The organism is Mesorhizobium sp. WSM4884, assembly GCF_029625675.1.
Lineage (GTDB): Bacteria > Pseudomonadota > Alphaproteobacteria > Rhizobiales > Rhizobiaceae > Mesorhizobium.
Map to the genome: position 1 here is coordinate 114,433 of NZ_JARTVO010000006.1, position 222,291 is coordinate 336,723.

Annotated in this window: 229 protein-coding genes, 1 tRNA gene and 3 pseudogenes (2 of these 233 cut by a window edge); 106 read left to right on the forward strand and 127 right to left on the reverse strand. The window is 63.3% G+C overall.

Going from position 1 to position 222,291, the window contains the following annotated elements; genetic code table 11:
- The 12 genes from P9236_RS11735 to P9236_RS11790 form a co-directional block, all read right to left on the reverse strand.
- A protein-coding gene (locus P9236_RS11735; RefSeq protein WP_278074780.1) for a hypothetical protein crosses the window boundary here: on the reverse strand, nt 1–600 show its start. The gene continues 1,632 nt to the left of window position 1, outside the view; 600 of the gene's 2,232 nt are visible here — the first part of the coding sequence; its start codon is at nt 598–600; its stop codon lies off the left edge, out of view.
- A gap of 24 nt (nt 601–624) precedes the next feature.
- Nucleotides 625–1,407 (reverse strand): SMC-Scp complex subunit ScpB, encoded by a 783-nt coding sequence (locus P9236_RS11740; protein WP_278074781.1) that lies wholly within the window; start codon nt 1,405–1,407, stop codon nt 625–627.
- 2 nt (nt 1,408–1,409) lie between these two features.
- The gene (locus tag P9236_RS11745; RefSeq protein WP_278074782.1) at nt 1,410–2,363 is read right to left on the reverse strand and encodes a DUF1403 family protein; all 954 of its coding nucleotides are present in this window, start codon (nt 2,361–2,363) and stop codon (nt 1,410–1,412) included.
- 211 nt (nt 2,364–2,574) lie between these two features.
- Complete coding sequence (gene rlxS, locus P9236_RS11750) at nt 2,575–4,542, reverse strand: relaxase/mobilization nuclease RlxS (RefSeq protein WP_278074783.1); 1,968 nt, start codon at nt 4,540–4,542, stop codon at nt 2,575–2,577.
- 200 nt (nt 4,543–4,742) lie between these two features.
- The gene (locus tag P9236_RS11755) at nt 4,743–5,402 is read right to left on the reverse strand and encodes a lytic transglycosylase domain-containing protein (RefSeq protein ID WP_278074784.1); all 660 of its coding nucleotides are present in this window, start codon (nt 5,400–5,402) and stop codon (nt 4,743–4,745) included.
- Nucleotides 5,390–5,938 carry a S26 family signal peptidase gene (locus P9236_RS11760; RefSeq protein ID WP_278074785.1) on the reverse strand — a complete coding sequence of 183 codons (549 nt, stop codon included), beginning with the start codon at nt 5,936–5,938 and terminating at the stop codon, nt 5,390–5,392. The genes P9236_RS11755 and P9236_RS11760 overlap by 13 nt, the downstream gene beginning before the upstream one ends.
- A complete protein-coding gene (locus P9236_RS11765; protein ID WP_278074786.1) occupies nt 5,935–6,174 on the reverse strand; it encodes a helix-turn-helix domain-containing protein in 240 nt (79 codons plus the stop codon). Before P9236_RS11765 ends, P9236_RS11760 begins: the two co-directional genes overlap by 4 nt.
- A gap of 180 nt (nt 6,175–6,354) precedes the next feature.
- Nucleotides 6,355–6,678, reverse strand: coding sequence for a DUF736 domain-containing protein (locus tag P9236_RS11770; RefSeq protein ID WP_278074787.1), 324 nt, complete (start codon nt 6,676–6,678; stop codon nt 6,355–6,357).
- 536 nt (nt 6,679–7,214) lie between these two features.
- Nucleotides 7,215–8,945 carry a ParB/RepB/Spo0J family partition protein gene (locus P9236_RS11775; RefSeq protein ID WP_278074788.1) on the reverse strand — a complete coding sequence of 577 codons (1,731 nt, stop codon included), beginning with the start codon at nt 8,943–8,945 and terminating at the stop codon, nt 7,215–7,217.
- Nucleotides 8,946–9,010: 65 nt separating this feature from the next.
- Nucleotides 9,011–9,430: a DUF2958 domain-containing protein gene (locus tag P9236_RS11780; RefSeq protein WP_278074789.1), complete on the reverse strand. Its 420-nt coding sequence runs from the start codon at nt 9,428–9,430 to the stop codon at nt 9,011–9,013.
- Between the two features lie 283 nt (nt 9,431–9,713).
- The gene (locus tag P9236_RS11785; RefSeq protein ID WP_278074790.1) at nt 9,714–10,679 is read right to left on the reverse strand and encodes a zincin-like metallopeptidase domain-containing protein; all 966 of its coding nucleotides are present in this window, start codon (nt 10,677–10,679) and stop codon (nt 9,714–9,716) included.
- Between the two features lie 443 nt (nt 10,680–11,122).
- Nucleotides 11,123–11,338, reverse strand: a complete 216-nt coding sequence (locus P9236_RS11790) for a helix-turn-helix transcriptional regulator (protein ID WP_278074791.1) — start codon at nt 11,336–11,338, stop codon at nt 11,123–11,125.
- A gap of 87 nt (nt 11,339–11,425) precedes the next feature.
- Between P9236_RS11790 and P9236_RS11795 the strand changes: the two genes are divergently transcribed.
- Nucleotides 11,426–11,677 carry a DUF2285 domain-containing protein gene (locus tag P9236_RS11795; protein ID WP_278074792.1) on the forward strand — a complete coding sequence of 84 codons (252 nt, stop codon included), beginning with the start codon at nt 11,426–11,428 and terminating at the stop codon, nt 11,675–11,677.
- Between the two features lie 13 nt (nt 11,678–11,690).
- On the opposite strand, the gene P9236_RS11800 is transcribed toward P9236_RS11795, so the two are convergent.
- From P9236_RS11800 to P9236_RS11855, 12 genes are all read right to left on the reverse strand, one after another.
- Nucleotides 11,691–12,296 (reverse strand): DUF2285 domain-containing protein, encoded by a 606-nt coding sequence (locus tag P9236_RS11800; RefSeq protein WP_278074793.1) that lies wholly within the window; start codon nt 12,294–12,296, stop codon nt 11,691–11,693.
- A 235-nt stretch (nt 12,297–12,531) separates the two neighbouring features.
- Nucleotides 12,532–13,176 (reverse strand): acyl-homoserine-lactone synthase, encoded by a 645-nt coding sequence (locus P9236_RS11805; protein WP_278074794.1) that lies wholly within the window; start codon nt 13,174–13,176, stop codon nt 12,532–12,534.
- 91 nt (nt 13,177–13,267) lie between these two features.
- Nucleotides 13,268–13,996: a LuxR family transcriptional regulator gene (locus P9236_RS11810; protein ID WP_278074795.1), complete on the reverse strand. Its 729-nt coding sequence runs from the start codon at nt 13,994–13,996 to the stop codon at nt 13,268–13,270.
- 414 nt (nt 13,997–14,410) lie between these two features.
- A complete protein-coding gene (locus tag P9236_RS11815) occupies nt 14,411–15,253 on the reverse strand; it encodes a PfkB family carbohydrate kinase (protein ID WP_278074796.1) in 843 nt (280 codons plus the stop codon).
- 160 nt (nt 15,254–15,413) lie between these two features.
- Nucleotides 15,414–16,397: an SIS domain-containing protein gene (locus tag P9236_RS11820; protein ID WP_278074797.1), complete on the reverse strand. Its 984-nt coding sequence runs from the start codon at nt 16,395–16,397 to the stop codon at nt 15,414–15,416.
- A 57-nt stretch (nt 16,398–16,454) separates the two neighbouring features.
- A complete protein-coding gene (locus P9236_RS11825; protein WP_278074798.1) occupies nt 16,455–17,273 on the reverse strand; it encodes an ABC transporter permease in 819 nt (272 codons plus the stop codon).
- Complete coding sequence (locus tag P9236_RS11830) at nt 17,270–18,169, reverse strand: ABC transporter permease (protein WP_278074799.1); 900 nt, start codon at nt 18,167–18,169, stop codon at nt 17,270–17,272. The genes P9236_RS11825 and P9236_RS11830 overlap by 4 nt, the downstream gene beginning before the upstream one ends.
- Nucleotide 18,170: 1 nt before the next feature.
- A complete protein-coding gene (locus tag P9236_RS11835) occupies nt 18,171–19,256 on the reverse strand; it encodes an ABC transporter ATP-binding protein (RefSeq protein ID WP_278074800.1) in 1,086 nt (361 codons plus the stop codon).
- 655 nt (nt 19,257–19,911) lie between these two features.
- Nucleotides 19,912–20,970 (reverse strand): aldo/keto reductase, encoded by a 1,059-nt coding sequence (locus P9236_RS11840; protein ID WP_278074801.1) that lies wholly within the window; start codon nt 20,968–20,970, stop codon nt 19,912–19,914.
- A gap of 58 nt (nt 20,971–21,028) precedes the next feature.
- The gene (locus P9236_RS11845; RefSeq protein ID WP_278074802.1) at nt 21,029–21,742 is read right to left on the reverse strand and encodes an SDR family NAD(P)-dependent oxidoreductase; all 714 of its coding nucleotides are present in this window, start codon (nt 21,740–21,742) and stop codon (nt 21,029–21,031) included.
- A gap of 250 nt (nt 21,743–21,992) precedes the next feature.
- A complete protein-coding gene (locus P9236_RS11850) occupies nt 21,993–23,039 on the reverse strand; it encodes an ABC transporter substrate-binding protein (RefSeq protein WP_278074803.1) in 1,047 nt (348 codons plus the stop codon).
- Between the two features lie 729 nt (nt 23,040–23,768).
- Nucleotides 23,769–24,707, reverse strand: a complete 939-nt coding sequence (locus tag P9236_RS11855; RefSeq protein ID WP_278074804.1) for a GntR family transcriptional regulator — start codon at nt 24,705–24,707, stop codon at nt 23,769–23,771.
- A gap of 271 nt (nt 24,708–24,978) precedes the next feature.
- On the opposite strand from P9236_RS11855, the gene P9236_RS11860 reads away from it, so the two are divergent.
- Together P9236_RS11860 and P9236_RS11865 are read left to right on the forward strand one after the other, a co-directional pair.
- Nucleotides 24,979–25,719, forward strand: a complete 741-nt coding sequence (locus P9236_RS11860) for an SDR family oxidoreductase (RefSeq protein WP_278074805.1) — start codon at nt 24,979–24,981, stop codon at nt 25,717–25,719.
- A 91-nt stretch (nt 25,720–25,810) separates the two neighbouring features.
- Nucleotides 25,811–26,686, forward strand: a complete 876-nt coding sequence (locus tag P9236_RS11865) for a glycerophosphodiester phosphodiesterase family protein (protein ID WP_278074806.1) — start codon at nt 25,811–25,813, stop codon at nt 26,684–26,686.
- 82 nt (nt 26,687–26,768) lie between these two features.
- Here P9236_RS11865 and P9236_RS11870 read toward each other — a convergent pair.
- Nucleotides 26,769–27,080, reverse strand: a pseudogene (locus tag P9236_RS11870) (NAD(P)(+) transhydrogenase (Re/Si-specific) subunit beta).
- Nucleotides 27,081–27,314: 234 nt separating this feature from the next.
- Here P9236_RS11870 and P9236_RS11875 point away from each other — a divergent pair.
- From P9236_RS11875 to nadC, 4 genes are all read left to right on the forward strand, one after another.
- Nucleotides 27,315–28,283, forward strand: coding sequence for a hypothetical protein (locus P9236_RS11875; RefSeq protein ID WP_278074807.1), 969 nt, complete (start codon nt 27,315–27,317; stop codon nt 28,281–28,283).
- Nucleotides 28,284–28,349: 66 nt separating this feature from the next.
- Nucleotides 28,350–29,324 carry a quinolinate synthase NadA gene (nadA, locus tag P9236_RS11880; RefSeq protein ID WP_278074808.1) on the forward strand — a complete coding sequence of 325 codons (975 nt, stop codon included), beginning with the start codon at nt 28,350–28,352 and terminating at the stop codon, nt 29,322–29,324.
- Entirely contained in the window at nt 29,321–30,856 is a 1,536-nt protein-coding gene (locus P9236_RS11885; protein WP_278074809.1) for an L-aspartate oxidase, read from the forward strand. Before nadA ends, P9236_RS11885 begins: the two co-directional genes overlap by 4 nt.
- A 2-nt stretch (nt 30,857–30,858) precedes the next feature.
- Nucleotides 30,859–31,740 carry a carboxylating nicotinate-nucleotide diphosphorylase gene (gene nadC / locus P9236_RS11890; protein WP_278074810.1) on the forward strand — a complete coding sequence of 294 codons (882 nt, stop codon included), beginning with the start codon at nt 30,859–30,861 and terminating at the stop codon, nt 31,738–31,740.
- Between the two features lie 131 nt (nt 31,741–31,871).
- Here the strand turns inward: nadC and P9236_RS11895 are convergent, their stop codons facing one another.
- The 7 genes from P9236_RS11895 to P9236_RS11925 all read right to left on the reverse strand — a co-directional run bounded on the left by P9236_RS11895 (nt 31,872) and on the right by P9236_RS11925 (nt 39,015).
- Entirely contained in the window at nt 31,872–32,837 is a 966-nt protein-coding gene (locus tag P9236_RS11895) for an ABC transporter ATP-binding protein (RefSeq protein ID WP_278074811.1), read from the reverse strand.
- A gap of 2 nt (nt 32,838–32,839) precedes the next feature.
- Nucleotides 32,840–33,847 carry an ABC transporter ATP-binding protein gene (locus P9236_RS11900; protein WP_278074999.1) on the reverse strand — a complete coding sequence of 336 codons (1,008 nt, stop codon included), beginning with the start codon at nt 33,845–33,847 and terminating at the stop codon, nt 32,840–32,842.
- Nucleotides 33,848–33,851: 4 nt separating this feature from the next.
- Nucleotides 33,852–34,769 (reverse strand): dihydrodipicolinate synthase family protein, encoded by a 918-nt coding sequence (locus P9236_RS11905; protein WP_278074812.1) that lies wholly within the window; start codon nt 34,767–34,769, stop codon nt 33,852–33,854.
- Between the two features lie 14 nt (nt 34,770–34,783).
- Complete coding sequence (locus tag P9236_RS11910) at nt 34,784–35,656, reverse strand: ABC transporter permease (protein ID WP_278074813.1); 873 nt, start codon at nt 35,654–35,656, stop codon at nt 34,784–34,786.
- 17 nt (nt 35,657–35,673) lie between these two features.
- On the reverse strand, nt 35,674–36,633 hold the full coding sequence (locus P9236_RS11915; RefSeq protein WP_278074814.1) for an ABC transporter permease: 960 nt from the start codon (nt 36,631–36,633) through the stop codon (nt 35,674–35,676).
- 70 nt (nt 36,634–36,703) lie between these two features.
- Complete coding sequence (locus tag P9236_RS11920; RefSeq protein WP_278074815.1) at nt 36,704–38,290, reverse strand: ABC transporter substrate-binding protein; 1,587 nt, start codon at nt 38,288–38,290, stop codon at nt 36,704–36,706.
- A 20-nt stretch (nt 38,291–38,310) separates the two neighbouring features.
- Complete coding sequence (locus P9236_RS11925; RefSeq protein WP_278075000.1) at nt 38,311–39,015, reverse strand: FadR/GntR family transcriptional regulator; 705 nt, start codon at nt 39,013–39,015, stop codon at nt 38,311–38,313.
- A gap of 124 nt (nt 39,016–39,139) precedes the next feature.
- Between P9236_RS11925 and P9236_RS11930 the strand changes: the two genes are divergently transcribed.
- The 5 genes and pseudogenes from P9236_RS11930 to P9236_RS11950 form a co-directional block, all read left to right on the forward strand.
- Nucleotides 39,140–40,114 (forward strand): Gfo/Idh/MocA family oxidoreductase, encoded by a 975-nt coding sequence (locus P9236_RS11930; RefSeq protein WP_278074816.1) that lies wholly within the window; start codon nt 39,140–39,142, stop codon nt 40,112–40,114.
- The gene (locus P9236_RS11935; protein ID WP_278074817.1) at nt 40,111–41,097 is read left to right on the forward strand and encodes a Gfo/Idh/MocA family oxidoreductase; all 987 of its coding nucleotides are present in this window, start codon (nt 40,111–40,113) and stop codon (nt 41,095–41,097) included. The genes P9236_RS11930 and P9236_RS11935 overlap by 4 nt, the downstream gene beginning before the upstream one ends.
- On the forward strand, nt 41,090–42,028 hold the full coding sequence (locus P9236_RS11940) for a dihydrodipicolinate synthase family protein (RefSeq protein WP_278074818.1): 939 nt from the start codon (nt 41,090–41,092) through the stop codon (nt 42,026–42,028). The genes P9236_RS11935 and P9236_RS11940 overlap by 8 nt, the downstream gene beginning before the upstream one ends.
- A 598-nt stretch (nt 42,029–42,626) precedes the next feature.
- The gene (locus tag P9236_RS11945; protein ID WP_278074819.1) at nt 42,627–42,881 is read left to right on the forward strand and encodes a hypothetical protein; all 255 of its coding nucleotides are present in this window, start codon (nt 42,627–42,629) and stop codon (nt 42,879–42,881) included.
- 564 nt (nt 42,882–43,445) lie between these two features.
- Nucleotides 43,446–43,934, forward strand: a pseudogene (locus P9236_RS11950) (site-specific integrase); the annotation flags it as partial.
- A gap of 143 nt (nt 43,935–44,077) precedes the next feature.
- Here P9236_RS11950 and P9236_RS11955 read toward each other — a convergent pair.
- Nucleotides 44,078–44,153: transfer RNA gene (locus P9236_RS11955), tRNA-Ile, on the reverse strand.
- A 222-nt stretch (nt 44,154–44,375) separates the two neighbouring features.
- On the opposite strand from P9236_RS11955, the gene P9236_RS11960 reads away from it, so the two are divergent.
- On the forward strand, nt 44,376–45,086 hold the full coding sequence (locus P9236_RS11960; protein ID WP_278074820.1) for an SIMPL domain-containing protein: 711 nt from the start codon (nt 44,376–44,378) through the stop codon (nt 45,084–45,086).
- Between the two features lie 247 nt (nt 45,087–45,333).
- Here P9236_RS11960 and P9236_RS11965 read toward each other — a convergent pair whose 3' ends face one another.
- Both P9236_RS11965 and P9236_RS11970 read right to left on the reverse strand, forming a co-directional pair.
- Entirely contained in the window at nt 45,334–45,690 is a 357-nt protein-coding gene (locus tag P9236_RS11965; protein ID WP_278074821.1) for a hypothetical protein, read from the reverse strand.
- 334 nt (nt 45,691–46,024) lie between these two features.
- Nucleotides 46,025–46,471, reverse strand: a complete 447-nt coding sequence (locus P9236_RS11970) for a YcgN family cysteine cluster protein (protein ID WP_278075001.1) — start codon at nt 46,469–46,471, stop codon at nt 46,025–46,027.
- A gap of 195 nt (nt 46,472–46,666) precedes the next feature.
- On the opposite strand from P9236_RS11970, the gene P9236_RS11975 reads away from it, so the two are divergent.
- The 4 genes from P9236_RS11975 to P9236_RS11990 all read left to right on the forward strand — a co-directional run bounded on the left by P9236_RS11975 (nt 46,667) and on the right by P9236_RS11990 (nt 50,472).
- A complete protein-coding gene (locus tag P9236_RS11975; RefSeq protein ID WP_278074822.1) occupies nt 46,667–48,997 on the forward strand; it encodes an OmpA family protein in 2,331 nt (776 codons plus the stop codon).
- Between the two features lie 367 nt (nt 48,998–49,364).
- Nucleotides 49,365–49,880 carry a TIGR00645 family protein gene (locus P9236_RS11980; protein WP_278074823.1) on the forward strand — a complete coding sequence of 172 codons (516 nt, stop codon included), beginning with the start codon at nt 49,365–49,367 and terminating at the stop codon, nt 49,878–49,880.
- Between the two features lie 65 nt (nt 49,881–49,945).
- A complete protein-coding gene (locus P9236_RS11985) occupies nt 49,946–50,182 on the forward strand; it encodes a type II toxin-antitoxin system ParD family antitoxin (RefSeq protein WP_278074824.1) in 237 nt (78 codons plus the stop codon).
- A complete protein-coding gene (locus tag P9236_RS11990) occupies nt 50,179–50,472 on the forward strand; it encodes a type II toxin-antitoxin system RelE/ParE family toxin (protein ID WP_278074825.1) in 294 nt (97 codons plus the stop codon). The genes P9236_RS11985 and P9236_RS11990 overlap by 4 nt, the downstream gene beginning before the upstream one ends.
- Here the strand turns inward: P9236_RS11990 and P9236_RS11995 are convergent.
- The gene (locus P9236_RS11995; RefSeq protein ID WP_278074826.1) at nt 50,469–51,335 is read right to left on the reverse strand and encodes an NAD(P)-dependent oxidoreductase; all 867 of its coding nucleotides are present in this window, start codon (nt 51,333–51,335) and stop codon (nt 50,469–50,471) included. The genes P9236_RS11990 and P9236_RS11995 overlap by 4 nt on opposite strands.
- 157 nt (nt 51,336–51,492) lie before the next feature.
- On the opposite strand from P9236_RS11995, the gene P9236_RS12000 reads away from it, so the two are divergent.
- Both P9236_RS12000 and P9236_RS12005 read left to right on the forward strand, forming a co-directional pair.
- On the forward strand, nt 51,493–51,759 hold the full coding sequence (locus P9236_RS12000) for a type II toxin-antitoxin system VapB family antitoxin (RefSeq protein ID WP_278074827.1): 267 nt from the start codon (nt 51,493–51,495) through the stop codon (nt 51,757–51,759).
- Complete coding sequence (locus P9236_RS12005) at nt 51,756–52,145, forward strand: type II toxin-antitoxin system VapC family toxin (protein ID WP_278074828.1); 390 nt, start codon at nt 51,756–51,758, stop codon at nt 52,143–52,145. Before P9236_RS12000 ends, P9236_RS12005 begins: the two co-directional genes overlap by 4 nt.
- A 9-nt stretch (nt 52,146–52,154) precedes the next feature.
- On the opposite strand, the gene P9236_RS12010 is transcribed toward P9236_RS12005, so the two are convergent.
- Together P9236_RS12010 and P9236_RS12015 are read right to left on the reverse strand one after the other, a co-directional pair.
- Entirely contained in the window at nt 52,155–52,793 is a 639-nt protein-coding gene (locus P9236_RS12010) for a LuxR C-terminal-related transcriptional regulator (protein WP_278074829.1), read from the reverse strand.
- Between the two features lie 8 nt (nt 52,794–52,801).
- Nucleotides 52,802–53,677: a S1C family serine protease gene (locus P9236_RS12015; protein ID WP_278074830.1), complete on the reverse strand. Its 876-nt coding sequence runs from the start codon at nt 53,675–53,677 to the stop codon at nt 52,802–52,804.
- A 226-nt stretch (nt 53,678–53,903) separates the two neighbouring features.
- Between P9236_RS12015 and P9236_RS12020 the strand changes: the two genes are divergently transcribed.
- On the forward strand, nt 53,904–54,848 hold the full coding sequence (locus tag P9236_RS12020) for a trypsin-like peptidase domain-containing protein (RefSeq protein WP_278074831.1): 945 nt from the start codon (nt 53,904–53,906) through the stop codon (nt 54,846–54,848).
- Between the two features lie 108 nt (nt 54,849–54,956).
- On the opposite strand, the gene P9236_RS12025 is transcribed toward P9236_RS12020, so the two are convergent.
- Nucleotides 54,957–55,904, reverse strand: a complete 948-nt coding sequence (locus P9236_RS12025; protein ID WP_278074832.1) for a LysR family transcriptional regulator — start codon at nt 55,902–55,904, stop codon at nt 54,957–54,959.
- Nucleotides 55,905–56,015: 111 nt separating this feature from the next.
- On the opposite strand from P9236_RS12025, the gene P9236_RS12030 reads away from it, so the two are divergent.
- Together P9236_RS12030 and P9236_RS12035 are read left to right on the forward strand one after the other, a co-directional pair.
- Complete coding sequence (locus P9236_RS12030) at nt 56,016–56,654, forward strand: FMN-dependent NADH-azoreductase (RefSeq protein WP_278074833.1); 639 nt, start codon at nt 56,016–56,018, stop codon at nt 56,652–56,654.
- Between the two features lie 326 nt (nt 56,655–56,980).
- Nucleotides 56,981–57,913 carry a 3-keto-5-aminohexanoate cleavage protein gene (locus P9236_RS12035; protein WP_278074834.1) on the forward strand — a complete coding sequence of 311 codons (933 nt, stop codon included), beginning with the start codon at nt 56,981–56,983 and terminating at the stop codon, nt 57,911–57,913.
- Nucleotides 57,914–57,989: 76 nt separating this feature from the next.
- Here P9236_RS12035 and P9236_RS12040 read toward each other — a convergent pair whose 3' ends face one another.
- The 7 genes from P9236_RS12040 to P9236_RS12070 form a co-directional block, all read right to left on the reverse strand.
- Entirely contained in the window at nt 57,990–58,280 is a 291-nt protein-coding gene (locus P9236_RS12040) for an HlyU family transcriptional regulator (RefSeq protein ID WP_278074835.1), read from the reverse strand.
- 112 nt (nt 58,281–58,392) lie between these two features.
- A complete protein-coding gene (locus tag P9236_RS12045) occupies nt 58,393–59,073 on the reverse strand; it encodes a PadR family transcriptional regulator (RefSeq protein ID WP_278074836.1) in 681 nt (226 codons plus the stop codon).
- A gap of 148 nt (nt 59,074–59,221) precedes the next feature.
- Nucleotides 59,222–59,602, reverse strand: a complete 381-nt coding sequence (locus P9236_RS12050; RefSeq protein WP_278074837.1) for a DCC1-like thiol-disulfide oxidoreductase family protein — start codon at nt 59,600–59,602, stop codon at nt 59,222–59,224.
- A 77-nt stretch (nt 59,603–59,679) separates the two neighbouring features.
- Complete coding sequence (locus tag P9236_RS12055) at nt 59,680–59,973, reverse strand: GYD domain-containing protein (RefSeq protein ID WP_278074838.1); 294 nt, start codon at nt 59,971–59,973, stop codon at nt 59,680–59,682.
- A 208-nt stretch (nt 59,974–60,181) separates the two neighbouring features.
- Entirely contained in the window at nt 60,182–62,212 is a 2,031-nt protein-coding gene (gene rpoD, locus P9236_RS12060; RefSeq protein WP_278074839.1) for an RNA polymerase sigma factor RpoD, read from the reverse strand.
- Nucleotides 62,213–62,577: 365 nt separating this feature from the next.
- Nucleotides 62,578–64,530: a DNA primase gene (dnaG, locus tag P9236_RS12065; protein WP_278074840.1), complete on the reverse strand. Its 1,953-nt coding sequence runs from the start codon at nt 64,528–64,530 to the stop codon at nt 62,578–62,580.
- Between the two features lie 137 nt (nt 64,531–64,667).
- Nucleotides 64,668–65,030: an RcnB family protein gene (locus P9236_RS12070; RefSeq protein WP_278074841.1), complete on the reverse strand. Its 363-nt coding sequence runs from the start codon at nt 65,028–65,030 to the stop codon at nt 64,668–64,670.
- 363 nt (nt 65,031–65,393) lie between these two features.
- Here P9236_RS12070 and P9236_RS12075 point away from each other — a divergent pair, with 363 nt between their 5' ends.
- The 3 genes from P9236_RS12075 to P9236_RS12085 all read left to right on the forward strand — a co-directional run bounded on the left by P9236_RS12075 (nt 65,394) and on the right by P9236_RS12085 (nt 68,655).
- A complete protein-coding gene (locus tag P9236_RS12075) occupies nt 65,394–67,058 on the forward strand; it encodes a Na/Pi cotransporter family protein (protein WP_278074842.1) in 1,665 nt (554 codons plus the stop codon).
- 77 nt (nt 67,059–67,135) lie between these two features.
- The gene (locus P9236_RS12080; protein WP_278074843.1) at nt 67,136–67,393 is read left to right on the forward strand and encodes a DUF2061 domain-containing protein; all 258 of its coding nucleotides are present in this window, start codon (nt 67,136–67,138) and stop codon (nt 67,391–67,393) included.
- An 80-nt stretch (nt 67,394–67,473) separates the two neighbouring features.
- On the forward strand, nt 67,474–68,655 hold the full coding sequence (locus tag P9236_RS12085; RefSeq protein ID WP_278074844.1) for an MFS transporter: 1,182 nt from the start codon (nt 67,474–67,476) through the stop codon (nt 68,653–68,655).
- Between the two features lie 30 nt (nt 68,656–68,685).
- On the opposite strand, the gene P9236_RS12090 is transcribed toward P9236_RS12085, so the two are convergent.
- Nucleotides 68,686–70,062 (reverse strand): PLP-dependent aminotransferase family protein, encoded by a 1,377-nt coding sequence (locus P9236_RS12090; RefSeq protein ID WP_278074845.1) that lies wholly within the window; start codon nt 70,060–70,062, stop codon nt 68,686–68,688.
- 111 nt (nt 70,063–70,173) lie between these two features.
- On the opposite strand from P9236_RS12090, the gene P9236_RS12095 reads away from it, so the two are divergent.
- Nucleotides 70,174–70,560, forward strand: coding sequence for a DUF983 domain-containing protein (locus P9236_RS12095; RefSeq protein ID WP_278074846.1), 387 nt, complete (start codon nt 70,174–70,176; stop codon nt 70,558–70,560).
- A 29-nt stretch (nt 70,561–70,589) separates the two neighbouring features.
- Here P9236_RS12095 and P9236_RS12100 read toward each other — a convergent pair whose 3' ends face one another.
- Both P9236_RS12100 and P9236_RS12105 read right to left on the reverse strand, forming a co-directional pair.
- Entirely contained in the window at nt 70,590–71,147 is a 558-nt protein-coding gene (locus P9236_RS12100) for a GNAT family N-acetyltransferase (RefSeq protein WP_278074847.1), read from the reverse strand.
- Between the two features lie 53 nt (nt 71,148–71,200).
- Nucleotides 71,201–71,911, reverse strand: coding sequence for a DNA helicase (locus P9236_RS12105; protein ID WP_278074848.1), 711 nt, complete (start codon nt 71,909–71,911; stop codon nt 71,201–71,203).
- A gap of 285 nt (nt 71,912–72,196) precedes the next feature.
- On the opposite strand from P9236_RS12105, the gene P9236_RS12110 reads away from it, so the two are divergent.
- On the forward strand, nt 72,197–73,201 hold the full coding sequence (locus P9236_RS12110; RefSeq protein ID WP_278074849.1) for a hypothetical protein: 1,005 nt from the start codon (nt 72,197–72,199) through the stop codon (nt 73,199–73,201).
- A gap of 24 nt (nt 73,202–73,225) precedes the next feature.
- On the opposite strand, the gene P9236_RS12115 is transcribed toward P9236_RS12110, so the two are convergent.
- The 8 genes from P9236_RS12115 to P9236_RS12150 all read right to left on the reverse strand — a co-directional run bounded on the left by P9236_RS12115 (nt 73,226) and on the right by P9236_RS12150 (nt 79,354).
- Nucleotides 73,226–73,513 carry a hypothetical protein gene (locus P9236_RS12115; RefSeq protein ID WP_278074850.1) on the reverse strand — a complete coding sequence of 96 codons (288 nt, stop codon included), beginning with the start codon at nt 73,511–73,513 and terminating at the stop codon, nt 73,226–73,228.
- 126 nt (nt 73,514–73,639) lie between these two features.
- On the reverse strand, nt 73,640–74,389 hold the full coding sequence (locus tag P9236_RS12120; RefSeq protein ID WP_278074851.1) for an amino acid ABC transporter ATP-binding protein: 750 nt from the start codon (nt 74,387–74,389) through the stop codon (nt 73,640–73,642).
- A 3-nt stretch (nt 74,390–74,392) separates the two neighbouring features.
- The gene (locus tag P9236_RS12125) at nt 74,393–75,217 is read right to left on the reverse strand and encodes an amino acid ABC transporter permease (RefSeq protein WP_278074852.1); all 825 of its coding nucleotides are present in this window, start codon (nt 75,215–75,217) and stop codon (nt 74,393–74,395) included.
- Nucleotides 75,218–75,237: 20 nt separating this feature from the next.
- The gene (locus tag P9236_RS12130; RefSeq protein ID WP_278074853.1) at nt 75,238–75,984 is read right to left on the reverse strand and encodes an amino acid ABC transporter permease; all 747 of its coding nucleotides are present in this window, start codon (nt 75,982–75,984) and stop codon (nt 75,238–75,240) included.
- Nucleotides 75,985–76,056: 72 nt separating this feature from the next.
- Nucleotides 76,057–76,866 (reverse strand): transporter substrate-binding domain-containing protein, encoded by an 810-nt coding sequence (locus P9236_RS12135; protein WP_278074854.1) that lies wholly within the window; start codon nt 76,864–76,866, stop codon nt 76,057–76,059.
- 128 nt (nt 76,867–76,994) lie between these two features.
- Entirely contained in the window at nt 76,995–77,714 is a 720-nt protein-coding gene (locus P9236_RS12140) for an amino acid racemase (RefSeq protein WP_278074855.1), read from the reverse strand.
- 47 nt (nt 77,715–77,761) lie between these two features.
- Nucleotides 77,762–78,766 (reverse strand): D-cysteine desulfhydrase, encoded by a 1,005-nt coding sequence (locus P9236_RS12145; RefSeq protein ID WP_278075002.1) that lies wholly within the window; start codon nt 78,764–78,766, stop codon nt 77,762–77,764.
- Between the two features lie 138 nt (nt 78,767–78,904).
- Nucleotides 78,905–79,354 (reverse strand): GatB/YqeY domain-containing protein, encoded by a 450-nt coding sequence (locus P9236_RS12150; protein WP_278074856.1) that lies wholly within the window; start codon nt 79,352–79,354, stop codon nt 78,905–78,907.
- Nucleotides 79,355–79,624: 270 nt separating this feature from the next.
- Between P9236_RS12150 and carA the strand changes: the two genes are divergently transcribed.
- Nucleotides 79,625–80,830: a glutamine-hydrolyzing carbamoyl-phosphate synthase small subunit gene (carA, locus tag P9236_RS12155; protein ID WP_278074857.1), complete on the forward strand. Its 1,206-nt coding sequence runs from the start codon at nt 79,625–79,627 to the stop codon at nt 80,828–80,830.
- A 12-nt stretch (nt 80,831–80,842) separates the two neighbouring features.
- On the opposite strand, the gene P9236_RS12160 is transcribed toward carA, so the two are convergent.
- The 3 genes from P9236_RS12160 to mntR form a co-directional block, all read right to left on the reverse strand.
- A complete protein-coding gene (locus tag P9236_RS12160) occupies nt 80,843–82,111 on the reverse strand; it encodes a TCR/Tet family MFS transporter (protein WP_278074858.1) in 1,269 nt (422 codons plus the stop codon).
- A gap of 257 nt (nt 82,112–82,368) precedes the next feature.
- A complete protein-coding gene (locus P9236_RS12165; protein WP_278074859.1) occupies nt 82,369–83,280 on the reverse strand; it encodes a neutral zinc metallopeptidase in 912 nt (303 codons plus the stop codon).
- A gap of 157 nt (nt 83,281–83,437) precedes the next feature.
- Nucleotides 83,438–83,893 carry a manganese-binding transcriptional regulator MntR gene (gene mntR / locus P9236_RS12170; protein ID WP_278074860.1) on the reverse strand — a complete coding sequence of 152 codons (456 nt, stop codon included), beginning with the start codon at nt 83,891–83,893 and terminating at the stop codon, nt 83,438–83,440.
- A gap of 216 nt (nt 83,894–84,109) precedes the next feature.
- Here mntR and P9236_RS12175 point away from each other — a divergent pair, with 216 nt between their 5' ends.
- From P9236_RS12175 to P9236_RS12185, 3 genes are all read left to right on the forward strand, one after another.
- A complete protein-coding gene (locus P9236_RS12175; protein ID WP_278074861.1) occupies nt 84,110–85,468 on the forward strand; it encodes an Nramp family divalent metal transporter in 1,359 nt (452 codons plus the stop codon).
- A 45-nt stretch (nt 85,469–85,513) separates the two neighbouring features.
- Nucleotides 85,514–86,356, forward strand: coding sequence for an rRNA adenine N-6-methyltransferase family protein (locus P9236_RS12180; protein WP_278074862.1), 843 nt, complete (start codon nt 85,514–85,516; stop codon nt 86,354–86,356).
- Between the two features lie 192 nt (nt 86,357–86,548).
- Nucleotides 86,549–87,199: a dihydrofolate reductase family protein gene (locus P9236_RS12185; protein ID WP_278074863.1), complete on the forward strand. Its 651-nt coding sequence runs from the start codon at nt 86,549–86,551 to the stop codon at nt 87,197–87,199.
- 61 nt (nt 87,200–87,260) lie between these two features.
- On the opposite strand, the gene P9236_RS12190 is transcribed toward P9236_RS12185, so the two are convergent.
- Entirely contained in the window at nt 87,261–88,127 is an 867-nt protein-coding gene (locus tag P9236_RS12190) for a LysR family transcriptional regulator (RefSeq protein ID WP_278074864.1), read from the reverse strand.
- A 96-nt stretch (nt 88,128–88,223) separates the two neighbouring features.
- Here P9236_RS12190 and P9236_RS12195 point away from each other — a divergent pair, with 96 nt between their 5' ends.
- Nucleotides 88,224–88,823 carry a LysE family translocator gene (locus P9236_RS12195; protein WP_278074865.1) on the forward strand — a complete coding sequence of 200 codons (600 nt, stop codon included), beginning with the start codon at nt 88,224–88,226 and terminating at the stop codon, nt 88,821–88,823.
- A 6-nt stretch (nt 88,824–88,829) separates the two neighbouring features.
- On the opposite strand, the gene P9236_RS12200 is transcribed toward P9236_RS12195, so the two are convergent.
- Nucleotides 88,830–89,624 (reverse strand): SDR family oxidoreductase, encoded by a 795-nt coding sequence (locus P9236_RS12200; protein WP_278074866.1) that lies wholly within the window; start codon nt 89,622–89,624, stop codon nt 88,830–88,832.
- Nucleotides 89,625–89,811: 187 nt separating this feature from the next.
- Between P9236_RS12200 and P9236_RS12205 the strand changes: the two genes are divergently transcribed.
- Nucleotides 89,812–90,276 carry a MarR family winged helix-turn-helix transcriptional regulator gene (locus P9236_RS12205; protein WP_278074867.1) on the forward strand — a complete coding sequence of 155 codons (465 nt, stop codon included), beginning with the start codon at nt 89,812–89,814 and terminating at the stop codon, nt 90,274–90,276.
- A gap of 141 nt (nt 90,277–90,417) precedes the next feature.
- On the opposite strand, the gene P9236_RS12210 is transcribed toward P9236_RS12205, so the two are convergent.
- The gene (locus P9236_RS12210) at nt 90,418–91,596 is read right to left on the reverse strand and encodes an MFS transporter (protein ID WP_278074868.1); all 1,179 of its coding nucleotides are present in this window, start codon (nt 91,594–91,596) and stop codon (nt 90,418–90,420) included.
- Between the two features lie 192 nt (nt 91,597–91,788).
- Between P9236_RS12210 and P9236_RS12215 the strand changes: the two genes are divergently transcribed.
- The 3 genes from P9236_RS12215 (at nt 91,789) to carB (ending at nt 96,887) form a co-directional block, all read left to right on the forward strand.
- Nucleotides 91,789–92,145: a helix-turn-helix transcriptional regulator gene (locus P9236_RS12215; RefSeq protein ID WP_278074869.1), complete on the forward strand. Its 357-nt coding sequence runs from the start codon at nt 91,789–91,791 to the stop codon at nt 92,143–92,145.
- A 195-nt stretch (nt 92,146–92,340) separates the two neighbouring features.
- On the forward strand, nt 92,341–93,144 hold the full coding sequence (locus tag P9236_RS12220) for an SH3 domain-containing protein (protein WP_278074870.1): 804 nt from the start codon (nt 92,341–92,343) through the stop codon (nt 93,142–93,144).
- 251 nt (nt 93,145–93,395) lie between these two features.
- Nucleotides 93,396–96,887 (forward strand): carbamoyl-phosphate synthase large subunit, encoded by a 3,492-nt coding sequence (gene carB, locus P9236_RS12225; RefSeq protein ID WP_278074871.1) that lies wholly within the window; start codon nt 93,396–93,398, stop codon nt 96,885–96,887.
- Nucleotides 96,888–96,934: 47 nt separating this feature from the next.
- Here the strand turns inward: carB and P9236_RS12230 are convergent, their stop codons facing one another.
- The 7 genes from P9236_RS12230 to P9236_RS12260 all read right to left on the reverse strand — a co-directional run bounded on the left by P9236_RS12230 (nt 96,935) and on the right by P9236_RS12260 (nt 103,501).
- Entirely contained in the window at nt 96,935–97,498 is a 564-nt protein-coding gene (locus tag P9236_RS12230) for a DUF4142 domain-containing protein (protein ID WP_278074872.1), read from the reverse strand.
- Between the two features lie 117 nt (nt 97,499–97,615).
- A complete protein-coding gene (locus tag P9236_RS12235; protein WP_278074873.1) occupies nt 97,616–98,356 on the reverse strand; it encodes a DUF899 family protein in 741 nt (246 codons plus the stop codon).
- Nucleotides 98,357–98,479: 123 nt separating this feature from the next.
- Nucleotides 98,480–99,304 (reverse strand): carbohydrate ABC transporter permease, encoded by an 825-nt coding sequence (locus P9236_RS12240; RefSeq protein WP_278074874.1) that lies wholly within the window; start codon nt 99,302–99,304, stop codon nt 98,480–98,482.
- The gene (locus P9236_RS12245; protein ID WP_278075003.1) at nt 99,304–100,218 is read right to left on the reverse strand and encodes a sugar ABC transporter permease; all 915 of its coding nucleotides are present in this window, start codon (nt 100,216–100,218) and stop codon (nt 99,304–99,306) included. The genes P9236_RS12240 and P9236_RS12245 overlap by 1 nt, the downstream gene beginning before the upstream one ends.
- A 95-nt stretch (nt 100,219–100,313) precedes the next feature.
- Nucleotides 100,314–101,582 carry an ABC transporter substrate-binding protein gene (locus tag P9236_RS12250; protein ID WP_278074875.1) on the reverse strand — a complete coding sequence of 423 codons (1,269 nt, stop codon included), beginning with the start codon at nt 101,580–101,582 and terminating at the stop codon, nt 100,314–100,316.
- 388 nt (nt 101,583–101,970) lie between these two features.
- Nucleotides 101,971–102,468, reverse strand: a complete 498-nt coding sequence (locus P9236_RS12255) for an N-acetyltransferase (RefSeq protein ID WP_278074876.1) — start codon at nt 102,466–102,468, stop codon at nt 101,971–101,973.
- Between the two features lie 55 nt (nt 102,469–102,523).
- Nucleotides 102,524–103,501 (reverse strand): transglycosylase SLT domain-containing protein, encoded by a 978-nt coding sequence (locus P9236_RS12260; RefSeq protein WP_278074877.1) that lies wholly within the window; start codon nt 103,499–103,501, stop codon nt 102,524–102,526.
- A 175-nt stretch (nt 103,502–103,676) separates the two neighbouring features.
- Between P9236_RS12260 and P9236_RS12265 the strand changes: the two genes are divergently transcribed.
- Nucleotides 103,677–104,246 carry a methylated-DNA--[protein]-cysteine S-methyltransferase gene (locus tag P9236_RS12265; protein WP_278074878.1) on the forward strand — a complete coding sequence of 190 codons (570 nt, stop codon included), beginning with the start codon at nt 103,677–103,679 and terminating at the stop codon, nt 104,244–104,246.
- 21 nt (nt 104,247–104,267) lie between these two features.
- On the opposite strand, the gene P9236_RS12270 is transcribed toward P9236_RS12265, so the two are convergent.
- Complete coding sequence (locus tag P9236_RS12270) at nt 104,268–104,597, reverse strand: hypothetical protein (RefSeq protein ID WP_278074879.1); 330 nt, start codon at nt 104,595–104,597, stop codon at nt 104,268–104,270.
- Nucleotides 104,598–104,867: 270 nt separating this feature from the next.
- Here P9236_RS12270 and P9236_RS12275 point away from each other — a divergent pair, with 270 nt between their 5' ends.
- From P9236_RS12275 to P9236_RS12285, 3 genes are all read left to right on the forward strand, one after another.
- Nucleotides 104,868–105,080, forward strand: coding sequence for a cold-shock protein (locus tag P9236_RS12275; protein ID WP_040970890.1), 213 nt, complete (start codon nt 104,868–104,870; stop codon nt 105,078–105,080).
- A gap of 245 nt (nt 105,081–105,325) precedes the next feature.
- Nucleotides 105,326–105,526, forward strand: coding sequence for a hypothetical protein (locus P9236_RS12280; protein ID WP_278074880.1), 201 nt, complete (start codon nt 105,326–105,328; stop codon nt 105,524–105,526).
- Nucleotides 105,523–105,777 (forward strand): hypothetical protein, encoded by a 255-nt coding sequence (locus P9236_RS12285; protein ID WP_278074881.1) that lies wholly within the window; start codon nt 105,523–105,525, stop codon nt 105,775–105,777. The genes P9236_RS12280 and P9236_RS12285 overlap by 4 nt, the downstream gene beginning before the upstream one ends.
- 80 nt (nt 105,778–105,857) lie before the next feature.
- Here P9236_RS12285 and P9236_RS12290 read toward each other — a convergent pair whose 3' ends face one another.
- The 3 genes from P9236_RS12290 to P9236_RS12300 form a co-directional block, all read right to left on the reverse strand.
- A complete protein-coding gene (locus P9236_RS12290) occupies nt 105,858–106,466 on the reverse strand; it encodes a glutathione S-transferase family protein (RefSeq protein ID WP_278074882.1) in 609 nt (202 codons plus the stop codon).
- An 87-nt stretch (nt 106,467–106,553) separates the two neighbouring features.
- Complete coding sequence (locus P9236_RS12295) at nt 106,554–107,414, reverse strand: EAL domain-containing protein (protein ID WP_278074883.1); 861 nt, start codon at nt 107,412–107,414, stop codon at nt 106,554–106,556.
- Entirely contained in the window at nt 107,411–108,307 is an 897-nt protein-coding gene (locus tag P9236_RS12300) for an EAL domain-containing protein (RefSeq protein WP_278074884.1), read from the reverse strand. Before P9236_RS12300 ends, P9236_RS12295 begins: the two co-directional genes overlap by 4 nt.
- 208 nt (nt 108,308–108,515) lie before the next feature.
- On the opposite strand from P9236_RS12300, the gene P9236_RS12305 reads away from it, so the two are divergent.
- Nucleotides 108,516–109,718 carry a pyridoxal phosphate-dependent aminotransferase gene (locus tag P9236_RS12305; RefSeq protein ID WP_278074885.1) on the forward strand — a complete coding sequence of 401 codons (1,203 nt, stop codon included), beginning with the start codon at nt 108,516–108,518 and terminating at the stop codon, nt 109,716–109,718.
- Between the two features lie 65 nt (nt 109,719–109,783).
- Here the strand turns inward: P9236_RS12305 and P9236_RS12310 are convergent, their stop codons facing one another.
- Nucleotides 109,784–110,179: a cupin domain-containing protein gene (locus P9236_RS12310; RefSeq protein ID WP_278074886.1), complete on the reverse strand. Its 396-nt coding sequence runs from the start codon at nt 110,177–110,179 to the stop codon at nt 109,784–109,786.
- Between the two features lie 309 nt (nt 110,180–110,488).
- On the opposite strand from P9236_RS12310, the gene P9236_RS12315 reads away from it, so the two are divergent.
- From P9236_RS12315 to P9236_RS12325, 3 genes are all read left to right on the forward strand, one after another.
- On the forward strand, nt 110,489–112,018 hold the full coding sequence (locus P9236_RS12315) for an EAL domain-containing protein (RefSeq protein WP_278074887.1): 1,530 nt from the start codon (nt 110,489–110,491) through the stop codon (nt 112,016–112,018).
- Nucleotides 112,019–112,188: 170 nt separating this feature from the next.
- Nucleotides 112,189–114,240, forward strand: a complete 2,052-nt coding sequence (locus P9236_RS12320) for an elongation factor G (RefSeq protein ID WP_278074888.1) — start codon at nt 112,189–112,191, stop codon at nt 114,238–114,240.
- Nucleotides 114,241–114,906: 666 nt separating this feature from the next.
- The gene (locus tag P9236_RS12325; protein ID WP_278074889.1) at nt 114,907–115,404 is read left to right on the forward strand and encodes an isoprenylcysteine carboxylmethyltransferase family protein; all 498 of its coding nucleotides are present in this window, start codon (nt 114,907–114,909) and stop codon (nt 115,402–115,404) included.
- A 31-nt stretch (nt 115,405–115,435) separates the two neighbouring features.
- Here P9236_RS12325 and P9236_RS12330 read toward each other — a convergent pair whose 3' ends face one another.
- Nucleotides 115,436–116,332, reverse strand: coding sequence for a LysR family transcriptional regulator (locus P9236_RS12330; protein WP_278074890.1), 897 nt, complete (start codon nt 116,330–116,332; stop codon nt 115,436–115,438).
- Nucleotides 116,333–116,404: 72 nt separating this feature from the next.
- Nucleotides 116,405–117,379 carry a thioredoxin-disulfide reductase gene (gene trxB / locus P9236_RS12335; protein ID WP_278074891.1) on the reverse strand — a complete coding sequence of 325 codons (975 nt, stop codon included), beginning with the start codon at nt 117,377–117,379 and terminating at the stop codon, nt 116,405–116,407.
- Between the two features lie 220 nt (nt 117,380–117,599).
- On the opposite strand from trxB, the gene P9236_RS12340 reads away from it, so the two are divergent.
- Nucleotides 117,600–118,076 (forward strand): Lrp/AsnC family transcriptional regulator, encoded by a 477-nt coding sequence (locus tag P9236_RS12340; RefSeq protein WP_278074892.1) that lies wholly within the window; start codon nt 117,600–117,602, stop codon nt 118,074–118,076.
- A 68-nt stretch (nt 118,077–118,144) separates the two neighbouring features.
- Here the strand turns inward: P9236_RS12340 and P9236_RS12345 are convergent, their stop codons facing one another.
- The 6 genes and pseudogenes from P9236_RS12345 to P9236_RS12370 form a co-directional block, all read right to left on the reverse strand.
- Complete coding sequence (locus P9236_RS12345; RefSeq protein ID WP_278074893.1) at nt 118,145–118,777, reverse strand: HAD family hydrolase; 633 nt, start codon at nt 118,775–118,777, stop codon at nt 118,145–118,147.
- Entirely contained in the window at nt 118,770–119,342 is a 573-nt protein-coding gene (locus P9236_RS12350) for an SIS domain-containing protein (protein WP_278074894.1), read from the reverse strand. Before P9236_RS12350 ends, P9236_RS12345 begins: the two co-directional genes overlap by 8 nt.
- Nucleotides 119,343–119,349: 7 nt before the next feature.
- Nucleotides 119,350–120,840 (reverse strand): D-glycero-beta-D-manno-heptose-7-phosphate kinase, encoded by a 1,491-nt coding sequence (gene rfaE1, locus P9236_RS12355; protein WP_278074895.1) that lies wholly within the window; start codon nt 120,838–120,840, stop codon nt 119,350–119,352.
- Between the two features lie 147 nt (nt 120,841–120,987).
- Nucleotides 120,988–121,619, reverse strand: a pseudogene (locus P9236_RS12360) (LysE family translocator).
- Nucleotides 121,620–121,647: 28 nt separating this feature from the next.
- Nucleotides 121,648–121,974, reverse strand: coding sequence for a hypothetical protein (locus P9236_RS12365; RefSeq protein WP_278074896.1), 327 nt, complete (start codon nt 121,972–121,974; stop codon nt 121,648–121,650).
- A 79-nt stretch (nt 121,975–122,053) separates the two neighbouring features.
- Nucleotides 122,054–122,290, reverse strand: a complete 237-nt coding sequence (locus P9236_RS12370; RefSeq protein WP_278074897.1) for a type II toxin-antitoxin system Phd/YefM family antitoxin — start codon at nt 122,288–122,290, stop codon at nt 122,054–122,056.
- A gap of 134 nt (nt 122,291–122,424) precedes the next feature.
- On the opposite strand from P9236_RS12370, the gene rfaD reads away from it, so the two are divergent.
- From rfaD to waaC, 3 genes are read left to right on the forward strand one after another with little or no spacing between them, the layout of a single operon-like run.
- Entirely contained in the window at nt 122,425–123,372 is a 948-nt protein-coding gene (gene rfaD, locus P9236_RS12375; RefSeq protein WP_278074898.1) for an ADP-glyceromanno-heptose 6-epimerase, read from the forward strand.
- Nucleotides 123,345–124,352 (forward strand): lipopolysaccharide heptosyltransferase II, encoded by a 1,008-nt coding sequence (gene waaF / locus P9236_RS12380; RefSeq protein ID WP_278074899.1) that lies wholly within the window; start codon nt 123,345–123,347, stop codon nt 124,350–124,352. The genes rfaD and waaF overlap by 28 nt, the downstream gene beginning before the upstream one ends.
- On the forward strand, nt 124,349–125,323 hold the full coding sequence (waaC, locus tag P9236_RS12385; protein ID WP_278074900.1) for a lipopolysaccharide heptosyltransferase I: 975 nt from the start codon (nt 124,349–124,351) through the stop codon (nt 125,321–125,323). Before waaF ends, waaC begins: the two co-directional genes overlap by 4 nt.
- Before the next feature lie 4 nt (nt 125,324–125,327).
- Here waaC and greA read toward each other — a convergent pair whose 3' ends face one another.
- Together greA and P9236_RS12395 are read right to left on the reverse strand one after the other, a co-directional pair.
- Nucleotides 125,328–125,801 (reverse strand): transcription elongation factor GreA, encoded by a 474-nt coding sequence (gene greA / locus P9236_RS12390; protein WP_278074901.1) that lies wholly within the window; start codon nt 125,799–125,801, stop codon nt 125,328–125,330.
- Between the two features lie 271 nt (nt 125,802–126,072).
- Nucleotides 126,073–126,618, reverse strand: a complete 546-nt coding sequence (locus tag P9236_RS12395; protein WP_278074902.1) for a tetratricopeptide repeat protein — start codon at nt 126,616–126,618, stop codon at nt 126,073–126,075.
- Between the two features lie 183 nt (nt 126,619–126,801).
- Between P9236_RS12395 and P9236_RS12400 the strand changes: the two genes are divergently transcribed.
- The 4 genes from P9236_RS12400 (at nt 126,802) to P9236_RS12415 (ending at nt 130,279) form a co-directional block, all read left to right on the forward strand.
- Complete coding sequence (locus P9236_RS12400) at nt 126,802–127,227, forward strand: DUF3775 domain-containing protein (protein ID WP_278074903.1); 426 nt, start codon at nt 126,802–126,804, stop codon at nt 127,225–127,227.
- A 193-nt stretch (nt 127,228–127,420) separates the two neighbouring features.
- Nucleotides 127,421–128,461, forward strand: a complete 1,041-nt coding sequence (locus tag P9236_RS12405; RefSeq protein WP_278075004.1) for an extensin family protein — start codon at nt 127,421–127,423, stop codon at nt 128,459–128,461.
- Nucleotides 128,462–128,592: 131 nt separating this feature from the next.
- On the forward strand, nt 128,593–129,417 hold the full coding sequence (locus tag P9236_RS12410; protein ID WP_278074904.1) for an extensin family protein: 825 nt from the start codon (nt 128,593–128,595) through the stop codon (nt 129,415–129,417).
- Nucleotides 129,418–129,571: 154 nt separating this feature from the next.
- Nucleotides 129,572–130,279 carry an LssY C-terminal domain-containing protein gene (locus tag P9236_RS12415; protein ID WP_278074905.1) on the forward strand — a complete coding sequence of 236 codons (708 nt, stop codon included), beginning with the start codon at nt 129,572–129,574 and terminating at the stop codon, nt 130,277–130,279.
- A 13-nt stretch (nt 130,280–130,292) separates the two neighbouring features.
- Here the strand turns inward: P9236_RS12415 and P9236_RS12420 are convergent, their stop codons facing one another.
- Complete coding sequence (locus tag P9236_RS12420; RefSeq protein WP_278074906.1) at nt 130,293–130,649, reverse strand: zinc-binding dehydrogenase; 357 nt, start codon at nt 130,647–130,649, stop codon at nt 130,293–130,295.
- A 184-nt stretch (nt 130,650–130,833) separates the two neighbouring features.
- On the opposite strand from P9236_RS12420, the gene P9236_RS12425 reads away from it, so the two are divergent.
- Nucleotides 130,834–132,147, forward strand: coding sequence for a hemolysin family protein (locus tag P9236_RS12425; protein ID WP_278074907.1), 1,314 nt, complete (start codon nt 130,834–130,836; stop codon nt 132,145–132,147).
- Nucleotides 132,148–132,566: 419 nt separating this feature from the next.
- Nucleotides 132,567–137,351 carry an autotransporter outer membrane beta-barrel domain-containing protein gene (locus tag P9236_RS12430; RefSeq protein ID WP_278074908.1) on the forward strand — a complete coding sequence of 1,595 codons (4,785 nt, stop codon included), beginning with the start codon at nt 132,567–132,569 and terminating at the stop codon, nt 137,349–137,351.
- A 72-nt stretch (nt 137,352–137,423) separates the two neighbouring features.
- Here P9236_RS12430 and P9236_RS12435 read toward each other — a convergent pair whose 3' ends face one another.
- Nucleotides 137,424–138,089, reverse strand: coding sequence for a TetR/AcrR family transcriptional regulator (locus tag P9236_RS12435; protein ID WP_278074909.1), 666 nt, complete (start codon nt 138,087–138,089; stop codon nt 137,424–137,426).
- Nucleotides 138,090–138,248: 159 nt separating this feature from the next.
- On the opposite strand from P9236_RS12435, the gene P9236_RS12440 reads away from it, so the two are divergent.
- From P9236_RS12440 to P9236_RS12450, 3 genes are read left to right on the forward strand one after another with little or no spacing between them, the layout of a single operon-like run.
- Nucleotides 138,249–139,256 carry an efflux RND transporter periplasmic adaptor subunit gene (locus P9236_RS12440; protein WP_278074910.1) on the forward strand — a complete coding sequence of 336 codons (1,008 nt, stop codon included), beginning with the start codon at nt 138,249–138,251 and terminating at the stop codon, nt 139,254–139,256.
- Between the two features lie 6 nt (nt 139,257–139,262).
- On the forward strand, nt 139,263–140,504 hold the full coding sequence (locus P9236_RS12445; protein ID WP_278074911.1) for an ABC transporter permease: 1,242 nt from the start codon (nt 139,263–139,265) through the stop codon (nt 140,502–140,504).
- A complete protein-coding gene (locus P9236_RS12450; protein WP_278074912.1) occupies nt 140,501–141,172 on the forward strand; it encodes an ABC transporter ATP-binding protein in 672 nt (223 codons plus the stop codon). Before P9236_RS12445 ends, P9236_RS12450 begins: the two co-directional genes overlap by 4 nt.
- Nucleotides 141,173–141,210: 38 nt before the next feature.
- Here P9236_RS12450 and P9236_RS12455 read toward each other — a convergent pair whose 3' ends face one another.
- From P9236_RS12455 to P9236_RS12465, 3 genes are all read right to left on the reverse strand, one after another.
- A complete protein-coding gene (locus P9236_RS12455) occupies nt 141,211–141,372 on the reverse strand; it encodes a hypothetical protein (RefSeq protein WP_278074913.1) in 162 nt (53 codons plus the stop codon).
- Between the two features lie 111 nt (nt 141,373–141,483).
- On the reverse strand, nt 141,484–141,849 hold the full coding sequence (locus tag P9236_RS12460; RefSeq protein ID WP_278074914.1) for an avidin/streptavidin family protein: 366 nt from the start codon (nt 141,847–141,849) through the stop codon (nt 141,484–141,486).
- 247 nt (nt 141,850–142,096) lie between these two features.
- Nucleotides 142,097–142,702, reverse strand: coding sequence for an NADPH-dependent FMN reductase (locus tag P9236_RS12465; protein WP_278074915.1), 606 nt, complete (start codon nt 142,700–142,702; stop codon nt 142,097–142,099).
- Between the two features lie 90 nt (nt 142,703–142,792).
- Between P9236_RS12465 and P9236_RS12470 the strand changes: the two genes are divergently transcribed.
- Nucleotides 142,793–143,161: a helix-turn-helix domain-containing protein gene (locus P9236_RS12470; RefSeq protein ID WP_278074916.1), complete on the forward strand. Its 369-nt coding sequence runs from the start codon at nt 142,793–142,795 to the stop codon at nt 143,159–143,161.
- A gap of 171 nt (nt 143,162–143,332) precedes the next feature.
- Here P9236_RS12470 and P9236_RS12475 read toward each other — a convergent pair whose 3' ends face one another.
- Nucleotides 143,333–143,536 (reverse strand): hypothetical protein, encoded by a 204-nt coding sequence (locus P9236_RS12475; protein WP_278074917.1) that lies wholly within the window; start codon nt 143,534–143,536, stop codon nt 143,333–143,335.
- Between the two features lie 115 nt (nt 143,537–143,651).
- On the reverse strand, nt 143,652–144,047 hold the full coding sequence (locus P9236_RS12480) for an acyl-CoA thioesterase (protein WP_278074918.1): 396 nt from the start codon (nt 144,045–144,047) through the stop codon (nt 143,652–143,654).
- A gap of 191 nt (nt 144,048–144,238) precedes the next feature.
- On the opposite strand from P9236_RS12480, the gene P9236_RS12485 reads away from it, so the two are divergent.
- Genes P9236_RS12485 through P9236_RS12495 form a run of 3 tightly spaced genes read left to right on the forward strand, consistent with a single transcriptional unit; the run spans nt 144,239 to nt 147,986 of the window.
- Nucleotides 144,239–145,855 (forward strand): GMC family oxidoreductase N-terminal domain-containing protein, encoded by a 1,617-nt coding sequence (locus P9236_RS12485; protein ID WP_278074919.1) that lies wholly within the window; start codon nt 144,239–144,241, stop codon nt 145,853–145,855.
- On the forward strand, nt 145,852–147,066 hold the full coding sequence (locus P9236_RS12490) for a mandelate racemase/muconate lactonizing enzyme family protein (protein WP_278074920.1): 1,215 nt from the start codon (nt 145,852–145,854) through the stop codon (nt 147,064–147,066). The genes P9236_RS12485 and P9236_RS12490 overlap by 4 nt, the downstream gene beginning before the upstream one ends.
- Nucleotides 147,063–147,986, forward strand: a complete 924-nt coding sequence (locus tag P9236_RS12495) for an NAD(P)-dependent oxidoreductase (RefSeq protein WP_278074921.1) — start codon at nt 147,063–147,065, stop codon at nt 147,984–147,986. The genes P9236_RS12490 and P9236_RS12495 overlap by 4 nt, the downstream gene beginning before the upstream one ends.
- Before the next feature lie 71 nt (nt 147,987–148,057).
- Here P9236_RS12495 and P9236_RS12500 read toward each other — a convergent pair whose 3' ends face one another.
- Nucleotides 148,058–148,996, reverse strand: coding sequence for a diacylglycerol kinase family protein (locus P9236_RS12500; RefSeq protein ID WP_347405184.1), 939 nt, complete (start codon nt 148,994–148,996; stop codon nt 148,058–148,060).
- Nucleotides 148,997–149,445: 449 nt separating this feature from the next.
- Here P9236_RS12500 and P9236_RS12505 point away from each other — a divergent pair, with 449 nt between their 5' ends.
- Together P9236_RS12505 and P9236_RS12510 are read left to right on the forward strand one after the other, a co-directional pair.
- Nucleotides 149,446–149,598: a hypothetical protein gene (locus tag P9236_RS12505; protein WP_278074923.1), complete on the forward strand. Its 153-nt coding sequence runs from the start codon at nt 149,446–149,448 to the stop codon at nt 149,596–149,598.
- Nucleotides 149,599–149,822: 224 nt separating this feature from the next.
- The gene (locus P9236_RS12510; RefSeq protein ID WP_278074924.1) at nt 149,823–150,344 is read left to right on the forward strand and encodes a hypothetical protein; all 522 of its coding nucleotides are present in this window, start codon (nt 149,823–149,825) and stop codon (nt 150,342–150,344) included.
- Between the two features lie 55 nt (nt 150,345–150,399).
- Here the strand turns inward: P9236_RS12510 and P9236_RS12515 are convergent, their stop codons facing one another.
- Entirely contained in the window at nt 150,400–151,020 is a 621-nt protein-coding gene (locus tag P9236_RS12515; protein WP_278074925.1) for a hypothetical protein, read from the reverse strand.
- Nucleotides 151,021–151,245: 225 nt separating this feature from the next.
- Here P9236_RS12515 and P9236_RS12520 point away from each other — a divergent pair, with 225 nt between their 5' ends.
- The gene (locus tag P9236_RS12520) at nt 151,246–151,665 is read left to right on the forward strand and encodes a DUF2314 domain-containing protein (RefSeq protein WP_278074926.1); all 420 of its coding nucleotides are present in this window, start codon (nt 151,246–151,248) and stop codon (nt 151,663–151,665) included.
- Nucleotides 151,666–151,800: 135 nt separating this feature from the next.
- Here P9236_RS12520 and P9236_RS12525 read toward each other — a convergent pair whose 3' ends face one another.
- Nucleotides 151,801–152,841 (reverse strand): CapA family protein, encoded by a 1,041-nt coding sequence (locus tag P9236_RS12525; RefSeq protein WP_278074927.1) that lies wholly within the window; start codon nt 152,839–152,841, stop codon nt 151,801–151,803.
- A 149-nt stretch (nt 152,842–152,990) separates the two neighbouring features.
- Here P9236_RS12525 and P9236_RS12530 point away from each other — a divergent pair, with 149 nt between their 5' ends.
- From P9236_RS12530 to P9236_RS12555, 6 genes are all read left to right on the forward strand, one after another.
- Nucleotides 152,991–154,247: a hypothetical protein gene (locus tag P9236_RS12530; protein ID WP_278074928.1), complete on the forward strand. Its 1,257-nt coding sequence runs from the start codon at nt 152,991–152,993 to the stop codon at nt 154,245–154,247.
- A 118-nt stretch (nt 154,248–154,365) separates the two neighbouring features.
- On the forward strand, nt 154,366–157,479 hold the full coding sequence (uvrB, locus tag P9236_RS12535) for an excinuclease ABC subunit UvrB (protein WP_278074929.1): 3,114 nt from the start codon (nt 154,366–154,368) through the stop codon (nt 157,477–157,479).
- Nucleotides 157,480–157,942: 463 nt separating this feature from the next.
- Nucleotides 157,943–159,466: an ABC-F family ATP-binding cassette domain-containing protein gene (locus P9236_RS12540; RefSeq protein ID WP_278074930.1), complete on the forward strand. Its 1,524-nt coding sequence runs from the start codon at nt 157,943–157,945 to the stop codon at nt 159,464–159,466.
- Between the two features lie 175 nt (nt 159,467–159,641).
- Nucleotides 159,642–159,824 (forward strand): hypothetical protein, encoded by a 183-nt coding sequence (locus P9236_RS12545; protein WP_278074931.1) that lies wholly within the window; start codon nt 159,642–159,644, stop codon nt 159,822–159,824.
- A gap of 158 nt (nt 159,825–159,982) precedes the next feature.
- A complete protein-coding gene (locus P9236_RS12550; RefSeq protein WP_278074932.1) occupies nt 159,983–160,399 on the forward strand; it encodes a glyoxalase/bleomycin resistance/extradiol dioxygenase family protein in 417 nt (138 codons plus the stop codon).
- A 101-nt stretch (nt 160,400–160,500) separates the two neighbouring features.
- Complete coding sequence (locus P9236_RS12555) at nt 160,501–160,854, forward strand: DUF1428 domain-containing protein (protein WP_278074933.1); 354 nt, start codon at nt 160,501–160,503, stop codon at nt 160,852–160,854.
- 291 nt (nt 160,855–161,145) lie between these two features.
- Here the strand turns inward: P9236_RS12555 and P9236_RS12560 are convergent, their stop codons facing one another.
- A complete protein-coding gene (locus P9236_RS12560) occupies nt 161,146–162,780 on the reverse strand; it encodes a tetratricopeptide repeat-containing sulfotransferase family protein (protein WP_278074934.1) in 1,635 nt (544 codons plus the stop codon).
- Between the two features lie 188 nt (nt 162,781–162,968).
- Nucleotides 162,969–163,370 (reverse strand): Kazal-type serine protease inhibitor domain-containing protein, encoded by a 402-nt coding sequence (locus P9236_RS12565; RefSeq protein WP_278074935.1) that lies wholly within the window; start codon nt 163,368–163,370, stop codon nt 162,969–162,971.
- 464 nt (nt 163,371–163,834) lie between these two features.
- Here P9236_RS12565 and P9236_RS12570 point away from each other — a divergent pair, with 464 nt between their 5' ends.
- From P9236_RS12570 to P9236_RS12580, 3 genes are all read left to right on the forward strand, one after another.
- Nucleotides 163,835–164,047 carry a cold-shock protein gene (locus P9236_RS12570; protein ID WP_006202520.1) on the forward strand — a complete coding sequence of 71 codons (213 nt, stop codon included), beginning with the start codon at nt 163,835–163,837 and terminating at the stop codon, nt 164,045–164,047.
- Nucleotides 164,048–164,285: 238 nt separating this feature from the next.
- Nucleotides 164,286–164,498 carry a cold-shock protein gene (locus P9236_RS12575; RefSeq protein WP_006202521.1) on the forward strand — a complete coding sequence of 71 codons (213 nt, stop codon included), beginning with the start codon at nt 164,286–164,288 and terminating at the stop codon, nt 164,496–164,498.
- 193 nt (nt 164,499–164,691) lie between these two features.
- Nucleotides 164,692–165,099 (forward strand): BA14K family protein, encoded by a 408-nt coding sequence (locus tag P9236_RS12580; RefSeq protein ID WP_278074936.1) that lies wholly within the window; start codon nt 164,692–164,694, stop codon nt 165,097–165,099.
- Between the two features lie 276 nt (nt 165,100–165,375).
- Here the strand turns inward: P9236_RS12580 and P9236_RS12585 are convergent, their stop codons facing one another.
- The 3 genes from P9236_RS12585 to P9236_RS12595 form a co-directional block, all read right to left on the reverse strand.
- A complete protein-coding gene (locus P9236_RS12585) occupies nt 165,376–166,017 on the reverse strand; it encodes an MBL fold metallo-hydrolase (protein ID WP_278074937.1) in 642 nt (213 codons plus the stop codon).
- A gap of 185 nt (nt 166,018–166,202) precedes the next feature.
- Nucleotides 166,203–166,511, reverse strand: coding sequence for a hypothetical protein (locus P9236_RS12590; RefSeq protein WP_278074938.1), 309 nt, complete (start codon nt 166,509–166,511; stop codon nt 166,203–166,205).
- A gap of 146 nt (nt 166,512–166,657) precedes the next feature.
- Entirely contained in the window at nt 166,658–167,551 is an 894-nt protein-coding gene (locus P9236_RS12595; RefSeq protein ID WP_278074939.1) for a branched-chain amino acid aminotransferase, read from the reverse strand.
- Nucleotides 167,552–167,811: 260 nt separating this feature from the next.
- Between P9236_RS12595 and P9236_RS12600 the strand changes: the two genes are divergently transcribed.
- From P9236_RS12600 to P9236_RS12620, 5 genes are read left to right on the forward strand one after another with little or no spacing between them, the layout of a single operon-like run.
- Nucleotides 167,812–168,345 carry a MarR family transcriptional regulator gene (locus P9236_RS12600; RefSeq protein ID WP_278074940.1) on the forward strand — a complete coding sequence of 178 codons (534 nt, stop codon included), beginning with the start codon at nt 167,812–167,814 and terminating at the stop codon, nt 168,343–168,345.
- A complete protein-coding gene (locus P9236_RS12605; RefSeq protein ID WP_278074941.1) occupies nt 168,332–169,051 on the forward strand; it encodes a response regulator transcription factor in 720 nt (239 codons plus the stop codon). The genes P9236_RS12600 and P9236_RS12605 overlap by 14 nt, the downstream gene beginning before the upstream one ends.
- 49 nt (nt 169,052–169,100) lie before the next feature.
- Complete coding sequence (locus P9236_RS12610) at nt 169,101–170,516, forward strand: ATP-binding protein (protein ID WP_278074942.1); 1,416 nt, start codon at nt 169,101–169,103, stop codon at nt 170,514–170,516.
- Between the two features lie 56 nt (nt 170,517–170,572).
- A complete protein-coding gene (locus P9236_RS12615) occupies nt 170,573–170,734 on the forward strand; it encodes a hypothetical protein (RefSeq protein WP_278074943.1) in 162 nt (53 codons plus the stop codon).
- Nucleotides 170,722–171,786: a glycosyltransferase family 1 protein gene (locus P9236_RS12620; RefSeq protein ID WP_278074944.1), complete on the forward strand. Its 1,065-nt coding sequence runs from the start codon at nt 170,722–170,724 to the stop codon at nt 171,784–171,786. Before P9236_RS12615 ends, P9236_RS12620 begins: the two co-directional genes overlap by 13 nt.
- On the opposite strand, the gene P9236_RS12625 is transcribed toward P9236_RS12620, so the two are convergent.
- The 3 genes from P9236_RS12625 to P9236_RS12635 form a co-directional block, all read right to left on the reverse strand.
- A complete protein-coding gene (locus P9236_RS12625; protein WP_278074945.1) occupies nt 171,778–172,137 on the reverse strand; it encodes a tRNA-binding protein in 360 nt (119 codons plus the stop codon). The two genes, P9236_RS12620 and P9236_RS12625, sit on opposite strands and share 9 nt — an antisense overlap.
- 18 nt (nt 172,138–172,155) lie before the next feature.
- Nucleotides 172,156–172,656, reverse strand: a complete 501-nt coding sequence (locus P9236_RS12630; RefSeq protein WP_040970944.1) for a YbjN domain-containing protein — start codon at nt 172,654–172,656, stop codon at nt 172,156–172,158.
- A gap of 317 nt (nt 172,657–172,973) precedes the next feature.
- Nucleotides 172,974–173,276 (reverse strand): accessory factor UbiK family protein, encoded by a 303-nt coding sequence (locus P9236_RS12635; RefSeq protein ID WP_278074946.1) that lies wholly within the window; start codon nt 173,274–173,276, stop codon nt 172,974–172,976.
- A 131-nt stretch (nt 173,277–173,407) separates the two neighbouring features.
- Between P9236_RS12635 and lgt the strand changes: the two genes are divergently transcribed.
- The 6 genes from lgt (at nt 173,408) to P9236_RS12665 (ending at nt 179,220) form a co-directional block, all read left to right on the forward strand.
- On the forward strand, nt 173,408–174,262 hold the full coding sequence (lgt, locus tag P9236_RS12640; protein WP_278074947.1) for a prolipoprotein diacylglyceryl transferase: 855 nt from the start codon (nt 173,408–173,410) through the stop codon (nt 174,260–174,262).
- Entirely contained in the window at nt 174,259–175,326 is a 1,068-nt protein-coding gene (locus P9236_RS12645; protein WP_278074948.1) for a class I SAM-dependent methyltransferase, read from the forward strand. Before lgt ends, P9236_RS12645 begins: the two co-directional genes overlap by 4 nt.
- A gap of 104 nt (nt 175,327–175,430) precedes the next feature.
- Nucleotides 175,431–176,219 (forward strand): peptidoglycan editing factor PgeF, encoded by a 789-nt coding sequence (pgeF, locus tag P9236_RS12650; RefSeq protein WP_278074949.1) that lies wholly within the window; start codon nt 175,431–175,433, stop codon nt 176,217–176,219.
- Nucleotides 176,219–177,370: a Xaa-Pro peptidase family protein gene (locus P9236_RS12655; RefSeq protein ID WP_278074950.1), complete on the forward strand. Its 1,152-nt coding sequence runs from the start codon at nt 176,219–176,221 to the stop codon at nt 177,368–177,370. Before pgeF ends, P9236_RS12655 begins: the two co-directional genes overlap by 1 nt.
- 54 nt (nt 177,371–177,424) lie before the next feature.
- Nucleotides 177,425–178,036, forward strand: a complete 612-nt coding sequence (locus tag P9236_RS12660) for a hypothetical protein (RefSeq protein ID WP_278074951.1) — start codon at nt 177,425–177,427, stop codon at nt 178,034–178,036.
- Nucleotides 178,037–178,284: 248 nt separating this feature from the next.
- Complete coding sequence (locus P9236_RS12665; protein ID WP_278074952.1) at nt 178,285–179,220, forward strand: ribose-phosphate pyrophosphokinase; 936 nt, start codon at nt 178,285–178,287, stop codon at nt 179,218–179,220.
- A gap of 17 nt (nt 179,221–179,237) precedes the next feature.
- Here the strand turns inward: P9236_RS12665 and P9236_RS12670 are convergent, their stop codons facing one another.
- Nucleotides 179,238–180,101 carry a helix-turn-helix transcriptional regulator gene (locus tag P9236_RS12670; protein WP_278074953.1) on the reverse strand — a complete coding sequence of 288 codons (864 nt, stop codon included), beginning with the start codon at nt 180,099–180,101 and terminating at the stop codon, nt 179,238–179,240.
- Nucleotides 180,102–180,230: 129 nt separating this feature from the next.
- Here P9236_RS12670 and P9236_RS12675 point away from each other — a divergent pair, with 129 nt between their 5' ends.
- Both P9236_RS12675 and P9236_RS12680 read left to right on the forward strand, forming a co-directional pair.
- Complete coding sequence (locus P9236_RS12675) at nt 180,231–181,472, forward strand: MFS transporter (RefSeq protein ID WP_278074954.1); 1,242 nt, start codon at nt 180,231–180,233, stop codon at nt 181,470–181,472.
- Between the two features lie 152 nt (nt 181,473–181,624).
- Complete coding sequence (locus P9236_RS12680; RefSeq protein WP_278074955.1) at nt 181,625–182,539, forward strand: alpha/beta hydrolase; 915 nt, start codon at nt 181,625–181,627, stop codon at nt 182,537–182,539.
- 79 nt (nt 182,540–182,618) lie between these two features.
- Here the strand turns inward: P9236_RS12680 and P9236_RS12685 are convergent, their stop codons facing one another.
- Nucleotides 182,619–183,482, reverse strand: coding sequence for an alpha/beta hydrolase (locus P9236_RS12685; protein ID WP_278074956.1), 864 nt, complete (start codon nt 183,480–183,482; stop codon nt 182,619–182,621).
- Between the two features lie 146 nt (nt 183,483–183,628).
- Here P9236_RS12685 and P9236_RS12690 point away from each other — a divergent pair, with 146 nt between their 5' ends.
- The gene (locus tag P9236_RS12690; protein ID WP_278074957.1) at nt 183,629–184,069 is read left to right on the forward strand and encodes a MarR family transcriptional regulator; all 441 of its coding nucleotides are present in this window, start codon (nt 183,629–183,631) and stop codon (nt 184,067–184,069) included.
- A 17-nt stretch (nt 184,070–184,086) separates the two neighbouring features.
- On the opposite strand, the gene P9236_RS12695 is transcribed toward P9236_RS12690, so the two are convergent.
- From P9236_RS12695 to P9236_RS12720, 6 genes are all read right to left on the reverse strand, one after another.
- Nucleotides 184,087–184,848, reverse strand: coding sequence for an ABC transporter ATP-binding protein (locus tag P9236_RS12695; protein ID WP_278074958.1), 762 nt, complete (start codon nt 184,846–184,848; stop codon nt 184,087–184,089).
- Nucleotides 184,849–184,865: 17 nt separating this feature from the next.
- Nucleotides 184,866–185,864: an ABC transporter substrate-binding protein gene (locus P9236_RS12700; protein ID WP_278074959.1), complete on the reverse strand. Its 999-nt coding sequence runs from the start codon at nt 185,862–185,864 to the stop codon at nt 184,866–184,868.
- A gap of 46 nt (nt 185,865–185,910) precedes the next feature.
- Nucleotides 185,911–186,759, reverse strand: a complete 849-nt coding sequence (locus tag P9236_RS12705) for an ABC transporter permease (protein WP_278074960.1) — start codon at nt 186,757–186,759, stop codon at nt 185,911–185,913.
- 24 nt (nt 186,760–186,783) lie between these two features.
- Nucleotides 186,784–188,148 carry an LLM class flavin-dependent oxidoreductase gene (locus tag P9236_RS12710; protein ID WP_278074961.1) on the reverse strand — a complete coding sequence of 455 codons (1,365 nt, stop codon included), beginning with the start codon at nt 188,146–188,148 and terminating at the stop codon, nt 186,784–186,786.
- Nucleotides 188,149–188,182: 34 nt separating this feature from the next.
- Nucleotides 188,183–188,740, reverse strand: a complete 558-nt coding sequence (gene msuE, locus P9236_RS12715) for an FMN reductase (RefSeq protein WP_278074962.1) — start codon at nt 188,738–188,740, stop codon at nt 188,183–188,185.
- Between the two features lie 123 nt (nt 188,741–188,863).
- Entirely contained in the window at nt 188,864–189,523 is a 660-nt protein-coding gene (locus P9236_RS12720) for a glutathione S-transferase family protein (protein ID WP_278074963.1), read from the reverse strand.
- A 388-nt stretch (nt 189,524–189,911) separates the two neighbouring features.
- On the opposite strand from P9236_RS12720, the gene P9236_RS12725 reads away from it, so the two are divergent.
- The 6 genes from P9236_RS12725 (at nt 189,912) to P9236_RS12750 (ending at nt 194,798) form a co-directional block, all read left to right on the forward strand.
- Complete coding sequence (locus P9236_RS12725) at nt 189,912–190,556, forward strand: 50S ribosomal protein L25/general stress protein Ctc (RefSeq protein WP_278074964.1); 645 nt, start codon at nt 189,912–189,914, stop codon at nt 190,554–190,556.
- Nucleotides 190,557–190,580: 24 nt separating this feature from the next.
- A complete protein-coding gene (gene pth, locus P9236_RS12730; RefSeq protein ID WP_278074965.1) occupies nt 190,581–191,303 on the forward strand; it encodes an aminoacyl-tRNA hydrolase in 723 nt (240 codons plus the stop codon).
- 193 nt (nt 191,304–191,496) lie between these two features.
- Nucleotides 191,497–192,600 (forward strand): redox-regulated ATPase YchF, encoded by a 1,104-nt coding sequence (gene ychF / locus P9236_RS12735; RefSeq protein WP_278074966.1) that lies wholly within the window; start codon nt 191,497–191,499, stop codon nt 192,598–192,600.
- A 164-nt stretch (nt 192,601–192,764) separates the two neighbouring features.
- A complete protein-coding gene (gene corA / locus P9236_RS12740; protein ID WP_278074967.1) occupies nt 192,765–193,739 on the forward strand; it encodes a magnesium/cobalt transporter CorA in 975 nt (324 codons plus the stop codon).
- A 130-nt stretch (nt 193,740–193,869) separates the two neighbouring features.
- Nucleotides 193,870–194,331 carry a MaoC family dehydratase gene (locus P9236_RS12745; RefSeq protein ID WP_278074968.1) on the forward strand — a complete coding sequence of 154 codons (462 nt, stop codon included), beginning with the start codon at nt 193,870–193,872 and terminating at the stop codon, nt 194,329–194,331.
- Nucleotides 194,328–194,798, forward strand: coding sequence for a MaoC family dehydratase (locus P9236_RS12750; protein ID WP_278074969.1), 471 nt, complete (start codon nt 194,328–194,330; stop codon nt 194,796–194,798). Before P9236_RS12745 ends, P9236_RS12750 begins: the two co-directional genes overlap by 4 nt.
- A gap of 160 nt (nt 194,799–194,958) precedes the next feature.
- On the opposite strand, the gene P9236_RS12755 is transcribed toward P9236_RS12750, so the two are convergent.
- The 4 genes from P9236_RS12755 to petA form a co-directional block, all read right to left on the reverse strand.
- Entirely contained in the window at nt 194,959–195,504 is a 546-nt protein-coding gene (locus tag P9236_RS12755) for an adenine phosphoribosyltransferase (RefSeq protein ID WP_278074970.1), read from the reverse strand.
- A 97-nt stretch (nt 195,505–195,601) separates the two neighbouring features.
- A complete protein-coding gene (locus P9236_RS12760; RefSeq protein ID WP_278074971.1) occupies nt 195,602–196,459 on the reverse strand; it encodes a cytochrome c1 in 858 nt (285 codons plus the stop codon).
- 29 nt (nt 196,460–196,488) lie between these two features.
- Entirely contained in the window at nt 196,489–197,793 is a 1,305-nt protein-coding gene (locus P9236_RS12765; protein WP_278074972.1) for a cytochrome b N-terminal domain-containing protein, read from the reverse strand.
- 16 nt (nt 197,794–197,809) lie between these two features.
- Nucleotides 197,810–198,370: a ubiquinol-cytochrome c reductase iron-sulfur subunit gene (petA, locus tag P9236_RS12770; protein ID WP_278074973.1), complete on the reverse strand. Its 561-nt coding sequence runs from the start codon at nt 198,368–198,370 to the stop codon at nt 197,810–197,812.
- 312 nt (nt 198,371–198,682) lie between these two features.
- On the opposite strand from petA, the gene P9236_RS12775 reads away from it, so the two are divergent.
- Nucleotides 198,683–199,027: a cupin domain-containing protein gene (locus P9236_RS12775; protein ID WP_278075005.1), complete on the forward strand. Its 345-nt coding sequence runs from the start codon at nt 198,683–198,685 to the stop codon at nt 199,025–199,027.
- 76 nt (nt 199,028–199,103) lie between these two features.
- Here the strand turns inward: P9236_RS12775 and P9236_RS12780 are convergent, their stop codons facing one another.
- Genes P9236_RS12780 through P9236_RS12795 form a run of 4 tightly spaced genes read right to left on the reverse strand, consistent with a single transcriptional unit; the run spans nt 199,104 to nt 203,642 of the window.
- On the reverse strand, nt 199,104–199,415 hold the full coding sequence (locus P9236_RS12780) for a DUF6665 family protein (RefSeq protein WP_278074974.1): 312 nt from the start codon (nt 199,413–199,415) through the stop codon (nt 199,104–199,106).
- A 9-nt stretch (nt 199,416–199,424) separates the two neighbouring features.
- Complete coding sequence (locus tag P9236_RS12785; protein ID WP_278074975.1) at nt 199,425–201,308, reverse strand: ABC transporter ATP-binding protein; 1,884 nt, start codon at nt 201,306–201,308, stop codon at nt 199,425–199,427.
- Entirely contained in the window at nt 201,305–203,200 is a 1,896-nt protein-coding gene (locus P9236_RS12790) for an ABC transporter ATP-binding protein (RefSeq protein ID WP_278074976.1), read from the reverse strand. The genes P9236_RS12785 and P9236_RS12790 overlap by 4 nt, the downstream gene beginning before the upstream one ends.
- Nucleotides 203,201–203,225: 25 nt before the next feature.
- Nucleotides 203,226–203,642 carry a hypothetical protein gene (locus P9236_RS12795; RefSeq protein ID WP_278074977.1) on the reverse strand — a complete coding sequence of 139 codons (417 nt, stop codon included), beginning with the start codon at nt 203,640–203,642 and terminating at the stop codon, nt 203,226–203,228.
- A gap of 460 nt (nt 203,643–204,102) precedes the next feature.
- Here P9236_RS12795 and P9236_RS12800 point away from each other — a divergent pair, with 460 nt between their 5' ends.
- Together P9236_RS12800 and soxR are read left to right on the forward strand one after the other, a co-directional pair.
- Entirely contained in the window at nt 204,103–204,573 is a 471-nt protein-coding gene (locus tag P9236_RS12800; RefSeq protein WP_278074978.1) for a tRNA (cytidine(34)-2'-O)-methyltransferase, read from the forward strand.
- Between the two features lie 140 nt (nt 204,574–204,713).
- On the forward strand, nt 204,714–205,157 hold the full coding sequence (gene soxR, locus P9236_RS12805; protein WP_278074979.1) for a redox-sensitive transcriptional activator SoxR: 444 nt from the start codon (nt 204,714–204,716) through the stop codon (nt 205,155–205,157).
- A 249-nt stretch (nt 205,158–205,406) separates the two neighbouring features.
- Here soxR and P9236_RS12810 read toward each other — a convergent pair whose 3' ends face one another.
- A complete protein-coding gene (locus P9236_RS12810; RefSeq protein WP_278074980.1) occupies nt 205,407–205,664 on the reverse strand; it encodes a hypothetical protein in 258 nt (85 codons plus the stop codon).
- 120 nt (nt 205,665–205,784) lie between these two features.
- On the opposite strand from P9236_RS12810, the gene hemF reads away from it, so the two are divergent.
- From hemF to P9236_RS12830, 4 genes are all read left to right on the forward strand, one after another.
- Nucleotides 205,785–206,699, forward strand: coding sequence for an oxygen-dependent coproporphyrinogen oxidase (hemF, locus tag P9236_RS12815; RefSeq protein WP_278074981.1), 915 nt, complete (start codon nt 205,785–205,787; stop codon nt 206,697–206,699).
- A gap of 282 nt (nt 206,700–206,981) precedes the next feature.
- A complete protein-coding gene (locus tag P9236_RS12820) occupies nt 206,982–207,167 on the forward strand; it encodes a DUF1059 domain-containing protein (RefSeq protein ID WP_059188453.1) in 186 nt (61 codons plus the stop codon).
- A 368-nt stretch (nt 207,168–207,535) separates the two neighbouring features.
- Complete coding sequence (locus P9236_RS12825; RefSeq protein ID WP_278074982.1) at nt 207,536–208,021, forward strand: hypothetical protein; 486 nt, start codon at nt 207,536–207,538, stop codon at nt 208,019–208,021.
- 103 nt (nt 208,022–208,124) lie between these two features.
- Complete coding sequence (locus tag P9236_RS12830; protein ID WP_278074983.1) at nt 208,125–209,108, forward strand: S8 family serine peptidase; 984 nt, start codon at nt 208,125–208,127, stop codon at nt 209,106–209,108.
- Between the two features lie 27 nt (nt 209,109–209,135).
- Here P9236_RS12830 and P9236_RS12835 read toward each other — a convergent pair whose 3' ends face one another.
- From P9236_RS12835 to P9236_RS12845, 3 genes are read right to left on the reverse strand one after another with little or no spacing between them, the layout of a single operon-like run.
- On the reverse strand, nt 209,136–210,404 hold the full coding sequence (locus P9236_RS12835) for a CCA tRNA nucleotidyltransferase (RefSeq protein ID WP_278074984.1): 1,269 nt from the start codon (nt 210,402–210,404) through the stop codon (nt 209,136–209,138).
- Entirely contained in the window at nt 210,401–211,033 is a 633-nt protein-coding gene (locus P9236_RS12840) for a CoA pyrophosphatase (protein WP_278075006.1), read from the reverse strand. Before P9236_RS12840 ends, P9236_RS12835 begins: the two co-directional genes overlap by 4 nt.
- Complete coding sequence (locus P9236_RS12845) at nt 211,033–211,662, reverse strand: DUF1285 domain-containing protein (protein ID WP_278075007.1); 630 nt, start codon at nt 211,660–211,662, stop codon at nt 211,033–211,035. The genes P9236_RS12840 and P9236_RS12845 overlap by 1 nt, the downstream gene beginning before the upstream one ends.
- Before the next feature lie 145 nt (nt 211,663–211,807).
- Between P9236_RS12845 and P9236_RS12850 the strand changes: the two genes are divergently transcribed.
- The 4 genes from P9236_RS12850 to P9236_RS12865 are packed head-to-tail and all read left to right on the forward strand — an operon-like array spanning nt 211,808 to nt 218,711.
- A complete protein-coding gene (locus tag P9236_RS12850; protein ID WP_278074985.1) occupies nt 211,808–212,812 on the forward strand; it encodes a MoxR family ATPase in 1,005 nt (334 codons plus the stop codon).
- Nucleotides 212,812–213,807, forward strand: coding sequence for a DUF58 domain-containing protein (locus P9236_RS12855; RefSeq protein WP_278074986.1), 996 nt, complete (start codon nt 212,812–212,814; stop codon nt 213,805–213,807). The genes P9236_RS12850 and P9236_RS12855 overlap by 1 nt, the downstream gene beginning before the upstream one ends.
- Nucleotides 213,804–216,620: a DUF4159 domain-containing protein gene (locus tag P9236_RS12860; protein ID WP_278074987.1), complete on the forward strand. Its 2,817-nt coding sequence runs from the start codon at nt 213,804–213,806 to the stop codon at nt 216,618–216,620. The genes P9236_RS12855 and P9236_RS12860 overlap by 4 nt, the downstream gene beginning before the upstream one ends.
- Nucleotides 216,621–216,623: 3 nt before the next feature.
- Nucleotides 216,624–218,711: a hypothetical protein gene (locus P9236_RS12865; protein WP_278074988.1), complete on the forward strand. Its 2,088-nt coding sequence runs from the start codon at nt 216,624–216,626 to the stop codon at nt 218,709–218,711.
- A gap of 174 nt (nt 218,712–218,885) precedes the next feature.
- On the opposite strand, the gene clpS is transcribed toward P9236_RS12865, so the two are convergent.
- From clpS to P9236_RS12885, 4 genes are all read right to left on the reverse strand, one after another.
- Nucleotides 218,886–219,191, reverse strand: coding sequence for an ATP-dependent Clp protease adapter ClpS (gene clpS, locus P9236_RS12870; protein ID WP_040989718.1), 306 nt, complete (start codon nt 219,189–219,191; stop codon nt 218,886–218,888).
- Between the two features lie 125 nt (nt 219,192–219,316).
- Nucleotides 219,317–219,646 (reverse strand): hypothetical protein, encoded by a 330-nt coding sequence (locus tag P9236_RS12875; RefSeq protein ID WP_278074989.1) that lies wholly within the window; start codon nt 219,644–219,646, stop codon nt 219,317–219,319.
- 152 nt (nt 219,647–219,798) lie between these two features.
- Nucleotides 219,799–220,068 (reverse strand): hypothetical protein, encoded by a 270-nt coding sequence (locus P9236_RS12880; protein WP_278074990.1) that lies wholly within the window; start codon nt 220,066–220,068, stop codon nt 219,799–219,801.
- Nucleotides 220,069–220,108: 40 nt separating this feature from the next.
- Nucleotides 220,109–220,411, reverse strand: coding sequence for a hypothetical protein (locus P9236_RS12885; protein ID WP_278074991.1), 303 nt, complete (start codon nt 220,409–220,411; stop codon nt 220,109–220,111).
- 237 nt (nt 220,412–220,648) lie between these two features.
- On the opposite strand from P9236_RS12885, the gene P9236_RS12890 reads away from it, so the two are divergent.
- Nucleotides 220,649–221,365: a response regulator transcription factor gene (locus P9236_RS12890; protein WP_278075008.1), complete on the forward strand. Its 717-nt coding sequence runs from the start codon at nt 220,649–220,651 to the stop codon at nt 221,363–221,365.
- Nucleotides 221,362–222,291 carry the 5' portion of an ATP-binding protein gene (locus P9236_RS12895; protein WP_278074992.1) on the forward strand. 480 nt of this gene lie beyond the right edge of the window, so the window shows 930 of its 1,410 coding nt (coding positions 1–930); it begins with the start codon at nt 221,362–221,364; the stop codon falls past the right edge of the window. Before P9236_RS12890 ends, P9236_RS12895 begins: the two co-directional genes overlap by 4 nt.

Consider the following 222,291-nt stretch of genomic DNA (forward strand, 5'->3'; position numbering starts at 1 on the left):
TACGAAGCGATGCTCTTGGAGCGCCTTAACCGCCTGTCGATAGGCGTCGGTCGGCACGAAGCAGCTGAGATCGGATCCCATATTGTCGAGGATCGCCTTGGCCTGCTTGTAGGCATGGTCGGTAATGATGTGTGAGAGGTCGCCGATCCCGTAGATCCGTGGCACCAGCATGCGCAGACGCACACTCTGGTCCAGCTGTTGCTGGATCCACGAGCCGCCAAACACCTGGCATCGCTTAACGCCTGCCGCGTTGAAGGCGGCGCAAATCTCCTTGTCCGCTTCACCCGATACGCCCGCATTGGTTAAGATCACATAATCCTCAGCGAGCCCGTTCTGAGCCAGCAGCACTGCCTTCGGCAGCTCGCTCTTGAGGTTGGCCAGCGTGAGGTTGGCGCCCGGTTTCCCCGTGTACTTGCACTGGAGCGTCGACTTGATCGGCTGACCGTCGTCACCGGTCCAAGTCCCGAGAAACGCTCCGTCTCGACCTCCATCGTTCGACCCCAGGAAGGTCTGCACCGGGCGTTTCAGGATCTCGGCCGTGACGGCCGTGGCGAGATCCTGAAAAGCCTTCCAGCCCAATTTTGTCAGATCAAACGTCATCGCTGTGTTTCGCCTGCCGCGAGATCATTCATCCTGATGGTGGATTGGAACTTGTCGCTGAGGACAAGATCCAGAGAGCACCCCTGAAGGCATTTCGCCTTCAACGACCTCTGTGTTTGGCTCTTCGTCGTCCCCGTCGCTCTTCCCGCTCACCAATCCCGTCGGAACGTCCCCCGCCAGCAGCTTCTCTTTCGACAGCAGCCCGGCGTCCTCGAGCGCCTCGAAATCCGGCAGCTGGCGCAGCGTGTCGAGCCCGAACTGCGACAGAAAATTCTTGGTCGTCACATAGGTGTAAGGCGCCCCCGGCTGCGGACTGCGCGGTCCCGAGGCGATCAGGTCCTGCGCGCGCAGCACGCCGATCAGGTCGCGCGACACCTCCTTGCCGAAGAAGGAAGACAGCTCGCCGCGTGTGATCGGCTGGAAATAGGCGATGCACATCAGCACGAGCGCCTCCGACTGCGTCAGCTCTTTTGCACCCTGCCCCGCTGGCGTGCCGAAAGCAGCGTGGATGACGTCGCCAAAGACCTTTTTGGTGCGGTGCTGCCAGCCGCCGGCGACCGCGACCAGTTCGTAGGGACGGCCGGCGAGCTCGGCGCTAATGTCGTCGATGACCAGGTCGAGATTGCATTTTTTTCCCACCACCCGCGCCAGCACCTCGCGCGGCACCGGTTCATTTGCCGCAAAGATCACCGCTTCGACGCGACCCATCCACTCGCGCCAGCGCAGTTCCGGCGGAAGGTGCTCGAGCTCGGTGTCCAGCAGCGCCGGCTGCTCGTTTATCTTGCGGCGGACGGAGGCTTGGCTCATCGCTAGAGCCCAAACAGCCGGAAGGTGGGACGGCCCGACAGCTCGCGCACGGCATCCAGTTGCTGGAGGCGCTCGAACAGCCGTCGGGCCGCAAAGCGCGACAGGTTTTTGGTCGTCAGCGATCCGGCGACGGCATCTTCATTCAGAAGCAAGAAAATCACGTCGCCGGCGCCCTTAGCCCGCAGTTTCGGCGCCACCGCCAGAAGTTTTTCGGCGCGGCGCGACAACTCGCTGGCCAGCCGGCAGACCTCCGCCGCCGCTTGCACCAGCGCGAGGCAGACCGCGCGCTCGAAACCTCTTTCGCCCGGTCGGATGCGGCTGCCGCCGGCCTCGGTGCGGAAGGCCGGGCCATAAGCCTGGGCCATCAGCAGCGGCAGCGGCCGTGGCCAGCGCAGGCTTTGCGCCAGCACCAGGTCGGCGAGCCACCAGGCCAAAAGCTCGGCACCGGGACGCATGGCGACGACGCGAGCGGCGATTGCCGCCGTGGCGAACGGCGCCGGCCGCTGCGACCCCGCCACGTCCTCGATCTCCATGCTCAGGTCGGCGAGCGCCTCATCGTCCCGGGCGAGCCCGAGCATCTCGGCCACTTTTGCCAGCCGATCGGCGCTGACCGCCGGCGGCTGCAACGCCAGCTGGCGCCAGGCGCCAAAAATGGCGCCGGCGGGACCGGGATCGGCGCCGGCAGGGCAAAGCTGCCAGGCATCGCGCAGGGCGGCTTCATCCTCGGCGCGGCCGGCCAGCCGCATGCTGGCGGCGGCGCAGCGGAGCGCCAGCCGCTGGCGCCAGGCGCCGACCCAGGCCGGCTGCGCCCGAGCGATCGTGTCAACGGCACCCAGGGCGGCGCCGGCCCGGAAAGCGGCGTCTGCGTCATGCGGAGCACCACCGGCCGTGAGCGCCCAGGCCGGGACGGTCGGCGGCGGAGCAGGATTGGCGGTCGCGGGATCGAGGCGAATCATGATTTTGAGGGTAAAGTGGCCGTGCGCTTTCTGCCACGATTTTCGGCATAAAACGCACAGCTTGTCGGAGCGACAAAACGAATGATAATGTTGCCTTATCAGTCGCTTACGCCTTCAGTACTTCCATCACCGTTAAATTAGCCGGATAATCATTAACCTCTCGATGGAGCACCCTCCAGGCACACCTGGACGAAGATTCCGTGCGGCCATATCACGAAACACTCGGCCCGCTCCTCTGCCGGCCGATGGTCCATGAAATCCCCTCCCGCCCCATGATGCCAGAGACGTCTTTGCCAATTTGACGGTCGAGCGCCGGCCGCCATGGCACAAGGGTGAACTCGCGCGATTTCTCAACCACTGCATATTTGCCGCTGGCAAGCTCGATCGATCGGCGCAACGTGCCCTGTATTCGATCTCCGGTCTGGGCTTCGGCATAGGGCATGCCAAACTCTTCCGAGAGCTGACCGGCAACCCGGTTCAGCTCGCGCTGACGCAAGACCGAAATCATGTTGGTGCGATAGACGATCCGGTCCTGGTCTTCACGCGCAAGGCTCTGCGCGATCAGCCACTGCCGCCGGCGGGATTGTGCCTCCCGCACCTCGCGGCCAAAACCGGAGTCCCGTAAGGGCTCCGCTCTGTCGGAGACCAGCTCGCGGTCGATCCAGGTGGCGCCGTCGAATCCAAGCTGCTGCTGCAGCGTCATCGATGAGAGCTTTTCGATGACCACAGGGGCCGCCCTAGCCAGCCGACGCTCATAGTCGGCAACACGGTCGAGATGATCCGGCGTGACGATCCACGTGCCGTCCGGTTGTCGCTCAACACCGGCAGTAGCACGCCGGATCGCCTCCAGCCGCCGCACATGCGTTTCGGCAAAGCGTTCGGTAGCCGATGCGTCGTGCTTCAGATGTATATCGATGCTGTAGCGACCGTCGTGGGCGGTGGCAATCTCGGCGGTCGTCAGGTCGACTTGCCTCGGCTCCGTGCTCCTAGGCGTGACACGGACAATGCTGCCGTCCGGAGTCGTCTCGGTGGCTTCACCTTTGCCGATGTCGATGTAGTGGCTTTTGCCGTCTATGCCGTCGACGATGAGGTAATGCCTGTCATTGATCTCGTCGCTCAGCCCTCGCGCGACAACGCGGCCGACCACAGGCTCAGTATTCTGTCCCGCATCGTAGACAACACAATCAGCGACACTGCGGGCGAGTCCCTTGCTGGTCAGTTCGCGATGCATGGTCTTGATGATGTCGCCTCGCTCGCCAATGCGGCGCAGCGTTGGTTCGAGCTCATCGTCCAGGCGCCAGCGGCCCGAGCCGATTTCCGCTGCAAGATCCATCCGCTCGAGCTTGCGCAGCCGGCCCTGATGTATCGTCTGCCGAAAAGCATCCCGCCCATCCGGCGCAACAAGTCCGTCGTGATCGCGATTGCGTAGCAGCTGGCGGTCGATGCTGGTGAAGCGTTCCTGCTCCATTTCCTGGCGCAGGCGCTGCTCTATTTCGCGATCTGTGCGCGGACCAAGATCGAGGCTCACCAGCTCGGCCGCCCGCTCTCGCAGACCAGAGGAGATGTACTCGCGCGCGATCACCAGATTCTGGCCACGATCATCCTTGCCACGGACGATGATGTGGGTGTGCGGATGACCGGTGTTGAAATGGTCCACGGCAACCCAGTCGAGCTTGGTGCCGAGATCCTCTTCCATCTGCGCCATAAGGCGCCGGGTCAGTAGCTTGAGGTCGTCATACTCAATGCCGTCTTCGGCGGCGACGATGAAACGGAACTGATGCCGGTCGCCGTCGGCACGATCGAGGAAGGCTCTGCCATCGACCCGATCTTTGTCAGCACCATAGAGTTGGCCAGACTCGCCATCGCGGGTGACGCCGTCGCGCTGGAGGTAGCGCAGGTGTGCGCGCGCTCCGTCCGAACCCTTGCCGGCCAGTTTGACGACCCGTGCCTTGACGACGACACGTCGCAGCCGAAAGGCGGCGTAGCGATCGCGTGATTTGAGCAGCGCCGCAGCAGCGCCACCACGCCCTGCCCGGCTTCCTGTGAAGCGGCCGCCACGACGGGGTTTGCCGCCGGCTCGGTTGATCGCCGCCCGGACCTGGCCGGCGAAGCGCTTTCCTGCCTTCGAGCCCTGCGAGCCGATTTTGCCAAGCTTCGGCCTGAATTCATCATTCTTCACGTGAAGCTCCCGGAAATCTGGCGCCAGATCAAAGGGTTGCCGTCATCAGCCTCCAAGGCACGTGAACAGCCTCCGGCAAAAACGATGTGCAGACAAAGACTTGACCGCCTCCGGGAGGCGGTCCCTTTATCTTGCCTTCCGCGAACCTGTCCTCGCCCGCCTCCGGTCAAGCGCGCCGGCCCCCTTCCCTCGATCCGGCCTCATTGATGCGATCCAAGCGGTACCAAAATATCGCCGTTCGGATTGCTGCCAGGGACACCGTTTCTGAGGAAGAACAGCGACCGCCCTGAGGAGGTTTTCGACGCCTTTTCGGGCGGAAATTTGCCCTTGAACTCGTTGATGTCCGCAGCCGAAACTCCAGCAGCATTGAGCTTTCTGAGATATTCGACCGTCTCGGACGGCAGCGGTCGCCCGCGCCGCAAATGGTCGTCATAGCGCTCTGGCCCGGCGTTGTAGGCAGCGAACAGGCCGGGGAATCCAAAGCGGTCATACATTTCGCGAAGGTAGGCCGTCCCGGCAAAAATGTTGTCGCGCGGATCGTAGGGATCGACGCCGAGACGGTGCTCGGCGCGCATCTCTTCATAGGTCTTGGGTATGACTTGCATAAGGCCCATTGCGCCCGCACGCGAGGTGATGGGACGCCCGTCGACGATAGTCCTGCCGCCGCTCTCGGCATCCATGACGGCATAGATCCAGGCCTGCGGAACACGAAAACGTTGGCTTGCTTCCGATACGAACTGTTGCCACTTTCGAAGCTGCGGACTTAGGGAGATGGCGACCGGCTCAGCACCGGTCGAGGCGGAACAGGCGCATGGTGCAACGGCGATCATGCCCAGCATCAGGAGGGTCACTCGGTCCATAGCGGCACGAGCCTCCCGATGATGTTTTTGGCGGGCACCGGCCCGAAATACCGGCTGTCGAAAGAGCGAGGAGCCCCGCTGTTGAGCAGGAAAAACTCGTCAGCTGAGAGCGTGCGACACTCGTTCCACCAAGGCATCGCACGACCAAGCGTGTCGGTCGCGAGGCGACGCGCGACAATCTCGCCGCCAGTGATGATTACCTCGTTGAAGGCGCAGACGTGCTCGCGCGGCAGCGCGGCAATGCGCTTCACCAGCGGCACATTGCGAGGCAGATAGCCGCGCTGAGCGGAGAGATCTGCAATGAATTCCGGCGCGCGAGCGAGCGCGAGATCGCTCCGCGCAGGTGTCCCGGCGACAACCCGATAGAGACCGATCGGCGCACTTGCCGAGGCGTTCCAGACGAGCCAGGGCGTCGGTTTGGTAAAGGCAGTGAAGGCAAGCAAGCCCAGGCCAATCGCTGTCGCGGCGATCACTTTGCGGGCGCGAATTCGCCGCAGCCTGCTGCCGATCAGATGCGTGGAGGGTCGCCGGCTCATGAGCGACCTCCATCATTGGAATCGATCTCGTCCTGGTGACCTTTCGACCACTCGTCGAGCTCGTCGATGTGGTAGCGGACATAGCGGCCGTGCTTGCGGAACTTCGGGCCGGCGCCCTTGATCCGCATCTTTTCCAAGGTCCGCTGGGAAAGGCCGATATAGAAGGCAGCCTGCGCCGTGTTGAGGAACGGGCTGCCCTTCTTGGCGCGGGCGGCGCGTTCGTTTTCGTCATCCATGATGATCCTCGTTTCGCCGATGGAAGGCCGGGCCAAGGATCGGCGAGCGAGGTCGTCTGCGGGACGGGCGAAGAGTCGGTCGGGAGTTTTCGCCGCCCCTTCCGGCGCGCTAGGTTCGCGCTGGAAGACTTCGGAAGGGAGCCCCCGCGCCGGCGGCGCGAGGGCTTTTGTTCTTGCCGATCAGTCGACCGGGTTCCAGATGATGGCGTAGGTCTCGTCGTCATCCTGGCCGGCGGCGCGGCCGAGATTGGCGTAGAGTTTTCGCGGGCCGAACTCCGGGGCTGCGATCGACAGGCTCACATAGTCCTTGCCGGAAGCCTCGCCGGTCCGTGTCCAGCCCGCACCCACTTCGACCCCTTGAGTGAGCACCCGGAAGTCGGGATGATTGTCGGCGCTCTTGGCCTGGTTGGGCACGATGTCGATGTCGGCGCGGACGCTGAGGGTCTTGAGCTGGCCCTTGTAGCCGCCGTTGTCCTGCTTGGTGACGTATCCGATCGCGGTCATTTGAAGTCTCCATTTTCTCCTCGCCGGGGACCATTCCCCTGCGATGGCGGACCGTGATGGGCGCGTCCGTCCTGCCCGAACCTGCAAGGCCGCAGCGTCAGCGGAGGACCCGAGCGGACGGCTTTTTTGAAGCGAAGCGGCGCGAGGAAGCCGCCGCAGGCGGCGGGGAAAAAAGCTGGTAGCGAGGGTTTCGGGCGGGCCGGATCCGCCCATAGGTCATTAAGCCAGCCGCAGGGAAGGGTCTTCGGTGAGCACATGGAGACAGGCCAGAAACGCGGTCGCTGCAGCCAAGCAGGCGCTCAAGGCGGCCACAGGAGCGCGAACGCCTTATGCCCTGCCCGACCATATCCCGGCCATAGGGACACGCGCCGAAACTCGCAGTCCGGACGAGGTTTGACGCTCAGTTTGGGAAGGATGCGTCGCTCAGAACGGAGCGACGAAGCGCTGGTGCCGTGGACGGGTTCTGTCGCCGTTTCAAGCTGGCGGAACGGGCAAGCGGCGGCAGGGCAAGAACGCCGCCGCTCGCGCTGCGCTGATTACTGAGACACGAACAGCGACTGGACCTTCGACCATTGATCGGCGGTGCGGAAGCCACCACGTTTCGTGTAGCTTTCGACCGGGAATTTCATCCAGCGCGGCAGCCAGTCATCGACTTTCTGTCTGCCGTTTTCGCCCATGAGGAAGTCGCGAATGATCTTCTTTTGCGTCTTCACCTTTTCCGAGACATTGCCATCGGCCACAAGCCTGCCGCCGATGTCGGCGAGCATTTCATTGGCGACTTCCTTGTCGCGCAACAGCTCGAAGAAGGCATCGTCCGGCTGCCAGTAGTCGCCCATGTTGACGTTGATATGATTGCCGAGCGCTTCGACAACAGCGCTGCCGGAGGCAAGTGTTTCGGCCATCACGATGGCCAGTACGCGCATGACATCGTCATCGGAAAGCGCAAGCAGCCGAGCGAACACGCTTGCCGTGGCAAAGTCGTCGCCATTGCCGCCGGCAATGGGACCATCCTCGTCATCCGTGCCGATCAACGCCAGAACCTCGCGCCGTTTGTCGTCGAAAGCGGCTTCGGCCTTGCAGCCGGCGATGCTCGCGGCAACCGTTTCGTTGGCGGCGCGCTGCGGGTCGGGACGCACCTGCCACAGGCTTGAGCCTGTAATGGCATGCGCCACCATCAGGCGCAGTGCCGCGCCCGGATGTTCGAGCATGGCGGTGCGGGCGGCAGCGTGGCGATGCAGATCGACATAGTTCTGCATCGGCCCGCTGAGTTCAGGCCGCGACGGCTTGGCTGGCGTCTCGGCCTGCTCGCTACCCTCGTCGTTGGAGCGAGCGCGATGAGCTTCCTTGCGCGACAGGTAGCCCTCATGAGCCTCGACCTCGCCGCGCTGCGAAATGGTGATGACGACCTTTCCGCCCTTTTTCTTCGGCGTCTTTTCGTAGTCCCATGAGTGAAAATACTGGCCCGGCTCAAGCACCACCACCTCGCTCCAGCCGGCTTCAAGATAGGCATCGCGCTTGGCGGCAATCGCCTCGTTCTGCGTTTGCCAGAAGAGGTCGGCGTCGGCAAAATAGCTGTCCTCGCCGAACAGGTCGGAGACGATCAGGCCGGCATAGTCCTCGATGGCAAACAACGCCACCTTGGTGGAGATCGACTGGCCGCCGAACAGCCATTGCTTCAACTGCCAGCCGCGTGGCGCTCGGTTGTCGGGATCGGCGTAGAGCGCCAACCAGTCCTTCTGCTGCGCCTTCGATGCCATGGTGAGATGGCGCACGGTTTCGGTGTCGATCTCGTCGCGGCGATAGGCCTCGCGTATCTTCGGCAACAGATCGCCGAGCGCCAAAATGCGCTTCACCTGATGCTCGGTGATGCCGAACGTGGCGGCGACATCAGCTATGGTGCGCCCCTGCCCGATCAGCCGCGAAAACGTCTCCCATTGCGAGACTTCATCGGGGTCGAGGCGGGCGATGTTCTCGATCAGCGAAGCTTCGAGCGCGTCGGCATCGTCGCCGTCTTCCATGATGGCACAGGGCAAGGGCTCCGCCTCGCCACGCTCGTCGGCGACGGCCCTCGCCGCGAAATAGCGCCGCCGCCCGGCGACGATCTCGAAACTGTCCGGCGCGCCGTTGGGCCGCACCAGAAGCGGCACCAGCACACCGCGCGCGCGGACTGACGGCAGGATGTCGGAAATATCCGGCGCGCGCTTGGAATGCCGCATGTTGACGGCTGAAACACTCAATTGTTCGATTGAAACGTGAGCAAGCTGCATGGTTCTGTCTCCTTTTACTCGGGTTCAAATGATCCCGCCGCAACGCGGCGGGGCCGGTTTTGCGCCTACCGGCGCTTATGTTCCGCCGCGTCGGGCGGAAGCTCGGAAATGGGAAGCGAGAGAGCGGCGGCGGCCTGCCGCAAAAGCCGTTCGGCCTCGGTGATGTGGCCGGCGATACGCGCAGCCTCGGCATAGACCGAGAGCGGAAAACGCGCCTTGAAATGAAGGTCACGCTCGATGCCGAGGCCAAGCGGACCCTTGACGGCTTCAAGCTCGGCGAGGCTGACGGAACCGAGTTCGGGGAAGCCGAAGCCGAGGTCGCAAAGGCCGAACAACGTATCGCCATCCGCGTCGAGTTCGGTCAGGAGCCAGGTCGCTGCTCCGGTCGGATTGAAGAATTTGACGACAGGGATATGGTCGGTTTCGGTCTCGGCCGCGCCGTTGGCCAGCAGCCGGGCGCGCAATTCATCGGTGATCAGGATCATGTTGAGGCTCCTCGTCAAAACAGGTCGAGTTGATTGCGAGCGTTCGGCGGGAGAAAGATTCACTGGATCTTTCTCTGATCCGCCTCACCATCGAAGAGGCCGATGTCGAGTGGCTTCTGCGCGCAGACGCATCGGCGCTTCCGCAAGCAGGTTGAGCCGGTCGCGCGGTGACCCGCCTTCGCGAAGCCCGCTTCGGCGGGCGAAGTTGGCCGAACGCCGGGAACGAGCGTCTGCTCGCCTGCCGGCGTCGGCTCAGTCGCCAAGGAATGTGGACCGCGCGCGCTCATGCCGCGATCTCCCCGAGGCCCTCCGCGTCAGCAGCGTCGGCACCGAAAGCGAGCAGGAAATCAGCGGCTTTCGAAGCAAGACTGGCGGCGCGGAAGATGGCGCGGTTGTCTTCGCGCAGCACGGCGAGCCATGAGCCGATGTAGTCGGCATGGCGCACGGTCGGCTCGATGCCGAGCGTGGAGCAAACGAAAGCTGCGGCGATCTCTGCGACTAGTTCCTCACGGGCATAGGCCTTGGAGCCGAACGAGCCGGACATGTCACGGGCGAGCCGCGTTGGGTGCCCGGTCCAGTGGCCAAGCTCGTGAAAGCAAGTGCGGTAATAGTCGATCTGCTCGAAGAAAGCGGGCTGCGGCGGCAGTTGGATGAAGTCGCCGGCAGGCATGTAGAACGCGCGATCTCCGCCGATGCGGATATCCGTGCCAGACGCGCGAACAAGAGCCTCCGCCTGCGGAATGATCTCGCGTTCGGGTAGCGGCTCCGCATTACCGTAAAGGTGTTCGGGCAGGCCATCGCACTGCGAGACGTTGAAGACAGTGAAGCGCTTGAGGAAAGGAACGGCCTGTGGCTCGTCGCCATCGGTCTTGGCGCGCTCCTTCTCGCCTTTCGGAACGAAGCGGTCGGCATGAACGATGGCCGTGCCGTGCTCGCCCTTCCGGACATTGCCGCCCAGCGCAAGCGCCTGCCGGAAGGTGAGCCAATTCTGGCCAGAGTAACCGCGTTCGATCACCGCGCCCCACAGGATCAGGATATTGATCCCCGAATAGCTTCGCCCCGTGGCGGCGTTCTTCGGCAGGCCGAGCGATGCCCTGGCCTTTCCCCAAGGCTTCGCCCACGGCACGCAACCCCGCTCCAGATCGGCAATGATGCGGTCGGTGATTTCCGAATAAAGGCTGGTCCTTTGTTGCCGGCTTCCTTGGCCACCATCCTCGCCACGGGCAGGCCGCTTGCTGGTTTTGCGCATGATCTGATCTCCGCTCGCAAATCTCGCCGCGCCTTCCCCGGAAGCGGGGTGGGCGGCGAAAACGACCGGAAAGGCTCGCCGTCAGAGGCGGCCGGCATCCGAAGGACCGGAACGAATGTGGAGGACCCGGAGCGGAGCGGAGGGTTGCGGGCCGCCGCGGCGGGCCTAGAAGGGAGAGCCGCCCACCCCGCGCCGCCGGGAAGGCCACCTACCAAACCGCGCCGCCAACAGGCGGCGACCACTTCAGCCCGGAGGGCTGCATGCGCCAGGGGGCGAAGCCGGATGGCCGAGACCGCCTGAGCATCGCGAAGAAAAGCGGGTTCGGTTTATGAGCACCCGGTCCGCGCCATTAGGCGCGCTGGCGCCTTTTCAGCAACGACAGATCCTGCATCTGTCATGTTGCCGAATCTGACCTGGCTGGTGATACACTACCGACGCCAGATCTACCGTGAATCGGGATCGAGCAAATCAGCCGGGCTAACCTCGAGCACTCTTGCCAGTCGTGCAACCGTGTCGATGCTGGCTGCGTAGACAGAGCGCTCAAGGGCGCTCACATAGGTTCGGTCGACGCCAGCCTCATGTGCTAGTGCCTCTTGTGACAGCTTCTTTCGTTGGCGATGCCTGCGAAGATTGCGGGCAAAGACCTCTCGGATCTCCATGCATGAGAGGCCACTATCTTGTCGAGGATTTCACCACGGAGTATTCTCTACAAATCGTTGTTCCAAGGGCTTGCTGAGAAAAAGAAAATGATCGAAAAAATCGCAGACGAAGTCCCTTGGGCCGACAGCCTAACCGCCTACGACAATGAGCATTTCGCGATATATCTCAGGCTCCTCGACGCGTGCGCCGACAATGCCAGCGAGGAGGAGATGGCGCAGACGATATTGGGCATCGACCCAAGGCAGGAGCCAACTCGCGCTCGCAAAGCAATCCGTAGTCATCTGGACAGGACGAATTGGCTGATAACAAGCGGGTACAAGGAGCTGTTCGCAGGCTAAGTGGCCAGAGCCGCTACCGAAGAAATTGCCGGTATCCGCCATTCATGAGTGCGCGCCCGCGCCTGACCGCTCGACGCACGATGTCACGAAGATGGTCACCGGGATCGGCCCAGTCATCATCGACACGGGCCTCACCGAACAGAGCGACACCGATCTCGCGATGCAAGACGCCGGCAATGGAGCCGTCGAGCGCGCGCAGAACCCAGCGCAGCCGCGCACGCCGGGGCTCTGGTCGAAAGAACCTCGCGGGCAGCCTCCCCGTCGACCGTAGGCTGTTCAAGCATTCAAGACCACGCAGGCGCTGCTTTAGCTCCGCAGGAGGCCAGATGACGCTGGCGGTCAATCGCGCAGGCTCGAAGAGTGTTGCGCCGGAGACTGTCAGTTGCAGGTTCCTGCCATCATCCGTGAACACCACGTGTTGGTGGCCATCTCCTGTAAGAAGAACGGAGATCCGGCAAAATAGCGCGGAGAGATCGAAAGCGTCCGCAACAGGCGAGCTTTGTGCGCGTTCGGCGGCAACAGGCAGCACGTGGCTACATACGCCAGGGCACCAGAAGACGCTCGCATGACTGTCGATCGAGCTGGCAAAAAAGAAGCCCCCATCGTGAAAGATCAACATCCTCCGGCGACAGCACGGTAAGGGAAGTTCTTGATCTTAATTCAGAACGCTGCGCATGACGAAGCGCGTCCCGCACATCGTTCCGGAAATGATGATTGCGCCTTAGAAACTCCCAGGCCCAACCGCGGCTGGTAAGGTGCACCGTATAGTCATATGCGCTGCTGTCCCGCCAGTCGGGATAGGCAGGACCAAGTTCTGTCTCGTCCATCGCACCGCTTCCAACTGGCGCAGGAAATCACATTCCAAGGTCACGATGCGATCTCGCAGCCGGCGCCCACAGCACCGGGCCTTTGATGCCGCCATTGCGGCGAACGACTGCCAGGCTGTCGCGAGAGATGTCGAGATATCCGGCGACGGCTCGCGTGTTGCCGATCGTCCGTGGATCGGACAAGCGCTCGAGTGGCCAGCCGGCGCGACGCAGGATCCGCTCAATGCGCAAATCCGTCACGGTGACGATGCTGCGCAGATCGCGTGACAGACCGAACTCGATCATGCCGGCGAACAGTTCGTAGGTGGCAAGCGCGATGCCTGCCACTTTCGGCGCGGACGACGGAACATCCAGCGCGAAACGGCTGCTTTCCCAAATCCGTAAATCCTCCGGCGCCTGGCGGCCGCCGAGAAGGATGGGGAAGCTTTCACGCAACATGGTCGGGCCGGTGGTCGGCAGCATGCGTACGCAGCCATCGATGCCCCCACTCGGACCCTTAAGCAGCAGATAGTGAGGGCGGCCCACCGCATCGAAGGTGTCGACTTCGTAGCCACTTTCGACCGACACATCCCACTCGAGCCGATCCTTGAACACACGATGCCGCAGACGGTGCATCTCCTCGAGCTCGTCGGCGAATTCAGCGTAGCTGTCGGGCGTAATCAGCAGCATCATGACGGCCTCTCCTCGCATGAAAGATGCCTGCGATTGGAGATGAAGGCCGGAGTCGCTACAACCTGTGCATGTATACAGGTTGATCAGGTTGTTACTTGTAATCCGATGGCTTGGACATTGCGAACCGAATGGCAGCCTGGGTGACGGTACGAACGCCTAGCTTCTTCTTGGCGTTGTCGAGGTGAAAGGCTGCAGTGCGCTGACTGATTCCCAAAATCTGGCCGATGTCCCAGGCTGACTTGCCACGCGCAGCCCATTGCAGGCACTGAATCTCCCTAGTTGACAGAGCAACTCCATCCACGGTTCGGGCGGTCGTCAGCCTACGACGCGCCTGGATGTGGAAGAAGATGGCTATCAGCTGCAGCGCGCGCTCATATCGGTCAATGACCCGGAAGAACAATGGCTGCCTTTCATCGGAGGCGAAGGTTAAAGCGGCAAACAGACCGCGGCGGTCATGGATGGGGATCGTAAAACCGCTGCGGAGGCCGAATTGGTTCGCCTCATCCATCAGCCGTCGTTGTGGAGTCGACAAATCGAGATCCCCGCCGTCGGCATCCCATCGGAATGTTTCCTGACGACGACGCGCGTGATCAATCACTGGGTCCAAATCTTCATAACGGCTGTGAAGATAGTGAGACGTCCAAGGCTGGGGATAGGTGGAGATCAGATCCGTCGCGCGGCCCAGTTGGAGCGAGGGGAAGAGGTAGGCGAATAACGGGATATCGAGCGAAGAAGCCGTCTCAGCCAGGGCATTGTGAAGATCCACTTTGTCAACGCTGCCGGTAAGCTGCTCGGCAAACCTGTGGAAGAGTTCATACATGGCCAGTGTAGCGCGCAACCAGTTGCGGCATCTCGGTCATCTGCACGCGGGCGGCGACATCCCCAACACCGAGCTCGCGGCGATCAGCACACGCTGCGATGCGTCGTTTTGTGCTCGAATTGGGTGCCTGTGGGTCGTGTGGGAGGTTTGAGGCCCACCGACGTCCTCACGCGCCGCCGTGCGGCTAGGATAGCGGATCAGAATTGAAATGACGTTCGACCGAGGCACGCTCGCTGTCCCTTGGTGACCGACTGAGAGCGAGCCGGGTCTGCCTTTGTTGTCCATCGTCAAAGTCGGCTGTGCCACTATTCACCTTGTCTCGATCGAAGAACGGTATTCACTTTGACGGGAGGCGAAGCAAACTGGGACCGGTCAAGGAGGTTTCGGCTGTCTGTAGCGCGTCTATAAAATCTCCTATTCCGCAGGGTGCGGATGTCCGAATGCCCCGGGCCATTCACATGCTCGGGCAGCGAAGGTTGCCGCATGCTGGAGGGCGTCGTCGATCGAAGCGCCGTTGATCCGCGTGGCGAGCAAGCCCGCTATAAACGCATCTCCGGCGCCCATCGTATCAACGAGCTTCGCCTGAACGATCCCTTGACGGAGGATGCGTGTGCCATCGCTGAAGACGGCGCCGCGCTCACCTTGGGTAACGCAGACCATAGGGGCGCCAAAGGCGTGAATTCTGGCGATCAACTCTGCCGTCTCGGTATCGGGCAGATCCGAGGCGGATAGAAACGCAAGCGTCACGATCGGACAAACGGCCGCGAGGTAATCCGCGTCACGTGTGGTCGAGAAATCGAATGAAAGCCCCTGAACAATCGCGCGGATGCGCGGTAGTTCAGGCTCGATATAACTAAAGCACGACGAGTGAACGTGACCAAGTCTTGAAATCAGGTCGAGATCATCCTGATCCATACGCAACATCAACTTCCTGCGGACACCTCCCTTGTTCGACCCGACAAAGACACGATCGCCGTTGACTAGCGTTACCTTCGCCTTGCCAGTCTCGCCTTTGGCGAAACGCAGCTGGCTATCGGACATGCCCTCGGCAAGGATGCAGGCGTGCACATGTCGGCCCTCCTCATCCTCGCCCAAGATGCCGATGTAGGCTCCGTTGGGCAGTCCGAACCGGTGCGCGAGTACTGCAACGTTCAGGGCATTTCCTCCGGGGTAGTAAACGCCCTGGTCAAGATAATGGTCGACGACATTGTCACCGACGCCGACGAGGCCAAGTTCGAACTGGGAGGCATACACCATGAGCAAAACTTTCGGATCTTACGGTTCGCCCGTGTGCGCTAGGGCGGGGAAGACCGACACGTCTTCAGCACTAGCCACCCCCGGCACCTCCACAAGGAGCTCCTTGTTGGTGCTCAACACGGTCGCAGGCCCACGCGGAAGGCCTACCTCCTGCGCCAAATCAATATTCCATCTTCCACATATAACGGCGGACGGTGAGCGGATGACCTTTGGCCTCGGACAGCTTGTCGGCGTAGGCACGCAAGACAGGCGAGAAGACCAATGGCGCAAGATACTCGGATACACTTTCCGGCAGTGAGGTCGCGCCGAGATCATTTGCATCCAAGACCGTCACGCGCTTGCTGTATTTCTGCGCGAAGGCGAGCGCGCGTTCGTCCATCGCGCGGGACGGTCCCAAACCCATGAGTTGGATGAACGGCACGTCGAAGTCAGTGATCTCGAACGGGCCGTGGAAATATTCGCCAGCATGAATAGCCGCCGAATGAACCCACTGCATTTCCTGCAGAAGGCAAATGGCGAACGAGTAGGCCTGCCCGAAGTTCGGTCCTGACGCCATCGTGTAGATAATCGCTTCACGTTTATGCGTCTCCGCGAATTCGGCAACCTTATCCTGGTGGTCCGAGACGAGCTTCTCCGCGAGAGCGGGGAACGCCGCTAAGCCCTTGTCGAAATCATCGGCCTTTGTGTTGCCTTCCCGGGCTTTGAGAACGCCGAAGGTCAGCCTCTGCAACACTGCTGCCGAATGAATGGGCGACATGGTCAGAGGTGCATGGACGTAGGAGATCGTGAACTCGGACTCCCGGTCGAGCGGGCTGCCAAGATCATGCGTCAATGAGATGGTCAGAGCACCTGCAGCGCGGGCGATTTTGACCGCCTCGACGGTTTCCGGAGTCGTCCCCGAATGGGAACAGGCGATGACGATGGAATTCTTGCCCAAGCGCTTCGGCGCCCGCGCCTTGAACTCGGCCGCATTGAGCGCATTCCCGATGATGGCTTTTGCCTCGCGCTCCACGATGTATTGGTTCGGAAGCATATGCGCGTACGAACCACCACAAGCGACAAAGAAGATATCGCTGACATTTTCGCGACCAGCCACGGCGTTCAACGCGTTTGCAATTTGAGCGTCAGTTTGATTGGTAGTCATCGTGTGTCCTTGACTGTTTGACTGGGTTTGCGTGTCGCGCCGATCTGGTGATCGCCGCTATTTCGGTGAACGAGGTCTGGCGAGTTGGCCGATAACGATCAACAGGATCGAAATGACGATCAGGCAGGTGCAGATCGCAGCGATCGTTGGGTCGAGCTCGTCCCTAAGTGAATTGAACATCTTGCGGTTCAGGGTCGAACCGGGTCCGGTGGAGATAAACATCGCCACAACGACTTCATCGAACGAAGCAAAGAACGAAAACAGCATCGCCGAAATCACCGAGAATCTGATCTGCGGCAGGGTCACGGTGAAGAATGCGTACAGGCGAGTTGCGCCAAGGCTGCGCGCGGCCTGCTCCTGATTGATGTCGTATGAGGCCAGACCCGCGGTAACGACGATCATCACGAACGGCAGCGCCATCGCCGTGTGCATGAGCGTAAGGCCAAGCGTCGTATTAACGAGACCCAATCTGGCGAAAACGAATAGCGATCCAATCGCCAGCAGGATCACGGGAATTGCCATCGGAAGAGCAAATAGACCCCAGATTGCCGCTCTGAAGCGCGGCTTGCCGACCCAGATTCCGTAAGCCCCGGCGGTACCGATCACGGTCGCGGAAAGCATACTCAGCAGGGCGACGCTAACCGAGACCCATGTTGCCTGCATCCACTGTCGGGACGCGAAGTAGTTCACGTACCATGCCAAAGAAAAGTCCCTCGGTGGGAATTGAAGAAACTTCGATCCCGAAAAGGACATTGGGATGACGATCAACGTTGGCGCGACTAGAAATGCCAACGTCAGAAGTGTGATGAAGTACAGCCAAAGCCGCTGCAGATGAGTGACTTGGGTCAGAGACGCCGGTTGAAGCAGCCACTTCATCGGAACATCCCCTGTCCCGCTCTACGCCCGACAAAGCCAGCCACTAGGATCAGTAAGACGGTAATAAGCAGAAGGACAATTCCGAGCGCGCTGGCCGCGCCCCAGTTTGAGTAGACCCGAACATTGGCGTCGATACGCATCGCAGCCATGATCACGCGGCCACCCCCCAGAACTGCCGGAGTAACATAGAACCCAAGGCAAAGGACGAATACGATCAGGAGTCCCGAAAGGAATCCAGGCAGTGACAGTGGGAAAAAGACGTCCCTGAACACTCGAGAAGGTTTGGCACCGAGATTCGACGCGGCAGCCATAAGGTTGGGATCGATCGCCTTCATCGACGCGAAAAGTGGGAGCACGAGAAAAGGCAGCATGATTTGCACCATGCCAACGAGCGCGCCCGTCATGTTGTGGCTGAGCGGCAAGGGCTGCGAGATCAAACCAAGCCCAAGGAGCCCTTCATTTATCAGGCCACGGTCTTGGAGTAGCACCAACCAGGCATAGGTGCGAACGAGTACCGGTGTCCAAAATGGAAGGAGGACGAATAGCAGGACCCAGTTTTGAGAGCGATCCGGCAACTGCGAGAGCGCATAGGTCAGCGGATAGCCAATGATCGCGACCAGCAGAGTGGTAAAGAAGGATATCTTGAATGTCAGGTCGAAGACTTGTTCATATACCGGGCTAGTCCACAGCCTGGCGTAATTCTCTAAACTGAAGGAACCGCTCTCGCCGATGAAAGACTCATACAGCATCACGCCAAGTGGGAGCAGAATGACTGATGCAACAAGCACGATTCCCGGCAGAGTGAGCAACAGAAGGCTGCGGCGTTCCCGACCCTCCGCTCTGCGTAGCATGTCGCGGTTAAGGTCAGCGGTCGCGGTGGAAACAGCGATCGTCATCTTACCCCTTCAAGTCGTCGCGAACGATCCGGCTATCGTTCTTATGCAAGCCAAGCGCTACAGGGCTGCCCGTCGGAGGAAGAGTGGAGCTGTTTCCTTCGTTCAATTGACGTCGAACGGCGACAAGCTCCCCACTGATCAGGCGGACAAAGACCACGCTGCTCTCGCCCTGGAAAAGAACACGCTCCAGGGATCCTTCGAAGTAATTGTATTCGGACTGTCGTTCGTGCGTGGTGACCACTTCCAGTTTCTCGGGCCTCAGCACCAGGAAACCGTCTGCCAATGCCGCGCCGCCATCAGCGACCGCGAGCGGCTGCTCGCGATAGAATGGCACACCGTTGCGCAACGTCACCGGCAGGAATGCTGATTCGCCTAGAAAGCTCGCGATAAACGCCGTTGTCGGCGCGTTGTATAAGGCGGAGGAAGTGTCGACCTGCGCGATTTCACCGTTTCGCAGGACGGCGATACGATCTGACATCGTCAAGGCTTCTCGTTGATCATGCGTCACGAGAACCGTTGTCATGCCCAAGCGTTCATGCATGCCCCGCAGTTCGAGCTGCATCAGCTCCCGCAGATTCTTGTCGAGGGCCGAAAGCGGCTCATCCATCAGCAAAATCTTGGGCTTAAACACCACAGCCCGGGCCAACGCTACGCGCTGCTTTTGCCCACCGGATAACTCGGAAATGCGGCGCGATTGATACCCCGACAGTTGCACCGTGGAGAGCACCTCGTCCACCGCGGCATCTATCCGTTCCCTGGACCACTTACGAATCCGAAGGGGATAGCCGATGTTCGTTGCCACGCTCATATGGGGAAACAAAGCGTAGTTCTGGAACATCATGCCGATACCTCGCTCGTGAGGCGACTTCGCGATGACCTCTTCTTCGCCAAACATCACCGATCCCGATTGTGGACGCACAAAGCCCGCGAGAACCATCAGGAGGGTCGTCTTGCCTGATCCCGAAGGACCAAGCAGAGTCATGAACTCGCCGCTCTTGATGTCGAGGTTGACGTCTTTGAGGGCGGCGAGCGCGCCGTACGTCTTGGTCACAGACCGAATGGAAATCGGAAGCGACTTCGACGCCACATTAGTACTTCCCACCTTATGTCCAGAGATTTCGTTAGCGACCATTCATGCGCCCAGCAGCAGGATGATGAAGTGGCCGGCGGAAAGATCACTCCGCCGACCACATTTCGCAGAGACACGGGAGGATGCGCCGCTGCTGTGTTGAATACAGTTCAGTTGAAGAAGAGCACCCTACCCAACCTATCGGAAAACAGTCTGCGCCAGCTTCATGCCCTCTCCTTGATGGCTCTGCCATCGCACGATGTTTACTACCCTGTTGGGCGAGACCCTCGATGTTTTCCGCGCCTCGCGTCTGCCCTATTGGTATATACCAATCTAGAGACCAGTCGAACCGGAGTCAATGACCAATTTGCCATTTCAGTAGTCTCATCAAAAAAGATGGAACGGTTGGATCGTGCTGATCAGACCGCGTGCGTGGCACGCCGCTCGTTGGCAGCCATCACTCCACAAGGTTGAAGGCTAGCCGCCAAGCCCTGCCTTGTGTAGCGCTCGTACATGTCAAGTCAGTTGATGCTTAGTCTCGACCACGCATCAGCCACACTATGCGTATGCTTGACCCATGATCGTTAGTCGCTGGGCATCGAGAAGTAAGAGAGCGGTTTGCCTCCCCAACTCAAGTGCTCCTTCGGCCACCGACTGGTTCTGCAGGTGCGCACTAGGAACGAAGATGTTGACCGAGCAGCGTTAAGTCTGCCTCACTCAATCTATCGCTCGCTTCGTTCCTCTGATGCCAGTACGGATAGAGGATCGGGGGCATGCTGACGTCATCCAAAGCCTTACGCTCGTCCATTGACAGCTCCAGCTCGGCGGCAGCCAGGTTGTCTTTGAACTGTGCCTCAGTACGCCCGCCGATTACGACCGAAGTAATGGGTTTTCGTCCAAGCAACCATGCAAGTGCGACCTGAGCGGCGGATACACCGCGTCCATCGGCAATCGATGCCAGCAGGTCGACGATACTCCACAGACGGTTTTCGTCACGGATTGGAGGCTCGGTCCAGCCGGCGAATTGCCGGCTGCCCTCCGGCGCCGCTTGGTTGCGGCGATGTTTGCCGGAGAGCAGACCGCCAGCGAGTGGGCTCCATACGAGAACGCCCAATCCCTTGTCGACCGAGATTGGAAGGAGCTCGTATTCGGCGTCACGAGCCTCAAGCGTGTAGTGGATCTGTTGGCTGATGAAACGATGGCGTCGGTCCCGTTCGCTGACACCGAGCGCCTTCATGATATGCCAGCCAGAGAAATTGGAGCACCCGATGTAACGGACTTTTCCGTCTCGCACGAGCGTGTCGAGTGCCTCCATCGTTTCTTCCAAAGGCGTCAGCCCATCCCATTCATGTAGCTGATACAAGTCGATGACGTCAGTTTTCATCCGCTTCAAGCTCGTTTCGCATGCAGCGATCAAATGCTGACGTGAGGAGCCGACATCATTTGGTCCGTCACCCATTTGAAAGCGCGCCTTGGAAGCGAGAAGAACGCCCCCTTTCCGCTTGCCGCCGAGGACCTCTCCAATAATCTCTTCAGCTACTCCGTTGGAGTAGACATTGGCGGTGTCGATGAGATTGACACCTGCGTCGATGCAGAGATCGACGAGTCGCTTGGCATCCGAGACACCTAGGTCGCCGGTCTTCTTTGCCCAACCCACGCCGCCAAAGGTCATCGTTCCCATGGTGACGGTTGAGATCTTTAAGCCCGAACGGCCAAGTAGACGATATTCCATTTTATTTCCTTGAGAGAGCGAAACGGGTGCCGGCCATGTCCAGGTCAAAAGATTGGCTCTAGAAGATGTCTTCGAACTCGCAATTGACGACCATCTCGGCCATTGCAGCGTTGTTCGGAAGCTCGATCGCCGTTCTGACGAGATGGGCTATCGTGGACGGGTCCGTCATCTCGTCCTGCCGAATCTTCAGGGTCGGCGACTTGATGCTCATGCTAGTCCTTACCCAGCCGGGACAAAGCGCAGTTGCCCGAATTCCTTTATCCCAACCATAAGTCCTGATCGCATGTGTCAGTCCCATGGCGGCGAATTTCGTCGTGCCATAGCCGACCGTGACATTCTTTATGCGCTTGCCACCCAGCGAAACAAGGTTGACCACACGGCCCTTGCCGCAAGCCTCTAGATACGGCATGCACAACCGCACAAGGCGCAGGGGTGTCTTGACGTTCACCTCCCAGAGCTTATCCAGATCTTCATCGTTGTCGTCCATGATTGTGACGCGCAGACCAAGACCGATAGCGTTTACCACCCCGTCGATCTGTCCGAATGTCTTAGCTGTTCGATCGACCCAAGACTTGGCACCTGCGCGGTTGAAAGCGTCGAACGACTGGTAGATGCGGTCGGGTGTCTCTGGTCCGAATTTCTCGACGAGAGTGCGAGCGTCCATCGCGCCCAGACTAAGCCGATAGCCGTGCTCCATCAATTCGGTGACTATCGCCGAGCCGATACCACCGTCACTGCCGGAAACAAGAATAACTGGTCTGTTGTTGGCCATCGTTAGTCGATCCACTTCAGTTTGCAATTTTCGGCCTGGAGTCGAAGGTGGCATAGGGGCCTGGGCATTCCGCCCCGGTGCATGCCCAATGCACCGCTGCGCCTGCCAAATGCCCAATGCCTGAAAGCGGTAAGCGTCAAGCCCCCTGGACCGGCCCACTGCATAGCTCTGAAGTTCGGCCGAACTTGGGGTTTGTATGGGATACAGAGCGCCTTGATGGCGGACGTGCCGCCACCAAGGCAAATCCTCATTACTTCAGTAGCATCGCGTCGAATGCTTCCGACAGCTTGGCGCCGTTGGCTCCCCAGAAGGCCGGATCCTGGGGATACTGCCCGACCAGGTTCTGCGGTGCCAGGGTTAACTTCGAAAGGACTGCCGGGTCCATGCTCTTGTAGGCCCTCAGGTCGGAAGGGCCATAGGCGACATACTTCACCATGTCCTTGCTGTATTCAGGCTTGAGAATTTCCTTGAGGAATTTGAGGGCGTTCTCGGGGTGCGGGCTGCCCTTGAGAATCGCATAGCAGTCCGTCTGGAGGATGCCGTCCTGATAGACGATCTTCCACGGGGCGCCGGCGGTGATGGCCGCATTGAGGCGACCATCCCAACCGTAGGCCAAGTCAACTTCCTTATCCACGATCAGCTGGGTGAGTTGAGAGCCGCTATCCCACCAGGTCACGGACGGCTTCAATTCCGAGAGCTTATCAAGCGCTTCCTTCTGGCCTTCGTCCGTGGCCAGGAAGCTGTAAACCTCGTTCTGGGCCTTGCCCAGCGCCAGGGCAGCTGCCTCGGCATTGCCTTTCACGGCGCGGTTCATCCCTCTTTTACCTGGGAACTTCTTCGTGTCGAAGAACTCCGCCATATTCTTAGGGCCCTTGTCGCCGAATTTAGCTGTGTTGTATCCCATCACCTCCGAGAAGGCGGAATTCCCGATGCAGTAGTCGCTTACCGAGCCCGGCGCGTACTGGGTCCGGTCGACGATATCCGCGGGCAACTTGACCAAAATGCCCGCTGCAACCGCCTGCGGCACCTCGCCCATGTTGAAGTTTACAATGTCCCAGGTGACGGAACCTGAATCGACCTGCGCCTTGGCGTCAGTCCAGGACTGGGACGTGTCCTCGTCAAAGGTGATTCCGAGCGCTTTCGCGGCAGGCTGCCACATCGCTTTACGTTGGGCGTCCTGCGGTGGGCCTCCACTTCCGGTAATCACCACGTCCGCCGCTCGTGCGGACCATGCCGCTCCAGCGATCATGACGGCGGCAGCGGCAATTACCGCGAACTTGTGACGTCGGGTATTCATTCCAGTTCCCTCCTGTTGCGGTATTACCGGATGGTACATACCAGTGAAGTGCTCCACCAAATGGCTTCGCCTGCAAGGGCTCCTGTCGCCACAAACGACGCGACCCGCTCTTCGGCGCAACGGTTTCCCCAACCGCTGGAATATACCAGCGACGGCCGAAATGCCTGCCGACGCAAAGCTCGACGGCGCGAAGGGGGTCTATATCGAAATGCTCCTGCGAGCGGATTCCCACTGAGCTGGCGCTTTCCGAGCGTAGAGACGTTCTCCTCCCGCCTCGCGCCATTGGTATATACCAATGTTATGCACGCGCGCGGTAAGCTGTCAACAACGATTTTGGTAATTAGCTGCAACAGGAGGGCTGGCATGAAACAGACTCGTGTCGGGGTGATGCCGATATCGGTTAACCCTTAACGCTGACCCAAGGCGCTGGTAGAGGTCGCCAATCGCTTGAATGCAAGTTTTGTTTTCGCTGCGGTCGCGAGATTGGCCTCTTCCCCCATCAGGCCGCATATCCTGCTTTAGCTGTGCCGCTTGCCGATAAGGCCAGTGCGCGTCTGGCAGCGGTGACGTTTTAGATGCGCTTGCCGCCCAACAAGGTTGACGCCACGGCCACCGCCGTAGGCATCGAGATCCAGCATACATGACCTCAGAGAGCCGGGGGCTTTGACCTCCCCAGAGCTTCTCATAGCCTTCATCCTATCGGCCCAAAGAAGCGCGAACTGGCTCCTGCTAGCTGTTGAACATCCAACGGATGGGCGGGGGGCTCTGGTGGGCATCCCGCTTCCCGGGCGGCTGATTGATCGTGAAACTTACGCGATCAGGATGATTAAGAGAGCGCAGATACTCAAAGGGCTGGCCATCACTCGTTACAGTAACAGCGTCGAACAGGAGCAGAGGCGCGCCCACCTTTAGGTCGAGGAGTTCTGCCTCCGCTTTCGTAGCGTAGTGAATGCTGATGCTGCCGGTGCCGCTATGCAGGACCACGAGAAATCTTTCCCGAAAAACCTTGTAGAGGGATTTGTTCTCCATTAGGTCGCTCGCTGACAACCCTGGCACGAGGCGCGCCGGGAGGTGGCTGAACTCGAGACAGACGGGCACTCCATCGACCGTCCGTTGCCGCTCGATGGCAATAACCGGATCGCCGACGGTCAGGCCAAGTTTTGACGCGACGACGTTATCGGCCTCCCGGCGCTCGAAGAACAGCAACTTCGATCCCGGGGTGTGACCGGCTTTTTTTACAACGTCGGAGATACTGTATGGCGCTTGGTCGCTCAATGGGCGGTCGAACAAACGGTCGGGGACGTATGTACCACTCGTGCCGCGTCGCTCGAGCACACCCGCCTGCACAAGATGATCAACTGCCTTGCGCATTGTCATGCGGCTGGCTCCAAAACGAGCCGAGAGCTCTCTTTCGGAGGGGAAGCGTCTGCCCGGCTCAACCTCTTTATCATGGATGAGCTTGAGTAGATCTTTCTGGACCCTAACGTAGAACGGGGCGCTATCCAAAGTAGTGTCGTCCATTAGCTTATCTTTCTTTGGCGACGCGAGCCGCCTAACCGCCGAGAACCGGCGGCTCGCTCGGGCAAAAAAGCCCGCCGCATCCATATCCTTGAATCCGGTCGGAGCAACCGGGATATTGGCATAAACCAAACAGTGGCGAAGGTCCATTTGCAAGCGCCTTGGTGCAGCAACAAGTGCCGTCCAGGCGACGGCGCTAGCCCAGACGCAACGTCGCCAATAGCAATAGTGCGCATTAGGTTACCGCAAAGCGCTTGACAATTTGGTATATACCAACGACAAAGGCACGTTGAATTGCGCTGATACGGTTCGCAACCAACGGCGCCGTTGTTCACGGCGATGTCTAGGACCAACCCCAACGATCCCACCTGCGCTATGCCCGGAATAGGGATCTCAACGTTAAAGGTGATCTTTCGTGAGATTGGAAGGCAAAACCGCCGTCATCACAGGTGCTGGCCGAGGTATCGGACGTGCCACCGCCCATGCGCTCGCCCGGGAGGGCTGTAAAGTCGTCCTCGCCGCGCCTGAAATGGACCAAATCGAAGCTGTCGCAGCTGAGGTCTGTACAATTGGTCCCGAGGCGCTGGCCGTCCAGACGGACATCCAGCATAAATCTCAGGTGGTGGCGTTGGCCCAAGCCGCATTCGACCGCTTCGGTGCGGTCGACATCTTGGTAAACAATGCCGGCGTGGCGATCCACAATTCAATTCCCAACATCAAGGAGGAAGACTGGGATTGGATGATGGCCATCAATCTCAAGGGCACATTCCTTTGTACGCAGGCCTTTTTCCAGCATATGTGCGATCGGCGGACCGGCCATATCGTCAACATCGTCTCCCGCGCCGGTAAGATCGGAGGCGCCAAATTCGGCGCTTACGCTTCATCAAAGTTCGGCATGCTTGGCTTCACCCAAGTGACCGATGCCGAGGGCGTCGAGTTCGGTGTGAAGGCGACCGCAGTCTGCCCAGGCGCCGTCGACACGCAACAGCGCGCTGAGAACCACGTCGATGACCACTCAAAGCTGCTTCTTCCAGAGGACGTGGCAGACTACGTAGCCTTCATCGTTACTCGGCCGGCCCGGGTCTACATCAGCGAAGCGATGCCGGTGCCGCAGTACATGAAGCCACTCCCCAGCAGCAACAACCTGAAGCCAGGTATTTGACCGAACGTCCGCGACGGGAGGATGCACCGGCATCTACACCGTCCCCGCGAGGCCGGCCTACGAGCAAAGTTCAGGACAAAGGGCATTGCCTATGGCGAAATCTACGTTTTCGTACGCCGATTTCATCAACGACCCCGACCGCTCCTGTGCAGTCGTTGTCCATCGAGGAATGTGGCAGGCGGCGCCCGAGAACAGCTTGCTCGCAATCGAGAGAGCGATCGTCGCCGGGCACGATGTTGTGGAGATCGACGTCCGACAAACCGAAGACGGCGAATACGTGCTCCTACACGACGATACACTCGAGCGAATGACCGGGCTCGACCGTCGGCCTGAGACGATGTCGTCACGCGAGCTCTTGAACTTGCGCCTAAGGAATCGTGACGGCGGCGAGGAGAACGTTCTCACAGACGAGAAACTGCCGATCCTCGCCGACGTGCTCGATCTGACGCGCGGCCGCATCTTCATTCACATCGACGTCAAGCATCGCAACGTCATTCCTGGCGTGATCGACTTCGCAATAAAGCAGGGCGTTGATCAGCAGGTCGATTTCTGGGCTGAGCTAAAGAACGAGGCTGACTATGCCTGGATCATCGAAAATGTGTCTCCGCCCAAGGTACTCTTTATTGCCAAGACTCGTCTCAATGGGCCCGATGCCACAACCCAGCAAGAGCTGATGCTTAGGCTCTCCCCGCTCATCTGCGAGGTCTATTTCGATAACCTCGACCAGGTGATCAGCCTTGCCACCCACTGCAAGGAGATTGGAACATCCCTCTGGTACAACACATTGGATCCGGTTGCATGCGGCAGGTTCACAGATATCGAAGCGCTGAAAGACCCCGATGCAATTTGGGGCAGGCTCATCGATGCAGGGATCTCAGCCATTCAGACTGACTTTCCCAACGAATTGAAAGCGTTTCTCAACCGTGACGAAAGTCCTCAAGGTGACCGTCGCCAAGCAGGCAGGTGAAATGGAGGCCGCAAGTGATGCGTCCCCTTGTACCAAGATTGGGTTGGAAGCTGACCTTTGGATGTATGTCGTCCGGTTCAGACTATCGCTCAGTGATCCATCGCCTTGACGATTCCTCAGTCATCTTCTTGGCGTCGCCGAGCATTATCATGGTGCCGTCCTTGTAGAACAGCGTGTTGTCGATGCCGGCATAGCCGGAGCCGAGCGAGCGTTTGACGAACAGTCAGGTACGGGCCTTGTCGACGTCGAGATCGGCATGCCGTAGATCGGCGAGGACTTGTCAATCGCGCGTGGACGGGTTGGTGACGTCGTTGGCGCCGACGACATAGGCGACGTCGGCCTGCGCGAACTCGGAGTTGATGTCCTCCAGCTCGAAGACTTCGTCATAGGGCACGTTGGCCTCGGCAGCACGTTCATCTGGCCGGGCATGCGAGATACTCTAATGGGCGCGGTGTATATCTGGCCTCCGATGCGTCGGCGCTCGTAGCCGGAACTTCCCTGGCAGTCGACGGGGATGGACTGCGGGCTGGCAACGCGCAAGGGATGCGTTGACTGGCAAGCTGTCGCAGTTCACCTTCGCGGCGATACGACAGCCCTCGCACCTTGGGCGTCGAACGCTCGGGGGCACATGCGGGACCACGCGGCAGCAAGCCGGAGAGAGGCACGTTCAAGCAAGGTCCACGATGCCAGCGTGGATCTGATCGCAGTGGTCGTGGCGGTCACAGATCAGGGGCCGAGTGTTCTGACCGTCGAGCAAGGCAGCGCCCTGCCCTCCGGTCCGTTTGAGCTTGGCCATCGGTCCTTGCAGTCCGGCCTGCGAGCGTGGGTAGAACAGCAGACCGGCCACCAGCTCGGCTATATCGAGCAGCTCTACACTTTTGCTGACAGCGACCGGATCGGCGAGCAGCGCCAGCAGAGGGTGATCTCGATCAGTTATCTTGCCCTGACGCGCGCCGAGCAAACTGCCGGCCCCGCCAAGCGCGCGTGGCGGCGCTGGTACGATTATTTCCCATGGGAGGATCACCGCGCTGGCATCCCGCCGATCATTACGGAGGTTCTGCAGCCGCGCCTGCTCGCCTGGGCGGACGGCGCCGGCCAAAACCAGATGAAGCGCGAGCGCCGGCAGCGCGCCGCAATCGCTTTTGGCTTCGACGGCCCCGACTGGAATGAAGAGCTGGTCCTGCAGCGCTATGAGCTGCTCTACGAGGCGGCCCTGATCGAGGAAGCGATGCGCGGGCCGCAGCCTGGCGCATCCCCGCCTGTCCCTGGCGTCTCGATGACAGCCGACCACCGTCGCATTCTGGCGACAGGGATCGCACGGTTGCGCTCAAAGATCAAATACCGGCCCGTCGTGTTCGAGCTGCTGCCACCCTCATTCACCTTCCTGCAACTGCAACGCACCGTGGAAGCGCTCTCAGGAAGGCTCTTACACAAGCCGAACTTCCGGCGCCTCATCGAGCAGCAGGAACTGATCGAAGAGACGGGAGAGGCAACCGCCGACACGGTCGGGCGACCAGCGAAACTCTTCCGCTTCCGCCGCGCCGTCCTGGACGAGCGGGTTGTCGCAGGGACGAAATTGCCTCTGTCGCGGGCTTGACACCCTTATTCTCATTGTGAGTATATATCGTAATTATACTCAAATTGAGAATAATTTGGAGGACCAGTGCCGGTTTCGCTTTCGACCACCGCCTCCCTCTACGATCGTGTGCGCCGGGTGATCCCGCCGATCGAATGGCCGGCCTTCACCGATGACATCGAAGCCATTTTCGCGTTGAAGCGAAAACGCAACGCGGTCATCCTGGCGCACAACTACCAGACGCCGGAGATCTTCCATTGCGTGGCCGATATCGTCGGCGACAGCCTAGCGCTTGCTCGCAAGGCAATGGCGGTCGACGCGGACATCATCGTGCTCGCCGGCGTGCATTTCATGGCCGAGACGGCCAAGCTCCTCAATCCCGGCAAGACCGTGCTCATTCCGGACCTCGGCGCCGGCTGTTCGCTGGCGGACTCCATTACCGCTTCGGATGTGCGCCTGATGCGGCAGCGCTATCCCGGCGTGCCGGTCGTGACCTACGTCAATACCTCCGCCGCCGTGAAGGCCGAGTCCGACATCTGTTGCACTTCGGGCAACGCACTGGCGGTGGTGGAGTCGCTCGGCGCATCGCGGGTGATCATGCTGCCGGACGAGTACCTGGCGAAGAACATCGCGGCGCAGACAAAGATCGAGATCATCGCCTGGAAGGGGCATTGCGAAGTCCATGAGCGCTTCACGCCCGCCGATATTCGCGAGCTGCGCGAGGCGCATCCCGGCGTCACTGTGCTTGCCCATCCCGAGTGTCCGCCGGAGGTCGTCGCGATGGCGGATTTCGCGGGGTCGACCGCGGCGATGTCCGACTATGTCGGGCGCCACAGGCCGGCGCGCGTCGTACTGATGACCGAATGCTCGATGAGCGACAACGTCGCCGTCAAACATCCTGACGTTGATTTCGTGCGCCCCTGCAATCTCTGCCCGCACATGAAGCGCATCACGCTCGCCAACATCCGCACGGCACTCGAGGAGAACCGCCACATCGTAACCATCGATCCGGACATCGCCGAGCGGGCGAGCCGGGCGGTGGAGCGGATGCTCGCCATATGACCATGCACCACCTCGGCGGACGGCCGGTCATCATCGGTGGCGGCATTGCCGGCATGGCGACTGCGCTCCGTCTCGCACCCGAGCCAGTCGTCATCATCTCCAAGACCTCTTTGGGCGATGAAACCTCCAGCGGGTTTGCTCAGGGCGGCCTGGCGGCAAGCCTCGGCGCCGACGACAATCCCGACCTGCATCTTGCCGACACGCTCGCGGCCGGCGACGGGCTTTGCGACGAGAAGGCCGTACGACGCGTGGTCGAAGCGGCTTCTCAAGCGATCGAATTCCTCGAGCGATTGGGCGTTGCTTTCGACCGAGCGCCCGGTGGCACGTTGCTGCTCGGGCTCGAAGCGGCGCATTCGCGCCGGCGGATCGTTCATGCCGGCGGCGACGCCACCGGCCGGGAACTGGTGCGTGCGCTCGCAGTCGCTGTGCGGCGCACACCTTCGATAACGATCCTCGAAGGCGTCGAAGCCCGGCGCCTGTTCGTTGAGGACGGCGAAATCACCGGCATGCTCGTGGTTGGAGACGGCGACGCCGTCTCGCTTACCACGGGCCGCGTGGTGCTCGCGACCGGCGGCATCGGCGGGTTGTTCGACCACACGACGAACCCGCTCGGTTCGTTCGGCCAGGGCCTGGCGCTGGCCGCGCGTGCCGGCGCGGAGCTCGCCGATCTCGAGTTCGTGCAGTTCCATCCGACCGCGCTCGACGGCCCGCGGCGTCCGATGCCGTTGGTCAGCGAAGCGGTGCGTGGCGAAGGCGCGGTGCTCGTCGACGAGCACGGCCGGCGCTTTCTTGGCGACACACCAGGCGGCGAGCTCGCGTCGCGCGATGTCGTGGCACGGGGCGTTTGGCGCGAGCTTCGCGCCGGACATCGGGTGTTCCTCGATGCGCAGCAGTGTCTCGGACCGAGATTCACCGAACGCTTTCCGGCGATCGCATCGCTCTGCCGCGAGGCCGGAATCGATCCCGCCTTGCAGCCGATCCCCGTGCGTCCCGCCGCGCATTATCATATGGGCGGCGTGGTCGTGGATGCCGAGGGCCGCAGCACGGTTGCCGGCCTGTGGGCCTGTGGCGAGGTTGCCCGGACCGGGCTGCACGGCGCCAATCGCCTTGCCAGCAATTCGCTCATCGAAGCCGTAGTGTCCGCCGCCTGGGTCGCGGCAAGCGTCGCCGCCGCCTCTCCGGGCATGCCCAGGCGGCTGAAGCCCGCGATCGTGCCGCCGCGAGCCGATGCCTCGCGCATCCGCCCGGTTGTCTCACGCGCGCTCGGCATCGAACGCGACGGCGAAGCGCTGCGTAATGCGGCGAGAGCCCTGGCGCCGATTGCCAACGCAGGCGAAGCGGCGTCCGATCCCGCGCTTGTCGCGCTGATGATCACGATCGCCGCCCTTCGCCGCGAGGGAAGCCGGGGCTCGCACTTTCGGAGCGATTTCCCGCAGCGCGATGCACGGCCACGATCGCTGCCGTTGACGCTCGACGAGGCCTTCAACGCGTCAGTCGCCCTTAGCAACCCAGCCCCAGCAAGGATCGCTTAACAATGACGTCACCATTGCCTCTACCCTCGATCGTTATCGAACCGATTGTGCGCAGTGCGCTGCTGGAGGACCTGGGCAGAGGCGGCGATCTGACAAGCGATGCAGTTATCCCTTATGACAGCACCGCTACGTTTGCGCTTACCGCGCGGCAGGCCGGCGTGATTGCCGGGCTCGATCTGGCTGCCTACGCCTTCCTGCTCATCGAATCGACGATCGACCTGCGGATGCAGCGCCCTGACGGCAGCGAAATCGCGGCGGGTGAAACCATCGCCAGCGTGAGCGGGCCGGCACGCTCCCTGCTCGCCGCCGAGCGCACGGCGCTCAACTTCCTGTGCCGCTTGAGCGGCATTGCGACGGCGACAGCAGCGCTCGTCGAGGCCGTTCGCGGCCATAAGGCTCGAATCGTCTGCACGCGAAAGACGACGCCCGGCCTGCGCGCCCTGGAAAAATATGCCGTGCGCGCGGGCGGCGGGGTCAATCACCGCTTCGGTCTCGACGACGCCATGCTTATCAAGGACAACCATATTGCAATCGCTGGCGATATCCGCACGGCCATCGAGCGGGCGCGGGCAGCTGCAGGTCACATGGTGAAGATCGAAGTCGAGGTCGACACACTTGAACAGCTCGATGTCGCACTAGCGACGGGCGTCGACGCGGTGCTGCTGGACAACATGTCCGTCGAGCAACTGACCCACGCGGTTGCGATGGTGGGTGGCCGCGCCATCACCGAAGCATCTGGCCAGATAAGCGTGCAGACTGCACCCGCAATCGCCGCGACCGGGGTCGACCTGATTTCCGTTGGCTGGATCACGCATAGCGCGCCGATCCTCGACATCGGCTTGGACGCGGTCGTCGATGTGAATAAGAACAAGCTTTTGAACTGAGCACAGCGTAGAAAAAGACGCTGAAGCTCGGACCACACATAGCCGCGCCCGGTTCGGCCGCGTCTTCAGATACTCGATCATCACCGGATCTTCGTTGCGGGCATGCGCAGCGGCCATCTCAACAATTCGCTTCACACGATGTCGTCGCGGATGCAGGCCTTCCGGTGCCGGGGAGCGACCTCTGTCAAGGCAGGCGCCACCTCAGCGCAAGCTTCGACGGCGTACGGACAGCGCGTCCGGAAAACGCAGCCCGACGGCGGATTTGCCGGGCTTGGTACGTCGCCGTTGAGAACTTGTCGCCGCCCCTTGACGGCGGTGTCGAGCGAAGGGATCGCGGAGAGCAAAGCCCGAGTGTAGGGATGTCGCGGGCTCGCATAAAGCTCCGCGGCGGGGGCCACTTCCATGATCCGCCCCAGATAGAGCACCACGACCATGTCGCAGATATATTCGACGACCGCGAGGTCATGCGAGATGAACAGCATTGTCAGACCAAGGCGAAGCTTGAGGTCGTGCAGGAGATTGATGACTTGCGCCTGGATCGAGACGTCGAGCGCGGATACAGGCTCGTCAGCGACGATGAATTCAGGCTCCAGCGTGAGAGCGCGCGCAATGCCGATGCGCTGCCGCTGACCGCCGGAGAATTCGTGCGCATAGCGGTCGAACGCGTCTGAAGGCAGCTCGACCGCGAGGAGAGCCTCCTTCGCTCGCGCGCGGCGCTCGGCCTTGCTGCCGATGCACTGGATATCCAGGCCTTCGGTCAGGATCTGTCCGATCGTCATGCGCGGCGAGAGGCTGGCGAAGGGATCCTGGAAGATATACTGCATCTTGCGCCGTTGCCGGCGCAGCTCGGTCGCGCCGAGCTTAGTGATGTCGATCCCCTCGAATCTGATCTCGCCTGAAGTCGGCTCGATGAGCCGGAGCACCGAGCGTCCGATCGTGGTCTTGCCCGAGCCGGATTCGCCGACGAGCCCGACGACTTCGCCACGCCCGATGTCGAAAGAAACATCCTGAAGTGCCTTGACTATCGGGCCGCGGGAAAAGGCTTGGGGCGCGAAGTGCTTGGTCAGATTGCGGACGGAAAGATAGGGGGCCGGCATCGCTAGAGTTCCTCCCATCTGAGACACCGGCTCTCCTGGCTCGGCGGCACGTGACGGAGTGGCGGCACGGCGGTCCGGCAGGCATCGATCGCCATGCTGCAGCGTGGCGCGAAGGCACAGCCCTTTGGCAGCATGGCCAGAGAGGGAACATTGCCGGCGATGGTGGGCAGCGGTGTGCCGGCGGCCTTCAGCGCGGTCGCCTCGCCGAGGCGCGGCGCGGAGCGCATAAGGCCAACCGTGTAGGGGTGACGCGGATGGGAAAACACCTGCGCCACCGGTCCGGATTCGACGATGCGTCCCGCATACATGACGGCGACCCGATCGGCGATTTCGGCCACGACGCCGAGATTGTGGGTGACGAAAAGAATGCTCATGCCGCGCTCTGCCTGCAGTTTTTCCAGAAGCTCCAGGATCTGTGCCTGGATGGTCACGTCGAGCGCCGTCGTCGGCTCGTCGGCAATGAGCAGCGTCGGGTCGCAGGCAAGCGCCATGGCGATCGTCACGCGCTGGCGCATGCCGCCCGACAACTCGTGCGGGTATTGGAGCGCCCGCCGTTCGGGATCCGGAATGCCAACCTGCACCAGCAGCCGCACTGCATCCAGCGCGGCCTCGCGTCGCGATTTGCCAAGATGGATGCGGATCGGCTCCGCGATCTGCTCGCCGACCGTGAAGACCGGATTGAGGCTGGTCATCGGCTCCTGAAACACCATGCCGATGTCGTTCCCCCTGATGCGCCGCAACCCTTCGGCATCAAGGGTGGTCAGCTCAGCTTCGGTGCCGTCCTTGCGCCTGAGCCTGATCGATCCCTCGACGATCCTGCCGACGCGTCGCGGCAGCAAGCCCATGATCGACAGGCTCGTCACCGACTTGCCGGATCCCGACTCGCCGACGAGCGCGACGGTTTCGCCCGGCGCGATCGTCAGGCCGATGTCCTGGATTGCAGCGATCTCGCGCCCCGCGATACGGAACGCGGCGCGCAGACCGGAGACGTCGAGGGTGAGCGCGCCCACGGCTTCAGCCAAGCAATCCAACGTCGCGCAGGATGGTGTCGATCTTCGCCGCCTCTTCGTCGTTCAACGTGCGCTGCGGGCGCGCCATCGTGTGCGAGGCGATGATCCCCAGGCTGCGCATCGCCGACTTGAAGGCGCCGACGCCGGCCGAGCCGGCGCTTGTGCGGCCAAGCGAGATCGTCACGATCTCGAACAGCTTCAATAGGCGCTCCTGTTCGGCCCGAGCAGCCTTGTGGTCACCCGCCTGTAAGAGATTCCAGAGCTTGACGTAGCCACGCGGGTCGACATTGGCGAGCCCCGGAACAACACCATGAGCGCCCATCGACAGCGCGGTATCAACCATGATCTCCGACCCGGTCATGCCGAAGAAGCCGCGGTCGCTGGCCATATCCTGCAGCACGTAGCGAAGATTGCCGTCGTCGCCGCTGGAGTCCTTCAGTCCGGCCACGATCCCCTCCCTGGCCATGGTCACGGTCGTCTTGCGCTCCAGCTTGACGTGGACGCAGACTGGAATGTCATAGGCGATGATCGGGATATCGACCGCATCCCTGATGTAGCGGAAGTGGTCGATGATTTCGGGCTGGCTGGTCCGTGTGTAGAACGGCGCGGTGACGACGATGGCATCGGCACCAGCCGCCTTGGCAATCCGGGAATGCTTGATGACGCGATCTGTTGTCGGGTCGATGACGCCGACGAAGAGAGGCACTCGCCCGTTATTGACCTTGACCGCATGCTCGACGATCGCCTGGCGGGCGGTTTCATCGTGGAACACGACCTCACTGGTCGAGCCGAGCACGAACAGACCGTGCACGCCACCATTCAGGAGATTTTCGAGAACCCGCGTGAAGGACCGGAAGTCGACACTGAAATCGGGATTGAGCGGGGTGACGACGGGTGGCACGACGCCGGTGAAGAGAGGCATTTTGAACCTTTTGGTCAGTTGAGATCGGATCTGGGGTCGAAGGCGTCGCGCAGGCCGTCACCGATGAAGTTGATGGCCAGAACGGTAAGCACGAGGGCCGCGCCGGGAAACATCCATTGCCAGGGATACTGCTCCAGCACGATGGTCGAACGGGCAAGGTTGAGCATGTTGCCCCAACTGGCCTCGGGCGGCGGTATGCCGAGCCCAAGGAAGGAGAGGCCTGCCTCCAGCAGGATCGCATTGGCGATCTGCAAGGTAGCGTAGACGACTAGTATGTCGATTGAGTTCGGCAAACCATGGCGTAACAGGAGGTGCGGCATGCGCGCACCCATCCCGCGCGCCGCAACGACGAAATCGCGTTCGCGCAGTTCCATGAGGCGTGCGCGGACCATGCGCGAGAGCACCGGCCAGGACAGCAGCGAGATGACGAGGATGGTCGGCATGATCCCCGTCCCGGCAATCGAGGCTAGCACCAGAAGAAAGATCACAGGCGGCAAGGTCATTGCGAGATCGACGAGGCGCATGACAGTGCTGTCGACCACGCGGCCGCCGAAACTGGCGATCGCACCGACCAGAAAGCCGATGACTGTCGAGATTGCGACCGAACCCACGGCAACGATCAGGGAGATGCGACCGCCCTCAAGGACACGCGCCATGACGTCGCGGCCGACGCCGTCGCTGCCCAGCCAATGCGCCACCGACGGCCCTTTGTTCATTGCCCTGAGATCGATTGCATTCGGCCCGATCGGCCACCACAGGTGATAGGTCGAGACGGCAAGCAGGATCGGGATCAGGATGATGAGACCGGCGCGTGCGGCGCGGTTTGCGATGAAGCGGCCAAATGCCCGGCGCAGCGGACCCTTTGTCCGTGGCACTCCCTGTCCCATGCTTATCGTTAGGGCCATCACGACACCCGAATGCGCGGATCGACAAACGCATAGGCGATGTCGGTGAGAAGATTGACAAGGATGACGCAGGCGCCGACTACCAGCGTCGCGCCCATGATGACCGGATAGTCGCGGGTGCCGACGGCGTTCACCAGCAAAAGCCCCATGCCCGGCCAGTTGAAGACGCTCTCGAGAAAGATCGCTCCACCCACCGCGATACCGATGGTCGAGCCGATCAAGGTGATTACGGGAAGCAGCGCGTTGCGCGTCGCATGTTTCATGATCACCCAGAACTCGCGCACGCCCTTGGCCCGCGCCGTGCGCACATAGTCCTGGCTGAGAACCTCGAGCAGCGAGGAACGCATATACCGCATGATCATGGCCGCATGGCCGATCGACAGCAGGCAGGCGGGAAGGATGAGATGTGTAAGCACGTCAAACACCGAGAATGGCGTTCCGGGCGTCTGCATACCGCCGGATGGAGCCCAGCGCAGCAGAACCGAGAAGAAATACAGGCCCAGCAACGCAGTCAGGAACGCCGGACTGGAAATGCCGACAAACGACAGCACCGAAAGGGAGATGTCGGGCCATGCGTTGCGTCGAATTGCGCTGACGATGCCACCGGCAATTCCGACGACAACCGCTATCGCGAGGCCAGTCCCCATGAGAAGCGCCGTCGGGCCGACGCGTCCCAGCACCAGCGGAAGCACCGCAACGCCGCTCCGCTGGATCGAATAACCGAAATCTCCCGACAGGGCGGCGCGAAGCCAGCCGAGATACTGGATCGGCAGCGGCTGATCGAGGCCGAGGCGCAGCCGCAGTGCCTCCAGGTCTTGCGGCGACAGTGGCACCGACGGATTGATATAGGCGTCGATCGGATCGCCGGGCGCTAGCCGCAGCAGGAGGAAGATCAGGACGCTCAATGCGAGCACCATCAACAATCCTGCGGCGCTGCGGCGGGTGATGAAGCTCAGCATGGCTTTCACGTCTGACGGCTGACCAGGCCGGCACATGGTGATGCCGGCCTGGATGGCGAAGTTATCTATTTCACTGGATGTCCCAGAGTTCGGGATGGGCCGCATAGGGGCCGCCCGCCGGAGCCGGCGTCCACACGAAATCCTTCAACTTCTTGGAAGCGACGCCGTAGCGATTTGCTACCCACAAGGTCGCCCAGGGCAGGTCCTTGTTCATCGCCTTGCAGACATCCTGCCAGGAAGCGTTGACCTTTGCGGGATCGGTCTGCCCGAGAGCGGCATCAAACGCTGCGCTCAGGTCGTCGAACTCGATGCGCATGGTGTTGAAGCCCGCCGGGGGGAGCTGCGACTTGTTGAGGCCAGGATTGAGCCCCGCCGGATTCGGACCGTTCTGCAGGCCGGCATAGATCATCGGAAACGCGTTCCAGTCCGGCGTGCCTTGCTTGTAGACGATGCCGTTATAGGTGGGCGTATCGACGACACGCGGCACGATGTTGACGCCGACCTGGGCGAGCATCGACTGGATGGCGGCCATGACGTTGGCGGCCTGCGGCGAGCCGTAATAGGTCAGCAGGGTGATCGGCTTGTCGCCGTTGATCTTGTCCCAGCCGGCCTCGGAGAGCAGTGCCTTGGCCTTTTGCGGATCGTAGGCGTAGGGCTCCAGCCCTTCAGGCACCAGATGCGGCGCGACGTAGCCGCAGTTCGCGACCTTAGCGGCACCGCCATAGAGGCTCTTGACGATCGCATTGCGATCGATCGCATACATGATTGCCTGGCGCACCTTCAGGTCCTTGAAAAGGTCCACCTTCTGGTTGAGGCCGATGTAGTTGACCACGTAGGAGCCACCTTCGATCAGCGTGTAGTTGCTGTCGTTCTTGAATGTGGCGGCGTCGTCCGGCTCGACATAGGTGAACTGGATTTCGCCGGCACGAAGCGCGGCGACGGCCGCCGCCGGGTTCTCGAAATAGCGGTTGATGAGCGTGTCGACCTTGGGCTTGCCGCCGCGGTAGTCGTCATCCGCGGAGAGCTCGACATACTGGTCCGTCACATATTGCTTGAATTTGAACGGACCCGTTCCGACCGGCGTCGTCGACCACCATTTGCTGTTGGCCAGCTGTTCTGGCGCGATGCCGGCAAGTGCGTGCTCAGGCAGGATCAGCACCTGGGTGATGACGGCGAGGAAGGAGCCATTGGGCTTCGACAGCTTGATCACCACCGTGCGGTCGTCCGGCGTCTCGACCGATTGGATGTCGCCCAAGCGGGCGGCAAACAGGCTGCCCGATGCCTTGTTCCTCGCAAGATCGAATGTGAACTTCACGTCCTTGGAGGTGAAGGGCTTGCCGTCGTGCCAGGTCTCCTTGGCAAGGTTGAATGTATAGGTCAGCTGGTCGTCGCTGACCTTCCAGTCCTTGGCAAGACTGCCTTTCAGCTCGGTCAGCTCGGCGTTCCAGACGACCAGCGGCTCGAAATAGGTGCTGAGCCAGGTAAAGCCGGCGGTCGACACGAGCGGGTTGAAGTTCTTGGGCAAGCCGCCTGGGCCGACATCGAAGCCGCCGGTGATGGTCTTGCCAGCCTGTGCCTCGTCGACCGCGGCGAAAGCGGTTCCGGCGATCAGCAGGCCGGCAAGGGCCAGACGACACGCAGTGTTCCTTATGCCCATGATTTCCTCCCTTGGCATTTTCACGTGTTTCGATTTTTGGCTATGACTTGCTGGATTCCTCGATAGTGATCGTCGAGGCGCTGGCGCGCGCGCTCGGTATCCTTGGCCGCCACGGCCTCAACGATCTCGTGATGGTCCCGCCAGGTGGCGAGGGGCGTCGGATTGTCCAGGTTCGCGAAGTTCGATGCCTTGTTGAACGCGATCCAGAAGATGTCGATCAGCGCGCTCAGCATTCGGTTGTTCTGGCAACGGAACAGCAGCTGGTGGAACTGCTGGTCCTCGGCGGCGAAGCTTTCGTTTCGCTCGGCGCGCCGGCGCATTTCCTCGGTCAAGCCGCGCAGAGCCTCGATGTCCTCGGCGCTGATCATCTCGACCGTCTTGCCGATGAGCCCCGTCTCAAGCACGCGGCGCATTTCGCGGAGCTCCTCGACGTCGCGCAACGAGTCCTGCAAGCCATAAGCGAGATTGTCGAGCAGCGGCTTGAAAGAGAACTCCTTGACGAAGACGCCGATGCCTCGGCGCGTCTCCAAGATGCCGATCGACTCCAGCGCCTTGATGGCCTCACGAACGGAGTTGCGTCCGACACCGAGCTGCTGGGCAAGGAATGTTTCCGGGGGCAGCGCGTCCCCGGCCTTGAGCTTGTTCGCCTCTATGTAGTTCCTGAGGCTCTCCTGCACCGTGACATGCAGCAAGGGTGGGCGATTGAGTGGCTCGAGCGACTTCATCGCCTGCACGTTTGCTTCTTCCTCCTTGGCCATTTCCGCATGCTTCCACGAAATGAGCGTTGTCGGCTTGTACTGATAGCGACTTGTAGGATATCCTGCAAGCAGTAAAGGAAAGCGCCTGCACATGAAGATCATTCTTGCCGGTTCGAGCCACTGGCACGCCGGAATGCACCTGGACGCTGCCCGCGCCGCCGGCGGCGAAATCATCGGTGTTTGGGACGAGAATCAACAACACGCAAAGATGTTTGCGCGGTCGAATTCGCTGTACTGCTCAATCGATCGCTTCGACGATGTGCTCGCGGCCGGAGCCGACGTCATTCTTCTGATGGGACATCCCCGCAGTGTGCCGGAGCGGGCGCGCCGGATTATTGATGCAGGCATTCCGTTGATCCTTGAGAAGCCGGCGGCAAGCAACACCGAGATTTTGTCGGAACTGCTCGAGCTGAGCCGGCGTCGAAGTGCCTTCGTGAGCGTGCCGTTCCCCAACCGCTTCGGGCCAGCGGTCACCGCGTTCCGCAAGCTGCAGCAGCAAGGCCGCGCCGGGACCGTTGCGCATGGCCACTTCAGGATCGTCAACGGCCCGCCCGAACGCTATGCGCAAGATGGGGTAGCCTGGATGGCCGACCCAGAAATCGGCGGCGGAGGCGCGTTGCGCAATCTGGGCATCCACGGCATCGACGCCGCGCTCGACCTCGCTGCCGGCCGCCTCAGGCTGAAAACGGCATATGTGGGCAACCGCATCCACAATTCACCTGTCGAAGACTATGCCCTGCTGGTGCTCGAGGACGAAACCGGTGCGATGTTCACCGTCGAGGCGGGCTATACCTTTGCATCCATGCGCCCCGGCGGTGATTTCGAATGGCGCATCGTCAGCGCCAACGCGACTTTGATCGATCACGGCGACAAAGCTATCTCGGCCAGCCTGGATGATGGAGCAGGCACAGAGCTCACGCCGGAACGGCCGGCGACGCGCTACCGCCTTTGCATGCGCGACACTTTCGGCCGGCTGGCGCGAAACGAGCCGGCGACGATCTCTCTCAATGACTACGTCGCGGCAATGTCGCTCATCGATACCGCTTACCGGAAGGCACGAGAATGATTGGAGTTGGGATTATCGGCGCCGGGCATTTTGGCGCCGCGCACGCGCATGCGATCGAAAAGGTAGATGGCGTCCGCCTTGTCGCGGCATGCCGCAACGACGAGCCCGCGCTTAGCGCCTTCACCGCCGAGCACGGCGGCCGCGGCTACAGGGACTGGCGCGCACTCGTCGAAGACAGGGATGTCGATGCCGTTCTCATCGCCACGCCGCACCATCTGCACACGGAGATGGCGATCGGCGCGGCACAGGCCGGAAAGCACATCCTGCTGGAGAAGCCGATGGCTCCGACCGCCGCCGCCTGCGACGCGATCAATGCCGCGGCCGCTGCGAATGGCGTCAAGTTGATGGTCGGCCATCTGATGCATTTCTCACGCCCTTGCATGGCGGCAAAGGAGGCGCTCGCCGAGGGGTCGCTCGGCCGCCCGCTGATCGCTTCAAGCTGGATGATCAAGTTGTGGATGGAGCAGAACCGGCGGGATTGGCATCTCGGCTATGGAACCGGCGGCGGTATGCTCATGACCGCGGGGATTCATGCGCTCGACCGGCTGGTCTGGCTGATGGACGACGACGTCGTCTCGGTCGGCGCCATGCTCGGCGCCAAATTCCATGACCAAGAGGCGGACGACGCCTCAATGCTCAGCCTCCGCTTCGCAGGCGGTGGCATCGGCCAGATCCAAAGCGTCGGCTACCGCGACGGCGTCGCCAGTTTCGCAATGGATTTGGTCTGCGAGCACGGCACGCTGCGGATCGACATGGACCGGGGCACGTCGCTCGGTCGCGGCACCCGATTGACCGATCTGCCGAACTCATTCGAGCCAAACTGGATGCACGATGCCGTTATCCGCGAATGGACACATTTGCGCGACGCGATCCTTAACGATGCGCCGGTCACCGTGACCGGTAACTATGGCCGCAAGATCATCGCCATTATCGAGGCTGCATACCGATCGAACAAAAGCCGCAGGGAGGAAGAACTTGCCTGACCATCTCGCCGCCCTGCCCGCCAACGCGCCGCGAGGCATCTGGGGCGCCGTCCTGCTTGCTGTCGGCGAGGATGGTGAGATCGACTGGAGCGCGACGCGCGAAACCATTGCCAGCCTGTGCGCCTCCGGCGTCGACGGCATCTATTCGAACGGCACGGCATGCGAGTTCCACTCTCAGACCGAAGACGAGTTCGACAGACTGAGCGCGTTGGTCGCGGAGGAGGCAGATCGTGCCGGTGTTCTTTTCCAGATTGGCATTAGCCAGTCGAACGCGCGCGTGGCGCGCGAGCGTCTGCGGCGTGTTGTGGAGTTGTCGCCTTCAGCCATCCAGTTCACCGTGCCCGACTGGTGGCCGCCGAGCGACGATGAGATTTGGCGTTTCGCGAAGGGCCTCGCCGAGACGGCGCCAAGCCTCCCCCTTGTCCTCTACAACCCGCCGCATGCGAAACGACGGCTTACGTTGCAGGCTATAGCGCGCCTCCGGGAGGCAGTGCCGACATTGATCGGCGCCAAGCTACCGGGAGGCGACGAGAACTGGTTCGATGAGATGCGAAAGCTGCTGCCGGGTTTCTCGGTATTCGTGCCCGGGCATACGCTGGCGACTGGTTACGCTCAAGGCGCCCACGGCAGCTATTCCAATGTCGCCTGTCTCAGTCCAAAGGGTGCGTTGTCGTGGTGGCAGCAGATATTGAGCGGCGCACCGGATGCTATCGAGATGCAGGCGCGCATAGGGGCATTCTTGGCCGATCACGTATTGCCGCTCCGCGAGCGTTGTCAGGTCAGCGACGCCGCGCTGGACAAGGCAATGGCTGCGGCCGGCGGCTGGGGCAACATCGGCCCGCGCCTTTTGTGGCCATACTGTTGCGTCCCCGATGCTGAGATCGTGCCGTTGGCAACGGCGGTTCGTACGAGCTTTCCGGAGTGGTGGTAGAGGGGCTGCACCATGAACCCAGCAGATCGGTGTCTTGAGCAAAATATTGACCTGAAGGCGTGCGTGGCGCGGTCGGTCTTCCCTGCACTACGAGGCAATCCAACGTCTCGACAGATTGGCGCGCAGGTCGGCTGGATCTTATCCCGTGCTGCTGTTCGTCATCTGCGGCTGGTTGGACTTCACCTTCTGGAGAGTGGGATCTATGCGCAATATTTCACCTTGCGGACCAGACCCTTGCTCTCGGTGATTTCGACGGAAAAGCTTTTCCGTCGAGCATAGATTATTTTAACATGCGGCAGAGGCTTACGCCCCCTCAGCTACAACAACGTGATACCGACGGCGCCATGTGGCTCGTCACGTCCATAGCGCCGCTGAACGGCCTGCTACTGCTCTTCCCGTCGTTGGGATGGTGGTAGCGGACCTTCGACTCGACTCCTCGAGGTTACATTGCGGACGACCAAACGATCCCGTTCATACGCCTCGACAGTAATTCACCGCACAGTCCGTCCCACGTCTCTTCCGGAGGTTGCTGTCACGATCTAGATCCCAATCGCTGCACAGAAATCCACCCGCAAAGTCGCGGGGACCGCAGGTGGGCATGGTCATGAAAAGCGACTCCTTCTCCTATCCTCCTCGGGGTCTGTCGCGTGAAGAAGCCGCCCGGTACGTTGGCGTGGGGGTGACCAAATTCGATCAAATGGTCGCTGACCACCGCATGCCGAGGCCGAAGAAGGTTGACGGCCGCGTGATTTGGGATCGCTTGAAACTCGAAGCCGCGTTTGCCGAACTACCTGGAGACGATGAAGAGAATATCGTCGACTTCCTGTTGCAAGGGAATCATCGCAGGGAATAGATTCATTCTGCCATGACCGACAAATATCCCGGCCTCTCCTCCTACACTGATCGCCACGGAAAACTGCGCTGGCGCTATCGGACGAAGGAGCGTGTTGTTAGTCTGCCGGCGCCCAACCAACGCGGTTTCAAGGATGCCTACCAAGCAGCGGTCGAGGGCCGGAAAGTCCCCACGGCGCCCGTCGTCCAAATGCCGGGAGCTGCCTTACCCGGCACGTTTGGAGCCGCCTTTCAACGATTGAAGATCTCAGTCAAGTGGCTGGCGCTTGACGAAGCCAGCAAGCGCAAGAACACGCGGCTCATCGAAGAGTTTTTAGAACTGCGGGTGGTCCCTGATCACCCACTCATCTGGCGGAACGTGCCGGTTAAGAATCTTAGACGCATCCATGTTGAAGAGCTTCTAGGCCGCTTCATCGCCACGCCCCACAAGGCCAAACACCTATTGGTCGGCATACGCAAGCTGATCTATGTCGCGCGGCGGCAAGACTGGATTGAAATCGACCCCACCGCGGCAGTCGAGTGGCGGCCCGCCTATGCCGGCTGGAAAGCATGGTCGCGTGAGGCCATGGCTCAGTTTGAAAACCGTTGGCAACTCGGCACCGCAGCACGCACTTGCTACGGTTTGGCGCTTTGGCTCGGCAACCGCCGCGGCGATGTCGCCGGGCTGCGATGGGATCAGAGGGTCACCCGCCGTGTCTTCATCGATGGTGTCGAGCGTCACTTCGACGGGTTTGATATCGTTCAGGCCAAGAACAAGGGACGAACAGGTGGTAAACGGCTTTTCGTGCCGATCACACCGATGCTGTCCGAGATCCTGGATGCGGCTGACAGGCGCGGCGAGACCGTTCTGGTCAACGGCTATGGGGAGCCCTTCTCCGCCAAGTCACTGACTGGAATGATGGCGCATTGGTGCAAGCTTGCCGGTCTTCCGAAGGGCTTAACGCTGCATGGCTTGCGGAAGTCGCTTGGCGTCTATCTGGCCGAAGCCGAGGCATCAACCAGGCAGCTTATGGACGTGCTCGGTCACGACGATATCGACCATGCCGAGCTCTATTCGCGCGAGGCCTCGCAGGTTCGACTGGCGGTACAGGGGATGGATCGAGTCGTGCGTCTGGTGACGCGCAAGCCGATGCTTGGCGAACCTATTGGCGAACCTCGTGGCGAACCACCCTATAAAGCATTGATAAATAACGATAATGGTGGGCCCGGAGGGACTCGAACCCCCAACCAAGCGGTTATGAGCCGCCGGCTCTAACCATTGAGCTACAGGCCCCACGCGGGCTGGCTTAGTGTTTTTCGCTCCGCCGCACAAGGCTTTCGAACGCGCTGGCGACAAACGCCAAAATCAGCCCATATTCGCTCCGTACAGCGGCGTGCGCGCCCATAGGGCGCGTGAACAGGTTCGGGCCAGCACCGCATTGCCGGGAATCGACGCGTTTTTCGAGTCGGGCAGAAGGTGGCAGGGATACCGGATCGCAGATCTCGAGGAGTTTTCATGACCAGACGTCTTTTGCCTGTCGCGCTCGCTGCCGCGATCGCGTTTCCGGCGCTGGCAAGCGCCGCCGACACGCAGCCGCCTCCGCGCATTGTCGTATCCGGCGAGGGCGAAGCGACCGTGGCGCCGGACATGGCAATCCTGACCCTCAGCGTCATGCGCGAGGGAAAGACCGCGCGCGCCGCGCTCGACGCCAACAACGACGCCATGGCCGCGGTGATCGCGGCGATGAAATCGGCGGGCATCGCCGATCGCGACCTGCAGACGGCCGGCATCCAGATCAATCCGCGCTACAACTACACCAACAAGGCCGACGGCAGCCAGGAAGCAGAGCTCGTCGCCTACCAGGTGACCAACACGCTGTCGGTGCGGGTGCGCGACGTCGACAAGACCGGCGACATACTCGACAAGGCGGTGTCTCTCGGCGTCAACCAGGGCGGCGGCATCGCCTTCACCAATGACGATCCGAAGGCCACCGTCGCCGAGGCGCGCAAGAAGGCTGTTGCCGACGCGATCGCCAAGGCCAAGACGCTTGCGGAGGCCGCCGGCGTCAGCCTTGGCAGGGTCATCGAGATCACCGACCAGAACGTCGCGCCGGTACCGATGCCGATGAACGCCAAGGCCTTCGACGCGGCTCGCGCGGCCGTGCCGGTGCAGGCCGGGGAGAATTCCTACTCCGTCCAGGTCACCGTCACGTTCGAGCTGAAGTGACGTCCGCCTTGCGCACGACGCCCAACCTTCAGTTCGGAAAGGACCATGCGCAAAATCAAAATGCTACGGCGTCCTTTTACGCTTCCGAAACGACGCGCGGCGCTGCAGGTCACGTTTCGGACCACAAACGAAACCCCGGAGGACCGATCCTCCGGGGTTTTTCGAGCCGTTCGCTTCAGGCTGGCTGAAGGGTGCCGGCACTGATAGGCGATCCTCTAGGGGATCTTCCTTCCTGGCGATTTCGCCCTCAGCGATAGATGATCGGGCAGCCGCGCTCGTTGGCGAAGACCACCACCACGCGGTCGCCATACTGCCGGCCGACGACCTTCACCGTGCGCCGGCTGACGTCGACGATGCGGGCGCGATGCAGGCCCATGCGCTCGGCCTTGTCGAGCGCGCGGTCCGGCGAGCAGCCGCGCCAGTCGCGATCCCGGCGCCAGTCACGACGGTAATAACCGTCATCATCGCCGGTATACACGCCGAAACGCGGGTCCTGGCTGTTGCCGAAGCCGAGATAGAGGCTGTCCGCATGCGCCGGGATAGCGCCGAGCGTGCCAAGTCCGACAAGTGCCGAAAGGGCTGCCGTCTTGATCTGGTTGAACATCGTCTCTCTCCTTGTTGTGGGCTTGTCGCCCTTGAACTGATGATTGGCGAACCAATGATCGCAAAATGCCTTTTCGTGTCTGAACTTTTTGCGAACCGGCCGTTCATGTCCGGTTCATGTGGAGGGAAATGCAAATCCTCGCCCCGCTCGCTCAAAATCTGGAGCCGGGAACGCGCCGCGGCGCGCTCGGTTCCCATCAAGGCTCAAGATGCGACCCGTCCGGTTTGTCATCAAGGAACCCGCCAGGATTCATCGTCCAGTAGAGATGCGAACCTTTGGTGGTTCGTCATCAAAATGCGAACCCGTCAGGGTTCGTCATCAACCCGCGAACCCACTAGGGTTCGTCGTCAAGTATGTAATCGAAATAGTCGTCCGGCTCGGCCAGATCGGTTTCCTTGGCCTTCACCCGGCCGCGGATCGAAATCCCGGCTTCGTGCACGGTCTCCGCGCTTCCCGAAACCAGCCTGTGCCACCAATAGAGGTCATGCCCCTCCGCGATCAGCCGATAGGCGCAGGTCTTGGGCAGCCAGGTGATGGTGCGCACGTTCTGCGGCGTCAGCCCGACGCAGTCGGGCACGCGCGCCAAGCGGTTGGCATAATCCGAGCAGAGGCATTTTTCGGCGTCGAACAGCCGGCAGCCGACGCTCGTCCAGTAGATCTCGCCCGTATCCTCGTCCTCGAGCTTTGACAGGCAGCATTTGCCGCAACCGTCGCAGAGTGATTCCCACTCGGCCGGTGTCATCGCCTCCAGCGTCTTGGTTTTCCAGAACGGTGCGGTCATGCGGCTGGATTTGGCGCTGCGGAGCCTTCCGGTCAAGCGCTGCTGTGATAGTGACCCGATGTTAACATTAGAAAACCACGAAATTGCCCTCAAAAGGCCGGCCAGGCGTCCTTGGCTGGCGCCAATGCCCGACGGAACCAATTGCGGTTACTGAAAGTTTGGGCAGGGATGGGACCCCACTAGGAGAAAATCGATATGAAACGCCAACCACGGATTCTGGCGGGTACGGCAATCGGCCTGCTTATGGCATCCGCGCCGTTGGGCGCGTATCCGCTGCACGCCGATTTCGGCACCTCGCGGGGAACGCCGTTTATCCTGGCGCAGTCGAACTGCGCCGAAGGCCAATCGGCCGAGGACTGTGCGCAAGGCGGCGGCCAGCAGGCTGAGCAGCCGAGGAAAAAGAAGCGCGAGCAGCAACAGCAGACCGAATCCGCGCCGGCCGAACAGTCCGCCGAGCCCGAGCAGAAGCCGCGCAAGAAGCGGCAGGAGATGCAGCAGACGGAATCCGGCCAGGGGGAACAAGCAGCACCGGCCGAGCAGCAGCTCAAGCCGCGCAAGAAGCGCGACCAGCAGCAGCAGTCCGAAGCGGCGCCTGCCGATCAGGGCGGGCAGCCTGCGACCGACGAGCAGCAGCCGCGCAAGAAGAAGCGCAACCAGCAGCAGATCGAATCGGCGCCGGCTGAGCGACCGACCGAGCAGGTCGCTCCGGACCAGCAGCAACTGCGCAAGAAGAAGCTCAGTCAGCAGCAACAAGGCGAGACGGCTCCGGCCGAGCAAGTCGCTCCCGACCAGCAGCAGCAACTGCGCAAGAGGAAGCTCAATCAGCAGCAACAAGGCGAGACGGCTCCGGCCGAGCAGGTCGCTCCCGACCAGCAGCAGCAACTGCGCAAGAGGAAGCTCAATCAGCAGCAGCAAGGCGAGACGGCTCCGGCCGAGCAGGTCGCTCCCGACCAGCAGCAGCAACTGCGCAAGAGAAAGCTCAATCAGCAGCAGGAAGCCGCGCCTGCGGAACAGCCCTCAGAACAACAGCCGGCAAATGACAACCAGCCTGAAAAGAAACGGAAGCTGGGCCAACTACCTGCCGAGCAAGGCCAGACCCCGGCCGAACAGGCCCCCGCGGGTCAGGGCACTCGCAAGCTCAAGCCCTTGCCGGTTCCGGGAACCGAGCAGGCACCGGCCGGAACCGAGCAGGCGCCGGCCCAAGGCGAACAGCCTTCGAACCAGAACAAGAGGCAGGCTAAGAAGCCGCTGACCGAGCAGCCTGCAACGGGCCAGCAGCAGCCTGCCACGGGCGAAGAGCCTGCCAACAACAATCAGCCCGCGAATGGCGGTAATGCCGCGCAAGGCGAAGCGCCTGCCAATCCGAACGAGGCACCCATCCTGGACAGCCAGAAGGATGTCTTGCGCAGGCACAAGGGCCGCCAGCCGGCCGGCCAGAACGAGAATGGTCAGGTCGAGCAAGGCGGTAACCAGGCCGGGCAGCAAGGTGGCCAGCAGGCCGAGAAGCAGACTCCCGTCAATCAGGGTCCGCCACCCACCGACGACAGGACGGCGCAGCAGGCGATCCAGCCTGAAAGGATCGTTCCTGCTACCGAGGAAAAAGGCAAGCGCGTCGACCTCACGCCCCAGGAGATTGTCCGCGAGCGCCGCCGGCCGCAGGGTGCCGACGTGGTGAAGCAGTTCGGCGACCGCGTGATCCTCCAGTTCAACAACCAGACATTCGTGGAGAGCAACGAGGCTCCTCGCATCACGCGCGGCGCCAAGGATGTGTACTACGAGGATCTTTCGGGCGGCCGCACCCGCGAAATCGTCGAGCGCGAGAACGGCATCCAGATCGTCACCATCCGCAACCGCAACGGCGACGTCATCCGGCGATCGCGCATTACGCCGGATGGCCGCGAATATGTGCTGAGCTATGTCGACGAGCGGTACTATAACGATGTCGACGAATGGCGCGATCCCGGCGACGATCTGCCGCCGATGCGGCTCGACATCCCGCGCCGGGACTACATCCTGGATTCGGAGGAAGTCGAGGATCCGGACGAGTATTACACCTTCCTCGAACAGCCGCCGGTGGAGAGGGTGCAGCGCCTCTACTCGATCGACGAGGTCAAGCGCTCGGCCCGCGTGCGCGACATCGCCCGTCGCATCGATCTAGACACGCTGAACTTCGACTTCGGCTCGGCGACGATTTCCGATACCGAGGTGCAGAAGCTCGAAGGCGTGGCCACCGCCATGGAAAAGCTTCTGAAGAAGAACCCGGCGGAAACCTTCCTGATCGAAGGCCATACCGACGCCGTTGGCACGCCCGACGCGAACCTCGCGCTGTCGGACCGACGCGCCGAGGCGGTCGCCGAAGCCCTCACCAACTCGTTCGGTATTCCCGCGGAGAACCTCACGACGCAGGGCTATGGCGAGGAGTATCTCAAGGTCAACACGCCTGGCCCGAACCGCGAGAACCGCCGCGTCGCCATCCGCCGCATCACCTCGCTGGTGGCGCCGGTGGCGAGCAACAACGAGCAATGATTTCAAGATCCTGACCCGATTTTCGGAATCAGTACGACAAGACGGGGCCCGCCCTGATCCGGACGGGTCCCTTCTCTTGCAAATTCAAGAAGAATTGTCCCGCTTGTTCCGCCGAGCTCATTGAATCGCCGCATTCCGGCACCCAGATTTTAGTCAGGGCGTTCCCTGCCCCGTCCCGACTCCAGCGGGACACATGAGCCCCGCCGGCCCCCCTCTCCGGCGGGGCTTTTTTCTTGAAAAGAGAGCACACCTGCCCGAAATACGATCGAACCCTCGGAGAGCAATTCCAGGAAGAGTGCGCAGCGGTTTTCCGTCCCGGAATTGGATAGAGACAAACAATCAGAGCGAAACAACCCCGGAACATCTCATGAAGCGTCTCGAACTCGCCATCGAATCCGTCATCCTTGCCTCACGTTGGCTGCTGGTCGCCTTCTATCTGGGGCTCGGCTTGGCGCTGGCGACTTACGCGCTCTCCTTCGGCAAGAAGCTCTACGAGTTCGTCATGAGCGCCTTCACGCTCGGCGACACCGACACGATCCTGAAGATGCTCGGCCTGATCGACGCGGCTCTCGTCGCCTCGCTCGTGGTGATGGTCATCATTTCGGGTTACGAGAATTTCGTCAGCCGCTTCGACGAGCAGGATGGCGAGGTGCACTGGCTGGGCACGATCGACGTCGGATCGCTGAAGGTGAAAGTCGCCTCGACCATCGTCGCGATCTCCTCCATCCACCTGCTGCAGGTGTTCCTCAACCACGCTTCCTACACGACGGAGCAGCTTATGTGGCTGACCGTCATGCATCTGGCCTTCGTGCTTTCGGCGTTGATGCTTGCCTATATCGACCGGGTGATGGCGCTGGCGAAAAGCAAGAAGGCCAAGACGTAAAATACGCTGGGGCTTGTCAGCGTGAGGTCGCGTTGATACCATTTATTGGTATTGGAGCTTTAGCCGTGCCCAAAAATACGTCCGTTACCCTTGGCGATCAGTATGACGCTTTCATCCGGCGGCAGATAGAAAACGGTCGTTTCGGCTCTGCGAGTGAAGCCGTTCGTGCAGGCCTTCGCCTCCTCGAAGAGGAAGAACTGAGGCTCGAGCGACTCCGCGGCGCTATCGACGAAGGAGATATGTCGGGCAGTCCGGAGCCATTCGACATCGAGGTATTCCTCAGGTCGAAGAAACGTGGATGAAACGAGAGGTCCGATTCTCGCCAAAGGCTAATGCAGACTTCGACGGCATCTGGAATTATTCACTGGACCGATGGGGCCCAGAGCGGGCCGAGGCCTACGTCCGCTCAATCCACTCTATACTTACCCTGATAGACCAGTTTCCGGCAATAGCGCGAAACGCCTCGGACGTCCGACCTGGCCTGCTTAAATATGCTGTCGGCTCTCACGTGGTTTATCTGCGGATGAACGAGCAATACATTGACGTTGTGCGTATATTGCATCAACAAATGGACTATCCAAGGCACCTTTAGAACGTACGCGTTATCTTCGTTTCTGAATTGGCGAACACCTCGTCCGGCACGAAGAAGTCGCCGGCCAGCGGCCCCTTGGCGCCCGGCGCATAGACCGAAAAGTCCGTGACGCCCTCGGCCCGCAGAACCTCCTCGTCGATGTAGAAATTGCCGGTCGCCTCGCGCGACGGGCGCAGGAAGATCGCATGCGCCGCATCGGCCATGATGTCGGGCGAGCGGCTCATCGCCACGACCGTCGCGCCGCCCAGCAGATTGCGCACGGCGGCCGTGTCGATGGTCGAGATCGGCCACAGCGAGTTGACGGCGATGCCGGCTCCGGTGAACTCGGCGCTCATGCCGAGCGTGCACATCGACATGCCGAACTTGGCCATGGTGTAAGCGACATGGTTCTTGAACCACTTGGCTTTCATGTCGAGCGGCGGCGCCAGATTGAGGATGTGAGGATTTTTGGCCAACTTCAGGTGCGGAATGCACATTTTGGAGACCAGGAACGTGCCGCGCGTGTTGATCTGGTGCATCAGATCGTAGCGCTTCATGTCGGTCTCTAGCGTGCCGGTAAGCTGGATGGCGCTGGCATTGTTGACGCAGATGTCGATGCCGCCGAACCGTTCCACGGCCTTTGCCACCGCATCGGCGACCTGAGCTTCATCGCGGATGTCGCAGAGCACCGGCAGCGCCTTGCCGCCGGCCTGCTCGATCTCCTCGGCCGCGGTGTAGATCGTGCCCGGCAGCTTGGGATGCGGCTCGGCGGTCTTGGCGGCGATCGTCACATTGGCGCCGTCGCGCGCCGCGCGCAGGGCGATCGCCAGCCCAATGCCGCGCGATCCACCCGAGATGAACAGCGTCTTTCCCTTGAGCGACATATTTGCCTCCCTGCTTCGTCGGCGCGATCCTTGCCCGCACCAACCCGCCGACACAAGGGCCGTGCATCCAATCCGTGGTGACGCTGCGGAGCCTCGCCGTTCTTGCAGCTCGGCCGCCGAAGCAGTATATATTCTATATTGCAAGGTAGAATATAGAATGGCGCTGTCGATCAAGAACATGGATGTCGAGCGGTTGGCGCGGGAGCTTGCCCGCCGCCGTAGCGTATCGGTGACGGAAGCGATCCGTCAGAGCCTCGAGCGTGAGGTGGCGCGCGAGCGGCTGGTACCTCGCAACGAGAGCGGCGACCTTTTCCAGCGGCTGATGGCAATTTCGGACAGCGCCGCGCAGGTCCCGAAACGGGAAAATGCGATGACCGAGAATGAGATCCTAGGCTATGACGAACATGGGGCTCCAACGCGGTGATCATCGACTCGTCGGCCCTGGTCGCGATCCTCCGCGCCGAGTCAGGCCATGATCGCTTCGTGCAGGCGATCACGGATGCCGCAAGACGCTTGATTGCTGCGCCAACCCTCCTCGAAACCAGCATGGTGCTCGCCGGTGGATGGCAGGACGAGATCCTGGACCGGCTCGACGCCTTCCTGCGCGCGGCTTCGATCGAGACCATCGCCTTCACAGCCGACCACGCTGCGGTCGCGCGCCAGGCCTTCCTGCGCTACGGCAAGGGCCGACATCCGGCGGCGTTGAACTTCGGCGACTGCATCGCCTATGCGACGGCGCGGCTCGAAGCGATGCCGCTGCTGTTCAAGGGTGACGATTTCCGGCTGACCGACATCGAACCGGCAATCTGACGGGACGCGTCAAACCAGAACCAGGCCTTGCCGCATGGCAATGGCGATCGCGTCGGTACGGTTGGCGGCGCCGAGCTTGATCAGGATCGCGGCGACATGGAATTTCGCCGTGTGGACGGAAATGTTGAGCCGCCGGGCGATCACCTTGTTGGGTGCGCCTTCCGCCAGCAGCGCCAGCACTTCAGCCTCGCGCGGCGACAACGCCGCGCGAGGCTGGTTGTCGTCAGGCGTCTCGTCCTCGGACGGCTCTCCGTGGAAATCGCCATGTGCCTCTGACTGCCCTACCCTGCTGACGCGGTAGCCGGACGCCGCCAGCCGCAAAGCAGCGGCAATCAGCTGGCCGTCGGCGGAGGCAGGCAGCATCGCAAGCACGTTGCCTGCCGGCCGTTCGTGGCCGGCGCGCCGCGACAGCAGCACGCACGGCGTTGCCGGGCTCACGGCCCGGCTTTCCAAAGCAGCTTCATCGACCAAGGCGACATCCGCCACCTGACTCATGCCGCTTCCGGCGAGCGTCGGCAGCAGACCGTCGCTCGCGAGCGCGTCGGCCAACTGCTCGGCGCGCGCCGCATCGCCGAGCGCGATCAGCACCGTCAGCCGGTGGGATGCCGGCTCCGGTCGGGCGATCGTTTGTACCGCGCTGCTTGGCATCGACCCTCTCAGCTCAGCGGCTTCTCGCCGACGGTGATCGAGACGTCGCGCTCGGCGCCGCCGCTCAGGACACCGAGCGTCACCGTGGTGCCGGCGCTGTCCGGCCCGAGCTTGCGGATCAGCTCGCGCGGCCCATCTACCGCTTCGCCATTCCAGGCGACGATGATGTCGCCGACATGCAGGCCGGCAGCTTTTGCCGGGCCGCTGTCGTCGAGGCTCATCACCATGGCGCCGTGCGTGTCGCCATTGCGGATCGGGTGCAGCCCGGCGCCGAGATAGCCGCGCGGTACATGACCCTTTTCGCGCAGCGTCGCCGCCGCCCGCTCGATCGTCTCGTAAGGCATGACCAGCGCCCGCCGGCGTGGCCCGAACAGCAGCATGCCGATCAGGCCGGCCTTGGCATCGAGCACCGGGCCACCCTCGAAGCGGCCCCCGGTGTTGATGGCGAGGTTGATGCGCCGGTCGATCGTGCCGCCGCGCATCGAGCGCCAGGCCGGCCCGACCTCGCCGACCGTGCCGAACACGGCTAACGCGGCTCCTTCGCTATTGCCGACGGCGATTGCCACATTGCCCGGGCGCACGGCGGCGGCCTGGGGCAGTTGCGGCAGATCGGCAGCGGCCGACGCCGGCTTCAGCAGGGCAACGCCCGTCGAAGGATCGCGGCCGACAAGCTCGGCCTTCACGGCTTCGCCCGAGGCCAGCGTCAGTTCGATCTCCTCGCCCGCCTCGACCGCTTCCTCAGCGGTGACGAAGAAGCCGTCGCGCCAATGAAAGGCGCTCGCGGTGCGATGGTGATGCGTGACAAAGCTCGCCAAAGCCGGCGTGGCGGTCGCCGCGACGTCGGCAATGGCATCGGAAAAGGCGCTGAGGTTGAAGCTGCTCATATCAATCGTCTCCTGGGTTCTGTGACCCAGATATCGCGCCACGGCGCCGCCTCGGGTACTCGCCTGACGGCTAGTCGGCTGCCCGACTGGCCATATGGTCAGGTCGCGGCAATTGCAGCCGCTCCGCACATATAGTGCGTGTCGCCCAAAAGTGCTGCGTGGTTTTGGGAGAACGACACGCACACAGGAAAAACATCATTTCGCTAGACCACACGGGAGCCCGCCGATGGCCTTCGCCGCCGAAGAACTCCAATCCGACGATGTCTTGCTCGACGCCTACTCGACATCGGTCGCCGATGCGGTCGATCGCATCGGGCCGGCCGTGTGCCGCATCGAGCGCATCGGCGCCGGCGGTCACGGCTCTGGCTTCGTCATCGCGCAGGACGGGCTGGTCGTCACCAATTTCCATGTCGTCGGCGACGCGCGCGCCGTGCGCGTCACGATGCCGGACGGCGCCAACCGCGAGGGCCATGTGCTCGGCCGCGACCCCGATACCGACATCGCGCTGGTGCGCGCCGACGGCAGCTTCGCCGACGTCGCGCCGCTCGGCGATTCCAAACGCCTGCGTCGTGGCCAGATCGCGATCGCGATCGGCAATCCGCTGGGCTTCGAATGGACCGTCACCGCCGGCGTCGTTTCCGCACTCGGCCGCTCGATGCGCGCCTCGACCGGCCGGCTGATCGACGACGTCATCCAGACGGATGCAGCGCTCAACCCCGGCAATTCCGGTGGGCCGCTGGTGTCGTCGGCAGGCGAGGTGATCGGCGTCAACACGGCCATGATCCACGGCGCGCAAGGCATCGCCTTCGCAGTCGCCTCCAACACCGCCAATTTCGTCATCTCCGAGATCATCCGCTTCGGCCGCGTGCGCCGCGCCTTCATCGGCGTCTCTGCCGACACCACCAACCTGCCGCGCCGCGCGGCGCTGCTGTCGCAGGTGACCACGAACACGGCGGTGCGCCTGCGCAGCGTCGAGAAGAACGGTCCCGCCGCGAAGGCAGGCCTGACGGAAGGCGACATCATCGCGGCAATAGACGGCCGGCCGGTCACCGGCGTCGATGATCTCGTGCGCATGCTCGATGCCGAACGCATCGGCCGCGGGACGCTCTGCACCGTCGTTCGCCGCTCCGGCGTCAGCCAGGTGGTGGTGACCCCCGTGGCGCGGAGCTAAGGCAATTCTAGGAAAAGTATGAAGCGGTCGGGCTCGGCGACTTCGCCATAGCCTTCTGTCCGGAATTGCGTGAAAGCATAGAGATAGAGTGGTTCGCGGCGATGGCATTCATGGACGGCTTGTCTCCGGCCCCTCTTCTGTCCAGACGCCCGGTTCCATTTCGTTGAAGCAGCCGAGCTGGCGCTTGAATTCATCGATCAGCCAGGATGCGGCGGGCTTGGGGCTGCGATCGGTGCGGTGCATGGCATAGAGCGGCGAGCGCACTTCGCGATAAGGTTCGAGATCGAGCTCGACCAGCCGGCCGCTGGCGAGATCTTCGGCAATCAGCCAGCGCGGCAGGCCGCCCCATCCCAGGCCCTCACGCATCAGCGCATGCTTGGTGCGCACATCCGTCAGCCGCCAGGTGCGATAGGCAAAGACGCCGTAGTCACGGCCGCGCGTCCGCTCCGACTGGTCGGAGACGACGAGCTGGATGTGCTCGCGCAGATCCTCGATGGCGACAGGTTTCGGCAGTTTCGCCAGCGGATGGTCGGGTGCCGCCGCCGGTACCATCGAGGTGTAGCCGATCCGCAGCAGATTGACATCGGCATCACCTATCAGCCCGCCAAACCCAAGATCCGACTGGCCGTTGACGACCTGATCGACGATCAGACCGAGTGAGCCGATGTAAAGCCGCAGCATCACCGCTGGGAACTGGGCCTCGAAGGCCTTTAGCACTCGCACGAGCGCCGGCGAAGGCAGCGCCACGTCGACCGATACCGTCACTTCCGCCTCCAGGCCTTGCCGGTAGCCGTCGGCGCGCGAGCGGATGCGCTGCAGGACGCCGATCATGCGTCTTGCATCCTCCAGCATGGCCTTGCCGACATCCGTCAGCTGCGGCTCGCGCATGCCTTCCCGCTCGAACAATTTCAGGCCGAGTTGCGCTTCGAGATTGGCGATACCGTAGCTCACCACCGACTGCGCCCGGTTGAGCTTGCGCCCCGCGGCCGAGAAGCTGCCGGCGTCGGCCACGGCCACCAGGATCTGCAATTGGTCGAGCGTCGGATTTGGCTGCATGATCAATCCATATTTTCGATGGATACCATGCAAATTATACCAGTTTTCCCGATAAAGCGGCAATCCCATATGGGGGAGGAAAGTTCAATCCAACCCCAAGGGGACACCGCCATGTCTATTTTGCTTGTTACCTCCAGCCCGCGCGGCGCCGCTTCGCATTCGACCCGCGTCGCCACCGATCTTGCTCAGAAACTGCTTGCCGCGGATCCGTCGGCCAAGCTTGTCGTGCACGATCTCGTCGCCAACCCGCTGCCGCATATCGACCCCGACTACGCGACCGGCATCTACACGCCCGCCGAAGCGCGCAGCCAGCGCCAGGCCGAGGTGGTCGGCGTGTCCGATGCCGTGCTCGACGAAGTATTCGCGGCCGACACGATCATCCTCGCCACCGGCTTCATCAACTTCAACATCTCCTCGACGCTAAAGTCGTGGATCGACCACGTCGCCCGCTCGGGCCGGACCTTTGCTTACGGTGAGAACGGTCCGAAGGGCCTGGTCACCGGCAAGAAGGTCTATATCGTGCTCGCTTCCGGGGGCATCTATTCCGAAGGCGCCGCAGTGCAGATGGATCACGCCATTCCCTACCTGCGCAGCGTGCTTGGCTTCCTCGGCATGACCGACGTCGAGGTCATCCGCGTCGAAGGCGTCGGCATGGGCGCCGACGCTGTCACCGCCGCGCTTGCTAAGGCGGCCGCCAAGGTCGACGCCATCGCTGCCGCGGCTGCGGACCAGATCGCCGTGGCCGCGTAGTCGCTGTTCCAGGAATAAGAAAGGGCAGGCGCCGATGGGCGCCTGCCTTTCTGCATGTCATCGGGCGCTACCGATCTGGAACGACCTTTTCTTCCCGCTGGTGCTGATCACTTCCGACAATTTGAAGACAATGCCACAGGGGCCGACCGCGTTCGCAGGCGAATTCACCACCGACTTGGAGGTGCCGTTCACCGGGCTGAACACTGGCGACGCGGCCGATTACGCTGCTCCATATCGTGCTGTCGAAGCAGTTCATCTGCGGCATCACCCAAGGGGCGGTCAAGTAGGGCGCGGTCGAATAGCGAAGAGAGCAGGACATCAAAAAAGTGGCGAACCAGAACAAGATCATCATCACCTGCGCGGTCACGGGATCGATCCATACCCCGTCAATGTCGCCGTACCTACCGGTAACGGCCGAGCAGATCGCCACCGCGGCCATCGAGGCGGCCGAAGCCGGTGCTGCGATCGTCCATCTGCATGCCCGCAATCCGGTCGACGGTCGCCCTGACCAGTCGACCGAGGCGTTCGCGCCGTTCCTGCGGGTCATCAAGCAGCGCTCCAACTGCGTCGTCAACATCACCACCGGCGGCGCCGCGACGATGAGCGTGGAAGAGCGCGTCAAGCCGGCGAAGATCTTCGCGCCCGAGGTCGCCTCGCTCAACATGGGCTCGATGAATTTCGCGCTGTTTCCGATGCTGGAGCGCTTCAAGACCTTCGAGCACGATTGGGAGCGACCTTACCTCGAAAGCTCGCGCGACCGCATCTTCCGCAACACTTTCGGCGACATCGAGCACATACTGCGCACCTGCGCCGACAATGGCACGCGCTTCGAGATCGAGTGCTATGACATCGGGCACCTCTACACGCTGGCGCATTTCGTCGACCGCGGCCTGGTGAAGGCGCCGTTCTTCGTCCAGAGCGTGTTCGGCATCCTCGGCGGCATCGGCACCCACCCCGAAGACGTCGCCCACATGAAGCGCACGGCCGATCGGCTGTTCGGCAAAGACTATCACTGGTCGGTGCTGGGCGCCGGCCGCCACCAGCTGCCGATCGCCACGCAGGCGATCGCGCTCGGCGGCAACGTGCGGGTCGGCCTGGAGGACTCGCTATGGATCGGCAAAGGCCAGCTCGCCCGCTCGAGCGCCGAACAGGTGACCAAGGTTCGCCAGATCATCGAAGGCCTCGGCGCCTCGATCGCCACGCCCGACGAGGCGCGCCAGATCCTGCAGCTCAAGGGCGGCGACAAGGTCTCGTTCTAGCGAGAGATGGCGATGAGCTCGGTCCGGATCAATCGGATCGAGAAACGCTATCGCAGTAGCTGCTGAAAGGCAGCGCCTACCCGAACATCCTCTCGCCCTGCTCGTCGACGAGTTGCATGCCCTTCTTGATCGAGATGTCGACGGCGTCGTCCAGCCCGGCGAAACGGTCGGCGCGGATGAAGCGGTGCTCCTTCATTACGCCGTCCACTTCCTTGGAGACGACGCCGCAGGTCTGGTACTGGCCGTCGGCCTTGTAGGGCGTGGCGCTGATCAGGAATCCCTTGTGCTCGACCTGCTTTGCCGGCTTCGCGGCTCCGGTATCCGTTGCCTCGCCGCCGCCGCCGAAAAGACGTTTCAGAAAAGACATTTCAGTATCCTCCAACGGCAATCGTCCTGCATCACATAGCGCGTTGCAGGACGATTTTCAGTAGCGGTCGTTGGCTTGGCGGGCAATACCCGCCCGGGGAACCGGTCGCCGCTCAGCGGCGAGACAGCGCCTCGAGCGCCGCCGCGGCGTCTTCCAGGATGCTGATCGCCTCGGCCTGCTTGTCTTCGCTCGCATCGACGATATCGCTGAGCGCCGCACGCAGCCGGTGGCGCAGCGCGCGGAACCGGTCGCGCTTTTCATCCCGCCTTTCATGGCGACCGCGTCGGCCATCCTCGCCCTCGTCGTTCCAGCCGAACCAGTCCCGCGCCTTGGCCATCTTGCGGCCGAAACGCTCAAGGTGATCGAGCACGTTATCGATCATCTCGCGGTTTTCCTCGAGATGCGCCCTGCCCGCCTCGGTGATCGAGAACACCTTCTTGTTGCCCTCGCTGGACGAGACGGCATAGCCCGCTTCCTCGAGGAAGGTCAGGGTCGGATAGACCACGCCCGGGCTCGGGCTGTAGATGCCGCTGGTGCGCTCCTCCAGCGCCTTGATGATGTCGTAGCCGTGGCGCGGCGCCTCGGCCAGAAGCGACAGCGTGATCAGCTTGAGATCGCCATCGGCCAGCATGCGGCCGGCGCGGAACATGTCGCCCGGGCCGCCGCGGCCGCCGCCGCGCATGCCGTGGCCGAACGGACCGAAGCCGCCGCCGCGGCCGCCGAAACGGCCGGCCATATGCATGAACATGCGCTCGCCGAAATGGTTATGCCCGAAATGGTTTTGCTTGTGCATGGATTGCTCCTTGAGTTCTATCTTACGATATATCTTAATTAAGTCGCAGCCCTCGGGGAGTCAAGATATATCTTACGATGTATCGAGAAGAAACTGCGGGAGTGCCGCTCGATCGAAATAAAGATCAGCAAGCTAAAGCCGAAGAGGACTACCAGCGGCCCTTGCGGCGGTTCCAGGCGTAGAGCAGATCGGCGAAACGATCATAGGCAAGGCGCGTCAGCGGCAGCGCGATCGGGTTGCCCAGCAGTGACGCCAGCCAGCTTTCGCCCGGCGTTATCCGCCAGACCGCGACCGCCACGTCGGCGCCCACCAGCAACCTGCCCTCGGCATCGGTCGCATGCAGCCGGCGGCGGATGTCCTCAAGCGAGGCGCCATGTTCGGCCAGCGCCGCCGGCTCGAAATTGATGTCGCGGAATTCGACGCGGCCGGCCTTGACCGCATCGACCAGCCGCCGCCTTTGACGCCTGATGCCGGCATCGCAGACCGGGCAGCGCGTGTTGTACCAGACGGTGAGCCGAAGCTTGGACATCGCGCGACTATCGGCGACGCGGTGTGGCATCGCAATGTGACGCGCAGCTCCAATGGAGCCTTGTCTCCGTCGCCGCTTCACCCGAGCGAGGTGATGATCTCGCGATAGGCGAATTCCGGAAAGGCCTTGAGCGTGCGCGTTCGAACACTGCCGCCCGACGACAGCATCAGCGCGAAACGGGCGAGCACCGCATCGTCCGGAGCCTCGACCACGGCCACCATGTCGCACTCGCCCATGGTCAGATAAAACGCCTTGAACGAACCGCCCATCTCGCTCAGCTGCTTCTTGGCGGCATCGAGCCGCTTCGGCGACTCACGTACGTTCCTGGCGCCCTGCTCCGTCCAGTTGATCAGCATGATGTAAGTCGTCATGACACACCTCCCTCCGGTGCCACGGAGCGCGGCGCCTGGCCGTTACGGCCGACGCCGGGGCGGGCATCCGGCTTGTCGCCCAGAAATGCATCCGACCTCGAAATTAAACTCCTGTCGGGCAGCCCCGGCAAGGCAATGCTATGGCTGGAGACGCAAAAAAGGGCGCCCAAGACGCCCTTTTGATTTTGCCTGTCCAGTGATTTTCGTATCAGCTGTCGAGGAAGCTTCTCAGCTTGCGCGAGCGGCTCGGATGCTTGAGCTTGCGCAGCGCCTTGGCCTCGATCTGGCGGATGCGCTCGCGGGTGACCGAGAACTGCTGGCCGACCTCTTCCAGCGTATGGTCGGTGTTCATGCCGATGCCGAAGCGCATTCTGAGCACGCGCTCTTCACGCGGGGTGAGCGAGGCGAGCACGCGCGTCGTCGTCTCGCGCAGATTGGCCTGGATCGCCGCATCGATCGGCAGGATCGCCATCTTGTCCTCGATGAAGTCGCCGAGATGCGAATCCTCCTCGTCGCCCACGGGGGTCTCGAGCGAGATCGGCTCCTTGGCGATCTTCAGCACCTTGCGCACTTTTTCCAGCGGCATGGCGAGCTTCTCGGCCAGTTCCTCCGGCGTCGGCTCGCGGCCGATCTCGTGCAGCATCTGGCGCGAGGTGCGCACGATCTTGTTGATCGTCTCGATCATATGCACCGGAATGCGGATGGTGCGCGCCTGGTCGGCGATCGAGCGGGTGATCGCCTGCCGGATCCACCACGTCGCGTAGGTCGAGAACTTGTAGCCGCGGCGGTATTCGAATTTGTCGACCGCCTTCATCAGGCCGATATTGCCTTCCTGGATCAGGTCGAGGAACTGCAGGCCGCGGTTGGTGTATTTCTTGGCGATCGAGATGACGAGGCGAAGGTTCGCCTCCACCATTTCCTTCTTGGCGATCGCGGCTTCGCGCTCACCCTTCTGCACCTGGTTCACGATCCTGCGGAATTCCAGGATCGAGATCGCGGTCTCGGTGGCGAGGCTCTGGATCTCGGCACGCAGCTCCTTGATCGCGTCCTTCTCGTTCTTGGTGAATTCCTTCCAGCCGCGCGACGTCAAATTGGCGATCGAGCGCGTCCAGTTCGGATCGAGTTCCGAGCCCTGATATTCCTTGAGGAACTCCTCGCGGCGCACGCCGTAGCTTTCGGCGAGGCGAAGCAGCTTGCCCTCGTTCTGCACCAGGCGCTTGTTGATGTCGTAGAGCTGCTCGACCAGCGCTTCGATGCGCGCGGTGTTGAGCGACAGCGACTTCACCGCCTTGATGAGCTGGTCCTTCAGCTCCTTCAGCCGGCGATCCTGGCTGGGCGAAAGCGTGCCGGCGGCGGCGAGGCGGTTCTCGACCTGCTGGTCCTGCAGCTTGCGCAGCTTCTTGTAGGTGTCGGCGATGACGTCGAGCGTCTCCATCACCTGCGGACGCAGTTCCGCTTCCATCGCGGCCAGCGACAGGCTTGCCTCGTCCTCGTCGTCTTCCTCTTCTTCGAGCCCACGCGTGTCGCCGCCGACATTGGTGATGTCGTCCTCTTCGTCGCGCGCCACCGCGCGGCCGCGCGGCTTTTCCTCGGGCTTGGCGGCTTCCTCGACGCGTTCGACGACCGGCGCCTGCTTGGCCTCGGGGCCGGCATAGGTCGCCTCGAGGTCGATGATCTCGCGCAGCAGGATCTTCGATTCGTTGAGCTCGTCGCGCCAGATGATGATCGCCTGGAAGGTGAGCGGGCTTTCGCACAGGCCCGCGATCATCGTTTCGCGGCCGGCCTCGATACGCTTGGCGATCGCGATTTCGCCCTCGCGCGACAGAAGCTCGACCGAGCCCATCTCGCGCAGATACATGCGCACCGGATCGTCGGTGCGATCGGTCGGCTCTTTCTTGGCGGTCGTGGTGGCGACGGCAGTGCCGGTCTGCTCGGCAAGCTCGTTGGCATCTTCGTCGGAATCGGCACCCGAGTCGGCCGCTTCTGCCTCCTCGCCCTGCTCGTCGTCCTCGACGACGTTGATGCCCATGTCGGACAGCATGGCCATCGTGTCCTCGATCTGCTCGGAGGTCACTTCCTCCGAAGGCAGCACCGAGTTCAGCTCGTCCATGGTCACATAGCCGCGCTTCTTGGCGGCCTTGATCATCTTCTTGACAGCATCATCGGAAAGGTCGAGCAGAGGGCCATCGGTGGCGCCTTCGCGTTCGGTCTCGACCTCTTCCTTTTCCTTTGTCGCCATTCTTTGTCGTCTCCAAGCGGCCTAGTGTCGACCGCGTAAGCTGCCGGAACCGGTCATACCGGATGCGCTCGCACCAGAACGCTTCTTACCGGGCCAGTAACCGCATCTCTCGTTAAGTCCAGATTAACCCTGGTATCTGTGGCAGGCCTTTTGCCTGTCCAGTCACCAGCACCTCACATCGCTCAAAATTTCCCGCCGACGCCGGGGCACGGTTAACGTTTCGAATCGTCCTGATTCCGCCAATCTGCCAGAAGGTCAAGCGCCTCTGGCATGATTCGCATGAAAAAAGCGAATCAATTACCCGACTTAGAGGCGTCGATTCGACGCGCCTGCGCATTTCCACTTCATTTTCGCGGCCGGCTGAACTAAACGCGTCCAGCCCTGCCTGAGGAAACGCCGAACCCTTCGATCAGCGCTTCCGTTGCCTGTACATCGTTGAATTGCGCTTGAATCTCGACGAGATGCCGGAAGTTTTCATCCGAAGGGTCTGCATCGAGCGCCGCCTGCGCCTGTTTCAGCTCCCTATGTAAGGTGCGCGCGCTGCGCTGCAAGTGCAGCGCTTGGTTGAAGGCGTCGCGGGCATCGTCAAGGCCGGCGGTTTCGAGCGCCGGCCACTGCCTTGCGCGCTTGATCAGCGCGACCGCACGCTCCCAGATGCTGCCGCAGCCGGCGCGCTCGATGGTCGCGATCACCGCGTCGCGGTGGTCGGCCGCGTCATGCGCCATCGCGTCGAGGATGGCGGCGTGCAGCCGCCGCAAATCCGAATTGGCCAGGTCGAGGAATTCGACATGCGCGAAATTCTCGTCGATCAGTGGCGGATGGTTGACCAGCGCCACGATGATCGTCGCTTCGCGCACCGACATGGCTTCGCCCGTCCGCTTGACCAGCGCCGAGCGGCCGAGGCTTTCGGTGATGGCGGCGCGTGCGCCGGCAGCGCCTCGGCCAAACGCCCCGCCTGGCGCCGAACCTCTGCCACGCTCGCCCAGCCGACCGTCCTGGCGCCCCCCCTGATGGCCTTGCCGCGCGCCGCGCTGCGAGCCGAAGAAGCTCAAGACGCGCTCGCGCATCTCCTGTTGATAGTGGTAGCGCAGGCTTTCGTCGCGGATGCGGCCGGTGAGCTCGCGCAGCGCCTTTTCGAGCTCCGCCCGCCGCTCCGGCGTGTCGAAGACGCCGCCGGCCGTCTCGCGCATCCACAAAAGATCGGCAAGCGGTCTCGCTTCCGCCAGCACCGCGCGAAAGGCGTCCGGACCGTCCATCTTGACGAGGTCGTCCGGATCCTTGCCTTCGGGCAGCAGCGCAAAGCGCGCCGAGCGTCCGGGCTGGATCGCCGGCAGCGCGAGGTCCGCGGCGCGCCAAGCTGCCTTCAGCCCGGCCTGGTCGCCGTCGAAGCAAAGCACCGGTTCGCCGGCCATGCGCCACAAGAGCTCGAGCTGGTTTTCGGTGAGCGCGGTGCCGAGCGGCGCCACGACGTTCTCGAAGCCGGCCTGCGCCAGCGCGATCACGTCCATATAGCCTTCGACGGCGATCACCGTGCCGCCCTTCGCTACCGCTTTGCGCGCGCGGGCGAAATTGTAGAGCACATTGCCCTTGTGGAAGAGCTCGGTCTCAGGCGAGTTCATGTATTTCGCAAGCGCGTCCGGCGCCAGCGCGCGTCCGCCAAAGGCGATGATCCGCCCACGCGAATCCGGGATCGGAAACATGATGCGGTCGCGGAACCAGTCGTAGGAGACCGGGATGTCGTCGCCGTGCCGCACCAGCCCGCAGGCCTCGATATCGGCCTTCGGCACGCCCCTGGCGGCAAGATATTCTTTCAGCGCGTTGCGGCTGTCCGGCGCATAGCCGAGCCGGAAGGACTGCTGTGTCGCCGGCGTCAGGCCGCGGTCGCACAGATAGGCGCGGGCTTTTGCCCCTTCCGGTCCCTGCAGCCGCTCCTGGAAGAAGACGGTCGCCATCTCCATGACGTCGGTCAGGCTGGCGCGTTCCTTCTCGCGCCGCTCCTCGGCGGCATCGCGCACCGGCATCGGCACGCCGGCCATCTCGGCGATCTTTTCGACCGCTTCGGGAAAGCTCATGCCGTCGAGCTCGGTCAGGAACTTGAAATGGTCGCCCGAGACCGAGCAGCCGAAGCAATGGTAGCGCCCTTTCTTGTCCTCGCAGTGGAAGGACGGGCTCTTCTCGCCGTGGAACGGGCAGCATGCCCAGAAATCGCCGCGCGATGCGTTGGACTTCTTCCTGTCCCAGGAGACGCGCTGGCCGATGACCGAGGAAATCGGCACGCGGTCGCGTATCTCGTCGAGGAAGGCGGGCGGAAAGCGCATCGGGAAAGGCTCGTTTGCCTCCATATAATCAAGCCGTCCGGGCGCGACGACTCGTTAAAGCCCATCGTACCCGCTTTTCACAGCCAAAAAGAAGGCGGCCAAGCGGCCGCCTTCTTGGTGTTCGGACCGTTGCCGGGTCAGTGCGCGGCGATTGCGCCGAAGATGATGCCGGAGACGATGCTGACCAAAAGATAGTCGTTGCCGACGCGGATCCACTCCTGGCCGGGACCGGGACGGCGCAGACCGTAACGGTTCCAGTCGCGCACCGCCTGATGGCGCTTCCAGTTGGAATATCTCTGGCCGCTGCGCCAATGGCTGCGCCTCACCACCACCTTCTTCTTGACCACTACCTTCTTCTTCACGACGCCCGGCTTCTGCCAGTCGACCTGGATGTAGTTCGACTGCGGCGCGCTCGGCCGGTTGAGCGACGCGGCCTGGCCCGAGAGGGCCGAGGCGGCCAGCATCGAGGCAGTGACGACGGAAAGTATGAGACGCTTCATGGTCGGTGCTCCTTGGTTGTCGATAGGCAAGGAGATAGCCGGGCCCGGATGAACCGAAACTGAACGTCAGGATTACAATCCTGTAATGATTTCCAATGCTTATATAAGCTGCTTCAACAACCTGCAGAGACCAGGCAGATCATCGGCCAGGCATACGCGTGAAGTCTGCCGCCCGATTCACAGGCGACATGCAACCAATGTGCCCTCTATCCATTTCCGACACACGCCGTCGCGTGCCGAACGTCGGCCGAATCGGGCAAAATTTATTATCCGGCTAATGTAAACTGCTGTAGTCTCGACCTTCGAAATGCTCGCGATTCGTACCCTTTTCCGCTTCCTTGCCGCCTCGCCGCGGGGTTCGGCATGAGCGGATCCGTCGTCCTTCTGCATCTCGCCGGCGCGGTGGCGCTGATGCTGTTTGCCACCCGTATGGTGAAGACGGGTGTCGAGCGCGCCTACGGCGACGTGCTGCGCCACAGGCTGCGCGCCACGATGCGCAATCCGCTGATGGCGGTGCTGGCCGGCTGCGGTCTCGCGATCGCCTTGCAGAGCTCCACCGCCGTCACGCTGCTGGTCGGCTCCTTCGCCGGCGCCGGCATCGTATCGGGTGCCGCCGGGCAGCTTGCCGTGCGCGGCGCCGAGATCGGCTCGGCGCTTGTCGTCAAGCTGTTGACGTTCGACCTGTCGCTTCTGGTGCCGGTCTGCCTCGTCGCCGGAACGGTTATGTTCATGGCTACGGAACGGCGCGACTGGCGCCAGTTCGGCCGCATCCTGGTCGGCATTGCCCTGCTGCTGCTCTCGCTGGAGATGATCGGTCAGGCCTCGGAGCCGCTGCGCCAGAGCACGCTGATGCCGATGATCGTCAATTATTTCTCCGGCGATCCCATCACCGCCTATCTTTTGGCGGCACTCGTCACCTGGCTGTTCCACTCCTCCATCGCCGCTGTGCTGTTGATGGTGACGCTGGCCGGCCGCGGCTTCATCCCGCCGGAGCTCGGCATCGTGCTGGTGCTCGGCGTCAATCTCGGCTCCTCGATCATCGCGCCGTTGCTGACCCGTAATGCCGATCCCGGTGTCCGCGTCGTGCCGGTCGGCAACCTCCTGATGCGCGGTATGGGCTCGCTGATCATGCTGATCCTGTTCATGACGGTGAAGCCGCCGGTCGGCTTTCTCGGCGCGACCGGGCCGGACCAGCTCGTCAACGCGCACATCCTGTTCAACGTGGTCATCCTGCTGGCTGGCCTGCCGCTCGCCGGCCTCGTCTACCGTGCCTCCGAAAGCATCGTGGCGCTCGGCGCGAAGCCCGAACCCGCGGCAGCGCTCGACGTTGTCGAATTGTCGGCGCTGAACGAGAGCGCGCTCGACACGCCGAGCCAGGCACTGGCCAATGCCACGCGCGAGGTGGTGCGGGTCTGCGAGACGGTCGAGATCATGCTGAAGCGCATCATCGAGCTCTACGAGAGCGCCGACGGCGACAAGATCAAGGCGCTGGCCGCCCTCGATGACCGAGTCGACAAAAAGCACGCGGCGATAAAGCTCTATCTCGCCAAGGTGACGAAGAACCCGCTCAGCGAGGACGAGGCGCTACGCTGCCAGGAACTGATCGGCGCCTGCGTCAAGCTGGAGCAGGTCGGCGACATCATCGTGCGCAACATGCTGGTGCATGTCAGGAAGAAGCTCGAGCGTGGACTGGAGTTCACGCCCGAAGGCTGGCGCGAGCTCTTCGCCTTCCATGCCTCGGTGCTCGCCAATGCGCGGCTAGCCTTCAACGTGCTGGTCTCGCGCGACCCGGAAACAGCCCGGCAACTGGTGTTGGAGAAGGACCTGCTGCGCGAGCGCGAGAAAGAGACGAGCGCCAGCCATTTCGTGAGGCTGCGCGACGGCACCGCCAAAAGCGTCGAGACCAGTTCCATCCACCTCGACACCATCCGCGACCTCAAGCAGATCAACTCGCTGCTCGCCTCCATGGCTTATCCCGTGCTCGAGGAACGCGGCCTGCTCGGCGGCTCGCGGCTCAAAGCGGGCTGACAAAATTTAGTCTTTGCTCATCCTCGCATGCGTCGGCTAAGGAACATCCGAGGCCCAACGGGAGGATGATTTAGTCGATGGACACCCATTCGCGCAGCTTCGTCAAGGCGCTTTCCTGGCGCGCAACCGGCACGATCGACACGATGATCATCTCCCTCGTGGTGACTGGAAGCATTAAGCTCGCTGTAGCCATCGGCGGCACTGAAGTTGTCACCAAATCGCTGCTCTTCTACCTTCATGAGCGAGCATGGCTGAAAATTCCTTACGGCAGGCACGGGAAGCCGGCCTCGTCCCCGGCGACCGAGGCAGAGCTGGGCCTGGTCAAGAAAAGCTAAAGCGGCATCGACAATTTCTTCATTGCCGGCAGCGCGCATCCGTGGTTTGACGCCCGGCATTCAAACCAACCCTTTGCGCCATGCTGCCGCTAGTTGCCCTTTTCATTGCCGCCTTCGCTTTCGGCACGACTGAGTTCGTCATCGCCGGCGTGCTGCCGGAGGTGGCGCAAGGGCTCGGCGTGTCCGTTCCCACTGCCGGCTATCTCGTCTCCGGCTACGCTTGCGGCATCGCCATAGGCGGTCCGCTGCTGGCGCTCGCCACCAGCAGGGTCTCGCGCAAGGCGCTGCTCATCGGGCTGACGATCGCCTTCACCCTTGGCCAGGCCGCCTGCGCGCTGGCGCCCGATTTCACTTCGATGCTTCTGCTGCGTGTCGCGACCGCCGTGGCGCATGGCTGCTATTTCGGCGTCGCCATGGTCGTCGCGGTCGGCCTGGTGCGCGAGGATCAGCGCGGTCGGGCTGTGGCGGTCATCCTCTCGGGACTGACCGTCTCCAACGTCATCGGCGTGCCGGTCGGCACCGCGATCGGCGGTCTCTGGGGCTGGCGCGCGACCTTCTGGGTGATGTGCGCGCTGGGCATCGTCGCGATCATCGCCATGGCCGCGCTGCTGCTGCGCACCGCGGGCGCAGCCAACCGGCCCGCCGGCCTGGCGCGTGAAGTGCGCGTGCTCGGCCGCCAGCAGGTCTGGACCTCGCTCATCCTGATGCTGATGCTGATGATCGGCCAGTTCGGCCTCTTCACCTATATCACGCCGACGCTGCTCGAAATCACCGGCCTCGACGAGAGCCTGATCCCCTTCGTGCTGCTGCTCAACGGCGTCGGCGCCACGATCGGCGTTCTTTTGGGCGGCAAGCTCGCCGACTGGAAGCTGATGCCGTCGCTGATCACCATGCTTTTCCTGCAGGCGGTGATGCTTGGCGTCATCTACGCCGTCAGCCCCTATCCGGTGCCGATGATCGTCGCCATCGTCATCTGGGGCGGCCTCAACTTCGCCATCGGCGCGCCGATCCAGACCCGCATCCTCTCCTGGACGGCGGACGCGTCTAACCTGGCTTCCTCGCTCATCCCGTCCGGCTTCAACGTAGGCATCGCGCTCGCCGCATCGCTGGGCGCGGCAATGCTCAATGCCGGCTTCGGCTATCGCAGCCTGCCGGTTGCCGGAGCGCTCGCCATGCTGGTGGCCGTAGTCGTCGCGCTCGCCTCGCAGGCGTGGGAATGGCGCAGCCGCGCGACGCCGCCGCTGCCGGCCGCGGCGGAGTAGGGCCGCCGCTCCGTCGCCGGCCTGACTGGATCAAACCGGAGCTGACGAGATTTCGAAGCGACCGGCAAGGATCGACAGCAAACTGCGCAGGCCCTCCTCCAGCCTTTCGCGGCTGGATGCGGCGCCCAGCGCCAGGCGCAAGCCGTCGGCTATGCCGGGCACGACGGAAAACTCCTCCGCTGGACTGATGGCCAATCCGCGGCGCCTGGCCACATCGCCAAGCTCTGACGAGCGCGGCCGCCCCTCCAGCGGATACCACAAATGCAGGCTCGTTTGCGTCGAGGCGAAACCCGCCGGCAGGATCTTGCGCGCGATCTTCTGCCTGGCCTCCGCCTCGGCTCGCACCGCGCCCGTGATCTCGCCGGCCAAGCCGCTTCGCACCCACTCGCAGGCGAGACCCGTCATCAGCGGCGGCGCCATCATGGTGATGCCCCGGATTGCCGCCGCGATCCGCTCGACGGCCTGCACGTTGGGCGCGGCAAGGAAAGCGGTACGCAGGAATGGCGAGATGCATTTCGCCAATGTCGCCACATGGAAAGTCCGCTCCGGCGCCAGACTGAGGAAGCCCGGCGGGGAAGTGGTTTGCAGTGGACTGTAGGGATCGTCCTCGACGACCATCAGGCCAAGTTTGCCCGCCATCCGCGCAATTTCCCGGCGCCGGCCCTCCGGCATGGTGAGCGCGGTGGGATTGTGGAGCGTCGGGTTGACATAGAGGACGCGCGCGCCGTGTCGTCGCGCCGCTTCCTCCAGATGGTCGGGACGCATGCCGCTATCGTCACGGCCGACACCGGTCAGCTTCCGGCCCGTGGTCTCCGCCAGCGCGATCAGGCCGGGATAGGTCAGCGTGTCGGTGAGGATCGTATCGCCCTCGCGGGTTTGCGACAGAAGGACGGCCGCGAGCAGCGCCTGCGCCCCCGACCCGACAGCCACGCGTTCGACCGGCAGCCTGTCGCCGGTTGCGGCGAGCCATAACGAGGCGGCGGCGCGTTCGGCGGGTGAACCCGGGCCGGGATGGTAGGAAAGCAGCGCTTCCGCGCTTGAACGTTTGAGCAGCCCTTCTATGCCGCTCCTGATCAATACCGGCAGGCTGAGACCCGAGGGCGCCGGCGGAATGTTCATGCTCAGATCGAGGATCGGCTCTTCCGGCTCGCCGGGCGTGACGAAGGTGCCGCGACCGGCCGTTGCATCGATCAGGTTCCTGCGCCGGGCTTCGGTGAACGCCCTGGTGACCGTGGTCAGATCCACGCCAAGGGAGCGGGCAAGCTCCCGCTGCGGCGGCAGCCTGTCCCCAGGCTGCAGCCGGCCGATCGAGCGGGCGGCAGCAAGGGCATCGACAATTTTGAGATAGATCGGCCGAGGGCCTTCCTCCAAGGGAGAAAGCCAGCTGAGGTCGCTCTCGTCGTTCATCCTGCGATCCATACATTTTGTCGCATTGTATGCATACAATCATGATACTAGTATGCGTTGGTGACCTCAAGGCCGATCGAAATGCCATGCGAGGTCCCTGGAGTGACGACCATGCAAGATTACGCGCACTATCCCCACCTCGACCCCTGGCGGGTTGGCATCCGTGGCCGCTGCCCGCGTTGTGGGAAGGGCCGGTTGTTCGACGGATTTCTGAAGCTGGCGCCGAAATGCGACGTCTGCGGGCTCGACTATTCGTTTGCCGATCCCGCCGATGGCCCGGCCTTCTTCGTCATCTGCTTTGCCTGTGTGCCCTCCGTGCTGTTCGCCGTCTGGGCCCAGGTGACCTTCGAGCCTTCCATGTGGTTCCACGCCTTCGTTTCGGTGCCGATAATTCTGGCGACCTGCATTCCGCCGCTCCGGCCGCTGAAAGGCTGGCTTGTCGCCAGCCAGTTCTACTACAAGGCCGAAGAAGGGCGGCTGGCCAGGCCCGGCGAGTAGCGCACCGGCACCCCTTGCCGCGACGGGGTCTAAAGATCGATCCGGAATTTGAGGCTTTCCGCCCCGCCATAGGCGGCATCCTCGAAGAAGCGGCCGACCAGCCTGCCGCCATTGGCCGTGATCACCTTTTGGGAGGTCGGGTTGTGGGGCTTTGCGGTGATCTCGACATGGTCGAGACCCACCGCCCTCGCCTCTTCCAGCATCAGCCGCAGCGCTTCAGTCGCGTAGCCGCGGCCTCGCTTCCAGGGCACCACGGCGTAGCCGATATGGCCGAGCACATGCGAGGGCAACGCCGACGTGCCCTTCTGCCAGCGAAGCCCGATCGAGCCGGCCATCTCGCCATCCCAGATCCAGCGCCGGAAACCCGGCAGGCGTGGCACGGTCGTGCCGTCCGGCAATGTGATCGGCGGCCCTTTCGCCTCTGGGTCGTCAAGACCGGCGAGAAATGCCACCGGGTCTTCCTCGATGGCCGCGAGCTGCTCACGCGTCGCTTCCAGGAGCCGCACATTGTCCGGCGACCAGCCGCGCTCCAGCGCTGACTTGTAGGACGGCAGATGTTCGAGCGCGGGCTTGACGATTTCGACCATGATCCGGTGTCCTCTTGCAGACCCGGCAGGCATAGCCGCGGCACGGATTGCGCTCAAGCTGCCTGAAAGCGGATTTCGCCCTTGTTCAGGAAGCACATCTTGTCGAAGAGCGACAAATCCAAAGGGTTCGGCAGCCGGACATCGCCAAGGTCGGGAAATGGCTTCCTGGACAGATCGTACGACCGGTCGATCTGGGAGATGAAGATCAGGATCAGTCCTCTGTCGCGCGCAAAAGACCGCAACATCGGAACTTGTATCTTAAGCTCCGGATTCTCGCGCCTCTGGTCGAGAAGTTGCAGGTAGTCGATGACCGCCAGTGTCCCGCGAGGCGCCGTCCGCAACCTGCCGATGATGTGGTCGGCACAGATGGCGTCCGAATTGTCGAATTCGAACAGGCCGTCGAAGAGCGCCGGCTCGGCCTCGATGACGCGAAACCGATCCAGAATGTCCGTGTGCGTGTACTCCAGCGTAAAGAATACGCTGTGTCGGCCGGATTTCATCGCCTCGACCGCAAGCTCGAGGCTCATCAAGGTCTTGCCCTGGCCAGGCCTTGCGCCGACCAGCACGAGGTCGCCAGGCGCCAGTTGCGCAAGCAAGTCACCTGCGGGTGTCGCCTCTGCGGCTTTGGCCGCAAGCAGGCTCCAGCTGGCGAAGCCCTCCCCGGCGGCGACCCGATCGAGGGCCAGGTGAAGCGGCACTCCTTCCCCGCGGGAAAGGAGCCTGGCCTGGCGCTTCAGACGATAGACGGGCGCGGAAAGCCGCATCGAAAAACCTCCTGGTGCGAGCAGTCTTCGCAACCCCTCCTTATGCCTGGTGCTCGAACAGTCGGTTGAGTGATCCAATGCCCCGCATGGACGATGCTTTCCCGATGGAGGGAGGAGGCGTGGGCGCGCCGGAATCACATGATACCCCAACACGAACGGGCCGGGAATCACGGATGTTCAGGGCACGCTGAACTAGAAGTGTTTCGCCGATCGGCGTGAGGGCTTTTATGATTGGCGCAGGTGATTCATCCCAGGAAATAGCGGCTGGAGAGGGGAAATAATCCGGTGCGGTTGAGATCTGTTTCGCTGGGCGTCGCGATTGTCTGCTTCCTCGCCGTTGCCGGCGCGCTGACGATGTCGGCCCGATCCTTCGCGGCGCTGCGGTCGTCGAGCATTCCGACCTGGCTGCAGGCCCATGTCGGCGAAGGCGACGGCCAGATCGCTCAGGTGGTCTTGGAACGGGCACGCGCGCTTTACCTGAAGAAGGTGAGCGAAGGTTCCGTGAAAAATCCCTGCTACTTCGCCATGGACGCGACGCGTCCCGGCGATCTGGGCAACGGAGTGCTGGGACGCCGCTACTACATCATCTGCGAGGCCGAGCAGTCGTTCCGCGCGGTCTCGGCCGGTCACGGTGGCGGCCGAAACCTGAAAGGCGTCGCGGATTTTTCAAACGGCAGGCGTTGCGCCAAGAACTTCGGCAACGCGATGGACTCGGAACTGACGGCCGGCGGCGCTTATATGACCGCCGAGGCGAAAACGTCGTTCAAGGGTTTCTACCGTGTCGGTGCGAAGCAGAACGCCGTGTTCATGCGCACCTTCATACAGTTCGATGGCGAAGGCGAAACCGCAAACGCCAGGCAACGCGTGATCGGCGGGCACCCGGCAGCGCTGCTGAGGGGAATGTGCCTTCGCAAAAGCCCTAACAGCTCATACGCCGACCACGACGGCTATGTTCCCTTTGGCAAGCTGGTGAATTACGCCGGCGGCCGCAGCAATGGCTGCACAAGTTGGTCGCCCGCGGATGCCGAGCAGATCATCCCGATGGTGAAGGACAATCCGACTACGCTCTACATCTATCCGGAATCGCGAGACATTGCCGCCATGGCGCGTACCGTGGCGGCCAGACAATCGGCTTCGGCCGCCGAACTGTACTGGAACGCATCCTGCCTGAAGGAGATCGGCGCTCCGAAATTTTGGCCGAAGAGAATGCTCGAGCCGATCATCGCGCAATACAAGAAGGATCACCCTTTGCCGCCTCCGCAACCGGTGCCGATCTGCAAGGGTCCGTGAGTTCCCGCCGTCGGTCGACAATTCTTACTGAAGCAATCCCTTGACGACGGCGCTTTGGCTCGGCGAGGTCCATCCGGCCGTCACGGCCTGCGCCCGCTCGCTGGCAAACATCGTGAGGCACCATTCCGATCGGACTTCGTCGTGCCGCAGGATGTAGAGCGCGCCATCGCTGCCCTTGATCTTGCAATAGCGGTAGTCGGCGCCGAACCATTGGTCGACCATCTCGAAAACATCAATCTGCTCGCCGTTGAGGCTGAACCTCCGGGGCACGTCGACGTCGCCGTCTTGCCGAGTTTCGACCTTGATCCGCATGCGCGCCTCCGCCCATTTGATAGAGGTTGATCGTTGTCCTTCACCTAGGTACTCGCCCAGCCGCCTGCCACCCGACCGGCTCGGACGGGCCTGATCGCCCGCGAAAGAACGCAGCCGCAAGACGATCTACAGCACCTGCTCGAGAAACGCCTTCGTCCGCGCCTCCCGCGGATGATCCAATATTTCCTGCGGCGAGCCGTGCTCCACGATGACGCCTTGATCGGTGAAATAGATGCGGTTGGCGATCTCGCGCGCAAAACCCATCTCATGGGTGACGAGGATACACGTCATTCCTTCAGCTGCCAGTTCGCGTATCGTGACCAGCACTTCCTTGACGGTTTCGGGATCGAGCGCGGCCGTCACCTCGTCGAACAGCATCAGATCCGGACGCATCGCGAGCGAGCGGGCAATGGCGACACGCTGCTGCTGACCGCCGGACAATTCTCCCGGATAGGCGTCTTCCTTCCCTTCGAGGCGGACCTTCCTGATCAGCGCCCGCGCCCGTGCCTCGACCTCACGGCGGTCCTGCTTGAGGACGTGGATCGGCGCCATCATGATGTTTTGCAGCGCGGTCTTGTGCGGAAACAGATTGTACTGCTGGAAGACCATGCCCACCTTGCGGCGCAGCGCCAGCTTGTCCACTGCCGGATCATTGACTTCCTGTCCCTCGACGATGATCGAGCCGGAATTGATCGGCACCAGCGCGTTGATGGACCGGATCAATGTCGACTTGCCGGAGCCGGACGGCCCTATGATGCAGATGACCTCGCCCTTCATCACCTGAAGGCTGATCCCCTTGAGCACTTCGATCTCGCCGAACGACTTGTGCACGTCCTGGAGACGCACCATCGGTTCATTGGGGGTCCAGGCTGCCATGGCTCAGCTCTTGACGTTGAAGCGCCGCTCGAGACGGACAGTCCAAAGATTGATCGGGTAGCAATAGATGAAGAAGCACAGCAGCGCGAAAGCGTAGAGCGGCGCCAAAAGGTCCGTCCGGCCACCTTCGGCATTGTGAACCTGCACTGTCAGGGTCAGCATCTCGTTGATGCCCACGACCGAGGCCAGCACCGTCGCCATCGTGACGAGCGAATACAGGTTCATCCAAGGTGGCAGCATCCGCTTCACGCATTGCGGCAAGATGATCATCCACATCGTCTGCCGGCGGGTGAAGGCCAGCGAGTCGGCCGCTTCCCATTGGCCGCTGGAAATGGATTGCACCGCCCCGCGCACGATCTCGGCGACGTTGGCCATGACCGGCAGCGCGAAGCCGATGACCGCCTTGACCCAGTCAGGAAACGGAACCGTGACGTCGCCGATGCGGAACTGGTAGGGGATGAGGTACATGGCGAAGAACAGCAGCACCAGCCATGGCGCGTTGCGGAAGAACTGGGTCAGCACCCACGCGCAGCGGCTGAGCCAGTGGAACTCGCTCAGCTGAAGCAGACCAAGGCCAAGACCCGCGATCGTGCCCAGCGCCATCGACAGCACGGAAATAAGAAGATTGAAGCCGAAGCCGGTCAAAAGCAGCGGCATCCATTTGATGATGACGCCGATTATCGACAGCTCTTCCGAACCCGTCTGGGCACCGGCGGTGGGCGCGAACAAAAGCACTGCCGCGACCAAAGCCAGGCCGTGCCGGGCACGAAACCGCAAAGCCGGCACGGAAGGTGGCCGAACCGGCAGCAGCACGGGCAGGTCGGTCATTGGTTTGATGCGTCCTTCCGTCATTGGCCGAATCCCGGGATGCGCAGCGACCGCTCCCAGCGGTGCATGACCCATACGAGCACGCCGACCAGCAGAACGAACGTAGCCAACAGCACGCACATCATTTCCGTCACGTTCTGCGATTCCGCCCAGATTTGCGTGACCGCATAAAGCGCCTCGGGAACCGCGATGGCGTAGGCAAGCGTAGTGGTCTTCAGCAGATTGACCAGATTGTTGTTCAACGCCGGCAGGCAGACGCGCAACGCCAGCGGCAGGACGACATGGCGGTAAGCGCCGAGGCGCGTATAGCCGAGGGCTTCGGCCGCCTCCACCGTGGTTTGAGGCACTGCTTCGATTCCGGACCGGAAGATTTCGATGTTGAAGGCGCCGGCAAACAGGGAAAGGGAAATGATCGCCCACTGCAGGTTGCTAAGCAGCGGCTCGCGCAGGCCGATGTCGTTGTAGGTGGCTGGCAGCAGCTCGCCCATGCCGAAATAGAAAAAGAAGATCTGAACCAAGGGCGGCGTGTTGCGAAAAATGACGACGAAGATCTCGACGAGGCCGCGCACGATCCCGATCCGCGAGCTTTGCAACCAGGCGCCGGTCACCCCCACGACGAGGCTGATGAGGATCGACACGACGCTCAGATAGATCGTCATGCCGACGCCCCTGGCGAACTGGGTCGCATCGTAGGGATCGTAGAAGATCGTGAAATTCAGCCCTGTAGTCTCGTAGAGGCTACGAAACCAAGCGGCGATTTCCTGCATGCATATCACCCACTGGCAGAGGCAACCAAGGCGCGCGGTCTTTCCACGAGCGCGCCGGTCGCTCGAGGCATGTCAGCTCTGGTTCTTGTACTTGTCGTGCATGCGCTTTGAATAATCGGTGGGCATGATGCCCCACTTCTGTTCGAGCTCGACGATCCTGCCCTTTTTCATCCACTCGATCGTGGCCTTGGAAACGAAATCCCTCAGATCGTCATTGCCCGGCGCCACGGCCATGATCCAGGGAGTCTCCATGATGCCCTTCAGCGGCATGGAATAGTCGGCGGACCATTGCTTATCGAGCAGTTTGCCTTGAATGAATGTCTGGTCATAAAGATAGCCTACACAATTGCCCTGCTTCAGCGCGACGAGCGGCTTGTCGGAGCCATCGAGCCCGACGATCTTGGCGCCGTATTTCTCGGCGACCGACTTGTTGTAAAACGAACCGATCGTCGCGCAGAGCGGCTTGTCCTTCAGGTCCTCCCAGGACTTGATCTTGGCGCGGTTCGATATCAGCACATTGACCGAATCCGAATAATAAGGCGGATCGACTGCTTCCACGACCTTCCGGCGCTCCGGCTTGTCGGACATGGTTGCAATCAGAAGGTCGATCTTTCCCTGCTGGAGGAACTCCATCCGGTTGGCGGCGACGACCGGCACGAATTCCAACTTGACGCCGAGCTGCTTGGCGAGATCGGCTGCCAGATCTGGCTCGATGCCGACGATCGCCCCGGACGGATCGCGGAATCCGAACGGCTTGTAGTCGGCCTTGGTTCCGACGATCAGCGTGCCGCGGGCCTTGATGTCGTCCATCTTGCCTGCCCACGCCTGCGCCGTCAGCATGGCAAGCGTGATGCCCGCAACGACAAAGGAAAGTCTCTTCATTCGCTCCACTCCCGGATAACGCGCGTCAGCCCGTCTCACCGGCGGTCATGACAGCCGGTGGCGTCGAAGCTAGAGCGCGGTTGCGCAAGGTCAATGAAACGAGGGGACCCGGCGAGGTCCTTGGGCCCTCACCGGCCATGAGGTCGTGTGCGTTCGACGATCGTAGCAACCAGCACATCGAGAGCGTCGATTTTCGCCAGGTCGGCATCGAGGCCATCGACGAGGAGCGAAAGTTCGGTGCATGCGATCACCAGGAAATCGACATCGCCGGCAATTAGTCGGCGCGCGACGACATCGAACCGGCTGCGCAATCCGGCCGTCGCGCCTTCCTTCTTGACCGCCTTGATGATGGCCATGATTTCCGCCTGATCGTCTGGATATCGGGTTTCGATGCCGAACGCTTCGAACGCTCTTTCGTAGAGTCCCAATTGCAGCACCGCGGTGGAGGCGAGCATGCCGATGCGTCGCCGGCTGAGCGGCCGGCGCGCGACCGCCCCGGCGGTCAGCGTGACCATGTCGAGGAGCGGTATGCGGACCGCCGAGGCGATGTCGGCGGCATAGCCATGGGCAGTATTGCAGGCGATGGCGAGCATCGTGGCGCCGGCGCTTTCCAGTCCCTTTGCCATGCGCACCAGTTCGTCGAGCGGGCTCGGCCCGATGCCGTCGATCAGGGCATCGATGCGCGACGGAACCTTGGGGTTCTGGTCGACCAGAAGATGAATGTGGTCGGCGTCGTCCGCGGCGGGCGTCGCCTCCATGACCCGGCGCATCAGCTCGATCGTGGCCGCCGGCCCCATGCCGCCGAGCACGCCGACGATGGGGTGAGCGGGCGGGTAGTAGCTGCTCATCTCGATACGGCCTTCTGAATATCCCTCGGAGTCTGACGGCCTGCCGGTCAGAAATTGCTCTGGAGATCGGTCGGATAACCGAACAGTCCGGCCGAGCCGCCGGTGTGTAGAAAGACGACGGTCTCGCCCTTCTTGAAGAAACCCTTTCCCGCCAGGTCGATCAATCCGGCCATGCCCTTTCCGGAGTAGACCGGGTCCAGCAGAATGGCATCGGTGCGCGCCAGTGTGCGGATCGCCGCGATCGTATCGGCGGCCGGCAAGCCGTAGCCGTCGCCGATATAGTCGCAGTTGGCAACGACATCCTCGCGTTTCACGCTACCGGCAAGGCCGAGCTTCTCGGCCGTCCGGCTCGCGAGTGAGAAGACGTTTTCCTCCTGCTTGGCCTTCGGCGCGCGCACGCCGATGCCAAGCACCGGCACGCCGCTGTTGATGCCGATCAGCCCGGTGACCAGGCCAGCCTGGGTTCCGGCGCTGCCGGTCGCATGCACGACACGATCGATCTTGAGGCCGATCGCGTTCGCCTGGTAGATCAGCTCGATGGCCGCGTTCACGTAGCCGAGCGCGCCGATCGGGTTCGATCCGCCGCCCGGTATCGTGTAGACTTTACGGCCCCCGGCGCGCAGCCTTTCAGCGACCTTTTCCATCTCGCCGTTCATGTCGGGATTGGCCGGGCAGCGCTCGATAGTAGCGCCGTGGAGACGGTCGAGAAGCACATTGCCATTTTCCTTGTAGTCGAAATCGGTCTTGCCGGTTCGGTCCTCCAGCAGCAGATGACAGGCCATGCCGAGCTTGGCGGCGGCAGCGGCGGTCTGCCGCGCATGATTGGACTGGGTAGCGCCCTGCGTCATGACGGTGTCGGCGCCTTCGGCCAGCGCCTCGGCCATCAGGAACTCGAGCTTGCGCGTCTTGTTGCCGCCGGTCGAAAGGCCGGTGCAGTCATCGCGCTTGATCCAGATCTCCGGGCCGTTCAATTCCCTGGTCAGGTTCTCGAGCCGTTCGAGAGGCGTGGGCAGGTGGCCGAGCGCAACACGAGGATAGCGGGCGAGATTCATCATCGTGTCCTCCTTCATGGCGGGGAATGCCGCGCGCCGTTTTCAAACTGCGCCGGCACGGCTTGAACCGGGCTGCGTGCCCCTTACATCGTCCTCGCGGCGGAAGCGGCAAGAATGCCTGCCGGCTGCAGCAGTCGCCTACTGCAGCAGCCCTTTGACGATGGCGCTTGCCTTGGCGAAGTCCATCTGGCCGGCATATTTCTGCTTCAGCGCGCCGATCACCTTGCCCATGTCCTTCTGGCTGGCCGCGCTGGTGGTGGCAATCGCTTCCCGCGCGGCCGCCATGATCGCCGCATCGTCGAGCTGCTTCGGCAGGAACGCGCGGATGATCTCCATCTCGCCGCGCTCCTGCGCGGCCAGTTCCGGCCGCTTGCCGTCCTCGAAGGCCTTGGCCGATTCCTCGCGCTGCTTCACCATCTTGGCGAGAATCTGCAGGATCTCCTCCTCGCTCGCCGCCGGCTTGCCGGCGCCGCGATTGGCGATGTCGCGGTCATGGATGGCGGCCTGGATCAGCCTGAGCGTCGGCAGGCGGTGCTTGTCCTGCGCCTTCATCGCGCTCTTCATGGATTCGGCGATTTTCTCGCGCATCGTGCTTCTCCTTCGATCGCGGCGGACAATAGCTTTGCTGGCGGGCTAAGGCAAATTCCGACAAATTATTGATATTGCTTGGCGAAATAAATCGATTCCGTTCGCGGCGAGCGTCATTGACCGCTTTGGCGCCTTCCCCTATGTACTGAGCCTCGCATGAACTGAAAATCTGGTTGCGCGCAGGCTCGCGAATTTGGCGCTGCGCGTTGTTTGCTGCGCGGATCGTCCCGCAAACGGGGTGATCTGGAAGCTGCTTCTAGGAGTGCCACCATGGCCACGACCACTGCTCCCTGGGCCACCGAAAAGCCGACCGCCCTTCTGGTGCTTGCCGACGGCACGGTGATCGAGGGCCGTGGCCTCGGTGCCACAGGATCGGCGGTCGCGGAAGTGTGCTTTAACACCGCGCTCACCGGCTACGAGGAGATTCTGACCGATCCCTCCTATGCCGGCCAGATCGTCACCTTCACCTTCCCGCATATCGGTAATGTCGGCACCAACGCCGAGGATATCGAAGACCTCAACCCGGCGGCGCGCGCCGGGGCTGTCGGCGCGATCTTCAAGGCCAATGTCACCGACCCGTCCAGCTACCGGGCTGCCGGGCATCTCGATCAATGGCTGAAGCGGCGCGGCATCGTCGCGCTTTGCGGCATCGATACCCGTGCGCTCACCGTGCTGATCCGCGAGAAGGGCATGCCCAACGCCGTCATCGCCCACGCGCCCGATGGCGTCTTCGACGTCGACGATCTCAAGCAGCGCGCCGCTGCCTGGTCAGGACTGATCGGCCTCGACCTCGCCAAGGAAGTAACCTCGGGCCAGTCCTCGGTCTGGCGCGAGACGCCCTGGGCCTGGAACAAGGGTTTTGGCGAGCAGGACGAGCCGTCGATGCATGTCGTGGCCATCGACTATGGCGTCAAGCGCAACATCCTGCGCCTGCTCGCGGGCCTCGGCGCCAAGGTCACCGTCGTGCCGGCCAAGACCGGCGCGGAGGAGATCCTGGCCATGCGGCCGGACGGCATCTTCCTCTCCAACGGTCCCGGCGACCCGGAAGCGACCGGCGAATATGCCGTGCCGGTGATCCAGGACCTCTTGAAGACCGACATCCCGGTGTTCGGCATCTGCCTCGGCCACCAGATGCTGGCGCTGGCGCTCGGCGGCAGGACCCAGAAGATGCACCAGGGCCATCATGGCGCCAACCATCCGGTCAAGGACCACACGACCGGCAAGGTCGAGATCGTCTCGATGAACCATGGTTTCGCGGTCGATGCCGACTCGCTGCCTGAAGGCGTCGAGGAAACGCATGTCTCGCTGTTCGACGGCTCGAATTGCGGCATCGCGCTGACCGGCCGGCCGGTGTTTTCGGTCCAGCATCATCCCGAGGCCTCGCCCGGTCCGCAGGATTCGCACTATCTCTTCCGCCGCTTCGTCAACCTCATCCGCGAGCGGCGCGGCGAGCCGTCGCTGGCCGAGCGCGCCTGACCACGACGCGGCTCAAGCGGGGTCGGTCACGGCCCCCTGCGCATGCATGCGCTCGACTTCCTTTGGCGTCGGCTTGGCCACCTTCGTCACGAAGACGAACACCGCCAGCGTGAGGAAAACCGCGCCGAGCACATAAGGCGCCCCGCCGAACTCAACCGGCGCGCGCGGGCCGGTGAACCAGGAAAAAATCGCCGTATAAAGCAGCGGCGTGATGATCGAGGTGATCGAGAAGATCGAGGTCATCGCGCCCTGCAGTTCACCTTGCGCCGAGGGCGGCACCTTGGCGGCAGCGAGGCTTCTCAGCGGCGGATCGGCAAGCGCCTCCAGGCAGCCGGCGACGATCACCGCATAGATCATCCAGCCTTGCGTCGCGAACGCGTAGCCGAAAGCGCTGAGTGCGGTGAAGGTGAGGCCGATCGCCGCCGTCTTCCATTCGCCGAGCTTGGGGATGACGCGCGGCAACACGGTCGCCATGACGATCGCGCCGCACAGGCCGAAGGCGCCGAGCGAGAAGCCGATCTGCTGCTGGTTCCAGCCGTAGCGATAGCTGGAGACAAAGGACCAGACCGCCGGATACATCATGTGGCCGAGCGTCATCAGGAAGAAGACGAGCCCGATCCAGCCGATGCCCTGATAGTTACGCATCTGGATGAGCGTGCCGACCGGATTGGCGCGCTTCCACTCGAAGCGGCGGCGATGCTGCTCTTCGAGCGTCTCCGGCAGCAGGAACATCGCGATCAGGAAGTTCACGAAGGCGAGTCCGGCGGCGAAATAGAACGGCACGCGCGGCCCGAACGTGCCGAGCAGGCCGCCGAGCACCGGGCCGATGACGAAGCCGACGCCGAAGGCGATGCCGAGCAGGCCGAAATTCTTGGCCCTGTTCTCGTCGTTCGAAATGTCGGCGATGAAGGCCGATGTCGTCGAGTAGCTGGCGCCGGAGATGCCGGCGAGCACGCGGCCGATGAACAGCATCGGGAAGGACCAGGCGATGGCGCAGATCAGGTTGTCGATGGAAAAGGTGAGCACCGAGGCGAGCAGGATCGGCCGCCGGCCGAAACGGTCGCTCAAGCCGCCGATGACCGGCGCGAAGAAGAACTGCATCGCCGCATAGACGAAGAAAAGCCAGCCGCCCTCGATCGCCGCCTCGCTGACGCCGACGCCGGTGAGTTCCTGCAGATAGGCGGGCAGCACCGGCATAATGATGCCGAAGCCGATGATGTCGAGCAAAAGCGTGGTGAAAACGAGCGCAAGGCCCCGCTTGGCGGTCTTGGGGTCGATCATGATGGTCAAGCTCCTCGGCCGCCCAAAGCATGTCTCCCGAAAGGTGGAAACCGGTTTCGGGATAAAGGCATGCGCAAATTCAAAAACCTAAAGCGCGTCGCCTGGCTCCGTTCAGCGCGACGCGCTTTAGGGCACAGGCGGGAGGCACCTTATAGGCGAGCTTGCCGCCAGGAACAATAAGCGAACGGCGGCAACTGCCTCATCCTGACATCGTTGCCGGCGGCGCCGCTGAAGGAGCGCGGCGCTAAACCGCCGGTTCAGACCGGATTGTTGAACGTATCGCAGTCCGAAAGCTTGCCGCTCTTGTAGCCGCGCGCCAGCCAGGTCTGCCGCTGCGCGGAAGTGCCATGGTTGAAGCTTTCCGGAACGACATAGCCCTGCATCTTCTTCTGCAGCGTGTCGTCGCCGATCTGCTTGGCGGCATTCAGCGCGCTTTCCATGTCGCCTTGTTCCAAGATGCCCTTCTGCGCGGTGTAGTGCGCCCAGACACCGGCGAAGCAGTCGGCCTGAAGCTCGACCCGCACAGACATCTGATTGGCCTCCGCCTCGCCCATGCTCTGCCGCATCTGGTTGAACTTCTGCATGATGCCGGTGAGGTTCTGCACATGATGGCCGACCTCATGCGCGACCACATAGGCCCGCGCGAACTCGCCCGAAGCGCCGAACTGCTGGTCGAGCTGCTGGAAGAAGGTCATGTCGAGATAGACCTTGTGGTCGCCCGGACAATAGAACGGTCCCGCCGCGGAGGAGGCAAAGCCGCAGGCCGAGCGGATCTGGCCGCTGAACAGCACCAGCTTGGGGTCCTCGTAGGTGAGACCGTTGGCCTTGAAGATGCCGGTCCAGGTGTCCTCGGTCTCCGCAAGCACGGTCGCCACGAACTGCTTCATCTCGTCGGAAGCAGGCGCCCCGGTGCTGTCCTGCGAGCCGCTGTTGTCGGTGATCTGGCCACCGCTGCCGTCACCTAGAATCTGCGACGGGTCGAAGCCGAAATACCATCCGGCGAGAACGACGAGGATGACCAGGATGATGCTCGAGCCGCCGCCGGCCCGTCCGCCGATCGGAATGCGGAACTGACCAGGGCTGCCACCCAATCCGCCACCGAGTCCGCCGCCACTATCGCTGCGCTCGTCCTCGATATTGTCGCTCTGACGACGGCCTCTCCAAAGCATGGCAACTCCTCGCAATGCAGATGTCCTGGAAGGATTGGTCCGCCGACCGCCCCTTCTGACAATTATCGCAACGCATACCCCAAGTCACAGCATTTTTCGCGCCGGCGGCGCTGCACCGTCGCGCTCCGCAACCGATCCGTGTCTCCGGGCACTGGGCTCAGCGGGCGGCAGTCATCGCCCTGCGAAAGGCTTCCAGTGTCTCGGCGCTGACATGGTGCTCGATGCCCTCGGCGTCGATCCGCGCGGTCTCGGCGCTGACGCCAAGCGAGCGCAGGAAGGCTTCGACCGTCTGGTGACGGATGCGGCTCTCCTCCGCCACCTTGCGGCCGGATTCGGTGAGGAACACGCCGCGGTAGGGCTTTCTGGAAACTAGCCCGTCGGCGCATAGCCTGGTCAGCATCTTCGCGACCGTCGGCTGGGCGACGCCAAGCCTGGCCGCGATATCGACCTGACGAGCCTCGTTGCCGTCCTCGATAAGGTCGGCGATCAGTTCGACATAGTCCTCGACGAGCGCGCTGCGGCGCGCCTCGCGCGTTTGCCGGAACCCTTCCGAATGGATCTCGGCATCGGGAAGCGGCTTTTCGCGTCGAACCGGTCTGTTCCTCAGCGCCAATACGCGCTCCTTCCTGGCTGGCCGAAGCCTGAATCGGGATCGCATTCATAACACGAACCCTGGTGGTCCGGCCGTTTATTTGCATTTCCGCTCACATGCAACCGGGCCCTCGGCATCGTCGATGCAAAAGCACAAACGATGAAACATAGCATATTGCATAATGTTGAGCCATGGCATAGATAAGGAGCACGATTGATCCGTTCCAATGGAACCCTCATGTCCGACGCCGAAGTAGCAGCAGTATCCCGTTCCGCATGGCGTTTCGACAGGCCCAACGACGAGCAGCCCAGTCTGCGCGAGGTCAACGCCACGATCGCGGTGCCGCGGACCGGCGTCTGGTTCCGCCGCCTGTTCGCCTTCATGGGCCCAGGCTACATGGTGTCGGTCGGCTATATGGACCCCGGCAATTGGGCGACCGATCTCGCCGGCGGCGCCCAATTCGGCTACACGCTGCTGTTCGTCATCATGCTGTCGAACCTGATGGCGATCCTCTTGCAGGCACTGGCCGCCCGCCTCGGCATCGCCACCGGCCGCGACCTCGCGCAGGCCTGCCGCGCCTATTATCCGCACCCTGTCAATTTCCTGCTCTGGGTCGCCTGCGAGCTGGCGATTATCGCCTGCGACCTCGCCGAGGTGATCGGCACGGCAATCGCGCTGCAGCTTCTGTTCGGCATCCCGCTGATCGGCGGCGCCCTCATCACCGCGCTCGACGCCTTCCTCGTGCTGCTGCTGATGAACAGGGGCTTCCGTTATCTCGAGGCTTTCGTCGTCGCGCTGCTGATCGTCATCTTTGGCTGCTTTGCCGTCCAGATCTTCGTCGCCGCGCCGCCTGCCGCCACCATCCTGCATTCGATGTTCGTGCCGTCGTCCGAGATCGTCACCAACCCGGCGATGCTCTACATTGCAATCGGCATCATCGGCGCCACGGTGATGCCGCACAATCTCTACCTGCACTCTTCGATCGTGCAGACCCGAGCCTATGACCGTACCGACGCGGGCAAGCGCGACGCCATCAAGTGGGCGACCACGGATTCGACGATCGCGCTGATCCTGGCGCTGTTCGTCAACGCCTCCATCCTGATCGTTGCAGCCGTGGCTTTCCACGGCACCGGCCACCAGGATGTCGCCGAAATCGGCCAGGCCTTCGAGCTCCTGTCGCCATTGCTGGGCTTGAGCATCGCCTCGATCCTGTTCGCCGTCGCGCTGCTCGCCTCCGGCCTCAACTCGACGGTCACCGCGACGCTCGCGGGCCAGATCGTCATGGAAGGCTTCCTGCGCCTGCGCATCCCGCAGTGGGCGCGTCGCTTGTTGACGCGCGGCGCCGCCATCGTCCCCGTCGTGATCGTGACCGCGCTCTACGGCGAAAAGGGCACGGCCCAACTCCTGGTCTTCAGCCAGGTCATCCTGTCGATGCAGTTGCCCTTCGCCGTGGTGCCTTTGGTGCAGTTCGTGTCGGACAAGAAGAAAATGGGCAATTTCGCCATCCCGCGCAGCGTCGCAGCGCTCGCCTGGGTGGTCGCAGCAATCATCCTGGCGCTCAACTTCAAGCTGCTTTACGACACCATCGCCGGCTGAGATGGAACCGCGACATCCGAGCCGGCCGCGCTATCTTCTGGAAGCATGACCGGATCGGACGACGCCCGAAAATTCTACGCCAAGCTGATGGCCGCGCATGCACGCTCCGCCGATCCCCGCATCGAGGAGGTGTTCGCCTCGGTGCCGCGCGAGGCCTTTCTCGGGCCTGGACCGTGGACCGTCTTTGCCGGCGACGGCGGGTTCAAAACGCCGACCGCCGATCCAAGCTACATCTACCAGAACGTGCTTGTGGTGCTCGATGCCGAAAAGGGCATCAACAACGGCGAGCCGGTCCTGCACGCCATGTGGATCGGCAAGGTCGAACCGAGGCCCGGCGAAGCCGTCACCCATATCGGCGCCGGCACCGGCTACTACACCGCGCTGCTGGCGAAGCTGGTCGAGCCTGGCGGCAGCGTCACCGCCTTCGAGATCGAGGCCGATCTCGCGGAGCGAGCAAGCCAGAATCTTGCAGCTTACGGCAATGTGAAAGTCATCCACGGCAACGCGGTCGCCAGCCTGCTACCGCCGTCCGACATCATCTATGTCAATGCCGGTGTCGCCGCCCCTCCGCCGGCATGGTTGAGGGTGCTCAAACCCGGCGGCCGCATGATCTTCCCCTGGCGTCCCGCCGAGCGCATCGGCTTGGCGGTGATCGTCACGCGCATGGAGAGAGGCTTTGCCTGCCAGCCGTTCATGGGCTCCTGGTTCATCCCCTGCGTCGGCGCCTGGGTCGCCGGACCAGGGGCAAAAGTGCCGACCCGCGAGCGCGCCGCGCGCACGCGCTCGATTTGGCTGAGTGAAGACAAGGCGCCCGACCGCACCGCCACTGCCGTCTTCGGCGACGTCTGGTTCTCGTCCCGCGCCATCCGCGCCGGGCGCAAGCGTTAAATTTTGCAAGGCCTTGTCGAAAACCAGTCTTGTCGTTCGTCCTTAGAGCAATTCCAGGAAAAGTGCGTAGCGGTTTTCCGTCCGGAATTGCGTAAAGACAAACATTTGAGCAGCTCAGCGCTTCTGTGGAAGCTGAGCTGCTCTAGCCTGAAATCCGCCCGCGACGGCGCGGATCACGAGAGGAGAAAACAGATGCGCAAGATCATCGCCGCCACCTTCGTCAGCCTCGACGGTGTCATGCAGGCCCCAGGCGGGCCGGAAGAGGATCCGGTCGGCGGCTTTCAATTCGGTGGCTGGACGTTCCATTATTTCGACGAGGTTGCGGGCGCGGCAATAGACGAGCTGTTGTCCAAGCCCTTCGCCCTGCTGCTCGGCCGCAGAACCTACGACATCTTCGCCGCATACTGGCCGTATCAGAAGGATCCGATCGCGGATGCCTTCAACCCTGCGACCAAATATGTAGCCACACATCGGCCAGAGTCGCTCACCTGGCAGAACACCCAGTCGCTTGGGCCGGATGTGGTCGCAAGGCTTAAGGAACTCAAACAGGAAGACGGACCTGACCTGCTTATCCAGGGATCGGGCAATCTGATCCAGACCCTGCTCGCCAACGGGCTGATCGACGAGATCCGGCTGATGATCTTCCCGCTGTTGCTGGGCAAGGGCAAGCGGCTGTTCGGCGAGGACGCGATGCCGGCCGCCTTCAAGCTCATCAGGTCGCAGACTTCCAGTACCGGCGTCATCATGGCGACCTATGAGCGTGGCGGCGAGGTCCGCATAGGGTCGTTTGCTCAGCAGGAGCCTTCGAAGGCCGAGCTCGAACGGCGCAAGAACTGGAAGTGACGGGACGGCCCGGCACCTTTCCTCTCCCTCCGGAGGAAAGGAACCCAAGTTCTTCCAGGGCTCAAGCCGCAACCGGCCGCCGCGCCAGCCCTTCCCTGATATGCCGCGCAAACTCTCGCGCGGCGGGCTCGATGCCATGTTTCGGCAGATGCAGGTTGATGGCGAAATTCGGCAGCGCCGGCAGGTCGGCATCAGACAGGATGTCGAGGTCCGCGGGAACTGTCGAGGCAAGCCATGTCGTCACTGCCAGGTCCGAGCGTACCGTCGCCGTCGTGGCGTCGATGTTGCCGTTCTCGAACACTGTGCGCCAATCGAGGCCATGGGAGCCGAGCGCGGCCAGCACCGCCGGCCGAAAGGCGCAGGTGTCGGCGACCATCGAGACCGGCAAGGGTCGCTTCAGGCGCGCCGAGCCGCCTCTCGCGCCGACCCAGACCAGGCGGTCGACCAGCAGGCATTCGCCAGCCGTTGGACCGGCCCGCTCCTCGATGACGGCGAGATCGATCGTCCCTGCCGCCAGCGCCGCCGCGAGCTCCGGCGAGGAGGCGCAGGCCAGCGAGATCTCCACTTGCGGACAGGCCTCGCTGTAGGTCTTGAGTACAGGTTGAAGCAACGTGCCGACGAGGTCGTAGGGCACGCCGATCCGCACCTGGCCGGAGACCGCCTTGCCGCCCATTTCGGCGATGATCTCGTCATTGAGCTGCAGCAGACGCCGGCCCTTGTCGAGCAGCCGTTCGCCCGAGCGCGTCAGCTTCAGACCGCGCCGGTCGCGTTCGAACAGCGTCTGGCCAAGCACCTCCTCCAGTCGCTTGATCTGCTGACTGACGGCGCCTTGCGTCAGATTGAGCGCATTTGCAGCGCCCGTCATGCTCGCTTTTTCGGCTGCAGTGACGAAGGTGCGGACAAGCGTGGTATCGAGATCGCGGATCATTATTCATTATAACTGCTAATGGATACCATATCAAACATTGCATTTACTGATAGCACAGAGCGCCTAGCATACGGCTTCTTCGACCGGGAAAGCTGTATGTCCGAAACCATTACCCCTCTTGTCCTGTTCGCGCTGATTTCGACCTCGACGCCCGGCATCGCTACGACGTTGTCGACCGCATCCGGCGCGCAGTTCGGCTTTCGCCGTTCCGTGCCGCTGATGGCCGGCAGCGCCGCCGGCCTCGCCTCGGTTGCGGCGGCGGGTGCTGCCGGCCTCGCCGGGGCTGCTGCCGCCGTCCCTTCCCTCCAGCTCGCCATGAAGATCGCCGGTTCGCTCTATCTGATCTGGCTGGCGATAAGGATCGGCCGCAGCGGCCCGCCCAATCTCGACGTGAAGTTGGCCAAGCCGAACAGCTTCTTCGGCGGCGCCGGCATCCAGTGGATGAACCCGAAAGGCTGGGCGATGGGACTGGGCGCGGCCGCATCATTCGCGGCGCTCGCCGAGGGCCCCTTGCAGCTCGCGCTGTTGCTGGGCGCCGTGTTCGGCCTTGCAGCGGCTTTCTCGCTGTCGCTGTGGTGCATGGCCGGCACGCTGCTGGCGCACCTGCTCAAGACCGAGCGACAATGGCGCGCGCTCAACATCGTGCTTGGCCTTTTGCTGGCCGCCTCGATCCTGCAGATGTGGCGGCCAGCCTGAGAGAGACTATACGGCGTAACGCGCCGCCGGCTTGCCGGCGAACAGGCTGCCGTAGAACTGGTCCCGCGCGCCGAGATAGGTGTCCAACCCGGCCGGATCGGCCAGCCCCGGCGCGGTAACGGTTTCGCCCTGGGCGAACCCGGCAAGCGCCGCATCGACCAGGTCGTCGGCGCTCATCACCCAGTCCTGATTGATCCGGTCGAGGCTGATCCCGGAGACGTCCCAGAATTCGGTGCGGATCGGCCCGGGCAGGACGACCTGCGCCCGCACATTGGTGCCGGCGACCTCCTTCTGCAGCGCTTCGGTGAAGTTGACGACATAGGCCTTGGTGCCGCTGTAGATGCCGCCGACGGCGATGCCATAGGCGACGACCGAGGCGATGTTGACGATGGCGCCGCGGTTGCGCGCAAGCAGCCCCGGCAGCACCGCGCGCGTCAGCCTGGTCAGCGCCACGACATTGACCTTGATCATGCGCTCGGCCGCGTCGGCATCGGCTGTCGCCACCGTCTCGATGCCGCCCATGCCGGCATTGTTGATCAGCAGCGTCACGCTCTCGTCCGCGCTGATCGCCTGCTCGACCCGGCGCAGATCGGCGTCTGCGGAGAGATCGGCTACGATCGTCCTGACCTTGCGGCCATAGGCATAAGCCAGCCGGTCCGCCACTTCCTGCAGCCGGTCGGCGCGCCGTGCCACCAGCACCAGATCGTAGCCCTGCCCAGCCAGCCTATCGGCATAGACCGCGCCGATGCCCGAGGAGGCGCCGGTGATCACGGCCGTGCCCTTGTTTTCGCTCTTGCTCATCGTCATTCCTTTCGTCCTGTTCGCTCATGTTCGGCGTCGATGGACACCTCAGCCGCCGAGCCTGCATCCAATTAGTGGCATATGCCACTTTTACGGAAGTAGGTATATGCCACTATCTTGTCAACGGCGGTCGCGAAAACTATTTTTGCGGCAGGTCGGCGCACCTTCGCGCCGGCAAGGAGTGGACATGACCGAAGCTCAGCAGCCCGGATTCAGCCGTTGCAACAACGCCACCTTGCGGCGCGCCGCCCGCAGGCTCGGCCGCTTCTACGATGACGCGCTGGCGCCTTCGGGACTGAAGGGAACGCAGTTTGGCCTGCTCTTCCAGATCCATGCCGGCGGCGAGCCGGCGATGGGCGCTATTGCCGAAGAGCTGATCATGGATCTGTCGGCGCTTGGCCACACGCTGAAGCCGCTGATCCGCGATGGCTATGTCGAGACTTTTGCCGACAAGGACGACCGCCGCATCAAGCGCGTGCGGCTGACGCCGCAGGGCCAGACCAAGCTCGACGAGGCGATCAAGCTGTGGAGCGCCGCCCAGCGGCAATTCGAGGATATGGTCGGCGCGGAACGGGCCGCGAAGCTGCGCGCAACGCTGGACGAAGTGGCCGCGCTGGATCTCGAGTTGGCAGCGGCCGCTCCTTCCATCTGAAGAAGCGGCCGTCGGTGAGTTCTTAGAGCAATTCCAGGAAAAGTGTGATCGGTTTTCCGCCCGGAATTGCGTAAAAACGAAGAGTTAGAGCGGTTCAGCGTTTCCGTGAAACGGTGAACCGCTCTAGCGTTTTGGCCGAGCCTATTCTGCCGGCATGGCGACCGGACGGGCGAACGCGCGGCCGGCGAGCACGACGCCCAATCCCATGATCGGGAACATCGCCGCGATCAGGCCGAGATCGGCCGGCGCGCCGAAGCGCAGCACAGCACCGCCGACCACGGCGCCCAGCGCGACGCCGAAATAGAGCGCCGAGGCATTGAGCGAGAGTACGATCGGGGCGGCGTCGGGCGCTATTTTGATGATGCGGCTCGCCTGCGCCGGCGGAAAGGCCCAGCCGACGATGCCCCACGGCACCATCATGCCCATCAGCGCCGGCCCGGCGATCGAATGCGGCAGGAAGGTCGGGATCAGCGAGAAGGTGACGAGCATCGCCGCGGAAAGCGCCAGCGACCAGCAGACGGTGCGCGGCGCGCCGAAACGGTCGGCGGCCTGGCCGCCGGCAATGTTGCCGATGACTGCGCCGATGCCGAAGGCGAGCAGCATGCCGGGCAATGCAAGCGGGCTGAGACCGCCGCCCTCGATGGCGAGAGGCGCGATGAAGGCAAAGACGGTGAAGGCGCCGACCAGCGCCAGCACGGTGGTCACCAGGATCGGCAACACGCCGGGACGGACCGCGGCCGCCAGCCGGCGTTTCAGCGGCAGCCTGGTGCCGATGATGCCGCGCGGCAGCCGCCACCACAGGATCGCGCCGGCAAGAGCGCCGAGTCCGGCGATGGCGAAGAATGTGCCGCGCCAGCCGGCGATCGCCGCCACCAGCGCCCCGAGCGGCGCGCCGACCGCGACCGCCACCGTGGTGCCACCGACGACGACGGCAATCGCACGCGCCCGGTGATGGTCGTCGACCAGCGCCACGGCCGTACCTTGCGCGGTCGCCGCGAACAGGCCGGACGAGAGCGCCATGACGATGCGCGCGATCAGCAGCAATTCGAAGGACGAGCTCACCGCCGCGACCAGATTGCCGATGACGAAGAAGACCAGCGTCCACAGGATGACGCGCCGCCGGTCCCACTCGCCTGTCAGCGTCGCCAGGATCGGCGCGCCGATCGCATAGGCGAGCGCGAAGGCGGTGATCAGCGATCCGGCGATCGGAACGGAAATGCCGGCATCCGCGGCGATATCGGGAAGAAGGCTGGAGATGACGAAGCCTTCGGTCGAGATCGCGAACGATCCGAGCGCCAGCCAATAGATCCGCTTGTCCATGGGGATGTCCTTAGTTCAAAAGTTATTGAACAATTGGACATAAACGGGCATGATGTCAACCGAGCCAGGGGAAAATAACCGACCCCTGCTGACAGCCCTGTGTCAGGACCAACAAAAAACCGAAAGACCGTGCAAACCGGCAGGAGGAGGAGACGCGTTGAAGTTGTTTCAGTTTGTGCTTAATTCTGCGACATGACCTTGCCCCACCCGACCGCCGATCAGATCAGCCTGCCGATCGTGCTTGCCGTGCTCGGCGACCCGACCAGGCTTGCCATCGTACGCTATCTCGCCAGCAAGGAAGGCGTGCCGATGAACTGCGGCAAGTTCCTCGACCTCGCCTCCAAGACCAACCTCAGCTACCACCTCGCCAAGCTGCGCGAGGCGGGCGTGACCCGCACCGAAGCGGTCGGCACCAGCCGGCTGATCACGCTGCGCCGCGACGACCTCGACAGACGCTTCCCCGGCCTGCTCGACAGCGTGATCGCGGCTGCCGGCGAGGACAAGGCACTTCCCGCAGTCGGCGCCGCCGACACCGAAATCGACGCCTGATGCGCATTGCCGTTCTCGCCGACATCCATGGCAACGTGCTGGCCTAAGCGAAGCTCTCACCCAACCGAGCGGCCAGGCCGACGCGTCCATTTTGGAGATGACATGCGACGGCAACCTCCCCTAAAAACGCCGTGGCTTGAGGTGGGCGCGCCGATTCTGGTCGCGCCTGACAATTGCATTGCCCGTGGCCGAAGAATGAAGCGCAAAGTCACGCTCCGATCGACATTGCTGATCGCCGCTCCTTTGCTGCTGGCCGCCATGCCGGCTTTGGCTGAGGAGGCGCCGGCGGCGATCATTTCGATCGTCGGCGGCCTCGCGCCCGACGATCTCCTCAACATCCGCGCCACCGCTTCCCCGGGCGGAAAGGTGGAGGCGCGCCTGCCGAACGGCGCGGCCGTGAAGAACTACGGCTGCAAGCTCGTCAGCAACTATCCCTGGTGCAAGGTCGAGGATACGCAGGACGCGCACATCACCGGATGGGCGCCCGCCCGCTATCTCAGCCCCAACAACCCGGCCCCTGCGCCGGAAGATGCCGCCGTCCCGGCGACTGAGGCCGCCGCGCCTCAGCCCTCCGAGGAGCAGCCGGACATCGCGTCGCGCCTGGGCGGCAGCGAGCCGGCCGAGCCGCCATCCGCGGCCGACATCAGCGTGACCGCCATGCAGGACGCCTATCGTCTCGCCTTCGCGGCCTCGGCGTCGTCAGCCGAAGAATCCGACACTCCTGCCCCCGATGCCGCCGGCGGCATTCCCTGCGCGCGCCGCATCGGCCAGCCGATGACCCGTTGCGAGGTGAGCGTCGCGCGTACGGATGGCGACAGCGCCGTGACCGTAACCTGGCCCGACGGCGGCACGCGCGTCATCAACTTCCATGGCGGCATGCCCGCCGGTTCGGACTCGCCGGATAAATTCCGCTACACGCGCGAAGGCAGCTTGAACATGATCCGCGTCGGCGTTTCCGAGCGGTTCGAGATCACCGACGCGCTGGCATTAGGGGAGTAAGGAAATAGGGGAGTAAGGGAGTAGGGAAAGAATGGCTACTGCCCTACTGCCCTACTGCCCTACTGCCCTATTCCCTTACTCCCCTCTATTCCCTTACTCCCCTGCTCCTCTCATTTTCGGGGTTACATCCGCCAAAACTCTTCCCTATAAGGCCCTCCTAGCCTGATACCAGAATCGCAAGCACAACCGGCCGGGTCCTCCCCCCGCCCGGTTTTTCGTGCAAGCCGCTCGCCGAACGGAACCAACTGCCTATGCCAAGACGCACCGACATCAAGTCGATCCTGATCATCGGGGCCGGCCCCATCGTTATCGGCCAGGCATGCGAATTCGACTATTCCGGCACCCAGGCCTGCAAGGCGCTGAAAGAGGAAGGGTTCCGCGTCATCCTGGTCAACTCCAATCCGGCTACCATCATGACCGACCCGGAGCTGGCCGACGCCACCTATATCGAGCCGATCACGCCCGAAGTGGTGGCCAAGATCATCGCCAAGGAGCGCCCCGATGCGCTTCTGCCAACCATGGGCGGCCAGACGGCGCTGAACACGGCGCTGTCGCTGCGCCGCATGGGCGTGCTCGACCGCTATCAAGTAGAGATGATCGGCGCCGACGCCGCGGCCATCGACAAGGCCGAGGACCGCGCGCTGTTCCGCCAGGCGATGAGCAAGATCGGCCTGGAGACGCCGCGCTCGATGCTGGCCAACGCTACCGAGGTCAAGGACGCCGACCGCAAGATCCACGAGGCCGAGCGCGCCGCGCTGAAGGCGGAGCACCCCGAAAACCTCGACGCCGCGCTCGACGCGCTGGAGACGCGCTGGAACCTCGGCGAAGGCGACCGCAAGCAGCGCTATATCAGCCACGCCATGGCGATCGCCGCCCAGGCGCTCGACCATGTCGGCCTGCCGGCGATCATCCGCCCCTCCTTCACCATGGGCGGCACCGGCGGCGGCATCGCCTACAACCGCGCCGAATTCTACGACATCGTGCAGTCCGGCCTCGACGCCTCGCCCACCACCGAGGTGCTGATCGAGGAGAGCGTGCTCGGCTGGAAGGAGTATGAGATGGAGGTCGTCCGCGACAAGGCGGACAACTGCATCATCATCTGCTCGATCGAGAACCTCGATCCGATGGGCGTGCACACCGGCGATTCCATCACCGTGGCCCCTGCCCTGACGCTCACCGACAAAGAATATCAGATGATGCGCAACGCCTCGATCGCGGTGCTGCGCGAGATCGGCGTCGAGACCGGCGGCTCCAACGTGCAGTTCGCCGTCAACCCGGCCGACGGCCGCCTGGTGGTGATCGAGATGAACCCCCGCGTCTCGCGCTCCTCCGCCCTTGCCTCGAAGGCGACCGGCTTCCCGATCGCCAAGGTCGCGGCAAAACTCGCCGTCGGCTACACGCTGGACGAGTTGGAGAACGACATCACCGGCGGCGCGACGCCGGCTTCCTTCGAACCGTCGATCGACTATGTGGTGACGAAGATCCCGCGCTTCGCCTTCGAGAAATTCCCCGGCGCCGAGCCGGTGCTGACCACCGCCATGAAGTCGGTGGGCGAGGTGATGGCCATCGGCCGCAGCTTCCAGGAATCGCTGCAGAAGGCGCTGCGGGGACTGGAAACCGGCCTCACCGGCCTCGACGAGATCGAGATCCCCGGCCTCGGCTCCGCCGACGGCGCCGACGACCGCAACGCCATCCGCGCCGCGCTGGGCACGCCGACGCCAGACCGGCTGCGCATGGTGGCGCAGGCGATCCGCATGGGCACCTCGCTCGAGGACGTGCACGCCATGTGCAAAATCGACCCGTGGTTCCTCGAGCAGATCGCCGGCATCATCGCCATGGAAGAGCGTATCCGCGAGCATGGCTTGCCGCGGGACGCCGCCAATCTGCGCATGCTGAAGGCGATGGGTTTCTCCGACGCTCGCCTCGCCTCGCTGACGAAGACCGACGCGGAAGTGATTCAGAACATTCGCGAAAAGCTCGGCGTTCATCCGGTTTATAAGCGCATCGACACCTGCGCCGCCGAGTTCGCCTCGCCGACCGCCTATATGTACTCGACCTACGAGACGCCGTTTGCCGGCGAGCTCGCCAACGAGGCGCGGGTGTCGTCGCGCAAGAAGGTCGTCATTCTCGGCGGCGGCCCCAACCGCATCGGCCAGGGCATCGAGTTCGACTATTGCTGCTGCCATGCCGCCTTTGCGCTGCGTGACGCCGGCTTCGAGGCGATCATGGTCAACTGCAACCCGGAGACCGTCTCGACCGACTACGACACCTCCGACCGTCTCTATTTCGATCCGCTGACGCCGGAGGACGTGCTGGAGATCCTGCGCGCCGAGCAGGCGTCGGGCGAGCTCGTCGGCGTCATCGTCCAGTTCGGCGGCCAGACGCCGCTGAAGCTCGCCGACGCCTTGGAGAAGGCCGGCATCCCGATCCTCGGCACCTCGCCCGACATGATCGACCTAGCCGAGGACCGCGACCGCTTCCAGAAGCTCTTGCACAAGCTCGGCCTCACCCAGCCGAAGAACGGCATCGCCTATTCGGTCGAGCAGGCCCGCCTCGTCGCCGCCGAGCTCGGCTTCCCGCTGGTGGTGCGCCCATCCTATGTGCTCGGCGGCCGCGCCATGCAGATCATCTACAACGAAGGCATGCTGCAGACCTATCTGCTCGACACCGTGCCCGGCCTGGTGCCGGAGGACATCAAGCAGAAATACCCCGCCGACAAGACCGGCCAGATCAACACGCTGCTCGGCAAGAATCCGCTTCTGTTCGACACCTATCTGACCGGCGCCACCGAGGTCGACGTCGACTGCCTGTGCGACGGCAAGGAGACCTTCGTCTCCGGCATCCTGGAGCATATCGAGGAGGCCGGCATCCATTCGGGCGACAGCGCCTGCTCGCTGCCGGTGCATTCGCTCCACCCCGACCTCGTCGACGAGCTGGAACGGCAGACAGCAAGCTTGGCTCGCGCGCTCAATGTCGGCGGCCTGATGAACGTGCAATACGCGATCAAGGACGGCACGGTCTATGTGCTGGAGGTCAACCCTCGCGCGTCGCGCACCGTGCCCTTCGTCGCCAAGACCATCGGCCGCCCGATCGCCAAGATCGCGGCCCGCATCATGGCCGGCGAGACGCTGGAGAACGCCTTCGCCCATTACGGCGCCATGCCCGATCCGCGCAGTCCGGGCCACATCGCGGTCAAGGAAGCCGTCTTCCCCTTCGCCCGCTTCCCCGGCGTCGACATCCTGCTCGGGCCGGAAATGCGTTCCACCGGCGAGGTGATGGGCCTCGACCGCGACTTCGCGCTGGCCTTCGCCAAGAGCCAGCTGGGCGCCGGTGTCGATCTCCCCCGTTCCGGCACGCTGTTCGTCTCGGTGCGCGACGAGGACAAGAAGGGCATCCTGCCGGCGGTAAAACGCCTCGCCGGCCAGGGCTTCAAGGTCCTCGCCACGTCCGGCACCGCTCGCTTCCTCGCCGAGAACGGCGTGACGGCGGAAAAGATCAACAAGGTGCTCGAAGGCCGCCCCCACATCGAGGACGCCATCCGCAACCGCCAGGTCCAGATCGTTTTCAACACCACCGACGGCCAGAAAGCGGTGTCGGACTCGAAGTCGCTGCGCAGAGCCACACTGATGCAAAAGGTGCCGTATTACACGACGCTTTCGGGGGCGGCGGCGGTGGCGGAGGCGATTGCTGCGCTGAGGGCGGGGAACCTGGAGGTTCGGCCGCTGCAGGAGTATTTTGGGTGAAGGCGCCTTCCCTTCTCCCCTTGTGGGAGAAGGCAAGGATTTGCCCCTCACCCCTGATGCGCCACCGCCAGCTCCTTCACACGCTTCTCGTGCATCTTCAGCACCGGCAGCGTCTTCTTGGCGAATTCCTTCATCGCCGGGTCGTCGCCCGACTTCGCATAGGTGCTGAACAACGCGACCGTATCCTTGTGCGCGTCGGTCTGCATCTTGATGTATTTCCGGTCGAAATCCTTGCCGCTGGCGCTCTTCAATTCGCCGAGCATCTGCTGCTCCCTGGGCTGCAGCGCGGGATCGGAGGGCTTGATCGATGAGGTCGTCTGGCCCTGGCTCATCGCCGCCTTGAAATCCTCGCCGATCTTGGCGTGGTCGGCAATTATCTGGCCGGCGAAAGCCTTGACGTCGGCCGACGCCGACTTCTGCTCGGCCAGCTTGCTCGACTGGATCTCGAATTCGTTGGCGTTGGGCACGGTGGCGGCGAAGGTCTGGGTGTCGACCTTGTTCTCGGTCACCATCGGGCCGACCGCGTCCGGGCTGGTGTCGTCCGACTGGGCAAGGGCGGCCGGCGCGCCGGCAAGCAGCGCGATCGCGGCCAGGGGCAGAAGCGTTCTCATCTGAAGTCTCCGATCCGGAACAGCCCCTCTGCCATCCCAAACGCGGCACCGGCGTCGGGGTTGCCTGGAAAGACCGGCCGCCGGAACCGCCCGCCCTTGCCGTCAGTGGCAGGATGCTTAGGCGGCGCGTTCGGAATATTGCAGCTGCTCATGCCAGTCTGGGCGGCCTTCCGGGGTGAAATCCATCAGGTTCCACAGGATCTCGCAGGTGCCGATGGCGCGCGGATCCTGGCCGGGCTCCGCCGGCGCGAAACCAAGCTCCGACGACCAGAAATGGCGGATGCCGTCACTGTTGCGGTGGAACACCGAAAGCAGCGGTATCTGCGCGCCGTCGCTGGTCTCGGAATTGTAGTCGCGCTTGAAGCTGTTGCCGGCCGAGGAGACGAGCCGCATGTTCTTCCAGCCGCGGTCGCGGGCGAGCGCCGTCAGATTGTCGAGCGCCGTCTTGGCCACCACGGAGAAGTTGAAGCCCGCCGCCTCAAGATGGCCGATCGCGCCGTCGAACTGGTCGAGCAGCGCGGTGCAGGACGGGCATGGCTGGTCCGCTCGGCCAAGCTTCGCCGTCTCGCCGCTCGCCGCCACCGCGCGCGTTTCCTGCGGATGGCGCGGGAACATCATCTGGTAGAGGATCAGCGTATCCTTGCCCGGCTGGAACAGGTCGGACAGGCTGACCCGCGTCGCCCTGCCCTCGCCGTCCAGCCCGTCGAAGACGTAATCCCGCGACACCAGCCCGCCCGGCGGCAGCGCGCGCCTCGCCGCAGCCACGGCTTCCATGGCGCGGCGCAGCTCGATTTCCTTTTGCAAGAGCTTCTCGCGGGCGGCGCGGTATTTGGCGGATTCGTTGGGAAAGGTGATCATGGCTTTCTCCTTGGCCGTCGCGCCGGCGTCCCGGCGCGGGTTGCACTATGGCCGAAGGACGTGTCGCGCCGGCTGCATCCGACATTCTGGCGCCCGCCGCCGCCACTTTCTTTTCTGTTGCGCCTATCCCTTGACGCCGCCGGCGGTGAGACCGGAGACGATCTTGCGCTGGAAGATCAGCACCAGCACCACCAGCGGCACGGTGACGATCACCGATGCGGCCATGATGTTGCCCCAGGGGATCTCGAACTGCGAGGTGCCGGAAAGCAGCGCGATCGCCACCGGTACGGTGCGCTGCGCGTTGTTGGAAGTGAAAGTCAGCGCGAACAGGAACTCGTTCCAGGCGCCGATGAAGGCGAGCATGCCCGTCGTCGCCAAGGCCGGCCACATCAGCGGCAGGAAGACGCGGGTGATGATGATCCAGGGCGTCGCGCCGTCCAGGATCGCCGCTTCCTCGATCTCGACCGGCAGGTCGCGCACGAAGGTGGTGAGCACCCAGACGGTGAACGGCAGGGTGAAGATCATGTAGGAGAAGATCAGCGCGATCAGCGAATTGTAGAGGCCGGCCCAGCGGATCATCTCGAACAGGCCGGCCAGCACCGCCACCTGCGGGAACATCGAGACCGACAGGATGCCGAGCATCAGCGCCGAGCGGCCGCGAAAGCGAATGCGCGCCAGCGAATAGGCGGCAGTGACACCGAGCAGCAGCGAGATCAGCACGACGGCGCCCGAGACGACCAGCGAGTTCACGAGATTGCGCAGGAAGGTGCCTTCGGTGAACACGTTCCTGTAGTTGGCGAGGCTGATCGTATGCGGCCAGAGGCTAGCCTCGAAGAGCTCCGTTCCCGATTTCAGGCTGGTGGCAATCGCATAGTAGAACGGGAAGACCGCGATGAAGATGATTACCGCCACCAGCAGATAGAAGGCTGTGCGCTTTAGCAGTGCCATCAGCGGCCTCCGTCCAGGCTTATCCGGGCGATGCGGATGTAGGAAATGGTGAGCAGCGCGAGGATCAGGAACAGCAGCGTCGAGGCGGCCGAGCCATAGGCGAACTTGTCGAACTCGAACAGGTTCTCGCGCGCGAACACCGACATCGACTTGGTCCGCACGTTGTTGGGCGTCAGCACATAGATCAGGTCGAAGATGCGCAGCGCATCGAGCGCGCGGAAGATCACCGCCACCATCACCGCCGGGCGGATCAGCGGCAGGGTCACCCGCCAGAAGATCTGCCACGGATTGGCGCCGTCGAGTTTTGCCACCTCGACGATCTCGCGCGGCAGCATCTGCAGTGCGGCAAGGATCAGCAGCGCCATGAACGGCGTCGTCTTCCAGATGTCGACGATCAGCACGGCGACCATCGCCGTGTCGGCGCTGGCGGTCCAGGCGATCTTGGCATGGATCAGGCCGAGGTTCAGCAGCACGACATTGATGATGCCGAACTGGTCGTTGAGCATCCATTGCCACATCTTTGCCGAGACGATCGTCGGGATCGCCCAGGGAATGAGGATCGCCGCCCTGACGATGCCGCGTCCACGGAACTCGGCGTTGAGCACAAGCGCGACGATCATGCCCAGGATCGTCTCGCAGGTGACCGAGACCGCCGTGAAGCGCACGGTGTTCCAGACGGCGCGCCACCACACCGGATCGACGAGCAGCCCGTCATAGATGGTGCGGCCGCTCGGCATGCTGAGCATCGAGAAGTAATTGGCGAAGCCCACCCATTGGCGGGCGTCGAGGTCCGACAGCGAGGCGTCGGTGAAGCTGAAATAGACGGTGCGGATCAGCGGCCAGCCGGCGACGGCGGCAAGCACCGCAAGCATCGGCGTGAGGAACAGCCAGGCCGAGCGCACGCGCTGCGCCATCAGCCGTGAGCGCGTACGCCGGGTGGCGACTGCTTCCGGCGCCCGTTTCGTCTTGCCGCCGCGGACGCCCGAGCCGGCTTCTGCCGGCGCCGCGGTCACCAGCCGCTGCCTTTCAGCTTGGTCAGCGTCACTTCGAGATCGGCGAGATTGTCGGAGGCGCTGCCTTCGCCGGACAGGGTCTTGTGCACGGCGGTCCAGAACTGGCTCGACGCCTCGTTGTACTTGACCTTGACCGTCGCCGAGGGCCGCGGCGCCGCGTTGAGGAATACTTCTTTCCAGCGTGGGACGATCGGCTGCTCCTTGGCGATGTCGGCATCGTCATAGAGTGCCTGGATGGTCGGCAGGGTCGATCTTTTCAGTGTCCGGTATTTCTGCATCTCGGGCGAAGCGATGAACTTGACCATGTCGATCGCCGCGTCCGGGTTTTTCGAATATTTGGAGACCGCGAGGTTCCAGCCGCCCAGCGTCGCGACCGGCCGCGCGCCTTCGCCCTCGCCCGCCGGCAGCGGCGCTACGTCGAACTTGCCCTTGATGGGTGAATCGCCGCCGTTGCCGAGCGCATAGGCATAGGGCCAGTTGCGCATGAAGACGGCGTTGCCGGTCTGCCAGACACCGCGCGCTTCCTCTTCCTGGTAGGCGAGCACGCCAGGCGGCGAGATGGTGCCGATCCAGCCCTTGACCATGTCGAGCGCGGCCGCCGCCTTTGGATTATTGACGGAGACCGTGCCGTCCGGATCGATGATCTGGCCGCCGCCATTCGACATCACCCATTCGAGCGCGTCGCAGGTCAGCCCCTCATAAGCATTGCCCTGGAAGACGAAGCCCCACATGTCCTTATTGCCAGCGGCCCGTTCCTTGTCCATCACCAGCTTCGCGGTGTCGGCCAACTCCTTCCAGGTGGTCGGCACCTTGGCGCCGTATTTGTCGAGCAGATCCTTGCGGTAGTAGAGCGCCGGCGCGTCGGTGTAGATCGGCAGCGCGACCAGCTTGCCGTTGACGGTCTGCGACTGGATGATCGAGGGGAAGTGCTTGGCCACGATGTCCTTGGTCGCGTCGGTCAGGTCGACGAGCTGGCTGGCGAGCTGCGGCGCCCAGATCACGTCGGTCTGGTAGACGTCGATGTCGGTGTTTCCGGCGGCGAGCCACAGCTTATACTGGCCGAACTGGTCGGTCGTCGACGGCGGCATAACGACGATGCTGACCTTGTTGCCGCTCTGCTTCTCGTAGCGGTCGAGTATCTCGCGCAGCACCTTGATGCCGTCGCCGGTGTCGCCCGACACGATCGACAGGTCGACCGCATGAGCTGGGACCGCGGCGAACATCGCGCCGGCCGCAAGCGCAAGAAATGCGTGAAGAAGCTTCATGGCGGTGGACCTCCCTTTGGAGGCTGGCGGCCGAGACTGCGCGCGCCGACAGCCATCAGATGCCCACCCAGCACTTGAATGCGGAGCACCGCTTTGGGTTCCAACATCAGTTATTCGGCATGAATTGGCGGCGTCTCGGCCGCTGACCGAAGCGCAAGAATGCAATCTGGCTGGATGGAAGGGCGGATTTCAAACCAAAGCGGGCGGGCTCCGAAACCCGCCGCCCCGGAGCCCGCCTTGGAGTGGCTGACGCATGCCGGCACAGCCTCCTCCGACGCCTTGCCCGCGTCGATCCGCCGATCGGCCGCCCGGCACGACGACGCATTAGCATGCCCTAACGTCATCCTATGTGAAGCGGTTCACAATGCCGGTGGTCGGTGGAAAATCATTAACCTTCCCAGCCGACGGGGATCATGCCGAGCCGCTCATAAAGCCTGAAGGCGGCGGCGTGCCTGACCGTGTTGGTCTTGAGGTCGACATGGATCGCGCCCCTGTCCCGAAAGGCGAGGAAGACATGCCGCATCAGCGCCTCGCCGATGCCGCGTTTTCTGGAGCCCGGGTGGACCGCAAGATCCTTGACGAAGCCGGACGTCCAGCAAAGCGCGGCGCCGGCCAGCAAGCCCTTGCCGTCGATGACCAGGAAGCAGAGATCGGGATCAAACTCGGCATCGCCCGAGATACGCTCCAACCAATCGTCGAACGGACCCTCTCCGCCGTCGTCGAACGCCTCTTCCAAGAGCGCATGCAGAGCCTGCGCATCCCTATGCTCGAAGGGGCGCATGATGAACCCGTCCGGCCAATGCGGAGCGATCAGCGCATCGTCGAGAAGCTTGCGAAGGCGGATGTCATTGGGCGCAGGCGGGCTCGGACCACTTTTCTCATGCATGTCGCAGCCCCGAAACAGCTACGCTCCCCGCTGCGCATTGCAGCGGGCCGGACGCTCAGGCGCCTGGCTGCAGGCGGCGGCGGTCGACGCCGAGGCCCGTCTGCTCGAGCAGACCCTTGCGCTTGGCGTCGTAATAATAGCCGGTCTGATAGAGCGTGTCGGCGCGCTTGGCGTTGCCGCCCGAGACCAGCCAGGCGCCGCGCAGATATTTGACCGCGTATTTGAGATTGGTCTCGGCGTCGAACAACCCGCTCGCCGGCCCGTCATAGCCCATGCCGCGCGCCGTCGCATGCTTGATCTGCATCAGCCCCCAATGACCGTGATTGTAGGCCTTCGGGTTGAACGTGCTCTCCCGGTTGACGACATGGCGCACTAGGTCGACCGGCACTTCGTAGATCGCCGAATATTTCTCGATCAGCCGCTCGATCTCGGCGCGCGGGCCGCTGGCATGCTGTTCGGGCTGGACCGGTTGGGCAAGCAGCGCCGGGTTTTGCGGCACCACATAGGCGGCCTGCTGGACGCCCGGCATGGGAGCCACCTTAGCCGACTGACCGGTGACCGGCATGGCAACGCCGGCGGTCCTGTAGACGGCTGCCTGCTTGAGCGAAGCGGGGCCGGTCGGCGACGCGCCGGCCATCAGCACCGGCGGCGGCAGGAACTGGCCGGCGACGGGTGTCGAACCGGCAAACGCGGTGGGTTGCGCCGGCGGCGGAAGCGCGGCGCCAGGTTGCACCGGCGGCGGCAATGGCGCGCCAGGCGTCGTCGGCGCGCCGGGCGTCGTCGCCCCAGAAGTCACCAATGCCACGGCATCGCCGGCTAGCGCCGCCGTCTGCACCTGCGCGAGGCCCGAAGGCTCAGGCAGCACGGCCACCGTCTCAGGAAGCGCAACGGTCGGTGTATCGTCCTCGACGGCCGGCGTCGAAGCCGCCGCAAGCGCGGGCGTGGCCTTCATCTGCGAGGTCGAGGTACAGCCGCTGAGGCCGGCAGCGGCAACGAGCACGCCGATCACGGTGAGGATGATTTTCGCTGCCAAGCCCTGCAGGTCCGATTGTCGGTTGTTAAAAAGTCCTTACACCAGCGATTCCAACCGGGCAATCGGGGCCAATATGCAGGTTTCGGGTGGCGAGACTCGGAGCAAACTGCGATATTGTTCCCTATCTGTACTGGAGATGTACCCGTTTTTCGCAGTTTGCGGAAAGGAGCGCACCATGGAAAACGCATCACCGATCACGGCCGGCCACGCAGTGTTAGAAACAGTGATCGGCTTCATGGGCATTGCCTGGAGCGAAAAGGGCCTGATCCGGCTCTGCCTGCCCGAACGCAGCCGCGAAGCGGTCGAACGCCGGCTGTTTCGCAATGCCGGTGTTTCGAGAGCCACCGAGCAGCCGAAATGGGTGGTCGAATTGATCGCTTCGATCAAGGCCTATGCGGCCGGGGAGGATGTCGATTTCTCCGGCGTGCCGGTCGATCTCGACGGCGTCGACGATTTCCGCCTCGCCATCTATGACGCCGCGCGCAAGCTCGGCTTCGGCGAGACCACCACCTATGGCGAACTGGCCAAGCGCGCCGGCCATTCCGGCCTGGCGCGCGAAACCGGTGCCGCCCTCGGCGCCAATCCGGTGCCGCTGGTCATTCCCTGCCACCGCATCCTTGCCGCGGGCGGCAAGATCGGCGGCTTCTCCGCGCCTGGCGGCTCCGCCACCAAGGAGAAGATGCTGGCCATGGAAGGCGTGCGCGTCGGTCCGCCGCCGGTCGCGCAGGCTTCGTTCGGGTTTTGAAAAGTTGCCGAGCGCCAAGCCCTAGCGATGAGGAAAGAGCCGCCGGCGGAAATGCCGGTTGAAGTCCGGCCGCTTGCACACATAGACCGGGCAGGACCTGGTGTCGGCGCTGGGCACATAGGCCCTCGACCTCACCTCGCCCATGTCGCAGAAGCGCTCGTCCCGGACATAGCGGTCATAAAGCGGCAGCCCCGGCACGCGCGTCGACTGGTAGCGCAGGATGACGGCGCCTTGCCTGGCGATCGTCGCCTGCACGCGATCGCAGCTCATGCGCGTCGGGTCGTAGCGCGAGGCGGCCTGTGCCTCGGCGGCCACCAGCATCAGGCAGCCGGCAAGCAGAATTCTCCTCATGATCCTCTCCCACAACAGCGAGCGTGTCTTCCCTCCACAACGCACGCCTGGCAGCTTCCAGGCGATTGGAGCGCCCGTCGCACGCTATCTCGGTGCATGCCGGCAACGCCATCTTGTTTTCGTTCCCGAACCATATTATATGCGGCACATTGAATTTGGCCGATCGATCGGGCCTCGCGATCTTCGCGTTTGCTGACGTCTCCAAAATTTCGATACCACCGGCCGGGTTTTTGGCCCGGTCAAACGAGGCAAATGCGAAGGGCATTTTACATGGCAACTGGTACGGTCAAGTGGTTCAACGCCACCAAGGGCTACGGCTTCATCCAGCCTGACAATGGCGGCGCGGACGTTTTCGTCCACATCTCCGCCGTCGAGCGCGCTGGCATGACCACCCTCGTTGAGGGCCAGAAGATCAACTTCGAGATCGAGCAGGACCGCCGCACCGGCAAGTCCGCTGCTGGATCTCTGAGCAAGGCAGCCTGATTTTGCGATGGCGCGCGCCGGACGAAGGTTCGGGGCGCGCGGCAAGTCACGGATGTACTGACGGTCGCGCGATAAGCGCGCCGGAGCGGAAGGACCCGACAAGCCGAAGCAGCAGATTGCTGCCGGCCCGGCCCTAACGCTCCCGATCAGGCTACCGGCATAGGAAGGCGGGCGTTGTCCCGCCTTTTTTGTTGTCTATATCGCCGCCATTGGCCTCGTTGGCCCAACTATGTTATTTGCTGGCCATGACCAAGCTCGAACAGATTGAAAAGTCCGTCGCCGAACTGAACCCCGAAGAACTGAAGGCATTTGCCGCATGGTTCGAGGCGCTTCAGGCCGACTTGTGGGACAAGCAGATCGAAGCCGACGCAAAGGCGGGCCGGTTGGACAAGCTTGCCGATCAGGCTCTGGCTGACCATCGTGCAGGCCGGACCCGGCCTCTGTGAATCACTTTGCCGCCCCTTCTTTTTGGGACGCTTATGACAAACTACCCGACACAATCAGAGTGAAGGCGGACAGCAGTTTCGCCAAACTGCGTGCGGATCCGTTTCATCCTTCGCTGCACTTCAAGCGGGTCGGACGTTACTGGTCGGCGCGAGTTGACCTGGACTACCGTGCCGTTGCGGTCCGCAATCAGGACGATGTGATCTGGTTTTGGATCGGCACTCATTCCGAATATGAACGCCTTTTGAAATAGCCGCGTTACGGCCGCAGGCCCGGCCGGGCGTCGCGACCGTTCCGAAGCAACCGGCAAGCGGCGACGGCATGAGGACAAAATCACCCCTGCCACTCGATCGGCACATGGCCATTGTCCGCCTCGACGCGCTTCAGCCACTCCACCACCGCCGGATAGGTGTCGAGCTGGAAGCCGCCCTTCTCGGCCGCGTGGGTGTAGGCATAGAGCGCGATGTCGGCGACGCTGTAGGCGCTGCCGGCGAAGAAGGCGTTCTGCTCCAGGTGCTTGTTCATCACGCCGAGCGCCTTGTTGCCGCGCTCCAAGGTCAGCGCCAGTCTTTCCGGCGTCGCGTCCTTCGCCCTTTCCGGGAAGGTGAGCAGCGCCTTGCGCACCGCGATATAGGGCTCGTGGCTGTACTGCTCGAAGAACAGCCACTGATAGGCCAGCGCCCGCTCGTATCTGTCGGCCGGCAGGAAGCGTGTGCCTTCGGCGAGATAGAGCAGGATGGCATTGGATTCGGCGATGCGCCTGCCGTCGTCGAGCTCGAGCAGCGGCACCATCGCGTTCGGGTTCTTGGCGACATAGTCGGCCTTGCGCGTCTCGCCGGTATGCGAGCTCACCTCGATGCGGGTGAAGGGAATGCCGAGCTTTGCCATCAACAGACGCGGCTTGTAGCAATTGCCGCTGTCGATCATGTCATAAAGGATCATGGCCCCTCGCTTCGCGCGTCGAATGTCGAGAAGCCTCTAACCCGCCCGCGCGCGTTTCATCCAGTGATTTGTTTTTAGGGGAAAGCATCAGCGGCGCTGATGCAATTGCACGACCTTGTTGTCGATGCCGAGCAGCGTATCGATCGACAGCGGCTCGTCGTTGAAGATCGTGCCGGCGAGCGCCGGGCGGGCAAGGTGATATCCCTGCAGAAGGTCGACGCCGCCGTCGAGCGCGACGCGCAGATGCGTGGCCTGCTCGATGCCTTCGACCAGCACCTTGGCGCCGCGGTCGTGCAGCATCGAGACCAGCGGCCGGAAGAACCGTTCGGCTGCGGCATGACGGCAAAGCTCCGCAAACCAGCCGCCGTCGATCTTGACGATGTCGGGAGACAGAAGGCCGATGCGCGCTTCGGTCGAATGTCCGGTGCCGAAATCGTCGACGGCGATGCGGATGCCGTCACGCCTCATCTCGCGCACGAGGCTGGCGAGCACACGATCATCTGCCGCCTGTTCCGTGATCTCGCAGACGAGTTTGGTCGGCTCGAGGCCGAAATCGCCGAGATGCCTGGTCATAAGGCGGATCTCGGCCAGTGCCCGTCCGAGGTGATCGTTGATCATCGGGTCATAGTTGAAGAACAGGGCAAGCCCGCCGACGCCGATGTTGCGGTAGTTGCCCAGATGCAGCATCCGGCACATCGTCTCGACGAACAGCCGGTCCGATGCCGCGATGCTGTCGAAGAAAACTTGCGGCGCAACGGGGGTTGCGACGCGGCGCGGCTCGATCAGTGCTTCGACGGCGACAGGTTTGAGCGTCCTGCCCCGCGGCGCGAAGATCGGCTGATAGGCGCTCCACAGCCGGAACTCGCCATAGACGCCGAACTGGAGGCCGATCTCGTCGGCGAAGATCGCCTCGGCGACATTGCGCCGCCTCTCGGGCCGCACGATCATGGCGTCACCTTGCGTCCAAATGCCCTAGTCGGGCGCGCCGGCGCCACCGGAGCGGGACTGGCGGCAGTGGCCTTGCCCTCCTCGGTCATGGGCGCCTGCGCACTCTTGCCGAAGACGCGAAAACTGCTGGAAGCCAACTCCGGCCGGGCGAGCACATAGCCTTGCACCATCGAGGCTCCGGACTTCTCGGCGAGCTCCAGCTGCCAGCCTTCCTCGATGCCTTCGAAGACCGTGCGGATGCCTTGGCTTTCGAAGCTCTTCACCATCGCGGTCAGCAGCGCGAATCCTGCCCCGGACTCCATGAGCTGGGTGATCCAGTGGGCGTCGAACTTGACGATGTCCGGCCGCAATTCCTTGACGCGGTTGATGTCGGAATCGTCGGCGCCGTAGTCGTCGACGGCGATACGGAAGCCGTTGGCTCGCAGCGCTTCGACAAAGCTGTAGAGCGTTTCCTGCGAGGCCGACTTCTGCTCGGTCACCTCGCAGACGATGCGGCGCGGGTCGATGCCGGCCTCGTGCAGCACCAGGCGCATGTCGCGCAGCGCCTTGTCGACAATGGCGCGGTCGGTGAACACCGACGGATCGAAATTGATGAAGATGGATGCCTCTTCCGGCAGGCACGCGCCGGCGTTGAGCAGATGCAGCGTCCTTGTCAGCGCCTCGATATGCAGCCGGTCGGCCGCCGGGCAGGTGCCGAAGAAGGTCACCGGCGATTGCGGCTCGCCATCGCGGAACGGCCGGATCAGCCCCTCGAAGGCGGCGACCGAAAGCTTGCCTCCGTTGAAGCCGAAGATCGGCTGGAAGGCGCTCTGCAGCGTGTAGATGCCCCAGACACCGCTGGAGGTGCCGTCGTCATGACGGATGATATGGGCAAGCCCGATGCTGCGCGACAAAGGTCCCTCGCTCCGCCAGCGCGGCGGAATTCAATCAGCCATCCTGCCAGCCAAGGGTTTACCGGTCGTTGATGAATTTATAATTGCCGCCGCTCACGCCACCTTGACTTCTGGATCATCCGACACTGCTTGCGCTGGAGCCTGCGATGCGACATGAGAGGCGCCGCGGCCGCTCCTGGCCGCGCCCTTCTCTTGGAGACGCTTAGTCATGGCCTTTCTTGCCGACGCCCTTTCCCGCGTGAAGCCTTCCGCGACCATCGCGGTGACGCAGAAAGCTCGCGAGCTGAAAAACGCCGGCCGTGACGTCATCGGCCTCGGCGCCGGCGAGCCTGACTTCGACACACCCGACAACATCAAGAACGCGGCGATCGACGCGATCCGCCGCGGCGAGACCAAATATCCGCCGGTCTCCGGCATCGCGCCGCTGCGCGAGGCAATCGCGAAAAAGTTCAAGCGCGAGAACAATCTCGACTACCGGCCCGAGCAGACTATCGTCGGCACCGGCGGCAAGCAGATCCTGTTCAACGCCTTCATGGCGACGCTGAACCCCGGCGACGAGGTCATCATCCCCCGTCCCTATTGGGTGAGCTATCCGGAAATGGTGGCGATCTGCGGCGGCACCTCCGTCTTCGCCGACACCTCGATCGACAACGGCTTCAAGCTGACGCCGGAAGTGCTCGAAAAGGCCATCACGCCGAAGACCAAATGGCTGCTGATGAACTCGCCGTCCAATCCGTCGGGCGCAGCCTACACCGAAGCCGAGCTACGCGCGCTGGCCGACGTGCTGCTCAGGCATCCGCATGTATGGACGCTGACCGACGACATGTATGAACACCTGACCTATGGCGACTTCGTCTTCAAAACCATCGCCGAGGTCGAGCCGAACCTCTACGAGCGCACGCTGACCATGAACGGGGTATCGAAAGCCTATGCCATGACCGGCTGGCGCATCGGCTACGCCGCCGGCCCGGTGCCGCTGATCAAGGCGATGGACATGATCCAGGGCCAGCAGACTTCCGGCGCCTGCACCATCGCGCAATGGGCTTCCGTCGAGGCGCTCAACGGCCCGCAGGATTTCATCGCGAAGAACAAGGCGATCTTCCAGGGGCGGCGCGATCTCGTCGTCTCGATGCTCAACCAGGCGCGCGGCATCTCTTGCCCGTCGCCGGAAGGCGCCTTCTACGTCTATCCGTCCTGCGCTGCGCTGATCGGTAAGAAGACGAAGAACGGTAAGGTCATCGACAGCGACGAAGCCTTCTGCTCGGAGTTGCTCGACGCCGAGGGTGTCGCGGTGGTGTTCGGCTCGGCCTTCGGCCTCGGCCCGAACTTCCGCATCTCCTACGCAACGTCGGATGCGCTGCTGGAGGAGGCCTGCACCCGCATCCAGCGCTTCACCGCATCGCTGACCTGATCGGCGACCGGGCCAGCCAATGAGAAAAATCCGGCTTCATCAAGCCGGGTTTTTTGTTGGGCCTCTCAGCCGCCATACTGCTCGTCGGAGACCGCCTCGAGCCAATCGGCGTGGCTGCCGTCCAGCGCCTCTTGCATGGCGACATGCGTCATGGTGGTTTTCGGTCCGGCGCCGTGCCAGTGTTTTTCGCCGGGCGCGAAGGATATGACGTCGCCCGCTCTGATCACCTCGACCGGCCCGCCCCATGTCTGCGCAAGCCCGGCCCCTGCCGTGACGTAGAGCGTCTGGCCGAGCGGGTGCGTGTGCCAATGGGTGCGGGCGCCCGGTTCGAAACTGACCAGCGTCGCCCTCAGCCGCGCCGGCGCCTCCTTCTCGATGATCGGCGTCTGCATCACCTTGCCGGTGAAATACTTCTCCGGCGCGATGATCGTCGGCACGCTGCCGCACGCAATGATCTTCATCGTTCAAATCCTCAATCGTTGACGAAACATGAAGCCGCAAGCGGCGCATCCCAGGATGTAGTTTCAACCGGCTATGAGGCTAGTGCAACCGGCGCTCCGGGTGCAGACAGCGACGGTGTCGAAGCAGCTTTGGGGTTGCGTCAAATCTTTTTTTGTTAGCTGTTTAAAATATCGTCATAAATTGTTGCTTTTTAACCATAAAGTTAGGCGATCAGCCGAGCATCGGAGAACGGAGCAAGACAGTCGCCGCGCTCAATGTCTTTTTAACCGCTCGGCTCTAGCCATGGCCCGTGCTGTGGGGGCGCGGACATGAGCATCTTGGCGACGATCAAGGATCATAGCGGCAGGATTTACCGCGGTATTCAGGCGCTGCTCGTGGCGAGCATCGCCGCCACGGCGATTGCCGCCTTTGGCCTGACCGAAGATGCCTCACGCACCGCGGCTCTCGCCTTGTCGGTCGCATCGACCGGCCTTGCGCTCCTGGTGCTGATGTATATGCGCTCGAGCGTCGTCCAGCGCTTGCGGTCGGCGGCGGACGCTGAGGCCGAGAAGCACCGTTTTCTCAGCGTCGACGCAATGACCGGCGCCATGACCCGCCGCTATTTCCTCGAAGCGTTGAGCGACAGGCTGGGCAGCTTGCGCAACCGGCGGCAAGCAAGCCTGCTTTTGATCGACCTCGATCATTTCAAGCAGCTCAACGACACCTTTGGCCACCAGTTCGGCGACCTTGCCCTCGCTTATCTGGTCAAGGAGGCGGAGCGCATCTTTGCCGACGGCATCGTCGGACGGCTGGGCGGTGACGAGTTCGGCGTCATCGTCCCGCATGGCGACGCGGCTGCCCTCAACAAGGACGCGCGCCGGCTGCTCGACGCGATGCGGGCCGGAAAGCGGCATGAAGGCAAGATCATTCCACTGTCGATCTCGTTGGGGGTCGCGCTTGCGCCGCTGCACGCTTCCAATCCCACCGAGTTGATGTTGCTTGCCGACCTCGCGCTCTACGAAAGCAAGGCGGCAGGCCGGGGCCGCGTAACGGTCTTCGACGAGGAGATGCTGTCGGACAAGCGCTATCGCCGTCTCGTGGAGCGTGAATTGCGCGCCGCCGTCTATCTTGGCGAGCTGGAGCTCCACTATCAGCCGATCGTGGGCACAGAGGACTCCATCGACGCGCTCGAGGGCTTGATCCGCTGGCGCCATCCCGTCCGCGGCCTGATCTCGCCCGCCGAGTTCATCCCGATCGCCGAGCGCTCGACCTTGATCGACATGATCGGCGAATGGGTGTTCAAGCGCGCCTGCACAGATATCGGCCACTTTCACGGGCGGCGCATCTCGATCAACGTCTCCGGCGAGCAGTTGAAGCGCGACGAGATCGTGACGATGTGCGAGCGCATCCTGCGCGAGACCGGCAGGTCGGCGTCCGAGTTCATCATCGAGATCACCGAGACGGTCGCAATGGCAGCCACGCCAGAGGTCCTCAGGCGCCTGGAGGCCTTGCGCGGGCTCGGCTTCCATATCGCGCTCGACGACTTCGGCACCGGCCATTGCGGCTTCAACTATCTGAAGACGCTCCCGATCGACAGCGTCAAGATCGACCGTTCCTACATCCGCAGCCTCGCCCACGACCAGGTGGCGCAGATCTTTGTTTCCGCTCTGGCTCAGATCGCGCGCATCCAGGACATCACCATCGTCGCTGAGGGCGTCGAAACGTCGGAGGAGTTCACTCTTGCCCGCACCGCCGGCTGCGGCCGCTTCCAGGGCTATTTCTTCGGCAAGCCGGCGCCGCGCGACAAGACGAGCATGCTGTGCGCCACCGATGGCGAGCCGCTCGCGCTCAGCGCCTGACAAACTGGACGCCTGACAAAAACCAAAGCCGGCGCATTTCCTATTTTTCTTGCCCTCTCCGCGAACCCGTGTGACGATGGCCCTGGGCAGGTGGTGAGCAACAACCCCGCCCGCGACGGCCGAACAGGCCGGCCGCCGCTCCCAGGGAAACGCCTGAGTGGAGGTCAGCCATGGGTACTCGCGCCGGAGGACGACGCACGGGACCGAAATGCATTGCCATAGTCGGTCCCTTCGCAAGCGGTAAGACGACACTTCTCGAAGCAATCCTAGCCCGCACGGGCGCCATCCCCCGCCAGAATCCCGTTTCATCGGGCAATACAGTTTCCGACCATTCGCCAGAAGCCCGCGCCCACGCCATGAGCGTCGAGGCCACCTTTGCCACCACGGAATTCATGGGCGAGCAGTTCACCTTCGTCGATTGCCCCGGCTCCATCGAATTCGCCTTCGAGGCCGAGCCGGTGCTTGCGGCCTGCGATGTCGCAGTCGTCGTCGCAGAAGCGGACGAAAAGAAGATACCCGCGCTCCAGCTCATCATGCGCAAGCTCGACGATCTCCGCGTGCCGCGCATCCTGTTCCTCAACAAGGTGGATAAGGCGATCGCCGGCGTGCGCGAGACGCTGAAGATGCTGCAGCCGGCAAGCTCGGTGCCGCTGCTGCTTCGCCAGATTCCGCTGCGCAAGGACGGCGTCGTCATCGGCTCGATCGATCTGGCGCTCGAGCGCGCCTATGTCTACCGCGAATATGCCGAGAGCCAGGTCGCCGAGATACCGGACGACGACAAGGCGCGCGAGCTCGAGGCCCGCTTCTCGATGCTGGAGACGCTGGCGGACCATGACGACCAGCTGATGGAGCAGTTGCTGGAGGAGATCGAGCCGCCGAAGGACGCGATTTTCGATGACCTTGCCGCCGATCTTCGTGCCGGCACGGTAACGCCGGTGCTGATCGGCACGGCGGAGAAAGGCAATGGCGTGCTGCGCCTGTTGAAGACGATCCGCCACGATGCGCCCGATATCGAGGCGACCCGCAAGCGCCTAGGCGCGCCGGACGGCAGCCAGACGGTCGTGCAGGTGATGAAGACCATCCACACCGCGCATGGCGGCAAGCTGTCCGTGTCGCGCGTGCTTTCGGGGCAATTGGCAGATGCGGCCGAGCTCTTCCTCTCCAACGGCGACGCGACGAAGGTCTCCGGCATCTACAAGATGCTGGGCAAGGATCAGTTGAAGCTGTCATCGGCCAGGGCCGGCGACACTGTCGCGCTCGGCAAGCTCGATAACGTCAGGACCGGCCAGACGCTGAGTTCCGCCAAGGGCGGCATCAAGCCTCTTGTCACGCTGGAAGCGCCACAGCCGGTGTTTGCCTTCGCGCTGCGCCCCAAGGAGCGCAAGGACGAGGTCAAGATGTCGGCGGCAATCCAGAGACTTGCCGAGGAGGACCCTTCGCTCAGCCTGCACCACAACCAGGACTCCGCGGAGACCGTGTTGTCGGGGCATGGCGAAATGCACTTGCGCGTGGTGCGCGAGCGCCTGGAGGGCAAGAACCAGATCCCGATCGAAGGTCACTCGCCGGCGGTGCCTTATCGCGAAACGATCCGTAAATCCGCGCAGCAGCGCGGCCGCCACAAGAAGCAGTCCGGCGGCCATGGCCAGTTCGGCGACGTGGTGATCGAGATCAAGCCACTGCCGCGCGGCTCGGGCTTCCAGTTTACCGACACCATCACGGGTGGCGTCGTGCCCAAGACCTACATCCAGTCCGTAGAGACGGGCATTCGCGATTATCTGAAGACGGGTCCGCTCGGCTTCCCTGTGGTCGATGTTGCCGTCAACCTGTCCGACGGTTCCTACCATGCGGTCGATTCCTCCGATATGGCCTTCCAGATGGCGGCGAAGCTGGCGATGAAGGAAGGCATGGCGGCCTGTTCGCCGGTTCTGCTGGAGCCGATCATGAAGGTCGAGATCGTGACGCCTTCCGATGCGACCTCGAAGATCATCGCGCTGATCCCGCAGCGGCGCGGCCAGATCCTTGGCTATGACGCACGGCCGGACTGGCCCGGCTGGGACGTGGTCGAGGCGACCATGCCCCAGGCCGAGATCGGCGACCTGATCATCGAGTTGCGCTCCGCGACGGCCGGCGTCGCCAGCTACAAGGCGGCCTTCGACCATATGGCCGAGTTGACCGGCCGCCTGGCCGACGAGGCGATGAACGCCAACGGCAAGGCCGCCTGACTGATCTCGCTGATGATATGAAAACGGCGCCCGGATCGTCCGGACGCCGTTTTTATTGCGGACCGTCTTCCTGGGAGGCACGGCAGGTCCGCCGCATCAGGAAAAATGGTTCGGACGCGGTAGCTGCCTGAGCCCGGCCTGCCCGAGTGATGCCCCCATCTCCCGGACCGACCAACCGCGTCCTATGATCTACTTAATCGATAGAGTGCGTCTGCGACATGTTACCCGATGTTACATGTCACTGTTACGTGGCCCCGGCGCACACATTTCCGGTGTCGGCGTGACCTCGACGCAACAAAAAAGCCGGATCAATAAAGATCCGGCTGAGTTTGATTGGAAGTGCCGATTAGGGCTAACCTCCAGAGGGGAACACTCGAGGACGCTAATGGGAGGAGAACGCGCCCTGGAGATGAACTATATATGTGCTCATCATGCCCAAGAAACAAGCATCTATTTTGCAACACACGCATGCAAAAAGACGCAGGCTGTGGTCCAACCTATTCCGGGAACCGATAGGACCAGAAAAAATCGCCGAATCCTGGGCCTTTCCGGACCGAAAGCGATCGCTGATATGAAAATCGCTGCCGATTCTGCCCGGAAATACGTGAAATCCGAAATGATATGGATTCGGGCAGGCCGCGTTTATTTTTGCGGCAGGAGGACCTGATGCGGACGTTTTCGGCAGTCGCCGGCAGCGCGCTATTCCTGGTCGCGGCACCCGGCATGGTCGCAGGGCTGATGCCCTGGCTGTTGACCGATCATTATCGTGTGCCGTGGTCCACGGTGCCGGGTTTCGCGCCCCTGGGCTGGATTCTGGTGATCGGGGCGGCCGGGATCCTGCTTCACGCCTTCGCCCGTTTCGCCATGGAGGGCCTGGGCACGCCGGCCCCGGTCGCCCCGACCGAGAAACTGGTCGTCGGCGGCATCTATCGCCACGTGCGCAACCCTATGTATGTCGCGGTGCTGTCGATCATCCTCGGCCAGGTGCTCATCTTTTCGAGCTGGGCAGTGCTGGTCTACGGCCTCATCGCCGGAGCGGCGATGATCTCCTTCGTCAAGGTCTACGAGGAGCCGACGCTCGCCCGCCGCTATGGCGCCGAGTACGAAACCTACCGCCGCGCCGTGCCCGGCTGGCTGCCGCGCATCACGCCTTGGCGCGGGTAGCAATTTACGCCCGGCGGCGTCTCAGGCCGTCTCAGAATGACCAGCTACGCGCCTTCGCGATGATGAAATCGCGAAACACATGCAGCTTCGCCTGGTTCTTCATCGCGTCCGGATAGGCGAAATAGGTGTCGAAGGATGGCACCTCGGTCTCGGGCAGCAACTGGACCAGGTTCGAGTCCTTGCTGATGACGTAATCGGGCAGCATGGCGATGCCGGCGCCACCTTGCACCGCGCGCTTGATCGACAGGATGTCGTTGATCTGCAGCGTCGGCACTCTTTGCCCGCCTTCGAAGTCGCCTACCGTCTCCAGCCAGTTCAGTTCCGACAGATGCGCGGGCACCGGTACGCCGAAGGTGACGATCCGGTGGTTCCTGAGCTCGGCGATCGAGGCCGGCTTGCCGAACTTCGCCACATAGGAAGGCGCCGCGTAGAGGTGGAAATGCACGGTGAACAGCCGGCGCTGGATGAGATCCGGCTGCTGTGGCTGCCTGAGCCGGATGGCGCAGTCGGCCTGGCGCATCGTCAGGTCAAGCTCCTCGTTGGCGAGGATGAGCTGCAGGCTGATCTCGGGATAGAGCTCGATGAATTCCTGCACCCGCTCAGTCAGCCAGCCGGCGCCCAGGCCCACCGTGGTCGTGACCCTCAGCACGCCGGAGGGGCGATCCTTGGTCTCGGTCAGCCGCGACTTGATCGTCTCCAGCTTCATCAGCACATCATGCGCTGTCCGGAACAGCATCTCGCCCTGCTCGGTCAGCACGAGGCCGCGCGCGTGGCGGTGAAACAGCGCCACACCAACGTCATGCTCGAGCGCGCTGACCTGCCGCGAGATCGCCGATTGCGAAAGATGCAGTGTCTCGGCGGCATGGGTGAACGACCCAGCCTCCGCCGCAGCGTGAAACACGCGAAGCTTGTCCCAGTCCAGCGCCATGATTCCCCTCGTGTTGCCTTTGGCGTCTGAATGAAAAATCAGGCTTTTAAACGGCTTTTTTCAGCCGATCGATTATTCCGCCGCTTCGCGGTGAACCTCGATCCCCGCCAGATATTTCTCCGCTTCGAGCGCGGCCATGCAGCCGAGCCCTGCCGCCGTCACCGCCTGGCGGTAGACATCGTCGGTGACATCGCCGGCGGCAAACACGCCGGGGACGTCGGTGCGGGTCGAGTCAGGTGCCGTCCACAGATAGCCGTTCGGCTTCTGCTTGAGCTTGCCAACGAAAAGCTCGACCGCCGGCGCATGACCGATCGCGACGAAGATGCCGTCGACCGGCAACCGCGATATTTCTCCGGTCACCACATTGCGCAGCTTCAAGCCTTCGACCGAAGGCGGCAGCGGCGCCTTGCCCGGCTGCCCGGTGATCTCGTCGACGACCGTATCCCAGATGACGCGGACATTGTCCTTCTGAAACAGCCGCTCGCGCAGGATGCGCTCGGCGCGGAAATCGCCGCGCCGGTGAATGACGGTGACGCTTCTGGCGAGGTTGGCGAGGTAGAGCGCCTCCTCGACCGCCGAATTGCCGCCGCCGACCACCGCGACATCCTTGCCGCGATAGAAGAAGCCGTCGCAGGTGGCGCACGCCGAGACGCCGAAGCCCATAAAGGTCTGCTCCGACGGAATGCCCAGCCACTTGGCCTGCGCGCCGGTGGCGATGATCAAGGCGTCCGCAGTATATACGGTACCGGAATCGCCGGTGGCGCGAAACGGCCGCACGTTGAGGTCGACCTCGGTGATAATGTCGTTGACGATCTCGGTGCCGACATGCTCGGCCTGCTTGAGCATTTGCTCCATCAGCCACGGACCCTGGATCGGGTCGGCGAAGCCCGGATAATTTTCGACGTCGGTGGTGATCATCAACTGGCCGCCCTGTTGCAGGCCGGCGACGAGCATCGGCTTCAGCATGGCCCGCGCGGCATAGATCGCCGCGGTGTAACCGGCCGGGCCGGAGCCGATGATGAGAACGGGCGCGTGTTTGATGTTCATTAAAAGTCCCCTGCGGCGCGAGGCCGTGGTTTTGTCGCCGGTAATGTAAGTGCTGCCCGCCAGGCCAGCAAGGCAGCTTGGCCTTCGTCCCCGGAAAGCTTCATGATGAAGGCATAACCGGCCATGTCCCTTCGAACGCGCAAAAATTATCGGGAAGGGATGGCCTCCCGCGCGAAACCAAATTACAAAATCGCGAAAGATTCTTGCGCGAAAGCCGATCATGCCGCTCAAAGCCGATCTCGACGCCATCGACTGGAAGATACTGCGCGAGCTGCAGAACGACGGCCGCATGACCAATGTCGAGCTGTCCAACCGGGTCGGCATCTCGGCGCCGCCTTGCCTGCGCCGCGTCAGGCGGCTGGAAGAGGCCGGCATCATCCGCGGCTATCGTGCGCTGCTCAACGCGCCGGCCCTCGGCATGGATGTCGTCGCCTTCTGCCTTATCGGCCTGCATCATCAGGCCGACGCCGAGCTGAAGACTTTCGCGGAGCGCACACGCGGCTGGCCGATCGTGCGCGATGCCTGGATGGTCTCGGGTGAATCCGATTTCCTGCTGCACTGCGTGGCGAGCGATCTCGGCACGTTCCAGACCTTCGTCATCGAGGAGCTGGCCTCGACGCCCAATGTCGACACGGTGCGCACCGCGCTGACCATCCGCCGCGTGAAGGACGAAGGACTGGTGGCTTTTCCCGCTTAGTACGCCGACTTCTGATGAAGCCGATGGAAAAACAGCGGTTTGGCGATCAATCTTGAACCAATGTGGGATCAGAGCGATCGTATCGCGGCCAGCAGGCCCTCCAGGTCCCGCGCCTCGCGTAGCGACAAAACTGAAAGCGCGCCCATTGTGGTGGCCTCACCATCGACAAGCCAGCCATGTCCAAGGCCCGCGCGCTGGCCTGCCTCCATGTCGGCAGGCTTGTCGCCGACGATCAGCGATCGCTTGAGATCGAGGCCAAGACGGCGTCCCGCCTCGAGCAGCATGCCCGGATTGGGCTTGCGCATCGGATGATCGGCGACCGCCAGCAGGCCGGAACCGGCCTCGTGATAGGCGCAGGCCAACACCATGTCGACGGCTGCATTCTTCTCGGCAAGCAGGTCGAGCACCCGCTGATTGACCCGAGCGAAGGCATCCCAGCCAAAATAGCCGCGCGCGATACCGGACTGGTTGGTGATGACGATGACGGGGATGCAGCGCTGGTTCGCGGCTTCTATGGCGGGCGCGATGCCATCGCGCAGCACCATGGCGTCCGGATCGTCAGGATAGCTGGTATCGACATTAATGGTGCCGTCGCGGTCGAGAAACAGCGCCGGCAGACCAGCCGAAAACGCCTTGGCCCCAATCCGCTCGACCCACAAGCCAGGTTCGGCGAGCGGAAAATCCCCTTCGCCGTCAGCCATTGCTGAGATGCGCTTCCACCGCCTCGCACAGATGATGGTAGAGGCAGAGATGCCCTTGCTGGATGATCGGCGTCGAGGTCGACGGCACGTTGAGCAGGATGTCGGTCAGCGGCTTCAGCTTGCCGCCGGTGTCGCCGGTGAGGCTGATCACCGTCATACCCATCGTCCGCGCCTGCTCGGCGGCGGCAAGGATGCTCGGCGAATTGCCGCTGGTCGAGATGGCGAGCAGCACCGCGCCTTCCGATCCATGCGCCTCGACCTGGCGCGAGAAGACCGTGTCGAAGCCGTAGTCGTTGCCCCAGGCGGTCAGCACCGCCGCATTGGCCGGCAGCGCGATGACGTTGTAGGCCTTGCGCTCCTTGAGGAAGCGGCCGACCAGTTCGCCCGCGATGTGGATGGCATCGCTCGCCGAGCCGCCATTGCCGCAGATCAGCAGGGCCTTGCCCTGCGACAGCGCCGTCACGACCGTGCTCACCGCGCGCTCCATCTCGCCGGTGAGGTCGCGCTCGACCATCGCCGAGATCGCCGCCGCGGAGCGGACCAGATAGTCGTTCAGGTCGGACATGAAACCCTCAATTCGTGCCGCCGGCGCGCAGCTTGCCGATGGTGCTGGTCGTGCTCTTGCCGGCGACGAGGTCGACCAGCACCACGCGCCCGCCCGCCTTCTGCACCACGTCGGCGCCGACCACGGTCTCGATCGTGTAGTCCGCGCCCTTGACCAGGATATCGGGCTTGAGCGCTTCGATCAGCTTGAGCGGCGTGTCCTCCTCGAAGACGACGACGGCGTCGACCGAGGCAAGCGCTGCCAGCACGCAGGCGCGGTCATGCTGGTCGTTGACCGGACGTCCGGGACCTTTGAGCCGGCGCACCGAGGCATCGCTGTTGAGGCCGAGCACCAGCCGGTCGCACTGGCTGCGCGCGGCATGCAGCAGGCTGACATGGCCGGCATGCAGGATATCGAAGCAGCCATTGGTGAAACCCACCGTCAGCCCTTCCTCCTTCCACGCAGCCACCATCCTGGCCGCGGCGTTGGCGTCGAGAATGGCATCCTGGTGGGCGACGGGTCCGTGCGAGCGGAACAGCGCGCCGGAGAGTTCCTCGACCGTCAGCCGCGCCGTGCCGCGCTTGCCGACCACGACCCCGCCGGCGGCGTTGGCGATCACGGCAGCATGCACCCGATCGGCGCCCGCGGCCAGCGAAAGCGCGAACGTCGCGATCACCGTGTCGCCGGCGCCGGAGACGTCGAACACCTCGCGCGCCTGCGTGGAGATGTGGCGGGCATCCTCGGCGGTGACGACGCTCATGCCCTTTTCGCTGCGCGTGGCGACGATGAATTCGAAGTCATGTGCGGCGATCAGGTCGCGGGCCGCGGCGACGATCTCGTCATCAGAGAATACGGCGCGTCCGACCGCCTCACCGAGCTCTTTGCGGTTCGGCGTCACCGCCGTCGCTCCGGCATAGCGCGCATACTCGCGCCCCTTCGGGTCGACCAGCACCGGCTTTCCGGCATCGCGGCAGATCGCGACGAGTTCGGCCGCCACGCCGTCGAGCAGGATGCCCTTGCCATAGTCGGACAGGATGACGATGTCGGCGCGCGCCAGCGCCGCCTGGAAGTGCTCGACGAGCGCTGCCCGCTCACCGCTGGCCAGCGGCTTGATCTCCTCCTCGTCGAAACGCAGCACCTGCTGGTTGAGTGCGCTGAAGCGGCTTTTCGACGAGGTCATGCGACCTTGCCGCTGCGCCATGCCGTCGATGTCAGCGCCGAGGTCGCCGAGCATGCGCATGAGATTGTCGCCGGCCTGGTCGGCGCCGATCACCGAGACGGGAATTGCGGCAGCACCCAGCGAGACGATGTTGGAGACGACGTTGCCGGCACCACCCAGCGCCAGCACCTCGCCCCGCCCGTGCAGCACCGGGATCGGCGCTTCCGGCGAGATCCGCTCGATGACGCCGCTGACGAAGCGGTCGAGGATGAAGTCGCCGACCACCAGCACGGTGACTTCGCCGAAACGGGCGACGGTGCGGTGCAAAGGCTCCGGGGAAGGCAGATGGTGCTTGATCATCTCACTGGCGCGCCCGAAAGGCGGTTCTTGATCAGGGTTGCAGCGCCGGAAATCCGGCACACTTCGTTCGTCGCGATGCCGATATACCGCAATTCGGGCCAGCGCAACGGCAGGCCGGCGCGGGCGCGACTAAGGTCGGCGGACGGATTAGCTCTTTTGCAAGGCGACATGGACGCCGAGACCGACAAGCACGGCGCCACCCGCGCGCATCAGCCGCTGCGCACGACTCGAGCGCCGCAGCCGCGCAATCATCGCGCCGGCGAGGAAGACGCAAGCGATGTCCGCCGACGAGAACATCAGGTTGACGATGGTTCCCAGCACCACGAACTGCAGCCAAACCGGAAAGGCCGCCGAGGCATCGATGAACTGCGGCAGGAACGCCATGAAGAAGATGGCTGTCTTGGGGTTGAGCACCTCGACAGTGATGCTCTCGAAAAAGGCGCGGCGGGCCGATTTCGCTCGACGACGGGTAGCGTTGCGTTTCCCCCGATCTTGGCGCGGAACAGCGAAACCCCGAGCCAGATCAGGTACAGCGCGCCGACGAGCTTGACCGCCATGTAAAGCGGCGGCACGGCGTGGAACAGCACCGACAGTCCGGTTGCGGCGGCAAGGACATGCACGTAGTCGCCGAGATGGATGCCGAGAGCCGCCGTCAGCCCCGACCAACACCCGCGCGCCATGGTCTGCGTCGCGGCATAGAGCATGGCCGGTCCGGGAATGTAGGCAAAGATCGCCGTGGTGGCGAAAAAGGCGATAAGCAGTTCGGTCGACGGCGTCATATGCACTCATGATCCGGTTGCAGCCTGTTCAGTCTGCGCGCGGGATGGATTTGGATTGGCCTGCGCGAACAGCCGCGATGAAGGCGGCCATGACTTTCTTGTGGAACGTTGGGCTGAATGCGCCAATGCGCGCACCCGGCTCGAAATAGGCTGAGGATTCCAGGATATCGTGGTTGTATTCGTCGACCATGACCCAGAGGGGGATGGGGTCAAGGCCGGCACGGCGGCGTTCAATTTCGGGAACGCCAACGGAAAGGCGATCGCGGCCCGGCTGTGTCGAGGTGATTGCAAGGATGAAGAGGTTTGTGCCGCCGGCTTTCCCGGGAAGGACGGCAACAAAGACGACAGGTCGCATCTTGCGGCCTTCGGTCTCACCGTCTCCATGCTCCCTATACCACAGATATGGATATCGCCAGACGTCGGCGGCAACCGGTTTAATCACGATCCAACTCGGCAGCGTACTCCTCAAGCATCTCGACATGGTCTGACGGAGCATCCTTGGCAGCGTAAGCGCGGCGGCTGTCGGTGACGAAGCGCGCCTGGTAGGCCTCGATGCTCATCAGGACATATCTCGGCTTGTTGTGACGAGTGATAGACACAGGCTGCTGGCTCGCAGCCGCGAGCACATCACCGAGATTCTGTTTCAAATCGGTCGAAGGGTACTGTTTCATGTGATCTCCATTTTGTACATAATAGACAAAACAGACGAAGTAGACAAGCATCAAGGCGGGATCGGACCTGCTTTGTCGACAGCCCGGCCAGCCTCCCCTATAAGAGCCGGAATCGCAAGCAAACAGAGGCCTTCATGATCATCGTCACGGGCGGCGCCGGCATGATCGGCTCCAACATCGTCGCCGCGCTCAACGCCGAGGGTCACGACGACATCGTCGTCGTCGACGATCTCACCGACGGCCACAAGATCGCCAACCTGGCCGACCTTCGCATCGCCGACTATCTCGACAAGGACGAATTCCTGCTCCGGCTCGAGGACGGCGGGCTCGGCCGCGTCGAGGCCGTCTTCCACCAGGGCGCGTGCTCCACCACCACCGAATGGAACGGCAAGTTCATGATGGACGTGAACTATGCCTATTCGAAGCGCCTGCTGCATGCCTGCCTCACTCTGCGCGTGCCCTTTCTCTACGCCTCCTCGGCTTCGGTCTACGGCGGCGGCAGCGAGTTCCGCGAGGAGCCCGAATTCGAGCGCCCGCTCAACGTCTATGCCTATTCGAAGAAGCTGTTCGACGACTACGTCCGCCGCAACGTCGACACCGACCATTCGCAAGTGACAGGCCTGCGCTACTTCAATGTCTACGGACCACGCGAGGCGCATAAGGGCGCCATGGCATCGGTTGCCTTCCATCTGTTCAACCAGGTCGAGCAAGGCCAGAACCCGAAACTTTTCGGCGCCTATGACGGCTTCGGCCCGGGCGAGCAGAGCCGCGACTTCATCCATGTCGGCGATGTCGCCGACGTCAATCTGTGGCTTTGGAAACGGGGCCTGAGCGGCATCTTCAACTGCGGCACCGGCCGCGCCCAGCCGTTCCGGGCCATTGCCGAGACGGTGATCGGCACGCTCGGCAAGGGTGAGATCGAGTTCATCCCCTTCCCCGATCATCTCAAGGGCAGCTACCAGAGTTTTACGCAAGCGGATATGTCCCGCTTGCGCGCGGCCGGCTACAATGGCCAATTCCGCACCGTCGAAACCGGCGTCAGAGACTATGTCCAATGGCTGAAAGCCCAACGATCCTCGTGATCGGCCCACGCTGGGTGGGCGACATGGTCATGGCCCAGTGCCTGTTCGCGGCACTGAAGGAAAAGCATCCGAACGCCGCCATCGACGTGCTGGCGCCTGCCTGGGCAGCGCCCCTGGTCCAGCGCATGCCGGAAATTCGCTGCCAGATCGATTTCCCGCTTATGCCCGGGGCGCTCGAATTCCGCAGCCGCAGGCGCTTTGGCCGCCTGCTGCGCGGCCGCTACAACATGGCCTATGTGCTGCCGGGGAGCTGGAAATCGGCGCTGATCCCGTTCTTTGCCCGCATTCCACGCCGCGTCGGCTATTTGCGCGAAATGCGCTACGGGCTGCTGACGGACATCGTTCCGCTGCCCGACACCCTCAAGCGGCGCACGGCGCGAGCCTATTTCGGCTTGGCGCGCGGCGGCACGTTCCGCGCGCCGAAACTCACGGTCGATACGGCCAACCAGGCCGATCTGCTGGCGCGGTTCGAGCTCGACGCCAAGCAGTTCGTCGCCTTGATGCCGGGCGCCGAGTTCGGCCCGGCGAAACGCTGGCCGAGCGAACATTATGCCGAGCTGGCCAGAGAAATGATGGGAAAAGGCCTGGGCGTCGCCCTGCTCGGCTCGAAGAACGACGCCGAAGTCACCGGCGAGATTGCGAGGCTCGCGCCGGGTGCCATCGATCTTGCCGGCCGGACGAAGCTCGAGGACGCCATCGACCTGATCGCCGCGGCGAAGCTTGCCGTGTCGAACGATAGTGGGCTGATGCATGTCGCGGCCGCCGTCGGCACGCCGATCGTCGCCGTCTACGGGTCGACCTCGCCCGAGAACACGCCGCCGCTGACCGATCGTTCGGAACTGATCTGGCTTCACCTTTCCTGCTCGCCCTGCCACAGCAAGGTCTGCCCGCTCGGCCATCTCAATTGCCTGAAGACGCTCGACGTCGCGCGGGTCGCGGCCGCGGCCGACAGGTTGCTCAAGGTTCCGGCAGCCGCATGAAGGTGCTGATCGTCAAGACATCGTCGATGGGCGATGTCATCCATACGTTTCCGGCTGTCGAGGATGCGCTCCGCAGTCGCCCGGACATAAGCTTCGACTGGTGCGTGGAAGAGGCCTTCGCCGGCATCGTCGCCTTGCATCCGGCGATAAAATCCATCCATAAGGTGGCGATCCGACGCTGGCGCAGGAATCCGTTCGACGGCGGCACATGGCGCGAAATCGCCGGCCTGCGCCACGCTCTGCGAACCGCCCACTATGACCTAGTTATCGACGCCCAGGGGCTGTTGAAATCGGCCCTAGTCGCCAGGCAGGCCGGCGCGCCGATCGCAGGCTTCGACCGCTCCAGCGCCCGCGAGCCCTCGGCGACGCTGTTTTATCAGCGCAAATACGCGGTGCCGCGTGACCTGCACGCCATCGAGCGCACACGGCGGCTGTTCGGCCTTGCCTTGGACTATCAGCCGGACCTTTCGATGCTCGATTCCGGCATAGTGCCGTCGGCAGACGGGCTTCCCGGGATCGAAGGCAAGACTGCCTTCCTGCTGCACGGCACCAGCCGCGAGGACAAGAAATGGCCGGTCGAGGATTGGATCGAGACCGCGCGCCAGTTGGTTGCCGGGCGATTCACGCCCGTCGTCACCTGGTCGAACGAAGCGGAAAGGCACGTTGCCGAAGCCATCGCCGGCGCCGTTCCGAGAACGATGCTGATCCCGAAATCGCCGCTCGCGGAAGTCGCCACGATCCTTGGACGGTCGACGCTGGTGATTGGCGCCGACACCGGCCTCACCCATCTCGCCAGCGCCTTCGGCCTGCCGACCGTCGCCATATTCCTGGCGACGGAGCCGGGCCTGACCGGCCCGCGCGGGCCGTTCTCGTCGACCTTGCTGGCGCCCACCGGCGGCAAGGTCACGCCGACTGAGGTGGTGGAGGAGGCAGAACGGCTGCTTATGCTCAAGTCCCAGGCAGCGGCGTAAGGCCCTAGATGAACTGCACCTGGACGATCTCATAACCACGAGCGCCGCCGGGCGCATTGACCTCGATGGCGTCGCCGACTTCCTTGCCGATGAGCGCGCGCGCGATCGGCGAGGAGATCGAGATGCGGCCGGACTTCACGTCCGCTTCCTGGTCGCCGACGATCTGATAGGTCTTCTTTTCCTCGGTGTCCTCGTCGACCAGCACGACGGTGGCGCCGAACTTCACCTTGTCGCCGCTGAGCTTCGAGACGTCGATGACCTCGGCCCGCGCGATCAGGTCCTCGAGCTCGTTGACGCGGCCCTCATTGTGGCTCTGAGCCTCTTTCGCGGCGTGGTACTCGGCATTTTCAGACAGGTCGCCATGCGAGCGCGCTTCGGAAATCGCCTCGATGATGCGTGGACGCTCTTCCTGCTGGCGCCAGCGCAGTTCTTCCTTCAATGACGCGAACCCCTCGCCTGTCATCGGGACCTTGTTCATATGCCTGACCTTTCCTGCCACCGCCCCCGCTTATCGGGAGCGGCCTTGTCGATGGGTACAAAAAGAAAACGGTCCGGCAGCCTCGGGCTAACGGAACCGTTTCACCACAATTTCCCTGAATATAGCGATCTTCGTGTGATTTTCACGCCCAAAAATGAAGTTTGGCAAATTCACCACCGCTTTCGCGAAACGGTCCGGCCGCGAAATGCGGCAGGCGAAAAAAAACCGGCCGTGATTGCGCACGGCCGGTTTGGGGAAGCCGGTGGTCGAATCAGCTCCTCAGGAAATGATCGATCTGCTCGGATAGCATGCCGTATTCGCGCGAGCCTTTGCCGGTCCGCTTTTCGATCTCCATCAACTGCTGTTGCGCGCCGGCAAGATCGCCGATCTGCAGATGCGCCTCGCCGAGATATTCGCGCACCAGCGTGTAGTTCGGATCGATGCGCAGCGCTTCCTCGTAATAGCCGAGGCCGACGGTCACGCGGCCGGAATGGCGATGCGAATAGCCGAGATAGTTGAGGATGCGCGGATCCTGCTTGTTGGCGGCGAGCGTCAGCACGGAGATCGCTTCGTCATAGCGTCCGGCCATCGCCAGATCGTGGCCAGCCTCGTAGATGCTGTCGTCATCCAGCATGCCATATTGCGGCACGACACATTTCTTCTTCTTCTTGTCCCAGACCTCGCCTTTCTTGCACTGGGTGGTTGTCTGGCCGCCGCTAGTACCAGCACTACCGCCTTCACCAGCGGTGAAAGCAGGCGCCGCGAACAGCGGCAGGGCTGCAACAGCCATGACCTGGATAAGCAAACGTCTGCGCATCAAAGCCTCCGTGAGCGTGACAATGCCAGACTAACGCCGCTTCGATAGGGTTTCATCCCGAAAAGCAGACGGCTGCCAAACTATTTGGACTTTCCGAGCGCGCTTCCCGCTCCTTGCGAACGGACGTGACGCGGGCCGCAAATCCGCTATCATCAGCTAAGCGCTTACGTGGGAGAAAGGCCCGTGCAGCAACGCCTCGAGAAGGAATGGGAGCTTTCAATCGATCCGGATACGGTGCGCCTGTTCATCCTCAAGGCCAAGGCGCTGAGCGCCGCCGTCAACGAGGATTACGACGACGGCGCCGAGCATGAGGTCGAGTTCGATGGCGGCACGCACGACAGCCACCATCACGACGGCCTCGTCGAGGAAGCTTCGGAAGACCTCACCGAAGAGGAATTCCGCGAGTTGATCAACGACCTCAACGTCGATGAAGCGGCGGAGCTGGTGGCATTGGCCTGGATCGGTCGTGGCGACTACGATGCCTCCGAATGGATCGACGCGGTGGCCGCGGCGCGCGAGCGCGCCAACAGGCGCACCGCAAAATACCTGCTTGGCCTGCCGCAACTCGCCGACTGGCTGGAGGAAGGCCTGGAGGCGATCGGCGCGTAACGGGCCGGTAACCGATTTTGATCGCAACGCCGCCGCCGCCAAGGCAACTTAACGATGCCGGCGCCGTTTCCGGCCGATGGCAACGCTGAGCTTTTCGAGATTTTGCAGACTGGCGCTGCCTTTGGCGGCCGCGACCTTGCTGATCACGCCGGCCGATGCCAAGCATCGCCACAGGCAGCCGCTGACACCGCGTATGGAGCAGCCGTTGACGCAGCGGGCCGATCGGCCCTCGAAGCCGAGGAGCAAGCACCGCGTGAGATCGCGGGGGAAGCGGCATATAGCGCCAAAGCTGACGCAGCGACAAACGCAGGATCAGCCGACCTTGCCCGCCGATGTTCCGGTGCCGGAGCCACGTCCCGCGGAAGCGCAAAACGCCGACGCCGCGACTATGGAAGAGCGACAGGCTGACGGTCCAAAGGACGCCGGCGCATCCGACCGGTTCAATCAGGAGAAGTCTCGTCAGGGAAGGCGGCAGCACCCCGAGCCTTCGGCGCCGGAGCCGTCAACCGACATGGACAACGAGCCCGAGGCGCCGGCCGCCGCGCCGATTCCGACACCAAGGCCCGACCTCGCGGAACCGGAGGTTGAGCCGCCCGCCGTCGCGCCGAAGCCACCTGAAAAACCGGCTGATACCGGCGACAACAAACCGCTGCCCGATCCGCGCTCGGCCGATCGTCCCGCCGATAAGATGCCGGCCGAGGAAGTTGCCTGCCGTGAGCGCCTCAAGACGCTCGGTGTCGAATTCGAGGAGCACAAAGCCGAGCACGATGCTGCAATTGGCTGCTCGATCCCCTACCCCATCGTACTGAAAACGCTTGGAAAATCGATCGGCATCGGTTCCGGCGCCGAGCTCAATTGCCGGATGGCCGAGGCTGCCGCGCACTTTGCCGCCGATGTCATCCAGCCGGCGGCGAAGGCCGAATTAGGTGCCGATCTCAAATCGATCACACAGGCTTCCGCCTTCGTCTGCCGTCCGCGCCACGGTGGCGAAAAGCTGTCGGAGCACGCCTTCGGCAATGCGCTGGACATCGCCTCCTTCACGCTGTCGGATGGCAGGAAGATCGAGATCGGCCCGGTGCCGCCCGAAAAGGACGCAAACTTCCTGAACGCAATACGCAAGGCCGCCTGTGGGCCGTTCAAGACGGTGCTCGGCCCGGGCAGCGATCCGGACCATGCGCTGCATTTCCACTTCGACCTTGAGCCGCGCCGCAACGGCGGCACGTTCTGCCAATAAGTACAGATGCCGCAATTCGGCCCCAGGCGTGAATACGGGCGCTGATCTTTCCTTTACTCTTGCCAACTAGACTTGGTGCCATCGGAAGCATGATCCCCTGCCGGGATCAGCTCGGGACGGGATGCCTTTCGATGGCCAGAATATTTGCCGCCAACCTCGCCTTGGCGCGACTGAACACTCGCGCGCGCTCCGCAGCTGTCAGGTTGGCCACCGGGCTTGCCATCGCTGCGATATCCGCCTGCACCACAGGCGATGTCTTCTCGCTGCAGCCGGCCGTCGACGTCGGCAGCCAGACCGCGGCCATGCCGGAGGTGCCGCAATATTCCGGCATGCAGAGGCTTGTCCCATCCAACCCCTATATGACCCAGGCCGCCTATCCGCGCATGGATGAGCCGATGTCGCCGGTCGAGCAGATGCCGGCCAGCGAGATCGACTGCCGCAACGAATTGAAACGCATGGGCGTCGTCTACACCGACATCCAGCCGATCCACGAAGGCCAGTGCGGCATCGACTTCCCGGTGAAGGTCTCGGCCATCGGCAGCGTCGAGATGAAGCCGGCCGCCACGCTGACCTGCAACATGGCCGCGACCTTCGCGGCTTGGACCCGGAACGAGCTGGTGCCGGCCGCCCGCTGGCGCTATTTCTCCGGCGTCAGGGCGATTCACCAGGGCTCGAGCTATTCCTGCCGCAACATCGCCGGCGAAGGTGTCTTGTCCGAGCACGGCAAGGGCAACGCCCTCGACGTCATGAGCATCGAGCTCAACAATGGCGACGACATCGACGTCCGCAAGCCCGGCCTGTTCGCCTTCCGCACCCGCGGCTTCCTGAACAATGTGCGCGCCGACGGCTGCCAGTATTTCAACACGGTGCTCGGCCCGGGTTACAATTACGATCACCGCAACCATTTCCATTTCGACGTCAAGAACCGCAGGAACGGTTATCGCGCCTGCCGCTAGAGCAATTCCAGGAAAAGTGCGCGGCGGTTTGGCTCGGCGACTTCGCCGTAGCCTTCCGTCCGGAATTGTGTAAAAACAAATAGTTAGCATTCCCCTGCCCAATCCGCTCGGCGCGGCATAGAGTGGCCGCGAACGGGCTCGGGAGCGGTTTCTCGTGAGTGAGCGAAGTCTTAGGCGGCGCGTGGCGATCTGGCTGGCGGCTTTCTGCGCCTTCTATCTGGCCTTTGCCTATCTCGCCGCGCCGGAATTCTGGACCTGGCGGGAGCGCGGCTTCCGCACGCAGCGCTTCGAGATGGTGACGCATACACCGCAAGGGATTCCGGGCGATCCGATCAATGTCGGACTTGTCGGCACGGAGAAGGAAGTGGTCCACGCCTTTGCCGTCGCCGGCTGGGATACGGCCGATGCCGTCACACTGAGGACAGCGATCGACATCGGTGAAAGCGTCTTGTTCTCCCGGCCCTATCCCGATGCCCCGGTGAGCCGCCTGCTGTTCGAGGGCCGCGCCCAGGATCTCGCGTTCGAAAAACCGGTCGGCGACAGCGCCGACAGGCGCCACCACGTCCGCTTCTGGCAGACCAATACGGCAGGCGACGACGGCCGCCCGCTCTGGCTGGGCGCCGCCAGCTTCGACCGCGGCGTCGGCCTCAGCCACGACACCGGCGCCATCACCCACCATATCGGCCCGGACATCGACGCCGAGCGCAACTTCCTGATCGGCGATCTCAAGGCCGCGGGTCTGCTGACCTCGACCAGCGAGATACCGGGGATCGGCGCCACGAAAAGCGGCAGGAATGGCGGCGGCGATCCGTATTTCACCGACGGCCTCGCGGTAGTCGGCGTGCTGAAGACTCTGCCGTGATAGCGCGGCAAAGTCAGGTCACGGCGATGATGATCTTGCCGAACGGCCCCTTCTCCAGATGCCCGAAAGCCTCCGGCACGTCGTCGAAGCCATAGACCTTGTCGATGACGGGCTTGATGCCAAGCGCCTCGATAGCCTGGTTCATGCGCTCGAAACTGCGGCGGTGGCCGATGGAAATGCCCTGCACGACGATGCGGTTGCGCATGAACGGCAGGACCGGGAAGCTGATCTCCATCGCGCCGAGCAGGCCGATGATCGACAGCCGGCCGTCGGCGGAAAGCGCATTGAGCGACCGCCTGGCATTGTCGCCGCCGACCATTTCCAGGATATGGTTGACTCCCACCCCGTCCGTCAGAACATCGTCGTGCACGCGGTCTGGCCGGTGACGCGGGCGCTGACGCCAAAGGGCGAGTCGTCATCGACGCGCTCGTCGACCATTTTTCGGCGCCGCCTTGGGATGCCTGGACGGCTCGCCTGTCATGCCTCCAATTGTCATGCTCCAAAAATAACGGCGGACTATTTTCGAATGCACCGCGGCAATGCTATTGACGCGCATGCTTTATGTTGAAATCGCCGTCGTGGCCGTCCTCATCCTGGTGAACGGCCTTTTGGCCATGTCGGAGCTCGCTATCGTCTCGTCGCGGCCGGCCCGCCTCAAGGCGATGATCGACCGCAACGTCAGGGGCGCCGGCCGCGCGCTGGCGCTTGGCTCCAACCCCGGCAAGTTCCTGTCGTCGGTGCAGATCGGCATCACTCTGGTCGGCGTTCTCTCCGGCGCCTTTTCCGGCGCCACGCTCGGCGAGCGACTGGCGCAATATCTGGCCTCGACCGGCATCCGCGAGAACATCGCCGACCCCGTCGGCGTCGGCATCGTCGTCGCGCTCATCACCTACGCCTCGCTGATCGTCGGCGAGCTCGTGCCGAAGCAGATCGCGCTGAAGGATCCGGAGCGTGTGGCGGTCAGGGCGGCGCCTGCCATGACCATCCTCGCTACGGTATCGGCGCCGCTCGTCTTCCTGCTCGACATTTCCGGCCGCGCCGTTCTGTGGCTGCTCGGCCAGCACGGCGAGGCGGAAGAGAAGGTCACTGACGAGGAGATCAAGATGCTGGTCGCCGAGGCCGAGCATCACGGCACGATCGAATCCGACGAACGGCGCATGATCGCCGGCGTCATGCGCCTCGGCGACCGCGCCGTGCGCGCCGTGATGACGCCGCGCACCGAAGTCGACTGGATCAACCTGCAATCCGACGAGGCGGCGATCAGGCGGCTCCTGATGGAGACCCAGCATTCGCGCCTGCCCGCCGGCGACGGCAATGTCGATGCCATGGTCGGTGTCGTCCAGACACGCGACGTGCTGTCGGCGATCCTCGGCGGCAAGGTGCTGGAGCCGCGCCAGCATGTGCGCGCAGCACCCATCGTGCACGATCAGGCCGACGCGCTCGACGTGCTGGCGAAGCTGAAGGAATCGGATGTGCCGATGGCGCTCGTCCACGACGAATACGGCCATTTCGAAGGCATCGTCACGCCGGCCGACATCCTGGAAGCGATCACCGGCGTCTTCCGCTCGGATCTCGAGGCCGGCGAGGAAGAAAACGCCGTCAAGCGCGAAGACGGCTCGTGGCTGCTCGCAGGTTATATGCAGGCCGACGAGATGGCCGAGGTGCTGGGCATCGAACTGCCGGAGAACCGCGACTACGAGACGGTGGCCGGCTATGTGCTGTCGCATCTGCACCACCTCCCCAACACCGGCGAATGCGTCGACGCGCAAGGCTGGCGCTTCGAAGTGGTCGACCTCGACGGCCGCCGCATCGACAAGCTGATCGCCACCCGCCTGCCCGACGGCCACCGCCAGATCGCGCGGCGCTAGCCAGCGCATAGGCCGATGTCCAGAGCGGTTCACTGTTTCGCGGAAACGGCGAGCCGCTCTATCCCTTTGTTTGGACGCAATCCCGGGCGGAAAACCGTTACCCGCCTTTCCTGGAATTGCTCTTAGGCTTTGACGCACCGTTGGACTTCGTTCCTCCGGCAAACAGATGCTCGCCTCGGCGTTTCCGTATATGTTGCTGGCCCTGCATGACAGACATTTAAGTGAAAGCTTATTTTTGCTTCACTTATATTGTAAAAAACTAATGTTGCTTTGAAGTAACTCCAAGAAAAATCCAGTGCCGACAATTCAACTGCAAGACACGGCCCAAACTCCAAGTTAACTTGTTGTCGGTTTGGTTCGGCGCGCCGCCTCAGATCGCGGGCATCCGGCGCGGGCGGCATTTTTTCGAGCGGGGCACCATGAGAGCGAGCGGGCGCGCGCTTCGGCGCATTCGGGGAAGAAAACTGCTGGCCGGGGTAAGCGGTATCGCGGTCGCCTGCTGGTTTCCGGCCACGGCTTCGGCCGCGACCTATGTGGTCAGCAACGCGACCGAGTTGAACAATGCCGTGGCCGCGGCAAACGCCGACGGCGACGCCAGTGCGACGATCGTGGCGACCCAGAGCTTCGTCGCGGGAAATATGCCGAACCCCACCAAGCCCATCACGCTCGACACGCAGGGCTTCACCATCACCGGCATCATCGGAAACAACTTCGGCGTCACGACCACGAACGGCAACCTGCTGACCTTGTCAGGGACGTTCCAGGGAGCGGCCAGTGCGGGCACCGCCGGCGTAGGCTTCAATCAGACTGGCGGCACCATTCCGAGCACGATCACCAACAATGGTACGATCACTGGCGGCTCCTCCAGTGGAGGCGCCGGCGGCGTAGGCCTTAGCCTTGCCGGCCTTACGAGCTTCAATAACAGCGGTACCATCACGGGTGGCTCAACCGCAGCCGCCGCCAGCGGGGGCGGAACCGGCGCCCAGGTCAGGCGCGACTCGTCGATGACCAATTTCGGCACCATTGAAGGCGGCAGCAACACTGGCGGATTCGGAGGCGGCGTCGGTATCGACCTGGGCGGCACCGGCACCAACTCTACCGTGACCAATCACGGGACCATCCGCGGCGGGTCCGGGGCCGGCAACGGCAGTGGTGCACTAAGCTCAGGTCTAGGCATTTTGGTACGCAATGGAAGCGGCCAGGTCGTCAACACCGGCACGATCGAAGGCGGCAATCTGGCCGCTGCGATCCGCTCCAACTCCGCAACCGAGACGATCGACATCGTCAACAGTGGAATAATTCGAGCCGGAACCGGCGCGACGGAAGCGATCGGATGGACCTCCGGCGTCACGCCGACCACAGGCTCGATTCACCTTGAGTTGCAAACCGGCTCGCAAATCTTCGGCAACGTGGTGGCGAACGCGACGGCGACCACGGATCTCCTTCGGCTCAGCGGAACGGGCTTCTCGATCCTGGATGGTTCAATCGGCGCCACCGGGCAATACCGGAACTTCGACATCTTCGAGAAGACCGGTAGCGGCACCTGGGCGCTGACCGCTGACAACACGGCCACGACCAACTGGGATATCCAGCAAGGCACGCTGCAGCTCGGCAATGGCGGCACGAGCGGCTCGATCGTCGGCGATGTCACCAACAACGGCACGCTGGCTTTCAAACGCAGCGACACGCTTGCATATTCCGGCATCATCTCCGGCACCGGCACGGTGAGCCAGATCGGAACCGGCACGACCGTTCTGACCGGCACCAACACCTATAGCGGCGGTACGGCCATACTCGGCGGCATCCTCCAGGTTTCCTCGAATGAGAATCTCGGCGCTGCTTCCGGAGCGCTTACCTTCAATATGGGCACGCTGCAGACGACGTCCGCGTTCGCCAGCGGCCGCAATGTAACCTTGACGGGCAATGGCACGTTCCAGACCGATGCCGACCTTGGCCTGACAGGCGGCATCAGCGGCAGCGGCCTTTTCACCAAGACCGGCGCCGGCACACTGACTTTGTCGGGCAACAACAGCTATACCGGCGGCACGCGAATTCTGGGTGGGACGCTCGAGGCGGAGGGCGGCAACGCGATCGGCGACCAGTCTTCCGTGATTGCCCAGGCCGGTGTGTTCCGCGTCCTCGACAACGAGACCATCGGCACGCTCTCGGGAGATACCGGTACCGTGGAGCTCGTCGGCAACCTCACGACCAGCACGAATTTCGCCAACACGACTGCGTTGTTTTACGGCGGCATCACCGGAACCGGCGGCTTCATCAAGAACGGCGCCTACCGCCAGGTACTGGCCGGCAACAATAGCTATCAGGGCGCGACACAAATCCTGGGCGGCACGCTCTTTGCGGTCGGCACGGGCATCGACTCCATTCCCGATGCCTCCGCCGTGACGGTGGCGGCCGGCGCCACACTGTCCCTCGTGCGGCCCCCTATCTCCTCTATCTTTACCGGCATAGACAGCGATGACGAGACGATCGGCTCCTTGTCGGGCGCCGGCAATGTGAATCTCGGCGACAGGAAACTGACGATCGGCGGCGACGCCAGCACCACGTTCTCCGGCTTGATCTCAGGCGCCGGCGGCTCTCTTGCCAAGCTCGGCAACGGCACGCTCACGCTCTCGGGCACGAACACCTATACCGGCGCAACGACGGTCGACTCAGGCGTGTTGCGTGTGAACGGCTCGCTCGGAAATACAGCAGTCAGCGTCAACAGCTCCGGCACCCTGTCGGGAGTGGGAACGATTGCAGGGCCGGTGACGGTGGACGGCACCGTCGCGCCGGGCAACAGCCCCGGCACGCTCACGGTCGGTTCGCTGACGCTCAACACAGGCTCGAATCTCGACTACGAGCTCGGCATTGCCGGGACGATCGGCAACGGCGTCAACGACCTGATCGAGGTCACCGGTGATCTCACCCTCGACGGCACGCTGAATATCACGGATATCGGCGGCTTCGGCCCCGGCGTCTACCGACTCATGAACTACGGCGGTGTGTTGACTGACAACGGCCTTCAGTTCGGGACCACACCCGTCGCCGCGAGCGATCTCTTCATCCAGACCGCGATCGACGGACAGGTCAATCTGATCTCCACGGCCGGAGCAACTCTGAGCTTCTGGGACGGCGGCAATGCAGGGCTGCATGACAACGGCTTGATCGACGGCGGTGACGGCGTGTGGGATGCGACGAACCGCAACTGGACGGAAGCCGACGGCGCGATCAACGGGCCGTGGGGTCAGGATTTCGCGGTGTTCGGCGGTCGGGCCGGCACCGTTACGGTCGACGATTCCGCCGGCACCGTCGGCTTCACCGGCATGCAGTTCATGACCGACGGCTATGTGATCGACGGCGGCACGCTCACCACCAACACCGCCGCCACGATGATCAAGACCGACGCCGGGGTGACGGCGACAATCGCCGCGGATATCGCCGGAAGCGGCGGTCTGGTGAAGACCGATTCCGGCGCGCTTGTGCTTTCCGGCGCAAATACCTACAGCGGCGGCACGACGATCTCGGCCGGTACGCTGATCGGCCAGGCCTCGAGCTTCGGCACCGGTGGCATCCTCGACAACGCTGCGCTCGTCTTCGACCAGTCTACCGACGCCACCTTTGCCGCCGCCATCGACGGCAGCGGCTCGCTCACCAAGAAAGGCCTGGGCAATCTCAACCTCACCGGCATCGGCGGCCTCAGTGGCCCGACCACCGTCGAAGCCGGCAAGCTCTCGGTCAACGGCTCGCTGGCCAACTCCGCCGTCACCGTTCTCAACGGCGCGCTTGGCGGCAACGGCACGGTCGGCGCCACGACTCTGCAGGCCGGTGGCGTGATCGCGCCGGGCAACTCGATCGGCACGCTGACGATCGACGGCAACTATATCGGAACCGGCGGGACGCTGGAGATCGAGGCGATGCTCGACGGCGATGCCTCCTCCACCGACCGGCTGGTCATCACCGGCGACACTTCCGGGGCAACCAATGTCAGGGTTATCGGCGTCGGCGGCTCGGGCGCGCAGACCAGCGAAGGCATCAAGATCGTCGATGTCGGCGGCATCTCGGCCGGCACGTTCAGCCTGCTCGGCAACTATGTCTTCGAAGGCGATCAGGCCGTCGTCGCCGGCGCCTATGCCTACCGGCTCTACAAGAACGGCATCAGCACACCGTCCGACGGCGACTGGTATCTGCGCTCGTCGCTGATCAGCCCCGTCGATCCGACGCCGCTCTATTCGCCCGCCGTGCCGATCTACGAGGCCTATGCCGGCGTGCTGCAGAGCTTTACGCAGCTCGGCACGCTGCAGCAGCGCGTCGGCAACCGCTCGTGGGGCGGAACGCAATCCGGTGCGGGCAACCGCGCAGAACAGGACAGCCCGATCTGGGGGCGCATCGAGGCAGCGCATAGCGAGTTCGATCCGGGCACGACCACAACCGGAACGGATTATGGCGCGGATCTCTGGAGGCTGCAGGCGGGTCTCGATACCCTGCTCTCCGAGACCGAAGCGGGTGTCCTGATTGGCGGCGTCACTGTCCACTACGGCACGGTCAGGTCGGACGTCTCCTCGGTCTTCGGCGTCGGCTCGATCGACACGACGGGATATGGCTTCGGCGGCACGATGACCTGGTACGGCAAGAGCGGCTTCTATGTCGACACGCAGGCCGAGCTGACCTGGTTCGACAGCGATCTTGCGTCCTCGACCCTGGGCAAGACGCTCGCCAAGGGCAACGACGGCTTCGGCTATGGCCTCGGCATCGAGGCGGGGCAGAAGATCGCCGTCCAGGGCAACTGGTCGCTGACGCCGCAGGCGCAGCTCAGCTATTCCTCGGTCGATTTCGACAGCTTCACCGATCCCTATGGCGCCCACGTCTCCAACGACGGCAGCGACCGCCTGATCGCTCGCCTCGGCCTGTCGGCCGACTACGAGAGCGAATGGAAGGACAAGGCGGGCCAGTCGAGCCGCTCGCATGTCTATGGCGTCGCCAACCTCTATTACGACTTCCTCGACGGCTACGATGTCGACGTCTCAGGCACCAAGCTTGTCAGCAAGGCACATTCGCTCTGGGGCGGGCTAGGCGTCGGCGGCTCGCTGAGCTGGGCCGACGACCGCTACTCCGTCCATGGCGAGCTGCTGGCACGCACCAGCATGGAGGATTTCGGCGACAGCCACGCTTTTGGCGGCACGGTCGGCTTCATGGTGAAGTGGTAGGCACGAACGGACGTCGGCCATTCCGGCAGTCGCGCGTCGAGAACCGGCTAAAACCGCATTGCCCGCGGACAATCAGGACTTCTCCCCCAGGAATGCTCGGCCGAAACCAGGCTCAACTGCTTCGATCGTCCCATCAGGCAGCTTGAGCAAGCGGTCAACCGCGATGCCGTAGATCCGCAGCCGCTCCTCAAGCAGGTGCGCGGCTTCCTCGAGATCGCCCCCTTCGGCCTGGCGCAGCGCACGATGCATCACGTCCCGGAAGATCAGCCTGATCTGCAGGAGCATGTCGGCGAATGCAATAGGATCGGGCACTTCGAAGGCACCTTCTTCACTGCCCTTCCTCAGGAGGCGTGCGATCATCGGCAAAGCAAGCTCCCTGGCGGCCTCGTCGATCCTGTGGAAGAGCACGACGTTTTCCGGCCGAAAGACCACGGCGAAAGTTTTCCGGAGCTGCGGGGCCAACTCGACGTTGAGCCGCTGCGATCCGGAAAAAAGCACGTTGAGCCGGCCGATGGCATCGAGCGAAGGATTTTCCAGCATGGGCTCGAGTTCGGTGAGACTCTCGCGCGCGATCCGCGCTGCGAGCGCTTCCAGCAGTGCCTCCTTGGAGGCGAAGTAGTGGTAGAACGCCCCCTTCGACAGGCCGGCCTCGCGTATGATGTCGTTGACCGTCGTGTCGTCGTAACCGTGCTGGAAGAACAATCGTTGGGCACAGTCGAGAAGCTCGGCGGAGCGCACTTCCGGCGACTTTATCACTCTGGCCAATTCGGTTCCCTCGGACGTTACTGACAGCGTGATCGACAGGCGGGAACGCCTCCGCTGTCAATACGTTTCAAATATTATAGACCGACGGTCGGTCTAATGCTATAGGTCACGCCCTTGAAAGAGGAGCGCTTCATGCGCTTTAGACGCTGGATTGCAGCCATCGTCGTCGCCGCAGCGGCTGCGACCGCCGCGACTTGGTATATGCTGCAGCCGACGCCGATCTCGGTGGTGACGGCCAGGCGCGGCGACGCGGCGGAGATCGTCTATGCCAGCGGCTCGGTAGAGCCGAGGACCTGGGCAAAGGTGGCGCCCGTGGTCCGCGAGAGAATTATCGAGCGGTGTGACTGCGAGGATTCGCGAGTCGAGCGCGGCGACGTGCTTGCCCGGCTCGATGATAGCGAGGTCAAGGCCGCCCTCGGCGAGCTCGAGGCGCGTCGGGCCCTGGCCGAACAGGAATTCCAGCGCCAGACGGTGCTCGCGGAGAAAAACGCTGCGAGCCAGCAGGCGCTCGATCAAGCGCGCAGCGAACTGTCTCAGATCGAAGCGCTGATCGCCGCGCAGAAAGCGCGCCTCGAAACTTACATATTACGCGCGCCGAGTCCGGGCGTCGTGCTGAGAGAGGACGGTGAGGTGGGTGAGGTCGCCGAACTCGGCACCATATTGTTCTGGATCGGCGAACCGCGGCCGCTGCTCGTGGTGGCCGAGGTCAACGAAGAAGATATTCCACGCGTCGAGGTTGGCCAGCGGACGCTGCTAAGAGCCGACGCCTTCCCGGGCCGGAACCTGGAAGCGGTCGTCGACCGGATCACCCCCAAGGGCGACCCGGTAACGAAGACGTATCGGGTTTACTTCCGCCTGCCGGACGACACGCCGCTCAGGATCGGCATGTCGACCGATGTCAACATCGTCACTCGCGTGGCCAGAAACGCGCTGCTGGTTCCCTCCGCCGCGGTTCAGGGAAACGATGTCGTCGTGGTCGAAGGCGACAGGGCGCATAAGCGCGAGATACGCGCCGGTATTCGCGGCGTGAAGGGCATCGAGGTGCTGTCCGGCGTCGGCGAGCAGGATCGCATCGTCTCGCCCTACCCAGCCGACCTCAAGGACGGGACGCGTGTGAAGATCACCGAGAAAGGCACATGAGGCGAGATGCCGCTGATCCTCGACATCGCCGTCACGCATATCGCCGGTCGCGGCCGCCAGACGTTGGTGGCGTTGATTGGGGTGGCGGTCGGCGTCGGCTTCTCGGTCGCCATGGCGGCGCTCATGCAAGGCGGGCAGGACGATTTCGTCAGACAGCTCGTCGACACCATGCCGCATGTCGACGTGACAGACGAGCAGCGCGTTGCTCGCCGCCAGCCTGTCGAGGACGTGTTCGATGCCGTCGCCATATCGGGGCTTAGGCCACGCGACGACCGCCGAGGCATCATCAATCCGACCGAAGCCATCGCATGGCTCGAAAGCTGGATACCTGGACGGTTCGCTGTCAGCCTAAAGACACAGGGCGTGATGCGCTATTCAAGCCGTGAGACCGGTGCCGCCATCATCGGCATCGAACCGGCGCGCGAGCGCGGCGTGTCGCCGATCGTGGATGACTTCGTCGCCGGCAACTTTGCGGCGCTGGCCGCGGGCGGAAACAACGTACTGATAGGCGACACAATGGCGAGCCGGCTCGGCGCCGGGCTTGGCGACACGATAACGGCGGTGTCGTCGGAGGGGCAGACGCGCAACTTCAAGATCACAGGCCTGTTCCACACCGGCACGACCGCGCGTGACGAGGGCGAGGCCTACATTCTACTGAAAAACGCCCAGATCCTTGCGGAGCGGCCGAACGTCATCAACGAGATCCGGGTCAAGCTCGACGATCCGAACCGCGCGCCGCTGGTGGCGCACCGCACCGAGGCAGAGCTCGGCTACAAGGCCGTCGCCTGGCAAGAGGCCAACGAAGCGATCCTGCAGGCCTTCGTCATCCGCAACGTCATCATGTATACCGTGGTCGGCGCCATCATGCTGGTCGCGGGCTTCGGCATCTTCAACATCATCTCCACCATCACCCATGAGAAGACGCGCGACATCGCCATCATGAAGTCGCTCGGCTTCCCGGAAGCGGATATGCGGCGGCTGTTCCTGCTTGAAGGCGTGGCGATCGGCGCCGGCGGCTCGGCGCTCGGCTGCCTGCTCGGCTTGGCCCTGGTCTATGCGCTGTCACTGGTGAGCTTCAAGATCGCTGCTGCCGGCCGGGAGATGACGCATCTGCCGATCGCCTGGAGCGCGCTGCACTACATCATCGCCTCGGTCTTCGCGGTCGGCTCGGCGGCGGTGGCCGGCTTCTTGCCGGCGCGGCGGGCGGCGAGGCAAAACCCGGTCGACATCATCAGGGGCGCTACATGAGCACGCTGATCGAGACCGAAAGGCTGACCCGAATTCTACCGGAGACGGTGCCGGTGACGCTCGTCAAGGACGTTTCTCTTCGGATCGACGAGAAGGAATTCGTTGCCATCACCGGTCCGTCCGGCTCAGGGAAATCGTCACTGCTCTACCTGCTCGGCCTTCTCGACCGGCCGACTTCAGGTCGGCTCACGATCACCGGCCGTGACAGTGGTCCTATGGACGAAAAGGAACGCGCCAGAACACGGCTCGAGATGATGGGCTTCGTGTTCCAGTTCCATTTTCTGCTGCCGGAGTTCACCGCGCGTGAAAACGTCGAGATCCCGATGCGCAAGCTAGGCCTGCTCGCGAGAGGCGAGATGCACAAGCGCGCCGGCGATCTGCTCGGCTCGCTTGGACTGAGTGAGCATCTCGACCGACGGCCAGATCAGTTGTCAGGTGGCCAGCGCCAGCGGGTCGCGGTGGCGCGCGCGCTTGCCAATGACCCTCCGCTTATCCTCGCTGACGAGCCGACCGGAAGCCTTGACAGCAAGAGTTCCGAGCAGGTGTTCGAAATATTGCAGAACCTGGTGCGTGAGCGCGGCAAGGCGGTGGTCGCCGTGACGCATGACCTGGATATGGCCGCGCGTATGCAGCGCCGCATCCATATCGTGGACGGCAAGATCGCGTAAAGCGAAAGGACTCCGAATTTCTGCTTCGAACGCGACGATCATGGCACCAGCACGACCTTGCCGGCCTCGAACGAAAGCCCATCCGGCAACGGCGCGGCCAGCCTAGCACCGATCGCCACATATACGGCATAACCGCAGAAAGACCGGTCGGAGACAAATAGCGGCGCCGTCACGCAGCTTCCCAGGAGGCGCGGGTCCACGCCCTCGCCGGCAGTCTCGATGCGTGGCGGCAGCGATCGCGATCAGAGCTGCGCCGGGCAGCAACGGCTTGCGCCGCTTCCTGGCAAGGCACTCGAGGCCTGCTAGCTTGGCTATTCTCGGACAAAGGTGTCGAGGCTGGTGCCGAAGGCACGCCAGGTTCCTACCTGCTTGCGGGAAGCGGTTTCGCCCTCCTTGCCGGTGATGGTGCTGCCTGCCACTGTCAGCCACATCGTCTCCAGTTTGCCGTCCCGCAATATGCCAGTGTAGCTCACCGCGGCGGGGCCGGCCGTACCCTCACCGGCGGCCGTTATTCCAATCACGTCGCCATGCGCGATGCCGGATATCGGCACGGTCTGTCCATAGAAGCTGCTGTCTTCGAGCGCCGTGCGAAACGTGCCTTCGATCCGGCCGCCGTCCTCGCCGGTGATGTCGAGGACGGACCCATACTGATTGCGCCATCTGCCAAGCCAAGGCATTTCGCTCTCCACGACTGTGCCGTGTTCGTCTTCGGCGGATCCGGGCTTACACCTAACGCGCCGTTCCGAGCGGTCAAGCGACCGCAAGGAAACGTAGTCCGGCCGAACGCAGGACGGCTTAAAGGGATCAAATGGCATCCAAGGATCCAAGCAAGACAAGCAGTTCGGGTTCCGCGAATTAAAAAGGGCGGCGCAAGCGCCGCCCCATGGGTGCATGATCTCGAGAGGATGCTTCTGCTAAGGCGGCTCAGGCCGCCTTGGCTTCCGCGTCGATCGCATCGGCGGCGCGAGCCGCCTTGAGCACCTTCGCCCACCAGGCAACGTCGTTGACGAGCGCGGCCGCGGCCTGGTTCAGGTGCTCGATGTCTTCCAGCTTCTTTTCGCCCTGGCGGATGGCTAGGAAATCGCCCCAGGCGATGTGGACGGCCGACTTGACCGGCGCCATCTGCAGCTCGACGGCGTGCAGCCGGAGCTGTTCGACGGCGCGCGAGCCGCCGACACTGCCGTAGCCGACGAACCCGGCCGGCTTCTTGTTCCATTCATTGGCAGCGTAGTCGATCGCGTTCTTCAGTACTGCGGTGGGGCCGTGATTGTATTCGGCGGCGGTGAAGATGAAGCCATCGAACTCGGCGACCTTCTTCTGCCAGCGCTGCGCCACTTCGTTCTGCGACGGCACCCAGGCAGAGGAAGCGACTTCGTCAAAGAAGGGCAGCGGGAAGTCGCGCAGATCGACGACTTCGACATCGATATCGGCATGCGCCTTGGCGATCTTGGCGATCCACTGCGTCGGCACGTCGGCGAAGCGGGCGGCGCGTGTCGAACCGACGACGATGGCGATTTTGGGCTTGGACATAAGGGGCTCTCCTTGCGGGAATTTCTGGTATCGTTTGGATACCGGCGCTATATGTGATACTGACAAATCGGCGCGCAAGGAGGCACATTTTTGTTACTGAGGCACCCGCATAACACCGAGGACTGCCGGGCCGTGTCGGAAATCCTGCAACGGGTCGGCGACAAATGGACCGTTCTGGTGGTGGGAAAGCTGGGCAGTGGGCCGATGCGCTTCAACGAATTGCGCACCGCTGTCGGCGGCATATCGCAAAAGATGCTGACCACCACTTTGCGCGGCCTGGAGCGTGACGGCTTCGTCACGCGAAAAGTGTTTCCAACCATCCCGCCTCGGGTCGACTATGAGCTGACCGAGCTCGGCCACGAGCTGCTCGTGCCGGTCGGCGCGCTCGGCGCGTGGGCGCGCAAGAACACGGACAGGGTCAAGGCCGCGCGCGCGAAATTCGACAGTGAACACGGCTGAAATCCTTGCAATGCAAGGGATTTCGGGTTTCCACGGGGAGACGCCACGCAGGCGTCACGCCCGCATCCTGCATTTGATTTTTGATTGCGTCCGCCGCAGTCCGGCCGCCGTGTCGTGCTCGCCGGTGCGGTGCCGTCATTCGGCCCTTGATCGTCTTCCGTTGGCGGGCCGTCAGGCGCTTCGGCCCATGCCGCCGCGACACACGATAGCGCAGCGATCGAGTCCCACTGGCTGTTTGTCGCAGGGCGTCTGGCGACACATGCTGGCAGCAAACGGAAGGTCGTTTTTGACCTCGGCATAGGCGGTTATGCCGAGCAGGCAGACGAGGGCAACGAGCGCTGCCACGAGCCATGCGTTCAGCATGTGTTGACGCATTGTCTTTCCTCCAGCGCGGCCAAAGTGGCGCGCGAAGGCAACCATCGGATGTCGCGACGCGCATCGCCCACGCAGGCGTCGTTACAAATGTCTCGAATTGGAGAATCCGCCCGCGTCAGCCTTCGGCCGGAACCGGCTTCGGCTTGCCTTCCCCGTCGAGCGCCACCATGACGAAATCGGCGTGGGTGACCTTCTCCATCAGGTCGGAAAGATAGCGTTGCGCCCAGGCCTCGACCTTGAGCGTCATCGAGGTGCGGCCGACGCGCTCGACATGCGTGTAGATGCACAGCGTGTCGCCGATCTTCATCGGCTTGGCGAAGGACATTTCCTTGACAGCTGCCGTGACCACTCGGCCCTTGGCGCGTTCGGCGGCGCGGATGCCGCAGGCAAGGTCCATCTGCGCCATCACCCAGCCGCCAAAAATGTCGCCGGCGGCATTGGCGTCGGACGGCATCGCGAGCGTCCTCAATGTCAAATCGCCGAGCGGCTTTCCGTCTGCGTAATGCACCATGGGGAGGTCCTTTGGCCGCTGCGTTCCTGAACCCGTACCAACGCGGGTGCCATGTCGCAAGCTTTGCTGAAGGCGAAAAGCGCGTCGCCACAGCGGTCGCTTTTTTCACAAGCCATGCCGGAAGCCCCGGCGACGACGTGAGCCGGCAATGTCTAGGGTAAGCGCCGGATTTCGGAGCCCGCCCGCGCATCATGCAGACCTATGACTTCATCATCGTCGGCTCCGGCTCGGCCGGCTCGGTTGTCGCGGAAAGGCTTTCGGCTTCGGGGCGCTTTTCGGTTCTGGTGCTGGAGGCGGGCGGCAGCGACCTGCGCTTCTATGTCCAGATGCCGCTCGGCTACGGCAAAACCTTCTTCGACCCGGCCGTCAACTGGAACTACAAGGCCGAGCCCGATCCCGGCCTCAATAACAATGCCGACCACTGGCCGCGAGGCAAGCTGCTCGGCGGCTCGAGCTCGATCAACGCCATGGTCTTCATCCGCGGCGCGCGCGAGGATTTCGACGCCTGGGCCACTGCCGGCAATCCCGGCTGGAGCTATGACGACCTGCTGCCCGCCTTCAAGGCGCTGGAGGACAATGAGGCCGGCGCCGATCAGTGGCGCGGTGTCGGCGGTCCCTTGCACATCACCGACTGCTCGAACGCCGTCCATCCGCTGACCAAGCGGTATCTTGCCGCCGCGCAGCAGGCCGGGCTGCCGTTCAACGCCGATTTCAACGGCGCCGCCCAGGAAGGCGTCGGCGTCTACCAGATCACCACCAGGAACGGCCGCCGCATGTCCGCCGCCCGCGCCTTCCTGCGCCCGGCGATGAAGCGCGGCAACGTGCGCGTCGAGACCAACGCGCTGGCGACGAAGATCCTGTTCGAAGGCAAGCGCGCCGTCGGCGTCGAGTATGAGCAGAACGGCGAAACCAAGACCGCGCGTGCCGGCCGCGAAGTCATCCTGTCCGGCGGCTCGATCAACTCGCCGCAATTGCTGCAGCTTTCCGGCGTCGGTCCGTCGGCGCTGCTTGGCGGTCTCGACATCCCGGTCGTCCGCGCCAACGACAATGTCGGTGCGAACCTGCAGGACCATGTCGGCATCAACTACACCTTCAGGGGCAAGCTGCCGACGCTGAACCAGATCCTGCGCCCCTGGTGGGGCAAGCTTCTGGTCGGCATGCAATACATCCTCTTGCGCTCAGGCCCGCTGTCGCTGTCGATGAACAATGCCGGCGGCTTCTTCCGCACCGACCCGTCGATGGCGCGGCCGAATATGCAGCTCTATTTCCAGGCATTCTCGACCGTCATCCCGAAGAGCGGCGAACGCCCGATCCTGACGCCCGATCCATGGCCTGGCTTTTCCATCGGCCTTTCCAACTGCCGCCCGTCGAGCCGCGGCGAGATCATGATCCGCTCGAAGAGTGCGCGGGACTATCCTCGGATCACCCCGAACGCCTATTCCACCAACGCCGATGTCGACGAGATGCTGGCGGCGGTGAAGTTCGTGCGCAAGATCGCCGCTATGCCGGCAATGGCCGAAATCATCGAGGAAGAGGTTTTGCCTGGACCGTCAATCACTTCCGACGCCGATCTGATTCAGGATTTCAGGAAGCGCTCGGGCACGGTCTATCACCCGGTTTCGACCTGCCGCATGGGTCCGGACGCCTCGCGCGCCGTCGTCGATCCCAGGCTTCGGGTGCACGGGTTGAGCGGTCTGCGCGTCATCGACGCGTCGATCTTTCCCGACAATATCACGGGCAACACCAACGCCGCCTCGATCCTCACCGGATGGAAAGGCGCCGAGCTGGTTCTGGAGGATCAGAAATGAAAGTCACCGACGTCAAGACCTGGGTTGTCGGCAACCCGCCGCCCGGCATCGGCGGCAAGTATTTCATCTTCGTCAAGCTCACCACAGACGGCGGCGTGGTCGGCTACGGCGAGGCCTACAACGCGACCTTCTCGGCGCATGTCACGGCCAGGATGATCGAGGACATGGCCGAGCGCTACCTGATCGGCCGCGATCCGCACGATCTCGAAAACCTGTTCCGCCGTATCTATTCGTCCGGCTTCACCCAGCGACCGGACGTTTCCGGCATGGGCTGCTTCTCGGCACTGGAAATGGCCTGCTGGGATATCATCGGCAAGGAGGCGAACAAGCCGGTCTACAAGCTGCTCGGTGGTCAGGTGCACGAGACGCTGCGCTCCTACACCTATCTCTATCCACACACCGGCAGCGTCCATTCCGAGGACGCACCGAGCGGCAGGAATGTCTACAACGATCCCGAGATGGCGGCGGCCTGCGCGTTCGAATATGTCGAGCAGGGTTTCAATGCCGTCAAGCTCGACCCGGCCGGTCCTTACACCGCCTTCGACGGCCATCAGCCGCGGCTTCTCGACATCGACGTTTCCGCCAGCATGATCAAGGCGATCCGCGAGGCGGTCGGCACCAGGGCCGACATATTGTTCGGCACGCATGGCCAGTTCACCGCCTCGGGCGCGCTGCGGCTCGCGCGCGCCATCGAGCCCTACGATCCGCTGTGGTTCGAGGAGCCGGTGCCGCCCGACATGCCCGAGGTGATGGCGCAGGTCGCCCGCGGCACATCGATTCCGATTGCCACCGGCGAGCGGCTGACGACGAAGTTCGAATTCGCCCGCGTCATCGAGAACCGCGCCGCGACCATCCTGCAGCCCGACCTCGGCCGCTCCGGCGGCATTCTCGAGACAAAGAAGATCGCCGCCATGGCCGAGGCCTATCACATCCAGGTAGCGCCGCACTGCTATTGCGGACCGATCGTCGGCGCCGCCAACATTCAGCTTGCGGTGACGCTGCCCAATTTCCTCATCTTGGAATCGCTGAAGCAGTGGGACGGTTTTCACGCCACGCTGCTCAAGAAGAAGATCGAATGGCAGGACGGCAACGTCATCCCGTCGAAGGAGCCCGGCCTCGGCGTCGAGCTCAACGAGGAGGTCTGCGACGCGCATCCCTACAGCGGCAAGGACCTGCATCTGCAGATGATGCAGACGCCGCTGATGCCGTGAGCACGCGCCTCGCCTACGCCTTCATCGGCCTTGGCCATCTCGGCGGCAACCTTGCCGCCAGCCTGCTGCGCAACGGCTTTGCCATCACCGTCTTCGACCGCGATCCGGCGGCGATCGAGCGCCTCGTCGCGCTCGGCGCCATAGCGGCAAGCAGCCCTGCGGAGGCGGCCGCGCGAGCCGGCAATGCGATCACCTGCCTGCCCTCGCCGAAGGTGAGCGAAACTGTGCTGACCGGCCCTGAAGGGGTGCTGGACGGCCTGCCCACCGGCGGTGCCTGGATCGAGATGTCGACCAACGGCCGCGACGAGATCGTGCGGCTGGCCGCGCTTGCTTCGGCGAAAGGTATCGAGACGCTGGAGTGCCCTGTCACCGGCGGCGTGCATCTGGCGGCCGCAGGAAAGATCACCGCGTTGGTGGGTGGCGACGCCGCGCTCTACGAGCGGCACCGGCCGGCGATCGAGGCGATGTGCGCCAAGTCCTTCCTGATGGGCCCGGTTGGCTCGGCGGCGGTGATCAAGGTGATCACCAACATGCTTGCCTTCATCCATCTGGTCGCCGCCGGCGAGGCGCTGATGCTGGCGAAGCAAGGCGGGCTCGACCTCGCCCAGGCCTACCACGCCATCGTCGCCTCTTCCGGCAACAGCTTCGTGCACGAAACCGAAAGCCAGTTGGTCCTGAATGGCTCCTACGACATCGGCTTCACCATGGACCTGGCGCTGAAGGACCTCGGCTTCGCGCTTGCCATGGGCAGGGATTTCGGCGTGCCGCTTGACTTGGCGTCGCGCGTGAACGCGATTTTCGAGCAAGGCAAGGAAGCCTATGGCGGCGACGCCTGGTCGACGCGGATCGTCAAGCTGCTCGAGGATGCTGTTGGAGCGGAACTCCGTGCGCCGGGCTTCCCAGCGAAGCTTGAAATCTGACCAGCAAAATTTTAGCCAGCTATTTCAAGCGCCTAACAGCAGTTGCGGAATCAACCACTGAGGTGATCGATTCAACATCTCAGCGTCAGTGCGCCGGGCAGGATCTCGAAAGTCGCGGGGATACGGCCCGGCGACTCGCCGTCTATGTCGACCAGCGCCCCGTTCGTCTCCACATCGCCCAACGGCTCGACCAGCACCTTGCGGCCGCGCAACATGGTGATCGCGGGGTGGTTGCGGTGACGCCCGCCATACAGCAGCCGGATGTCCCGGATCAGCCCGAGCTTGTTCGCCGACCGCACGATGACGATGTCGAACTGACCGTCGGAGAGTTCGGCGTCGGGCGCGATCATCATGCCGCCGCCGAAGAATTTCCCATTGGCGACCGCCACCAGCGCCATGCGCGCCTCGGTCGGCTCGCCGTCGTCTATGGTGATCCTGACGTCCTGAAAGCGATAGCGGAGGAATTCCAGCACCGTGCGCCAGAAGAACAGCACCTTGACCGAAACCTGGCCCTTGCGCTTGTCGGAATTGACCGCGCGGTCCGTGGCGCCTGAAAGGCCGAGGCTGGCGATGTTGATGAAGTGGCGGCTGGCCAGCGCGCCGTGGTCGTCGATGTAGCAGATACGCCCGGCATCGACCCTGCGCGGACTTGCACCGGCCAATCGCGCCAGCGCCGGCTCGATTTCATCCGACAGTCCCAATCCGCGTGCGAAATCGATACCCGTGCCGCAAGGCAGAAGCCCGAGCTCGCTCGCCCGGCCGGTCTCACGCTCCGCCTGCAGCAGCCCGTCAGCCACCTCGCTCGCCGTGCCGTCACCTCCGGCGGCAATCACCAGCTCGCAGCCGTCGACCGCCAGGTCGATCGCCAGCCGCTCGGCATCCCCGCTGGCCTGCGTCTCGCGCAGATCGAAATAGCCGAAATGCTTCTTGAGCGATGCGGCAACCTCGGGCCAATCACGCTTGAGCCTGCCGCCTCCAGCGATTGGATTGAGAACCACCCCGACCTTCAACCTGACCTCCCCAAGGCTATGACCTGAGAGCGCAAGGCGGCTTCTGGCCGCCGCAGCCGCCCGCAGTCCTTTGCCGGCATTGAAACTCGGGGCGGTGGGCAGGGCAAGGCTCATCGTCCAAAAGGCCCCAGAAATACCGGGGGCAGGCCGTCTAAGGAGTTTGGGCCGTGAATTCCGAGACTTGTTGCGTCGGTCCCCGATAATCCCGCTATCCACAGGTCAGAGGGCATTCCGCGAACCCCTTACCCGGCGTACATTGAACCCATCTCAGGCGGCTACCGAACGCCCCAGCCGAAAGGCAAAAGCGCAAGGCGGATTTCCTGAGGCCCGTGCGGCCCGGAACGAGAGCAGGTTTCGCCTGCTGGAGGGATGGATGTCGGCGGGGCCGCGGAAAGCGTGCGAACGCCGACGGCGGACCGATGCTGCCATGAAGGCGGGTGAAACCTTCGATGGCGCGCTGGGCGAAGCCCGCAAGGGTGGAGATCGGCGTGGTCTGGAACGGGCGCTGCCCCTCGGTGGCGACTGGCAGGACCGTCAAAATCAAGGCCGGCCTGGCGCGACGACCTTACGGAAGTTGCTGCCGCGACTGGTTCCTGATCTGACAGGGAGGCGCTGGGAGAAATCCCAGCGCCGACTGTCTTTTGGGGCTGCCTTTTCGCCGCGGCTTGCACTCTGCTGGCGCCCACGACTGATGCTTTCGCGCCACAGTCGAAGGCCAAGCAATCTTCCGTAACGCGCCGACACGCACAATTCATAATCGCGGCCAAATCCCGCCTTGTTCCCCGGCGATTGATCGGCCAGGGAACGAATTCGAAGGGACAAGACCGTGATCAAGACCGCCCTTGTCGCCATGACCATCGTCGGCTGCGACTGCGATGCCAAGCTCTGCGAATATATCGGCGAGACGCCCGCCAAATGGGCGACGATCGCCGACTGCGAGGCGGCGATGAAGAGCCAGATGCTGCATCAGCGCAACTTCAACTATCCGCTGGTGTCAGGCATCTGCCGCGTCAAGGGTTCGGCATCGACCGCGGAGCTCGCGGCGAAGGCATCGGGGCCCGAGCTGAAGCCGACGAACCGCGTCGTGGGAACCGTCGCCCCCTTGCCGCCCGAGCTCAGCCATCGCCCGAGCGTTCCAGTCGGCGCGACGGTGACGGCCAGCGAGACGGAAGCCGCGCGGCCGGTCGCCTTCGAAACCGCGGTCGACGGCGGCAGCGCCGTGCTCTACCGCACCAAGGCCGGTTATGCCGTGGTCAAGACCGATCTCGGCCGCGCGGCGACCGCGACCGTCGACATGGCGAAGCGGTCGGCGAACTGGCTGACGGGATTGGTGCCGAGCGGGCTGTAATATTTGCTTCGGCAACCCAGGACGGAAAACGGCTGGGGCCTTTCCTGGATTTGCTCTAAAATTTCACCTTCAGGGTCTGCCAGAACTTATCGATCATCGTTTGCTCGGTTGCCGCATCCTGATCGCCGATGCGCGTGATGAACAGCAACCCCTGATCGGCGAGGCCGAGGCCGACGATCTCGAAATCCGCCTTGTCGGTTCGTGTCTTCACGGTAGCCTTGATGCCGGTCAGTTGCTTGCCGTCGGCGAGCTTGCGGGTCGTCGGCTGCTGCGTCAGCGCTCCGCCCGCCTGCACCGATTCCTTCGTCATCTCCTGCAGCATCAGCTGATTGAGCGGCACCGGGTTCATCTTGCCGTATTCCTGCACGACAACGATGGTGCCGAGGGCCGAAGCGGCCAGGTACTGGGTGATGCTGTCGCCGAGGTCTGTCTTGGTGACGGAGATGTTGCTCGGATGGACGAAGGAAAAGGTGCCGCCGGAGAAGGTGGCGAAGTCGTTGCGGTCGAGCCTGACCTTGGCCGTCTTGCCGCCCGGCAGGCTCACATTCGCGTCCTCGCCTGGATCGATGTCGACCGTCACGCCGTCGATCGTCAACTTGAAGGCTTTCAGGTCTTTCGCGTCGGCCACGCCAACGCAAAGCAAGATCATGGCGAACGCCGCAGCGGTAGATCTCATTCGCATATCCTGTCCCCTCCAGCGTTCGACGCTTTGGACGCTATGACGACCGAGAGCTCCCCTGCCATCCGCTCGTGACGGATAGACCGACCATTCCGCAAAACCATAGGGATCGTCGGCATGCTGCCGATGAGGTCCGCCGCTTGGCGCGTCGCAACGACGCCTGATTGATAATGTCGACACGATGCGGGAAGATGATTGCCTATCTGGAGTTGGGGGGACTTCATGACCTTTACCGTTCGCGCCGCGCTTTGCCTGCTGCTAATGCTCATCCCTTTGCAGGTTCGAGCGCAAGACGCCAATCAGGGTGACGACAAGACGGTGATGGTCGCCCCGGACGATGCCGAGATGGCGGCGGCGATTGCCAAGGCGCGATCCAGCCTGGATGACTTCCTGGCTTTGTCGGACACGCCGCCGCCGGGAACCGACAAGTTCAAGCTGAAGGTCATGGTCGTGGACGGAAATGTGACCGAGCATTTCTGGGTCATTCCCTTCAAGCGTACCGCCACCGGCTTTGTCGGCATATTGGCGAACGAGCCGGAACTTGTTCACAATGTTGTCTTCGGCCAGAACATCGAATTTAGGAAGGATGATATCTCCGACTGGGGATACACCAGGAGGTCGGCAGCTTCACCGTCTGCGTGATGTTCAAGAAAATGTCGAAGGAAGAAGCGGACTACATGCGCACCCAATACGGCTTCGATTGTTGAGCAGCATGTATCGCACGACGGTCGCCTTTGCGGCGGGTCCCCGCAAGCGGATCGGTCAACAGTCGGTTGGTCAGCCGGAAAAGATCGCGCTCAGGCGTTCCGCAACCCTCCGCTTCAATGACCCCTCCAGCGCCTCCACGGACATCAGCCGCTCATGGCACCCCCTGCGCAGCCGCATGAAGGGGTGCAGTTCATAGGCGGCAATCATGCCGCGCGTGGTGGCATCGGCGCTTACATCGACGACGAGGATCGAGCCGATGCGCCCGGGCCATGGCTGCCTGACAAAGGCCGTGCCGAGGAAATCGCCGAGGCCGTAGGCAACGACACTGTCGCCGATATGCTCGACCGGCTGCACGACATGGGCGTGGTGGCCGGCGATCAACCGCACGCCATCGCTTGCCAGCCGCCGCGCCAGCGCCCGCGTCGCCGGTCTCGGAAAGTGCCGGAATTCCCAATCCCAATGCGGCACGGCGCATAACAGATCGATGCCTGCGCCCGTCTCGCGCGGCCATTCTGCCGGATCGCTCGCCATCGAAACCCGCGCCCGAAATTCGGCCTCGTCGGCATTGCGCCAAAGCGTGAAAGCGGCGAAGCCGACCGTCAGCGGCCCGGCGGCATGGCGCTGGACCGGCCCACCAGCGGCGGTGCCGATGGTGCGAATGCCGAGCCGCGCAAGCACCGCGACCGTCGCCTCGAAGCCGGAAACACCCTGGTCGAGCACATGATTGTTGGCGAGCGACAGCACCAGCTTTTCGTGGGCAATCCCGGTTGCCGCCAGCGCTTCCGCCAGGAAACGCTCGGTCATTACGTGGTGCGTGCCGAGCCGCGTGCCCACAACGGCGGTCGGCCGCTCGACGATCGGGCTTTCGCAATTGCCGACCACGAGATCGGCGGAACCGAGTAGCGCCGCGATCGCGGGATCGCATTCCGGAGCCGTGCGATTGGCGACGGCCGAAACATCGCCGATGAAGGCAAGCCGCACCGTCTGCGCCGGGGGCGGATCGATCAGCGTCGCCGCCGACGCCGCGAAACCGTTCCTGTCGCCGTCCAGCAACGGTTTCAGGAAACGCGGCAGCCAAGAGAGTTTGTAGGAGAGCGGATAGTTCGACACGCGATGCCCCTTTGTCAGCTCTGTGTAGACCGTCGCGCGGGCCGGTTGAAGCCGTAGACGAAGCCGAAGCAGCATGCTGATCGGCGCGGGCTGGAGGACGCGTTGGGCCAAAATACGTGTATGCTCGTGACATGACGCAGTGGAGGGCGATGATGATGCGTTCAGCAATCTTTGCAGCCGCTTTTTTCGCATGCCTGCCGATGCCGTCCGCCTGGGCGGAGATGCCCGAGGCGGCAAAGGCCATGTTCGAGGCGAAGAGCGTGGCTGACCGGAACACGGCGCTGTCGACCTTGGAAGGAGCAGCGGCCAAGGATCCGGCATCGGCCTATGCCGCAGGCGCCGGCGAATTCTTCACCGCCCTGGAGATCCTGGCCTCGGGCCTGCATCGCCACGGCTTCGAAAGCCCGCAATCCTTCATGCTGCCGCTGATGCGGCTGCCCGTGCCGGACAATCCCAATCCCGAGCCGCTGACCTACGAAGAATTCCGCGCCATTCTGGTCGCCTTTCGCGACCAGCTGGAAAAGTCCGCCGCCACGCTCGGCTCCGTGCCGGCCAGCGCCGACATCGGCATGGTGGTCGACCTCACCCATGCCGGCATCGACCTTAACGAAGACGGCAACATAGCGCCCGACGAAAGCATCGCCGCGATCATGGCCTCGCTCTCACGCGGCAGTGTAGACCCGAACGATACCGCTCCTTCGCTCGCCTTTCGTTTCGACCGCGCCGACGGCTATTGGCTGCAGGGCTACGCCGAGTTCCTGATGGCCCAGGCCGATTTCTGGCTGGCGCATGATTTCAGGACCATGTTCGACGGTTCCTTCCACATGCTGTTCCCGCGCGCAAAACTGCCGTTGCAGGATGCGCTGGTGCCGCCGGACGGCGGCATGAGCGGCAACATCTTCGCCTCGGAATGGCGCTTCGCCGACTTTATCTCGCTGGTGCATCTCGTCAACTGGCCGGTGATCGAGCCGGAGCGTCGGCAAGCGGCGCGCCGACACCTCATGGAGATGATCCGGCTGTCGCGCGAAGATTGGAAAGCGATCCTCGCCGAAACCGACAACGACCGCGAATGGCTGCCAGGGCCGCAGCAGAAGGGTGTCAATCCGCTCACTGGTCTCGAGGTTGGCGAGCAGCAGGTAGCGGCCTGGCTCGCCACTCTGACCATGGCCGAGGACCTTCTCGAAGGCCGCGTGCTACTGCCGCATTTCCGCATCACCGGCAAGGGCATCAACATGAAGCGCTTCTTCGACGAGCCAAAACCTTTCGACCTCGTGCTGTCGATCACCGGTCCGGCGATCGCACCTTATCTCGAAAGCGGAAAGATCCTCACCAGCGACGATTTCGACCAGATCCAGCGCGAGTTCGGCGGCGCCGGCTTCCTGACTTTCGCGCTGTGGTTCAACTGAGGCGGAACGGCGCGTGCGACATGCCTCCTGACAGCCTTCTGTCAGCAGCCGCGGCAGGGCGCGCGCGCAGGTTCACTCGGCTCTTTCCATTTCGGCCGAGTCCTCCCATATTCGGCCCATGGCCAAACGTTCTGACAAGAATACGCCCTCGCCGGCGCCAGATGGCGCGCCGAAACGGCGCAGCCCGCTGACCGAATTCCTCGACGCTGCCGAGCCGTTGAAACCCGGCGGCTTTTCCGAAGCGCCGCAGAGCGAGTTCTCCGGCGCGCCGCTGACCGGCTCGATCTCCGATTGGGCCGGGCAAATCGAGCGCGAGGCGGAAAAGCAGCCGAAGGCAAAAGCGCCGAAGAAGATCCCCGAGCGTTCGTCTGCGCCCGGGCGCACGGCGCGCGGCACCTCGATGGGCGGCGCGGCCTCGGCGAAGGAGCGCGCGGCCGCCGGCCTCAACCCGGTCGCCGGCCTCGACATCAGCCTGGAGGACGCCGAGACGGTTTCCTCGAGCGGCGTGACCGCTACGGTCGCGGCACTGTCGAAGCTGATCGAATCCGGCAATCCGCTGCACAAGGACGGACAGCTCTGGACACCTCACCGCCCTGCGCGACCGGAGAAGTCCGAAGGCGGTATCGCCATCAAGATGGTTTCGGATTTCGAGCCGGCCGGCGACCAGCCGACCGCGATCAAGGATCTCGTCGAGGGCATCGACCAGAACGACCGTACCCAGGTGCTGCTCGGCGTCACCGGCTCCGGCAAGACCTTCACCATGGCCAAGGTTATCGAGGAGACGCAGCGCCCTGCCCTGATCCTGGCGCCCAACAAGACGCTGGCCGCGCAGCTCTATGCCGAGTTCAAGAAATTCTTCCCGGAGAACGCGGTCGAGTATTTCGTCTCCTACTACGACTACTACCAGCCCGAAGCCTACGTCCCGCGCACCGACACCTATATCGAGAAGGAATCCTCGATCAACGAGCAAATCGACCGCATGCGCCACTCGGCGACGCGCTCGCTGCTGGAGCGCGACGACGTCATCATCGTCGCTTCGGTCTCGTGTATCTACGGTATCGGCTCGGTCGAGACCTATACGGCGATGACCTTCCAGATGCAGGTCGGCGACAGGCTCGACCAGCGCGCCCTGCTCGCCGACCTCGTCGCCCAGCAGTACAAGCGCCAGGACGTCAACTTCGTGCGCGGCTCGTTCCGCGTGCGCGGCGACACGATCGAGATCTTCCCCGCCCACTTGGAGGATCGCGCCTGGCGCATCTCGATGTTCGGCGACGAGATCGAGGCGATCACCGAGTTCGATCCGCTGACCGGCCAGAAGACCGGCGAGCTGAAGAGCGTCAAGATCTATGCCAATTCGCACTATGTGACGCCGCGCCCGACGTTGAATCAGGCCATCAAGTCGATCAAGGAAGAGCTGCAATACCGCCTGCAAGAGCTTGAAAAGGCTGGCCGTTTGCTGGAAGCACAGCGGCTCGAGCAGCGCACCCGCTTCGATCTGGAGATGTTGGAAGCGACGGGCTCCTGCGCCGGCATCGAGAACTATTCGCGCTATCTCACCGGACGTCAGCCGGGCGAGCCGCCGCCCACCTTGTTCGAATATGTGCCGGACAACGCGCTGATCTTCATCGACGAGAGCCACGTCACCGTGCCGCAGATCGGCGGCATGTATCGCGGCGACTTCCGCCGCAAGGCGACGCTGGCCGAATATGGTTTCCGCCTGCCCTCCTGCATGGACAACCGGCCGCTGCGCTTCGAGGAGTGGGACGCCATGCGCCCGCTGTCGATCGCCGTTTCGGCGACGCCGGGCGGCTGGGAGCTCGACCAGTCCGGCGGTGTCTTCGCCGAGCAGGTCATCCGCCCGACCGGACTGATCGACCCGCCGGTCGAGGTGCGCCCGGCCAAGAGCCAGGTCGACGATGTCGTTGGCGAGATCCGCGAGACCACCAGGCTGGGCTATCGCACTTTGGTCACGGTACTGACCAAGCGCATGGCCGAGGACCTCACCGAATATCTGCACGAGAACGGCATCCGCGTGCGCTACATGCACTCCGACATCGACACGCTGGAGCGCATCGAGATCCTGCGCGACCTGCGCCTCGGCGCCTTCGACGTGCTGGTCGGCATCAACCTTTTGCGCGAGGGCCTCGACATTCCCGAATGCGGCTTCGTCGCCATCCTAGACGCCGACAAGGAAGGTTTTCTGCGCTCGGAAACCTCGCTGATCCAGACTATCGGCCGCGCCGCCCGCAATGTCGACGGCAAGGTCATCCTCTATGCCGACCAGATCACCGGCTCGATGGAACGGGCGATGGCCGAGACCAACCGCCGCCGTGAGAAGCAGATGGAATGGAACGCCGCCAACGGCATCACGCCGGAATCGGTCAAGTCGCGCATCGCCGACATCCTCGACTCGGTCTACGAGAAGGACCACGTGCGCGCCGACATCTCGCAGTTCACCGACGATGCCGGCGCCATGATCGGCAACAATTTGAAAACCCATCTCGACGCGCTCGACAAGCAGATGCGCGATGCCGCCGCCAATCTCGACTTCGAGAAGGCCGCCCGCATCCGCGACGAAATCAAGCGGCTGAGGGAGATGGAGCTTGCCATCTCCGACGACCCGCTGGCGCGCGAGGTGGAAAGCCAAAGCCCCGCCTCGGGTCGTGAGAAAGGCAAGCACAACAAGGGCGTAGCCAGACATCGTACAGCCGAGGAACAGGAACGTTTCCGCAGGCTCGACGAAGCACGCGCCGCCGAAGAGGCGGCCAGGGCTGCCCGGCCCAACATGTTCCGCAAGCCGCATCTCGACGAGATGGGCGCCGATGGCGCCGTGCCGGTGAAGAAGCCGCTGTTCGCCAAGCCGTCGATCGACGACATGGGACCCGGCACCGACATGCCGACGCCGGCCGGCGCCGTTTCGCGCTCGCTGTTCAAGAAGCAGTCGGCGCAGGAAGCGCACGGCTCGGATTTCGGCATTCCCGGTGACCGCACCAGGCCTCTGTTCCGAAAGAACTCGCTCGACGAGATGACGGTGCGCCGCACCGAAAAGCCGGTCGAAGGCAAGAAGCCAGCCAAGCCGCAGCCAATCTCGGGAACTGGCGAGACCGAACGGGGCGCGAGGGATGACAAGCCAATTGTTCGTCAACGCGCCGGAATCGGCTCCTACGAAGACCCGGCCGACGAGCGCCGCCAGAAGCGCCGACCGAGCAAGACAGGGCGGCCGGGGCAGTAGGAACTTTCCCTTCTCCCCTTGTGGGAGAAGGTGGATCGGCGCGCAGCGCCGAGACGGATGAGGGGTGTTCCAGCTTGACGACGACTTTCGTCATCAAGGCCTATCCGCCCAATCTCCGCCGCCTCATTCCGTCCAATACCCCTTATCCGTCGCCTTCGGCGACACCTTCTCCCACAAGGGGAAGTCCTCCACCGCCCCTTGCCACCGGCCCCTCCCCTGTTGTAGCCATTCCCCAACTCGAACGTCTGGAAAGGAGGGCTGCGTGTCTATCGATCGCCACCGTCAGCGCGGCCCTGTCTGTGCCCTGCGAGCTTACTTGCAGGGCTGACCAGGACGGTCCGGGAATTTCCCCGCTCGATTTTTTGGTCTGCCCTTCGTGGTGCCGCTGAGCTTGGCCTGATGGCCTGCCGGCGCATCGTCAAAGTGCATTGAGCCGGACTCCGGCAAGACCAGAAAAATCGACATGGCCCTGATCAGCCTCAAATCCCTCGGCGTTACCATGAGTGCGCCGCTCTTCTCCAACCTCGACCTCACCATCGGTGCCGGCGACCGTGTGGGCATCGTCGCGGTCAACGGTCGTGGCAAATCCACTTTGCTCAGATGCCTGGCCGGTGAGCTCGAACCCACCACCGGAGACATAACCCGGTCGCGCGGGCTGCGCGTCGGCCATGTCGAGCAATCCGTCCCCGACGCGCTGCTCGACCGCAGCTTCCATCAGCTGGTTGCCGACGCCTTGCCGCCCGAGCAGGCCGACAGCGAGCTCTGGCGCGTCGACGTGGTGCTGGATTCGCTCGACGTGCCCAAGGATATGCGCGACAGGCCGATGCAGGCCTTGAGCGGCGGCTGGCAGCGGCTGGCGCTGATCGCCCGCGTCTGGGTCGCCGACCCGGACGTGCTTCTGCTTGACGAGCCGACCAACCATCTCGACCTCGCCAAGATCGGCCAGTTGGAAACCTGGCTCAACGCGCTGCCGCGTGAAGTGCCGGTGATTATCGCCAGCCATGGCCGCGCTTTCCTTGACGCCACCACCAACCGCACGCTGTTCCTGCGCCCGGAAGAATCGCCGGTGTTTTCGTTGCCCTATTCGCGCGCCAGGCAGGCGCTCGACGAGGTCGATGCCTCGACGGCGCGCAAGTTCGAGCGCGACATGAAGGTGGCTCAGCAGCTGCGCCGGCAGGCCGCCAAGCTCAACAACATCGGCATCAATTCCGGCAGCGACCTGCTGACGGTGAAAACCAAGCAGCTCAAGGAACGGGCCGAGCGATTGGAAGATGCTGCGGTCCAGGCGCATCGCGAGCGCTCGGCCGGCGCGATCCGATTGGCGAACCGCGGCACCCACGCCAGGGTGCTGATCACACTTGACGACGCGGCGGTCGAAACGCCCGACGGCACGCTGCTCTCCACGACCGGCAAGCGCCATATCTGCCAGGGCGACCGCATCGTGCTGCTTGGTCGCAATGGTGTCGGCAAGTCGCGCTTCATCGATATGGTCCGCAACGCCATCGCCGACCCCGGAACGGCCCGGAACGTCAAGGTGACGCCCTCGACCGTTCTCGGCTACAGCGACCAGGCGCTGTCGGGCATAAGCGGCGACGACACGCCACTGGCGGTGGTCTCGCGTCGCTTCGAGGTCGGCGAGCAGCGGGCGCGTTCGCTGCTCTCCGGCGCCGGTGTCGCCATCGAGATGCAGGAGAGAAAGATCGGCGCCTTGTCGGGCGGGCAGCGGTCGAGGCTGATGATGCTGGTGCTGCGGCTGATCAACCCCAATTTCTATCTGCTCGACGAGCCGACCAACCACCTCGACATCGACGGCCAGGAGGCGCTGGAGGAGGAACTGCTGAGGCATCAGGCGAGCTGCCTGCTCGCCTCGCACGACCGCTCCTTCATCCGCGCGATCGGCAACCGGTTCTGGTTGATCGAGAAGCGGCGGCTGGTCGAAGTCGACAGCCCGGAGGCGTTCTTCGGCTCGGTGGCCGAGCCCGGCTGAGACCGTGTTAGAGCAGTTCAGCGTTTCCGTGACACGCTGAACTGCTCGTTACGGGCCGGCCTTCTAGCCGCAGGAAACGCGCACGAAAAAATTCAGGCGGTCTGTCGGATCGCCGCGGCGCCGCTCGTCCTAGGAATGCCGACACGATGTCGGGATCAACTAGGGAGAGTTCATCATGTCGATACTGTCATCCATCGGCCGCATCGCCAATCGGTATGCGACGGCGCGCGCCCGCTACCGCAGCGAACGCATCCTGCTTTCGCTGCCGGACGAATTGCGCAAGGACATCGGCTTTCCAGAAATTCTCGACACGCGCAACAGCCGCTACACCGCCACCTTCTCGACCAAGGTCATCTGAAAGGGACCCATCAACCAGCGAGGTCGTCACCCGGCTTCGCCGGTTACCCGACCTGTCCGGGTCCGCCTCAAAAAATTCTGCGACCCGTGTAGGATCGCGGCCGCCTCGTCCGTCTTTTGATCGCAAGGCCAAATCAACCCCGCGAAGAGGAAACGCAAATGACCGACCAGACCCCACCCCGCGCCAAAGTGCTTGGCGGGCTGACTCCCTATCTGCAGGTCGATGGCGCCATCAAGGCGGCCGAGTTCTACAAGAAGGCTTTCGGGGCCGAGGAGGTCTTTGCCTATCCACCGGATGAAAAAGGCCGCACCATGCATATCCATCTCTACGTCAACGGCTCGACGCTGATGCTTGGCGACGCCTACCCCGAGCACGGCCATCCGCACCAGGCGGCGCAGGGCTACGTGCTGCAGCTCCACCTTGGCAGCGACGACATCGATGGGTGGTGGCAGCGCGCGGTGAATGCAGGCTGCGAGGTCGTCACGCCGCTGCAGGTGATGTTCTGGGGCGACCGCTGGGGTCAGGTGAAGGATCCCTTCGGCGTCGCCTGGGCGATGAACGCGCCGGTGAAGTGAATTTCCTAACGAGCAGCGTCGCCTGCAGGGATGACGCGCTCACCCGCGCCGGGTCGTATCCCCGCCGACCCGGCGCTCGTTTTTCAGCAAAGGAGCTCACCATGTCCTATGTCGATGGCTTCGTGATTGCCGTGCCGAAAGCAAATCTCGATGATTACAAGAGGCTGGCCAATCTCGCAGGCCCGATATGGATGGAGCACGGCGCGCTCTCCTATGTCGAATGCATCGGCGACGACGTGCCCTACGGCGAGCTGACCTCGTTCCCGCGCGCCGTGCAGGCGAAGGACGACGAGATCGTCGTCTTCGCCTGGATCGTTTACGAATCCAGGCAGAGCCGCGACGCCGTCATGGCCAAGGTAATGGCCGACGAACGTCTCAAGATGGACTGGTCTGCCATGCCGTTCGACGGCAAGCGCATGATCTTCGGCGGCTTCCAGCCCTTTATCGAACTTTGAACAGCTAGCGCAAGCCAGGATTGGCGGATCGCAATCCTTTGTGATTGGCCAAAACGCTCGTGAGTTCGTCATCCTATGGCGGAGCAAGGAGCGAAGCGACGCTGCGCAGACCATAGGATCCATGCCGCTACCTATAAGCGTCACGGCGGTGCAGAACGACCTATGTTCTGGGCCGTCTCTGCCCTTAGCGCGAGGTCACGGCATGGATCCTCGGGTCTCCGCGACGCCCGCTTCGCGGCTGCTCCGCCCGTGGATGACGACGTTCTGGCGCTTCGGCCAGCGACCGATGCGCTAGTTCAGCCGATCGAGCAGCGGCTTCAGCCTGTCGCCATAGCGCTTCCAAAGATCGATCGAGCCCTGATACATCGGCTGGCGCACCTGCGCGGCGGAGGCCGTGCGCACCGGACGGTCGGTCTCGTGGAACGACAGTACCTTGTCGTCCCATGGCAGGCCGAGATGCGCCATCAGCGCCCGCGTCTGCCCTTCCTGGTCGGCGACGAAATCCTCGTAGCGCACATCGTGCACGACGCCGGGCAGCACCTTGTGCCAATGCGCCATGATGTCGGTGTAAAGGTTATGAAAATCGGCGAGCTCGCCGAGATCGTAGCCGTAGCGGTGGCTGTCGCCGCGGAAATGCACCTTGAAGATCGACAGGCACGTGGCCGCCGCGTCGCGCGCGCAATGCACGATCTTGGCCTTCGGCAGCATCATGTGCAGGAAGCCGACCAGAAGGAAGTTGCCCGGCATCTTGTCGGTGACATGGCGGAAGCCCGGATAGCGGGTGTGCAGCATGTCGAGATAGGCCTGCCCCGCCTCGGCGAAGGCCTTGCCCGGCATGTCTGCGATCCCCCAGGGAAAACCGCCCGGCATGCTCATCGGAAACTGCTTGCCGACCGCCGTCTTCAGGATGCTGAGCTCGCCGGCGCCATAGACTTGCGGATGGCTGGCGATGATCTGCTCGACCAGCGTCGTGCCGGAACGCGGCATGCCGACGACGAAGATCGGCGTGTCGTCGGAAATGTCGCTCGGCCGGTGTTTCTCGAAGAAGGCGCTGTCGAAGACCGCTTTCATCGCCGCGAACTCGTCGCGCGTCCGCACCGGATCATAGTCGATGCCCTTGCGGCGGATGGCGTTGCCCTCGGCGAAATAATCGAAGGCGCGGCCATAGTCCTTCAGATCGTCGTTGGCCTTGCCGAGGCCGAAAGAAAGCTGCATGCGCGCAAGGCTGTCCCGCGGTGCCTTGGCGTGCTCGGCTTCCATGCCGGCAAGCTCGGTATCGCGCTCGGACTGGCGCTTGACCTGGGTCAGCAAAAGCCAGGCTTTTGCCATGGCGGGAGCGATCGCCACCGCCTGGCGGGCAAGATCGGCGGCCTCAGTGAGCTTGCCCTTCTCCATCATGGCGACGCCCAACCCATAGAGCAGCTCCGCATCCTTGGGCCGGATCGACAGCGACTCGCGGAAGAACGCGATCGCCTCGTCCAGCCGCCCGGCTTCCTGCAGTGTTTCGGCAAGGCCGATGCGGGCGCGGACATGGAACGGGTTGCGGCCGATCGTGCCGCGGTAGATCTCCTCGGCGCCCTCGAATTGGCCGAGCTGCTTCAGCGACGAGCCGAGATTGTCGCGCGCTGCCAATTGGTCCGGGCGGATGTCCACGGCGCCGCGGAAGAAATCGACGGCGGCGGCAACGCGACCGAGGTCGCGCATGACCGTGCCCATATTGTTGAGGAAATCGGCATTCCTGGGTTGCAGCGTCACCGATTGCTCGATGAGGTCGAGCCCTTCCTCGCTCCGGCCGGTCTGATGCAGGAGAAGCCCGAGGAAATGCAGCGCCGCGGCATGGTTCGGCTGCTGCCCCAGCACCTGCCGATAAAGCGACTCCGCTTCCTGGCGGCGCCCCGCCTGGTGCAGTTGCAGCGCGCGCTGCACATAGGGATCGAGCGGGCTCGCCGAACCGGCTTTGCCACTCGCGCCCGCCGCTCTTCTCTGATCTCTGTTAATGGGAAACCTGCCGTGTTTATCCTCCCGCCGGACCTAAGCCAAGCGGACGGGAGATGCAAGTGTGTGGCTAGCGCTCCGGCAGAACTCCCGCAACGCGGAACGCGAACCCGATCTCGCTAGCAAGGCCCGTTGCCGATGATGCGGTAGTCCGCCGCGCGGGCCTCGCATGCATTCGGGAAGGTGCGAACCTCGCCATGGCGCCTCGCGCAAACCGGCGCATATTCGCGGGTGCAGAAGGTTTGCTCGCCGCCTCCACCGCCACCGCCGTCGCGGCAAGGACCGTCGCGCACGATGCGATACCCTGCCCTCTCGGCCTGGCAGGCATTGCCGAAGGTCTGGCGGTCGCCGCCGCGCCGTGCGCAGACCGGTGCATATTGCATGGTGCAGAGTTGCGGATGCGGCCTCGGCGGGCGTGGACGCGGACCTTCATCGACCACCACGGTGCAGGCCGCCAGCAATGCCGACAGAAGCAGTGCGACAAAGCCCCGCCGCGAAACGATTGCCGCAAGAAATCGCATGGGTCCCTCTCCGATCCTCGCTCAGGCGCGACAGTGTCAACTCGCGCGATCCTCGCTATTTTGGGCTCGAGCGCAACCCCGGCTTGTGGATTTTCCGAGCCGAGGATCCATTGCGGACCGGCTCCCCGCGCTGGCCCATGGCTGGCTCTTTTCTGGCCGATGACCGGTCATGGCGCCGGGTCTATCGATGCCCCTGCGTCGGGTGCGCCGAGGGCCGCCCGCGACGCTGTCTTGCAACCATCACGTTTCCGTGTAATAAATTTTGTGTTCGGGCATTTACGACCCGGAGAGCGGCACGTTTTGGACGACCTTTCCCCGATAAGTGTGAATCTCTGACGGCCCCGTTTTTCGGCGGGGGTTTTAACTATGCGCGAATGCATGACGCCGAAGCAACCACCGGGACTTGCCCAAGGCGCGAGACAAAGGCGAGCCCACGAGACTGATACGGGTGAAGGAGTTTCCCCATGGCCCAGACCGGCACCGTAAAGTTCTTCAACGCTACCAAAGGCTTCGGCTTCATTACGCCGGACGGCGGCGCCAAGGACGTGTTCGTCCACATCTCCGCGATCGAGGCCTCGGGCCTGCGCACGCTCGTCGACGGCCAGAAGGTCACCTTCGACGTCGAACCGGACCGCATGGGCAAAGGCCCGAAGGCGGTCAACCTGCGCGCGGCCTGAGCAGGCAAAGCTGCCTGTTCTCAGCTGACGAATGGCGTGGCAGGATCATGAGTGGGCTTCGCAAGAAGCTTGAGTTTCGAGGGCGCGACGGTTCCGTCGCGCCCCTTTTTTGTCCGGCAAAAGGCGGGATTGGCAGGCAAAAACTTTCTCTTGCCGATAGCGCTAAAATAAAGGACAAATTTCCTCTCGGGCAGTTTGCCGGCCCGAGACTGACTTGATGGGATCAAAGGAGCTTCCCATGCCGCAGACCGGCACCGTCAAATTCTTCAACCATGCCAAGGGCTTCGGCTTCATCACGCCCGACGATGGCGCGAAGGATGTCTTCGTCCATATTTCGGCCGTGCAGGCGTCGGGCCTTCCCGGTCTTGAGGATGGGCAGAAAGTGACATTCGACACCGAGCCGGACAAGCGCGGCAAGGGTCCGAAGGCCGTCAATCTGTCTATCGGCTAAGCCGGCTCAAGACGGATCCGACGGAGACTGAGCAGGCGGGACGCTCCCGCAGAGCTCGCAATTGTGTTCGAGCCGCGAAATCGTTCGCCCAATTCCGTTCAGCCTCCGTTCAGCCACGGTCTTCTATTAACCTTTGCTAAAGCCGATCCGCATCCCCTGAAAAATGCGCGGACCGGCGCGAAGGAGACCGAAGATGAACCGAATTCTCAAGACCGCCATTCTGACCGCGGGCATCGCCGCGACCACTTTGGCCACCTTCTCGGCGGCCAATGCTGACGACTGGCGCTGGCACCATCGTCATCATGGCGGCGACGCCCTCGCGGCCGGCGTTGTCGGCCTCACGGCGGGCGCTCTGATCGGTAGCGCGCTCAGCAACCCCGGGCCGAGATATTACGATCCAGCCTATGATGACGGCTACTATGTCGATCGGCCCGTTCGCCGGTATTACGTGCAGCCGCGCGTCGTCTATGCCGACCGCTATGCCGAGCCATGGACCCGTGACTGGTACGAGTACTGCTCGGATCGCTACCGAACCTTCAACTCGCGCACCGGCACCTTCACCGGCAATGACGGCGAGCAGCACTTCTGCGTCGCCAACTAGCAAAGTAAATGCATCTCGCCCAAAAGTGCGCAGCGGTTTTGGGAAAACGACATGCATCGAAACAAAGACTTAAAGCGCGTTGCTTGAATCCCGTCAGCGCGACGCGCTTTAAAGCATGTCTCCCGAAAGTGGGAACCGGTTTCGGGATAAAGACATGCGTAAAATCAAAAACCTAAAGCGCACGGAGCGAATCTGAAAGATCGCGACGCGCTTTAGGGTTCCCTGCCCCAGACAAAAGCGCCACCCATCAGCGGCGCTTTTGTTTTGCGGAGAAAGTCAGGCTAGGAAGGGATTAGTCCGGCGCTCCTCGCCGAAGCGGCCGCCCGGACCGTGGCCGCAAATGAAGCCGATATCGTCGCCGAGCGGCAGGAGCTTCTCCTTTATCGAGGCGATCAGCGCGGCGTGATCGCCTCCGGGCAGATCGGTGCGACCGATCGAGCCGCGAAACAGCACATCGCCGACATGGGCGAACTTGGCCGCCCGGTTGTAATAGACGACATGACCCGGCGCATGCCCCGGGCAGTGCAGCACCTCGAATACATGCTCGGCGAACGAAACCGTCTCGCCCTCGATGAGAAACCGGTCCGGCGTGCAGTTGCGCACGGGATCCGCGAGCCCAAAACGCCTGGCCTGGTTCTCGAGATTGGCAAGCAGCGGCCAGTCGGCCTCATGCGGGCCGATGATGTCGATGCCGAGCGCGTCCTTCAGTTCCATCGCGCCGCCGGCATGGTCGATATGGCCGTGGGTGATCCAGATCGCCTCCGCGGTGATCGCATTGTCCTTGAGCACCGCCAATATCTTGTCGATGTCGCCGCCTGGATCGACGACGACGCCATTCCTGTCGTCCATGTCGAACAGGATGGTGCAGTTCTGCTGGAAGGGCGTGACCGGCACGATGCCGGCGTTGAGCTGACCCACGGCTTTCCTTTCCCCATGGCTTTCCTGTCGAAGTATCGCCCTGATGTAGAGAACACGACGGACTGCGTCCACCGTCGGCCGGAGCGAATGATCCTCGAAAACAAATGGGCGGCCGTAGCCGCCGAAAAAGATGAAAAGAATGGGCGGCCGCAGCCGCCCATGACGCAGGCTCGAAAGTATCGGCTCTATTTCTTCATTGCGTTCATGACCGCGCCGATGATGCCGGTGAGGATCGCTCCGCCGCCAACACCACCGGCGAGGTTAGGCAGATTGAACGCACTGCCAGCCGCCGCCGCGGCCGCTGCCGGATCGACCGTGCCGCCGCCAAGCAGGCTGCCGAGAATGGCAGCGCCGCCGACGCCGCCGATCGCGCCCCCAAGGATCTTGGTGAGTTGGCCCATTGCTGCCTGCTTCAGCGCCGCGCCGACTGCCTGACCACCGATGATACCCGCAATCACTTGTACAACGATAGCGACGAGCGTGTTCGTATCCATGTACCTAATCCCTCCATAGCCGCCAGCCTCCTCGGGCCGACGCCATCATGAGACGCCGAATTGTTCCAAAGTCAAATGCGCGTGCGCTTAAATAAAAGGGGCGGCTCGAAAACCGCCCCTATTGCACAAAAAAGCTGTGACTATCGCTATTCTGCGGCGATGGCGTGCTCTGGCTGCACGGCAGCAGAATAGTCGTTCATCAACATCTTGGCGATCTCGCCGACCTCGAATCGATACGGGCCGATCTCCGAAACCGGAGTGACCTCCGCGGCCGTACCGGTGAGGAAGCACTGCTCGAAGCGTTCGAGTTCCTCCGGCATGATGACGCGCTCGATCACCTCGAGGCCGCGGTCCTTGGCCAGACCGATCACGGTGCGGCGGGTGATGCCGTCGAGGAAGCAATCGGGCGTCGGCGTATGGATCTTGCCGTCCTTGACGAAGAAGATGTTGGCGCCGGTGGCTTCCGCCACCTGGCCGCGCCAGTCCAGCATCATGGCGTCGGCATAGCCCTTGGCCTCGGCGGCGTGCTTGGAGAGCGTGCAGATCATGTAGAGGCCGGCGGCTTTGGATTTGGACGGCGCGGTGCGCGGGTCGGGCCGGCGCCATTCGGCGATGTCGAGACGGATGCCCTTCAGCTTCTGCGCCGGGTCGAAATAACTCGGCCATTGCCAGATGGCGATGGCGCAATTGATACGGTTGTTCTGCGCCGAAACGCCCATCTGCTCGCTGCCGCGCCAGGCAATCGGGCGCACATAAGCGTCCCGGAAACCCTGCTTCTTCAGAAGCGTGCGGCAGGCCTCGTCGATCTCCGCGACCGAATAGGGAATCTTGAAGCCGAGCAAGCGCGCCGATTCATGCAGGCGCTCATTGTGCTCGGTCAGCTTGAAGATCTGGCCGCCATAGGCGCGCTCACCCTCGAAGACGGCACTGGCATAGTGCAGGCCGTGGGTCAGCACATGGATCTTGGCGTCGGCCCATTTGACGAACTCGCCGTTCATCCAGATGAAGCCGTCCAGTTGATCGAAGGGAACGGATGCCATGGAAACCTCCCGCGGGCGGGCGCCCGCAAATCGTTGTGTCATATGGCCATTCGCGTCGGCCCCGCCACTGGGTTCGAGACGCCGGCCGGTGCCTGGAAACGTAGGCGGATATTCAATCCATGGCAAACTCAGGAAGTTCCGGAAAAACGGCTTCCGCTTGCCTTTTCGTTCGCAATCCGCCGAAAAGCTTGTCAAAAATTATCATTGGCGGAAAATTACGTCAACAGTACTGACATAATCCCGCTTGGCATGGAGAAATGATGACGGATCGAAGCCCCGCAGCCGGAAAACCGATCAGGACGGCGATCACCGATGACGACGGCATCGACTTTGCCATCATCGAGTTGTTTTTCTTCGCTTATCGCGACTTCACCTCCGATCCCGACCAGATCCTTGCCGATTACGGCTTCGGCCGCGCCCATCACCGCGTGTTGCATTTCGTCAACCGCAGGCCCGGACTGACCGTTGCCGAGCTGCTCGATGTGCTGAAGATCACCAAGCAGAGCCTGGCGCGGGTATTGAAGCAGCTGATCGACACGGACCATATTGTCCAGGTGCAAGGCCCGCGCGACCGCCGGCAGCGCGAGCTCTACCCAACCGCCAAGGGCCGTGCGCTGGCACTGGCGCTGGCACGGCCACAGTCGCGCCGCATCCGTACTGCATTGGAAGATTCTGGTACCACCGAACGCGCCTCGATCGAAAGATTCCTCGAGGCGATGGTCAATCCGGAACTAAGGGCGCAGATCAACATTGTGCCTGCGCAAACATCGGGGAAGAAAAATGGAGACCACTGAGAAGGTTGATCATCCGGCGGCGCCCGGCGATGATGCGCCGCATCTGCTGGTGGTCGATGACGACACCCGCATCCGCAATCTGCTCAAGCAATACCTGTCCGAGAACGGCTTTCGCGTCACCGTCGCCGGCAATTCCAGCGAAGCCCGGCGCAAGCTCGCAGGGCTCGACTTCGATCTACTTGTGCTCGACGTCATGATGCCTGGCGAAACGGGCGTCGACCTCACCAAGGCGCTGCGGGCCGAGAAGAACGTGCCGATCCTGATGCTGACGGCGCTGTCGGAAACCGACAGCCGCATCACTGGGCTGGAGGCCGGCGCCGACGACTACCTGCCGAAGCCCTTCGACCCGCGCGAGCTGATCCTGCGCATCAACAACATCCTGCGCCGTGGCGGCCCGGCGGCAACGCCGAAGGTCGAGCAGCTCGTGTTCGGCCCCTACACGTTCCAGATCGCCAAGCGCGAATTGAAGCGTGGAGGCGAAGCGCTGAAGCTGACCGACCGTGAGCAGGAAATCCTGGCGATCTTCGCCGCGCGGGCGGGCGAGACGATCCCCCGCCACGAACTCGTCGGCGATGAATCGGATGTCGGCGAACGCACCATCGACGTCCAGATCAACCGACTGCGCCGCAAGATCGAGCGCGATCCGTCCAATCCCGTCTGGCTTCAGACGGTGCGCGGTATTGGGTATCGGCTCAGCGTCGAATAGACTACTCTCGACGGCCCTTTGCTACGGCCATCGATGAGCGGAAGGGCGAATGGCGACCACGCAACTGGAAAAGCCGAAAGGAGGCGGCCCCGGCGATATAGCGCTGCGGACGCTGAGGGCGATGCCGCGCGCCTGGAACAGGTTCTGGCGCCTGGTCGCGCTCTACATGCCGAAGCGGCTTTATGCCCGCTCCCTGATCATCGTCATCGCGCCGATGATCCTGCTGCAGTCGGTCGTCGCCTTCGTCTTCATGGAGCGCCACTGGCAGACGGTCACCCAGCGTCTGTCGCAGGCGACCGTCCGCGACATCGCCGCCATCATCGACATGATGGAGACCTATCCGCACGATGCCGATTACGCCAACATTATCCGCATCGCCCAGGACCGCATGCAGCTCAAGGTCGATCTGCTGCCACCCGATCCGCTGCCGCCGCCCGGGCCAAAGCCGTTCTTCTCCATCCTTGACGAGGCGCTGTCCTCGGAGATCACTAGGCAGATCAACCGCCCCTTCTGGATCGACACGGTCGGCAATTCCAACATCGTCGAGGTCCGCGTCCAGCTCGAAGGCAAGGTGTTGCGCGTCTTCGTGCGCCGCAGCCAGGCCTATGCCTCGAACACGCATATATTCCTGATCTGGATGGTCGGCACATCACTGGTGCTGCTGATGATCGCCATCCCCTTCCTGCGCAACCAGATAAGGCCGATCCTTACCCTTGCCGAAGCCGCCGAGAGCTTCGGCAAGGGTCGGCCGATGCCGCGCGATTTCCGCCCGCGCGGCGCGGAGGAAGTGCGCCGCGCCGGCTTCGCCTTCATTCAGATGCGCGAGCGCATCGAGCGCCAGATCGAACAGCGCACCGCCATGCTGACCGGCGTCAGCCACGATCTTCGAACCATCCTCACCCGCTTCAAGCTGCAGCTGGCGCTGGCAGGCGGCAAGGCCGAGACTAAGGCCGCGCTCAACCAGGACATCGACGACATGCAATCGATGCTGGAAGGCTATCTCTCCTTTGCCCGCGGCGAGGCCGCCGAAGATACCGGCCGCTTCGATCTCAAGACCTATTTCCAGAAGATGGACGAAGAAGCGCGGTTGCGCAAAGCCAAGCTTACAACGACTTTGACCGGTGATCCGGCCGTGCATGTGCGGCCGAAGGCCTTTGCCAGGCTGCTGTCCAACGTCATCGGCAACGCTTTCCGCTATGCCAAGACCGTCGAGGTAAATGCCAACCACGGCCGCGGTTCGCTCACCGTCACCATCGATGACGACGGTCCCGGCATCGCCCCCGACAAGCGCGAAGAGGTGTTCAAGCCATTCCTGAGGCTCGACGAGGCGCGCAACCTCGATGCCAGCGGCACCGGCCTCGGCTTGTCGATCGCCCGCGACATCGCCCGCAGCCATGGCGGCGACATCACGCTTGAGGACAGTCCGCTGGGCGGTTTGCGCGCCGTGATCAGGGTTCCGGCGTAGATCGGAGCAAAGAGGGGCTTCATCGGCCCGTCATGAAATCATGGTCAAGAGCGCGCATGAAGCGCGCGACCTTTATCGATTCGGCCCTGCCGCCCCGCTTCGATCCCGTACCCGGCCGGGTACGCTGGAGCGAAGCGCGCGCTGCTGCCCGGTTGCCGTTCCGCCATCACGCTGGCGCGCTCAACAACCTTTCCAAGGGATCGTCATGCGAATCCTGATGGTCACCGATGCATGGCGGCCACAGGTCAATGGCGTGGTCCACACGCTGGAGCGGCTTACCGAAACGCTGAAGTCCTTCGATGTCCAGGTCGATTTCCTGACGCCGAACATCTTCCGCACCTTGCCGCTGCCGACCTATCCGGACATCCGCCTCGCGTTGACGACGCCCGGTCATGTCGCGCGCCTGATCGATGCGCACAAGGCCGACCATATCCACATCGTCACCGAAGGCCCGCTCGGAATCATGGCGCGCCGCTACTGCCGCAAGGCCGGACGCCCCTTCACCACCAGCTACCACACGCGTTTTCCCGAATATCTCAGCGCCCGCCTGCCGGTGCCGGAAGGCTGGGCCTATAACTGGCTGCGCGACTTCCACAATTCCGGACAGGGCACGCTGGTCGCCACCCAGTCGCTTGCGGACGACCTTGCCTCACGCGGCTTCAACAAGCTGAGGCCCTGGACACGCGGCGTCGACACCGATCATTTCCGGCCTGACAAGCGAAAAGACACGAGCTTCCCTCGCCCCATCTTCCTCTGCGTCGGCCGCGTCGCGATCGAAAAGAACCTGACCGCCTTCCTCGATCTCGATCTTCCCGGCAGCAAGGTGGTGGTCGGCGAAGGGCCGGAGCTGGCGAAGCTCAAGGCCCGCTATCCGAACGCGCATTTCCTCGGTCATCGTCCAAACGACGAGCTGGCGGAAATCTATGCTTCCGCCGACGTCTTCGTCTTTCCAAGCCGAACCGACACCTTCGGCAACGTCATTATCGAGGCTCTCGCCAGCGGCACGCCGGTAGCCGCCTATCCGGTGACCGGACCGATCGATATCGTTGGTGACGGCGTCGGCGGATCCGTGTCGGAGGATCTGGGCGGGGCCGCGCTCAAGGCGCTTCAGATCGACCGCGCGGAGGCGCGCCAGCGCGCCATGCGCTACAGCTGGAAGGCCTGTGCGGAAATGTTCCTCGACGTGGTCGAGGAAGCGTTGGGAATGCCGCCCAAGCGTGCCGATCAGGATGTTGTGACGTCAGGCCGGCCCAGGCTTATCCTAGAATAGGCGCCCGCCGTCGGGCACCTTGCGCTCGATGGCGCCGAGCACTACGGCGCCCTCTTCATCCGGAAAGCCCAGCGTCAGCACTTCCGACATGAATGGACCGATCTGGCGCGGCGGAAAGTTCACCACTGCAAAAACCTGCCGGCCGATCAGCGTCTCCGGCGCATAGTATTTGGTGATCTGCGCCGATGATTTCTTCACCCCGATGGCCGGGCCGAAATCGATCTTCAATTTGAACGCCGGCTTGCGTGCCTCCGGAAAATGCTCGGCCTCAATAATCGTGCCGGCGCGGATGTCGACGCGGTCGAAATCGGCAAAGCTGATCTCGGGCTTGCGCTCGTTGCTGGAACTCATCGGCGGTATTGGCTTCGCTCAGGCGTTTCCATGGGTCTCAAAGAGCACGCTGGACAGCGCGTCCTTGGCCGATGTACCCGACCAGACCACGAACTGGAAGGCTTGGAAATAGCATTCGCAGGCCTCGAGCGCCGAGGACAGCAGCACCTCGACCTGCTGGCTCGAAGGCTCGACCCCGCCGGCAAGCAGCAGCGACTGCCGGAACATGATCGCGCCCTCCTGCTCCCACAGGTCGAAATGGCCGAACAGCATCTGTTCGTTGATGAGCGACAATAGCCGCATCACTTCCAGCGCGCGCGTTTCCGGCACCTTGATGTCGAAGGCGCAGGCCAGATGCAGCGCCTCGAAATCCTCCATCCAGGAGAACGAGACGTGATAGTCGGTCCAGCTTCCGGTCACCGAAATCGAAATCTCGTCGTCGCCGGCACGTTCGAAGGACCAGTCGTTGTTGTGGGCCACCTGCTCGATGACATCCACCGGGTGGATTTCGCGGGAGAATTCGAGTTCGAGGAGTTCCATGAATGCTTCCTGTCGTTCTGAGAGCGCCACACGCTCCGCGAGAGAGGGCACGCACAACGAACAATCTTGTCTAGAACTCGGACGGCCGGGACTTTCCATACGCAAAGACCCAACCGGACCCCACCGCCCGGCGCATGACCCTGCTCCGAATCATGCAACAAATTCAGTCTATTGATCGGGAGTCGCGTGAACAGCCCAATTTTTCGCACTGCGTCATTCGCATGTGGAAAGGCGCTGTCAAAAAGATTCATGCAATGCCGGTAAGCGATTCACGGCAAAGCGATTTTTCGGATCGCGCTTTGTGGAAAAGTTTACGATTATTTTTTTGATCTGGGCTTCGGCGCAGCCGCCGGTGCGGCCTGCCCGGTCAGTTCGGCGATCTTCGCCTCGAGCGCTTCGACGCGCGAGGCAAGCTGGATGTTGTCTTCCCTGGCTTTGACGGCCATCTCGCGCGCGGCCTCGAACTCCTCGCGCTGCACCACGTCCATCGAGTTGAGCAGGCGCTCGGCCTGGCTACGGAAGGCTGTCTCCATCTCGCGCCGAACGCCCTGGGCGGCCCCCGCGGCATCCGTCATCAGCTTGGCGAATTCATCGAGAATGCGGTTCGTTCCGGTCGACATGGCAAATCCTCGCTTGTTGATTTTGACGTAGTGGCGCGCGGCACGGAATGCAAGTGAAGCCTTGCCTTGACCCCGCCAAAACCCTGCCGCATGGTCCGCGCCGAAATGCGACCGTGCCCGGGAGACCCCGTTTGAGCGAATATTTCCTGCTGCCGCTGGCCTCCCTGCCCTTCCCCAATATCGATCCGGTCATCGTGAATATCGGGCCGCTGGCGGTGCATTGGTATGGCGTCGGCTATATTGTCGGCATTCTCTTTGCCTGGTGGTATGCCAGGCGGCTCGTCACCAGCGCCAGCCTTTGGCCGGACCGCAAGCTGCCGATGAAGCCGGAGGACCTCGACGACTTCATCGTCTGGGCGGCGATCGGCGTGGTGCTCGGCGGGCGCACCGGCTATGTCCTCTTCTACGACCTGCCGCGCTATATCGCGCATCCGCTCGATATCTTCGCCGTCTGGCAGGGCGGCATGTCGTTCCATGGCGGGTTGCTCGGCGTCATCCTCGCCATGACGCTGTTTTCAATCAAGCGCGGCATCCACACCTGGACTTTGTTCGACGTCGTCGCGGCCGGCGTCCCGGTCGGCCTCGGATTGGTGCGCGTGGCCAATTTCATCAATTCGGAGCTCTGGGGCAGGCCCACGGATGTTCCCTGGGCGATCGAATTCCCCAATGGCGGTCCGTTCACCCGGCATCCCAGCCAAATCTATGAGGCGCTGCTCGAAGGCCTTGTGCTCTTCCTGGTGCTGCGCTTCCTCACCCATTCGCGGCTGAAACTCGGGACGCCACGCTTCGTCGGCGGCGCCTTCATCTGCGGCTATGGGCTGTCGCGCATCTTCGTCGAGTTTTTCCGCGAGCCCGACCAGCAGCTTGGCTACCTGCTCGGCACCAACTGGCTGACCATGGGCATGATCCTGTCCTCGCCGATGGTGCTTGCCGGCATCTGGGCCATGGCCACCGCAAAGCCGATGACGCAAGCGCAGCCGGCATGACCCGGCTGAAGGAGCGTATCGTCGGCCTGATCGGTGCCGTGGGGCCGATCCCGGTCAGCGAGTATATGGCGCTCTGCCTGTTCGACCCCGAGCACGGTTATTATACGACGCGCGAGCCCTTCGGCGCTGCCGGCGATTTCGTCACCGCGCCGGAGATCAGCCAGATGTTCGGCGAGCTTGTCGCCGTCTGGCTCTACCGGGCCTGGCAGCGCGCCGGTCGGCCACTCCCCGTGACCTTCGCTGAAATCGGCCCCGGACGCGGCACGCTGATGAAGGACATGCTGCGCACTTGGTCGCGGCTCGACCCGGCGTTTGCCGCCGGCGCGTCCTTCGCCATGATCGAGACCAGTCCACGCCTGACCGAAATCCAGAAAGAAACGCTTGCCGGCCAGCGTGTGGCCCTGAGCTGGCACCAGACCATCGACACGCTGCAGCGGCAGCCGCTCTTCATCGTCGGCAACGAGCTGTTCGACGCAGTGCCGATCCGTCAGTTCGTCTATGTCGGCGCAGGATGGCGCGAGCGCATGGTCGGCCTCGACGATGCCGACAATCTCCACTTCTTTGCCGGCGCTGGCTCTGTCGACCCGGCCTTGCTGCCGGCTGGCGCGGCAGACGCGCCGCAAGGCGCGATCGTCGAAGTGGCGCCGTCCCGCTCGGCGCTAATGTCGGCGATTGCCGAGCGCATCGCCGGCCATGGCGGCGCCGGGCTGTTCATCGACTATGGCCACATCGAACCCGGCATCGGGGACACTTTGCAAGCCCTGCGCAGGCACGATCACGAAGACGTGCTGGCCAATCCCGGCGAGGCCGATCTCACCGCCCATGTCGACTTCGCGGCGTTGGCCGCAAGCGCCCGTGCCCACGGCCTCGAGGTGGAAGTGACCACGCAGAGCGAATTCCTGCTCGGCATGGGCCTGCTCGAGCGCGCCGGCGCGCTGGGCGCCAAGGCCGATGACGGCGGCCGGCGGGCGATTTCCGACGCGGTCGAACGCCTCGCCGGCCCCGATGCGATGGGCGAACTGTTCAAGGTGATGAAGATTCTGCCGACCGCGAAAACCGGCTGACATCGGCCGGCAACCCGTGCAAGCTGGTCCCGCCACTGCCCGAGCTCCGCCCGTTGCCGAACTTCACCTTGACGAAAGCGCCCACGCGGACAACAAACCCATCCATGCTGAATCAGACCAGACCCGATCCAGTACGTTCGCCTCTGCTCGACAAGGTGCGAGGCATACGCCACGGCTATTTCACCCGTATCGGCGGCGTCTCCGGCGGCATATACCGGGGCCTCAACATCGGCACCGGCTCCAGCGACGACCAGGCGCTGGTCGCCGAAAACCGCCGCCGTGTCGCCGACTGGATGGGCGTGCCGGCTGACCATCTGCTCACCGCGCACCAGGTCCACTCCCCCGACGTCGTCATTGCCAGGGAGCCTTTCGCAAGCCCCCGCCCCAAGGCCGACGCCATCGTCACCGACCAGCCTGGCATTGCCGTCGGCGCCTCGACCGCCGATTGCGGACCGGTCCTGTTCGCCGATGCCGAGGCCCGCGTCATCGGCGCCGCCCATGCCGGTTGGAAAGGCGCCTTCACCGGCGTGCTCGAAAACACCGTTGCCGCGATGGAAGGTCTCGGCGCCCGCCGCGACCGCATTGTCGCCGTGCTCGGTCCTTCCATCGGTCCCGACAATTACGAGGTCGGGTCCGAATTCGTCACCCGCTTCGTCGAAGCCGATGCCGGCAATCAACGCTATTTCCGGCCATCGGTGAATCCCGGCCACTCGATGTTCGACCTCAACCAATATACGGTCGACCGGCTGCGAAACGCCGGCGTGACCGCCGAGGGCCTCGGCCGCTGCACTTACGCGGAAGAAGACCTCTTCTATTCCTATCGGCGCACCACCCACCGCAAGGAAGCGGATTACGGGCGCCAGGTTTCGGCAATCGTTCTGGAGAAAGAGTAATGGCGCTGCATTTCGAACGTTCGGAATTCGACGCTCGGCGTGACCGGCTGCTGATCGAGATGGCCGAAAAGAAGCTCGACGCCGTGCTTCTGTTCGCGCAGGAGAGCATGTACTGGCTGACCGGCTACGACACATTCGGCTTTTGCTTCTTCCAATGCCTGGTGGTGAAGGCCGATGGCTCGATGGTGCTGCTCACCCGTTCGGCCGATCTGAGGCAAGCGCGCCATACCTCGACCATCGACAACATCGTTCTGTGGACCGATCGCGACGGCGCCAATCCGGCGATAGACCTGCGCAATCTGCTCAATGACCTCGATCTGCTCGGCGCCCGTATCGGCGTCGAATACGACACGCATGGCCTGACCGCCTACAACGGCCGCCGCGTCGATGAGCAGTTGCAGACCTTCGGCCAGATCGCCGATGCTTCCGGCATCGTCGGCCGGCTGCGCCTCTTCAAGAGCCCTGCCGAGATCGCGAAGGCGGAGAAAGCCGCGACCCTTTCCGACGATGCACTGGATGCCGCCTTGCCGCTGATCAAGCAGGGCGGCGACGAGGGACTTATCCTGGCCGCCATGCAGGGCGCCATCTTTGCCGGCGGCGGCGATTATCCCGCCAACGAATTCATCATCGGCTCGGGCGCCGATGCCTTGCTCTGCCGCTACAAGGCCGGACGCCGCAAGCTTACCAAGAACGACCAGCTGACGCTCGAATGGGCGGGCGTCTTTCATCACTACCACGCCCCGATGATGCGCACCGCGTTGACCGGCAAGGTCTCGAAGCGCCACCAGGAACTGTTCGATGCCGCCCGCGCCGCGCTGCTTGCGGCCGAGAAGGCGATGACGCCGGGCAACACCTTCGGCGACGTCTTCGATGCGCATGCCCGCACGCTCGAAGCGCATAGTCTGACCAAGCACCGGCTGAATGCCTGCGGCTACTCGGTCGGCGCCCGCTTCACGCCGTCATGGATGGATATGCCGATGTTCTACCAGGGCAATCCGGAGCCGATCGCGCCCAACATGACGCTGTTCGCCCACATGATCATCATGGATTCGGAGACCGAGACGGCGATGACGCTTGGCCGCACCTACCTCACCACGGAATCGGCGCCGAAGCCGCTCTCCCGCCATGATCTCGACTTGATCGTACAGTGAATCCATAATGGTTGGTTCACGCGGGGGCGTCGCCACCAGGGAGTTTTCGGGCAAATGAGACGATCGCAGATGACGACCGTGTCATTGCTTGCGGCGCTGGCGCTTGGCGCTTGCACCAACGCCAAGGACGTCCTCGATCCTTCTGCCGTCAAGCCGCCGGCGAATTCGGCTCAGGCGTTGCCGGCCGCCCAGGGCATGACGGCCACCACCTCCCCGACCACGACCGCGCCTGCCCCCACAACAACGGCAGCGGCTTCGACGCCCGCCACGCCGGCTCAGGCCGCCGCAATCGCCAAGACCCGGCTGCAGGTGGCGCCGATCGTCGGCGCCTCCGTGGAGGCCGCGGCACCCTTGACGGCGGAACTGCAGGCGCGCGCCAGGCAACGCGGCGTGACGCTGGTCGGCAGCACCGACCAGACGGCGACGCATGTGCTGAAAGGCTATTTTTCGACGATGTCCGAAGGCAAGGACACCACCGTGATCTATGTCTGGGACATCTACGACCCGTCGGGCAATCGCCTGCATCGCATCAACGGCCAGCAGAAAGCGCCTTCAATCGGCAGCGGCGAAGGCTGGCCGGCGGTCGCGCCCTCAGTCATGCAGGCGATCGCCGATCAGACGATCGACCAGTTCACCGCCTGGCTCGGCAGCGGCGGCGCCGGCTAGAGCAACTCCACGACAACCGTGCAACGATTTTCCGTCCACGTCGAAGCAGATAGCTGGAGCGATTCCGCCACGCGTTGAAACTGCCCCAACGGATCTGTTGCCGGCTTGCGATGCAATCGGCCTTTGTTGCACCTTCTCGAAGGATTCCCGATCACGAGGCTTGCAATACCGGCGCGGGCCGCTAAAAGCCCGCTTAAAAGGCTCATGAGAGTCTATCGGGTCTCTCCATCCTTCACCAGGAACGGTGCATGAAGCTTTTCGCGGGCAATTCCAACAGGGTGCTGGCCGAGGCGGTCGCTCGCTATCTCAACATTCCGCTGGGGAAGGCCAGCGTCAGGCGCTTCGCCGATCAGGAAATCTTCGTCGAGATCCAGGAGAACGTGCGCGGCGAGGATGTCTTCATCCTGCAGTCCACTTCTTTCCCGACTAACGACCATCTGATGGAACTTCTCATCATGATGGACGCCTTCATGCGCTCCTCCGCCCGGCGCATCACGGCGGTCATCCCCTATTTCGGCTATGCCAGGCAGGATCGCCGCGCCTCCGGCCGCACGCCCATCTCGGCCAAGCTCGTCGCCAACATGATCACCCGCGCGGGCGCCGACCGGGTGCTGACGCTCGACCTCCACGCCGGTCAGATCCAAGGTTTCTTCGACATCCCGACTGACAATCTGTTCTCGGTGCCGGTGATGGCCCGCGACGTGAAGGCGAAATACAAGCAGCTCGGCAATGTGGTCGTCGTATCACCCGACATCGGCGGCGTGGTGCGCGCGCGCGCGCTGGCCAAGCGCTTCGACGCGCAGCTCGCCATCGTCGACAAGCGCCGCGAGCGCCCCGGCGAATCCGAGGTCATGAACATTATCGGCGCCGTCGCCGGCAAGGACTGCCTGTTGATCGACGACATCGTCGATTCCGGCGGCACGCTCTGCAATGCGGCCGAGGCGCTTCTCAACAACGGCGCCACCAGCGTCACCGCCTACATCACTCATGGCGTGCTCTCGGGCGGCGCGGTGACCCGCATCGCCGGCTCGAAGCTGCAGGAACTGGTGATCACCGATTCCATCCAGCCGAGCCAGGCCGTGCTCGATGCGCCCAACATCCGCGTCATTTCTATCGCCGACCTGATGGGCGAAGCGATCTCGCGCACGGCGACCGAAGAGTCGGTCTCCAGCCTTTTCGATTAAACCGGGGCGCTGCCGGCCTAGATCAAACCGGCAAGCCGCTTGGTGCCTTCGCCTGCCTCGCGCGCGCCGCGCATATAGCCGCGTGGCGAGGCGCCTAACATGCGCTTGAACATGGTGATGAAGGCCGGCACGCTGTCGTAGCCGAGGTCGAGCGCCACCCTGGTAATCGGCTCGCCGTCGGCGAGTCTGGGCAGCGCGGCGAACAGACAGGCCTGCTGGCGCCATGTCGACAGCGACAGCCCGGTCTGGCGATGGAAGGCGCGGGTAAAGGAGCGCCGGCTCATGCCAGCGGCATCCGCCCATTCATCGATAGTCGCATGCGGCGAGGGCGCCGCGACGAAGCGCCGGCAGAGCGCTGCCAGCTTCGGATCCGACGGGAAAGGCAGGCCGAGCGGCCGCTCCGGCAGGTTGGGGATCTCGTGCAGCAGGAGCCCCATGATCAGTCCCGAGCGCCCTTCGAGCTCGCCGCCCTGCGGTAGCTTCTCCGATTCCACGATCAGGCTGTGCATCAGCTCGGTGATGCCGACGACGCGCAAGCCTTCCGGCAGGCCGGGAATGGCGTCGGGCACCACATAGACCGAGCGCATCGAGACATTGCCCAGCATCTCGACGGAATGCTCTATGCCGGCCGGTATCCACATCGCATGGTCGGGCGGCACCATCCAGCGGCCGTGCTTCGTCGTCACCAGCACGACGCCGACCAGCGCGTGCAGCAACTGACTGCGGCTGTGGCGGTGCCGCGGCACGTGGTAGCCGTCGGGATATTCGGTCGGCAGCGCGACCGCCGGCCCGACCGCCTGCTCCAGCCATTGCCAGCGGCTTTCGTGCAGCCGGCCGAGCTCGGCGGCGTCGCCCCTGAAGATTTCCCGGCCATGCGGCATTTGATGTGGCCCCACTTGCGAAACTTTTGGACCAAACCACGAAAGAAGTCGCCATTCAAGCCGATTATAAGGCAAGCGTCCTATCAGACTGCCTGCGGTTCGCCGCCAAAAAGACCACGGAGCATTGCCTTGACCGATACGACCGCCACCGCCGTCGCTGCCCCAGCGGCGGCCAACCACCCCTCGGCGCAAGCGACGGCCTTCACCGTCATTCTCGCGGTGAGCTTCTGCCACTGCGTCAACGACATCATGCAGTCGCTGCTTTCGGCCATCTATCCGCTGCTCAAGGACAATTACGGTCTCGACTTCTGGCAGATCGGCCTTTTGACCTTCACCTTCCAGGTGACGGCCTCGCTGCTGCAGCCGGTGATCGGCATGATCACCGACAAGCGGCCTATGCCTTATTCCTTGCCTTGGGGCATGGCCTCGTCGCTGGTCGGGCTGGTGGTGCTCGCCCATGCCGGCCATTACTGGCTGCTCCTGATCGGCGCCTCGCTGATCGGCATCGGCTCGGCGATCTTCCATCCGGAATCCTCGCGCATCGCCCGCTTCGCCTCCGGCGGCCGCTTTGGCCTGGCGCAGTCGCTGTTCCAGGTCGGCGGCAATTTCGGCCAGGCGATGGGACCGCTGCTCGCGGCTTTCATCGTCGTGCCTTTCGGCCAGACCAGCATTTCCTGGTTCGCCGTCGGCTCGCTGATCGGCATCATCGTTCTATGGCAGGTCGGCGGCTGGTACAGCCGGCTGCGCGCCTCAATGGCCACCCGCAAACAGGCGGCTCACGTCTCGCCCTTCCCGCGCAGGAAGGTGATGGGAGCGTTGGTAGTGCTGACGCTGCTGGTGCTGAGCAAGAACGCCTATATCGCTTCGCTCTCCAGCTACTACACCTTCTACGCCATCCATAAGTTCGGCGTTTCGGTGCAGACCTCGCAGGTGATGCTGTTCCTGTTCCTCGGCGCCTCGGCGCTGGGTATCCTGCTCGGCGGCCCGTTCGGCGACCGCTACGGCCAGAAGACGATGATCTGGTTCTCGATCGTCGGCGTGCTGCCGTTCACGCTGGCACTCCCTTATGCCAACCTGGAATGGACGATGGTGCTCACCGTGCTGATCGGCCTCATCCTGTCGTCGGCCTTCTCCAACATCGTCGTCTTCGCGCAGGAACTGGTGCCGGGACGCGTCGGCATGATCGCCGGCATCTTTTTCGGCTTCGCCTTCGGCATGGGGGGCATCGCCGCCGCCGTGCTCGGCGTCATCGCCGACATAAAGGGCATCGACTTCGTCTACCAGATCTGCTCCTACCTGCCCTTCCTCGGCCTGCTGACGGTGTTCCTGCCGAACATGAGGGAAGCTAAGAAGGCGCAGGCGGCCAGTTAAAAGCTGCCGATCTTCAGGACTCGAATTAAGGGCGTGGCAGCTGCCGCGCCCTTATCGATTCTTCCCCATACGCCAGGTGAAAAGCCTGTTAGTGTTCGAAACGCGGGCGCGGGCGACGCTGCCGCAGAAACTCAATGTCTCTGGAGAATGATATGCGCAAGATCGTGTTGGCCGTGTTGGGCGTGCTTCTTGTAACCTTGCCGGCTACGGCACGCATCGTTCCTTTTCCGCCGGGTTTCAAGACGCAGTCGGTCGAAACCAACGGCACGAGCCTCTATGTGCGCGTCGGCGGCAAAGGTCCCGCGGTCGTGCTGCTGCACGGCTTTGCCGATACCGGAGACATGTGGGGCGCGGCCGCTGTGGCGCTCGCAAAGGACCATACTGTCATTGTGCCGGACCTGCGCGGCATGGGTTTGTCCGCTCACCCTGAAGCGGGCTACGCCAAGAAGAACCAGGCCGTCGACGTCGCCGGCGTGTTGGACGCCTTGAAGATCGACAAGGCAGATCTGGTCACGCACGACATCGGCAACATGGTCGGCTATGCGCTTGCTGCGCAATATCCCAAGCGCATCACCAAATGGGTCATCATCGATGCGCCGCTGCCTGGAATCGGTGACTGGGAAAAGATCAAACAAAGCCCGCTGCTTTGGCACTTCAACTTCCGTGGTCCGGATATGGAGCGGCTGGTTGCGGGGCGCGAGCGCATCTATCTCGACCGCTTCTACAACGAACTGTCGGCCGACCCGAAGAAGATCGATGAGGCCACGCGCAAGCACTATGCCAAGCTCTATGCACGCCCGCATGCGATGCATGACGCTTTCGAGCAGTTCAAGGCGTTTGACCAGGACGCGATCGACAACCAGGCGATGCTCGCCGCCGGCGGCAAACTGACCATGCCGGTGCTGGCTGTTGGCGGTGAAAAATCGGCCGGCAACACGCAGGCCGATATCTTGCGGTTTGTTGCGACCGATGTCACGGGCGGCATCGTGCCCAACTCCGGTCATTGGATCATGGAGGAAAACCCCGACGCCACCGTCAAGCTGATCACTGGTTTTCTCGCCAGATAGGCACGTCCCGCGGACATGTCGATGAAAGTACGAGGCACCCGCCTGACGGCGGGTGCTTCGTCTATCCAATTGGACGATTCTAGGCCTTGAAGAAGGCCAGGAGGTCGGCGTTGATGACGTCCGCATGGGTCGTCGCCATGCCGTGCGGGAAACCCTTGTAGATTTTGAGCTCGCCCTTCTTGAGCAGCTTGATCGCAAGCAGCGCTGAATCCGCGATCGGCACGATCTGATCGTCATCGCCATGCATGACCAGCACCGGCACGTCGATTGCCTTCAGGTCCTCGGTGAAGTCGGTTTCCGAGAAGGCCTTGATGCAGTCGTAGTGCGCCTTGGTACCGCCCATCATGCCCTGGCGCCACCAATTGTCGATGATCCCTTGCGACACCACAGCGCCCGGGCGATTGAAGCCGTAGAACGGACCGGCCGGAACGTCGCGGAAGAACTGGGCGCGGTTGGCTGCCTGGGCGGAGCGGAAGCTATCGAACACCTCGATCGGCAGGCCGCCGGGATTGGCATCGGTCTTGAGCATGATCGGCGGCACGGCGCCGATCAGCACGGCCTTGGCGACGCGGCCGCCGGAACCGTATTGGGCGACATAGCGCGCCACCTCGCCGCCGCCGGTCGAATGCCCGACATGGATGGCGTCCTTGAGGTCGAGGTGCGCGACGAGCGCCGCGACATCGGCGGCATAGGTGTCCATCTCGTTGCCGGTGTCGGTCTGGGTCGAACGGCCGTGGCCGCGGCGGTCATGCGCGATGACGCGGTAGCCTTTCGACAGGAAGAACAGCATCTGGGCATCCCAGTCGTCGCTGCTCAACGGCCAGCCATGATGGAAGACGATCGGCTGACCGGTTCCCCAATCCTTGTAGTAGATTTGCGTTCCGTCCTTGGTGGTGATCGTGCCGCTGCCCGAGCCGGCCTTTGCATGCGAAGCTTCAGTCATCTCCATCTCCTATAATGTTCGCGATAAACAATATCGCGATAGCAATATGCCTAGTGTGGTCGAGCTCGCTTGTCTACAAAAATATGTATCACGATAACCTTTTTCGTGGTACACATTAATCGCTCAGCCGGCAAAAGGAACGCGTCGTGCCTCTCCCCTTGGACAATCAGCTCTGTTTCACGCTTTACGCCACCAGCATGACAATCAATCGTACCTACAAGCCCATGCTGGATGAGATGGGCATTACTTATCCGCAATATCTGGTGCTGAACGCGCTTGGCGAGGCGGATGGCATGTCGGTGGGCAGCATCGCGCACCGACTGGCCCTCGAATCGAGCACGATCACGCCCCTGGTCAAGCGGATGGAGCAGGCTGGTCTGGTCACCCGGCAGCGCAGCCAGACCGACGAACGCCAGGTGCAGGTCGACCTGACCCCTGCCGGACGCGCGCTGTTGGTCCGGTGCAATTGCCTCAACGAGACCCTGATCGAGCGCTCGGGCATGACGCTGGCTGAACTCGACGCTCTGAACCGACAGGTTCAGGTGCTGCGGGATGCGCTCAACAGTGACCCGGCCGGCGCCGGCTGAAGCTTGCGCGCTATCCCTTAATGCAGCCCGAATTCGCGCAGCAGCTCCTCGCGGTAGCGCACGAAGCGGCTTTCGCTGCGGTCGCGCGGGCGCGGCAGGTCGACTTCGATGAGCCTTGCCGCGCCGCCTTTCTCCTTGGGCAGGATCAACACCCTGTCGGCGAGGTAGATCGCCTCCTCCAGGTCATGGGTGACCACGACCATGGTGACGTTCTCCTCGCTCCAGATGCGCGCCAGTTCCTCCTGCATGGATATCTTGGTCATGGCGTCCAGCGCGCCGAGCGGTTCGTCGAGCAGCAGGATCTCCGGCTGCACCGTCAGCGCCCTGGCAATGCCGACACGCTGCGCCATGCCGCCGGAAAGCTGCCTCGGATAGGCGTCGCTGAATTCGGCGAGGCCGACCAGCGCGATATAGAAGTGTGCGCGCTTTTCGGCTTCCGCCTTGGGCACGCCGCGCACTTCGAGGCCGAAGGCGACATTGCCGAGCACGGTGAGCCAGGGCAGCAGCCGCGGTTCCTGGAAGATCACCGCCCGCTCCGCGCCGACGCCCTCGATCGCTCTGCCGTCGATCGCGACGGCGCCGCCGTCCGCCCGCTCCAGTCCGGCGAGGATGCGCAGCAGCGTCGTCTTGCCGGAGCCGCTGGCGCCGACGATCACCAGGCATTCACCGGAGCGGATGTCGAGGTTGAGCGAGCGCAGCACGGCGAGCTGGCGCCCGCCAAGTGCGAAGGATTTCGACAGGTCGCGTATCGTGACCTCGCCGCCGCGTGCCGCAGCCATGGCGCTCGCCTCCATGCTCAGTTGGTCTTGGTTTCGCCCGGGCGGTAGAGGATGTCGGCGGCCTTGAGCCTACCTTTCGGCAGACGGCCGTCGCGTTCGAGAATGCTCACCCAGAAGTCGACGTCGCGGTCCGTCACTGCCGCCTTTTCGCGCAGGCCGAAACCGGTCCAGTAACGCGCCAGCTCGCCATTCTCGCCGCGTTTGTCGAGGACGCCGGCGAGCAGCTTGCGCGCCTCGTCCGGGTTCTGCCGCGACCAGTCGGCGGCGCGTGCGGACTGCTCTACGAAGTTGCGGGCAGCGTCCGGATTGGCGGCGATGAAATCGCGCCGCAGCACCACGAAACCGCCGGCGATCTCGCCGAGCACGTCAGTGTCGTTGAAGACGCTGCGCACGCCGCCATTGCTGACCAGCTGGCCGGCGAAGGTCGCCTGCCAGTAGCCGAGACCCGCGACATCGACCTGGCGCGAGCGCAAGGTCTGCTCGAGCTGCGGCCCCGGCACCACGACCAGCTTGGCGGCATCCGGCGGCAGGCCAACGCCCCGCAGCGCCTCGCGCACCGTATAGTCGAGATGGGCGCCGAGCGTATTGACCGAGATCGTCTTTCCCGCGATATCCGCGATCGATTTGATCGGGCTGTCCTCCAGCACATAGAAGACGCTCTTGACCTCCTTGTTGATGCCGTTGCTCGGATAGGCGGCGACGAAGTTGTTGCCGCCGGCAATCGAGTTGATCACGGCCGGCGTGGCGGCCGAACCCAGGTCGACGCTGCCGGAGGCGAGCGCGAACAGCGATTCGGGGCCGCCCGCGGCGTAGCCGACATTCTCGAGCTCGATGCCGAGACCTTTGAAATAGCCGAGCTCGGCGGCGAGCTCGTGCGGGGAAATGCCGCCGCGGCTCGCGAGGTAGCGTATCTTGACGGAAGCGGCTTGCGAGCGGGCGATCGAAGGCAGGCCTGCGGCGATGATGCCGGCGGCAAGCGGGGCACGCAGGAGAAGCGAACGGCGTGTGATGGTCATGGTCCGGCCTTTCATGATTTCGGGAATGACAGGGAAAGTCGGCTGCTCAGCCGACGGTGTTGCTCCAGCGGCAGAGTCGCCGCTGCAGGCTGACCAGCGCCTGGTTGGCGATCAGGCCGAGCGCCGCAAGAATGACGATGGCCGCGAACATCAGCGGAATCTGGAAGTTGTACTGCGCGTTCATCACCTGGAAGCCGATGCCCTTGTTGGCGCCGATCATTTCCGAGGCGATCAGCAGCAGCAGCGCGGTGGTGGCGCCGAGCCTCAAGCCGACGAAGATCGAAGGCACCGCGCCTGGCAGCACGACGCGGCGGAAAACAGTCAAGCGTCGGGCGCCGTAGACGCGCGCCATCTCAAGCAGCTTCGGGTCGACCTCCTTGACGCCGCTGATGGTGTTGAGGAGCAGTGGAAAAAGCGTCGCCCAGAAGATGACGAAGACCTTGGAGGCCTCGCCCAGTCCCAGGAGCAGGATGAAGACCGGATAGAGCGCCAGCGCCGAGGTCTGGCGGAAGAGTTGCAGGATAGGATCGAGCGCGGTCTCCACGGCCCGCACCTGGCCCATAATAAGGCCGAGTGGGATGGCGACGAGGACGGCCGTCGCGAAGGCCAGGCCGGCGCGCTGCAGGCTGATGGCGATGTCGCCGAGCAGGCTGCCGCCGGCAAGCCCCTTCCAGAGCGCGGCGACGATCGCGTCGATCGGCGGCAGCACCGCCGCATTGACCCAGCCGCTGCTTGCCGCCACCTGCCAAAGCGCCAGGAAGCCCAGAAGCAGGCCATAGCGCGACAGGATCCGCGCCGAGGTCCGGCCGGCCAGCCGCAGGGCCTCGGTACCGAAGCTGTTGCCGCCGTCACGCCTGCCGATGCCGATCGGACGTTCGATGTGCTGCAAAGTCATCGTCTTGCCTCTCGCTTCGAGGGATCATTCGGCAGCGAGCACGGTCGAACGCGCGGCCGTCCACGGATTCTCCGGCCGCCTGAGGCCGAGATTCTCGCGCAGCGTCCTGCCCTCATAGGCGGTGCGGAAAAGGCCCCGCCGCTGAAGCTCGGGGATCACCAGGTCGACGAAATCGTCGAGCGCGCCTGGCAGCCATGGCGGCAGGATGTTGAAGCCGTCTGCGGCTTCGCTGGTGAACCATTCCTCCAGTCGATCGGCGATCTGCGTGGCGCTGCCGATGACAGTGTAATGGCCACGCGCGGTCGCCACCCACTGATAGAGCTGGCGGATCGTAAAATTGTGCTCGTCGGCGATCTGGCGGATCAGCGCCTGCCGGCTCTTCATGCCTTCAGTTTCTCTGCTCGGCGGCAGCGGCCCGTCGAGCGGATAATCCCGCAGATCGAGCGTCTGGCCGGCAAGCGCGTTGAGCAGCGCCACCCCATCCTCCGGCAGGATCAGGTCGTTCAGTTGCTGGTATTTGGCGCGGGCTTCCGCTTCGGTGCGGCCGACGAAAGGCGCCACGCCCGGCATGATCAGCACCTGTGCCGGATCGCGGCCGACCGCCGCCACGCGCGCCTTGATGTCGCGATAGAATTCCTGCGCGGAGGCGAGGTTCTGGTGCGCGGTGAAGACCACTTCGGCCGAGGCCGCGGCGAGCCCGCGCCCATCCTCGGACTGACCCGCCTGCACCACCACGGGATGCCCTTGCACCGGACGCGGTACGTTGAGTGGCCCCTTGACGCTGAAATGCTCGCCCTTGTGGTCGATGTCGTGCAGCTTGTCCTTGTCGTAGAAGCGACCGGTCTTCTTGTCGCGGATGAAAGCGTCGTCTTCCCAGCTGTCCCACAGCGCCTTGACCGTCTCGACATGCTCATGCGCCCGCGCATAGCGCTCCGCATGGTTGGGCTGGACGTCGCGATTGAAGTTGCGCGCCGTATCGTCGCCGGCAGAGGTCACGACATTCCAGCCGGCGCGGCCGTTCGACAGAAGGTCGAGCGAGGCGAATTTGCGGGCGAGCGTGTAAGGCTCCTCATAGGTGGTCGAAGCGGTGGCGATGAAGCCGAGATGGGTGGTCAGCGGAGCCAGCGCCGCAAACAGCGTCACCGGCTCGAAACCGGCGATCTTGGCGTTGCCGCCCTCGCGGGCGCCGAGGCCCACCGTCAGGTTGTCGGCAAGAAAATAGGCGTCGAACAGGCCGCGCTCGGCGGTCAGCGCGAGCTTTCTGTGGAACTCGAAATTGGTCGCGCCATCGGCCGGCGAGTCCGGATGGCGCCAGGCCGCGACATGTTGGCCGCCGCCGGGCAGGAAGGCGCCGAGCTTGATCTGTCTGAGCTTGCTGGGGCTGGTCATGGCTGATCCTTCGGTTCGAACGATTGCTTCGGAGTCAGGCGGCGAGGCCAACGCTGCGTGTGGCGCCGACGACGTTGACGACCTCGGCGACGGCCTGCCGGGCGCGGGCATGGATCGCTTCCGACACGAGCACGCCGTCGGCAAAATCCTTGTCGGAGGCGTAGATCGCGGTCGGCATGGTCAGCGCTTCGAAGAAGCCCAACAGCGGCCGCAGCTGATGTTCGACGATCAGCGAGTGACGCTCTCCGCCGCCGGTCGCCGCCAGGATGACCGGCTTTCCGCGCAGCGAAGACGGATCGAGAAGGTCGAACAAGTGCTTGAAAAGGCCTGTATAACTGCCCTTGAAGGTCGGCGACCCCGCCACTAGCACGTCCGCGCCGGTCAACTGTTCGACGATGGCCCGGGCCACCGGATCGAGATCGCCGATGCGTCGTGCCCGAGGAAGCGATGGACCAAGGTCCTCAATGTCGAAGACCGCAGGCGTCGCACCGATCCGACCGGCGACCTCGCCGGCGATATGACTGACGAACGCCTTGGTTTTCGACGGGCGGGTCAGGTTGCCGGATATCCCCACCACCAGCTTCTTCGTCATCTCGGCTCTCCTCGCGGCATTTATTCATTAAGCCTACCGATTTTATAGAATTAAATGAGCGAGAAGATTTCAAAACGAGCCTGGCAGAGGGATTGAGTTTGCGTTCTTTCGCCGTTGATTGGTTCAGCGGATGCGGGCTCTGGCTTCAATCCTGACCGGCGGCAGTTGCGGCGCCTCCAGTCCCTGGAAGGGGTCGCGCCAGGCATCGATCGCCTCTAGCCGGCCGTACCAGCGGCGAATAGACGGGTAGTCGTCGAGCGACAATCTTGCGACATCGTTGAAAGCGAGGAACGTCGCCATGCGGAAGTCGGCATAGGAAACCGAAGTGCCGACCAGCCACTCGCGCTGGAAAAGCTCGGCCTCAAGGAGAGCTGCGGCCGTGTGGAACTGCTTCAACCCCTCTTCGACCAAGGCCTCGTCGATCGGTCCCAGTCTCCAACGCTGCTTGGTGCCGCGCTCAAAATGCACCATGTCGCAGGCCCTGGTGAAGTTCTCCTTGCCCCAGCTCAGCCAGCGGATCATCTCGGGCTCGTCGTCTCCGGTGCGCCAGAAATCGGAACGCATGTCGCGCGAGAGCCGGCAGGCGATGGCGTCGGCCTCCCACAGGCTCCATCCCGGGCCGACCAATATGGGCAAGGTCAAATTGGGGTTCAGCGCGCGATATCGTTCGGCCTGCCCCGGCGCCGTCGGCGAGGCGAATTCGAAGGCGATCTCCGCCTCGAGATAGCGCGCCACCGCGACCGCGAGGCGAGGATTGGGGTTGCGGCTGAACAGAAGTTTCATGTCGATCTCCAAAGGTCCTTGCCTGCCAAGGACGATCGAAACCCGCCCGATGCTACATTACGGATGCAGACAAGACTCCGCGCAATCCGCCAGATCTGATTTTGCGTCAGGCGGAAGCGTTGACCATGTTCTGCCGACCATGCCGGCTCCGGCCAAGGCTTGCCGCTCAACGGCTTGCGCCCCTCGCCGCCTTCCGCTATAGAGCCGCCACCCGCGTAGACACCCTTGGAGGCAACGCGGAGGAAGGCCGGCCAGGCCTGCATGATCCCCGGAAGCGTTTGGACAGCCAAAAGCGTTTGGATCCACCATGCAAGGCCGCGACGGCTTTCGACGTTTACGGACGGGCTTGCCCGCCGCGAACGCTCCATAACACGCGAAAGGAAATGCCATGAGCCACGATACTTACGAGCTCAAGGCCGAAGCGCGCGAACAGGTCGGTAAGGGGTCCGCCCGCACGGTTCGACGCAACGGCAAAGTGCCTGCAGTTATTTACGGCGACAAGCAGCCCCCCCTGGCGATTGCGCTCAACTACAAGGACATCTTCTACAAGATCCACGGCGGCGGGTTCCTGACCACGATCGCCACGATCGATGTCGACGGCAAGAAGATCCAGGTCCTGCCGAAGGACTTCCAGCTTGATCCGGTCAAGGACTTCCCGGTCCATGTCGACTTCCTGCGCATCGGCAAGGACACCGAGGTCAATGTCGACGTGCCCGTCCACTTCATCAACGAAGAGAAGTCGCCCGGCATCAAGCGCGGCGGCGTGCTCAACATCGTGCGTCACGAAGTCGAGTTCCACTGCCCGGCCAATGCGATCCCGGATTTCATCACCGTCGATCTCACCGGCACCGAAATTGGCGACTCGATCCACATTTCGGCGGTTACCCTGCCGGCCGGCGTCAAGCCGGTGATCTCCGATCGCGATTTCACCATCGCGACCATTGCCGGTTCCGCGGCGATGAAGCCGGAGACGGAAGAGACCACCGAGGCGGAGGCGCCAGAAGCGGCGGCTCCTGCCGCCGAAGAGAAGTAATCTCTTCCGCGTCCGGAGGCGACGATGCTTGTCTTTGCAGGCCTCGGCAATCCGGGCGCAAAATATCAGAACAACCGGCACAATGTCGGCTTCATGGCGGCGGACGCGATTGCCCGCCGCCATTCCTTTTCGCCCTGGTCGAAGAAGTTCCAGGGACTGATCTCCGAAGGCTCGCTCGGCGGCGAGAAGATCCTGCTGATCAAGCCGCAGACCTTCATGAACCTGTCTGGACAGTCGGTCGGCGAGGCGCTGCGTTTCTACAAGCTCGAACCATCCGCCCTCACCGTCTTCTACGACGAGATCGACCTTGCCGCCGGCAAGGTCAGGGTCAAGGTGGGCGGCGGCTCGGGCGGCCACAACGGCATCCGCTCGCTCGACCAGCATGTCGGCAATGCCTATCGCCGCGTGCGCATCGGGGTCGGCCATCCCGGCGTCAAGGAGATGGTGCACGGCCATGTGCTCGGCGATTTCGCCAAGGCCGACCGTGAATGGCTCGACGTGTTGCTCGACGCGATCGCCGATGACGCCGGCCTGCTGGCCAAGGGCGACGACAACTCCTTCATGAACCGCATCACACTCACCCTGCGCGACAAGCTCGTGCCGACCGGCGATGACGACCGGCCGCCGCCCAAGGCGCCGAAACAGCAGAGCCATATCCGCCAGACCCGCCCGCAGCAGCCGCCGGCGAAGGTTCCCGAAAGCGGACCGATGGCCGCGATGCTGAAGAAGCTGTTCGGCAAGGACTAAGGCCCAAAAGTGCGCAGCGATTTTGGGCGAACGACATGCATCAAAACAAAGATTTAAAGCGCGGCGCCCGACTCCGTTTCAACGCGACGCGCTCTGGCCTCCGTCACGATCAGGGGCATGGGACTTGACGTTCGTCGTTGCTTTCGCCCATAGCCCTCACCAAATCTCGAATTCCCGATAGGACCGTAAGAACATGGGTTTCAAATGTGGCATCGTTGGCTTGCCCAACGTCGGCAAGTCGACGCTGTTCAACGCGTTGACCAGGACGGCCGCCGCGCAGGCAGCCAACTATCCTTTCTGCACCATCGAGCCGAACACCGGCGAGGTGGCGGTGCCGGACCCGCGCCTGCAGAAGATCGCCGCGATCGGCAAGTCGAAGGAGATCATTCCGACCCGCATCTCCTTCGTCGACATCGCCGGCCTGGTGCGCGGCGCCTCCAAGGGCGAAGGGCTGGGCAACCAGTTCCTCGCCAACATCCGCGAGGTCGACGCCATCGTGCACGTGCTGCGCTGCTTCGAGGATGACGACATCACCCACGTCGAAGGCCGCATCGATCCGGTTGCCGACGCCGAGACCGTCGAGACCGAGCTGATGCTCGCCGACTTGGAAAGCCTCGAGCGCCGCATCGTCCAGGTCCGCAAGCGCGCCGCCGGCAAGGACAAGGAGGCAATGGCCGTGCTGCCGATGATGGAGGCGGCGCTCGAGCTGCTGCAGGCCGGCAAGCCCACGCGTTTCCTGCTCAACGGCATCGGCGCCGATGATCTGCGCATCCTGCAGGGACTGAACCTGCTCACCTCGCATCCCGTTCTCTATGTCTGCAACGTCGCCGAGGCCGATGCCGCGACCGGCAACGAGCACACCAGGGCGGTGGAGAAAATGGCCGCCGCGCAGGGCGCCGGCACGGTGGTGATCTCGGCGGCGATCGAGGCGGAAGTCGCTCAGCTTTCCGACGAGGAGGAAATGGAATTCCTTGCCTCGATCGGCCTCGACGAGCCGGGCCTCAACAAGGTGATCCGCGCTGGCTACGAGCTCCTGCATCTGATCACCTATTTCACCGTCGGGCCGAAGGAGACGCGCGCCTGGACGATCCACAAAGGCGATAAGGCGCCGCAAGCGGCCGGCGTCATCCACACTGATTTCGAACGTGGCTTCATCCGCGCCCAGACGATTTCCTACAACGACTTCGTCACGCTGGGCGGCGAAGCGGCGGCCAAGGAGGCCGGCAAGGCGCGCGACGAAGGCAAGGAATATGTCGTCCAGGACGGCGACATCATGCTGTTCAAGTTCAACACGTGATATCGCCGTTGCTGGCGTCCGCCATGCCCTCCGCCTGCGGAGGCACCTTGTCTTGACCTTGTGATGCAGCGGGGCTAAGCGGCCCGTGCTGATGGCCGTGAAGCCCCTGCATCCTGACGGCGCTTCGAACGAAATCTCTTTGGTCCAGCAAGGGAGACCCGGCGATGATCAAGGCCTTCGTCGTGGACAATGATCGCCTGCGCGTCACCGACGATCTCGCCACGGATGGCGACAGGGTCGTCTGGGCCGATCTCTTCAATCCGACCAAGGATGAAGAGGCCACCATCGAGAGCTGGCTGGGCATTGCCATCCCGACCCGCGAGGAGATGGAGGAGATCGAGATCTCGAGCCGCCTCTATGTCGAGGACGGCGGTTACTTCATGACCGCCGTGCTGCCGGCGCAGACCGAGGTCGACGAGCCGCTGATGTCGCCGGTGACCTTCGCGCTCGCCGGCAACCGACTGATCACCATCCGCTATCACGAGCCCAAGGCCTTCAAGACCTTCCCGCTGCGCGCCGAAAAGGTGGCGACCGGCTGCACCAGCGGCGACACCATCCTGATCGGCCTGCTGGAAGCGATCGTCGACCGTCTCGCCGACATCCTCGAGCGCGCCGGCCGCGATGTCGAGGCGATCTCGCGCGACATTTTCGAGGCGCGCTCGACCAAGGCGTCGAAGCGCAACCGCGATTTCCAGGAGCTGTTGAAAGGCATCGGCCGCAAGGAGGATCTTGCTTCCTCCGTCCGCGACAGCCTGATCTCGCTGCAGCGTCTGGCCGGCTTTCTCGCCCATGTCGCGGCCCAGAACAAGATGAGCAAGGACGTGCGGGCCCGCATCAAGACTCTGTCGCGCGACGTGCTGTCGCTTGCCGACCACGCCACTTTCCTGTCGCAGAAGATCTCCTTCCTGCTTGATGCCACGCTCGGCATGATCTCGATCGAGCAGAACGCCATCATCAAGATATTCTCGGTCGCCGCCGTCATCTTCCTGCCGCCGACGCTGGTCGCCTCGATCTACGGCATGAATTTCGACATCATCCCCGAGCTCAAATGGGAGTTCGGCTACCCCTTCGCCATCGGCCTGATGGTGGTCTCCGCGATCCTGCCCTTCTGGTATTTCCGCCGGCGCGGCTGGCTCTGACACGTCCGGCCGGAACAACTGGCTCACCAGAAAGGACTTGACCAAATTGGCTCGGGCCTTCATCCGGGATGCCCGACCTTGGGGATCACGCGTTCGTCAACCGGATTGCCGACATGACCGGAAAGACATCATGACCGGAAAGACTTGGGCCTATGAGGATTTCGTCGAGGGCGCCTCGCTCGATCTCGGCAGCAAGCATGTGAGCGCGGCCGAGATCATCGAATTCGCCAGCGAATTCGATGCCCAGCCGATGCATCTCGATGAGGAGGCCGGCAAGGCCAGCATCCTGGGCGGCCTTTCGGCTTCGGGCTGGCACACCTGCGCCATGTTCATGCGCATGCTGTGCGACGCCTTCCTGCTCGATTCGACCTCGCAAGGCTCGCCGGGCATCGAGCATGTGAAATGGAAGAAGCCGGTTCTAGCCGGCGACCGGCTTACCGGCAAGGTCACCGTGCTGTCCAAGCGCCAGTCCAAATCGAGGCCTCAGCTCGGGCTCGTCAGCATGCGCAGCGAGCTTTTCAATCAGCGCGGCGAATGTGTCTTCGAGCTCGAGAACACTGGCATGTTCCTGACCCGCGAGGCCGTCGCGTGACCCTGGACGAGTATTTCCTCATCGGCGAAACCGTCACCCTCGGCTCGCATAAGTTCGGCGCGGAGGAGATCAAGGCGTTTGCCCGCAAATACGATCCGCAGGTCTTCCATGTCGACGAGAAGGCGGCGAAGAAGAGCGTGCTTGGCGGTCTCTGCGCCTCCGGCTGGCACACCGCCGCCACCTGGATGAAATACAATCTCGAAAAGCGCATGGAAACCGAGGGCGTGCGCTGGAACGGCCCCGGTCCGCAGCCCGAATTCGGCCCCTCGCCCGGCTTCCGCAATCTCAAATGGCTGAAACCGGTCTATGCCGGCGAGACAGTGACCTTCACCCGCATGGCTCTTGCCCACCGTCCCCTTGCCGGGCGCCCCGGCTGGAGCCTGCTCACGCTGCGTTCGGAGGGCTTCGATTCGACCGGAGACAAGGTCATCGAGTTCGACAGCGCCGTGCTGGTGAAGGTGGAATAGTACCTCTTCCTTCTCCCCTTGTGGGAGAAGGTGTCGCCGAAGGCGACGGATGAGGGGTGTTCCAGGGACACCAGCATCTCACTCCGCTGGAACACCCCTCATCCGTCTCGGCGCTGCGCGCCGATCCACCTTCTCCCACAAGGGGAGAAGGAAGAGGCGCTCAATGCCCCTCGAAGCCGATCAGCGTCCTGACCGGCACGCCGAGCGCTTCCAACTTCTGGCGCCCGCCGAGATCCGGCAGGTCGATGACGAAGCAGGCGGCGACGATGTCGGCGCCGATCTGCCTGAGCAGCTTCACCGCCGCTTCCGCCGTGCCTCCGGTGGCGATCAGATCGTCGACCACGATCACCTTCTCGCCCTGCGAGACACCGTCTTTGTGCATCTCCATCTCGTCCAGCCCGTATTCCAGGCTGTAGGCGACGCGCACCGTTTCGTAGGGCAGCTTGCCCTTCTTGCGGATCGGCACGAACCCTGCCGAAAGCTGATGCGCTACCGCGCCGCCCAGGATGAAGCCGCGCGCCTCGATGCCGGCGATCTTGTCGATCTTCAGCCCCGCGTAGGGATGCACCAGCTCGTCGATGGCGCGGCGAAAGGCGCGCGCGTCACTCAGCAGCGTGGTGATGTCGCGAAACAGGATGCCGGGTTTGGGATAATCCGGAATGGTGCGGATGGCCGCAAGCAGTGCGTCTTCGAGGGAGGATTTCATGGGCGGTTGATCCGTTACCGCACAGTTTTGCCGGCAAGTGGCCGAAAAGAAAAGGGCGCCTTTCGGCGCCCACGCATTTTTCTGGAAGCCAGGCGTTTCAGTGCGCTACGTCGGCCCACACCTTGCGTTTGGTCATGTAGACCAAGGCGCCGAACAGCAACAGGAACACCAGCACACGGAAGCCGGTCTTCTTACGCTCCTCAAGGTGTGGCTCGGCGGCCCACATCAGGAAGGCCGACACGTCGCGGGCATACTGATCGACCGTCTGCGGCGAGCCGTCGTCATAGGTCACCTGGCCGTCCGAGAGCGGCTTCGGCATCTTCAGCGACACGCCGGACAGGAAGTATGGATTGTAGTGCGTGCCTTCCGGGATCACCATGCCGGCCGGCGGCGTCTGGTCGTAGCCGGTCAGGAGCGAATGGATATAATCCGGGCCGCCCTGCGCATATTGGGTGAAGATGTCGAAGATGAAGCGCGGGAAGCCGCGCTCGACGCCGCGCGCCTTGGCGAGCAGCGACATGTCCGGCGGCGCGGCACCGCCATTGGCGGCGGCAGCGGCCTGCTCGTTCGGGAACGGCGCCGGGAAATGGTCCGACGGCTTGCCCGGGCGGTCGAACATGTCGCCGGCATCGTTCGGGCCGTCATGGATGGTGTATTCGGCGGCAAGCGTCTTGATCTGCGCGTCCGAGTAGCCGAGGCCCTCCAGCGTACGGAACGCCACCAGGTTCATCGAGTGGCAGGCCGAGCAGACTTCCTTGTAGACCTTGAGGCCGCGCTGCAGCTGGGCCTTGTCGTAAGTGCCGAACGGGCCGGCGAAGCTCCAGCTCATTTCCTTCGGTTCGTTGATCGGGAAATGCGTCGGTGCGGCTTCGGCGTGTCCCTCCTGGGCCGCGGCGGCTCCAACGCCTGCCGCCAGAAAGCCGAGCACCGCCAGCGAGGTGAGAATCTTCTTCATGCCAAATCCCCTTGGATTCTCTTTATCGCTCAGCCCTTGGTTTCCGGCGCCATAACCGCGCCCGCCGGATGTCCACCAGCTCCCTTGTTCTTCTTTTCCAGCACCGCCTCGGTGATCGAGTTCGGCAGGCGGCGCGGCGTCTCGATCAGGCCGAGCACCGGCATGATGACCAAGAAGAAGGCGAAGTAGAACAGCGTAGCCATCTGCGCCATGAACACGTAGCTGCCTTCCGCCGGCTGCGAGCCCAGCCATCCAAGCAGGATGGCGTCGGCCACGAACAGCCAGAAGAACAGCTTGTACCAAGGCCGGTAGACCGCCGAGCGCACCTTGGAGGTGTCGAGCCACGGCACCAGGAACAGCATGGCGATGGCGCCGAACATGCACAGCACGCCGCCGAGCTTGGAATTGATCGGCCCGATGTTGAAGGTGATGGCGCGCAGGATCGCGTAGAACGGCAGGAAGTACCATTCCGGAACGATGTGGGCCGGCGTCTTCAGCGGGTTGGCGACCGTGTAGTTGTCCGGGTGGCCGAGATAGTTCGGCAGGTAGAAGACAAAATAGGCGAAGACGAACAGGAACACGATCATGCCGAACGCGTCCTTGATGGTCGCATAGGGCGTAAAGGCGACCGTGTCGGTCTTCGACTTCACCTCGATGCCGGTCGGGTTCGACTGGCCGACGACATGCAGCGCCCAGATGTGCAGCACGACGACGCCGGCGATCATGAACGGCAACAGGTAATGCAGTGCGAAGAAGCGGTTCAGCGTCGGATTGTCGACGGCGAAACCGCCAAGCAGCAGTTCCTGGATCCAGTTGCCGACCAGCGGAATGGCGCTGAAGAAGCCGGTAATGACGGTGGCGCCCCAGAAGCTCATCTGTCCCCAAGGCAGCACATAGCCCATGAAGCCGGTGGCCATCATCAGGAGATAGATGATGCAGCCGAGGATCCACAGCAGCTCGCGCGGCGCCTTGTAGGAGCCGTAGAACAGCCCGCGGAAGATGTGGATATAGACGGCGACGAAGAAGAACGAGGCGCCGTTGGAATGGAGATAGCGCAAGAGCCATCCCGAGTTCACGTCGCGCATGATCTTCTCGACCGAATCGAAGGCGAGATTGGTGTCGGACGTGTAGTGCATGGCCAGCACGATGCCGGTCAGGATCTGCGCGGCCAGCATGATCGACAGGATGCCGCCGAACGTCCACATGTAGTTGAGATTGCGCGGCACCGGATAGGCTACAAAGCTGTCATAGATCAACCGCGGCAGCGGCATGCGCGCGTCGAACCAGCGCTCGATGCCGGTCTTCGGCGTGTAGGTGGAGTGTCCCTCGCTCATCGAAATATCCCCTGCCTCAGCCGATGCGGATCTTGGTGTCGGAAATGAACTGATAGACCGGGATCGCCATGTTCTCGGGCGCCGGGCCTTTGCGGATGCGGCCGGCGGTGTCGTACTGCGAACCGTGGCACGGGCAGAACCAGCCGCCGAAATCGCCTTCCTGGCCGAGCGGGATGCAGCCGAGATGGGTGCAGACCTGCACCATGACCATCCAGGCTTCCTTGCCGGGCGTGGTGCGGTTGGCGTCGGTCGCCGGCGCGTCCGAGGGAAGGTTGGCGTTGCGCGCGATCGGGTCCTTGAGGTCGTTGAGGCTGACCGCCTCGCCGTCCTTCATTTCCTTCTCGGTGCGGTTGCGCACCACGACCGGCTTGCCGCGCCACTTGACGATCAGCGAACTGCCGGGCTGCAGCGAGGAGACGTCGACCTCGACCGAGGCCAACGCCAGCGTCGAGGCGTCCGGGCGCATCTGGTCGATGAACGGCCAGGCGACGGCCCCAGCGCCGACCACGCCGGCCATGCCGGTGGCGATATAGAGAAAATCGCGACGGTTGGGATCGTGGATTTCGGTTGCGCTCACGGGTGCCTGATCCTTTCGCCTCTTTCCGTGCCGGCGGCCGAGCCTTGTCCCCGCTCAATTGCGCCGGCCCGACAGCGCATGGCGAACAGGCTAGCGAATTCCTCCGGCATTTGGAGTTCGGTTTATGCGTGAAGCCCGTTTTTGTCCAGACGGGTGGAGGCACAAGGGCAGATTGTCGCGGGTGTGCGGCGCGGCCCGGCCGGACGCTTCGCCGGCGGACCGCCGGGCGCGGTAAAACAGGGGAAAATCGCGGCCGAAACCGAGCCCAGCTTAGCCTCGACATTAGCCGCTGGCACCGTCTATTCTCCAGCCATGGCGCATGTCATCGACCGCGACAAATGGGCGGACGCCCCGGACCGCTGGCAAGGCGAGCTGCAATGCGGCGCCTTCGGCTCCAGAAGCTGCCTGATCTTCAACTACGTGCCGGGAATCGGCGGCGGCCCGCGCCTGCACAAGCATCCCTATGCGGAGATCTTCATCATCCGCTCCGGCACCGGCCTGTTCACGGTCGGCGATCGGCAGATCGAGGCCTCGGCCGGCCAGATCCTCATCGTGCCGCCCGACACGCCGCACAAATTCACCAATCTCGGCCCCGGTCCGCTCGAGACCACCGACATCCACGAGAACGGCAGCTTCATCACCGAGTGGCTGGAATAGAGCATTCCAGGAAAGTGTGCAGCGGTTTTTCGCCGGAATTGCGTAAAAGCAAATAGTTAGAAAGCGTCAGACGGATCTAGCGCGCGCCGAGCCTGACCAGCACCGCCCTCGGGATGTCGTATTCGCGGATCACGGCGTCATGCTTGCGCAGCCCGCAGAGCTCGCGCTGGATGAAATAGCCATGGACGGCTTCCGCTGCCTCTTTGAGCAGCCGGTTGCGATCCATGCCCTCGCCGTTCTCGCGCAGCTTTGCCAACGTCTCCTCGACGCGCTGGCCGGCGCGGCCGAGGGCGGCCGCCTTTTCTGCGAGGATTTCGTGGTCGAGCAGGTCGAGCGCGTTGTCCTGCGCGCCGCTTCGTCCGAAATTGGTGGGCATTCTGACCGACATGGCTGCGTTCTACTCCGCTGGCCGCGTCTCTTCCAGCACGCTTTCCTCATTGAACAGGAAGCCGCCGGACTGCCGTTTCCAGAGCCGCGCATAAAGACCGTCGAGCGCCACCAGCTCGTCATGCGTGCCCTCTTCGACGATGCGGCCGCCTTCGAGCACGACCAGCCGGTCGAGCGCGGCGATGGTGGAGAGCCGGTGGGCGATGGCGATCACGGTCTTGTCCTCCATCAGCCTTGCCAGGTTTTCCTGGATCGCCGCCTCGATATCGGAATCGAGCGCCGAAGTCGCCTCGTCGAGGATGAGGATCGGCGCATTCTTGAGGAAGAGGCGGGCGATCGCCACGCGCTGGCGCTGGCCGCCGGAAAGCTTGACGCCGCGCTCGCCGACATAAGCCTCGTAACCGGCCCGCTGGCGATTGTCGCGCAGGCCCATGATGAAGTCATGCGCTTCGGCTTTGCGCGCCGCGGCGATCACGTCTGCGTCGGTCGCGTCCGGCATGCCGAGCTTGATGTTGTCGCGCAGCGAACGATGGAAGAGTGCGGTGTCCTGGCTGACCACGCCGATATTGGCGCGCAGCGAATTCTGCGTCACCTTAGCGATGTCCTGGCCGTCGATCAGGATCTTGCCGCCCTCGAGGTCGTAGAGGCGCAGGATGAGATTGGCGAGGGTCGTCTTGCCGGCGCCCGACGGACCGACCAGACCGACTTTTTCGCCCGGCCGCACGACGAGATCGATGCCGTCCAGAACCCCTGCCCCCTTGCCATAGTGGAAGGCGACGTTCTTGAGATCGATGCGGCCTCCGGCAACCACCAGCTCCTTGGCGCCGGGGGCGTCGGTCAGGCCGAGCGGCTGCGATATCAGCGCCTTGGAATTCTCCAGCACGCCGAGATTCCTGAGGATGCTGTTGAGCTGCATCATCACCCGACCGAGCAGCATGTTGAGCCGCAGGACGAGAGAAAGCGTGAAAGCGACGGCGCCGACGGTGATCGAGCCTTCCAGCCAGAGATAGACGGCAAAGACCGCGATCGACGTGATCATGATGCCCGAAAGCGTCGTCAGCGCCATGCGCACGCCGGTCAGCCGGCGCGTGAACGGCCGCAGCGCGTCGAGATAGATGTCGAAGCCGCTGCGGATATAGCGGTCGTCGCCGTCGGCGGCGAACAGCTTCAGCGTCTGCACGTTGGAATAGGAATCGACGATTCGGCCTGTGATCATCGAGCCGGCCTCGGCGGTCGCCTCGGCATGCTTGCGGATCGCCGGCAAATAGAGCCTGGCCAGCCAGCCGAAGGCGGCGATCCATATCACCACCAGCACCGCCAGCCTGAGGTCGAGGCCGGCGACTAGCGCCAGCGTCGTCACCGTGTAGACGATCATGAACCAGACGACCTCGATGAAGCTCTCCATCAGGTCGCCGGTTGCCTGCCCCGCCTGCCAGACCTTGGTGGCGATGCGCCCGGCGAAATCGTTCTGGAAGAAGGCGTAGGACTGGCGCGAGACATGCCTGTGCGCCTGCCAGCGCACCAGGCTGTAGAAGCCCGGCGTGATTGTCTGCTCGTCCACAAGCGCCGAAAGGCCGACCACCAGCGTGCGTATGATCAGCACCACCGCGCCCATGAACAGAAGCTCTGGCCCGGCGGCGGCCCAAAGCGCGTGCCAGCTGCGTTCGCCGGGAAGCTGGTCGAGGATATCGACCAGCCGCCCGACGAAGTAGAACAGTCCGGCCTCGACCAGCGGCGCGATGCCGCCGATGATCAGCATGGCGAAGAAGGCGAGCTTCGCCTGTCCGACATAGTGCCAAAGAAAGCCGCGGACGCTGGCAGGTGGCCGAAGATTCGCGGGCTCGCGGAACGGGTAGACCCAGCTTTCGAACCAGCGATAGACGACTTTGATCATTCCGCGGCTTCACCCTTGGCCCCAAAGTCATGGGCAATTGCATCGTTGGCGGCCTCGGCGGGCGCGTCGTCGAGCAGGAAGCCGCCCGACTGGCGCTGCCAGAGCAGGGCGTAAAGCCCGCCCTTGGCGACGAGTTCCTCGTGGGACCCTTCCTCGATGACGCGGCCCTTGTCCATGACGACGAGCCTGTCCATCGCCGCGATGGTCGAAAGCCGATGCGCTATGGCAATCACGGTCTTGCCCTGCATCAACTTGTAGAGGTTCTCCTGGATCGCCGCCTCTGCTTCCGAATCGAGCGCCGACGTCGCCTCGTCGAGGATGAGGATCGGCGCGTCCTTCAGCATAACGCGGGCAATGGCGATGCGCTGCCGCTGACCGCCGGACAGTTTGACGCCCCGGTCGCCGACATGGGCGTCGAAACCCTTGCGGCCGTTGTGGTCCGAAAGCCCTTCGATAAAATCGAGCGCCTCCGCCCGCCGCGCCGCCTCGAGCAGCATTTCGTCGGTCGCGTCGGGTCGGCCGTAGAGGATGTTCTCCCGCACCGACCGGTGCAGCAGCGAGGTGTCCTGCGTCACCATGCCGATCTGCGCGCGCAGCGAATCCTGCTTCACCCCGGCGATCTCCTGGCCGTCGATAAGGATCCGGCCGCCTTCCAGGTCGTAGAAGCGCAGCAAGAGGTTGACCAGCGTCGACTTGCCGGCGCCGGAGCGGCCGACTATGCCGACCTTCTCGCCGGGCTGCACGGTCAGCGACAGGTTCTCGATGACGCCCTTCTGCTTGCCGTAGTGGAAGCGGATGTCTTCGAAGCGGATCTCGCCCTGGCTGATGGCGATGTCCTTGGCGCCCAGCCTGTCCTCGACCAGTCGCGGCAGCGAGATCGACTGGATGCCGTCCTGCACCGTGCCGATATTCTCGAACAGGCCCGACATCTCCCACATGATCCACTGCGACATGCCCCACATCCTAAGCACCAGGCCTATCACCACGGCGACCGCGCCGATCGTCACCGCATCGGCGAGCCACAGCCACAGCGAGATCGCCGTGACGGTGAACAAAAGCAGCGAATTCAGGATGTAGAGCAGGCCGTAGAGCACCGTCACCAGGCGCATCGAGCGGTAGACGGTATCGAGGAAGCCCGCCATGCCTTCTCGAGCGAAGGCCGCCTCGCGGCGCGCGTGGGAGAACAGCTTCACCGTCTGGATATTGGCATAGCTGTCGACGACGCGGCCGGTCATGGTCGAACGTGCATTGGCCTGTTCCTCACCGACCTTGCCGAGCCGCGGAATAAAATACCGCAGCAGCGCGATATAGCCGATCAGCCATACACCCAGGGGTGCGGCCAGCCGCATGTCCGCCGAGCCGACGATGAACAGCATGCCAAGGAAGTAGACGATGACGTAGTTGAGGACGTCTATTACCTTCATGACGCAGTCGCGCACGGCGAGCGCGGTCTGCATCAGCTTGGTGGCGATGCGGCCGGCGAACTCATCCTGGTAGAAAGCCATCGACTGTTTCAGCAGGTAGCGATGCACCTGCCAGCGGATGCGCATCGGGTAGTTGCCCATCATCGTCTGCTGATTGAACAACGAACGCACCCAGACCGTGCCGGGCAGCGCAAACAGCACGATGAAAGCCATGCCGGCCAGCTTCCAGCTCTCGGTCTGCAGGAAGGTTTCCCGGTTCTGCGCCGACAGCCAATCGACGATGCGGCCCATGAAACCGAACATCCACACTTCGGTGATGGCGATCGCCGCCACCAGCACTGCATCCACGGCGATGTAGGGCCAGACGCCGCGCGTGTAGTGCACGCAAAAGGCAACCAGCGTATTCGGCGGCTCGACCGGCTCCGCGGCGGGAAACGGATCGAGCTTGTTTTCAAACCAGCGGAACATTCCAGGCACTCGACTGTCCATGCGCTCACGCGGCGCGTGATTGATGGGGTAGGTTCATCGGCCGCGCGGCACCGCGGGCCGGCGATACGGAACCATCCGCCTCGCCGGCCCTGCCTCGCGCAATATAGGGTGTCGCGGGCTTTTCGCCGACAGGGTCGCCAGAAGATGCTGACGCTCCAGAATTTCCCGACGAAAAGCTGTCGCCGGCCCGCGTTTTCCTAGCCGGCCGGAACATCCGCGCGATGCGGCGCACCAGCGAAGGCCGGCTGTAATCGGGCACGGCGCGCGAGAAATCGACGTCCGGCAGCATGCCGCGATGCGGGCTCCGGCGCATCTCGGCGTGCACAGCCGACGAGTAGGTCTCGCCGATCAGCAGCGCCCAGGTCGCCATCTTGCGCTCGTGCAGGTTTCTTGAACCGGGTATCTTATAGGGATCGAACATCGGTCCGTCCTCCATGTGCAAATGCGTTAAAAACGGTGACACGAACTCGACCTCCGGCATTCGGCCGGAAGCACGAAATGCCTCGGTCAGGACACGACTGGAAACGTCGGTCCGGGCACGTTGAGGCGGGGCTCCGCGCCCCTTTGGCAGTTTGAAAAACATCGCAAGATTCCCTCGAAAGCCGAAAACTGGTTCGGCGGGAATCGGTGCGATGAGGTCTTAAAGTGTCAGAAGAATCGTCGTACCGAAACCGCCGTTGGGCATGGGTGAGCCCCGGAGAGGAGCTGCCCGGAAAGGAGCTGGAAGTGCATGGTCATCATGTGGTCCCCCTCCTTCGGTTCGGGTTGACGATGGGCGGCTTATACTCGACTTCGCAGAAAATGGCCACCCGCCAGTCCAGGAATCGCCAAAAGCTGGAGCTGCCTGTGGCCGATCTGCCACTTATTAGAAGGATGCGGAAATGAACAATCGTCTCCGCATCGCGCTCTACCAGCCGGATATCGCCGGCAACACCGGGACGATCCTGCGCTTCGCCGCTTGCCTTGATCTCGGCGTCGACATCATCGAACCGGCCGGCTTTCCGCTGTCCGACCGGGCGCTGAAACGGGCCGGCATGGATTACCTCGAAATGGCGGCGCTTGCCCGCCATGCCGATTGGCACGCCTTCGAGGATTGGCGTCGCACGAATGCGCGCCGCTTGGTGCTGCTCACCACCAAGGCCACCGCCGGCTATACGGAGTTTGCTTTTGCCACCGGAGACATCCTGCTGTTCGGCCGCGAATCCGCCGGCGTACCGGAAGAGGTTCACCAGGCGGCGGATGCGCGACTGACCATCCCGATGCGGGCGGGCGCGCGCAGCATCAATGTCGCGCTGTCCGTCGCGATGGTCGCAGGCGAAGCGTTCCGTCAGCTCGGCCAATATCATCGTTAGCCCTTGCTCGCCGGCGCGGGTCGCCTCCCCTTCTGCCACCATTCTCACCCAGGCGCACATCGCCTTCTCCTGCATTTGCCCTATCAACGTTTCTTCGCTACAAGCTCAACCTAACTTGAGGTCAAGCGGAAAAGTGCGAGATGGCTCCGGTACGGGAATTGACGGTCGGCCAGGTGGCCATGCGCAGCGGCGTGGCGGTGTCGGCGCTGCATTTCTACGAGGCGCGTGGGCTGATCCGCAGCCATCGCACGGCGGGCAACCAGCGCCGCTACGGCCGGGACGTGCTGCGGCGGGTGGCGATCATCCGTGTCGCCCAGGAGGTCGGCATTTCGCTCGCCGAGATCGCAGCGGCGTTCCAGTCCCTGCCCGAAGGCCGCACGCCGACGCGCGAGGATTGGAATCTGCTTTCAACGGCTTGGCGAGACGGGCTCGACCACAAGATCAGCCAGTTGAAGAAGCTGCGCGACGGGCTGACGGACTGTATCGGCTGCGGCTGCATGTCGATCGACAAGTGCCCGCTCCGAAACAAGGAGGACCGGCTGGCGCGGGAAGGTTCAGGGGCGAGGCGGCTGATTGTACCCTGAACGGTAGCAATGCAACTGTGACGCCAGGAGCAAGGAGAGTTCAATGTTCGGGCATCTAGTTCAAGCGGAAGACGAAACGCAGCTCGTCGTTATCTATCGGATCGGCTCCGATGGCATGCCGACACTTTATACATCCTGAGCTTTGAAAAGGCACGGGAAATGGGCTTGGAAAAATTCGGCAAGCTACTCGGCGAGAACCTGATTCTGGATTCACCAAAGCTGCGCGATCTGTTTTCGTTGTGACACGAATCAATCCGCTGCCGGCAGCCGCCGCATGGTGAATTCTATGACGTCGCCCGGGCGTTCGAACCAGCTTTCGATCTCTGTCCAGTAAGCCTGCTTGGGGAAACGCTCGAACCATTCCTTCGCCTTGAGCCGCGCTGCCGGACGGGGCAGCACGAAGGTTTCGCGCAGGAATCCGTCGCGAGGCTTTCCTTCGCGCTCGGCCCGCGAGCGCTCCAGCCTCTTCCTCAAGCCATCCAGCGGCGGTCTTGCCGGGGTGCGCACGAAGGAACTCCTTTGCACCTTGGTCAGACGGGACTTGACCCTTGCCCTTAAGAGATTAGGGATCGCGCGCTGAAAAAACGAGTCATTTGTCGGGCAAGCAAGCCCGGACTGGAGACGGAATTGGAACGACCCGACATCGCGGTGGGCCTGCCTGACGACATCGAACAGAAGAAGATGAAGGCCCGCCTCTGGTTCGAGGCGCTGCGCGAGCGCATCTGCGCCACATTCGAGCAGATCGAGCAGGAACTCACTGGACCGCAATCATCCTGGTCGCCCGGGCATTTCGAGAAGACTGCCTGGGAGCGTGATGAGGGCAAGGGCGGTGGCGGCACCATGTCGATGATGCGCGGCCGCGTCTTCGAGAAGGTCGGCGTGCACACATCGACCGTCTACGGCGAATTCTCTCCCGAATTCCGCAAGCAGATCCCCGGCGCCGAGGAGGATCCGCGCTTCTGGGCGAGCGGCATTTCGCTGATCGCCCACCCCTGGAACCCCAACGTACCGGCCGTGCACATGAACACGCGCATGGTCGTGACCACGCGCCATTGGTTCGGCGGCGGCGCTGACCTGACGCCGGTGCTCGACCGTCGCCGCACCCAGGACGATCCCGATACGCTCGCCTTCCACCGCGCCATGCAGTTCGCCTGCGAGAAGAACGCCGCCGTGGCCGACTATCCGAAATTCAAGGCGTGGTGCGACGAGTACTTCTTCCTGCCGCACCGCAACGAGGCGCGCGGCATCGGCGGCATCTTTTTCGACTGGCTGCATTCGGGCGAGGATCAGGGCGGCTGGAACGCCGACTTCAATTTCGTCCAGGACGTCGGGCGTTCTTTCCTCGTCGTCTATTCCCACTTGGTGCGGGGCAATTTCAACCAGAACTGGACCGATGGCGACCGCGACGAACAGCTCATCCGGCGCGGCCGCTACGTCGAATTCAATTTGCTTCACGATCGCGGCACCATCTTCGGCCTGAAGACCGGCGGCAATGTCGCCTCGATCCTCTCCAGCCTGCCGCCGGAGGTAAAGTGGCCGTAACAATCCGGTGAGCGAGGCGCTGGCCGGACGCGACGCGGTTTAAGCAAGATCGGGCTGCAACGGGGCGGAGCAGCACTGCTCCGCCTTTTTGGGTTTCGGCGCTTCGTCCGGCCGCTCCGGACGGCACGGCTCTTGATGCAACCGAAGTCGGCGACATGTGTTATGGTTATCCACTCGAGCAATTTCAGGGAAAGTGCCCAGCGGTTTCCATGCGGGATTGCGAAAAAACAATAACTGGAGTGGTCAGAGCCGAACCGCTCCGCAGCGAGGAAAGGAAAACCCATGAAGGAATTCCAATGCGGGACACTCGTTCCAGGCTGTGACTGGCACACGCGCGCCGAGGAGGAAGCGGAGGTCATGCGCCGTGCCGTCGAGCACATGCGCGAAACCCACGGCGAAACCATCATCCGCGAGACCATGATCGAGGCGATCCGCTCCCGCATCCAGAAGGTCCGCGACGCGGCCTGAGGCATCCGCTCGCGGATTTCGCACGACCACCAATAGGACAGCGAGCGGGATGCAGCATTCGGGCGCATCTCGCTCTATTTGCGTCCCGGCCGCCGACAATGGTCGGCTTCGCCGAATTCAGGCAAAAATTATATTCGTATCGGCTTAGATAACCTCGCGGTAACGGTATGCATGCGATCGTTGCGCGCATGATCCGGTCACAAGCGGCTGTCCGAGGAGCCGTCGCCACCAGGCGCTGGCCGGATCTGGTGGGACGAGGTGCCTCGCGCATGCGCGAAAGATCCGACAATCGAAGCGGTTCCCGCGCAGCGGCGCTCCTGCTGTGTGCGTTCCTCGGCGCAGCACCGGCGGCCGCTCAGGAAATGACAATGACCACGTCGCTCGTCGATATCCACCAGGGCTCGCCGCTCAGCGAGCGCGCGAGAGGGCTCGGCAATGGCGGCTACGAGCTGCAGGACGGAAGCTGGGTCTCGTTCAATCGGTGGTACCATGCCAATTGGGTCGACATGCATGTCGATTTTCTCACGCAGCTTACCGAAAACAGCGGCATTCTGTGGGGCTTTGGGACCGGCGAACAAGCGGAGAAATACCGCATAGCGCCGAGCCTCAAACTCGGTTTTCTCACCCAGACCCATCCGAGCCTGAACAGCACGCTGTCCCTTTCTGTTACCTCGACCTTCGGCGGCAAGCTGACCGAAAAGCCTTGCGTGGCCGACTACGGGGACCTGGGCACCTACAGCGTCAACTGCCGGCTCGCGGCCGGCGAGACGGCGCCTGAGGAAACGCTGAAATATCTGGTTAACGCTACACCCGAAAGGCTGCGCCTGTGGCTCAACTACCGTGTTACTTTCTGATCGCCGGGATGCCGTGCATGAGAAATCTTCCTGCTCCCGAACTTGGCGACCGTCCGTTCTCGTTCCTGCCATCCTCGTTTTCTGTCTGACCGGGAGTAAGACCATGTCTGGTAATTTCTGGAAATTCGGCATTGCCGCGGCTCTCCTCCTTCTGCCGGCATCGATGGCGTCAGCGCAGGAAGCTCCCGACGCGGAAGAGACGGCCGCGCTGTGCCACGGCGGCGGGTCCATATGCGTAAGCGCAAAGATCCCGGTCGTGAAGGCAACGACTCAGGCAGTACAGAGCTGGATGAGCCCCGACGTCGGCGCCGCATGGGCGGCCGGCTACAAGGGCCAGGGCGTCACCATCACCGTCGTCGACGACTTCAGCAGCTCATCGCGCTTCTCCGGCAATTTCGGCATCGGCGTGCAGACCCTGCGGCATGGCGAATGGACGCGCGAGGAAGCCAGCATGATCGCTCCCGCGGCGACCATTCGCTCCAAGGACTTCTCGACGGGCTCGGCCGTGCCGCTGGCGGCCGGCCGCAACGTGCTCAACCTCAGTTATGGCATGTATGCCAGCGCCGGCTACAGCGTGAACCAGATCGGCTGGGCTCCTGAAGAGGCGTCGATCATATCCTACGCCACCAAAGGATCGGCCATAGTTTCGAAGGCTGCCGGCAATGACTCGGTCGCCGTAGGCGGGGTTACCGGCGGCCAGCAGGATTATCTCGACCTAGCCCTGATCGGCAAACCAACGGCGATCTTCGTGGGCGCGCTGTCGACAAACGGCACGACAGCCAACAAGGCTCAGCTTGCCTGGTATTCGAACTATGCCGGCTCCAACACCGCCGTGCAGAGCCACTTCCTCGTGGTCGGCGTCGAAGGAAACAAGACCGGCCTTTACGGCACGTCCTTCGCTGCGCCCATCATCTCGGGATACGCCGCGATCATCGGCAGCAAATTCACCAGCGCGACACCGGTTCAGATCACCAACGACCTGCTCAACACGGCCCGCACCGACACGCTGGTCAATTACAACCCAGCCGTCTACGGCAAGGGCGAGGCAAGCCTGTCGCGCGCCCTGGCCCCTGTGGCGATCCATTGACCGGCACCGATCGACCGGCCAATCGATTTAACCCTCGAGAGCCTTCGCGGCGCGTTCGAGCAGCGCGCCGCGATCCAGGATGAACCCGGAATCCGCCCATTCCTTCTCGAGTTCTTTCAGCGTGGCGCCCAGCTTCGGGCCGGGCGACGCGCCGAGTTCGGTCAGGTCGGTGCCCTTGATCGGAAAGGTCGGCTTTTCCCATTTCAGGGCGAAGCCGAGCAGGCGCGAGAAGCCGCCGGCTTCCACCATGGCCTGATTGTCCTCGACGGCACGCGTCCGCGCGGCGGCGAGAGCGAGCCGCAGCCGATCGAGGAAGCCTTGGCGATCACCGAAATAGAGCTTTTTCGAAAGTTCCGTCTCGGTGGTCTTGTGTTCCGGCGAAGCCGTCAGCGCCCATTGCTTGAGCCGTTCGCCCTCGCCGGTCGAAAATCTCAGCCTTTCGGCAAGTATCTTCATGCGCGCTGCATCCGGTGGAACCATTGCCTCCAGTCTGAGCAGCGGATCGGCTGCCCAGCCGAGATCCTTTTCGGTCCTGACCAGCCCGTGGATGGCGTCGATGCCCCACTTCTCGCTCTCCGGCAGCACGGCGGTGAGAACGCCGGCCTGGCGCATCCACAGCAGGGCGCGCGAGGGATCGGGTGCCGAAAGCAGCTTCTTCAATTCGGACCAGACGCGCTCGGCCGAAAGCCTGCCGAGCCCGTCCTTCAGCCTGGCGCAGGCCTTCAAGCCCTCGGCATCGGGCCGGCCGTCGCCATACCAGGCAAAGAAGCGGAAGAAGCGCAGGATGCGCAGATAGTCCTCGCGGATACGCGCTTCCGCCTCGCCGATGAAGCGCAGCCGCCGCGCCTCGATGTCGGCGACGCCGCCGACAAGATCGACGACCGTCCCGTCAGCCTCGGCATAGAGCGCGTTGATGGTGAAGTCGCGCCGTTCGGCGTCAAGCTTCCAGTCACGCCCGAAGGTCACTTTCGCCCGCCGGCCGTCGGTCTCGATATCGGCCCTGAGCGTCGTGACCTCATAGACCTTGCCGCCGGCGATCGCCGTGACGGTGCCGTGCTCGATTCCCGTCGGCACCGTCTTGAAGCCGGCGGCCTCGGCGCGGCGGATCGTTTCCTCTGGCAGGGTCGTCGCGGCGACGTCGATATCGGCGACCGGCTGGCCGATCAGCGCATTGCGCACCGCCCCGCCGGCCACGCGCGCCTCCTCACCGCCCTCCTTCAGCGCGGCGAGCAGCTTCTGCAGATGCTTTTCGCCGAGCCAGTCGGCGCGGCCTGTAAGAGACACCTCGGCGCTCACGCATAGAGCCTTTCATAGAGCGTGCGAATGATTCCGGCGGTGACGCCCCAGATGCGCTGTCCGTCATAGGGCATCTCGTAGAAGAACCATTCGAGGTCGTTCCACATGCGGCTATCGCGCGCGTGGTTGACGGGGTCCATCAGGAAGCGCAGCGGCACCTCGAAGGCGGCGTCGACCTCGTCGGCATTGAGCGTCAGCGAAAAGCCCGGCCGCACCACGGAAAGCACCGGCACGATGCGATAGCCGCTGCCCGAGATATAGTCGGGCATCCGGCCGATGATTTCGATGTGGCCGCGGTCGAGGCCGATCTCCTCGAATGTCTCGCGCAGCGCGGTGGCCTCGGGGCCGGGATCGGTCGGATCGATGGTGCCGCCGGGAAAAGCCACCTGGCCGGAATGGCTGCGCAGTCTCTCGGCGCGCTTGGTAAGCAGCACGGTCGCGTCATCGGCGTGATCGATGACTGGGATCAGCACCGCGGCGTCGCGCAGCGGCTTTATGTGCTTCAATCTGGGGTGGCCGGGATTGAAGCGGTGATCGCCGAACTCATCGCCGGGTAGCACCTTTGCCTGCGCCGCGGCACGGGCGCGAAAATCCGTGATAGAGAACGGCACCGGCGACACCTGGTCCATCACGCGCTGAGCCGCTCGAGTTTTTCGGCCGGCATGATCGGATAAACCTCGCCGCCGGAGCGGACGGCGAACATCGCCTTGCCGTCGATTTCGATCTTTTCGCCATGTTCGACCAGCTCATACATCACCGGTCGCGCCACCAAGGCCTCCAGCCTCCCGCGCACCAGCACATAGGGTTTGAGCCCACCGGTCGCGTCCTCGTCGACGAAGCGAAGCGGATGGCCGGGCCCGGCGGTGACGACGTCGCCGACATTGGTGCGGAAGGTGATGACCTGCTCGTCGCCTCTCCCCGACACGCTCATCTCGACGGCGACGAAGGGCGCGTCGGCGACGCGGATCCCCACCCGCTCCACCGGTGTCACCAGATAGGTCTTGCCGTCGGCGTCCTTGCGCAAGACGCTGGAAAACAGCTGCACCAGCGGCATGCGCCCGATCGGCGTGCCGAGATAGAACCAGGTTCCGTCAGCCTTGATCTCCATGTCGAGATCGCCGCAGAAATCCGGATTCCAGCGTTCCACGGGGGCTGGTCCCTTGCCGGCCTGCGCCGCTCGCGAGATCAGCGCCTCCAGCCCACGCGCCTCCGTGGCGCCGGTCAGGCTCTGCTCGCTAAGTCCGGAATGATCGGTCATGGTCACGAAATAGTCACTGTTGTTTCGCTTGTCAGCCTAAGTCTGTGATTTAAGTTCAATCGCAGGCGCCAGGCGAGGCCGAATCGCGGCATTCTGCGACTTTGAGAGTGCAGGCCGGTGTTTCCAACCACAAGGATCGAACGGCATGAGCGTGATGATCAAGGAAAGTCCGTTGAGCGACAAGGCGATGATCGAAGAGGCCGAGAAGGCTCTGGCCGACATCTCGAAGGTCCGCGACGCCGTAGGCCGCGTGATTTTCGGCCAGGAAGCCGTCGTCGAGCGCACGCTGGTGGCGCTGCTTGCCGGCGGCCACGCGCTGCTCGTCGGTGTGCCGGGCCTCGCCAAGACCAAGCTCGTCGAGACGCTTGGCATCGTGCTCGGTCTCGATTCCCGCCGCGTCCAGTTCACGCCCGACCTGATGCCATCCGATATCCTCGGCTCGGAAGTGATGGAGCAGGACGAGTTCGGCAAGCGCTCTTTCCGCTTCATTTCCGGGCCGATCTTCACCCAGCTTCTGATGGCGGACGAGATCAACCGCGCCTCGCCGCGCACCCAGTCCGCGTTGCTGCAGTCGATGCAGGAATACCACGTCACCATCGCCGGCGCCCGCTACGACCTGCCTTCGCCCTTCCATGTGCTGGCGACACAGAATCCGTTGGAGCAGGAAGGCACCTATCCGCTGCCGGAGGCGCAGCTCGACCGCTTCCTGATGCAGGTCGACATCCTTTACCCGGATATCGAGGCCGAACGCCGCATCCTGCTCGAAACCACCGGTGTCGAGGAGGCCAAGGCCGACAACGTTCTGCAGCCGTCCAGGCTGAAGGAAATCCAGACCCTGATCCGCCGCATGCCGGTGCCGGAAAGCGTCGTCGAGGCGATCCTCAAGCTGGTGCGCTCGGCCCGCCCGGGTCAGGGCGATGCCGACACCGACAAGCACGTCGCCTGGGGTCCGGGTCCCCGCGCCAGCCAGGCGCTGACACTGTGCGCCCGGGCGCGCGCCCTATATGATGGAAGATTGGCGCCGTCGGTCGACGATATCCGTGCGTTGGCCGAGCCGGTGCTGCAGCATCGTATGGCGCTGACTTTCGCTGCCCGCGCCGAAGGCACCTCTGTGCGCGACGTGGTGGCGAAACTGGCAAAAGGCATCTGATGGGTCGAATAGGCGAGGTCCAGGCACCGGTTGCGACGCGCGACGCGCTCGCCCGTGGCCGGCTGCGGGCCTCTTTGGTGCCGGACCTGCTGGTCGAGGCGCGCCGCATCGTCAACACCGTGATCGCCGGCTGGCACGGCCGCCGCAAGCGCGGCATCGGCGAGAATTTCTGGCAGTTCCGACCCTATGTCGAGGGCGATTCCTCGCGCATCGACTGGCGCCGCTCGGCGCGTGACGACCACACCTATGTGCGCGACCGCGAGTGGGAGGCGGCTCATACCGTCTGGCTCTGGTCCGACCCCTCCCCCTCCATGCTCTACAAGTCGGCGGGGGCCGGCGTTTCCAAGGAGTCGCGCGCGCTGGTGCTGGCGCTTGCCCTGGCCGAGCTTCTGTCGCGCAGCGGCGAGCGCATCGCCTGGCCGGGCCTCACCGACCCGTTCACCGCCCGCAACGGTGCCGAACGCATCGCGGCCCAGCTCAGCCATGCCGGCGAACTGCCGGCCAAGCCCGATCTCTCGGCCATCCGCCGCTTCTGCGACATCGTCATCGTCAGCGATTTCCTCGATCCGGTCGAGGAGACGATGGCTTGGCTCGACGTGCTCGCCCGTCACGGCGTTCGAGCGCATCTGATCGAGGTCGCCGACCCGGCCGAGGAGACCTTTCCCTATGCCGGCCGCACCGAATTCACCGATCCCGAGACCGGCGACAAGCTGACCGCCGGCCGCGCCGAGACGCTTAAGGACGAGTACCGCCTGCTCTACACCGCCCGCCGCCAGGAGCTGGCCGGCTGGTGCAAGCGCCTCGGCTGGAGTTTCACCGTCAACCACACCGACCGCCTCGCTTCCGAAGCGCTCGTACGCGTCCACATGGCGATGACCGCCGATAGCAGCCGCCCGGGGCTGACTGTTGGCGGCAGTCGTGCAGGGTTGACTGCCGGCGGCGGCTATACTGGGCTGACCGCCGGCGGCGGTCATGCCGGAAAGGCGGTCGGATGAGCTGGCTGCCGCTTTCCTTCGGCGCGCCGATGGTGCTGTGGGGTCTGCTGGCCCTGCCGGTTATCTGGTGGCTGCTGAGGCTGACGCCGCCCCGGCCGCAGACCGAGGTCTTTCCGCCGCTGCGGATCCTCGCCCGCGTCCTGAGGCGCGAGGAGACGCCGCATCAAAGCCCCTGGTGGCTGACATTGCTGCGCCTGCTGATGGCCGCTCTTGTGGTCACCGCGCTCGCCGAGCCGGTTTTCAATCCGCGCGAAAAGCTGCCGGCGGAAGGCTCGGCGCTGGCGCTGGTCATCGACAATGACTGGGCAAGTGCGGCCGACTGGGGCAAGCGGGTCGCCACCGCCGAGCGGCTGATCGCCGATGCCGGCTCGAATGGCGTGCCGGTCGTCATCGCCTTCACCGCCGAGAAGCCGAATGCAGAGATCGGCCCCTTCGATGCGTCGGCCGCGCTCGACCGCCTGCGCGCGGCAAAGCCGCGCCCGATCCCGACCGACCGCCCTGCCGTCTATGCCCGCGTCGCCGCAGCATTGGAGCGCCTGCCGGGCGCCAGCGTCGCCGTCCTTGCCGATGGCCTTGCCGCCAATGGCGATGAAGCGGCGTTCAAGACGCTTCTGGAAAAAAACGCCTCACGGCTGGTTTGGGCCACGTCCGACCGGCTTTCGCTGACCGGCCTGATCGGCGCCGACAACCAGGTCGACGGCTTCGCGCTGACCGCTATTCGCGCGCCCGGCGATCCAGCGCCGGCCCAGGTAACCGCCGGCGCCTTCGACGACAAGGGCCGCCGCATCGCCGACGCGACGCTGACCTTCGCGCCGGGTCAAATCACGGCCACGGGGACGATGACGGTGCCCTTCGAGCTGCGCAACGACTTCGCCTCGGTCGCGCTCGACGGCGCGCACCAGGCCGGGGCCGTGCGCGTGCTCGACGAAAGCTCCAAGCGCCGCCGCGTCGGACTGCTGTCGCAGGCCGAGGCAGACCAGGCGCAGCCGCTGCTTTCGCCGCTCTATTACATTCGCCGCGCCCTGCAGCCCTTCGCCGATCTGGTCGAGCCGTCGAGCGCCGATCTGGCCGACGCCATCCCGCAGCTTCTCGACCAGAAGCCGGCGATGATCATCATGGCCGATGTCGGCAACATTCCCGAACAGGTCCGGCAACGGCTGGTCGACTGGGTGAACAGTGGCGGCACGCTGGTGCGCTTTGCCGGTTCAAGGCTGGCCGCCGCCGGCAATGACGACGACCTCTTGCCGGTCCGGCTGCGCAGCGGCGAACGCGCGCTGGGCGGCGCCTTGTCCTGGACCACGCCGCAGCAGGTCACCGAATTCCCGAAGAATGGCCCCTTCGCCGATCTCGCGCCGCCGACCGAGGTGACGGTCAGCCGGCAGGTGCTGGCCGAGCCCACGCCCGACATCGTCGAACGTACCTGGGCGACGCTGGCCGACGGCACGCCGCTGGTTACGGGCATGAAGAAGGACCAGGGCACGCTCGTGCTCTTCCACGTCACGCCGGAGGCGACCTGGTCGAACCTGCCGATCTCAGGCAGCTTCGTCGAGATGCTGAGGCGCGTCGTGCAATTGTCGCGCAACCAGGGCGCCGCGGTCGCCAATGCCGAGGCCGCCGCCGCGTCATTGGCGCCCTATCGCATGATCGGCGCCGACGGCACGCTGGTGCCGCCGACGCCGGACGCGCGGCCGCTCGTGCCGGGCGCCGGCCCGTTGCCGGTGACGCTGGAAAACCCGCCGGGGCTATACGGATCGGAGACCGGCGTCTTCGCCCATAACCTGCTCAACGCCTCGAGCACCTTCACGCCGCTCGCTCAGCCGCAGGTCTCGCTGCCGGTGAGCGCCATCCCCTATGCCTTCGACGAATCGGAGAACCTGAAGGGCCCACTGGTCACGGCTGCTCTCCTTTTGATGGTGCTCGACACGCTTGCCGTCTTATGGATGGGCGGGCTCTGGTCGCGCCGGCCGCGCCGAGCAGCGGCGACCGCCGCTGCCGTACTGATTGTGTTCGGCGGTCTCTTCGGCCATGCCGATCTCGCCCGTGCGGACGATTCGAAGCCCGGCGATTCCCAGGCGATTGAGGACATTTCAAAAACCCGCATCGCCTATGTCATCACCGGCGAGCCCGGCGTCGATTCGATTAGCCGCGCCGGCCTCGAAGGCCTGACCCGCTTCCTGGTCGAGAAGACGGCGCTGGAGCCCGGCCCGCCGGCCGGCGTCGACATCTCCAAGGACGAGCTGACCTTCTATCCGCTGATCTATTGGCCGATCGACGCCACCGCGCCGATGCCAAGCGAAGCTGCGATCGCTCGCATCGATGCTTATATGCAGCAAGGCGGCACGGTTCTCTTCGACACGCGAGACCAGTTCTCCAACGGCATCGGCGCCGGCTCGGCAAGCCCGGCCACCGAGCGGCTGCGCGATATCCTCGCCAATCTCAACGTACCGCCGCTGGAGCCGGTGCCGTCGGACCATGTGCTGACGAAATCCTTCTTCATCCTTCCCGAGTTTCCCGGCCGCTTCAACGGCAGCCCGCTCTGGGTCGAGACCTCGCTCGATGCCAGCAACACCGAGAACCGTCCGGTGCGCACCGGCGACGGCGTGTCGCCGATCATGATCACCGGCAATGATTTCGCCGGCGCCTGGGCGGTGGACGAAAACGGCGATCCGATGCTGCCGACCGTGCCGCCGGATCCGATGCAGCGCGTCTATGCGCTCCGCGCCGGCGTCAACATCATGATGTACATGCTGACCGGCAACTACAAATCCGACCAGGTGCACGTGCCAGTCCTGCTCGAACGGCTGGGGCAGTAGCTCATGAACTGGTCGATCTCCTTCGAGCCGCTCGTTTCCTGGCCGCTGTTCGGGCTTGTCGTCGTGCCGCTCTTGCTGCTCGCGCTCGCCGGCCTGTGGTTCCGCCAGCGCGGCTCGGTCCTGCGCTTCATCGCCCTGCTGGCGCTGGGTGCTGCGCTGCTCAATCCCGTTTTCCTCGACGAGGAGCGCGAGGCGCTGAAGAGCGTCGTTGCCGTTATCGTCGACCGCAGCCAGAGCCAGGAGATTGGCGACCGCAACAAGCAGACCGACGAGGCCCTGACTGGCCTTCAACAGCGCCTCGGCCGTTTCAAGCAATTCGACGTTCGCGTGGTCGATGCCGGCAAGTCCGAGGCTGCCGACGAGCGCACCGAAACCAGGCTGTTCGGCGCGCTGGAAAGCGCTTTCCGCGACGTGCCGCCCTCGCGCATCGGCGGCGCGATCATGATCACCGACGGCGAGGTGCATGACGCGCCGGCTGGCGCGCCGGACTTCAACGCGCCGCTGCATGCGCTGATCACCGGCAACGAGCATGAAAAGGACCGCCGCATCCGTTTCGAGAACGCGCCGCGTTTCGGTCTCGTCGGCAAGCCGCTCGACATGACCTATCGGGTCATCTCGACCGCGGGCCAGGGCGGTCCGGTCGATGTGCGGGTCTCGGTCAATGGCGAACAGGCCTCGGTCGAGCATGCGACCATCGGTCAGCCGATGAAGCTTGAGGTCACCATTCCCAACGCCGGCCGCAACATCGTCCAGCTTTCAATCGATCACGAGCCGGGCGAGTTGACGGACGCCAACAACCGGGCCATCGCCCTCGTCGACGGCATTCGCGATCATCTGCGCGTGCTGTTGGTCTCCGGCGAGCCGCATGCCGGCGAGCGCACCTGGCGCAACCTTTTGAAATCCGACGCGTCGGTCGACCTCGTCCACTTCACCATTCTGCGTCCGCCGGAAAAACAGGACGGCACGCCGATCAACGAGCTGTCGCTGATCGCCTTCCCGACGCGCGAGCTGTTCGTCGAGAAGATCAAGGATTTCGATCTGATCATCTTCGACCGCTATCAGCACCGCGACGTGCTGCCGATCCTTTATTACGATTACATCTCCGAATATGTCGAAAAGGGCGGCGCGCTGCTGATCGCCGCCGGTCCCGAATATGCCGGCGAAAGCTCTATTGCCCGTACGCCGCTGATGTCGGCCCTGCCGGCGATGCCCAGCGGCGAGGTCGTCGACAAAGCCTTCTATCCGCGTCTCACCGATCTCGGCCAGCGCCACCCCGTAACGCGCGGGCTCGATGGCTCCGCTACCGAGCCGCCGCACTGGAGCCGCTGGTTCCGCACCATCGGCGTCAAGAATCCTGAAGGCGAGGTGGTTATGAAAGGGGCCGACGACCGACCCCTGCTTGTGCTCGACCGCAAGGGCGAAGGCCGGGTCGGCATGCTGCTTTCCGACCAGGGCTGGTTGTGGGCGCGCGGCTTCGAAGGCGGCGGGCCGCATGTCCAGCTCTATCGCCGTATCGCCCATTGGCTGATGAAGGAACCCGAACTGGAAGAAGAGCGGCTGACCGCCGACGGGCGCGGCATGGTGCTGGAGATCCGGCGCCAGACGATGAGCGACGATCCCGGCCCCGCCCAGGTGATCACGCCTTCCGGCAAGACGATGACGGTCAAGCTGCAAAAATCCGAGCCGGGGATTTTCACCGGCAGCCTGCAGACCAGCGAGATCGGTCTCTATCAGGTGGGCAATGGCGATCTCACCGCGCTTGCCCATGTCGGCCCGATCAACGCACCGGAGTTCTCCGATGTCATTTCCACGGAGGACAGGCTGAAGGCGCCGGCGGATGCGACCGGCGGCAGTGTGCGCCGGCTCGCTCCGTCGTCCACGCTTGGCAGTCTTGCCGGCGGTGTGGCGCTGCCTTCCATCGTGCCGATCCGCTCCTCGGGCGCGGCATCGGGCGATGACTGGATTGGGCTCCGCACCACCGAGGACAGCACTCTCAAGGCCGTTTCGCGCGTGCCGCTGTTCGGCGGCTTCCTCGGCCTCGGCCTGCTGCTCCTGGCGATCGGCTCGATGTGGTATCGCGAAGGACGGTAGCGCCTTTTACCTCTCCCCTTGTGGGAGAGGTCCGATTGCTCCGATTTGCTCTTCGCAAATCGGATGGCAATCCAGGTAAGGGGTAGGCTGCCGTCCGGCTGGAGCACCCCTCATCCGTCTCGGCGCTGCGCGCCGATCCACCTTCTCCCTCAAGGGGAGAAGGAAAAGAGAACCCTACTCTTCCGGCTCGGTCGTGAACAGCAGCGGGTAGCCCTTGGCCTTGCCGGCATCGGTTGCCCGCGCGGCTTTGGTTTCGGCGACGTCGCGCGTGAAGACGGCGACCACGCAGACGCCGCGCGTATGCGCCGTGATCATCACACGATGCGCCTGATCCTCGCTGAGCTTGAATTCACCCTTGAGCACGGTCACCACGAACTCGCGCGGCGTGAAATCGTCATTGACCAGGATGACCTTGTAGAGCTTTGGCCGCTCGGTTTTCGGCTGTGTCTTGGTACGCGGTTTGAGGACAGTTTCAGGCATCGGAATCCACCAGTTGGAAACTGGGTTCTCGCTTGCACTCTGTCATGCAAGGAAGCTTTCGTCCATTTGCCCGCCGTAGCGGCGAGCGGACGCTCGGCCTTATGTGGGAAAGCGCTGCTTGCCGTTCAACGGCCCTGCCGGCGCATCTGCGTGCCGGATCTGCCGGAGCCGCCGTCGTCCATGTCGGAACCGCGCTCCATGAACGCGGTGACCACCCAGGCGGCGAAACCGATCAGCGTTGCGCCGGTCAGCAAGATCAGGATCCAGCTCTGTGCCGGCGTGATGTAGTCGAAGCTCGATGAGATGGCCGGCGCGAAAAGCTCAGGCTCGGTTCTGCCGCTGGCGGGGTCCGGCACCGGGCTGGCTTTGAGGATGATCAACGCTCTTGCCGCCGCGGTGGCAACAAGGCCGCCGAGGCTTAGCGAGCGCATCCGGGACGAAAGCCGCTTCTTCATGCGGATTGTCCTACTGTACCGGCATTGCGATCGGGTTAAGGATGACGTTGTCGCGGCGGAAACTGCCGGTGTCAGGTTTCAACCACCAGAAAACCGCTCCAGCCAAAACAGGCTGGAGCGGCTTTTGAAAAGATCACGTTCGAAAGCCTGGATCAGGGCTTCTTCTTCGCCGGAGCCTTCGCCGGGGCCATCTTCGCAGACTTCTTCACCGGGCACTTGTGCTTCTTGGTCGGCTTGCATTCTTTCTTGGCGGCAACCTTCTTCGGAGCAGCCTTCGCCGGAGCGGTGGCAGCCGGAGCGGTCGTGGTCGTGGTGGTGGCAGCCGGAGCAGCGGTCGTCGTGGCGGCGGCGTTGCCGAGAGCCGGCATCGAGAAGGCCAGAGCAACAGCGAGGCCGAGTGCGGAGAGGAGGGACTTCTTCATGGCTTCATTTCCTTTTTCATGCGGGTCGAGGAGGTGAGCGTCACTGAGCCGGGTCGACCGGTGTCACTCCAAGCAGCTTCAAAGCGTTCGCGAGCATCCGGATTCCCTGTGCCTGCTTCTTGTTGGCGCAGAACCGGTTTCCCTTTCTTTGAAGTGCCTTCGCCGCGGTGACCTGCGTTGCCGCGGCATGGGTTTCGAGGGCTTCGTCAACTTGACGGCTGAGATTGGTGCAGCGCTCGGTTCGGGTCAGCGGCGCCACCTTTGCAGTGGAGGCGCCGGCCGCGGCTGTGATGAGCGACATGCTGAGCAAAGCCCCCATCACGCTGATCCAGAACCTCTGCATTGGTCTTGTCCGTTACTCCGGAAACTCGCGTCGCAGCCGATAACCTGACCGCCACGGCACCGGTTATGCCCTTGAAATTTTTCACGAGTTTTTCCCAACTGTAGAATTTTGTTTCTGGATTGTTTCTGGGAGGGAAACCCGTACGCCGCTACCGCCACTGGCCAAGATGTGGCCCGAATTCTATCGTGTGGGTGATCGTCGAAGGACGGCTTGGCAAACGCAAACGACAGGGTTCTCGTGAAATCCGACGCGCACATACTGATCGTCGATGACGACAAGGGCATACGGGACCTGCTTCAGGAATTCTTCCAGAAGCGGGGACTGCACACCACGGTCGCCGCCGACGGCACCGAGATGGAGGCGGTTCTGCGCCGCGCGCAGGTCGATCTCATCGTTCTCGACGTGATGCTGCCCGGTAAAAGCGGACTGGAGCTTTGCCGCGAGATCCGCGCCAACTACACGACACCGATCATCATGCTGACCGCCGTGACCGAGACGACGGACCGCGTCGTCGGCCTCGAGATGGGCGCGGACGACTATGTGCCCAAACCCTTCGATCCGCGCGAGTTGCTCGCCCGCATCCGCGCGGTGCTGCGACGCAACGGCACGGCCGAGCCGCGCCGGCCCTCAGCCAAGCAGATCTACCATTTTGCCGGCTGGACCATGGATTGCTCGCGCCGCCGGCTGACGGCGCCCGACGATGTCCGGGTGGAGCTGACGATGGCGGAGTTCAACCTGCTGCATACCTTCGTCAAGAGCGCGCAGCGCGTGCTTACCCGCGAGCAGTTGATCGAGCTTTCCGGCGGCGATACCGGCTACAGCTTCGACCGCAGCGTCGACATCCTGGTGAGCCGCCTGCGCCGTAAGATGGAGGACGATCCGAAGACGCCGAAGCTGATCCTCACCGTGCGCAGCGGCGGCTATCAGTTTCTGCCCGAAACGACCATCGAATGAGACGCTTCCTGCCGCAAACCCTGCCCGTCTGGGTTCTGCTCATCGTCATCGCCGGCCTGATGATCAGCCAGGTCGCGACCCTCTACATCGTTGCGCGCGACCGCGCCGCCGCCAACGACATCGTCGACCTCTATCGGCTGAACGACCGCGCCTATTCGCTGGTGCAGCTGATGCATGACGCCACGCCCGAGGGGCGCAAGGCGACTGCGTCCGGTCTGTTCAATTCCACCTTTGCGCTGACCGTTTCGGACACCCCCGCGGTCACTTCCTCGATCGCCGGCGATGACCAGCTTGCCGAGCTGGAGGACATTCTGGTCGGCCGCCTGTCCAAGTTCGGCATCACCGACGCCCGTGTGCGGCGCGACCCGGCAACGCAGGAAGCCGATGCTCCGGACGGCCAGGTGATGAACAAGGACGTCGGTCAGGTCGAGCGCGATCTTCTGGTGCTGGCCGCGGATTTCGCCCAGAGCGACAAGCTGACGGCATCGCTGCGCTTTTCCGACGGACAATGGCTGAACTTCACCGAGCCGATCACGCCGGCAGGGCCGATCCTGAGTTGGGACAGCCTGCCGCTCTATTCGCTGATAGCGGGACTGATCGTCGTGATGTCGATCTGGTCGCTGCGCCGGCTGACGGCGCCTTACCGCATGATGGAAACCGCGGTGAACCGCATCGGCAACGACCTGAAAAGCCCGCCGATAGCCGAGACCGGCAGCCGCGAGATCCGCGCTGCTGCGAAGGCGGTCAACGCCATGCAGATGCGCCTGCGCGACTATGTCGAGGACCGCGAATATCTCGCCGCGGCACTGGCGCATGACCTGCGCACACCGCTGACCCGAATGCGGCTGCGGCTCGAGCTGCTGCGCAAATCGCAGGCACGCGAAGCCCTTGCGCATGACCTTGCCGACATCGAAAGCATCGCGAGC

Bases quoted from the DNA above. Each gene is read 5' to 3' on its own strand.
- P9236_RS11740 (WP_278074781.1), bottom strand. From the start codon at position 1,407: ATGAGCCAAGCCTCCGTCCGCCGCAAGATAAACGAGCAGCCGGCGCTG.
- P9236_RS11745 (WP_278074782.1), bottom strand. From the start codon at position 2,363: ATGATTCGCCTCGATCCCGCGACCGCCAATCCTGCTCCGCCGCCGACC.
- P9236_RS11755 (WP_278074784.1), bottom strand. From the start codon at position 5,402: ATGGACCGAGTGACCCTCCTGATGCTGGGCATGATCGCCGTTGCACCA.
- P9236_RS11760 (WP_278074785.1), bottom strand. From the start codon at position 5,938: ATGAGCCGGCGACCCTCCACGCATCTGATCGGCAGCAGGCTGCGGCGA.
- P9236_RS11765 (WP_278074786.1), bottom strand. From the start codon at position 6,174: ATGGATGACGAAAACGAACGCGCCGCCCGCGCCAAGAAGGGCAGCCCG.
- P9236_RS11770 (WP_278074787.1), bottom strand. From the start codon at position 6,678: ATGACCGCGATCGGATACGTCACCAAGCAGGACAACGGCGGCTACAAG.
- P9236_RS11775 (WP_278074788.1), bottom strand. From the start codon at position 8,945: ATGCAGCTTGCTCACGTTTCAATCGAACAATTGAGTGTTTCAGCCGTC.
- P9236_RS11780 (WP_278074789.1), bottom strand. From the start codon at position 9,430: ATGATCCTGATCACCGATGAATTGCGCGCCCGGCTGCTGGCCAACGGC.
- P9236_RS11785 (WP_278074790.1), bottom strand. From the start codon at position 10,679: ATGCGCAAAACCAGCAAGCGGCCTGCCCGTGGCGAGGATGGTGGCCAA.
- P9236_RS11790 (WP_278074791.1), bottom strand. From the start codon at position 11,338: ATGGAGATCCGAGAGGTCTTTGCCCGCAATCTTCGCAGGCATCGCCAA.
- P9236_RS11795 (WP_278074792.1), top strand. From the start codon at position 11,426: ATGATCGAAAAAATCGCAGACGAAGTCCCTTGGGCCGACAGCCTAACC.
- P9236_RS11800 (WP_278074793.1), bottom strand. From the start codon at position 12,296: ATGTTGATCTTTCACGATGGGGGCTTCTTTTTTGCCAGCTCGATCGAC.
- P9236_RS11805 (WP_278074794.1), bottom strand. From the start codon at position 13,176: ATGATGCTGCTGATTACGCCCGACAGCTACGCTGAATTCGCCGACGAG.
- P9236_RS11810 (WP_278074795.1), bottom strand. From the start codon at position 13,996: ATGTATGAACTCTTCCACAGGTTTGCCGAGCAGCTTACCGGCAGCGTT.
- P9236_RS11815 (WP_278074796.1), bottom strand. From the start codon at position 15,253: ATGGTGTATGCCTCCCAGTTCGAACTTGGCCTCGTCGGCGTCGGTGAC.
- P9236_RS11820 (WP_278074797.1), bottom strand. From the start codon at position 16,397: ATGACTACCAATCAAACTGACGCTCAAATTGCAAACGCGTTGAACGCC.
- P9236_RS11825 (WP_278074798.1), bottom strand. From the start codon at position 17,273: ATGAAGTGGCTGCTTCAACCGGCGTCTCTGACCCAAGTCACTCATCTG.
- P9236_RS11830 (WP_278074799.1), bottom strand. From the start codon at position 18,169: ATGACGATCGCTGTTTCCACCGCGACCGCTGACCTTAACCGCGACATG.
- P9236_RS11840 (WP_278074801.1), bottom strand. From the start codon at position 20,970: ATGGAATATCGTCTACTTGGCCGTTCGGGCTTAAAGATCTCAACCGTC.
- P9236_RS11845 (WP_278074802.1), bottom strand. From the start codon at position 21,742: ATGGCCAACAACAGACCAGTTATTCTTGTTTCCGGCAGTGACGGTGGT.
- P9236_RS11850 (WP_278074803.1), bottom strand. From the start codon at position 23,039: ATGAATACCCGACGTCACAAGTTCGCGGTAATTGCCGCTGCCGCCGTC.
- P9236_RS11855 (WP_278074804.1), bottom strand. From the start codon at position 24,707: ATGGACCTTCGCCACTGTTTGGTTTATGCCAATATCCCGGTTGCTCCG.
- P9236_RS11865 (WP_278074806.1), top strand. From the start codon at position 25,811: ATGGCGAAATCTACGTTTTCGTACGCCGATTTCATCAACGACCCCGAC.
- P9236_RS11875 (WP_278074807.1), top strand. From the start codon at position 27,315: ATGCGGGACCACGCGGCAGCAAGCCGGAGAGAGGCACGTTCAAGCAAG.
- P9236_RS11885 (WP_278074809.1), top strand. From the start codon at position 29,321: ATGACCATGCACCACCTCGGCGGACGGCCGGTCATCATCGGTGGCGGC.
- nadC (WP_278074810.1), top strand. From the start codon at position 30,859: ATGACGTCACCATTGCCTCTACCCTCGATCGTTATCGAACCGATTGTG.
- P9236_RS11895 (WP_278074811.1), bottom strand. From the start codon at position 32,837: ATGCCGGCCCCCTATCTTTCCGTCCGCAATCTGACCAAGCACTTCGCG.
- P9236_RS11905 (WP_278074812.1), bottom strand. From the start codon at position 34,769: ATGCCTCTCTTCACCGGCGTCGTGCCACCCGTCGTCACCCCGCTCAAT.
- P9236_RS11910 (WP_278074813.1), bottom strand. From the start codon at position 35,656: ATGGGACAGGGAGTGCCACGGACAAAGGGTCCGCTGCGCCGGGCATTT.
- P9236_RS11915 (WP_278074814.1), bottom strand. From the start codon at position 36,633: ATGCTGAGCTTCATCACCCGCCGCAGCGCCGCAGGATTGTTGATGGTG.
- P9236_RS11920 (WP_278074815.1), bottom strand. From the start codon at position 38,290: ATGGGCATAAGGAACACTGCGTGTCGTCTGGCCCTTGCCGGCCTGCTG.
- P9236_RS11925 (WP_278075000.1), bottom strand. From the start codon at position 39,015: ATGAAGTCGCTCGAGCCACTCAATCGCCCACCCTTGCTGCATGTCACG.
- P9236_RS11930 (WP_278074816.1), top strand. From the start codon at position 39,140: ATGAAGATCATTCTTGCCGGTTCGAGCCACTGGCACGCCGGAATGCAC.
- P9236_RS11935 (WP_278074817.1), top strand. From the start codon at position 40,111: ATGATTGGAGTTGGGATTATCGGCGCCGGGCATTTTGGCGCCGCGCAC.
- P9236_RS11945 (WP_278074819.1), top strand. From the start codon at position 42,627: ATGGTCATGAAAAGCGACTCCTTCTCCTATCCTCCTCGGGGTCTGTCG.
- P9236_RS11960 (WP_278074820.1), top strand. From the start codon at position 44,376: ATGACCAGACGTCTTTTGCCTGTCGCGCTCGCTGCCGCGATCGCGTTT.
- P9236_RS11965 (WP_278074821.1), bottom strand. From the start codon at position 45,690: ATGTTCAACCAGATCAAGACGGCAGCCCTTTCGGCACTTGTCGGACTT.
- P9236_RS11970 (WP_278075001.1), bottom strand. From the start codon at position 46,471: ATGACCGCACCGTTCTGGAAAACCAAGACGCTGGAGGCGATGACACCG.
- P9236_RS11975 (WP_278074822.1), top strand. From the start codon at position 46,667: ATGAAACGCCAACCACGGATTCTGGCGGGTACGGCAATCGGCCTGCTT.
- P9236_RS11980 (WP_278074823.1), top strand. From the start codon at position 49,365: ATGAAGCGTCTCGAACTCGCCATCGAATCCGTCATCCTTGCCTCACGT.
- P9236_RS11990 (WP_278074825.1), top strand. From the start codon at position 50,179: ATGAAACGAGAGGTCCGATTCTCGCCAAAGGCTAATGCAGACTTCGAC.
- P9236_RS11995 (WP_278074826.1), bottom strand. From the start codon at position 51,335: ATGTCGCTCAAGGGAAAGACGCTGTTCATCTCGGGTGGATCGCGCGGC.
- P9236_RS12000 (WP_278074827.1), top strand. From the start codon at position 51,493: ATGGCGCTGTCGATCAAGAACATGGATGTCGAGCGGTTGGCGCGGGAG.
- P9236_RS12010 (WP_278074829.1), bottom strand. From the start codon at position 52,793: ATGCCAAGCAGCGCGGTACAAACGATCGCCCGACCGGAGCCGGCATCC.
- P9236_RS12015 (WP_278074830.1), bottom strand. From the start codon at position 53,677: ATGAGCAGCTTCAACCTCAGCGCCTTTTCCGATGCCATTGCCGACGTC.
- P9236_RS12020 (WP_278074831.1), top strand. From the start codon at position 53,904: ATGGCCTTCGCCGCCGAAGAACTCCAATCCGACGATGTCTTGCTCGAC.
- P9236_RS12025 (WP_278074832.1), bottom strand. From the start codon at position 55,904: ATGCAGCCAAATCCGACGCTCGACCAATTGCAGATCCTGGTGGCCGTG.
- P9236_RS12030 (WP_278074833.1), top strand. From the start codon at position 56,016: ATGTCTATTTTGCTTGTTACCTCCAGCCCGCGCGGCGCCGCTTCGCAT.
- P9236_RS12040 (WP_278074835.1), bottom strand. From the start codon at position 58,280: ATGTCTTTTCTGAAACGTCTTTTCGGCGGCGGCGGCGAGGCAACGGAT.
- P9236_RS12045 (WP_278074836.1), bottom strand. From the start codon at position 59,073: ATGCACAAGCAAAACCATTTCGGGCATAACCATTTCGGCGAGCGCATG.
- P9236_RS12050 (WP_278074837.1), bottom strand. From the start codon at position 59,602: ATGTCCAAGCTTCGGCTCACCGTCTGGTACAACACGCGCTGCCCGGTC.
- P9236_RS12055 (WP_278074838.1), bottom strand. From the start codon at position 59,973: ATGACGACTTACATCATGCTGATCAACTGGACGGAGCAGGGCGCCAGG.
- rpoD (WP_278074839.1), bottom strand. From the start codon at position 62,212: ATGGCGACAAAGGAAAAGGAAGAGGTCGAGACCGAACGCGAAGGCGCC.
- dnaG (WP_278074840.1), bottom strand. From the start codon at position 64,530: ATGCGCTTTCCGCCCGCCTTCCTCGACGAGATACGCGACCGCGTGCCG.
- P9236_RS12070 (WP_278074841.1), bottom strand. From the start codon at position 65,030: ATGAAGCGTCTCATACTTTCCGTCGTCACTGCCTCGATGCTGGCCGCC.
- P9236_RS12075 (WP_278074842.1), top strand. From the start codon at position 65,394: ATGAGCGGATCCGTCGTCCTTCTGCATCTCGCCGGCGCGGTGGCGCTG.
- P9236_RS12080 (WP_278074843.1), top strand. From the start codon at position 67,136: ATGGACACCCATTCGCGCAGCTTCGTCAAGGCGCTTTCCTGGCGCGCA.
- P9236_RS12085 (WP_278074844.1), top strand. From the start codon at position 67,474: ATGCTGCCGCTAGTTGCCCTTTTCATTGCCGCCTTCGCTTTCGGCACG.
- P9236_RS12090 (WP_278074845.1), bottom strand. From the start codon at position 70,062: ATGAACGACGAGAGCGACCTCAGCTGGCTTTCTCCCTTGGAGGAAGGC.
- P9236_RS12095 (WP_278074846.1), top strand. From the start codon at position 70,174: ATGCAAGATTACGCGCACTATCCCCACCTCGACCCCTGGCGGGTTGGC.
- P9236_RS12100 (WP_278074847.1), bottom strand. From the start codon at position 71,147: ATGGTCGAAATCGTCAAGCCCGCGCTCGAACATCTGCCGTCCTACAAG.
- P9236_RS12105 (WP_278074848.1), bottom strand. From the start codon at position 71,911: ATGCGGCTTTCCGCGCCCGTCTATCGTCTGAAGCGCCAGGCCAGGCTC.
- P9236_RS12115 (WP_278074850.1), bottom strand. From the start codon at position 73,513: ATGCGGATCAAGGTCGAAACTCGGCAAGACGGCGACGTCGACGTGCCC.
- P9236_RS12120 (WP_278074851.1), bottom strand. From the start codon at position 74,389: ATGGCAGCCTGGACCCCCAATGAACCGATGGTGCGTCTCCAGGACGTG.
- P9236_RS12125 (WP_278074852.1), bottom strand. From the start codon at position 75,217: ATGACCGACCTGCCCGTGCTGCTGCCGGTTCGGCCACCTTCCGTGCCG.
- P9236_RS12130 (WP_278074853.1), bottom strand. From the start codon at position 75,984: ATGCAGGAAATCGCCGCTTGGTTTCGTAGCCTCTACGAGACTACAGGG.
- P9236_RS12135 (WP_278074854.1), bottom strand. From the start codon at position 76,866: ATGAAGAGACTTTCCTTTGTCGTTGCGGGCATCACGCTTGCCATGCTG.
- P9236_RS12140 (WP_278074855.1), bottom strand. From the start codon at position 77,714: ATGAGCAGCTACTACCCGCCCGCTCACCCCATCGTCGGCGTGCTCGGC.
- P9236_RS12145 (WP_278075002.1), bottom strand. From the start codon at position 78,766: ATGAATCTCGCCCGCTATCCTCGTGTTGCGCTCGGCCACCTGCCCACG.
- P9236_RS12150 (WP_278074856.1), bottom strand. From the start codon at position 79,354: ATGCGCGAGAAAATCGCCGAATCCATGAAGAGCGCGATGAAGGCGCAG.
- carA (WP_278074857.1), top strand. From the start codon at position 79,625: ATGGCCACGACCACTGCTCCCTGGGCCACCGAAAAGCCGACCGCCCTT.
- P9236_RS12160 (WP_278074858.1), bottom strand. From the start codon at position 82,111: ATGATCGACCCCAAGACCGCCAAGCGGGGCCTTGCGCTCGTTTTCACC.
- P9236_RS12165 (WP_278074859.1), bottom strand. From the start codon at position 83,280: ATGCTTTGGAGAGGCCGTCGTCAGAGCGACAATATCGAGGACGAGCGC.
- P9236_RS12175 (WP_278074861.1), top strand. From the start codon at position 84,110: ATGTCCGACGCCGAAGTAGCAGCAGTATCCCGTTCCGCATGGCGTTTC.
- P9236_RS12180 (WP_278074862.1), top strand. From the start codon at position 85,514: ATGACCGGATCGGACGACGCCCGAAAATTCTACGCCAAGCTGATGGCC.
- P9236_RS12185 (WP_278074863.1), top strand. From the start codon at position 86,549: ATGCGCAAGATCATCGCCGCCACCTTCGTCAGCCTCGACGGTGTCATG.
- P9236_RS12190 (WP_278074864.1), bottom strand. From the start codon at position 88,127: ATGATCCGCGATCTCGATACCACGCTTGTCCGCACCTTCGTCACTGCA.
- P9236_RS12195 (WP_278074865.1), top strand. From the start codon at position 88,224: ATGTCCGAAACCATTACCCCTCTTGTCCTGTTCGCGCTGATTTCGACC.
- P9236_RS12200 (WP_278074866.1), bottom strand. From the start codon at position 89,624: ATGAGCAAGAGCGAAAACAAGGGCACGGCCGTGATCACCGGCGCCTCC.
- P9236_RS12205 (WP_278074867.1), top strand. From the start codon at position 89,812: ATGACCGAAGCTCAGCAGCCCGGATTCAGCCGTTGCAACAACGCCACC.
- P9236_RS12210 (WP_278074868.1), bottom strand. From the start codon at position 91,596: ATGGACAAGCGGATCTATTGGCTGGCGCTCGGATCGTTCGCGATCTCG.
- P9236_RS12215 (WP_278074869.1), top strand. From the start codon at position 91,789: ATGACCTTGCCCCACCCGACCGCCGATCAGATCAGCCTGCCGATCGTG.
- P9236_RS12220 (WP_278074870.1), top strand. From the start codon at position 92,341: ATGAAGCGCAAAGTCACGCTCCGATCGACATTGCTGATCGCCGCTCCT.
- carB (WP_278074871.1), top strand. From the start codon at position 93,396: ATGCCAAGACGCACCGACATCAAGTCGATCCTGATCATCGGGGCCGGC.
- P9236_RS12230 (WP_278074872.1), bottom strand. From the start codon at position 97,498: ATGAGAACGCTTCTGCCCCTGGCCGCGATCGCGCTGCTTGCCGGCGCG.
- P9236_RS12235 (WP_278074873.1), bottom strand. From the start codon at position 98,356: ATGATCACCTTTCCCAACGAATCCGCCAAATACCGCGCCGCCCGCGAG.
- P9236_RS12240 (WP_278074874.1), bottom strand. From the start codon at position 99,304: ATGGCACTGCTAAAGCGCACAGCCTTCTATCTGCTGGTGGCGGTAATC.
- P9236_RS12245 (WP_278075003.1), bottom strand. From the start codon at position 100,218: ATGGCGCAGCGCGTGCGCTCGGCCTGGCTGTTCCTCACGCCGATGCTT.
- P9236_RS12250 (WP_278074875.1), bottom strand. From the start codon at position 101,582: ATGAAGCTTCTTCACGCATTTCTTGCGCTTGCGGCCGGCGCGATGTTC.
- P9236_RS12255 (WP_278074876.1), bottom strand. From the start codon at position 102,468: ATGCATGAGAAAAGTGGTCCGAGCCCGCCTGCGCCCAATGACATCCGC.
- P9236_RS12265 (WP_278074878.1), top strand. From the start codon at position 103,677: ATGGAAAACGCATCACCGATCACGGCCGGCCACGCAGTGTTAGAAACA.
- P9236_RS12270 (WP_278074879.1), bottom strand. From the start codon at position 104,597: ATGAGGAGAATTCTGCTTGCCGGCTGCCTGATGCTGGTGGCCGCCGAG.
- P9236_RS12275 (WP_040970890.1), top strand. From the start codon at position 104,868: ATGGCAACTGGTACGGTCAAGTGGTTCAACGCCACCAAGGGCTACGGC.
- P9236_RS12280 (WP_278074880.1), top strand. From the start codon at position 105,326: ATGACCAAGCTCGAACAGATTGAAAAGTCCGTCGCCGAACTGAACCCC.
- P9236_RS12290 (WP_278074882.1), bottom strand. From the start codon at position 106,466: ATGATCCTTTATGACATGATCGACAGCGGCAATTGCTACAAGCCGCGT.
- P9236_RS12295 (WP_278074883.1), bottom strand. From the start codon at position 107,414: ATGATCGTGCGGCCCGAGAGGCGGCGCAATGTCGCCGAGGCGATCTTC.
- P9236_RS12305 (WP_278074885.1), top strand. From the start codon at position 108,516: ATGGCCTTTCTTGCCGACGCCCTTTCCCGCGTGAAGCCTTCCGCGACC.
- P9236_RS12310 (WP_278074886.1), bottom strand. From the start codon at position 110,179: ATGAAGATCATTGCGTGCGGCAGCGTGCCGACGATCATCGCGCCGGAG.
- P9236_RS12315 (WP_278074887.1), top strand. From the start codon at position 110,489: ATGAGCATCTTGGCGACGATCAAGGATCATAGCGGCAGGATTTACCGC.
- P9236_RS12320 (WP_278074888.1), top strand. From the start codon at position 112,189: ATGGGTACTCGCGCCGGAGGACGACGCACGGGACCGAAATGCATTGCC.
- P9236_RS12325 (WP_278074889.1), top strand. From the start codon at position 114,907: ATGCGGACGTTTTCGGCAGTCGCCGGCAGCGCGCTATTCCTGGTCGCG.
- P9236_RS12330 (WP_278074890.1), bottom strand. From the start codon at position 116,332: ATGGCGCTGGACTGGGACAAGCTTCGCGTGTTTCACGCTGCGGCGGAG.
- trxB (WP_278074891.1), bottom strand. From the start codon at position 117,379: ATGAACATCAAACACGCGCCCGTTCTCATCATCGGCTCCGGCCCGGCC.
- P9236_RS12340 (WP_278074892.1), top strand. From the start codon at position 117,600: ATGCCGCTCAAAGCCGATCTCGACGCCATCGACTGGAAGATACTGCGC.
- P9236_RS12345 (WP_278074893.1), bottom strand. From the start codon at position 118,777: ATGGCTGACGGCGAAGGGGATTTTCCGCTCGCCGAACCTGGCTTGTGG.
- P9236_RS12350 (WP_278074894.1), bottom strand. From the start codon at position 119,342: ATGTCCGACCTGAACGACTATCTGGTCCGCTCCGCGGCGGCGATCTCG.
- rfaE1 (WP_278074895.1), bottom strand. From the start codon at position 120,840: ATGATCAAGCACCATCTGCCTTCCCCGGAGCCTTTGCACCGCACCGTC.
- P9236_RS12365 (WP_278074896.1), bottom strand. From the start codon at position 121,974: ATGCGACCTGTCGTCTTTGTTGCCGTCCTTCCCGGGAAAGCCGGCGGC.
- P9236_RS12370 (WP_278074897.1), bottom strand. From the start codon at position 122,290: ATGAAACAGTACCCTTCGACCGATTTGAAACAGAATCTCGGTGATGTG.
- rfaD (WP_278074898.1), top strand. From the start codon at position 122,425: ATGATCATCGTCACGGGCGGCGCCGGCATGATCGGCTCCAACATCGTC.
- waaF (WP_278074899.1), top strand. From the start codon at position 123,345: ATGGCTGAAAGCCCAACGATCCTCGTGATCGGCCCACGCTGGGTGGGC.
- waaC (WP_278074900.1), top strand. From the start codon at position 124,349: ATGAAGGTGCTGATCGTCAAGACATCGTCGATGGGCGATGTCATCCAT.
- greA (WP_278074901.1), bottom strand. From the start codon at position 125,801: ATGAACAAGGTCCCGATGACAGGCGAGGGGTTCGCGTCATTGAAGGAA.
- P9236_RS12395 (WP_278074902.1), bottom strand. From the start codon at position 126,618: ATGCGCAGACGTTTGCTTATCCAGGTCATGGCTGTTGCAGCCCTGCCG.
- P9236_RS12405 (WP_278075004.1), top strand. From the start codon at position 127,421: ATGGAGCAGCCGTTGACGCAGCGGGCCGATCGGCCCTCGAAGCCGAGG.
- P9236_RS12410 (WP_278074904.1), top strand. From the start codon at position 128,593: ATGGCCAGAATATTTGCCGCCAACCTCGCCTTGGCGCGACTGAACACT.
- P9236_RS12425 (WP_278074907.1), top strand. From the start codon at position 130,834: ATGCTTTATGTTGAAATCGCCGTCGTGGCCGTCCTCATCCTGGTGAAC.
- P9236_RS12430 (WP_278074908.1), top strand. From the start codon at position 132,567: ATGAGAGCGAGCGGGCGCGCGCTTCGGCGCATTCGGGGAAGAAAACTG.
- P9236_RS12440 (WP_278074910.1), top strand. From the start codon at position 138,249: ATGCGCTTTAGACGCTGGATTGCAGCCATCGTCGTCGCCGCAGCGGCT.
- P9236_RS12445 (WP_278074911.1), top strand. From the start codon at position 139,263: ATGCCGCTGATCCTCGACATCGCCGTCACGCATATCGCCGGTCGCGGC.
- P9236_RS12450 (WP_278074912.1), top strand. From the start codon at position 140,501: ATGAGCACGCTGATCGAGACCGAAAGGCTGACCCGAATTCTACCGGAG.
- P9236_RS12460 (WP_278074914.1), bottom strand. From the start codon at position 141,849: ATGCCTTGGCTTGGCAGATGGCGCAATCAGTATGGGTCCGTCCTCGAC.
- P9236_RS12465 (WP_278074915.1), bottom strand. From the start codon at position 142,702: ATGTCCAAGCCCAAAATCGCCATCGTCGTCGGTTCGACACGCGCCGCC.
- P9236_RS12475 (WP_278074917.1), bottom strand. From the start codon at position 143,536: ATGCGTCAACACATGCTGAACGCATGGCTCGTGGCAGCGCTCGTTGCC.
- P9236_RS12480 (WP_278074918.1), bottom strand. From the start codon at position 144,047: ATGGTGCATTACGCAGACGGAAAGCCGCTCGGCGATTTGACATTGAGG.
- P9236_RS12485 (WP_278074919.1), top strand. From the start codon at position 144,239: ATGCAGACCTATGACTTCATCATCGTCGGCTCCGGCTCGGCCGGCTCG.
- P9236_RS12490 (WP_278074920.1), top strand. From the start codon at position 145,852: ATGAAAGTCACCGACGTCAAGACCTGGGTTGTCGGCAACCCGCCGCCC.
- P9236_RS12505 (WP_278074923.1), top strand. From the start codon at position 149,446: ATGGCGCGCTGGGCGAAGCCCGCAAGGGTGGAGATCGGCGTGGTCTGG.
- P9236_RS12515 (WP_278074925.1), bottom strand. From the start codon at position 151,020: ATGAGATCTACCGCTGCGGCGTTCGCCATGATCTTGCTTTGCGTTGGC.
- P9236_RS12520 (WP_278074926.1), top strand. From the start codon at position 151,246: ATGACCTTTACCGTTCGCGCCGCGCTTTGCCTGCTGCTAATGCTCATC.
- P9236_RS12530 (WP_278074928.1), top strand. From the start codon at position 152,991: ATGATGATGCGTTCAGCAATCTTTGCAGCCGCTTTTTTCGCATGCCTG.
- uvrB (WP_278074929.1), top strand. From the start codon at position 154,366: ATGGCCAAACGTTCTGACAAGAATACGCCCTCGCCGGCGCCAGATGGC.
- P9236_RS12540 (WP_278074930.1), top strand. From the start codon at position 157,943: ATGGCCCTGATCAGCCTCAAATCCCTCGGCGTTACCATGAGTGCGCCG.
- P9236_RS12545 (WP_278074931.1), top strand. From the start codon at position 159,642: ATGTCGATACTGTCATCCATCGGCCGCATCGCCAATCGGTATGCGACG.
- P9236_RS12550 (WP_278074932.1), top strand. From the start codon at position 159,983: ATGACCGACCAGACCCCACCCCGCGCCAAAGTGCTTGGCGGGCTGACT.
- P9236_RS12555 (WP_278074933.1), top strand. From the start codon at position 160,501: ATGTCCTATGTCGATGGCTTCGTGATTGCCGTGCCGAAAGCAAATCTC.
- P9236_RS12565 (WP_278074935.1), bottom strand. From the start codon at position 163,370: ATGCGATTTCTTGCGGCAATCGTTTCGCGGCGGGGCTTTGTCGCACTG.
- P9236_RS12570 (WP_006202520.1), top strand. From the start codon at position 163,835: ATGGCCCAGACCGGCACCGTAAAGTTCTTCAACGCTACCAAAGGCTTC.
- P9236_RS12575 (WP_006202521.1), top strand. From the start codon at position 164,286: ATGCCGCAGACCGGCACCGTCAAATTCTTCAACCATGCCAAGGGCTTC.
- P9236_RS12580 (WP_278074936.1), top strand. From the start codon at position 164,692: ATGAACCGAATTCTCAAGACCGCCATTCTGACCGCGGGCATCGCCGCG.
- P9236_RS12590 (WP_278074938.1), bottom strand. From the start codon at position 166,511: ATGGATACGAACACGCTCGTCGCTATCGTTGTACAAGTGATTGCGGGT.
- P9236_RS12595 (WP_278074939.1), bottom strand. From the start codon at position 167,551: ATGGCATCCGTTCCCTTCGATCAACTGGACGGCTTCATCTGGATGAAC.
- P9236_RS12600 (WP_278074940.1), top strand. From the start codon at position 167,812: ATGACGGATCGAAGCCCCGCAGCCGGAAAACCGATCAGGACGGCGATC.
- P9236_RS12605 (WP_278074941.1), top strand. From the start codon at position 168,332: ATGGAGACCACTGAGAAGGTTGATCATCCGGCGGCGCCCGGCGATGAT.
- P9236_RS12610 (WP_278074942.1), top strand. From the start codon at position 169,101: ATGGCGACCACGCAACTGGAAAAGCCGAAAGGAGGCGGCCCCGGCGAT.
- P9236_RS12615 (WP_278074943.1), top strand. From the start codon at position 170,573: ATGAAGCGCGCGACCTTTATCGATTCGGCCCTGCCGCCCCGCTTCGAT.
- P9236_RS12620 (WP_278074944.1), top strand. From the start codon at position 170,722: ATGCGAATCCTGATGGTCACCGATGCATGGCGGCCACAGGTCAATGGC.
- P9236_RS12625 (WP_278074945.1), bottom strand. From the start codon at position 172,137: ATGAGTTCCAGCAACGAGCGCAAGCCCGAGATCAGCTTTGCCGATTTC.
- P9236_RS12630 (WP_040970944.1), bottom strand. From the start codon at position 172,656: ATGGAACTCCTCGAACTCGAATTCTCCCGCGAAATCCACCCGGTGGAT.
- P9236_RS12635 (WP_278074946.1), bottom strand. From the start codon at position 173,276: ATGTCGACCGGAACGAACCGCATTCTCGATGAATTCGCCAAGCTGATG.
- P9236_RS12645 (WP_278074948.1), top strand. From the start codon at position 174,259: ATGACCCGGCTGAAGGAGCGTATCGTCGGCCTGATCGGTGCCGTGGGG.
- pgeF (WP_278074949.1), top strand. From the start codon at position 175,431: ATGCTGAATCAGACCAGACCCGATCCAGTACGTTCGCCTCTGCTCGAC.
- P9236_RS12655 (WP_278074950.1), top strand. From the start codon at position 176,219: ATGGCGCTGCATTTCGAACGTTCGGAATTCGACGCTCGGCGTGACCGG.
- P9236_RS12660 (WP_278074951.1), top strand. From the start codon at position 177,425: ATGAGACGATCGCAGATGACGACCGTGTCATTGCTTGCGGCGCTGGCG.
- P9236_RS12665 (WP_278074952.1), top strand. From the start codon at position 178,285: ATGAAGCTTTTCGCGGGCAATTCCAACAGGGTGCTGGCCGAGGCGGTC.
- P9236_RS12670 (WP_278074953.1), bottom strand. From the start codon at position 180,101: ATGCCGCATGGCCGGGAAATCTTCAGGGGCGACGCCGCCGAGCTCGGC.
- P9236_RS12680 (WP_278074955.1), top strand. From the start codon at position 181,625: ATGCGCAAGATCGTGTTGGCCGTGTTGGGCGTGCTTCTTGTAACCTTG.
- P9236_RS12685 (WP_278074956.1), bottom strand. From the start codon at position 183,482: ATGACTGAAGCTTCGCATGCAAAGGCCGGCTCGGGCAGCGGCACGATC.
- P9236_RS12695 (WP_278074958.1), bottom strand. From the start codon at position 184,848: ATGGCTGCGGCACGCGGCGGCGAGGTCACGATACGCGACCTGTCGAAA.
- P9236_RS12700 (WP_278074959.1), bottom strand. From the start codon at position 185,864: ATGACCATCACACGCCGTTCGCTTCTCCTGCGTGCCCCGCTTGCCGCC.
- P9236_RS12705 (WP_278074960.1), bottom strand. From the start codon at position 186,759: ATGACTTTGCAGCACATCGAACGTCCGATCGGCATCGGCAGGCGTGAC.
- P9236_RS12710 (WP_278074961.1), bottom strand. From the start codon at position 188,148: ATGACCAGCCCCAGCAAGCTCAGACAGATCAAGCTCGGCGCCTTCCTG.
- msuE (WP_278074962.1), bottom strand. From the start codon at position 188,740: ATGACGAAGAAGCTGGTGGTGGGGATATCCGGCAACCTGACCCGCCCG.
- P9236_RS12720 (WP_278074963.1), bottom strand. From the start codon at position 189,523: ATGAAACTTCTGTTCAGCCGCAACCCCAATCCTCGCCTCGCGGTCGCG.
- P9236_RS12725 (WP_278074964.1), top strand. From the start codon at position 189,912: ATGAGCCACGATACTTACGAGCTCAAGGCCGAAGCGCGCGAACAGGTC.
- pth (WP_278074965.1), top strand. From the start codon at position 190,581: ATGCTTGTCTTTGCAGGCCTCGGCAATCCGGGCGCAAAATATCAGAAC.
- ychF (WP_278074966.1), top strand. From the start codon at position 191,497: ATGGGTTTCAAATGTGGCATCGTTGGCTTGCCCAACGTCGGCAAGTCG.
- corA (WP_278074967.1), top strand. From the start codon at position 192,765: ATGATCAAGGCCTTCGTCGTGGACAATGATCGCCTGCGCGTCACCGAC.
- P9236_RS12745 (WP_278074968.1), top strand. From the start codon at position 193,870: ATGACCGGAAAGACTTGGGCCTATGAGGATTTCGTCGAGGGCGCCTCG.
- P9236_RS12755 (WP_278074970.1), bottom strand. From the start codon at position 195,504: ATGAAATCCTCCCTCGAAGACGCACTGCTTGCGGCCATCCGCACCATT.
- P9236_RS12760 (WP_278074971.1), bottom strand. From the start codon at position 196,459: ATGAAGAAGATTCTCACCTCGCTGGCGGTGCTCGGCTTTCTGGCGGCA.
- P9236_RS12765 (WP_278074972.1), bottom strand. From the start codon at position 197,793: ATGAGCGAGGGACACTCCACCTACACGCCGAAGACCGGCATCGAGCGC.
- P9236_RS12775 (WP_278075005.1), top strand. From the start codon at position 198,683: ATGGCGCATGTCATCGACCGCGACAAATGGGCGGACGCCCCGGACCGC.
- P9236_RS12780 (WP_278074974.1), bottom strand. From the start codon at position 199,415: ATGTCGGTCAGAATGCCCACCAATTTCGGACGAAGCGGCGCGCAGGAC.
- P9236_RS12785 (WP_278074975.1), bottom strand. From the start codon at position 201,308: ATGATCAAAGTCGTCTATCGCTGGTTCGAAAGCTGGGTCTACCCGTTC.
- P9236_RS12790 (WP_278074976.1), bottom strand. From the start codon at position 203,200: ATGTTCCGCTGGTTTGAAAACAAGCTCGATCCGTTTCCCGCCGCGGAG.
- P9236_RS12795 (WP_278074977.1), bottom strand. From the start codon at position 203,642: ATGTTCGATCCCTATAAGATACCCGGTTCAAGAAACCTGCACGAGCGC.
- P9236_RS12800 (WP_278074978.1), top strand. From the start codon at position 204,103: ATGAACAATCGTCTCCGCATCGCGCTCTACCAGCCGGATATCGCCGGC.
- soxR (WP_278074979.1), top strand. From the start codon at position 204,714: ATGGCTCCGGTACGGGAATTGACGGTCGGCCAGGTGGCCATGCGCAGC.
- P9236_RS12820 (WP_059188453.1), top strand. From the start codon at position 206,982: ATGAAGGAATTCCAATGCGGGACACTCGTTCCAGGCTGTGACTGGCAC.
- P9236_RS12825 (WP_278074982.1), top strand. From the start codon at position 207,536: ATGACCACGTCGCTCGTCGATATCCACCAGGGCTCGCCGCTCAGCGAG.
- P9236_RS12830 (WP_278074983.1), top strand. From the start codon at position 208,125: ATGTCTGGTAATTTCTGGAAATTCGGCATTGCCGCGGCTCTCCTCCTT.
- P9236_RS12840 (WP_278075006.1), bottom strand. From the start codon at position 211,033: ATGGACCAGGTGTCGCCGGTGCCGTTCTCTATCACGGATTTTCGCGCC.
- P9236_RS12845 (WP_278075007.1), bottom strand. From the start codon at position 211,662: ATGACCGATCATTCCGGACTTAGCGAGCAGAGCCTGACCGGCGCCACG.
- P9236_RS12850 (WP_278074985.1), top strand. From the start codon at position 211,808: ATGAGCGTGATGATCAAGGAAAGTCCGTTGAGCGACAAGGCGATGATC.
- P9236_RS12855 (WP_278074986.1), top strand. From the start codon at position 212,812: ATGGGTCGAATAGGCGAGGTCCAGGCACCGGTTGCGACGCGCGACGCG.
- P9236_RS12860 (WP_278074987.1), top strand. From the start codon at position 213,804: ATGAGCTGGCTGCCGCTTTCCTTCGGCGCGCCGATGGTGCTGTGGGGT.
- P9236_RS12865 (WP_278074988.1), top strand. From the start codon at position 216,624: ATGAACTGGTCGATCTCCTTCGAGCCGCTCGTTTCCTGGCCGCTGTTC.
- clpS (WP_040989718.1), bottom strand. From the start codon at position 219,191: ATGCCTGAAACTGTCCTCAAACCGCGTACCAAGACACAGCCGAAAACC.
- P9236_RS12875 (WP_278074989.1), bottom strand. From the start codon at position 219,646: ATGAAGAAGCGGCTTTCGTCCCGGATGCGCTCGCTAAGCCTCGGCGGC.
- P9236_RS12880 (WP_278074990.1), bottom strand. From the start codon at position 220,068: ATGAAGAAGTCCCTCCTCTCCGCACTCGGCCTCGCTGTTGCTCTGGCC.
- P9236_RS12885 (WP_278074991.1), bottom strand. From the start codon at position 220,411: ATGCAGAGGTTCTGGATCAGCGTGATGGGGGCTTTGCTCAGCATGTCG.